This is a genomic window from Candidatus Formimonas warabiya, assembly GCF_002777255.1.
GTDB classification, from domain to species: Bacteria; Bacillota; Dehalobacteriia; order Dehalobacteriales; family Dehalobacteriaceae; genus Formimonas; species Formimonas warabiya.
In genome coordinates, this window is record NZ_CP017634.1 from 2,306,716 (window position 1) to 2,537,401 (window position 230,686).

At 47.2% G+C, this 230,686-nt stretch carries 206 protein-coding genes, 2 pseudogenes, 8 riboswitches and 1 other annotated feature (1 of these 217 cut by a window edge); of the genes and pseudogenes, 40 read left to right on the plus strand and 168 right to left on the minus strand.

Annotation, left to right across the window (positions count from 1 at the left end):
• The first annotated feature begins 80 nt into the window (after positions 1–80).
• The 4 genes from aroF (at position 81) to DCMF_RS10785 (ending at position 4,104) form a co-directional block, all read left to right on the plus strand.
• Positions 81–1,094: a 3-deoxy-7-phosphoheptulonate synthase gene (aroF, locus tag DCMF_RS10770; protein ID WP_148134436.1), complete on the plus strand. Its 1,014-nt coding sequence runs from the start codon at positions 81–83 to the stop codon at positions 1,092–1,094.
• Positions 1,095–1,131: 37 nt separating this feature from the next.
• On the plus strand, positions 1,132–1,956 hold the full coding sequence (gene pheA, locus DCMF_RS10775) for a prephenate dehydratase (protein WP_214659263.1): 825 nt from the start codon (positions 1,132–1,134) through the stop codon (positions 1,954–1,956).
• 79 nt (positions 1,957–2,035) lie between these two features.
• Positions 2,036–3,340, plus strand: a complete 1,305-nt coding sequence (locus DCMF_RS10780; RefSeq protein WP_148137839.1) for a putative DNA modification/repair radical SAM protein — start codon at positions 2,036–2,038, stop codon at positions 3,338–3,340.
• Positions 3,337–4,104: a TIGR03915 family putative DNA repair protein gene (locus tag DCMF_RS10785; RefSeq protein WP_236860243.1), complete on the plus strand. Its 768-nt coding sequence runs from the start codon at positions 3,337–3,339 to the stop codon at positions 4,102–4,104. The genes DCMF_RS10780 and DCMF_RS10785 overlap by 4 nt, the downstream gene beginning before the upstream one ends.
• Here the strand turns inward: DCMF_RS10785 and DCMF_RS10790 are convergent.
• Positions 4,086–5,282, minus strand: coding sequence for an amidohydrolase family protein (locus tag DCMF_RS10790; protein WP_148134438.1), 1,197 nt, complete (start codon positions 5,280–5,282; stop codon positions 4,086–4,088). The genes DCMF_RS10785 and DCMF_RS10790 overlap by 19 nt on opposite strands.
• Before the next feature lie 172 nt (positions 5,283–5,454).
• Here DCMF_RS10790 and DCMF_RS10795 point away from each other — a divergent pair, with 172 nt between their 5' ends.
• Positions 5,455–5,952 (plus strand): superoxide dismutase family protein, encoded by a 498-nt coding sequence (locus DCMF_RS10795; protein WP_148134439.1) that lies wholly within the window; start codon positions 5,455–5,457, stop codon positions 5,950–5,952.
• 240 nt (positions 5,953–6,192) lie between these two features.
• Here DCMF_RS10795 and DCMF_RS10800 read toward each other — a convergent pair whose 3' ends face one another.
• On the minus strand, positions 6,193–8,133 hold the full coding sequence (locus tag DCMF_RS10800) for a methyl-accepting chemotaxis protein (protein ID WP_214659264.1): 1,941 nt from the start codon (positions 8,131–8,133) through the stop codon (positions 6,193–6,195).
• A gap of 96 nt (positions 8,134–8,229) precedes the next feature.
• Positions 8,230–8,313: riboswitch (cyclic di-GMP riboswitch) on the minus strand.
• A 222-nt stretch (positions 8,314–8,535) separates the two neighbouring features.
• Here DCMF_RS10800 and DCMF_RS10805 point away from each other — a divergent pair.
• The gene (locus DCMF_RS10805; RefSeq protein WP_148134441.1) at positions 8,536–9,372 is read left to right on the plus strand and encodes a histidinol-phosphatase HisJ family protein; all 837 of its coding nucleotides are present in this window, start codon (positions 8,536–8,538) and stop codon (positions 9,370–9,372) included.
• A 59-nt stretch (positions 9,373–9,431) separates the two neighbouring features.
• Here DCMF_RS10805 and sdaAA read toward each other — a convergent pair whose 3' ends face one another.
• Genes sdaAA through DCMF_RS10820 form a run of 3 tightly spaced genes read right to left on the minus strand, consistent with a single transcriptional unit; the run spans position 9,432 to position 12,370 of the window.
• Positions 9,432–10,310 carry an L-serine ammonia-lyase, iron-sulfur-dependent, subunit alpha gene (gene sdaAA, locus DCMF_RS10810; RefSeq protein ID WP_148134442.1) on the minus strand — a complete coding sequence of 293 codons (879 nt, stop codon included), beginning with the start codon at positions 10,308–10,310 and terminating at the stop codon, positions 9,432–9,434.
• Between the two features lie 29 nt (positions 10,311–10,339).
• Positions 10,340–11,008 carry an L-serine ammonia-lyase, iron-sulfur-dependent subunit beta gene (gene sdaAB, locus DCMF_RS10815; protein WP_148134443.1) on the minus strand — a complete coding sequence of 223 codons (669 nt, stop codon included), beginning with the start codon at positions 11,006–11,008 and terminating at the stop codon, positions 10,340–10,342.
• 30 nt (positions 11,009–11,038) lie between these two features.
• Complete coding sequence (locus tag DCMF_RS10820) at positions 11,039–12,370, minus strand: hemolysin family protein (protein WP_148134444.1); 1,332 nt, start codon at positions 12,368–12,370, stop codon at positions 11,039–11,041.
• 256 nt (positions 12,371–12,626) lie between these two features.
• On the opposite strand from DCMF_RS10820, the gene DCMF_RS10825 reads away from it, so the two are divergent.
• A complete protein-coding gene (locus tag DCMF_RS10825; RefSeq protein ID WP_148134445.1) occupies positions 12,627–13,208 on the plus strand; it encodes a hypothetical protein in 582 nt (193 codons plus the stop codon).
• Between the two features lie 64 nt (positions 13,209–13,272).
• Positions 13,273–13,890 carry a DUF3298 and DUF4163 domain-containing protein gene (locus tag DCMF_RS10830; protein WP_148134446.1) on the plus strand — a complete coding sequence of 206 codons (618 nt, stop codon included), beginning with the start codon at positions 13,273–13,275 and terminating at the stop codon, positions 13,888–13,890.
• A gap of 34 nt (positions 13,891–13,924) precedes the next feature.
• Here the strand turns inward: DCMF_RS10830 and DCMF_RS10835 are convergent, their stop codons facing one another.
• The 11 genes from DCMF_RS10835 to DCMF_RS10885 form a co-directional block, all read right to left on the minus strand.
• Complete coding sequence (locus tag DCMF_RS10835; RefSeq protein WP_148134447.1) at positions 13,925–15,298, minus strand: phosphomannomutase/phosphoglucomutase; 1,374 nt, start codon at positions 15,296–15,298, stop codon at positions 13,925–13,927.
• 157 nt (positions 15,299–15,455) lie between these two features.
• Positions 15,456–16,112 (minus strand): ABC-2 transporter permease, encoded by a 657-nt coding sequence (locus tag DCMF_RS10840; RefSeq protein WP_148134448.1) that lies wholly within the window; start codon positions 16,110–16,112, stop codon positions 15,456–15,458.
• The gene (locus DCMF_RS10845; RefSeq protein ID WP_148134449.1) at positions 16,105–16,971 is read right to left on the minus strand and encodes an ABC transporter ATP-binding protein; all 867 of its coding nucleotides are present in this window, start codon (positions 16,969–16,971) and stop codon (positions 16,105–16,107) included. The genes DCMF_RS10840 and DCMF_RS10845 overlap by 8 nt, the downstream gene beginning before the upstream one ends.
• A gap of 3 nt (positions 16,972–16,974) precedes the next feature.
• Positions 16,975–17,349 carry a GntR family transcriptional regulator gene (locus DCMF_RS10850; RefSeq protein WP_148134450.1) on the minus strand — a complete coding sequence of 125 codons (375 nt, stop codon included), beginning with the start codon at positions 17,347–17,349 and terminating at the stop codon, positions 16,975–16,977.
• A gap of 164 nt (positions 17,350–17,513) precedes the next feature.
• Positions 17,514–18,782 carry a beta-N-acetylhexosaminidase gene (nagZ, locus tag DCMF_RS10855; protein ID WP_236860323.1) on the minus strand — a complete coding sequence of 423 codons (1,269 nt, stop codon included), beginning with the start codon at positions 18,780–18,782 and terminating at the stop codon, positions 17,514–17,516.
• Between the two features lie 98 nt (positions 18,783–18,880).
• Positions 18,881–20,872, minus strand: coding sequence for a TolB family protein (locus DCMF_RS10860; RefSeq protein ID WP_148134451.1), 1,992 nt, complete (start codon positions 20,870–20,872; stop codon positions 18,881–18,883).
• Positions 20,872–21,366 (minus strand): RNA polymerase sigma factor, encoded by a 495-nt coding sequence (locus DCMF_RS10865; protein WP_148134452.1) that lies wholly within the window; start codon positions 21,364–21,366, stop codon positions 20,872–20,874. The genes DCMF_RS10860 and DCMF_RS10865 overlap by 1 nt, the downstream gene beginning before the upstream one ends.
• A gap of 196 nt (positions 21,367–21,562) precedes the next feature.
• A complete protein-coding gene (locus DCMF_RS10870) occupies positions 21,563–22,033 on the minus strand; it encodes an MGMT family protein (RefSeq protein WP_148134453.1) in 471 nt (156 codons plus the stop codon).
• Positions 22,034–22,093: 60 nt separating this feature from the next.
• Complete coding sequence (locus DCMF_RS10875) at positions 22,094–22,465, minus strand: ferredoxin-thioredoxin reductase catalytic domain-containing protein (RefSeq protein ID WP_148134454.1); 372 nt, start codon at positions 22,463–22,465, stop codon at positions 22,094–22,096.
• Positions 22,455–22,703 (minus strand): glutaredoxin family protein, encoded by a 249-nt coding sequence (locus tag DCMF_RS10880; protein ID WP_148134455.1) that lies wholly within the window; start codon positions 22,701–22,703, stop codon positions 22,455–22,457. Before DCMF_RS10880 ends, DCMF_RS10875 begins: the two co-directional genes overlap by 11 nt.
• 115 nt (positions 22,704–22,818) lie before the next feature.
• Positions 22,819–23,748 carry a magnesium transporter CorA family protein gene (locus DCMF_RS10885; RefSeq protein ID WP_148134456.1) on the minus strand — a complete coding sequence of 310 codons (930 nt, stop codon included), beginning with the start codon at positions 23,746–23,748 and terminating at the stop codon, positions 22,819–22,821.
• A 193-nt stretch (positions 23,749–23,941) separates the two neighbouring features.
• On the opposite strand from DCMF_RS10885, the gene DCMF_RS10890 reads away from it, so the two are divergent.
• The 3 genes from DCMF_RS10890 (at position 23,942) to DCMF_RS10900 (ending at position 25,720) form a co-directional block, all read left to right on the plus strand.
• The gene (locus DCMF_RS10890; RefSeq protein ID WP_148134457.1) at positions 23,942–24,514 is read left to right on the plus strand and encodes a TVP38/TMEM64 family protein; all 573 of its coding nucleotides are present in this window, start codon (positions 23,942–23,944) and stop codon (positions 24,512–24,514) included.
• 64 nt (positions 24,515–24,578) lie between these two features.
• Entirely contained in the window at positions 24,579–25,304 is a 726-nt protein-coding gene (locus DCMF_RS10895) for a radical SAM protein (protein ID WP_214659265.1), read from the plus strand.
• Between the two features lie 122 nt (positions 25,305–25,426).
• On the plus strand, positions 25,427–25,720 hold the full coding sequence (locus DCMF_RS10900; protein ID WP_148134458.1) for a hypothetical protein: 294 nt from the start codon (positions 25,427–25,429) through the stop codon (positions 25,718–25,720).
• A 46-nt stretch (positions 25,721–25,766) separates the two neighbouring features.
• Here the strand turns inward: DCMF_RS10900 and DCMF_RS10905 are convergent, their stop codons facing one another.
• From DCMF_RS10905 to DCMF_RS10940, 8 genes are all read right to left on the minus strand, one after another.
• A complete protein-coding gene (locus tag DCMF_RS10905) occupies positions 25,767–26,528 on the minus strand; it encodes an acyl-[acyl-carrier-protein] thioesterase (protein ID WP_148134459.1) in 762 nt (253 codons plus the stop codon).
• 119 nt (positions 26,529–26,647) lie between these two features.
• Positions 26,648–27,445 (minus strand): alpha/beta fold hydrolase, encoded by a 798-nt coding sequence (locus tag DCMF_RS10910; RefSeq protein WP_148134460.1) that lies wholly within the window; start codon positions 27,443–27,445, stop codon positions 26,648–26,650.
• A gap of 43 nt (positions 27,446–27,488) precedes the next feature.
• A complete protein-coding gene (locus DCMF_RS10915; protein ID WP_214659266.1) occupies positions 27,489–28,094 on the minus strand; it encodes a TetR/AcrR family transcriptional regulator in 606 nt (201 codons plus the stop codon).
• A gap of 211 nt (positions 28,095–28,305) precedes the next feature.
• Positions 28,306–29,892 carry an ABC transporter permease gene (locus tag DCMF_RS10920; protein ID WP_148134462.1) on the minus strand — a complete coding sequence of 529 codons (1,587 nt, stop codon included), beginning with the start codon at positions 29,890–29,892 and terminating at the stop codon, positions 28,306–28,308.
• A gap of 12 nt (positions 29,893–29,904) precedes the next feature.
• Positions 29,905–30,786, minus strand: coding sequence for an ABC transporter ATP-binding protein (locus tag DCMF_RS10925; RefSeq protein WP_148134463.1), 882 nt, complete (start codon positions 30,784–30,786; stop codon positions 29,905–29,907).
• A gap of 11 nt (positions 30,787–30,797) precedes the next feature.
• Positions 30,798–31,442 (minus strand): TetR/AcrR family transcriptional regulator, encoded by a 645-nt coding sequence (locus DCMF_RS10930; RefSeq protein WP_148134464.1) that lies wholly within the window; start codon positions 31,440–31,442, stop codon positions 30,798–30,800.
• 201 nt (positions 31,443–31,643) lie between these two features.
• A complete protein-coding gene (gene msrB / locus DCMF_RS10935; RefSeq protein ID WP_148134465.1) occupies positions 31,644–32,594 on the minus strand; it encodes a peptide-methionine (R)-S-oxide reductase MsrB in 951 nt (316 codons plus the stop codon).
• Positions 32,595–32,691: 97 nt separating this feature from the next.
• A complete protein-coding gene (locus tag DCMF_RS10940) occupies positions 32,692–33,873 on the minus strand; it encodes a cation diffusion facilitator family transporter (protein WP_148134466.1) in 1,182 nt (393 codons plus the stop codon).
• Between the two features lie 424 nt (positions 33,874–34,297).
• Here DCMF_RS10940 and DCMF_RS10945 point away from each other — a divergent pair, with 424 nt between their 5' ends.
• From DCMF_RS10945 to DCMF_RS10960, 5 genes are all read left to right on the plus strand, one after another.
• The gene (locus tag DCMF_RS10945; protein WP_148134022.1) at positions 34,298–35,674 is read left to right on the plus strand and encodes an IS4 family transposase; all 1,377 of its coding nucleotides are present in this window, start codon (positions 34,298–34,300) and stop codon (positions 35,672–35,674) included.
• 86 nt (positions 35,675–35,760) lie between these two features.
• Positions 35,761–36,594, plus strand: coding sequence for an S-layer homology domain-containing protein (locus DCMF_RS10950; protein ID WP_148134467.1), 834 nt, complete (start codon positions 35,761–35,763; stop codon positions 36,592–36,594).
• 308 nt (positions 36,595–36,902) lie between these two features.
• A complete protein-coding gene (locus DCMF_RS10955) occupies positions 36,903–37,838 on the plus strand; it encodes an EamA family transporter (RefSeq protein ID WP_148134468.1) in 936 nt (311 codons plus the stop codon).
• 107 nt (positions 37,839–37,945) lie between these two features.
• Positions 37,946–38,092, plus strand: coding sequence for a hypothetical protein (locus DCMF_RS29195; protein WP_214659267.1), 147 nt, complete (start codon positions 37,946–37,948; stop codon positions 38,090–38,092).
• A 266-nt stretch (positions 38,093–38,358) separates the two neighbouring features.
• The gene (locus tag DCMF_RS10960) at positions 38,359–39,087 is read left to right on the plus strand and encodes a VWA domain-containing protein (protein WP_148134469.1); all 729 of its coding nucleotides are present in this window, start codon (positions 38,359–38,361) and stop codon (positions 39,085–39,087) included.
• Between the two features lie 46 nt (positions 39,088–39,133).
• Here DCMF_RS10960 and DCMF_RS10965 read toward each other — a convergent pair whose 3' ends face one another.
• Positions 39,134–40,027 (minus strand): DMT family transporter, encoded by an 894-nt coding sequence (locus tag DCMF_RS10965; RefSeq protein ID WP_148134470.1) that lies wholly within the window; start codon positions 40,025–40,027, stop codon positions 39,134–39,136.
• 165 nt (positions 40,028–40,192) lie between these two features.
• On the opposite strand from DCMF_RS10965, the gene DCMF_RS10970 reads away from it, so the two are divergent.
• A complete protein-coding gene (locus tag DCMF_RS10970) occupies positions 40,193–40,573 on the plus strand; it encodes a hypothetical protein (protein ID WP_148134471.1) in 381 nt (126 codons plus the stop codon).
• A 43-nt stretch (positions 40,574–40,616) separates the two neighbouring features.
• Here DCMF_RS10970 and DCMF_RS10975 read toward each other — a convergent pair whose 3' ends face one another.
• The 15 genes from DCMF_RS10975 to DCMF_RS11045 form a co-directional block, all read right to left on the minus strand.
• Positions 40,617–40,820, minus strand: coding sequence for a DUF1657 domain-containing protein (locus DCMF_RS10975; protein WP_148134472.1), 204 nt, complete (start codon positions 40,818–40,820; stop codon positions 40,617–40,619).
• A gap of 30 nt (positions 40,821–40,850) precedes the next feature.
• Positions 40,851–41,204, minus strand: a complete 354-nt coding sequence (spoVAE, locus tag DCMF_RS10980; RefSeq protein WP_148137843.1) for a stage V sporulation protein AE — start codon at positions 41,202–41,204, stop codon at positions 40,851–40,853.
• 15 nt (positions 41,205–41,219) lie between these two features.
• Positions 41,220–42,224 (minus strand): stage V sporulation protein AD, encoded by a 1,005-nt coding sequence (spoVAD, locus tag DCMF_RS10985; protein ID WP_148134473.1) that lies wholly within the window; start codon positions 42,222–42,224, stop codon positions 41,220–41,222.
• A gap of 1 nt (position 42,225) precedes the next feature.
• Positions 42,226–42,705: a stage V sporulation protein AC gene (gene spoVAC / locus DCMF_RS10990; protein ID WP_148134474.1), complete on the minus strand. Its 480-nt coding sequence runs from the start codon at positions 42,703–42,705 to the stop codon at positions 42,226–42,228.
• Between the two features lie 11 nt (positions 42,706–42,716).
• On the minus strand, positions 42,717–43,577 hold the full coding sequence (locus DCMF_RS10995) for a DUF421 domain-containing protein (protein WP_148134475.1): 861 nt from the start codon (positions 43,575–43,577) through the stop codon (positions 42,717–42,719).
• A 17-nt stretch (positions 43,578–43,594) separates the two neighbouring features.
• Positions 43,595–43,801, minus strand: a complete 207-nt coding sequence (locus DCMF_RS11000; protein ID WP_148134476.1) for a DUF1657 domain-containing protein — start codon at positions 43,799–43,801, stop codon at positions 43,595–43,597.
• A gap of 178 nt (positions 43,802–43,979) precedes the next feature.
• Positions 43,980–44,354: a hypothetical protein gene (locus tag DCMF_RS11005; RefSeq protein ID WP_148134477.1), complete on the minus strand. Its 375-nt coding sequence runs from the start codon at positions 44,352–44,354 to the stop codon at positions 43,980–43,982.
• Positions 44,317–44,943 carry a GTP-binding protein gene (locus tag DCMF_RS11010; RefSeq protein ID WP_148134478.1) on the minus strand — a complete coding sequence of 209 codons (627 nt, stop codon included), beginning with the start codon at positions 44,941–44,943 and terminating at the stop codon, positions 44,317–44,319. The genes DCMF_RS11005 and DCMF_RS11010 overlap by 38 nt, the downstream gene beginning before the upstream one ends.
• Positions 44,944–44,948: 5 nt before the next feature.
• Complete coding sequence (locus DCMF_RS11015) at positions 44,949–45,656, minus strand: DUF1638 domain-containing protein (protein WP_236860244.1); 708 nt, start codon at positions 45,654–45,656, stop codon at positions 44,949–44,951.
• Positions 45,657–45,668: 12 nt separating this feature from the next.
• Positions 45,669–46,328, minus strand: coding sequence for a cobalamin B12-binding domain-containing protein (locus DCMF_RS11020; RefSeq protein WP_148134479.1), 660 nt, complete (start codon positions 46,326–46,328; stop codon positions 45,669–45,671).
• A 16-nt stretch (positions 46,329–46,344) separates the two neighbouring features.
• The gene (locus DCMF_RS11025; protein WP_236860324.1) at positions 46,345–47,067 is read right to left on the minus strand and encodes a GntR family transcriptional regulator; all 723 of its coding nucleotides are present in this window, start codon (positions 47,065–47,067) and stop codon (positions 46,345–46,347) included.
• 105 nt (positions 47,068–47,172) lie between these two features.
• Positions 47,173–48,279: a uroporphyrinogen decarboxylase family protein gene (locus DCMF_RS11030; RefSeq protein ID WP_148134481.1), complete on the minus strand. Its 1,107-nt coding sequence runs from the start codon at positions 48,277–48,279 to the stop codon at positions 47,173–47,175.
• Between the two features lie 3 nt (positions 48,280–48,282).
• On the minus strand, positions 48,283–48,912 hold the full coding sequence (locus tag DCMF_RS11035; protein WP_148134482.1) for a cobalamin B12-binding domain-containing protein: 630 nt from the start codon (positions 48,910–48,912) through the stop codon (positions 48,283–48,285).
• Between the two features lie 252 nt (positions 48,913–49,164).
• Positions 49,165–49,698, minus strand: a complete 534-nt coding sequence (locus DCMF_RS11040) for a YhcN/YlaJ family sporulation lipoprotein (protein WP_214659268.1) — start codon at positions 49,696–49,698, stop codon at positions 49,165–49,167.
• An 867-nt stretch (positions 49,699–50,565) separates the two neighbouring features.
• The gene (locus DCMF_RS11045) at positions 50,566–50,763 is read right to left on the minus strand and encodes a hypothetical protein (RefSeq protein WP_148134484.1); all 198 of its coding nucleotides are present in this window, start codon (positions 50,761–50,763) and stop codon (positions 50,566–50,568) included.
• A 368-nt stretch (positions 50,764–51,131) separates the two neighbouring features.
• Between DCMF_RS11045 and DCMF_RS11050 the strand changes: the two genes are divergently transcribed.
• Positions 51,132–51,788 carry a 4Fe-4S binding protein gene (locus tag DCMF_RS11050; protein WP_148134485.1) on the plus strand — a complete coding sequence of 219 codons (657 nt, stop codon included), beginning with the start codon at positions 51,132–51,134 and terminating at the stop codon, positions 51,786–51,788.
• Here DCMF_RS11050 and DCMF_RS11055 read toward each other — a convergent pair.
• The 8 genes from DCMF_RS11055 to DCMF_RS11090 form a co-directional block, all read right to left on the minus strand.
• Complete coding sequence (locus DCMF_RS11055) at positions 51,785–53,437, minus strand: dynamin family protein (RefSeq protein ID WP_148134486.1); 1,653 nt, start codon at positions 53,435–53,437, stop codon at positions 51,785–51,787. The two genes, DCMF_RS11050 and DCMF_RS11055, sit on opposite strands and share 4 nt — an antisense overlap.
• A 64-nt stretch (positions 53,438–53,501) precedes the next feature.
• Positions 53,502–53,573: riboswitch (Fluoride riboswitch) on the minus strand.
• 36 nt (positions 53,574–53,609) lie between these two features.
• Positions 53,610–53,966: a DUF190 domain-containing protein gene (locus DCMF_RS11060; RefSeq protein ID WP_148134487.1), complete on the minus strand. Its 357-nt coding sequence runs from the start codon at positions 53,964–53,966 to the stop codon at positions 53,610–53,612.
• Entirely contained in the window at positions 53,932–54,378 is a 447-nt protein-coding gene (gene crcB / locus DCMF_RS11065) for a fluoride efflux transporter CrcB (RefSeq protein WP_214659269.1), read from the minus strand. Before crcB ends, DCMF_RS11060 begins: the two co-directional genes overlap by 35 nt.
• Before the next feature lie 157 nt (positions 54,379–54,535).
• Positions 54,536–54,608: riboswitch (Fluoride riboswitch) on the minus strand.
• A 30-nt stretch (positions 54,609–54,638) separates the two neighbouring features.
• Positions 54,639–56,171 carry a MutS-related protein gene (locus tag DCMF_RS11070; protein WP_148134488.1) on the minus strand — a complete coding sequence of 511 codons (1,533 nt, stop codon included), beginning with the start codon at positions 56,169–56,171 and terminating at the stop codon, positions 54,639–54,641.
• Positions 56,168–57,703, minus strand: a complete 1,536-nt coding sequence (locus DCMF_RS11075; RefSeq protein ID WP_148134489.1) for a MutS-related protein — start codon at positions 57,701–57,703, stop codon at positions 56,168–56,170. Before DCMF_RS11075 ends, DCMF_RS11070 begins: the two co-directional genes overlap by 4 nt.
• A gap of 138 nt (positions 57,704–57,841) precedes the next feature.
• Positions 57,842–57,899, minus strand: a riboswitch (Fluoride riboswitch).
• A gap of 36 nt (positions 57,900–57,935) precedes the next feature.
• Positions 57,936–58,358, minus strand: a complete 423-nt coding sequence (locus DCMF_RS11080; protein WP_148134490.1) for a universal stress protein — start codon at positions 58,356–58,358, stop codon at positions 57,936–57,938.
• Positions 58,345–59,526 (minus strand): cation:proton antiporter, encoded by a 1,182-nt coding sequence (locus DCMF_RS11085; protein ID WP_148134491.1) that lies wholly within the window; start codon positions 59,524–59,526, stop codon positions 58,345–58,347. The genes DCMF_RS11080 and DCMF_RS11085 overlap by 14 nt, the downstream gene beginning before the upstream one ends.
• Before the next feature lie 64 nt (positions 59,527–59,590).
• Positions 59,591–59,655, minus strand: a riboswitch (Fluoride riboswitch).
• 91 nt (positions 59,656–59,746) lie between these two features.
• The gene (locus DCMF_RS11090; protein WP_148134492.1) at positions 59,747–60,424 is read right to left on the minus strand and encodes a DUF6062 family protein; all 678 of its coding nucleotides are present in this window, start codon (positions 60,422–60,424) and stop codon (positions 59,747–59,749) included.
• Between the two features lie 247 nt (positions 60,425–60,671).
• Positions 60,672–60,742: riboswitch (Fluoride riboswitch) on the plus strand.
• A gap of 150 nt (positions 60,743–60,892) precedes the next feature.
• On the opposite strand from DCMF_RS11090, the gene tnpA reads away from it, so the two are divergent.
• Both tnpA and DCMF_RS11100 read left to right on the plus strand, forming a co-directional pair.
• Positions 60,893–61,369, plus strand: a complete 477-nt coding sequence (gene tnpA / locus DCMF_RS11095) for an IS200/IS605 family transposase (RefSeq protein WP_148133458.1) — start codon at positions 60,893–60,895, stop codon at positions 61,367–61,369.
• A 267-nt stretch (positions 61,370–61,636) separates the two neighbouring features.
• Positions 61,637–62,065, plus strand: a complete 429-nt coding sequence (locus DCMF_RS11100; RefSeq protein ID WP_148134493.1) for a hypothetical protein — start codon at positions 61,637–61,639, stop codon at positions 62,063–62,065.
• Between the two features lie 215 nt (positions 62,066–62,280).
• Here the strand turns inward: DCMF_RS11100 and eno are convergent, their stop codons facing one another.
• The 3 genes from eno to DCMF_RS11115 all read right to left on the minus strand — a co-directional run bounded on the left by eno (position 62,281) and on the right by DCMF_RS11115 (position 64,904).
• Positions 62,281–63,558: a phosphopyruvate hydratase gene (gene eno / locus DCMF_RS11105; RefSeq protein ID WP_148134494.1), complete on the minus strand. Its 1,278-nt coding sequence runs from the start codon at positions 63,556–63,558 to the stop codon at positions 62,281–62,283.
• A 103-nt stretch (positions 63,559–63,661) separates the two neighbouring features.
• A riboswitch (Fluoride riboswitch) is annotated at positions 63,662–63,724 on the minus strand.
• A 186-nt stretch (positions 63,725–63,910) separates the two neighbouring features.
• Positions 63,911–64,090: a hypothetical protein gene (locus DCMF_RS11110; RefSeq protein WP_148134495.1), complete on the minus strand. Its 180-nt coding sequence runs from the start codon at positions 64,088–64,090 to the stop codon at positions 63,911–63,913.
• 169 nt (positions 64,091–64,259) lie between these two features.
• Positions 64,260–64,904, minus strand: a complete 645-nt coding sequence (locus DCMF_RS11115; protein ID WP_148134496.1) for a flavodoxin family protein — start codon at positions 64,902–64,904, stop codon at positions 64,260–64,262.
• 350 nt (positions 64,905–65,254) lie between these two features.
• Between DCMF_RS11115 and DCMF_RS11120 the strand changes: the two genes are divergently transcribed.
• Entirely contained in the window at positions 65,255–65,671 is a 417-nt protein-coding gene (locus tag DCMF_RS11120) for a hypothetical protein (RefSeq protein WP_148134497.1), read from the plus strand.
• Positions 65,672–65,701: 30 nt separating this feature from the next.
• Here DCMF_RS11120 and DCMF_RS11125 read toward each other — a convergent pair whose 3' ends face one another.
• Together DCMF_RS11125 and DCMF_RS11130 are read right to left on the minus strand one after the other, a co-directional pair.
• A complete protein-coding gene (locus tag DCMF_RS11125) occupies positions 65,702–66,601 on the minus strand; it encodes an SDR family oxidoreductase (protein WP_148134498.1) in 900 nt (299 codons plus the stop codon).
• Between the two features lie 353 nt (positions 66,602–66,954).
• The gene (locus tag DCMF_RS11130) at positions 66,955–67,515 is read right to left on the minus strand and encodes a helix-turn-helix domain-containing protein (protein ID WP_214659270.1); all 561 of its coding nucleotides are present in this window, start codon (positions 67,513–67,515) and stop codon (positions 66,955–66,957) included.
• 160 nt (positions 67,516–67,675) lie between these two features.
• On the opposite strand from DCMF_RS11130, the gene DCMF_RS11135 reads away from it, so the two are divergent.
• Positions 67,676–67,915 carry a hypothetical protein gene (locus tag DCMF_RS11135; RefSeq protein ID WP_148134500.1) on the plus strand — a complete coding sequence of 80 codons (240 nt, stop codon included), beginning with the start codon at positions 67,676–67,678 and terminating at the stop codon, positions 67,913–67,915.
• 11 nt (positions 67,916–67,926) lie between these two features.
• Here DCMF_RS11135 and DCMF_RS11140 read toward each other — a convergent pair whose 3' ends face one another.
• The 11 genes from DCMF_RS11140 to cdaA form a co-directional block, all read right to left on the minus strand.
• Positions 67,927–68,751, minus strand: coding sequence for a motility protein A (locus tag DCMF_RS11140; RefSeq protein WP_236860245.1), 825 nt, complete (start codon positions 68,749–68,751; stop codon positions 67,927–67,929).
• An 89-nt stretch (positions 68,752–68,840) separates the two neighbouring features.
• A riboswitch (cyclic di-GMP riboswitch) is annotated at positions 68,841–68,925 on the minus strand.
• Positions 68,926–69,143: 218 nt separating this feature from the next.
• On the minus strand, positions 69,144–70,856 hold the full coding sequence (locus DCMF_RS11145) for an MBL fold metallo-hydrolase (RefSeq protein WP_214659271.1): 1,713 nt from the start codon (positions 70,854–70,856) through the stop codon (positions 69,144–69,146).
• A 25-nt stretch (positions 70,857–70,881) separates the two neighbouring features.
• Positions 70,882–71,208 carry an STAS domain-containing protein gene (locus tag DCMF_RS11150; RefSeq protein ID WP_148134502.1) on the minus strand — a complete coding sequence of 109 codons (327 nt, stop codon included), beginning with the start codon at positions 71,206–71,208 and terminating at the stop codon, positions 70,882–70,884.
• A 396-nt stretch (positions 71,209–71,604) separates the two neighbouring features.
• Positions 71,605–73,434 (minus strand): glutamine--fructose-6-phosphate transaminase (isomerizing), encoded by a 1,830-nt coding sequence (gene glmS / locus DCMF_RS11155; protein WP_148137847.1) that lies wholly within the window; start codon positions 73,432–73,434, stop codon positions 71,605–71,607.
• Between the two features lie 445 nt (positions 73,435–73,879).
• The gene (locus tag DCMF_RS11160; protein ID WP_214659272.1) at positions 73,880–74,620 is read right to left on the minus strand and encodes a M48 family metallopeptidase; all 741 of its coding nucleotides are present in this window, start codon (positions 74,618–74,620) and stop codon (positions 73,880–73,882) included.
• A gap of 19 nt (positions 74,621–74,639) precedes the next feature.
• On the minus strand, positions 74,640–74,951 hold the full coding sequence (locus tag DCMF_RS11165) for an EscU/YscU/HrcU family type III secretion system export apparatus switch protein (RefSeq protein WP_236860246.1): 312 nt from the start codon (positions 74,949–74,951) through the stop codon (positions 74,640–74,642).
• A gap of 9 nt (positions 74,952–74,960) precedes the next feature.
• Positions 74,961–76,100 carry a flagellar hook-length control protein FliK gene (locus DCMF_RS11170; RefSeq protein WP_148134504.1) on the minus strand — a complete coding sequence of 380 codons (1,140 nt, stop codon included), beginning with the start codon at positions 76,098–76,100 and terminating at the stop codon, positions 74,961–74,963.
• Positions 76,101–76,425: 325 nt separating this feature from the next.
• Positions 76,426–77,763, minus strand: coding sequence for a phosphoglucosamine mutase (gene glmM / locus DCMF_RS11175; protein WP_148134505.1), 1,338 nt, complete (start codon positions 77,761–77,763; stop codon positions 76,426–76,428).
• A gap of 1 nt (position 77,764) precedes the next feature.
• Positions 77,765–79,411, minus strand: a complete 1,647-nt coding sequence (locus DCMF_RS11180) for an NAD(P)/FAD-dependent oxidoreductase (protein ID WP_148134506.1) — start codon at positions 79,409–79,411, stop codon at positions 77,765–77,767.
• A 115-nt stretch (positions 79,412–79,526) separates the two neighbouring features.
• A complete protein-coding gene (locus tag DCMF_RS11185) occupies positions 79,527–80,726 on the minus strand; it encodes a CdaR family protein (protein ID WP_148134507.1) in 1,200 nt (399 codons plus the stop codon).
• Positions 80,727–80,728: 2 nt separating this feature from the next.
• Positions 80,729–81,544: a diadenylate cyclase CdaA gene (cdaA, locus tag DCMF_RS11190; protein ID WP_257790955.1), complete on the minus strand. Its 816-nt coding sequence runs from the start codon at positions 81,542–81,544 to the stop codon at positions 80,729–80,731.
• 292 nt (positions 81,545–81,836) lie between these two features.
• On the opposite strand from cdaA, the gene DCMF_RS11195 reads away from it, so the two are divergent.
• Genes DCMF_RS11195 through DCMF_RS11205 form a run of 3 tightly spaced genes read left to right on the plus strand, consistent with a single transcriptional unit; the run spans position 81,837 to position 83,629 of the window.
• Positions 81,837–82,577 (plus strand): DUF881 domain-containing protein, encoded by a 741-nt coding sequence (locus DCMF_RS11195; RefSeq protein WP_148134508.1) that lies wholly within the window; start codon positions 81,837–81,839, stop codon positions 82,575–82,577.
• 4 nt (positions 82,578–82,581) lie between these two features.
• Positions 82,582–82,947 (plus strand): small basic family protein, encoded by a 366-nt coding sequence (locus tag DCMF_RS11200; RefSeq protein ID WP_148134509.1) that lies wholly within the window; start codon positions 82,582–82,584, stop codon positions 82,945–82,947.
• Positions 82,940–83,629 (plus strand): DUF881 domain-containing protein, encoded by a 690-nt coding sequence (locus DCMF_RS11205; RefSeq protein ID WP_148134510.1) that lies wholly within the window; start codon positions 82,940–82,942, stop codon positions 83,627–83,629. The genes DCMF_RS11200 and DCMF_RS11205 overlap by 8 nt, the downstream gene beginning before the upstream one ends.
• Before the next feature lie 16 nt (positions 83,630–83,645).
• On the opposite strand, the gene cimA is transcribed toward DCMF_RS11205, so the two are convergent.
• The 10 genes from cimA to DCMF_RS11255 form a co-directional block, all read right to left on the minus strand.
• Positions 83,646–85,232, minus strand: coding sequence for a citramalate synthase (cimA, locus tag DCMF_RS11210; protein WP_148134511.1), 1,587 nt, complete (start codon positions 85,230–85,232; stop codon positions 83,646–83,648).
• A gap of 12 nt (positions 85,233–85,244) precedes the next feature.
• Positions 85,245–86,318 (minus strand): 3-isopropylmalate dehydrogenase, encoded by a 1,074-nt coding sequence (gene leuB, locus DCMF_RS11215; protein ID WP_148134512.1) that lies wholly within the window; start codon positions 86,316–86,318, stop codon positions 85,245–85,247.
• Positions 86,311–86,811 carry a 3-isopropylmalate dehydratase small subunit gene (gene leuD, locus DCMF_RS11220; RefSeq protein WP_148134513.1) on the minus strand — a complete coding sequence of 167 codons (501 nt, stop codon included), beginning with the start codon at positions 86,809–86,811 and terminating at the stop codon, positions 86,311–86,313. The genes leuB and leuD overlap by 8 nt, the downstream gene beginning before the upstream one ends.
• Entirely contained in the window at positions 86,808–88,076 is a 1,269-nt protein-coding gene (gene leuC / locus DCMF_RS11225) for a 3-isopropylmalate dehydratase large subunit (protein ID WP_148134514.1), read from the minus strand. The genes leuD and leuC overlap by 4 nt, the downstream gene beginning before the upstream one ends.
• Before the next feature lie 22 nt (positions 88,077–88,098).
• Positions 88,099–89,634 (minus strand): 2-isopropylmalate synthase, encoded by a 1,536-nt coding sequence (locus DCMF_RS11230; protein WP_148137850.1) that lies wholly within the window; start codon positions 89,632–89,634, stop codon positions 88,099–88,101.
• On the minus strand, positions 89,624–91,306 hold the full coding sequence (gene ilvB, locus DCMF_RS11235; RefSeq protein ID WP_335582430.1) for a biosynthetic-type acetolactate synthase large subunit: 1,683 nt from the start codon (positions 91,304–91,306) through the stop codon (positions 89,624–89,626). The genes DCMF_RS11230 and ilvB overlap by 11 nt, the downstream gene beginning before the upstream one ends.
• 19 nt (positions 91,307–91,325) lie before the next feature.
• Positions 91,326–91,817 (minus strand): acetolactate synthase small subunit, encoded by a 492-nt coding sequence (ilvN, locus tag DCMF_RS11240; RefSeq protein WP_148134516.1) that lies wholly within the window; start codon positions 91,815–91,817, stop codon positions 91,326–91,328.
• A gap of 92 nt (positions 91,818–91,909) precedes the next feature.
• Positions 91,910–93,571, minus strand: a complete 1,662-nt coding sequence (gene ilvD / locus DCMF_RS11245) for a dihydroxy-acid dehydratase (protein ID WP_148134517.1) — start codon at positions 93,569–93,571, stop codon at positions 91,910–91,912.
• Between the two features lie 10 nt (positions 93,572–93,581).
• Positions 93,582–94,460: a branched-chain-amino-acid transaminase gene (ilvE, locus tag DCMF_RS11250; RefSeq protein ID WP_148134518.1), complete on the minus strand. Its 879-nt coding sequence runs from the start codon at positions 94,458–94,460 to the stop codon at positions 93,582–93,584.
• 189 nt (positions 94,461–94,649) lie between these two features.
• Positions 94,650–94,898: a binding site (T-box leader), on the minus strand.
• Between the two features lie 145 nt (positions 94,899–95,043).
• The gene (locus DCMF_RS11255; protein ID WP_148134519.1) at positions 95,044–95,937 is read right to left on the minus strand and encodes a DMT family transporter; all 894 of its coding nucleotides are present in this window, start codon (positions 95,935–95,937) and stop codon (positions 95,044–95,046) included.
• 115 nt (positions 95,938–96,052) lie between these two features.
• On the opposite strand from DCMF_RS11255, the gene DCMF_RS30080 reads away from it, so the two are divergent.
• From DCMF_RS30080 to DCMF_RS11265, 3 genes are all read left to right on the plus strand, one after another.
• Positions 96,053–96,184, plus strand: a complete 132-nt coding sequence (locus tag DCMF_RS30080) for a hypothetical protein (RefSeq protein ID WP_257790956.1) — start codon at positions 96,053–96,055, stop codon at positions 96,182–96,184.
• Between the two features lie 76 nt (positions 96,185–96,260).
• The gene (locus DCMF_RS11260) at positions 96,261–96,446 is read left to right on the plus strand and encodes a hypothetical protein (protein ID WP_148134520.1); all 186 of its coding nucleotides are present in this window, start codon (positions 96,261–96,263) and stop codon (positions 96,444–96,446) included.
• A 10-nt stretch (positions 96,447–96,456) separates the two neighbouring features.
• Positions 96,457–96,702, plus strand: coding sequence for a spore coat protein (locus tag DCMF_RS11265; RefSeq protein ID WP_148134521.1), 246 nt, complete (start codon positions 96,457–96,459; stop codon positions 96,700–96,702).
• A gap of 67 nt (positions 96,703–96,769) precedes the next feature.
• On the opposite strand, the gene DCMF_RS11270 is transcribed toward DCMF_RS11265, so the two are convergent.
• From DCMF_RS11270 to DCMF_RS11345, 15 genes are all read right to left on the minus strand, one after another.
• The gene (locus DCMF_RS11270) at positions 96,770–97,651 is read right to left on the minus strand and encodes a homocysteine S-methyltransferase family protein (protein WP_148134522.1); all 882 of its coding nucleotides are present in this window, start codon (positions 97,649–97,651) and stop codon (positions 96,770–96,772) included.
• Positions 97,652–97,723: 72 nt separating this feature from the next.
• The gene (locus tag DCMF_RS11275; RefSeq protein ID WP_214659273.1) at positions 97,724–100,060 is read right to left on the minus strand and encodes a M14 family zinc carboxypeptidase; all 2,337 of its coding nucleotides are present in this window, start codon (positions 100,058–100,060) and stop codon (positions 97,724–97,726) included.
• A 77-nt stretch (positions 100,061–100,137) separates the two neighbouring features.
• Complete coding sequence (locus DCMF_RS11280; protein WP_148134524.1) at positions 100,138–101,586, minus strand: trimethylamine methyltransferase family protein; 1,449 nt, start codon at positions 101,584–101,586, stop codon at positions 100,138–100,140.
• Positions 101,587–101,601: 15 nt separating this feature from the next.
• On the minus strand, positions 101,602–104,730 hold the full coding sequence (locus tag DCMF_RS11285) for a C25 family cysteine peptidase (protein WP_214659274.1): 3,129 nt from the start codon (positions 104,728–104,730) through the stop codon (positions 101,602–101,604).
• Positions 104,731–104,753: 23 nt separating this feature from the next.
• Entirely contained in the window at positions 104,754–105,740 is a 987-nt protein-coding gene (locus DCMF_RS11290; protein WP_148134526.1) for an ABC transporter ATP-binding protein, read from the minus strand.
• A 29-nt stretch (positions 105,741–105,769) separates the two neighbouring features.
• On the minus strand, positions 105,770–106,729 hold the full coding sequence (locus DCMF_RS11295; protein WP_148134527.1) for an ABC transporter ATP-binding protein: 960 nt from the start codon (positions 106,727–106,729) through the stop codon (positions 105,770–105,772).
• A gap of 4 nt (positions 106,730–106,733) precedes the next feature.
• Positions 106,734–107,621 carry an ABC transporter permease gene (locus tag DCMF_RS11300; protein WP_214659275.1) on the minus strand — a complete coding sequence of 296 codons (888 nt, stop codon included), beginning with the start codon at positions 107,619–107,621 and terminating at the stop codon, positions 106,734–106,736.
• Between the two features lie 18 nt (positions 107,622–107,639).
• On the minus strand, positions 107,640–108,611 hold the full coding sequence (locus tag DCMF_RS11305; RefSeq protein WP_148134528.1) for an ABC transporter permease: 972 nt from the start codon (positions 108,609–108,611) through the stop codon (positions 107,640–107,642).
• Between the two features lie 63 nt (positions 108,612–108,674).
• Positions 108,675–110,456, minus strand: a complete 1,782-nt coding sequence (locus DCMF_RS11310; protein ID WP_148134529.1) for an ABC transporter substrate-binding protein — start codon at positions 110,454–110,456, stop codon at positions 108,675–108,677.
• 197 nt (positions 110,457–110,653) lie between these two features.
• The gene (locus DCMF_RS11315) at positions 110,654–111,910 is read right to left on the minus strand and encodes an amidohydrolase family protein (protein ID WP_214659276.1); all 1,257 of its coding nucleotides are present in this window, start codon (positions 111,908–111,910) and stop codon (positions 110,654–110,656) included.
• A gap of 378 nt (positions 111,911–112,288) precedes the next feature.
• Positions 112,289–114,523, minus strand: a complete 2,235-nt coding sequence (locus DCMF_RS11320; protein ID WP_214659277.1) for an RCC1-like domain-containing protein — start codon at positions 114,521–114,523, stop codon at positions 112,289–112,291.
• A 506-nt stretch (positions 114,524–115,029) separates the two neighbouring features.
• Positions 115,030–115,605, minus strand: coding sequence for a hypothetical protein (locus DCMF_RS11330; RefSeq protein WP_214659278.1), 576 nt, complete (start codon positions 115,603–115,605; stop codon positions 115,030–115,032).
• A gap of 141 nt (positions 115,606–115,746) precedes the next feature.
• The gene (locus tag DCMF_RS11335) at positions 115,747–116,067 is read right to left on the minus strand and encodes a hypothetical protein (protein WP_148134533.1); all 321 of its coding nucleotides are present in this window, start codon (positions 116,065–116,067) and stop codon (positions 115,747–115,749) included.
• Positions 116,068–116,081: 14 nt separating this feature from the next.
• Positions 116,082–116,867, minus strand: a complete 786-nt coding sequence (locus DCMF_RS11340; protein ID WP_236860247.1) for a hypothetical protein — start codon at positions 116,865–116,867, stop codon at positions 116,082–116,084.
• 152 nt (positions 116,868–117,019) lie between these two features.
• Positions 117,020–117,796 carry an RHS repeat-associated core domain-containing protein gene (locus tag DCMF_RS11345; RefSeq protein WP_148134534.1) on the minus strand — a complete coding sequence of 259 codons (777 nt, stop codon included), beginning with the start codon at positions 117,794–117,796 and terminating at the stop codon, positions 117,020–117,022.
• 86 nt (positions 117,797–117,882) lie between these two features.
• On the opposite strand from DCMF_RS11345, the gene DCMF_RS11350 reads away from it, so the two are divergent.
• Both DCMF_RS11350 and ltrA read left to right on the plus strand, forming a co-directional pair.
• On the plus strand, positions 117,883–119,004 hold the full coding sequence (locus tag DCMF_RS11350; RefSeq protein WP_148134535.1) for an IS110 family RNA-guided transposase: 1,122 nt from the start codon (positions 117,883–117,885) through the stop codon (positions 119,002–119,004).
• 1,103 nt (positions 119,005–120,107) lie between these two features.
• Complete coding sequence (gene ltrA / locus DCMF_RS11355) at positions 120,108–121,973, plus strand: group II intron reverse transcriptase/maturase (RefSeq protein ID WP_214659279.1); 1,866 nt, start codon at positions 120,108–120,110, stop codon at positions 121,971–121,973.
• 307 nt (positions 121,974–122,280) lie between these two features.
• Here the strand turns inward: ltrA and DCMF_RS29200 are convergent, their stop codons facing one another.
• Positions 122,281–122,490, minus strand: coding sequence for a hypothetical protein (locus DCMF_RS29200; protein ID WP_214659280.1), 210 nt, complete (start codon positions 122,488–122,490; stop codon positions 122,281–122,283).
• Positions 122,491–122,610: 120 nt separating this feature from the next.
• Positions 122,611–122,946 (minus strand): IS66 family transposase, encoded by a 336-nt coding sequence (locus DCMF_RS30475; protein ID WP_148134536.1) that lies wholly within the window; start codon positions 122,944–122,946, stop codon positions 122,611–122,613.
• Between the two features lie 90 nt (positions 122,947–123,036).
• On the opposite strand from DCMF_RS30475, the gene DCMF_RS11365 reads away from it, so the two are divergent.
• From DCMF_RS11365 to DCMF_RS30085, 5 genes and pseudogenes are all read left to right on the plus strand, one after another.
• On the plus strand, positions 123,037–124,935 hold the full coding sequence (locus tag DCMF_RS11365; protein ID WP_148134537.1) for a tyrosine-type recombinase/integrase: 1,899 nt from the start codon (positions 123,037–123,039) through the stop codon (positions 124,933–124,935).
• Positions 124,932–125,909 carry a tyrosine-type recombinase/integrase gene (locus DCMF_RS11370; protein ID WP_148134538.1) on the plus strand — a complete coding sequence of 326 codons (978 nt, stop codon included), beginning with the start codon at positions 124,932–124,934 and terminating at the stop codon, positions 125,907–125,909. Before DCMF_RS11365 ends, DCMF_RS11370 begins: the two co-directional genes overlap by 4 nt.
• Positions 125,899–126,933, plus strand: a complete 1,035-nt coding sequence (locus tag DCMF_RS11375) for a tyrosine-type recombinase/integrase (RefSeq protein WP_148134539.1) — start codon at positions 125,899–125,901, stop codon at positions 126,931–126,933. The genes DCMF_RS11370 and DCMF_RS11375 overlap by 11 nt, the downstream gene beginning before the upstream one ends.
• Positions 126,934–127,042: 109 nt before the next feature.
• Positions 127,043–127,297: pseudogene (locus DCMF_RS11380) on the plus strand (transposase domain-containing protein); the annotation flags it as partial.
• 156 nt (positions 127,298–127,453) lie between these two features.
• Positions 127,454–127,576, plus strand: a complete 123-nt coding sequence (locus tag DCMF_RS30085) for a hypothetical protein (RefSeq protein WP_257790957.1) — start codon at positions 127,454–127,456, stop codon at positions 127,574–127,576.
• Between the two features lie 540 nt (positions 127,577–128,116).
• Here DCMF_RS30085 and DCMF_RS11385 read toward each other — a convergent pair.
• Genes DCMF_RS11385 through DCMF_RS30480 form a run of 4 tightly spaced genes read right to left on the minus strand, consistent with a single transcriptional unit; the run spans position 128,117 to position 131,445 of the window.
• Entirely contained in the window at positions 128,117–128,497 is a 381-nt protein-coding gene (locus tag DCMF_RS11385; protein WP_148134540.1) for a hypothetical protein, read from the minus strand.
• 21 nt (positions 128,498–128,518) lie between these two features.
• A complete protein-coding gene (locus tag DCMF_RS11390) occupies positions 128,519–130,765 on the minus strand; it encodes an RHS repeat-associated core domain-containing protein (protein WP_148134541.1) in 2,247 nt (748 codons plus the stop codon).
• Positions 130,766–130,803: 38 nt separating this feature from the next.
• A complete protein-coding gene (locus tag DCMF_RS11395; protein WP_148134542.1) occupies positions 130,804–131,277 on the minus strand; it encodes an SMI1/KNR4 family protein in 474 nt (157 codons plus the stop codon).
• 18 nt (positions 131,278–131,295) lie between these two features.
• Complete coding sequence (locus DCMF_RS30480) at positions 131,296–131,445, minus strand: HNH/ENDO VII family nuclease (RefSeq protein WP_148137855.1); 150 nt, start codon at positions 131,443–131,445, stop codon at positions 131,296–131,298.
• 319 nt (positions 131,446–131,764) lie between these two features.
• Between DCMF_RS30480 and DCMF_RS30485 the strand changes: the two genes are divergently transcribed.
• The 4 genes and pseudogenes from DCMF_RS30485 to DCMF_RS30490 form a co-directional block, all read left to right on the plus strand.
• Positions 131,765–132,289, plus strand: coding sequence for a DUF6431 domain-containing protein (locus DCMF_RS30485; RefSeq protein WP_418219648.1), 525 nt, complete (start codon positions 131,765–131,767; stop codon positions 132,287–132,289).
• Between the two features lie 94 nt (positions 132,290–132,383).
• Positions 132,384–133,658 (plus strand): DDE-type integrase/transposase/recombinase, encoded by a 1,275-nt coding sequence (locus DCMF_RS11410; protein ID WP_148134544.1) that lies wholly within the window; start codon positions 132,384–132,386, stop codon positions 133,656–133,658.
• Positions 133,651–134,289 carry an ATP-binding protein gene (locus tag DCMF_RS11415; protein ID WP_236860248.1) on the plus strand — a complete coding sequence of 213 codons (639 nt, stop codon included), beginning with the start codon at positions 133,651–133,653 and terminating at the stop codon, positions 134,287–134,289. Before DCMF_RS11410 ends, DCMF_RS11415 begins: the two co-directional genes overlap by 8 nt.
• A 248-nt stretch (positions 134,290–134,537) precedes the next feature.
• Positions 134,538–134,810, plus strand: a pseudogene (locus DCMF_RS30490) (DUF6618 family protein); the annotation flags it as partial.
• A 138-nt stretch (positions 134,811–134,948) separates the two neighbouring features.
• Here the strand turns inward: DCMF_RS30490 and DCMF_RS11420 are convergent.
• The 68 genes from DCMF_RS11420 to DCMF_RS29210 all read right to left on the minus strand — a co-directional run bounded on the left by DCMF_RS11420 (position 134,949) and on the right by DCMF_RS29210 (position 225,893).
• Positions 134,949–136,661: an RHS repeat-associated core domain-containing protein gene (locus tag DCMF_RS11420; protein WP_236860325.1), complete on the minus strand. Its 1,713-nt coding sequence runs from the start codon at positions 136,659–136,661 to the stop codon at positions 134,949–134,951.
• A 478-nt stretch (positions 136,662–137,139) separates the two neighbouring features.
• Positions 137,140–137,445 (minus strand): hypothetical protein, encoded by a 306-nt coding sequence (locus DCMF_RS11425; RefSeq protein WP_148134546.1) that lies wholly within the window; start codon positions 137,443–137,445, stop codon positions 137,140–137,142.
• Positions 137,446–137,455: 10 nt separating this feature from the next.
• On the minus strand, positions 137,456–140,704 hold the full coding sequence (locus DCMF_RS11430) for an RHS repeat-associated core domain-containing protein (RefSeq protein WP_148134547.1): 3,249 nt from the start codon (positions 140,702–140,704) through the stop codon (positions 137,456–137,458).
• A 530-nt stretch (positions 140,705–141,234) separates the two neighbouring features.
• The gene (locus tag DCMF_RS11435) at positions 141,235–141,702 is read right to left on the minus strand and encodes a hypothetical protein (protein WP_148134548.1); all 468 of its coding nucleotides are present in this window, start codon (positions 141,700–141,702) and stop codon (positions 141,235–141,237) included.
• Positions 141,703–141,718: 16 nt separating this feature from the next.
• On the minus strand, positions 141,719–142,540 hold the full coding sequence (locus tag DCMF_RS11440; protein WP_148134549.1) for a LysM peptidoglycan-binding domain-containing protein: 822 nt from the start codon (positions 142,538–142,540) through the stop codon (positions 141,719–141,721).
• A 650-nt stretch (positions 142,541–143,190) separates the two neighbouring features.
• The gene (locus DCMF_RS11445; protein ID WP_236860249.1) at positions 143,191–143,847 is read right to left on the minus strand and encodes a DUF2625 family protein; all 657 of its coding nucleotides are present in this window, start codon (positions 143,845–143,847) and stop codon (positions 143,191–143,193) included.
• A 105-nt stretch (positions 143,848–143,952) separates the two neighbouring features.
• The gene (locus tag DCMF_RS11450; protein ID WP_148134550.1) at positions 143,953–150,552 is read right to left on the minus strand and encodes an RHS repeat-associated core domain-containing protein; all 6,600 of its coding nucleotides are present in this window, start codon (positions 150,550–150,552) and stop codon (positions 143,953–143,955) included.
• Positions 150,553–150,579: 27 nt separating this feature from the next.
• On the minus strand, positions 150,580–151,059 hold the full coding sequence (locus tag DCMF_RS11455) for an SMI1/KNR4 family protein (protein ID WP_148134551.1): 480 nt from the start codon (positions 151,057–151,059) through the stop codon (positions 150,580–150,582).
• Between the two features lie 17 nt (positions 151,060–151,076).
• Entirely contained in the window at positions 151,077–151,355 is a 279-nt protein-coding gene (locus DCMF_RS30495; RefSeq protein WP_418219650.1) for an HNH/ENDO VII family nuclease, read from the minus strand.
• A 195-nt stretch (positions 151,356–151,550) separates the two neighbouring features.
• A complete protein-coding gene (locus DCMF_RS11465) occupies positions 151,551–152,804 on the minus strand; it encodes an IS110 family RNA-guided transposase (protein ID WP_472297458.1) in 1,254 nt (417 codons plus the stop codon).
• A 952-nt stretch (positions 152,805–153,756) separates the two neighbouring features.
• Positions 153,757–154,086 carry a hypothetical protein gene (locus DCMF_RS11470; protein WP_148134553.1) on the minus strand — a complete coding sequence of 110 codons (330 nt, stop codon included), beginning with the start codon at positions 154,084–154,086 and terminating at the stop codon, positions 153,757–153,759.
• Between the two features lie 27 nt (positions 154,087–154,113).
• Entirely contained in the window at positions 154,114–154,899 is a 786-nt protein-coding gene (locus DCMF_RS11475) for a polymorphic toxin-type HINT domain-containing protein (protein ID WP_236860250.1), read from the minus strand.
• A gap of 51 nt (positions 154,900–154,950) precedes the next feature.
• Positions 154,951–156,198: an IS110 family RNA-guided transposase gene (locus tag DCMF_RS11480; RefSeq protein WP_148134555.1), complete on the minus strand. Its 1,248-nt coding sequence runs from the start codon at positions 156,196–156,198 to the stop codon at positions 154,951–154,953.
• A gap of 996 nt (positions 156,199–157,194) precedes the next feature.
• Positions 157,195–157,734, minus strand: a complete 540-nt coding sequence (locus DCMF_RS11485; protein WP_148134556.1) for an RNA 2'-phosphotransferase — start codon at positions 157,732–157,734, stop codon at positions 157,195–157,197.
• A complete protein-coding gene (locus DCMF_RS11490) occupies positions 157,712–158,128 on the minus strand; it encodes a hypothetical protein (protein ID WP_148134557.1) in 417 nt (138 codons plus the stop codon). Before DCMF_RS11490 ends, DCMF_RS11485 begins: the two co-directional genes overlap by 23 nt.
• On the minus strand, positions 158,128–172,395 hold the full coding sequence (locus DCMF_RS11495; protein ID WP_236860326.1) for a Kelch repeat-containing protein: 14,268 nt from the start codon (positions 172,393–172,395) through the stop codon (positions 158,128–158,130). The genes DCMF_RS11490 and DCMF_RS11495 overlap by 1 nt, the downstream gene beginning before the upstream one ends.
• A 257-nt stretch (positions 172,396–172,652) precedes the next feature.
• Positions 172,653–173,114, minus strand: coding sequence for an ion channel (locus tag DCMF_RS11500; RefSeq protein ID WP_148134559.1), 462 nt, complete (start codon positions 173,112–173,114; stop codon positions 172,653–172,655).
• A 65-nt stretch (positions 173,115–173,179) separates the two neighbouring features.
• The gene (gene amrB, locus DCMF_RS11505) at positions 173,180–174,055 is read right to left on the minus strand and encodes an AmmeMemoRadiSam system protein B (RefSeq protein WP_148134560.1); all 876 of its coding nucleotides are present in this window, start codon (positions 174,053–174,055) and stop codon (positions 173,180–173,182) included.
• The gene (locus tag DCMF_RS11510; protein ID WP_148134561.1) at positions 174,052–178,887 is read right to left on the minus strand and encodes an Ig-like domain-containing alpha-2-macroglobulin family protein; all 4,836 of its coding nucleotides are present in this window, start codon (positions 178,885–178,887) and stop codon (positions 174,052–174,054) included. Before DCMF_RS11510 ends, amrB begins: the two co-directional genes overlap by 4 nt.
• A gap of 261 nt (positions 178,888–179,148) precedes the next feature.
• Complete coding sequence (locus tag DCMF_RS11515) at positions 179,149–179,460, minus strand: hypothetical protein (RefSeq protein WP_148134562.1); 312 nt, start codon at positions 179,458–179,460, stop codon at positions 179,149–179,151.
• 90 nt (positions 179,461–179,550) lie between these two features.
• Positions 179,551–180,951 carry an APC family permease gene (locus tag DCMF_RS11520; protein ID WP_236860251.1) on the minus strand — a complete coding sequence of 467 codons (1,401 nt, stop codon included), beginning with the start codon at positions 180,949–180,951 and terminating at the stop codon, positions 179,551–179,553.
• A gap of 243 nt (positions 180,952–181,194) precedes the next feature.
• Positions 181,195–181,464: a hypothetical protein gene (locus DCMF_RS11525; RefSeq protein ID WP_236860106.1), complete on the minus strand. Its 270-nt coding sequence runs from the start codon at positions 181,462–181,464 to the stop codon at positions 181,195–181,197.
• Positions 181,465–181,482: 18 nt separating this feature from the next.
• Positions 181,483–181,761, minus strand: coding sequence for a hypothetical protein (locus DCMF_RS11530; RefSeq protein ID WP_148134563.1), 279 nt, complete (start codon positions 181,759–181,761; stop codon positions 181,483–181,485).
• Between the two features lie 89 nt (positions 181,762–181,850).
• Positions 181,851–182,510 (minus strand): phosphate propanoyltransferase, encoded by a 660-nt coding sequence (gene pduL, locus DCMF_RS11535; RefSeq protein ID WP_148134564.1) that lies wholly within the window; start codon positions 182,508–182,510, stop codon positions 181,851–181,853.
• Positions 182,511–182,537: 27 nt separating this feature from the next.
• Complete coding sequence (locus DCMF_RS11540; protein WP_148134565.1) at positions 182,538–183,983, minus strand: acetaldehyde dehydrogenase (acetylating); 1,446 nt, start codon at positions 183,981–183,983, stop codon at positions 182,538–182,540.
• A 15-nt stretch (positions 183,984–183,998) separates the two neighbouring features.
• Positions 183,999–184,643: a BMC domain-containing protein gene (locus tag DCMF_RS30235; protein ID WP_148134566.1), complete on the minus strand. Its 645-nt coding sequence runs from the start codon at positions 184,641–184,643 to the stop codon at positions 183,999–184,001.
• A gap of 27 nt (positions 184,644–184,670) precedes the next feature.
• A complete protein-coding gene (eutM, locus tag DCMF_RS11550; protein WP_418219631.1) occupies positions 184,671–184,967 on the minus strand; it encodes an ethanolamine utilization microcompartment protein EutM in 297 nt (98 codons plus the stop codon).
• A gap of 28 nt (positions 184,968–184,995) precedes the next feature.
• Positions 184,996–185,667 (minus strand): cupin domain-containing protein, encoded by a 672-nt coding sequence (locus DCMF_RS11555; protein WP_148134568.1) that lies wholly within the window; start codon positions 185,665–185,667, stop codon positions 184,996–184,998.
• A 34-nt stretch (positions 185,668–185,701) separates the two neighbouring features.
• Complete coding sequence (locus DCMF_RS11560; protein ID WP_148134569.1) at positions 185,702–186,250, minus strand: BMC domain-containing protein; 549 nt, start codon at positions 186,248–186,250, stop codon at positions 185,702–185,704.
• Positions 186,247–187,587: a 4Fe-4S dicluster domain-containing protein gene (locus DCMF_RS11565; protein ID WP_148134570.1), complete on the minus strand. Its 1,341-nt coding sequence runs from the start codon at positions 187,585–187,587 to the stop codon at positions 186,247–186,249. Before DCMF_RS11565 ends, DCMF_RS11560 begins: the two co-directional genes overlap by 4 nt.
• A 4-nt stretch (positions 187,588–187,591) precedes the next feature.
• Positions 187,592–187,870, minus strand: coding sequence for a EutN/CcmL family microcompartment protein (locus DCMF_RS11570; RefSeq protein ID WP_148134571.1), 279 nt, complete (start codon positions 187,868–187,870; stop codon positions 187,592–187,594).
• Between the two features lie 36 nt (positions 187,871–187,906).
• On the minus strand, positions 187,907–188,212 hold the full coding sequence (locus DCMF_RS11575) for a BMC domain-containing protein (protein WP_418219632.1): 306 nt from the start codon (positions 188,210–188,212) through the stop codon (positions 187,907–187,909).
• Positions 188,213–188,215: 3 nt separating this feature from the next.
• Entirely contained in the window at positions 188,216–189,052 is an 837-nt protein-coding gene (gene eutJ / locus DCMF_RS11580; protein WP_148134572.1) for an ethanolamine utilization protein EutJ, read from the minus strand.
• Between the two features lie 19 nt (positions 189,053–189,071).
• Complete coding sequence (locus DCMF_RS11585) at positions 189,072–189,830, minus strand: cobalamin adenosyltransferase (RefSeq protein ID WP_148134573.1); 759 nt, start codon at positions 189,828–189,830, stop codon at positions 189,072–189,074.
• A gap of 40 nt (positions 189,831–189,870) precedes the next feature.
• Complete coding sequence (eutL, locus tag DCMF_RS11590; RefSeq protein ID WP_148134574.1) at positions 189,871–190,533, minus strand: ethanolamine utilization microcompartment protein EutL; 663 nt, start codon at positions 190,531–190,533, stop codon at positions 189,871–189,873.
• Positions 190,534–190,567: 34 nt separating this feature from the next.
• Positions 190,568–192,001, minus strand: a complete 1,434-nt coding sequence (locus tag DCMF_RS11595) for an ethanolamine ammonia-lyase reactivating factor EutA (protein ID WP_418219633.1) — start codon at positions 191,999–192,001, stop codon at positions 190,568–190,570.
• Positions 192,002–192,069: 68 nt separating this feature from the next.
• Positions 192,070–192,984, minus strand: coding sequence for an ethanolamine ammonia-lyase subunit EutC (gene eutC / locus DCMF_RS11600; RefSeq protein WP_148134576.1), 915 nt, complete (start codon positions 192,982–192,984; stop codon positions 192,070–192,072).
• 17 nt (positions 192,985–193,001) lie between these two features.
• The gene (locus DCMF_RS11605; protein WP_148134577.1) at positions 193,002–194,366 is read right to left on the minus strand and encodes an ethanolamine ammonia-lyase subunit EutB; all 1,365 of its coding nucleotides are present in this window, start codon (positions 194,364–194,366) and stop codon (positions 193,002–193,004) included.
• A 5-nt stretch (positions 194,367–194,371) separates the two neighbouring features.
• Positions 194,372–194,830 (minus strand): EutP/PduV family microcompartment system protein, encoded by a 459-nt coding sequence (locus DCMF_RS11610; protein ID WP_148134578.1) that lies wholly within the window; start codon positions 194,828–194,830, stop codon positions 194,372–194,374.
• Positions 194,827–195,174 carry an ethanolamine utilization microcompartment protein EutS gene (gene eutS / locus DCMF_RS11615; RefSeq protein WP_148134579.1) on the minus strand — a complete coding sequence of 116 codons (348 nt, stop codon included), beginning with the start codon at positions 195,172–195,174 and terminating at the stop codon, positions 194,827–194,829. Before eutS ends, DCMF_RS11610 begins: the two co-directional genes overlap by 4 nt.
• Before the next feature lie 354 nt (positions 195,175–195,528).
• Entirely contained in the window at positions 195,529–196,410 is an 882-nt protein-coding gene (gene eutC, locus DCMF_RS11620; protein ID WP_148134580.1) for an ethanolamine ammonia-lyase subunit EutC, read from the minus strand.
• A gap of 9 nt (positions 196,411–196,419) precedes the next feature.
• A complete protein-coding gene (locus tag DCMF_RS11625) occupies positions 196,420–197,784 on the minus strand; it encodes an ethanolamine ammonia-lyase subunit EutB (RefSeq protein WP_148134581.1) in 1,365 nt (454 codons plus the stop codon).
• Positions 197,785–197,937: 153 nt separating this feature from the next.
• Positions 197,938–199,293, minus strand: coding sequence for an ethanolamine permease (gene eat, locus DCMF_RS11630; RefSeq protein WP_148134582.1), 1,356 nt, complete (start codon positions 199,291–199,293; stop codon positions 197,938–197,940).
• 225 nt (positions 199,294–199,518) lie between these two features.
• Positions 199,519–200,106: an ANTAR domain-containing response regulator gene (locus DCMF_RS11635; RefSeq protein WP_148134583.1), complete on the minus strand. Its 588-nt coding sequence runs from the start codon at positions 200,104–200,106 to the stop codon at positions 199,519–199,521.
• Positions 200,106–201,533: a sensor histidine kinase gene (locus DCMF_RS11640; RefSeq protein WP_148134584.1), complete on the minus strand. Its 1,428-nt coding sequence runs from the start codon at positions 201,531–201,533 to the stop codon at positions 200,106–200,108. Before DCMF_RS11640 ends, DCMF_RS11635 begins: the two co-directional genes overlap by 1 nt.
• Before the next feature lie 193 nt (positions 201,534–201,726).
• Positions 201,727–202,023 (minus strand): ethanolamine utilization microcompartment protein EutM, encoded by a 297-nt coding sequence (eutM, locus tag DCMF_RS11645; protein ID WP_148134585.1) that lies wholly within the window; start codon positions 202,021–202,023, stop codon positions 201,727–201,729.
• Between the two features lie 453 nt (positions 202,024–202,476).
• Positions 202,477–203,682 carry an ethanolamine utilization protein EutH gene (gene eutH / locus DCMF_RS11650; protein ID WP_148134586.1) on the minus strand — a complete coding sequence of 402 codons (1,206 nt, stop codon included), beginning with the start codon at positions 203,680–203,682 and terminating at the stop codon, positions 202,477–202,479.
• A 300-nt stretch (positions 203,683–203,982) separates the two neighbouring features.
• Positions 203,983–204,564 carry an ANTAR domain-containing response regulator gene (locus tag DCMF_RS11655; RefSeq protein WP_148134587.1) on the minus strand — a complete coding sequence of 194 codons (582 nt, stop codon included), beginning with the start codon at positions 204,562–204,564 and terminating at the stop codon, positions 203,983–203,985.
• Positions 204,561–205,874, minus strand: a complete 1,314-nt coding sequence (locus DCMF_RS11660; protein ID WP_148134588.1) for a sensor histidine kinase — start codon at positions 205,872–205,874, stop codon at positions 204,561–204,563. The genes DCMF_RS11655 and DCMF_RS11660 overlap by 4 nt, the downstream gene beginning before the upstream one ends.
• A gap of 42 nt (positions 205,875–205,916) precedes the next feature.
• Positions 205,917–207,332 (minus strand): amino acid permease, encoded by a 1,416-nt coding sequence (locus DCMF_RS11665; RefSeq protein WP_148134589.1) that lies wholly within the window; start codon positions 207,330–207,332, stop codon positions 205,917–205,919.
• Positions 207,333–207,354: 22 nt separating this feature from the next.
• A complete protein-coding gene (locus DCMF_RS11670) occupies positions 207,355–208,800 on the minus strand; it encodes an amino acid permease (protein WP_148134590.1) in 1,446 nt (481 codons plus the stop codon).
• Positions 208,801–208,848: 48 nt separating this feature from the next.
• Positions 208,849–209,388 (minus strand): hypothetical protein, encoded by a 540-nt coding sequence (locus DCMF_RS11675; protein ID WP_148134591.1) that lies wholly within the window; start codon positions 209,386–209,388, stop codon positions 208,849–208,851.
• A gap of 18 nt (positions 209,389–209,406) precedes the next feature.
• Positions 209,407–210,408: a flotillin-like protein FloA gene (gene floA, locus DCMF_RS11680; protein ID WP_148134592.1), complete on the minus strand. Its 1,002-nt coding sequence runs from the start codon at positions 210,406–210,408 to the stop codon at positions 209,407–209,409.
• A 24-nt stretch (positions 210,409–210,432) separates the two neighbouring features.
• Positions 210,433–211,746, minus strand: coding sequence for an NfeD family protein (locus tag DCMF_RS11685; RefSeq protein WP_148134593.1), 1,314 nt, complete (start codon positions 211,744–211,746; stop codon positions 210,433–210,435).
• A 96-nt stretch (positions 211,747–211,842) separates the two neighbouring features.
• Positions 211,843–211,995, minus strand: a complete 153-nt coding sequence (locus tag DCMF_RS29205) for a hypothetical protein (protein ID WP_214659281.1) — start codon at positions 211,993–211,995, stop codon at positions 211,843–211,845.
• 31 nt (positions 211,996–212,026) lie between these two features.
• Positions 212,027–213,430, minus strand: a complete 1,404-nt coding sequence (gene pepV / locus DCMF_RS11690; RefSeq protein ID WP_214659282.1) for a dipeptidase PepV — start codon at positions 213,428–213,430, stop codon at positions 212,027–212,029.
• Between the two features lie 144 nt (positions 213,431–213,574).
• Entirely contained in the window at positions 213,575–214,591 is a 1,017-nt protein-coding gene (gene cuyA / locus DCMF_RS11695) for a D-cysteate sulfo-lyase (protein WP_148134595.1), read from the minus strand.
• Between the two features lie 20 nt (positions 214,592–214,611).
• Positions 214,612–215,403 (minus strand): aspartate/glutamate racemase family protein, encoded by a 792-nt coding sequence (locus tag DCMF_RS11700; RefSeq protein WP_148134596.1) that lies wholly within the window; start codon positions 215,401–215,403, stop codon positions 214,612–214,614.
• Positions 215,404–215,431: 28 nt separating this feature from the next.
• Positions 215,432–216,502: a 2,5-dihydroxypyridine 5,6-dioxygenase NicX family protein gene (locus DCMF_RS11705; protein WP_148134597.1), complete on the minus strand. Its 1,071-nt coding sequence runs from the start codon at positions 216,500–216,502 to the stop codon at positions 215,432–215,434.
• A 43-nt stretch (positions 216,503–216,545) separates the two neighbouring features.
• On the minus strand, positions 216,546–217,610 hold the full coding sequence (locus DCMF_RS11710) for an aminopeptidase (RefSeq protein ID WP_236860252.1): 1,065 nt from the start codon (positions 217,608–217,610) through the stop codon (positions 216,546–216,548).
• Between the two features lie 33 nt (positions 217,611–217,643).
• Complete coding sequence (locus DCMF_RS11715; RefSeq protein WP_148134598.1) at positions 217,644–218,687, minus strand: 2,5-dihydroxypyridine 5,6-dioxygenase NicX family protein; 1,044 nt, start codon at positions 218,685–218,687, stop codon at positions 217,644–217,646.
• Positions 218,688–218,785: 98 nt separating this feature from the next.
• A complete protein-coding gene (locus DCMF_RS11720) occupies positions 218,786–219,826 on the minus strand; it encodes a 2,5-dihydroxypyridine 5,6-dioxygenase NicX family protein (RefSeq protein WP_148134599.1) in 1,041 nt (346 codons plus the stop codon).
• Positions 219,813–220,832, minus strand: a complete 1,020-nt coding sequence (locus DCMF_RS11725; protein ID WP_148134600.1) for an ABC transporter ATP-binding protein — start codon at positions 220,830–220,832, stop codon at positions 219,813–219,815. The genes DCMF_RS11720 and DCMF_RS11725 overlap by 14 nt, the downstream gene beginning before the upstream one ends.
• Positions 220,832–221,815 carry an ABC transporter ATP-binding protein gene (locus DCMF_RS11730; RefSeq protein ID WP_148134601.1) on the minus strand — a complete coding sequence of 328 codons (984 nt, stop codon included), beginning with the start codon at positions 221,813–221,815 and terminating at the stop codon, positions 220,832–220,834. The genes DCMF_RS11725 and DCMF_RS11730 overlap by 1 nt, the downstream gene beginning before the upstream one ends.
• Complete coding sequence (locus DCMF_RS11735; RefSeq protein WP_236860253.1) at positions 221,815–222,663, minus strand: ABC transporter permease; 849 nt, start codon at positions 222,661–222,663, stop codon at positions 221,815–221,817. Before DCMF_RS11735 ends, DCMF_RS11730 begins: the two co-directional genes overlap by 1 nt.
• 21 nt (positions 222,664–222,684) lie before the next feature.
• Positions 222,685–223,707, minus strand: a complete 1,023-nt coding sequence (locus DCMF_RS11740) for an ABC transporter permease (protein ID WP_148134603.1) — start codon at positions 223,705–223,707, stop codon at positions 222,685–222,687.
• 109 nt (positions 223,708–223,816) lie between these two features.
• Complete coding sequence (locus DCMF_RS11745; protein ID WP_214659283.1) at positions 223,817–225,478, minus strand: ABC transporter substrate-binding protein; 1,662 nt, start codon at positions 225,476–225,478, stop codon at positions 223,817–223,819.
• Positions 225,479–225,755: 277 nt separating this feature from the next.
• Positions 225,756–225,893 carry a hypothetical protein gene (locus tag DCMF_RS29210; RefSeq protein WP_214659284.1) on the minus strand — a complete coding sequence of 46 codons (138 nt, stop codon included), beginning with the start codon at positions 225,891–225,893 and terminating at the stop codon, positions 225,756–225,758.
• 172 nt (positions 225,894–226,065) lie between these two features.
• On the opposite strand from DCMF_RS29210, the gene DCMF_RS11750 reads away from it, so the two are divergent.
• Entirely contained in the window at positions 226,066–226,959 is an 894-nt protein-coding gene (locus DCMF_RS11750) for a LysR family transcriptional regulator (RefSeq protein ID WP_148134605.1), read from the plus strand.
• A gap of 100 nt (positions 226,960–227,059) precedes the next feature.
• On the opposite strand, the gene rpsU is transcribed toward DCMF_RS11750, so the two are convergent.
• From rpsU to prmA, 5 genes are all read right to left on the minus strand, one after another.
• Positions 227,060–227,236: a 30S ribosomal protein S21 gene (rpsU, locus tag DCMF_RS11755; RefSeq protein ID WP_148134606.1), complete on the minus strand. Its 177-nt coding sequence runs from the start codon at positions 227,234–227,236 to the stop codon at positions 227,060–227,062.
• 130 nt (positions 227,237–227,366) lie between these two features.
• On the minus strand, positions 227,367–227,708 hold the full coding sequence (locus DCMF_RS11760) for a histidine triad nucleotide-binding protein (RefSeq protein WP_148134607.1): 342 nt from the start codon (positions 227,706–227,708) through the stop codon (positions 227,367–227,369).
• Between the two features lie 16 nt (positions 227,709–227,724).
• The gene (gene mtaB / locus DCMF_RS11765; protein WP_236860254.1) at positions 227,725–229,062 is read right to left on the minus strand and encodes a tRNA (N(6)-L-threonylcarbamoyladenosine(37)-C(2))-methylthiotransferase MtaB; all 1,338 of its coding nucleotides are present in this window, start codon (positions 229,060–229,062) and stop codon (positions 227,725–227,727) included.
• Complete coding sequence (locus DCMF_RS11770) at positions 229,055–229,813, minus strand: 16S rRNA (uracil(1498)-N(3))-methyltransferase (protein ID WP_148134609.1); 759 nt, start codon at positions 229,811–229,813, stop codon at positions 229,055–229,057. Before DCMF_RS11770 ends, mtaB begins: the two co-directional genes overlap by 8 nt.
• A 4-nt stretch (positions 229,814–229,817) precedes the next feature.
• Positions 229,818–230,686, minus strand: partial view of a 50S ribosomal protein L11 methyltransferase gene (gene prmA / locus DCMF_RS11775; protein WP_148134610.1) — the 3' portion only. 64 nt of this gene lie beyond the right edge of the window; the window shows 869 of its 933 coding nt (coding positions 65–933); the start codon falls outside the window, past its right edge; the stop codon is at positions 229,818–229,820.

The following is a 230,686-nucleotide window of genomic DNA, read 5'->3' on the forward strand; positions in this document are numbered from 1 at the left end:
GGACACTCCACAGTTCGTCCCTCATTGAGGGATGCTGTGGAGTTTTTTATTGAACATAGACTTTTAAGGAGGGCGTAAAAATGATTATTGTGATGCACAAAAAGGCGACAGAAAAAAATATTCGTACCGTCACAGATAAACTGGAGAAAGAAGGATTCGGCACCCACATCATCCGGGGTGTGGAAAAAATCGTCATCGGCGCTATCGGAGACCGCAAACTGATTCCTTCTATGGGACTGGAGCTGATGGACGGTGTGGAAAACATTGTTCCGATCATGAAGCCTTATAAGCTGGTCAGCCGGGAAATGAAATCCGAGGACTCCCTCATTGACATCGATGGGGTGAAAATCGGCGCAGGCAATTTTACTGTGATCGCCGGCCCCTGCGCCGTAGAGAGCCGGGAACAGCTTTTGACCACGGCGGCGGCAGTTCAGTCCGGAGGAGGGACCATCTTAAGGGGCGGCGCTTTCAAGCCCAGAACCTCTCCCTACAGTTTCCAGGGCCTGGAGCAAAAAGGGCTGGAAATTTTAGCGGAAGCCAAAGCGAAAACCGGATTGAAAGTGATCACCGAAGTGATTGACTCATACAGCCTGGATATGGCCCTGGATTATGTGGATATTCTGCAGATCGGGGCCCGCAACATGCAGAATTTCCAGTTATTGCGCCAGGCAGGCAAAGCAGGCAAACCGGTGATGCTGAAAAGAGGCCTTTCGGCAACCATTGAGGAGTGGTTAATGGCGGCGGAATATATTATGTCCGAAGGAAATTATGCGGTGATTCTTTGCGAACGAGGGATCCGCACTTACGAAACCGCAACGAGAAACACCTTAGACATCAGCGCTGTGCCCCTGATCAAAAGACTCAGCCACCTGCCTGTGGTCGTTGACCCCAGTCATGCCACGGGAGATTGGCAGCTGGTCACCCCCTTGGCAAAAGCCAGTTTAGCGGCAGGAGCCGACGGCATCATGGTGGAAGTCCACCCCAATCCCATGCAGGCCATGTGCGACGGGCCCCAATCCTTATCCCTGAAAAAATACCAGTGCATGATGCAGGGCCTGAAACCCTTAGCGGAGGTTTTAGGCCGGGCTATGTAAGCTTCTTACAATGCGATCGGGAAGGATGAATGTGAACATGCCAAACCAGACCATCGGTTTTTTAGGCCCATCGGGCACCTTCTGTGAAATGGCTGCGGAAACCCTTTTTCCTGCCGGTCATCTCACAGCTTGTGTCAATTTGATCTCTGTAATTGAAGGTGTTGCCAGCGGCAATCTGACGACGGGAGTATTGCCCATGGAAAATCTTCTGGAAGGGACGGTCACGCCGGTGTTGGACGGTTTGACCAGTTACCAGGATGTGAAAATATCCGGCGAACTGGTCCTGCCCGTGCAACACCACCTGCTCGTCAACCAGGGCGTGAAAAAAGACGAGATCACCGCCGTTTTTTCCCACTCCCATGCTTTAGCCCAATGCCAGGACTACCTAAGAAAGAGGCTCCCCGCCATCCCCTGTCATGCCGTTTCCAGCACGGCCGAAGCAGCCAGAAGGGTCGCCTTGGAGCTGCATTCCTGTGCCGCCATTGGGAACAAACGGGCGGCAAAAATCTACGGGCTGCACATCTTAGAAGAAAGCATCAGTGATGGGGCAGAAAATTTTACCCGTTTTGTAATCTTAAAAAAAGAAATTACCGGCCCCACGGGGCATGACAAGACCTCTATCGCCTTTTCTCTGGAGCATCAGCCGGGAACTTTGGCTTCCATGCTGGTCCTATTTGCCCAGGCCGGCATCAACTTAACCAAAATCGAGTCCCGTCCTTCCAGGAAAGTACTGGGGGAATATATTTTTTATGTAGACTTTGAAGGTCATCAGGAAGACGAAGAGGTTCAGCGTGTGTTGCACCAGGCAAAACAACATACCACATTTTTGTCTGTGATGGGATCCTATCCTAGGAATTCCTAAAATAGGTCCGAACAAATGTTTGCATGCAAATCCATTTTGTGATAAAATCTACCCAGAAATACTTTTCAGGGTGATCAAGATGGAGTTGGCAGACAAAATCCGCATCCTGGCCGATTCGGCCAAGTATGATGTATCCTGTTCCTCCAGCGGCAGTTCCAGAAAGAACGTGCCGGGAGGCATTGGCAACGGCCATGTGTCCGGCATCTGCCACAGCTGGTCCAGTGACGGCAGGTGCATTTCTCTGCTCAAAATACTTCTTTCCAATGAATGCATTTACAACTGTACATACTGTGTAAACCGGGTTTCCAACGATATTCCCAGAGCTTCTTTTACCACGGACGAACTGGTCGATCTGACCATCGGCTTCTACCGGCGCAATTATATCGAAGGCCTTTTTTTAAGCTCGGCCATTTTAAAGAGTCCCGATCATACCATGGAAATCATGCTCCAGGTGGTGCAAAAATTACGGCTGGACTACCGGTTCAACGGCTACATCCACCTAAAGGCCATTCCGGGGGCAGATTTTCGTTTGATGGAAGAAGCAGGCAAATTTGCGGACCGCATGAGTGTAAATATTGAGCTTCCCAGCGATCAAGGCCTAAAGCTTCTCGCCCCGCAGAAAAACCAAAAAGCTCTCTTACAGCCCATGGGGTTTATTCACTCCCAGATTCTAGACGCCCGCTCGGAAAAAACGTACCGGAAAAAAAGCCGCTTGTTTGTTCCTGCCGGCCAGACGACCCAACTGATTGTAGGCGCTACCCCGGATCCGGACCTGAAGATCCTCAACCTGTCCCAGAGCCTGTATAAAAGTTTTTTCTTAAAAAGGGTTTATTATTCCGCTTACGTTCCCGTGCGGGTCCATCCCAATCTGCCCGCGATTTCTTCCCCGCCCCTGCTCCGGGAACACCGCCTGTACCAGGCGGACTGGCTGCTCAGGTTTTACGGGTTTGACGCCCGCGAGCTGCTCAATGAAGCAAATCCCAACTTTGACCCGGACCTGGATCCGAAAAGCAGTTGGGCTCTGAAAAATCTGCACCTGTTCCCGGTGGAGATCAACCGGGCCGGCTATGAAATGCTGCTCCGGGTGCCCGGGATTGGGGTGCGCTCCGCCCAGCGCATTATCACCGCCCGGAAAGTTCATGCCCTGAATTTTGATGGTTTGAGCAAACTGGGCATTGTGATGAAACGGGCCCGTTATTTCATCACCTGTCAAGGCAAATTCTGCGGCGACCGGGACATGAAAGAAAATACCATTAAACAAGGACTGCTCACAAAACCGCCCCGGACCTTACCGAACAAGCCTCCTTGGGAACAGCTTTCTTTGTTTTCCTTTCCCGCCCATAGCGGCGAGGATTTCCAAAATACCGTCCTGGGAGAATTATGATGGTGATATTTATTTTCGACGGCACTTTTGAAGGCATGCTCACAGCCATTTACCAGGCTTATTATTTCAAAAAACCGGACCGGATTTTATTCCGGCCGGATTTACAGGAAAGGCTCTTTGAAGAGAAATACTTTTTCCGGACAGACGCCGCCAAGTCCGATCAGGTCTATGCCGCCATCGAAAAAAAGATCTCCCGGCGCGCCCTGGAGCATATTATGTATGCCTTCCTGAGCGAAGATGCAAACACAGGCACCTGGGTCCTGAATTATCTGGATTTCGGTTGGCAGGCAGGAAAAAAACTGGACATGTTTCTGGATGACGACCGGGTGAAAAAAATCCATGATCTCAGCTACCGGGTGGCAGGGGAAAGGCACCGGTTGCTGGGCCTGATCCGGTTTCGCCAGTTAAGCCTGAATACCCCTGTTTACTATGCCCCTTATGAACCGGACAATAACGTGACCATGCTGCTGGCCCCCCACTTTGCCCGGCGCCTCCCGGATCAGAACTGGATCATCCACGACGTGAAAAGAAACCTGGCCGCCGTCCATCATCCCCATGAGTGGGTCATCACGGATTTGACCAGGCAACAAATTCCCCCTTTAGCCGATCAGGAAGCAGCCTACCAGGATCTCTGGCGCCAATACTATCGAAGCATTGCTATTGGGGAAAGAAGAAACCCCGCCCTCCAAAAACAACTGATGCCGATGAAATATTGGAAATATCTCGTAGAAAAAGAGGAAACCCTTCAGCACACCACTACTTGAACCTCTTCCAGGGCGGAAAGCCGGCTGAGGGGATTGCCCTTGATCCCAAGGAGGCAGGCCATTTTACCCGGTTCCACCGCCCCCAGCCGGTCTTCCAGGCCAATTATTTTGGCCCCATGGGCGATCGCCATGTGCAGGATCACCCCATTAGATAAACCCGCCTCTTGAAAGAGCTGCACTTCCTCAAAGTAGGATGAACCATGCCGGACGCCGATGGCCCCGGCATCCGTGCCGATGCCAAGGAGCACCCCCAGAGAAACCGCTTTTTGGATTTTTTCCATCTGGAGCCGGAAAGTTCTTTCCAGAACACAAACCCCTTCCGGGGAATGGGTATCCGCATAGGGTTTTCTCGCCTGCACTGCGATGGGGATCAAGGTGGGAACCCAGGCCGTCCCCTTCTGCACCATGGCCTCTAAAGAAGCATCACTCAGGAAATAACCATGTTCCACAGAATCTACCCCTGCCTCTACCGCTGTTCTTACCCCCGCCTCGGAACTGGCATGAGCCATCACGGGTAGGCCGGTTTCATGACAGGCACGAACAATCTCTTTCAGTTCCGGAACAGAAAACTGAATGGGCCCCACCTGACCATATTGGGAAAAACTGACAAGACCTGAAACCACAACCTTGATCTGGTCGACCCCCTGACGGGCCAATTGGGCAATCTGCCTTTTGGCTTCCGCCGTGTCTCTTACGCCCGGCCCCAAAAAAGTTCCATAACGGCCTTGCCGCCGGATGGCAAACCCGGTGGTCCGGACCACCAGGCTGCCTGCGGCGGAACTTTTTGTCCGGAAACCAATCCCTTGGATATCGCTGCCGTCCCGGACCGCCAAAACACCATGTTCTACAAAGCCTGCCACGGCACTTTTTACATGTGCTTCCATCTGCGCAGGGTCCTTCCAGCGCTCCAAAGCCTGGTTAAAGTCAACGCCGTCCAGGGCAAAGTGGACATGACAGTCAATCAATCCGGGCAGAAGGGTCAGTCCGGTGAGATCAACCGTTTGGGCCCGTTCCCGCTCTACCCATGCCGCCCTCTCCTGGGAAGATAACAGACCGGCAATATCCCCGTTTTTCAGGGCCACTGATTTTCCTCTGATCAACCGGCCTTCCGCAACATCTAGAATACTGTCCGGAACCAGAACAGCCGGATCATGGCGACAAATCATCTTTTTTACCATATTTTCCTCCTGTTAGGGGACACACCTCTATATTAGGCATTCCTATCCCGTCGGAGGAATGTCCCCAATTTACTAAAATACTGATTTCTTTTCCCTTTCCCATCCTGAAGGGTCTAAATCATCCGCCTCACTCATAGGCTTTAGTAGAAAATTAATTCAGGAGTTGACGCGGATGAACAGTCAATACCCGTGTATGATGGCAGTTGCTCAAATTAGAGGGGGCCCATTGGCCCCTAATCTGAGAGGAATCGTTTATTTTCGAGCTGTTGCCGGCGGCACGGAGGTATATGCCAACGTGACCGGACTACCCCCATACCGGCCCGCGCAAAACGGCCAGCCTCCCATTGGCCCCCATGGATTTCATCTCCACCAGAACGGCGACTGTTCGGTGGGCGACGTAAACAACCCCTTCCAGGGCGCAGGCGAACATTGGAATCCTACCAATCAGCCTCATGGCAACCATGCAGGAGATTTTCCCGTACTCTTTTCCAATAACGGCAATGCCTGGATGATATTTTTTACAGATAAATTCACCGTAGGGGACATTATTGGCAAATCTGTTGTCATTCATCAAAACCCCGACGACTACCGGACTCAGCCGGCGGGCAATTCCGGAAAGCGCCTGGCCTGCGGAGTAATCAGATGCGTCTATAATTGGATGAACTACTAACAGCCCGGGACCTGTCTACAATAAAAAAAGCGGTGAAAATTCTCAAAATGGGATTTTGCATAACTCAATTATACAGCATCTGCGGGCTCTTCGGGGCCCGCAGTTTGTTTTTGTGTGTAGAAAAAGGGGCTGATGCATTACGAACATTTTAGATCGTCTTGCAACAGCCCCTTAATAAGTGGCTTTATGCTGTTAAAATTTTCATCTTTAAGCTTCTGAAAAAGAATCGTCTACCTTCCATTATTGCTGCAATCGAAACTTAGCAGACAAATTTTCCATCTCTGAAGCCAGTACGGCCAATGTTTGGCTGGTCGCGGAAACCTCTTCCATGGTTGCGGTCTGCTCTTCCGCCGCGGCAGCCACATTTTCCATGGCCGAAGATATTTGTCCCGTTGCTGTAGCGACGGATTGGATTTCATTGGCTAAATCCTCGACGGAATTATTTATTTTGTGGAATATCTCCCCGAGCGTTTCCACCACCCGATTTCCTTTCTGCACCTGTACCGCACCTTGCTCCATGGATTGCACGGCTTGCTGGATTTCCTGCTGAACGGAGGAAATCAGGCCGTGAATTTCTTTCGCTGCTGCCGCAGATTGTTCCGCAAGACGCCTTACTTCTTCCGCAACCACAGCAAATCCCCGTCCTTGCTCCCCCGCTCGTGCCGCTTCTATGGCCGCATTTAAAGCCAATAAATTGGTCTGGTCCGTGATTTCCGCAATCATTTCTACAATTTGGGAAATCTTTGCCGCGGAATGAGAAAGGTCCTGAATCACATTTCCCACAGCGATAGAAGCCTGTTCGATGCTGCTCATCTGCCGGGTCACATTTTCAATTCCTACGCTGCCTTCGGCAGCAAAGCCTGCCGCCTGAACGGACAAATCGGCAATACGCTGGGTATTGACGGAAACCTGATCCACTGTGACAGCAACCTGAGAGATGGTTGAAGTGGTCTCGGTGGTACCGGCGACGATATTTTCCGCACTGGCCGATAACTCGGTGGATGAATTTGCCACAGCGAGAGATTTCTCCTGCAATTGGTTGATCATCGTTCTCAGATTTTGGAGCATGGTATTAAACGCCAGGGCCAAATGACCGATTTCATCCTTGGCCTGTGAGGTAATTCCTTCTACCGTTAAATCCCCGGCGGCAATCTTTTCCGCATTTTGCATCAAGGAGTTTAATGGTTTCGCCACCTTACGGGAAAGCAGCAGGTATAAGAACAAGGCTAACAGGATCATGGAAATACCAAACACTACCATACTATCCGTGACATACTTGTCCACCGCGCCCAACACTTCACTCCGGGGCATCACGGTAACCAGCTTCATCCCTGTTTCACCAATGGGGGCATAGCCGATAAAGCAATCATTGTTATTCAAGGAAGTTTCCTGAATCTCCACGGTATCTTTTGATAAAATCGTCTTCCCTAAGGCCACGGTTTGGGCATCTTTTTCCTCCGTTATTCTCATGGTCATATCCTTGCTCTTTGTCTTGTTTCCCAGATAATAGCCCTGGCCGGTAAGAATAAAGGCGTAGCCCTTTTCCCCTACTTGAATGCTTCTCACATAATCGGAAAGCTCGTTAATACCCAGGTCCAAAGTAGCAACCCCAATTTGTTTCCCATCCTTTTTGATGGGGCTGTTCACAGTCATCATCGCTACATTTGTCACCGTATCCAAGAAAGGTTCGGAGCACACATACTCCTTATCCGTATCAAAGCCTATTTTATACCAGTCATATTGAAAATAATCATATTCCTGGTTGCTGTAGTCCCAGGTCAACTGCACAGAGCCGTTGTCTTTATAAAGATAAGGGCCGTAATATTTTTCCTTGGGGTTAAGAATAAAAGGTTCCGACCAGATGCCGCCCCCAAATATTAAGCTATTGGACGCAATGTATGGTTTCATTAAAGAGAGCACAATATCCTCATCGTATTCGGGCATGGCTTGAACATTATTGGCAAAGGTAAAGCTAATTTCACCCATTTCATCGATGCGGTCCGCCACATTTTCCGCTTCATCCGCCGTCTGCTGCTTTAACATGGTGTCAATGTCCTGCCTGACGATGTTATTAAACCTGAATAAACCTACGCCAGTTTGGACGGCGAATACGCAAAAAATTACCAATAACGACAGCCCGATCACCAAGGTTTTAATACTTTTTGTTCTTTTTGCACCCAATTTGCCCCCTCCCCCTTTCATCTTCTCCTAAATACAAAAACATCTATCGTCGCACCCTCCTCGGATAGATGTTTTCCCCCGTAATTCTCCCTATCCTTTGGCAGCCCGGCAATCATCACAAAAGTTTTAGACCCGTTAGCTTTGCGTCTCCGGCTTTCGCCGGATTTGCTCTTTTCTAAGTCTCCGAAATCGACATTATTTCTATTATTTCGGCAATTTTTTCTATTTCCCTTTCATTGATCTAGTCCCACAGTAAAAAACAATATGTATTCCTAACGCTATGCCATGAAAGCATGAGATCTTGCTAATGGGCTATTTTGTAACACAACAATTATCCAGGCTTAACACAACCTTAATAAATCAAATTTACAATATGAGTAAAAGAAGAAAGGGGGTGAGACAATGTTATTCTCAGACAATCATGTACACACGAACTTTTCCCCGGACAGCAATGCCCCCATGGAAAGCGTCATAAAAGGAGCGATCACTAAAGGATTGAAAGAACTTGTCCTTACGGACCATGTTGACTTTGACTATCCCAGTGACCCCAATCCCTTCCTCGTTGACTATGATAAGTATTTGGTCTCTTTCAACCAATTAAAAGCCAAATACCAAGAGGAGATTGCGCTACGCTTAGGGGTGGAAATCGGCGCCCAGCCCCATGTTTTAGACCAGGTCACCCATTTGCTGAAAAAATATCCTTTTGACTTTGTGATTCTCTCTACGCATTCGGTGGCCGGAATTAACTGCAGTGACCCGGAATTTTTTGCCCAATCCGTGCCGAAAGCCGCTTATATCAAATACCTGGAAGGCCTGCTGTCCAACGTCCGGCATTTTTCCGACTATGATGTATGCGGACACTTGGATTTTGTGGCCAGATACAATCCGCACAGCCCCAAAAAATTAGCTTACCAGGAGTACGCGGATATTGTGGATGCTATTTTAAAAACCATCATCCAGTCAGGACATGGCATTGAACTAAATACGGCCGGTTATCGCTACGGATTAAACCAGACCCACCCTTCGTTGGAAATATTGACGAGATACCGGGAATTGGGCGGGGAAATCATTACCGTAGGGTCCGATGCCCACAAACCGGAAGATATTGGCGCTCAATTTGCTTTAGCCTATGACATGTTAAGAACAGCCGGATTTAACCATATCACCCAATTTAATCAACGCCGGCCCTTCTTCATCAAGCTGGATCACTTTCAAAGAAATTTCCCCGTTACCGCTTAGAACCTGCCCGGTATCCTTGCTACGGATACGATCCGGCAGGTTATTTTATTTCCCCTCCTCTATCCTTCCTGAAAAATCTCCTTTTGCCATTTCCGGCCTGTCGGCGTGGCTGCTAATCCCCCTTCCGCCGTTTCTCTCAGCGCACAGGGAATCATTCTGCCCACCTGATACATGGCCTGAACCACTTCATCAAAAGGGACCACGCTTTCGATACCGGCCAGAGCCATTTCTGCGGCCACCAAGGCATTTGCCGTGCCCATCCCATTCCGTTTGGAACAGGGCGCTTCCACCAGTCCCGCAATAGGGTCGCACACGAGGCCCAAAAGGTTTTTCAGGGCGATGGCCGCTCCATGAAGGGACTGCTCCACCGACCCGCCCATCATGTCCACCGCCGCCCCCGCCGCCATGGCAGAGGCAGAACCGATTTCCGCCTGGCATCCGCCTTCCGCCCCGGACAGGGAAGCATTTTTCGCGATCACCAGCCCAATGGCGCCTGCCGATAAAAGTCCCTGGACCAATTGCTCTTCCGGTACTTGGTGGGTATGCTCCAGACTAAAAAACACGCCCGGAATCACCCCGCAGGATCCTGCTGTCGGCGCGGCCACAATCCGCCCCATGGCGGCATTGACTTCTGTAACGCTTAAGGCAAAGCTTACCGCCCGGGCCATGGTGTGTCCGCATAGAGGCACTGCTGTTTCTAAGCGGCGATGTAGTTTTTTGGCTTGTCCGCCAATCATTTTGCCGCGAAAATCCAATTGCTCGTTTAACCCCTGATAAGCACTTTCCCGCATCACATGGAGCTGAAACTTCATACTTTCCGTGATCTCCTGTACGGATTTGCCTGATTTTGTTTTCTCGTATTCAAGCATCACCTGATGCAAGCGCATCTTCTCCTGGCGGCAAATCCGGATCAGATCGGCACCGTTTTTGATCTGCACCGGGCAACCCTCCCTTTCTTCGTAAGCAGTTAAATAGGCTGCAGAACTTTTACTTTTAGAATATAAGAATTTTTTTCCAATTCTTCCACTGCCGCATGGGGAATATTTTCGTCCGTCTCCGCAATTAAGACGGCATGGGCCGCCTTATTCTCCCGGAATAATTTCATAAAAGCAATATTGATCTTAAACTTGGCCAGAACGGCACTGATGGCCGCCACAACCCCGGGAAAGTCCTGATGACAGGTGATCAGAGTAGGATACTCGCCCTCAAATTCCACATCCATCTCATTGATCCGGATGATTTTTATCTTTCCCCCGCCGATGGAGGAGCCGGTAACGGCCCATTCTTCTCCTGACACGGTTTTCATGACGATCTTCACGGTATTCGGATGGACCTCGCCCAAATCGGCCGTCTCAAAACGATAGCGGATCTGTTTTTCCCGGGCCAGATCAAAAGCATCCTTGATGCGGGCATCATCCGGCAACAGGCCCAGCACCCCGGCTAAAAGGGCCTTATCCGTGCCATGGCCCTTATGGGTTTTGGCAAAAGACCCGTGCAGGATAAATACAACCTCCTGAATTTCGTCTCCCGCAATCTTCCTGGCCAGATAACCAAGTCTTGCCGCGCCGGCGGTGTGTGAACTGGACGGCCCAATCATCACCGGACCGATGATGTCAAAAACGCCATATTCATTCAATCCCATCCCCTCCTTGATACTCACGATCTCCTATCTGTCTTCCGTCCCCCCATGTGGGGCCGCATGCTTCATGGCGCGAATTTTCGTAATCCTTAGGCCCATCATCTCCGCCACCCTAAAAACGTACTCCTTGTAGACAACTTCATCCCCCACGGCCGGTCTTCGGCCTAAGCGGGAAAAAACAAAGCCCCCAAGGGTGGAAATGGAATCATCCTCAATTTTTTCCTGGAGCAGTTCAGAAACCTCATCCAAAAGAACCCGGCCGTTGATTTCATAATCCTCGTCGTTTACTTTCGTGATCAAGGGTTGTTCCTGGTTGAATTCATCATAAATTTCTCCTACCAATTCCTCCACCAGGTCTTCCATGGTAACCAATCCCGCCGTGCCGCCGAATTCGTCGGCCACAACCGCCATGTGGGTTCGGGCGCTGCGCATTTTTTGAACCAGATGAGAAATAGGCATATTTTCCGGTACAATCAGGATATCCCGCTTCCCCTGGGCCAGGTCATAATGCTCCAGCTCTTCCTTACATTTGAATAAATCCCGGATATGGAGCAGCCCTAAGACGTTATCCTTATCATCATCACAAAGAGGATAGCGGGTGTGCCCATATTTATGGATCACCTGAAGCACTTCATCCGCCGTATCCTGCACGTATAGGCAGACCATATCCTGCCGGGGAATCATCACTTCGCTCACCACCCGGTCGGAAAACTCAAATACATTATCCAAAAGCTTTCCTTCCATTTTATCCAGGTGTCCATGTTTTTGGCTGGCTTCCACCAGCATTCTTAATTCTTCCTCCGTATGAGACAAATCTGCTTCATTGGCCGGCTGGATGCGCCAAACCTTCAAAAATGAATTGGCCAAACTGTTTAAAGCCCAAATAGCCGGATAGAAGACCCGGAAAAAAAGCCTTAAAGGTCCTGCCGTACGGAGTGCTAAAGCTTCTGCCCTTTGAATGGCCAGAGATTTGGGCACAAGCTCTCCCAAAACAATATGAAAAAATGTAATCAGCACAAAAGCAATGATAATAGAAATGGTATGGGTATAAAGAGGTGTCCATGCCGTGATATGGACAAATAAGGGGTCCAAAAGGGAAGCAATGGCAGGTTCCCCCAGCCAGCCCAGGCCTAAAGAAGCTAAAGTAATCCCCAGCTGGCAGGCAGAAAGATAGGCATCCAACTGGCTCGTCACACCCAATGCCACTTGGGCCCGGCCGGAACCATCCTCCGCCAGCTCAGCCAGCCGGGTTTTACGCACTTTGACCAGGGAAAACTCGGCCGCAACAAAAAAACCATTCAGCACCACCAACAAGAAAGCGGTGATAATTTTAAAAAAACTCCAAGCAATCCCGTCCATCGTTTAATGCTTTCCCCTCCTCCTGATTATTGTTTGACCAAACAAAAATAATGATACCCTTTTGAAATAAAAAACCTGGATGACTGGAAAAATTTTATCATTTAACTATTATTCGCTTGTTCTTCCAGGGAACCCTTCTCAAGAGCAAAGAAAAATGCTTTCCCGGAACAAAAACTCCCCCACCGCCTTGTCTCTCTGACACCTTAGAATTAAGCACCGAATAAAATACAGCAAAAAAGGATGGGAGTGAAAATTGATGTTACCCTGCAATTGGTATGGTATGTGTCCCTTTGGTCCGTCCCCAAACCCTTTCATGAGAGCCCTGGAAGATGAGGTGGTAGACGATGAGCAGGCTCTGCGCCAGGATCCGCCCCCCATTTTAAGCAACCCCACCCCCTCGCGTGTACTTTTTATGCGCAAAGAGCTGAGCGGTTATCCCAATTACGGTAATCCCAGCGGCAACGCAGACATCTTATACACAAACACCCAGGGAACCTGGACCTTCAACCTCCCCGCGGTCCTGGCTTTGGTGCTCAACAATGCCCGGAGAGTGGAACTGGTGATCCGGGGGGCCCTGGATGACCACTACAACGTACCCGAAAGCCGGTATAGTATGAGCGTTCTGTTCAACGGCGTACGGCAAAATGTTCCCGCCAGGCTGCCTTTCGTCCACGGCCGCCCCTCCGGCCAAAGGTTCGACAACTGGAATGAATTGGTTTTGACGGTTACCTCCGGCACCGCACGGATGAACAATCGGGTCACCATTAGAAACACCTCAAATACAGGGGATGGCGATTGGATTGCCTTCGACTGGATCGAATTAAGATTTTTCTTATAAAATCACGAACCTGGTTCAAGGAAAGGATGGTAAGGGAAAATCAAAAATCAAGGAGACGAAAGACGTGAACAATCTGACGAAACTTCCTGTCCAGGTTAATACAGTCCATCTGGTTAATCCGAGATTAGATTCATTCTATCCTGTGATAAGAGGGATTACCGACAAAGAGGTGGAAAAAAAAATCAATGACACCATCTTGAGAATGGTGTACGACTTAATGCGGCAGCAAGGCTATTTTGAAGACAAAAACACCACCATCACCGCCTCCTATGAAATCAAAAACAACCAGAGAGGTATTTTAAGCCTGTCCTTGCTCAACTATGCTTTTTCCGGGGGAGCCCACGGCTTAACCATCATCAAGTCGCCCACCTTTTCTGTGGAAACAGGCAAACTTTATACCCTCAAGGATTTGTTTAAACCCGGGGCCGACTATGTGGCCCGCCTCTCCCAACTGGTCAAGGCACAAATCATCGCCCGGGATGTCCCGGTATTTGAAGAATTTACCCAAATTAAACCCGACCAGGATTATTATATCGCCGACAAAGCATTGGTAATCTATTTCCAGCTCTACGACATCACCCCCTATGCCTATGGATTCCCTTACTTCCCCATTTCCGTTTACGATATCCAGGACATCATTGATGAAGAGGGACCTTTGGGCGCGATGCTGGGATCATTCTAAGAAAAAAGAGGGACGAAATTTTTCGTCCCTCTTTTTAGTGCTGGTCCGCTAAGCTGAGGGGAAATATGGAGCAGGCTATTTCCCCTTTAATTTTTTCCAATTTCTCCGGTGTATCCGCCTCACACCTGACGATCAGTTCCGGGCCCGTGTTGGATGCCCGCACCAGTCCCCACCCTCCCGGAAACTTTACCCGCACCCCGTCAATCTCGATCATGGGCAGATCTTTTTTCCGAAAATATTCCTTTGCCTGGGCGACATAATAAGGTTTTTTCTCTTCGGTGCAGGCAATGCGCAATTCCGGGGTGGAAAAAGTCTTGGGTATGCCGGATAACAAATCGCTCAAAGATTGATCGTTTTGGGAAAGAATTCTCAGCAGCCGGGCCGCGGCATAAATAGCGTCGTCAAAGCCGAAATACTCGTCGGCAAAAAACAGATGGCCGGACATTTCTCCGGTAAAAACAGCCTTTAGCTCCTGCATTTTGGCTTTGATCAAGGAATGCCCTGTTTTATAAAAAACAGGCTTTCCCCCCAAGCGTTCAATCTCTTGAACCAGGAGATCAGAGCATTTTACCTCCACAATCCCCGGGGTACCGGGATATTTGGGCAGGATTTCTCTCCAGAAAAGGACCATCAGCATATCGCCCCAAATAATGTTTCCTTGATCATCCACAACCCCCAGGCGGTCCCCATCGCCGTCAAATCCCAGCCCCAGATCCGCTCTGTTTTCCTTTACGGCCTGAATCAAATCATGGAGATTTTCCGGCCGCACCGGATCGGGAAAATGGTGGGGAAATTCCGGATCCGAATCACAATAGAGGGGGATCACCTCACAGCCCAGGGCCTCGACGATCTCAGGAGCAAAATAAGCCGCGGTGCCGTTTCCGCAGTCTACCACCACCTTCAGTTTTTTGGCACCCAGTTTAACTTTATCTTGAATCATGGAAAAATAATCACTGACCGGTGAGTGATACCCCAATGTTCCCCTCCCCCGGGCAAAATCGCTTTGACGAATGATCTGTCTCAATTCCTGCAGCTCTTCCCCAAAAAGGGTCCGCCCCCCGTACTGTACCTTAAAACCGTTGTACTTAGCCGGGTTGTGGCTGGCGGTAATCATGATCCCTGATTTTATCCCATAATGGTAGGTGGCAAAATAAAAGATGGGGGAAACGACCACACCGATATTTCGCACATGCACGCCCGTGGAAAGCAATCCTAGCACCAGATGCTGAAAAATCACCGGAGAAGATTTCCGGTTGTCCTGACCCACAATCACCGTGGTCTCTCCTTTTTTTTTCACAAATGTGCCGAATGCTTTACCGATTAATTCGGCATCATACTCGGTAAAGTCTTCTCCAAATATGCCCCGAATATCATACTGCCGAAAAATACACTCCTTAACCCCGCTCATCGCCCATCCTCCTTGAAGCTTAAATCCTGCATCCACCATCAAGCGCTGTTTTGATGCAGGATCATCTGCTTCAATATATGCAGGCGCACCCCAACCTGCTTTTCTTCGGTCTGGCCATGTTTTGGGGACATTCCTATCTTTAAGTGTCGGTTTTCCCTCAGAACTCTCTGCCTTGATAAAATTTGATGGAAAGCCCATAAGAAACCACCATCAGAACAACCACTAAAACAAACAAAAGGAATAAAATCATGCTCTCGGACTGTCCGGCCATAAACCGGATAAACCCCTGGGCCAAGACACCCTCCCGGTTTTTCACAAAATCCCCTAACAGGGACAGGCCGAAAAAGCCGCCGAAAAACAAGACAAAATTAAGCATGCGGGACTTGACGTAGCCGACTTTGAAAAACACAGGTAAATAGATGCCATTCACAAAAACCACGCCGGCCATCGCACTGATCAAGCCTTCCCAGCTCACGGGATAGGCCTGGATCGGCAGCCCCAAAAGATGCACAATTCCGGCGACCGCCAGGTAACACAACAGCCCCATGGTAAAAAAAACCAGCACAGAAAGATACTTGGACCTGACCACCTGAGCCCTGGTGATGGGCAGGCTGTTAATGAAAACATCCGATTTATTTTTTTCATCATAGGTGCAGGAGGTCAGTACCACCAAATAATTAAACGCCACAATAGCCGCGGGAAACATAGCGTTGCCCATATGTTGAAAGGCGATGATCACAAAAAGGATATAGGCAAAACTGAACAATACGGTTTTCTTCTGGACCAGAATATCTTTCAGCACCAGACTAAGCATGAGCACCCCTCCTTGTGTAATAAAGCATTACATCCTCTAAGGTCGGCTTTTCTATCAATACCCGATCGCCCAACAGCTGCCTGACCCTTTGTTTATCCTGGACCAAGCCTTGGAAGCCAAACTGGTTTTCCTTGATGCCGATAAAATGCGTCCGCACATCACCGGTCAAAAGTTCTTTTCCCCCCCGCACCAGGCCATACTTTTCTAAAAGATCATCTTTCCCCGTACTTAACACGATCTCTCCTTGATCGATCAAGGTCACATAATCAGCAATCTTTTCCAGGTCGGAGGTGATGTGGGTGGAGAAGAAGACCGCCTTCTTCTCATCCTGCCTGATCCATGACAATATTTCCAGCAGCTCATTTCTGATCACCGGGTCCAAGCCGGAAGTAGGCTCATCCATGAGGAAAAAATCCGCTTGATGGGAAAGGGCCACCGCTAAGGAAAATTTCATTTTTGTCCCTTTCGATAAGCTTTTGATTTTCTGGTGCGGAGGCAGGTCAAAATCTTTGAGATACTGGGAAAATACTTTTTCATCCCAGTTCCGGTAAAAAGGGGATAAAATTCTTTTCATTTCCCGGACCGTTAATTCTTCATAAAAATAATTTTCATCCAGGACAAAACCGATGCGGTTCTTGATTTCTATTTCGTTCTTCAGATGATCCCGGCCGAAGATTTTTATTTCTCCCCTGTCTTTCTTCAGTAAATTGAGGATCAGTTTCATGGTGGTACTTTTTCCCGCCCCGTTGGGACCGATAAAACCCATAATATATCCCTGGTCCAGGGACAGATTGATATCCTTTAAGGTAAAACCGGAAAATTTCTTTTGTAACCCTTTAATTTCTAAAACCGGCGCCATTCTTTACACCTCCTCATAAAGTAAACGCAGCATGTCCTGAATCTCCTCCAGGGTCAAGCCAATGGTCTTAGCTGCGGCAACCGCTTCCCCCAGCTTCTCTTCCACCAGGCGCAGCCGGGTTTCTCTTAAAAGCTCTTTATTCTGGGCCGCCACATAAGAGCCTTTTCCGGGAACAGACACCAGAAACCCGTCTCTTTCTAATTCATCATAGGCCCTTTTGGTCGTGATCACGCTGATCTGCAGTTCTCTGGCCAAAGTCCTGATGGAAGGAAGCAGCTCCCCCTCGGCTAATTCCCCTTTGATCATTAAATCCTTCATCTGAAGCATGATTTGTTCATAGATGGGTTTATCCGAGGAATTTGAAATCATGATGTTCACTGCCGGATCACCTCACAGATGTGTAATTATTGTATATACTGTCTATATACATTATATATACAGTATGCACACCTGTCAAGAAGCCAAAAAAAATTGCCCGGGTATTTTAATCCCGGGACAATTCTTCAGGTTTCAAGATAGGCTTTCCGGCCTCAAACAGCACTTTATTGCCTTCCTTTTAAAGAGGGAAACTGCTCAAAAAGCCCTTTGATCTGATCATTTATTTTTTGGGCGTCCCATATTTGTACAAGCTGATCGGAGAGGGCATACTTTTGTTTCAGTTTGAGGATTCTGTAAACACTCTGGTCGATTCTGTCCGGGGAAATCAGTCCCGTTTCAGCGGCCTGTTGGAGCGCCTTTATCACGGCCTCTTCCTTTGCATAGTCATGGCACACCAGGATCATGTCACTGCCGGCGTTTATTGATTTTACCGCCGCTTCGCCGATCTCATAGCTGTTTAAAATAGCCCCCATGGTCATATCATCCGTGATCACCACCCCATCAAACCCCATCTTCTCCCTTAAGAGATCCGTAATGACAATTTGGGACAAGGAGGCAGGGTTATCCGGGTCAATTTTCGACAGCAGGATGTGGGCGATCATGATGGCGTCCACTTTATTCTTGATCGCCGCAGAAAAAGGCAGGAGTTCAAAACTGTTGAGCCTTTCCATGTCGTTGTTAACCGTGGGCAGCCCCAGATGAGAATCTGTGGCAGTATCACCGTGACCGGGAAAATGCTTGACCACGGAGATAATATTTTGCCCGTGCAGCCCTTTCATCGTTTGGATCCCCAGCTTACTGACAATACCGGCATCAGAGCCGAAAGCCCGGTCCCCGATCACAGGGTTCTGAGGATTGCTGTTAATATCCAGCACAGGCGCAAAATCCATATTCAGACCAAAAGAGTGCAATTCTTCCCCGATGATGCTGCCGATTTGATAGGACAAGCTGCTGTTATTCATTTCCCCAATTTTTTTACTGGTGGGAATTTTGATAAGCTCATCCGGTACCCGGGAAATCTGTCCCCCCTCTTCGTCGATGGATAAAAACAAGGGGATTTTGTTCACCCTATTGGTCTCTTTCAAGGCGTTGATCAGGGACAGCATTTGCTTGGCATCCCTGATATTCTGCTTTAAAAGGACAAAACCGCCCACGTGATAGTTCCCGATCATTTGTTGGACATGATCATCCTTTTCATAGCCGTCAATCCCGGCCATCACCATCTGTCCGATTTTTTCGCTCAGATTCATGGTTTTCATCTGTTCTCTAATGGGGTCAACTGTATTTTGTTCCGTATTGCTCCCATGCGCCGGGCCAGGTGACGACACAGGGTCGTCACCCGAATTGTTATAATATTCCCGGGCAGCACCATAGCCAAAAGCCAAAGATACTGCAAAAGCAATGATCAATATCAGGTATTTGGTGCGCATCATCTCTTCCACTGCCTTCCCACGTTGTCCGTACCCGCGACCACACTTTACCTGCCCTTAAGGCATTCCGTAATCCTATTGTATCATATCTGATCCCTTATTTACTCACTGAAACTGATTATCTGGCCTTGGTCCGGCTGATAAGCAAAATTCACTTCCTGGCCCTGACGGCTAATCGTGAACACCAGGTTATTTTCTTGCCAGAATTTGGCATGCATGGTTTCAACTACCGTATTCTTTAACAGATGGGTCAGGTCTGTTTTTTCACCGGTATGCAAATTGTAAAGATAGGTGTATCCTTTGAAATCGGGATCATCATCGGAAAACAGGTCCAGGGCCAGATATTTTCCCTGGTTATCCAAGATCAGGTTTCCCACGCCCACATTGGCATTTCCTCCTACCTGCGTAATGGTGTCAATCAGTTTTAATTCCTTCGTATCAATATTGTAGCTGAATAGTTTCACATAGGCTTGCTGACCCTTTTCCTGGTCCTGCATGGCCTGCACGGTAAAGACCAACGTCTGGTCAGGTTCGTGGTAAGCCAGGCAGGAAATCCGGTAATCTCCCTTGGGTTGATCTTGCATGGGAATATGGGCGGCATCAAATAAAATCTCCTTCTCATTGCCTTTATTCAGAGAAATGGCTGTGTGATCGGCCGAGGTGATTTCCCAGTTTCCCTGCTCCTTGATGCTGTCGATGATAAACCCGTCGGCACCGGGGGACAGGTAAAACCTGGATTTCATCATCCGGAAATAAGCATCGGCGGTGGATGCCCAGTAAATTTCCGCATCTACGTAAACTTTGCCGGCTTCTTCTCCCGATCCGGTAATCTGGTATCCTACCTGACGGGGGTTGGATACCGTCAGTATTTCCGGGGGTTCTTTCATCAGGCTTTTGGCATAATCGTCATCCCGGACAATCAGCGCTTGAAGAAACCTTTTCACGGTTTCTTCCCCAGACAGCTTTTCCGTGGAAAAGTCAACCCGCATCACGCGCATCAAAGCCTGAACATTGTTGTTTTTCAGGACATAAAGACTTTCCCCGTCACTGCTCCACACCGGATCATAATAACTGTATATGCCGGAGTATGCCAACACCTGGGGAATGCCGGGTTTCAACCCTTGCACCCAGTCCTTTTCATCGATATAACGATGGGGATAATTGGCGGTCACCTGTTTACTCGTTTTGAGACTGATATCGGCAATCCAGACATTATCCACCGACTCCGTCACGCGCGCATTTTCCCCGATCTGACGGGATGTTTGGCTCACCTTCACATAGGCCGCGTAATTTCCGTCCGGCGATACGGCGGGAAATCTTCCCGCATCAATCACCTGCTCCGTACCGTCTTTCAAGTTCTTTAAGATAATTTGGTTTTCCTTTTCGAAGACAATGGCTTCCCTTCCCTTTACATAGGCCGGATAAGCGCCATCCGCCAGTTTCCGGGATATTTTCCTGCTCTTCACGTCCATCTCATAGATCCCTGATTCCTTTACCGTAAAACCGTGGGTTTCGCCGGGTTGGTAGATTCTTTTCACAAAAATGATCCGTTCCCCGTCGGGGGACCAGGACGGTTCCTCATAGTACAGAACAGCACCGTCTCCCTTTAAAACTTCCTGTACTGTTTGGGAAGCCAAATCGTAGATTTTAATATTGCCGTCCGCAAGGAGCAGCTTTTTCCCATCCGGGGAAACCTGCACCTGAGCATCCTGATCATAAACCTGGCGAAAACCCTGCTGATCATATGCAAATACTCCTTTTCCGGCGATGGGCATATAAACGGTCCCTTGATGCTCGGATACTTTCAGGCTGGCGCCCTGCCCGATATCAAGAAAGGACACCTGATTGGATATTTTTAAAGAAGCCGCATAAACCTTTTCCCCAAAATTCTCCGGAGAAACAATATTAAAGAAAAAAGCCAAACAGGCGGCGGCAGCAATCAGACCGAATAGCGCCAGCCTTTTTCTCCCCTTCTTATTTATGACCAGAAAAGATGCCCGCAGGCGGTGCTTTAAATCCTCATTCACCGGTATCTCCTGTTTCAATTTTCTCAATGAATCTTCAATTTGATGCTCGTCATGATGTTCGTCCATTATTTTCCCTCCATACACCTTTTTACCGCTTCTCCCAGCTGTCGCACAATGCGCAGGGTCTTCATCTTGATCGCATCCCCGGTTTTTCCCATGATGGTGCCGATTTCTTGATGGGTCAGGTCGGCAAAGTACTTGAGATTGATCAGCTCCAGATCTTCTTTGGCAAGGTTTTTTAATCCCTTTTTCAGACACCTTAATTCATCCTGTTTCTCCAATGCCTCCTCAAAGGAAAAGGTATAGGTATGCTTTTCCAACTCTGTGTCCTCCACCACCAGATCCCTCTTTTTCCGGTAAAAATCAATCACCGTATTCCTGGCAATGGTCATGAGCCAGGCCTTAGGGTTGTCTCTTAAGGAAGTGAATTTTTCAAAAGCCTTGCGGAACACTTCACTGACTAAATCATCGGCATCCCATTTGTTTCCGGTTTTGAACAGGGTATACCGGTAGACATCGTCAAAAAATTGATCATAGAGCATTAAAAATTCATTCTGCACGGGCGGCGCCTCCTTATCTACCCATATAGACGTAAAAAAGGACTGCCGGTAACACGGAAAAACAAAACTTTTTCGAGATCCGGCTACCGGTAACCGGAATCCGGGAACACCCAATAAGATAAATCCTCGCAGCATAAGAGTTGAAGCACGCGGGATGGAATAAAAAAGCCGGGAATTATTCTTCCCGGTTTTTTGCTTAAACCAAATTTTGTTGATAATTTTCCACCAAATATTTTTTCCCCTTCTGGATCACCCGGTGTCCTTCCTGCTCCAGCAATTGCTTTTGGTATTCAATACCGCCGGGATACTTTTCGTTCAGGATCCCCCCTGTTTTCAGGGTCCGCCAGTAAGGAGTGGTGCCATCTTTCCCTTCACCCCTGGCCTCCTCGGCGGCATGGGAGGCGATCCAGGCAAAAATACCCGTCGTCATGGGACAGCCGATGGTCGCTTGGTGCTTCTCCGCCAGCTTTTGACGGATCTCGTTGATGGTGGTGAGCTTTCCAAAGGGCACACTTTTCATGAGTCCGTCAACTTCCCGGGGCGCCGGAATCACCACGGTACCCGTTCCCCACTTTTTACTCATTCTCTCCGTAATCGGTTCTACTTTTGGCAATCCCTGGCCCTCGTTCAATTTTTCCTGCCAGGATTTTTTCGTGTTTTTACCCATCGCCAACCTTCTTTCCTTTCCCCATATGAAGCAACCCTACTTCACTCGATAGAACAACCCTCACAGGCAGCTTCCTTCCTTGTTTACGTAGCCTTGGCGGGTCTCCAGACAGGGACAGATATTCTCCGGAATATTGTCAAAACGGCAAGGACAATAAAAATCGCCAAACCGCTCATTCTTTTCCAATAGACCCCTCACGATCTCCTGTTTATTCTCATCAAAAACGTAACCCCTTAGTCTGGCATAATTCTCTACCCGTTCCAGTATTTCCTCTTCCGGTTTTTGAGGAGATCGCACCGCTTCTAAGGGATGTTCCTGGGCGATGGTCAATTTGGCCCCGCACACCGGGCAAATGAGGGTCTCACCGGTGTGGGGAGGTTCTTTTACCAAAAAGCTGACCCGGCATACCGGACAGTATACTTTATCCCTCACTTTTCAGGGCCTCCTTAATCTCTTCCGGTTTAAACCCTTGAATCACCAGGTTATTGACGACGGTAATAGGAAAGGACCTTTTTCCCGTCAGTTTATCAACCTCTTCCAGGGCCTGCTCCTGTTCTTTGCCTGCAATCAGATCCACATCAACAACTTCAAAATCTATCCTTTCATCCCTAAGAAACTGTTTCACCTTTTTGCACCACGGACATGTAGATAAGGCATAGACTTTAACCATTTCTTGGCCTCCTTTAAATGAGATTATTCCATCAGGTTATTGATCATGAAGATATAATTCGACGATAGTCTTCCAGTTCCTTTCGCAAATAAGCTTCCTTTGGGGCAAAAATCACCTACAGCATGCCTTTTTTCAGCAAAAACAAGGCCCCTAAAGCGGAGACAAAAATAGAAATCACGATCACGGCAAAAAAACCGTAGGCGGTATTTTGGAAAGGGATGCCCACATTCATGCCGAAGAAGCTTGCCACCATCGTAGGCAAACTGATAATAATCGTAACTGCAGCCAAGAACTTCATCACTATGTTTAGATTGTTGGAAATGATGGAGGCAAAGGCATCCATGGTCCCATTTAAAATATTGGTAAAAATGTGGGCCATGTCAAGGGCCTGCTGATTTTCAATAATGACATCTTCAATCAGGTCCTCGTCTTCACTGAACTTTTCTAAAAAGCTGGTATGCACCAGTTTTTCTGCGGCCACCCGGTTGGAACGCAGAGAAGTCGTAAAATAAACAAGGCTTTTTTGCAGATTGAGCAGACGGATCAATTCTTTGTTTTTTAATGATTTATGAAGTTCCAGCTCGATTTCTTCCGACTTCTTGTTGATTTCACGCAAATATTTCAAGTACAGGGTGGCTGTTTTGTATAAGATCAAAAATAAAAAGCGGGTTTTTTTGTAGGTGGCGCTTCCTTTGTGATTGCCCGTACAAAAATCGTCCAGAACGCTCACCTGGTCCAGGCAAATGGTGACAAAGAAGCCTCCCGTGACGATGATGCCTAAGGGAATGGTATCATAATAGGAGTCATGTTGGATAAACCGGGGTACATCAAAAATGGCCAACATTTGGTCGTCGTCAAATTCTACCCGGGGACGTTCTTCCTCATCTAAGGGATACCGTAAAAAATCATAACTGATCCCTGTTTCCTGTTCCACTTTGTTAATTTCTGCCTCTGTGGGATCAACCAGGTTGATCCAAACCCCCTTTTCAATTTTGTCCCACAAAAGAGTCGTGCCGTCATCTAAAGTTTTCCTAATAATTAACATTTTCCCCTCCAGAAAAGGCAGATAATTCTCCATGCGTATGGATTCCACTCTTATGTTACCTTACCGGATTATCATCTATGCGTAGAATATAGTATAATGTCAGGGGACACACCTCATTCAGGAAGCAAGAAAAGGAAAGTAGTGCAGAATGTCCCCCATCAGCACCACATTCCCACAAAAGGAAGGAAAGATCATGCTTCAACCTGAAACCATTGCTTCTTTTCTGGATGCTTTAGGCTCCTATGCCCTTCCGGTCAGCTTACTCATCAGTATCATCATTGCCGTGCTGGGACTTGTGCCTTCTATTTTTGTCACCGGGGCTAATATCCTGTTATTCGGTCCTCTTTATGGATTTCTCATTTCCTGGCTGGGTGAGATGCTGGGGGCGGTTGTTTCCTTTTATCTTTACAGGACCGGATTCAGAAGACCTTTTACCAACCTGGCGCAAAAACACCCCCTGCTTGGCGGCATTACGGAAAGCACCGGTTGGCAGGCCGGCCTGTTCATATTTCAAGCAAGACTCTTTCCTTTTTTACCTTCCGGCATCGTCACCTTTGCCGGTGCGGTAAGCAAGATCAATCCGGTCCTGTTTTTGTTGGCCACCGCTTTGGGGAAAATCCCTTCCCTCATCCTGGAAGCCCTTGTCAGCTATGATTTCATCAATATGGACCGGAACTGGATCCGGCTGGTGTTTACACTGGTATCCCTGACCGGGCTATACTTGCTCTGGAAGAAAAATAAACGGGCCTCCAAAAAGTGTTCCTAAAATGTTGTGCGGCTTATTTTTCGTGATAAAATTGTCTTAACAACAATAAAAATCGGGTGAAAGAATGATGAAAAGCAAATATTATTACGGCCCCATCCGGTCCAGAAGATTAGGGAGATCCCTGGGAGTTGACGTGATTCCTTTTAAAACCTGCAGCCTGGACTGCATCTATTGTGAATGCGGGCCGACAAACTGTTCTACCTTAGAAAGAAAGGAATACTTCCCCACGGCAGAGATCATCCGCTCTTTAGACAGCTGTCTCAAGAGCAAGCCCGCCTTAGATTTTATTACCTTTGCCGGTTCCGGAGAACCCACTTTGCACAGCGGCTTAGGGAAAATAATCAGCTTTTTGAAAGAAAGCTATCCTCAGTATCAGGTGGCCGTGATCACAAATGCCACCTTACTCCAGGATGATCAAGTGATCCGGGACCTGCAAAAAGCGGATTTAATCATTCCTTCTCTGGACGCCGTTTCCCGGGAAGCATTTGAAAAGATCAACCGGCCCATGACCGGTTTGAGCCCTGAGACCATTATTTCCGGCATCCAAAACCTGAAAGAAAATTTTTCTGGCGACATCTGGCTGGAAATTTTCCTTGTCCCCGGAATCAACGATACGCAGGAAGAACTGGCTTTGTTTAAAGAAGTTTTAGAAAAACTAGGGATTCGCAAAGTCCAGTTAAATACCCTGGACCGGCCGGGAGTTGTGGACTGGATTCAGCCCATCTCAAAAGAAGAAATGGAAAGGATTGCCTCCAGCTTGGGGAATGTGGAAATAGTAAGGAAGCTCTGACAGATTTCCTGCCCACTTTTAACCATTATGTTCTAGTATGTTGATCATGAAAACTACACAAGTTAATGAAAGAAGAAATTAACAGACTGGTTCAAAAATTTTGATGTGGAGGGATTTATTTCATGCATCAACAACAGAATCAACTTCAAGAGGCTCTCAATGCTGCTCAGCAGGCTCAGCAAATACTAAAACAAGCAAATAACAGTCCGGATCCCCAGTTGATTCAAAAAGCCCAGCAGCAGGTCCAGAAAGGACAGCAGGCCCTTCAACAAGCCCAAAGCCAGCCGGGAGCCCAATCAAACGCCCAGTTTCAGCAAATTCAACAGCAATTAAACCAGACCCAGCAAACCATCACCCAAACCCAGCGGGTCCTGAATCCGCAACAATCACAGACCCAAAGGCCGGATGTTCACTAAGAAAACCTTCTTTTTTAAGCGCCGCAGTAATGATTACTGCGGCTTTTTATGGAGTACTCTCCTCCTTGATCCAGGCAGTTTCCAGGAGGCAGACGGTTTGGCCTTGTTCATTTTCAATCTGATGGAGCCCCGTTATTTCTCCCTTTGTGCCATGAATTATTTCCGTGCAGACCCGCACCTTTTCTCCAAACAAAGTGGACCTTTTATAATTGATCCTGATGCGGTGCAAAACACATTTCACAACTGTTTCTATGGGCATGGTTTCCATAGCCCATTCTAAATACTTGACATTGTTGACGTGCCGATTGGTATCGATATCACTGTACCGGACCCCGAATTCCTTTTCCACGTCTACCCGGGAAAGCTCCCTGGGCTTGCTCATCTCCCTTTGCGGCACATCTTCCGCCGCTACCCCATATTTTTCAAACATAAAGAAAGGAATTTTCGCAATCCTGTTTTTTGCCGTGTCTTTTAAAATCCATAAGGAATAGGCCTCTGCCAGACCTGTGCCGTCCGGTCCTTCTACGAAAAATTCCCGGTAGGCATAGAATTTGTCGAAAGCCATAGGCCTGGTGGAAACTTTTATTTCTTCGTCGAATACGGGATACTTTGCGATCCGAATATCCCACTGGATCAAGGGCCAGGCCAAATGATTTTCCGCCAGAAAATCGATGCCCACACCCAGTTCTTCGCTCTGGGCGGTGGCAACATCCTGCAGGTAATTGATCAGCGCTGCCGGCAGGATTCTTTTTTTATAGTCGATTTCATAGTAATGAACACGATAGTGACGTTCCTTTAAAAAACCCATGATTTAACCACCTTATCCTGAAAGTAAAAAAACAAATCCTGGCACCCTTGTTAATTCTGTGCCAGGATTTCATTTCCTTCCCATTCCCGATAAAATACCTTTTTTAGAGCATCAACAATTTACTTTTCTTGATAAAAGCCGATGATCTTCTCCCACACGGTGGGGTCAAAGTACCAGCCTCCGTGTCCGGATTCTGCAAATTCGCAGCGGGCACCCGGAATTTGACCGGCTAGCCTGCGGATTTCCTCCGGCGGGTTGCTGCCGTCGTAAAGCCCCCCATAGACAAGGGTCGGGCATGTGATCCGGGGCAGCCGGTCGAAGGTATCATGTTGCAGCACAGCCTTCATCTGGTTGGCATAACCTTGGGCACGTACCGGATCGGCCTGCATTGCTCGCTTTTTTGCCTGATATTGCTCTTCAAAATGTTTCACCTTTTCCGGATTTGCCGCCGCCCATGCTTCATCCTGCCGGATGTCCGACAGCTTTAATGTTTCAAGGGTAGACATTTGATCCAGTTTATCTATGACGACAGGTGCGGCACTATTCGCTCCACCCGCGTTCGTGACACATAATACCAGCCTCTCTACCGCAGAAGGATATCGAATCGCCAGCTCCTGTGCGATCATCCCCCCCATGGAAGCACCAAATACATGGTAGTGCTCCCAGCCTAAGGCTTTCGCCAGGCCGGCGGCCTCCTCGGCTAAATCGGCAATACGATAGGGTTCGCCGGAACTGCCCGACTCTCCGATGCCACGGGGATCATAGGCGAGTACGGCAAAATGTTTCGGCAGGGGCGAATTGGCGGCTCCCACCGGATTCTTCAGGTCCGCCCCAATCCCGTGAAGGAAAAGCAGCCGGGGCCCTGAACCATAAATCTCATAATTAATCTTGATGCCGTTTACATCTACGAAAGGCATGGTAAATCACTCCTCTTATCAAAATCATAAACACCCGAAATATTTACTCCTTTAAAAATATATTGATCAGGATCCTGGGATCCGGTGACTTGAATCTTTCGCCATGAGCGGCTTTGTTTAAGCCAAGCCCTTTGATCGTGGTCCAGAAAACAACAGCCAAATCCCGCGCATCATAAGCTCTCACAGAACCCTCCTTTTGCCCTTCGATCAGAATCCGTTCCATTACTTCATAAGGGAAATCACTTTGATTCCGAATGATATCTTTCACCTCCTGAGGAACAGCCTCCGATACGGTTGCTTGCAGGATGAGCAAATAATAGTAGGAAGTATTCTCATAGACATCAAACCCTTCCAGTAGTTTCTCAATGGCCAATATGATTTTTTCTCTTGGTGGTAAAGGTAGTTTCTCTAATTCCCTGCAGGCAGTATTCATTTTCTCAAAGGCGGAGCTGATCAGTTCACGAAAAATTTCTTCTTTCGATTGAAAATAATGATATATTAATCCCTGAGAAATGCCGGAAGCTGCGGAAATATCCGTAATTTTCGTGGCGGACAGACCCTTTGCCGCAAAAAGAATCAAAGCATTGGACAATATCTGCTCCCTTCTCTCATCCCGCATCTTTTGATTCAGTTCCCTATTTCTCGCCAAAAACAACATCCTTTCATTGATTGAAATTTCATTCAATGTAATTATTATAACAGATCCTCTGAAATTTACAATAGTCTTCTTTAGTATTTTGTGATACCTGGGCTTATTTATCCCCCCAAACCTCTTTGCTCACTCATGGTGCAACAAGCCGGATTCCCTGATATAGACCATGGGGAGCTGGTTAACCCTTAGCTCCCCACGATCTATATTTCTAATGTGACGTGATATCTCTTTTGCCGAATGCCCACAAGCCAAGTAGCGCAAATGCAGCGGCTGCCAACGACAAACCTATTACCGGCAATGCGGTAATTTGGTTTGTCGGGTAGACATGAGCAAAAGGAGAGAGGGCAAACACCGCGTCTGATACCGCCTGCTGCTCCCAAAAAAACTCGATTAAGATGAATACGCCCAGGATCGCGTAGCTAATCCCGGCCATTGCCCGGGGAACAAGTCCGAACAGAAATGCCGTGATCCCGGCAATTACCCATACCGCGGGAATTTTTACCGCTGTTTCGCCAAAGAGGCGGGCGAATTCTCCTGAATCTCCCGCAGCTAATGCCGCGCCAATCCCTACCGCTAATCCCATGAGGATGATCATGGCCGCTACCCCGGCAAAGGACAGGAGCAGGTGGCTCCGGATGAATCTGAATCTGGAAACCGGTAAGGCCAGCATGATCTCGGCACGCAGGGCTGCTTCCTCTGAGCGCAAACGCTGAATGACCAGAATAGGGTATATGCTCAGTATCATGCAAATAACATAGATCATCAGCGACATAAAGGCCCGATCGGCACCTCCGAGCCGCTCTACAAACTCCGCAAAGCCCGGAGCAGTAGAAGTGATGTCGGCCAGGATGGGGGAGACGCTCCCTAAGGCAAAACCAATGATGCAGAAGAAACTGCTCCAGGAAATAAATAAACCTTTTTGAAGGCGCCAGGAGAGGGCAAGGGGTGTTTTAAATCCTGGTCTTGCCGTTGTTCGTCCCGTCCGCTCGGGAATAAAACCTGCCCCCACATCCCGCAGCGATGATAACTGAAATGAAATCAAAACAAGCAAGGCAATGAGGATGGCGGCAACAGGCAAAACCATAAAACGTTCTCCGGCAAAGGAACGGATTAGCTGGGGCCATTCCAGCGGCGAGAGGTACATGAGCCCGCCCATGCTGCCCTTCATGTTCCATCCCACGTGAAATACCATCAGAAGTGCCAGCAAAGCGACGGATAAATTCGTCACGGAACGGGCACCTGTAAAAATTTGTGCGAAAACTCCGGCTCCGGCAGCGAAAAAGAAACCGCAAGAGCCTATTGCTAAAGCATGGGCCAGAGAGCCCGTGAAACCTAAGCCCACCGATCGCATGCCCAAGAGAATGAACGCAGCCATCACCGAATTAATCCCAAAAGCAGTGACGAGGGCAGCCGTGAGCGGGGCATGCCTTCCTACACAAACTGAGCCAAGCAGTTCCCGCCTGCCATCCTCCTCTTCACGGCGCGTGTGACGCATCACCATGATAAAGCTAAATATGGCGGCAAGAAGGGAGCACATCACCTTTGTGCGCCATGCGGTATACCCGGCAACACTGATATTGAGCACTTTTCCATGCATGGCGACAACGATGGGGTCATTCAAAGTGGCTCCGATCTCCCTAAGTGACTGCTCCGTAGGAAACATGGCAATGGTTGTCAAAGCTGTAGCCAGTACCATCAGCGGGGGAAAAAGAAGCCAGACCGCCAAGAACACTCGATTTTGCCGTAGATGAAGTTTAATCAGCCTTCCTGTTGCATAAAAATCATGGATCATCATGGGTGTCCCTCCTTACTTGTTGGCATAGTAACGCATGAAGAGTTCTTCAAGGGTAGGAGGCGCGCTGTGCAGTGCTGTGACCCCATATTGGGCCAGATGTGCCATCACTGTACTTAACTGGGCATTGTCCACGCTCAAGCGGACACGTTTTCCCTCGGCCTCCAGGCTATGAACCCCTGGAAGCGCTGCCAAACCTTCGGCAGGAACAGCCGTTTCAGCGGCTATCGTCGTACTGGCGATATGCCGAAGCTCAGATAGTGTGCCCTGCTCCACAATCTTGCCTTCTTTGATGATGCTGATGCGGTCGCACAGTTTTTCTACCTCGGCCAATATATGGCTGGACAGAAAGACCGTCTTGCCCATTCTTTTGGCTTCACGGATACACTCCTGGAAGACCCCTTCCATGAGGGGATCAAGTCCGGATGTGGGTTCGTCAAGGATAAGCAGTTCCACATCTGAGACAAAAGCGGAAATAAGCATCACCTTTTGGCGGTTTCCCTTAGAATACGTCCGGCATTTCTTGGCCGGGTCCAGGTTAAACAGCTCCAGCAGTTCTCTGCGCCGTTTCATGCTAAAGCTGCCCCGCAAGCGGCCGAGTAGGTCGATCACTTCACCCCCGGTTAGATTCGGCCATAAGTTTACATCGCTGGGCACGTAAGCCAGTCGTTTGTGCAGCGCCACTGCATCCTGCCAGGGATCTCCCCCCAGCAGTGTTACATCGCCGCTGTTTTTGCGCAGGAGCCCGAGAAGGATCCGGATCGTGGTGGATTTGCCCGCACCGTTGGGCCCGATAAAACCAAACACTTCGCCCGGAGGTACTTCTAAATCAATACCGTCCAGAGCACGAAACTTGCCGTAATATTTTACAAGTTTACTGATCTTGATCACAGACATAATCATACCCCCTATTTGTATAAACATTTACGCAGCAAAGTGATATATGCATCGACCTCTTTAAGAAAACGCTCATATTCAGGCTCATAGTCGTCCAGTGTCTTTTCAGGGCTAACCTCCCTGTTAGCATATCCTTCCATGGTAAAGACTATGACGTCGATCGCCTTTTGGGGATCAATATCATCTCTCAAGAGAGAGATGTCTACATCGGAAAAAAGTTTTGGGTAAACAGCCTCCGAGAAGGCTGCCTTTCTCTTGTCAATGTCCCCGGCAACATCGCCGTTCTCGCCCAGATACACCGCAGTGATAAAGGCAAAAATTGCCGGGTACTTATGGACAAGATCGATTTTCAGCAGGATCACCTGGCGCCAACGCTCCAAAATATCCCGCTGTTCCAGGTTAATCAGGTTAAAAAACTCCCCTAAGATCATTTTTAAGGCATATTCATGCAAAAACAGGAAAAGATCTTTTTTGGTGCCGAAATAATGAAACAGCAATCCCTTTGATATGCCTGCCTCCCGGACGATGGCATCCGTTGAGGAATTTTTGTATCCCTTCGTGAACTCTTTCATGGCTGCATTTAGGATGCGATCACGTTTGTCCGCATCCACCGCCATGATTTTGTGCTCTTCTATCGCATTATCTTTTGTGTTCAATGAGAAATCACCCCGCTTAAATATATTGACCAGTATAGTCAATCATATTATACGTCAATTGACTCAACGAGTCAATAAATAGATGTAATTAAGATGTACGCCCATCCGGTGTACATCCTGGAATATTTTCTATGCCGTTATCCATAAACTTTCGCCTAATCACGACTAAATTTCTTTTTGCCTGGCTAAATAGCGTATCGTTTACTTAACGAGCCAGGATAAATATCCGTAGCCTTCCCGCGCCATATCTTCCTTGGGCACAAACCGCAAAGAGGCACTGTTGATGCAGTAGCGCAGCCCGCCGGACTCCTCCGGGCCGTCGGTAAACACATGCCCCAAATGGGCGTCTCCCACCCGGCTTCGGATCTCGGTTCGCCGCATGCCGTGGGAAGTATCGTTTTTTTCCCGTACCACATTGGGGGCGATCGGCTTGGAAAAGCTGGGCCAACCGCAGCCCGAGGCGAATTTATCCGTGGAGACAAACAGCGGCTCCCCTGTGGTAATATCCACATAAATACCCGGCCGGAAAGTATCCCAAAACTCATTGCGAAACGGCGGCTCGGTCCCGTTATGCTGTGTCACTTCATACTGGGTTGGGTTCAGGGTTTGACGCAGCTTTTCAGCGTCCGGCACGTGATAATCAACCGGGTTGATCACAGCTCCCGCCGCCTTCTCAAATTTGTCCTTGCCGATATGGCAATAGCCTCCCGGATTTTTATCCAGATAGTTTTGATGATATTCTTCCGCCGCCCAGAAATTCTCCAGAGCTTTTACCTCGATGACCACCGGCTTGGCAAAACGTTTCTGCACTTGGGCCAGGGAACGCTGAATCACGGGCAGGTCATTTTCATCCACATAATAGATCCCGGTGCGGTACTGCACACCCCTGTCTCCGCCCTGCCGGTTGAGGGAAAGCGGATCCACCGCTTCATAATACAATTCTAACAGAAATTCCAACGGCACAATTTGGGGATCATAGTCTACACGTACCGTTTCCGCATGTCCGGTATGCCGATAGCAGACATCTTCATAGCTAGGATGCTCAGTCTTGCCATTTGCATAGCCCACTTGCGTAGAGCGGACACCAGAAATGGAGGCCAAATACTTTTCCATCCCCCAAAAACAACCGCCGGCCAGATATATTTCCGCCATTGGGGCATTCCCCTTTATTCCTTTATTTCCCCAGCTTTACGCTAGGAGGATTATCCATCATTATCTCCCGATTTATCGGCTTTATCCCTGTTTCCTCCTAATGTTCCTTGCTCACAAAACTTGTCGTCATCCTGATTACAGGCAGAACATTTTCATCTTCATGTTCCACTCTGTCCATAATATCCAGTTTCAGATTCAGTCTTTGGTCTTCATCATAACCATGGGGCACCGCCAGATCGAAAACATAGTATATGCGGTATTTACCTGCCACAATGCGAAAATCGGCCAGTGAGACACAGGGCTCCAGAGACAGGACGATCCGCTCAATCATATCACGCTTTTCACGTACCGCTTCATCATTTACGAATAAAGGATCCATGTGGGTGACCAGATGGAGGTTGAATCTCTTTAAGGCTTCCTGTTCAATCTTGTCCGCAACTTCGTGGGCAGATTCAAAGCTCATCTCGCTGGGTATCTCCAGGTGAATTGTCCCCATATGATAGAGGGAGCCGTAATTATGCAGAACAAAATCATGGGTGCCCAGGACAGGTTCGAAAGATGTGGCAAGTCCATTGACCTTTTCATAGATTTCATTCTCCGCCGCCTCTCCGATCACCGGAGCAACGGTTTCTTTCAGTAAAAGCACTGCCGAATAAACAACGTAGCATGCGACTGCCACACCGACATAGCCGTCAATCTGGAATCCCGTAAATCTCTCAACAAGTACCGACATCAGAGCTGTGGCAGTGACAACGGCATCCCCCCGGGCATCCTGAGCACTTGCTTTAAGGATGGAGGAATTGATCAGTTTTGCCAAGCTTCTGTTGAATACAAACAGCCAGAGTTTCACCCCAAGGCACAGGAGGAGCAGGACAGCGGCCCACCAATAAAATTGCAGTTCTTCCGGGGCAAAAATTTTTTTCACGGAAGAGTAGCCCAGGCTGCACCCGATGGTAAATATCACAAGGGCAATGACCATTGAGGTAAGATATTCCACACGGCCATATCCGAAGGGACGATTTTCATCTGCCGGTTTGCTCGATATCTTCGTCCCGAAAAAACCGATAATCGAGGAAGCGGAGTCGGACAAGCTGTTAAAGGCATCGCTTAGAACGGAAATACTGCCTGTGACCAGGCCGGCGGTAATTTTTACGCCGAAAAGCAAAAGATTTAAGATGATGCCCACAACACTGGCCATCAAACTACAGTCAGTACGTACTTTTTTGTCCTCCATATTGTTCATGTTTTTGATAAAAATTTTTAGTAAAAGCTGGGTCATAACGGTGTCCACTCCTTAAGCAACATAGGTATTATTCTAAATCTAAATTCGTCGAGTGCGGCCAAATTCCTTTTCATGATTTTGACAATCCTGAGTATAATAAAAAGCTTTGTGGGCACGGGGATGGATGTTCTATCTTATTTGTTAATCTCTGGTATATATAATAAAATAAGCCTGTCCTTTTGCCCTGCCGATAAAGATTACAAACAAAATGAAAATTGGAAACAAATGGACATGATTGGGCAATAAGTCTGTAACGAAACTAAATTATATTATTAATAACTCAACTTTCCCACCGTCAATTTAGATTGATCTTTGAAAAATTCATATAGTAAACGCACATTAAAATAACAGAAAACCCCCTCGGAATGGTATAATTGAAGTCGACCAAAACCCAATAATACCAGCCGCTAGGAGGTTTCCCATGACCAGTATTATATCAGAAAAAACAAGTAGCGACCAGATGCTTAAGTCTCGTATTGATTGCTTTTTCACCCAGTTAAACCTTTCAAAAATGCTGCTTAAATGCAATTTCTACAAAGAGTCGGGTATCCACTGTACTACAATGCTGAAAGAATTATTTTCGCTGGTCTTTTACGGTAAAAATCTCTATCGAACCTTATCCCTACAAAGCGAAAATATATCTTTTAAGAAAAATACTGCTTATCGATTCCTTAACAACAGCCGTTTCAACTGGGAAAAGCTACTTCAACTGATAATGACACACCTAATATTGCTCATTGATCGGCTAACCGAACAGAATCGTCAATCCGTACTTATTTTTGATGACTCACTTTTTAGCCGTAATCGTAGTAAAAAGGTTGAGTTGCTGGCAAAAGTGTTTGACCACACCAGCCATAAATTCTGTAAAGGGTTCAGAATGTTAACTTTGGGCTGGTCCGACGGGAACACCTTTCTTCCTATTTCCTTCAAATTGTTAAGTTCAACTAAGGACGAAAATGTGCTTTGTGAGGCCAAGTCCATGGACAAACGGACTCTTGCTTACAAACGTCGGGATCAAGCTAGGCAGTCAACTCTTGATGTCATGCTTACCCTTCTTCGTGACGCTAAGGACATACCAGCAAAATTTGTGCTGTTTGATAGCTGGTTCACCATGCCCAAGACCGTGATCCGCGTAAAAAAAGAGCATCGTGATGTCATAGGCATGATCCGTATTACAGAAAAAGTCCATTATCAATACCAAGGTCAGTGGCAGAATGTCAAAGATATATACCAGAGGATTAAACTATCTGATTCTAAAAATATCATCGGTTCGGCTTGCATCAAACTTAGAGAAGATAAATCAGCACCTTCTGACGAATTTATTGATGCTAGAATTGTCTTTATAAAAGACCGCCGATCTGATAATTGGCTTGCCCTTCTTTGTACCGATCTTTCCGTTAGTGAGGAAGAAATCGTTCGAATCTATGGAAAGCGTTGGGATATAGAAGTTTTCTTCAAGGTTTGCAAGTCATATCTTTCCTTGGCTAAAGAGTACCAAGGCCGCAGTTACGACATGCAAGTGGCTACAACATCCATCGTATTCCTTAGATATGCCATGTTATCACAGGAAGCTAGAAACGCCACTGATGATAGAACGTTAGGTGATTTATTTTACTACCTTAGAGAAGAACTGGCAGACATAAAACTCTCGCAATCTCTAATGTTGCTGGTTAATACCCTTCGTCAAGTTCTAACTCAGTTACCTTTGCTCAGTCAGGAAATGGCTGACGAGATTATGAATACATTTTTGAATGCGATACCACATCCTTTAAAACAAAAATTATTGTTGTGTGCGTAACTATATAGATTTTTCAAAGATCAATCAGATATTAACAGCTGGGAAAGTTGTGTTAATAAAACTTATTTTTCAAAGGAGGATATTTTATGAAAAGGCAAATCGGAAATAGTTTGTGGAGTTTGTTGATAGTATTTGTTTTGATGGCAGTCATGTGTTTGGGTGTTCCGACAGTTTTTGCTGATGGGGGGGAAAACATTGCAGAAGATCAAATTGTCAATGACCAAGAAGAAAATGCAGACATAGATGCAATTGACGATGAAAATGAAGATGTTGATGCTGATGAGGATGCTGATGTTAATGAAGATGTTGATGAAGATGAAAGTGTTAATGAAGATGTTTATGAAGATGAAAATGAAGATGTTGATATAGACGAAATTGATATATATGCAGAAGCAAGTGGGTGGGCTGTGGAAGAAATAAAAAAGGCAGCAGAATATAATCTACTTAGTGAAAAAGTCATCGGAAATTATACCAATTATATTACCAAAGAAGAGTTTTCTGAATTAGCAGTAAGGCTGTATGAAGAGTTATCCGGTAAAACAGCTGAACTTCCGGAAGTCAATCCCTTTGTTGATACTGAAAATCCGGAGATATTAAAAGCCAATCTTTTAGGAATTGTTACAGGTGTAACTGAGACTGAATTTGCTCCCAATAATTTAGTTACGAGAGAGCAAATTGCAACAATGTTTTATAGGACAATACAACTTGCTGATCCTGATTTAATTGATGGACAATACGAAGTTACATTTGAAGATAAGGAAGAGCTTTCCGTATCTTCGCTGGAAGCAGTGGGTTTCATGAATAATAAAGGCATATTGACTGGTGTAGGAAATAATGAAGTAGATCCAAAAGGAAACGCTACAAGAGAACAAGGGATTGTTTTGGTCAAGCGAGCATTTGAAACATTTAAACAACAATAATATTTTTTGAGTATCTCCATACTTGTTTGAAAAAAGGCCCAACATGGATCTTAGTGATAAGGCCGACATAAATACTTTGCTCCCGTGGCCGGACTCCATTCCCGGCCACTGCCGGATGCGTAAATAATTGGCTACTAAAGAACCCACCTTATTTCAAGGTGGGTTCTGTTGGTAATTATGCCTGCGGAATAGTTCGGCTCAATAGATTTCAAATTAATCGGAAACCCTGCGTGCAATAGTTGCTGCAGGGTTTCCGGTTTTATGCTAAAGTTATACATGAATTATGAGTAAATATGAGGAGAATATTTATGGAAAAAATAAATTTGGCGTCAGAAAGACTTCCTATCCTTGCTTATCTGACAGTCTGCGTTATCTGGGGATCAACATACCTTGCCATCCGCATTGCCGTTTTTGATTTGCCCCCTTTCCTATCTGCCGGGGTCCGTTTTGTGATCGCGGGATTGATTATGTTGGCCTATGCCCGGCTCAAAGGGCTGCCTTTCACCAACCGGGTCCAAATCGGCCGGCAATCAGTGGTTGGTCTCTTCCTGCTCTTGGGCGGTAATGGATTGGTGATGCTGGGCTCCCAATGGATCAGTTCCAGCGTGGCCGCCTTGCTCTTTGCCACGGTTCCTTTATTTATGGCTGCTTTCGGACTAATTCTCCCGGGGGGAGAAAAGCTGAACTGGTCCGGATGGCTAGGGTTGTGCATCGGATTTGTCGGAGTGGCTTTATTGGTGTTTACGAGTCTGGAAAACCTGAAATTGCCCTTAAAAGGTTTAATCATTATCCTTGCCGGAGCCTTCTTCTGGGCTTCCGGTTCGGTCTACTCCAACAGAATCGGCAGCACCGGATCCGTTGAAATCAATCTCAGTATACAAATGCTGGCTGGCGGTGCAGGCTTGCTGCTGACCGGATTTTTGTTCGGTGAAGCCGGACACCTTTCCCTTACGTCGCAAGGTGTTCTGGCCATACTTTACCTGATATTTTTCGGCTCTCTTCTGGGGTACAGTGCTTATATTTACCTCCTTAATGTCTGGCCGGCAGCACGGGTAGGCACCTATGCATACATAAACCCGGCGGTGGCCATGTTTTTAGGCAGCCTGATCCTCCACGAGCCGATTACAGCCTTTGTTGTCCTCGGCACCTTCGTCATTTTGGCAGGTGTTTTTCTCGTGCAGTATTCCGCTAGAAAGAGAAATACGGCTCCGGTTTCACAAATTCCCTCTCAAACCTCCCATTAGTAAAGAAAATTTTGTTCAAAATTAATTTATTTCAAGAAGGAATTTGAGCCTGTTCCGCGAATTTCTTATTAGTAATAATTACTATTATTATAAAGGAGCGATGTACGATGCTAAATTGTGCCAAGTGCGGTCAAGAAATTGAAGATCATGAAAGTTATGCGGTAAACGGAGAAAAATTATGTGAAGAATGCGCCATCGCCAAAGAAAGCCGGCAGAACCCCTCCAAACCTTGCGGGAACGGGTCCGGCCAATAGTTGGCCTGCCCTCTGATCATGGAAGGGATTGCCCCGGTGCTCATCTTTTCTGATCGACGGTCTGTTCAATCCCATACCCCTCTTTCTGTGCCCTGCCGATCCCCTCGGCAGGGCATTTTTGCTGCTCAGGCTGCACCCGGCACACTATTTTGATTGTTAATATGGGGTTATTTTTGAGTTAAATTATGCTGCGGCTTATTGTTTCCAAACAATTTACCATGCTACAATGATCCCGTGAAAAATTTACGTAATGGAGTTGTGAAAAAATGAAGACAAACACAAATGTGCTGAAAGAAAAAGTCAGCGCAGACCTGAACATGAGAAAAATCCTTTTTGAGACCTGCCTGACCAAAAAAGAGGCCTGGAATTCAAAAATCCAGGTAGAAATCGCCCTGGATAAGTCCGGCTCTATGCCCTCCCTGTATAAAAACGGCACGATGCAAACCATCGTGGAAATGCTGCTGCCCTTTGCCCTGATCTTTAACGAAAACAAGACCTTGCCTGTAAGTACATTTTCCGACGGCATCCAAAGCCAAGCCCCGGTTTCGGAAAGCAATTTATACAATTACATCATTGACGAAATCATCACGAAACACCCCTTCCCTTTATGCGGCGGTCGGAATTTCTTCCCCGTGATGAATCGCATTCTTGCCAACCACCTGGAAGAAAACAAGGCCAATGGTTCCCGGTTGGTCTTTCTTATCACCAACGGCGATGGCTATGACCCGGAAAAATACCGCCCGTTACTTCAAGAAAGCGCCAAGTTCAATCTATATTGGCAGTTTATTGCTTTAGAATGCAGCCTGCAGCGGGATTTTCTCCCTCAAAACCCCTTTTCCCAGCAGTGCGCCGACAATACCGGTTTCTTAGGCATTTCTCTCAATAGTTCTCTTTTTCATGAAAGATTGTACGATCTTTTGCTGAATAAATACCTGCTCTGGGAAAAAGAAGCAAAAATAAAAGGGATTATTCCCCGGACCTCCTGTGTCGCATAATAAGAAAGTCAAATCAGGCGGTAATTTTCCCATGCTTGCCAAGGAGCTACACCTTTTTCACAATGGCGATGATACAGGAAAGCACAATCAGCCCGCCCCCGATCAACCCGGAAAAAAGGATTGTCTCGTGCAGAAAAACAGCTGCCAAAACCAAGGTGCAAATGGGATCTGCCAGAAGAATGATGCCCACACTCTCCGGGCTGGCGGTTTTCTGGGCTTTTGTCTGAAACAAGGTTGCTGCCCCGGTCCCAAATACACCCATGACCAGCAGGGGCAGTAAATTGGCCTGAACAGCGCCCAGATGGAAACCCTCCAGGAAAAAAGCCCCGCAAAACGCGGCAACCGCGAGTACGGCAACCTGAATAAACGAAAGAACATAATCATCTTTATCCCGGCCAAACCGATCCAGACAAATGGTATAGACGCTGTAAGCCACGGCACAGAAAAAAGCAAGCAAATCACCGAAATTAAAGCTTCCCCCGTTGATTCCGGAAATAAATTTCAAACCCACCAGGGAAATAAGCACGCTGGTCACCACCCACTTGGACGGCAGCCTCTTTTTCAGTACCGCTTCGGCGGCAGGAACGAATAACACATTCAGTGCCATGAGAAATCCTGCTTTGGACGCACTGGTATATTTCAAAGAAGCAATCCCCAGATAATAAGCGAAAAAAACAATCAGCCCCAGTAATAGACCTGTCTTTAAATCTTCCCGTCCCATTTTTAAAATTTTGCGCGGGGAAGCCAGAAACAAAATCAACGTAGCGATGGCCGCCCGCACCATTAAAATATGGCCCGGAGGCAGGGCGCTGATACATACTTTGCTCAAAACCGTACTAAGCCCCCAGCTAAAAGCGGTCAGAAAAAGGAGCGTATAGGCCAGGGCCTGGCCGCTGTCCACCTTATTTGGTTGTTGCAGTACTGTCAATTCTTCGTTCATATTTCACCCCAAAAAAGACTTCCCCTTCAGTATATTCCTTTTCCTTCCTCTGAATCAAGGCTTAATTCCCGGCATAGTTCTCTCCCGGTTTTTATGATATAATAAAAGGGTATAAGAAAAAATAACCGGGAATAATCCCGGTTATAAAATTGTAAGGAGTTACCTGTGAATCGATACGCTGCCGTTAAACACTATCTTTTTGCTTTTATGCTGATTATGGCTGCCGTTTACGAAGCAGGGGGAATTATTGACCCTGTTGAGCGCCTGGCATTGTTGAAAAATCCCGGTTTGCTTTCCCAGCACCCAGGGATTCAGCTCATGAATATCTTTTACCTGATTGGCTTGTTCTTCATGTTATTCAGGCATCGGCCCATTGCTTTCGCCCTTTTTTTCCTCAGTCTGGTACAGGGTCTGGGACCTCAGACATCCCAGCGCATATTTATTGATGCCGCCCTTTGTTTTCTCCTCTTAATTACCGTTCTCTCCCATGAAGTAATCGGGTACCAAAAGAATATCAGGCATGCCTCGTCGGAATCAGAAGACTGAATATGAAAAAGGAATTATCGATGGAGATAATTCCTAAATTTTTTTATTGCCTGTACTGGGGTTCCTGTTGCTCGATATATTTCTGACGTTGCTGCAAGGTGCCTACGGCAGTATCCAGGGTTTTTGCCAATTGCTCAAAAGTTTGTTTGGCCTGAACATCCTGAGTTTCCAAGGCAAAGGTCTTCATACTGGCGGCTGCGCTCTGGACACTGGCGATGGCCTGCTGCATTTGGGTTCCTACGGTCATGAACCTCACCCCCTTTCCTAAAAATAAGAATTAGCCTTTAGGGCGGAAAATTAAGGCCCCCATAAAACCGAAAATGATCGCCGCAGAAATTCCCGCGCTGGTTACTTCGAAGATTCCGGTAAGCACCCCGATAATCCCCGTGTTTTGAGCTTCCAAGAGAGCCCCTTTGACCAGAGAATTGCCAAAGCTGACAATGGGTACGGAGGCGCCCGCCCCGGCGAACTTTACCAGGGGATCGTAGAGGCCTAACCCGCCCAAAATACTGCCGATCACGACCAAAGTGCTCATGGTATGGGCGGGGGTAAGCCGGAAAACATCCATCATAATTTGTCCTACGACACAAATACCTCCGCCGATGATAAAAGCCCAAATAAATTTCTCCATCAAGAGGCCTTCCTCCTACTCACTTTCTATGGATACCGCATGGGCAATACAGGGAATGCTTTCCTTCTGCTGGTAAGACAGGGGAGAGAGCAGCGCCCCGGTGGCAATGACTAAAATTCTTTTTAATTCTCCCCGGCCCATCCGTTTCAAAAAGTGCCCGTAGGTCACGGTGGCGGAACAGGCGCAACCGCTGCCTCCGGCCATGACCGGTTGATCGTTTTTATAAATCAGAATCCCGCAATCCGTAAATATCTCCGGGGGAATGTCAAGGCCGTGTTTGCTTAACAAATCTCCCGCGATGCGATGGCCAACTCTACCCAAGTCACCGGTGGCAATCAGGTCATAATAGTCAGGGGAAAGATGCCGGTCCCGGAAATGGGCTTCTATGGTGTCAACTGCTGCCGGCGCCATGGCGACGCCCATATTAAAGGGGTCGGAAATTCCCATATCCACCACCCGGCCAATGGTGGCCGAGGTGACCCTGGGACCGATACCCTTTTGGCCCAGTAGCGCTGCTCCCGCCCCGGTAACCGTCCACTGTGCGGTAGGCGGCTTTTGAGCCCCATATTCTGTGGGGTAGCGGTACTGCTTCTCTGCCGCTGCATTATGGCTGGAAGTCCCCACGAGCACATGATCGCCGCACCGGCTGTCCACAATCAAAGAGGCCAGGGACAATCCTTCCATGGCGCTGGAACAGGCTCCGTAGACACCTAAAAAAGGGACGGCCAGGGTCCGGGCCACAAAACTGCTGGAAATGATTTGATTCATCAAATCGCCGGCCAGAAAAAACTGGATATCCTCTTTTTTTAATGCCGCTTTATGGATGGTCTGTTCGCAGGCTTGCTCCAAGAGGGTTTTCTCCGCTTTTTCGAAACTGGTCTGACCTAACCAAATATCATCATGGAGGATATCAAAATCGTCGGCCAGACTTCCTTGGGCTTCAAAGGGTCCGCCCACCGCCGCTGAGGCGAGAATCACCGGTCTGGATTTAAATACCCACGTACAATGTCCCTGAATCATGTCACATGCCACCTAGCGCTTGAATTGTTAGTTTGATGATGGCCACCACGAAGGCGGAAAAAACACCATAGGCAATAACCGGCCCGGCAATTTTAAACATATTTCCTCCTACCCCCAGGACATATCCTTCGCTCCGGTGCTCGATGGCCGCGGAGGCGATGGTATTGGCAAATCCGGTCACAGGTACCGCGCTTCCGGCCCCGCCCCATTGGGCGATATGATCAAAAACGCCTAGTCCGGTCAATAAAACAGACAGCATGATGATTCCGGCCGTAGCAGGATTCCCTGCCGTTTCCCCGGTAAAATCAAAATAAGTAATAAAAAACCATTGTAAACCTTGACCGATGGTACAGATCAAGCCGCCGAGCAAAAAGGCCTTTACGCAGTTTACCAGGACAGGCCGCTTCGGCTCCCGGGCTTTGGCAAAAGCCTGGTATTCCTGCTGGGTGGGCGCTAACCTTTTCTTTTTTTTGTTGGACAAGACATCACCTTCTAGCGAAGCAGATAGGGTTCCAGCTTATCTTTAATTTCTTTTACCTTCCGGCTGTTCTTTAAGTACATTTCTTTGGCCGTGCTATTTTCTGTTTCCAAAGCAAAAGACATCAGATCCGACTGGCATTTTTCCAGGTTGGCATAGAGCAAATCCCGCACCTTGGGCTGGGCAAGCTGAATGGTATCATCAAACAGGTCCAGGTATAATTCCCCGAAGGTGTCTACCTGTCCGATAAATACGTTTTCCAAGGAGACTCCAACTTTTTTTAATTCTGTTTTCAGCCATTCCTGGTTTAAGCCGATCCGGGTTAAAGGTTCATGGAGCATGTTGCCGTCAAGGATTACGGTTTGAGGTGCTGTCCCCGGGGGAATTTTTCTGCCAAAATCTTTGGGAACAAGAGGCCTCTGATCAGATTTCAGTAAAACATTGATTTCACCTGTGTTTTCCATGAGGGCAAATTCCACATCACTGAGGCTAAACACATTTTTTGTGCGCAGAGACCTTAACAGTTCTTCTCCCGTAATACGCACTTTGGTTAAGTTTTCCTCCAAAACTTTTCCATGGCTGATTAATACCGTTTCCCTTCCATAAACCCAGTCGTGTACCCACTTACTTTTCATCGCGGCATAATCCATGAGAATGAAGAGGGACACCCAGATCCCCAGCGTAATCAGACCTAAAAACAGGTTGGGGATGATCCCCGAAGCGATGAGAGCCGTAGTGACTCCAATCACCAAAAAGCTGATAAATTGAAAAGGAGGAATTTCTACCATATTCCTCTTTCCCTTTAATCTGACCAAGAGCCAAACAATAAAAAACAGCAAACCAGTGCGCAATGCTGTCTCTATCCAATCTGCCATAAGCATCACCCAAAAAGTTATTGCCCCTTGTATTGGGGTTCTTCAAATTCCAGAATTCTTTTTCTTCCTTCCAGGTCCTCCACCACTTCATGCAGAGATCTTGCCGCATCGGCAAACACGTCTTTTATTTCTTGCCGGCTTGTTTGCACGGCATATATTTTCAAGGTGTTGGCAACTCCCTGGAGGGTATATAAGGTATCGTTTAATTTGGCATATGTCGTCATGCTTTGACCTCCCGGATGTTAATTTACACGAATTCTGAGATAATATACTTCCCAATTATTTCCCACAGAAAAGGTCAAAAGACTTTTGGGGATCCGGACAGACAGCATCCTGACCGCACCGGGTTGAAAGGACAAAAAATCCTCCCCGCAGGGAGGATCTGGAAAAAAATATACGCTTTTAATCATATCCAATCAGATAGGAATCCAGTTTGCGGAGCATCTCTTCCAGGCAACTGTTTACGATCTCATGAACCTTTTCTAGGGGAATCTCCACCAAAACGACATTTAGATAGAGACGGGGGTGAAAGAACAAAAAATCATGCCACCCCGGTGAGACCCTGTCTGTTATTTTACCCGGCATGGTACAACTGTACGCGGCAAAAACATCATTCTCTACAACCAAAACTTTCAGATGGCCGGGAATAATCCCCCGGATATTTAATCTCTGCCCTAATTCTTGCAATAAACCGGCAATGATCTGATAAAAGTCTTGTGCCGCTAAGGGTTGGTTCAGGTTAAGGGTCAGTTCTTTTGCCACAGCCTGATGAGGCACGATTAAACACCTCCCTGAGAAGAGGCTCTTCAATTTTTTTCAAGGCACACATCTTTAGAACCAGTGCTTTCCCGTTTATTTGTTTCACCCCTGTTAGAACCAGGCCTGCCTCCCTTTGATCAACCTCGTCAATTTTGTTGATCACCACCATGTCTGCTGCTCCAATCTGAGCAGCAATCAGTTCCGGGGTAATTTCACTAAGTTCCTGCCAGCGGGAAGCGTCCGCCAGAATGATGGTATAAGTGTGTTCAATTCCTTTCCCGTACTTGTTTAAGGTATCCAGAATGGCCCCCGGTTTGGCAATTCCTGTGGTTTCTATGATAATCCAGGCGGGATGAAACTCTTCTTCTATCCGGTTCACCGCTAAGGTCAATTCTCCTGTAAGCTGGCAGCAAATACACCCTCCAAACAATTCCCGTACCAAAAAACCTTCCAGGGAAAGGAATTTATCATCGATGCCCACCTCTCCCACTTCATTTTCAATTATGACCACCTGCTGCTGATCATGTTCCACCAGGTATTTGGCAAACTGCCTGATCAAAGAAGTCTTACCCGCGCCGAGAAATCCTCCTATGAGTAGAATCTTCATTCTTTTCACCTGCCAAATCCAAACATGGTCTGATTAAAGCCCGGTTTACTCATGTCTCTTCGAAAATACTCCATGGATAATACCTCTCCCGGTTTTAGAACCAAGAACTCCTCATCCCAGGGGCCGGTAAAGAGTTTCTTCAACAAGCGCAGGGAACCGGTTACCACCTGGTGCTGTAAGCCCATGCGCTGGGAAAAATCACAGGATTTTTTCAGGCATCCGTCCACCGCGTAAGCACCCGTGTCGATGAGAACCAGGCGCCGGTAATGTTCCATCATCACCTTCATCACCCGTTCCGCCTGAACCTGGCCATACCGGTCCAAACACCGTTCGTACTCCTTAATAATATTATTTTCATTTTCCAGCCAGCCCCGGGTCAAAAAGTAAGTGCCCATTTCCTGGGAAAGGCGCTCTCTGCTTTGATAGGATCCGAGCAGCAGGGAAATACAGTCATCTACCCGGGGAATGACCAGGGTAGCGTGATCGGAATAGAGGCCCAAAAGGGAATTTCCGCAATAACCATAAGCCAGGATGATTTTTTCTACATGGGAAATGCGATTGATCTGTTCCTGCAGCTTTGTCCGCAAAGTATCGGGAAAATTGTGCAGTCCTGATTCCACCCATAAAACAGGATGGCTCACACCGGTTTCCGCGATGGCTAAGTCTACTTCGTCACAAATGGTTTGACAGGCAACAATTACTATGCTCATCATTCACCTCAATCATCAGCTGCCTGATTTTGACAGGGCTGCTTTCTCATGAAAAATTTTCAGACATAATTCCGTGCCGGCAGAGCAATTCTTGACCCAGTAATGGGCTCCGGTATAACTGCATACCTGCTCATTGACCAGACCCCCGATAATCACTTTGGTCTTAGGGAAGAGAGAGCTTTTCTTCAACAAAAGGACCGTTTTCTTCATGGAATCATAGGCATCGGAAATTAAACCGGACATACAGAGAATGGGCGCCCCGGTTTCCTCCATTTTTTGCACAAACAACCTGGGGGGAATATTGACACCCAGATCCAGTACCCTTAACCCGAAATGCCGCATGGTGGCGATGGCGATGTTTTTGCCGATATCATGGATATCTTTTTCCACCGTGCCAAAAACCACTTGGGGATGGTCGGAAGGGATCCCCCCCTCCCGGTCGCCCAAAACAATTTCCTGAACATGCTTATAGATTTCCGCAGCCATAATTAAATCGGCCAAAAAGTATTTTCCTTGGTTATACATGGTGCCGACAAGTTCCAGACCCGTTCTCACATCCTCCAAAAGAACAAAGGGATCAATTCCTTTGGTAAAACCGTGCTGGACCAGGGAAAGCGTCTTCTCCTCATCAATTCCGGTCACAGCAGAGACAATCATTTTTTGAACCGTCCGCACAAAACCCACCAACTTTCTAAAAAGGATGAGATACTGCCGTCAGCGTAAAACGGTCCCCCCGGCAGATCATTTTTGACCAGCCGATGGGTTGATCGTTGGACGCATATATGATTTGTTCGACGCAGAGGGCGGGTAATCCTACTTTAGCTTCCAGCAGTTCCGCTTCTTCTTTCAACAAAATACTGGCAGAAACCTTAAAATTATTGCGCGCCGAGACCAGGTTTGTGTTTCGGGCGACCAAATCCGGGAAAGCGGCGTATTCCATTTCCCGTTCCAAAAGAGGCACTCCTTTTACATAAGGAAGAAAACGGGAATCAACAGCCACAGGACCTTCGTCGGCAAGCAAAAGACGTTTCATCTTTAAGATCCTGGTTCCCGGGGACACCGCCAATTTTGCGGAGATTTTCCGGTCCGCCGCAATCACGCCCACGTCCAGCAGCTTCACCTGCAAGGTTTTGCTTTCGCCCAAAAGATTGTTTTCTGAGAAGCGCAGCACCAGGGTATCCATGCGCGGGACGGTGACAAAACTGCCTTTGCCCTGAATCGATTCAATAAACCCTTCTTTCGCGAGCAAAGCCACGCCCTGGCGCACCGTCATCCGGCTCACCTGGTACTGCTTGGCAAGCTGGGATTCCGAAGGAATCACATCTCCTGGTTTCAGTTCACCTGATTCAATTTTTTGTTTCAGATCTTCCGCCAGCCGGTAATAGGCCGGAATAAACGAAGAAACGGATTTCATCAATCATAACACTCCTACCATAGAGATTTTTGAGACAGGGGACGGTTCTCTCTGTCGCAAAAGAACCGTACGCCAAGTGACGGAGAATCGTTCCCTGTCACAGTTTCAATCTTTTACCGCATCGATCATCGCTTTGACATTTTCCGGCTTTGCATTGGGAGGAGTATCACAACCTTGGGCCAGAATAAACCCGGTCGGGCCAATTTCCCTGATCAAGCGCCGGCAATAGGCATGGACTTCTTCAGGGGTGCCCAAAGTAAGCATGGAGGCATGAACGTCGCCCATAATACACATGTGATCCCCCAATATTTCCTTGGCTTTAAAAATATCGGTGGTACCGTCCGGTGAAAATACGCATTTGGCCTTAGGGAGCTGGAGCAAGAAGGACAGGTCTCTGGTCCAGTTGGAATCAAAGTGCAGCACCGGGATCACTCCTTCTGCCGCTACCGCTTCCACCAGCTGCTGATAATAAGGGAAGACAAAGCGCTGCCACAACTTGGGAGACAAGAATTCACTGGCTGCCCGCCAGCCGCCTACCCACAGGGCAATCGGTTTCATGGTCCGGCACAGCTGCCGGGCATTTTCCAGGATCCAGGGCATGGAAGCATCCATGGCGGCCTGCACTTTATCAGGAATGCGGAACAAATCTTTCAGAAAAACCACCATGGACCGGGCCCCGCATAGCATTTCATAGGGAATGGTGACAATCACAGGGGAGAAGGGAACAATGCCCAGGTCGGCCGTGGCCTTAAAAGCCCCAGGAAAAGCGGCGTAAAAAGGCTGCAGTCGCTCCCCTAAATTATCCAGCCGATTCAGATAAAAATCATTTAAAAAATAATCAAAGCCCTTATCAATAATCACGTCATAGTCTTCTATTTTCATCAACTCAGCTTCTTCAACCTGCCACAGCTCATCATCCTCCAGCTCTTTGCCGGGAAACTTTACTTTGGACAGCCAAATGGTACTGAGAAGATTAGGGTTAAAAGCAATATGCTGGATGCCGTCTACCTGGCCCAGGCTGGTAAAGGATTTGAGCATTGTTTCGTTGGACAGCTCCGGGTGGGCACAAAATTCAGACAGCTTAATCCCCAGGTGCCGGGCACAAAAGGAATCCCCCAGGGGAACAATGGGAACCCGGTCCGGCTTTTCCAAAGCTACGGCCTTTTTGATCCTGTTCAACCTTTCATTATAGAGCTCCGCAACAGTTGCCATCTTTTATTCCACCCCCAGAACCTGTTTCGCTATTTTAACTCCGCTTGGCGCATCTTTACATAAGGCATCGGCCTTCACATAATCACAGGTCGCTTGTTCTACCGGACCGCCGCCGATCAGTACCTTGACGCTGCTTCTCAGTCCTTCTTCTTCTAAAGCAGCGATTGTTGCTCTCATTTTATCAAAGCAGGTGGTTAAGAGACAAGAAATTCCTACAAAATCCGGCTGATGTGTCCGCACTGCTTCCACAAAGCGGGGAATGGGCACATCCACACCAAGATCAATCACCTGAAACCCATTACTGGCAAAAACCAGTGAGACAATATCTTTGCCGATATCGTGAATATCTCCGGCAACCGTTCCCAGCACAATGGTGCCGATGGTTTCCTTACTGACCGTCTGAAGCTTTTCCTGCAGCAAAGCAGTGGCATTTTTAAAAATATCCGCTGCCATAATCAGCTCTGAAAGATAATAGTCCTGGGACTGGTAGCGTTCTCCCACAATCGTCATTCCGGCTTGTAATTCGTTAAAGATGCTTTCGGGAGAAACACCTTCTTGTAACTGCTGCTTGACTTGTTCAAACACGAGATCTTCTTGCAGATCCCCCATGAAGCTTGCTAAAGAACTACTCATTACGCGTCCCCTCTTTCTTTCTCTCTTTTGTCCCCATCTTTAAAGCCGGTCTTTTTTTCTTTCCTTTCTCTGATCCCACCTTCTTTCATCTTAACTACTTGTCTAGACAACTAGATTTTATAATAAGATGGGCTACCTGTCAATCAATGAAGATTTTCATCACCCGGCAACCCGGTTGGGTACAGGATAAAAGACGAAAAATAAAAATAAGCTCCAGTAAGAAATTACTGAAGCTTTTTCGCAGCAAGTGCTTTAGGGAGTCGTTTTTCTTGTTTTGGTACTTGTGGCTATCTCGTTCAAATCTTTTTGATAATCTTGAACCGGTTTTCCTTTAGCTATGCCGTCAGATATTTTACTCAAGCGCTGAAACAGATCCGGATCTGAGGTTACGTATACCGTGTTGATCAAAGGATCCATCGCGGCCACCTGTGAAAAAACCTTGATTTCAGTTGCTTCCTTTTTTGTCCGGTCTTCTAAATCCACCCCTACGTAAACCGTGTTTCCCGAAACAACTGCTGCACATTTTTTCACTCCGGAAACAGCATCCACTTTTTGGGTGATCTTGTTCGCCCGGGCAACGTCCTTTGATTTTTCTGTGGGGGTCTTTTTCGTTGCAGGCCCCAAAGGAGCTGCAGGGGTAGGAGCAGGTGCCTTCCTAGCCGGAGTAGGCACAAAATAATTGGTTTGGTTGGGGGTAGGTTTTTTGGCCGGAGCACAACCAATAAAAATAGCGGAAACAAGTAAAAAAATCCCTGTCAAGATGCAGATTAGTTTTTTCGCATGCACGCCAATCACTCCTAAAAAAGTTTTTTATTAGTACTATGGAGTGATGCCTGAAAAAATCCTGGTGTTTTATTGGCGCTTTTTACATTGTAACTAATCATTTCCACCTTCTGCCATGACGGAAAAAAGGTCCGGGCAAAAAAACTCCTGCCCGAGAATCAAAGGCAGGAGTTTTTCTATGATCAGGTCGTTAAGCGTCGCCATAATCTATTTCACCAGCAAATTGTTGCGCACCCCGTAATTGTGTTCCAGCATGTAAATATTATATTCAAAGCCTTCTGCCATTTTGTTCACCTCCCTCACTTTTCTTACCAAGGATTTCGAGCAGGTTCCTACTATTTAACCAACAAATTATTGCGCACCCCGTAATTGTGTTGCAACATGTAGATGTCATATGCAAAACCTTCTGCCATTTGTATTCACCCCCCTTAGTCCTTGTGAGAGTTTTCACTTACCTTTGTCATCATTCTATAGCAAGAACCATGCCAACAATCCAAAAAGGCCAAAACCCCGAATTTGCGCCAATATACGAACAGAATAATTGTAGTATCGCCGGCAAATGTTCGTCATATCGAACGTAAAAAGAAGAATCTGTTCGCGCACAAGGAGTATTCGAAGGGGCATGTGTCCCAATTATTGAACGTGTTCGTTAGTTTGAACATATTTGGCATGATTCTGTAGCGCCTGGCGAACTATCCTGCTCCAATTCCCTAACGAAAAAAAGGAACCTACCTGGTCCCCAAGCTTACCAATTCTCGTCTTGAAATAAAAAAAGCGCACTGCGCTTTTTTCGAGATCCTGGTACAGGTTACCGGTACCGGGAAACACATTACTATGACTTACTTGCTAATCCTTAAGAACCCTACAGACCTAGTTTCTCTTACCGGATGCTACCAATCTCTTCACAAACAGGAATTTTTCCATTGTTACCGTAATGGTCTTGTACATTTGGGGTAACCGGTCGTTATAGTACACCTCAATCTCATCGATACAGTCCATATGGAAACTATCCATGTTAAACGATTCAACTTTACCTAGTCCCACGGACAGGTAGTGGGCATCCACCACGCAGCCGCACCCTCAACTTGTTCCTTGCCGCTTCTTCAGATGAATAACAATGGCATGATCCGCTCTTTTTTGATGTAAAATATACTCCCGTGCCGCCGGTTCAATATACAAATTCACCAAAGTCACCTCCTGTGTGAAATATATTTTATTATTTATCCCTAACAGACTTCTCACCATGCTTCACCTGGTCTTCTACCCATCATTATATCAGCAAAAAGGGGTTCCATCCATCCCGCTTCCCGTTTTACCTTCCGGATCAAATCAATCATCTTTGCAAAAAAAATATTTCTTGAATTGACAAATACAAGTCCTTGATCATATAATACATATATACCCCCAGGGGGTACTAAAAATAAGAGGTGCTCAAGATGATCAAAACAAAAGACCGCTTTCATCAGTATGCTTGGGTGTTGTTAATCGCTTTTTGTAGCATTGGTTTAATCTATCCCGCCATCGGAGCCGTTGCTCTGGTTTGCATGCTCGCTCCGGTGCTATGGGGATTTTTTCAAGGCAGAATGTGGTGCGGAAATTTTTGTCCCAGAGGAAGTTTTAGCGATGTGATCTTAAAAAAATTCAGTCAAAAAAAACCGGTGCCGAAGTTTATCAAAAGCGGCTGGTTTCGAAACTTGTTTTTGTTTCTTTTAATGAGTGCTTTTGCCCTCCAATTGGTTCTGTCCTGGGGTAACGCCTTCGCAACAGGAGCAGTATTCGTAAGAATGATTATTATTACTACCATGCTGACAATTGTGTTAGATATCACCTTTTCTCACCGCACCTGGTGCAGAATCTGCCCCATGGGCAATCTGGCCCATTATGCCGCGAAAACGAAAACACTGAAATCGAATTTGAGACAGATTACTTTTGATGCAGATAAATGTATCGGTTGTAAGGTTTGCTCCAAAAACTGCCCCATGGGTATTGACCTTTTAAGCCACAAAAGTCAGGGAAAAGTATTAGATGCTAATTGTTTAAAATGCAAGGTCTGCGTAGAAAAATGCCCCAGAAATTCCCTCTATGTCTCTTAAATCATCAAGTTATGGTATCTATTTTTAATATGGTCCATCCGTTTTAAAATAGAGGTGCTGTCCCCTTTATTTTTTGACAGCAGCATTTCCATTGTTTTCAATTCCCCGTTGATATAGGTCAATGCTTGCAACATTAAATGATCGATCTCCTGATTGATTTTTTCGTTCATATCTGAAGTGAGGCGGTGCAGATTCTTTTCAATTTCATACGGGATCCGGCTTAAGAAAAAACGCCGGAACACTCTCCGGTATAAGAACATGGGAAAAAAAAACCAAAACAGCTCCAAATGAAAGTCAAAAGACCTGCTCAGGGAAATGTCCGGTTTCTTTAACTCTCCCACGCTTATTTCCCACGCTTCCGGTTTCATTTGCACACCTAAAGCCCGGTCCAGGTTCTCGCTTAATCTTTCTCTAAATGATTTCAGGTAATAGGACAAGTGCTTTTTGACAGCATGGAGCAACTCAAAGGATTTTTCTTCTTCCAGCAAAAGTCCTTTGAATTCAGTGTCCAGGGACTGGTTCAACCATTTCTCAAACTGTCTGGTTACCCTGTCAAGATTGCCCTTCCAGCCGGGAAAAGCAGTCTCATATTCTTTCGTAATTCTCTTTTCAATATCCTTACGAAAGGAATCCAGATAAATTTTTACACTCTCCCGTGTCTTTTCCTTATAGCTTCCCATAATCGCTAGAAGCTCTTGCCGGATGAAGTGAGCGTTCAAGTGCTCATCAAAAATTATCTCCTTCAGTTTGTTTTTTTCGGCTTCTTTTTTTAAAGAAGCCTGATAGGATATATTTAAATAAGAAAGGCAGCTATGAACCACTGTCTCTATTTTATGATGCAGTATTTTCAGATAAGTTTCCCTCCGGTTCCGGGCTAGGGGCAGGAAAATATCCTTTTCCACCTGTTTATTATACGCACTGGTATTGATATAAGCCGAATACCTTAGAATTGTCACATCGCGAGCAAAAACCTCTTTGAGCGCTTTTCTGGTAAAGGATGCAATTTCCTCTACTTGTTCTTCCTGGAACAGATCGGTTTTCGTAATCACAAGGGCTATTTCCGGCGAATATAAAGAAATTTCTTTAAAAAGGTTCAATTCATGCTCCGATATCGGCTTTTCGGCACTCAGAACAAACAGGACCGCTCCTGTTTCCGGGAACCAGTTCGACGTCGTTTCTGTATTATGCTTCCATACGCTGCCGATACCCGGGGTATCCACCAGCCTAATTTCCTTCATCTTATTTAAAGAAGGCACTTCAATATCTACCCGCATCACATTTTCCTTGTTTTCCGGGTTTTTGGATTCGGAAACATATTTCTCAATTTCATCGGTTGGGATGATCTTGCTTGTGCCATCCCGAAAAGTTACGGTTGCTTTTTCCCGCGGGCCAAATCCGATTCTGGTGATGACGGAAGTTACAGGAATACTGCCTACCGGCAGTAAAGCTTGCTGCAGATAACCGTTTAAAAATGAGCTTTTCCCCGCCTTAAATTGTCCTAACACCGCGATATCCAGATATTGACGCTGATCGGTGAAATTATGGACACTCTGTACAACCTTTTTTAGAGAATCCAAGCGAAAATCTTCACACACTGCGTGAATTTCCTTCAGGATTTCTTTTGCCTGAAAAAGGGTTTGTTCATTCATCTCTCTCACTCCAGATCATCAAAGATTCTCTGAACAGCATGAAGCGAAAAACAAAAATGACCCCTACCAAGTAGGGGCCATCAGCATGAGCGCATTTCAGTCAAATGACTGGGCGGGCACCATCACCAACCGGATGTTTTGGTTAAAATGTACCATATTTTTGTTCCTTCGTCTATATTTTGACCTTCAGCGTATTGCCATTGGCATATTTAATAATATTGACATCTTCCATGATCACCAATCCCTCTTTTACCACTTCATCCAGGAAAGGAAGCAACATTTGAATATATTCTGTACTATCAATGATGTCAATGGAAATAGGTAAATCGGAGGATATGTCCAAAATTCTCGCACTGTGTATTCTGCTGTGGGCCCCAAACCCTTCAATACCCCGGCATACAGTTGCTCCGGCGAGCCCTAATTCTCTCGCTTTTAATACGATGGCATGATACAAGGGAACTCCTTTATACCTGTCACTTTCCCCAATATAGATTTTAAGACGTACCGCCTGACCGGTAGCTTTTGTCACTCTCTTCACCCCTCTCACCTATTTGGTTAAAAAAATTGGCTGCCCCTATGCCTAACCAGACAGAAAAAAGGCCTAAAATTACACTTGAGCCAACATAGAGGAGGGCCGTTCCCATACTTCCTTCTTTGATGAGATTAATTGTTTCCAGGCTAAATGTAGAGAATGTGGTATAAGCCCCAATAAATCCTACCGTAATCATCGTTCTAAACTGCGCATTGATCACCGACTTTTCCAGGGACAAGGTATAGAATAATCCCAGCAAAAAACATCCTGTCAGATTCACCACAAAGGTACCATACGGGAAAACCTGCTCACTTTTATTGTAGATCCAGGTGGAAATCAAGTATCTTGTTACCGCCCCAAAAGCTCCTCCCGCCGCAATGTAAAGATAAATGCTGTTAAAAAAAGACAACTAGCTCACCCTTTCAAAAAAATGCTAAATATAAGCTTGATCAACTGGCATCATGGGCTTTCACAAAAGCAAGACAACTAATTTTTTCTACATAGAGATTCCCCCTGTTCCCTATTTTTTATGTACCCTGCTTTGATTACAGATACAAAATGGCCCCTACCAAGTAGGGGCCATCAGCATGATCGCATTTCAGTCAAATGACTGTGGCGGGCACCATCACCAACCGTGTTATGGTGAAATCATTATAACATACTTCCCCGTCATGTTGAATAAATTTCATGATCCGTTTCATTTAAATTATCCCTTCCGAATACCCTGTGATACAAATCCTCACCATAGCTTGTTTGCAGTGGTTCACCGACGATTAGTTTAAAAGTCCGTCCTCCGTCGGTCTGCCTTTCAGCCCACAGGAAAATGGCGTTTTCCATTTTTTTCTCATAAAAACCATGGGCCAATTGAGATAAATGGGTCACAAAGAAAACCTTGATGCGTTTTTCCAATAATGCGCCAACGATCTGTCTTGCAATCTCCGAGCCTTCCCTTTCGTTTGTCGCGGCAAATGACTCATTGAACAGGATGAGAGAATTCGGCGTGATATTATCTACGATCCCGCTCATTCTGCTCAGTTCTTCATCAAGTTTTCCGCTTTTCATCGTCGCGTCTTCTTCCCTTTTATAGTGCGTGAAAAGACCGGCACAGATGTTGGCACAAAAAGATTGGGCAGGTACGAACATGCCGCATTGCATCATTAATTGGGCCAGGCCGATACTGCGCAAAAAAGTCGATTTGCCCCCCTGGTTGGCGCCTGTGATCATCACTAGATCCTTACTGTGCGCATTCACATCATTCCCCACAACTTTTTCTTTCATGGTTAAGGCCAGACAAACATCATATAAACCTGTAAAAGAATGTTTACGTTCATGGGAAGCCACTGGCAGGGGAAAAGATATGGGTTCCCCTATTTGGGCCAGATACTCGGATAAATTTAAACAACCGACGTAAAAGGCCAATTCGGTGCGCAACGCATCAAAAAAACTGCGCATATGATCGGCGGACTGGGCAAGAGCATTGGCCACAAGGTTGATCCCCCTGTTTTTTAATTCCGTCAGGGCTCTGGCGCCGCTTTCATCCCGGTCACTGATAGAAAAGGCATAAACAGGCGGTTTTTTGGCAAAAATCCGCTCTAGCCAGCTCTGTTTTTTGTCATGCGGTTTACGCAGGATGTAATGGGTACCTTCATTGCCTTTGCCCAATTCCGCGCTGATCAAAAGTCCGTCCCGGAATTTCAGTTCCCGGAGATGATTTTGGATGCGGGCGAAATATTCCGCATCCAGTTCTTTCTCTACCATGGCAAAAAACCTGGTGAAACCTTCAGACTCAAATTTACCGGCATGTTCATCAGCGATATTTTTTATTCTTTTCAGCATGCCCGCTAATATCTGCATTATTTCTACCGCGTTATACAGGATCGAACTGGGATAGTAGCTGAAAAAGCCATAATAATGCTTTTTCTGTTCTTCCATTGCTTCAACCGCGATATTGTAAATGTCCCTGGTAAGGGAAGGGTTTTTCAGGCAATCCTGAAGAATTTTTTGGCGGTATAAGATGGCGTCCGGATCATTTAACCCGGACAAAAGGGCTTTCTTTGCCACTTCAAATAAAAATTCGTTACCCCGGGCCATGGCGTTGAAAAGCGTATTTAATTCCAGGTCCTGGGTCAGTGCCTTTTCATGTGACGGTAATTGCTGCTGGAGGTCAAAATCACAATCTTGGTACATGAGAAAAACCTTCATAATGTGATGCGCTCCTTTAAACACTCATAAGTAAGGCGGTACTTTTCCGCAATTGATATCGCGTAGGAAAGTCCGTCCGCAGGCCTTCTGACAATTTTATATGCTCTGAGGGCCGGATTCTCGGGAACGATCGTGCTGACCATGCTTACGGTTTTCTCGCTCAAAGAAGCCAATTCATCCAGGAACGTAACGCAAACGCAGAGCAAATCCAATTGGCTTATTTTGTTCATGATCCTTTTACCTAAAAGAATAGCGTCTTTTAAGGTGGTAGAAGTAAAAATTTCATTCATGATGATGATGCTGTTTGATGTCGCCTGGCTTAGAATATCATAAACCCTGATCAGGTCATCCTGCAGTTTGCCGCTGAGATTTTTGATATCTTCTTCTTTTTCAAAATGGGTAAAGAGCCTGTCGCAAAGAAAAAGCTGCGCTTCCCTGCCCGGAACGGGACAGCCGATACCGGCCAGGTAATGCAATTGGCCGAAGGTGCGGGCAAAGGTTGTTTTCCCGCCCTGGTTGGGCCCGGATACTACCAATATACGCTCCTTGTCTTTCAGGTAAAAATCATTGCAGACAACAGGCAAATTTTGGCTCATGAGCTTATGGGCCAAGGCTAAATCAAATCCTTCAATATTATAGACTTCCTTGCTGGCATGGGACATGTGGGGATAACAAAATTCTAATCCCGTCCGTTTGAATTTGGCTAAATAGTCCAGATAAGCGATATAGAATTGTACTTCCCGGTCAAAAATGTCTATCGTTTCATCCAGATAAGGGCCGTTTTTCAAGTAATAATGATTGAGATTAAAAAATATGTCGGGATACAGTTGGGCTACTAACTCCAGCACGCCCGCTTCCACATGGTTCATGCCCAACCCGGTGGGAAGCTTCGCCCTGTAATCTTTCACCGCGCCCTGCTTGAATTTCTCGAATGTTTCCTCCACATCTGCGCTGTAATCAATTTCTGATTCATATTTGCGCACTTTGATGCAGTTGCCCTTGATGAGCAGGCAATATTGCACAGTAGACAAATCCGCTTTCAGCTTTTTCGTTTCCGCCATCAGTGCGGTAAAACCGGCAGATGCGGTATAGTCCATGATATATGCGCGGAAGGCGATCAAGCCGGGGGATTTTAAATCAACAAGGGATAAATCATGGGCCAAACAAAGAAGGGCCTCGCCATAAAGGTCTACCGCCTCCAAAAACCATCCTTCTTTGTGATATTTGTAGTAAAGCCGGTCTACTAAGCTAAGATATCTGTGCATGGCGCGCATTTTTTGGGCAAATGATTTTATCTGCTCAAACAGGGTTTGATTTTCCAGATCCTGCATGATTTCCTGGCGGTACTTGATTGTTTCGATATCAGGCAAAGAAGTGTAGAAAAAGGGTTTTAAATCATATTCCTGTTTACCGGCCGTAATGGCGTCTATAATCTGATCAAGATTCAGATCAGCAAAGAAGGCGGGCGGTTCAAGCGTTTCTTTTTTGATGTCGTCTCCAGCTCTTTCAAATAGTATGCTCTGGAAAGTCACGGATCGTATTCCTCCTTTCTATTAGAAAACTTGGCTTGCGCCAAGCCTCTGGCGACGGCGGAAGCCCTAGTTGCACTTATACTTTCAACCTTTTGAAGCTAATAAATTCTGAAAGTAAAAAATAACTCCTACTCAAAGAACTGAGTAGGAGCTATTAGCTTGCGCATTTAAGGCGGGCTCCATCGCCATGATTATAAGAGCTTACGGCGAAATCCAGCGTCTCCCCTTTCGCTTATTTAATCACCATCACCGGGACTTTGGAATAACTGACTACTTTTTGGGCAATACTCCCCAGGATCATGCTTTTAAACCCGCCCACACCTCTGGTGCCCATAATAATGAGATCGGCTTTTTTATCAAAGGCATATTTCACGATGCTCCCTGCCGGATGGCCCCGTAATACAACGGAATTAATTTCTATTTTATTTTGCTCGCCAAATCCCTTGATTTCATCAAGCAGCGGTTTAATCATTTTTTCCGCATCCTTATATCCTTCATCGATCTCATCCAGAGAAGGGCTAAATTCCGGAGCCTGAATCACAGTGAGTGTAGTAACGGATGCTTCTAGTGCTTTTGCCAGGTATATAGCTGCTTCCAAGGCTCTTTTACTATAACCGGACCCGTCATAACCGACCACAATTTTACGGATTAACATGCTCCACGACCTCCTTAAATTCTCCTATGGGGGAAATAATATCGATCTCCTCATCCGGCACCGGATAAAAGAATTTCTGCGCGATAAGAGTGGGGACAATCGCGCTTAATATGACTGTTGCGACTAGGACGCTGTATTGAGCCGTCGAAATATAATGATGGGTTAATCCATACAAAGAAGATATCGTGCCAAAGGTTAATCCTGTACTCATCAGCAGCGTGGTATAAATACCGTTTCGTTTCCCATAGCGAAAAAATTTTGTAGCGGGTAATACCCCTAAAAATTTTGCCAACGTTTTAAACAACAAGTAAATCAAGATGGCTCCAAGCATTGTCACCAAGGCATGAAACGAAACAAGGACACCCGCTTTGATAAAGTAGAATGGCGTAAACGCTGTAAAAATAATCGCCCTGATCTTATACAGGGTCTCCTTATATTGGGTAAAAAAACCGGCCATCGCCATACCGATGATATAAGCGGGAAGCACTGCTTCACTGCCCCCGTATTGAGCTACAAAAGCCAGGAAAGCCAACATCAAAAAGACAAGTTTTATTTCCGGTTCACTGACCTTGCCGCTGTATTTTTGAAAGATCCTGGAGGCCAGAGGAGTACTGATGAACACGACCACGATCAATATAGCCGCAAATATCCCCAGCTTCACCGTAAACCCCGTAAACAGCAATCCCAATGCCAACACGGTGCCCAGGTCATTCACAAAACAGGCGGCTAGAATCGCCTGACCTAATGAAGTAGAAGACAGTCCGCTTTCAATCATCACCGCATAAACTACTGCTACTGAAGTAGTTGACAATGCAATACCAGCAATCTTTGAGGCATTGAGATCCCAGTGAAATACATAATATGCTCCTGCCATACAGACTAAAAAAGGAAGTAAAAAAGCCAGTATGCCAATAACCATGCTCTCCCAGAAGTGTTCTTTAATCGTCCTCGGCTCAATTTCCGCCCCCGCCATAAATGTCAGAATAACGGCTCCAAATCCCGCCAGAAAATTGACCCAATCGGTAATTTCCAGGTGTATGATGTTCCCTGCTACTATTCCCACCATAATCTCGATCAAAGCTACAGAAATACCTACCCGAATAGAAATAAGGCTCGCAGTCAAAGCGCAAAACAGCCAGAGTGCGGCTACTAAATAACTATGCTCCATTTCTTATCCCTCCATTTTGATGATGATCACACAGTCTTGTAAAACCCCTTCTTTCTCCTTTCTTCATGAATTAGGAGTTATCAACTGCGAGCGCAGTGTTTCCAGGTGAACCCCATCGCCTTGGTCAATATTTCATGTTATCTAATTCCTGGTGCCGATGAGAAAAATACAGCATTCTATGACATTTACATAGTGATCCCCCCTTCTGACCTAATATCGTTTAAAAGCTATACGGTCTACCGTTAAGGAGTTCCATAGCGCGCACCCAAGCGGTTTGCTCTTTTCCTTTGGGCTCATGGTCGAACCTGTAATCCTGCTTGCGAAAGAATTCTCTAAATTCGCGATTCAAATCCTCCAGTCTTTGCAAGTGGTCTTCCAAGAGAAAAAGTCCAATTTCCGGCGGTGCAATTAAGAGCGTATTCGCACAGTGTTCCCAGCATAAGCCCGCGCTTTCACGGTAAAGTTCACGGTTTATAGGATCTTCAAATTTTCTGGCTATCATAGCGCTTCCATAAGTACCGGTCTTTTGAATCAAATCACAGACAGGACATGGCTCACTGGAGATAATTCTGTTGAGTTCTCTATGGGGGTCGTTCTTCTCTCTATAAGGAAAGATCTTTTTCTGTATTAAAGCGGTCTCCTGGAGAAACTGCTTTATTTCTTTCTGCCTGGTCCTGATAATAAATGCATACGTGTAATTCAAATCGGATTTAACAGATGCAGCAACCTGCTGGGCATGGTCACGGCAGAACCCTCCGCGAGACAGAGAAATCAGCAGCTCCAAAAGGTGATCGCTTTCATTTTCAAACCATCTGAAATAGCTGTCCATGCTCTTTTTTATCATGGTGCAAATGGGGCAGCCGGGCTGTTTAAATGCAGACTCTAAATCATATTCCATCAAGATTTACTCCCCTTGTCCTTAAGAAATAAATGTCAAATTAAAAAAAGAAAAACTCCTGCCTGTATGTTACAGACAGGAGTCATCAGCGCCATTGCTACGCAATTTTGATTGTTCAAGGTCGACTCCTTGACCTATTCAATTTTTACGAATTCTGTTATTCTCGGTATTTGATATTATTATATTACATGATCATTAATTATGGTAGTAGAAAATAGGATATGGTATAATTGTTTTAGCTGAATGAGTATCTACCGGTGATGGTGCCCACCGCAGTCAAAGAGACTGAAACGCTAAGCTGATGGCTCCTACATGATATGTGGGAGCCATTTTTATTGTATAACGAAAACCACCTGCTATGCAGGTGGTTCCAAAAGGCTTTAGCTATGAGCAGAAAAAACTACCCCCATTTGATAAAATAGTGTAGGTTTCGCCAACCGCACTAACACAAAGGAGGTAGTTATCCAAATGGATACCGAAAGTTTATCACATACGCAATGGAATTGTAAATATCACATCGTATTTGCACCAAAATATAGGAGACAGATAATATATGGAAAAATTAAAGACGATATAGGAAAAATACTAAGGACACTATGTGACTACAAGAAAGTAGAAATATTAGAAGCAAACGCCTGCCCAGATCACATACACATGTTGGTATCGATACCGCCGAAAATAAGCGTATCAAGTTTCATGGGATATCTTAAAGGGAAAAGCTCATTAATGATATTTGATAGGCACGCAAATTTGAAGTATAAATATGGCAACAGGCACTTCTGGTGCAGAGGCTATTATGTGGATACGGTGGGACGCAACAAAAAAGTAATAGAACAGTATATAAGAAAGCAACTACAAGAGGATATAGCATCAGACCAGATGACACTAAAGGAGTATATAGACCCGTTTACGGGTGAGCCCGTAGACAAAAACAGTAAAAAATAACCCCTTTAGGGGTTGTTTGAAAAAAAGTGCAGTTGGTGGAACTTTTCAGTGAGCCTTTAGGCTCAGCCTGGTATCATGCCCTTATAGGGCTAGAGCAAACCACCCGCTGAGCGGGTGGTCATGATTTTACGCGAGCCGGAATACCGGTAACAATGTTTTTATGGGAGGGCTGATAGGCTTCCCCCGGAGCTTGCCGATGGCCTGAAGACGGACTCAGGGACATCATGATTGTACGGATCTTTTTTATGGATAGGGGTGATTAATTCAATGGAAAATAAAGAGCGTCGTCCAAAAACAGAAGTACAAGGTTTAAATGAAAACCATCTCAGAGTGATTTCCGGTACTCTCCGTTTAATCGAGAAAGATATGGATGAGATGGAAAGGTATCTCAGGAATGCCCCGCAAGGAAGAATGTATGAAACAAGAGACGATTTAACGGAGAGCCAAAAAGAAAAAGTATTAAAGATCATTAAAACTGTGAAAGAATGTATCAACGAATTTGCAAACATGCTCCATTTTGAGCCTAATCAAGAAAGTCTAAGTGGAATTATTCGGGGTACCTTATCGATCCATTGGGTCAATGCTTGCGATATTGAACCGAAAAAATTAAAAGCCTACGGCATGGTTGATCCGGATAACATAGAGAGATTAAGTTTCTATACCCAAAAAATAATGGATCTTTTGCATGGCTTTTAAAAGAAGGTTTTGCATAATTCCGAAGGTAATCAAGCAGCAAAAGCTTCTTTGGTTTATATCTGCCGGCACCGGTTCTGTTATGATATCGAAGTAAAAGATCAGCCTCTCTCCCGGCATTCGCGGGAGAGAGGCTGCCGCGAAACCAGCTTGTAATAGGGATAGACGTCTATTTTTTTGCTTGCTCCGGTTAAGATGCCAATTAGCGACTTTCCCAATTATTTGATAAGTGGGTTAACAAAATCGGCGCATTCTCCTAATTCCGCTTCAATCTCCAGCAAACGGTTATATTTGGCGATCCTTTCGCTCCGGCATGCAGAACCGGTCTTGATTTGCCCTCCTCCCACGGCCACTGAAAAGTCGGCAATAAAGGTATCTTCCGTTTCGCCGCTGCGATGGGAAATGACAAATCCCCATCCTGCTCTCCGGCATAAATTTATCGCCTCCATTGTTTCCGTGACAGTGCCAATCTGGTTTAATTTGATTAAAACCGCATTGGTGCTTTTTTCCTTGATTCCCCGGGTAATGAAACGGGTATTGGTAACATATATATCGTCACCCACGATCTGAATTTTATCTCCCAGCAGTGCGGTATGCTGCCGGAACCCTTCCCAATCGTTTTCTGCTAATCCATCCTCAATGGAAACAATGGGATATTTATTCACCCATTCCTGATAAAGATTGTTCATTTGGCTGCTGCTCTTTTGTCCCTGCCCTGATTTTGCCAAGTGGTAGGAGCCCCTTTCATAGAAGGAACTTGCTGCAGGATCAAGAGCAATGGCAATCTCTTGCCCAGGTTTGTAACCTGCTTTTTCAATGGCCTCGGTAATGAGTTCGCAGGCTTCATCATTGCTTTTCAGATTGGGGGCAAATCCTCCCTCATCACCCACTGAAGTGTTATAACCCTTTTTACTTAGGATTTTCTTCAGGGCATGAAAGGTTTCACTCCCATACCTTAAAGCTTCAGCGAATGAGGGTGCGCCAACGGGCATCACCATAAATTCCTGAAAGTCCACACTGTTTTCGGCATGCTTCCCTCCGTTCAAAATATTCATCATCGGCACGGGAATCCGGCCGGCGCTGGGCCCACCGAGATACGCATATAAGGGCAGCCCCGCACTTGCCGCAGCAGCACGGGCTGCACACATGGAAATGCCAAGGATCGCATTAGCTCCCAGTTTTTCTTTGTTTTTTGTGCCATCCATTTCAATTAATAGTCGGTCAATTTCTCTTTGTTTGGACGGGTCAAACCCCGTTATTTCTGGACCAATGATCTCGTTAACATTTGAGACAGCTTTTCGGACGCCTTTTCCCCCATACCGGTTTTTATCATGATCTCTGAGTTCAACCGCTTCATTTTCACCCGTTGAAGCTCCGGAGGGCACGGAAGCCGATACCATGATGCCATTATCCAAACCCATGAATACTCTTATCGTGGGATTTCCCCGAGAATCGAGGATTTCCATGGCCCGTACAGATTTAATCTTGTTACTCATTTTCTCATCTCCAATTATTTATTTTATTTAAATAAAAATACTCCACCCAGGTATTGTTCCCGGCAGGAGTGAAAAGGAAAATAAAAAACTCCTGCCAAAAATTTGATGGGCAGGAGTTATCAACCCGTAAGGGTGGTTATCGGTGAACTCCATCACCTATTGCTTATAGTACAATTTTTCCTTATTATCCCCAAAAAGTCAAGAAAAAATGATTTTAAAATAAATAAGGCTTTGCGGTGCTATCAGCTGTTTTTCGTAAGACACCGGAGATACTCTCTGGCATGAGTACAAAAGGGACGGAATGATCCATTCATGGTATTCCGCCCCCTTTTATTCTCTTATTGTCTTTGCATCAACAAGAGAATACGGATTTATCGTCTTTGCAGATCTCGCACTCTTGATCTTTCACCCGCACTTTCACTTCGAAACAGTCATTGTAAATTCTGATTTTTTTCTTGCTCCCATCATCAGATTGCCTGACTCTGACTTTTAATTTATCTTGGCCTAAAGTCTTTTTATGTTTTTTGGACATGAATAACCCCCCCTTAATTTTTTTATTGTACCAAATATTATTAAGGGAGATTATTTTTTGCTACATCGAGACAAGATTTTTTAAAAACTTAAAAAACCGGAAGGGCTTGTTTTCCCTGCTTTCGGCATTTTTATGCATGTATGAAGTTATATACCTCCCTTAAAAACATTTAGGATCGGGCAAATCTCGCGCCCATTTCAAAGGCTTTTTGACAATCCTTGGGGAACTGTTCTTCTCTTCTCTTTGCTTTTTCCGCCTCATTAAATAAGGATGAGACATACTTGGAATAATCATCAAATTGATAGGTATCGGTAACATACAAAGATTCTGATGCGCCGAAAATTCTCTTCAGGGCCATTTCCGCCGCTTGATTATTCTGTTCGTATCCCATTTCTTTGAGCCGGTTTTCGTCTACATTCATCGTGTAAATAAAGCCTGTTGGTATTTTCTTTTTAAACAGTATGGTTCGATCGCGATCATACACCGAATAAGGAAACATGAGTCGTTCCAAAAAAGATCTCATTTCTCCGGTAACTGCTCCATAATAAATAGGAGACCCCAGAATGAGGGCGTCTGCTTCGGCAACTTTTTTAAGAACAGGCGCCAAATCATCAGCTACAGCACACCGGCCGTAACTTTTACCATCTTTCAGCTTGCAGGCAAAGCAACTGATGCATCCTTTATAATTGATGTCATAAAGATGGATCAGTTCCGTCTCCGCACCCTGAGAAATTGCTCCCTCAAGTGCCCGGTTAAGCAGAGTAGCCGTATTCCAGTCTTTTCTCGGACTGCCGTTGACCCCGATTACTTTCATAGGTGACACCTCCATCAATTTACTTGAACCAATTTACCTCTCCCTTTAGAAGTCGAATGTTCGGGCGCTTAGGATGAAATCCTTTTGGTAAATTGTATCTCATAATTTTAAATTTGTTTAGTATGCACTTTTTATATACATACTATCCTAATAGTAACTAATGAAATAAAAAAAATGAGGATTATTTTTTCCTCAAAAAACCATACTAAGAATATTCAGGATCTTCAAACGCAGCAGCATCTGTTTTAAGAATCCCAGGTATCTAAAGGGTTAAGCTTTGAAAACTAAAAGATGTTTTGAGGTGGAACATTGATTCACGATAAAGTAGTCTTCGGGGGCTTATCGGGGTTTTGGCCAATCTGGCTATGAACATCATCCAATTTCCGGTCTGGAAACTGAAAATGATTATGCATCCGCTCTCTCATTATGCATCCAGTATGTTTATGGATCCCGAGACTTTACATCACACGCTGCTAGGTTCGGTGGTCAGTTTTTTAGCCGACTATGTTTATGGGGCATTTTGGGGCATCCTTTTTGTTTACCTCATCTATTTAACCGGAAAACACGCCTGCATCATAAAGGGACTCATTTTCGGCGCTTTTCTCTGGTTCTTTTCATTCGGAGCCCTGCGCTCCCTGGCGGTTGTAAAACTTAGGGAAGTCTTTCCCGGTGATGTACTTTACTACTTATTGTTTCATCTCATATTCGGCTTAGCTTTGGGATTGTTAACGAAAAAGTTTGGGGAACACGTTTTCGAAAAGGATTGAAGCCGATAAACAAGACTTTCCTTTTCTCTTTTAGGTTTCCGTCATGATACCGCCGTTGACATGAAGCACCTGTCCCGTTACGTAGGAGGAATCGTCCGAGGCTAAATAGATGTAGGTCGGCGCCAGCTCGAAGGGTTGCCCGGCCCGTTTCATGGGTGATTCCAAGCCAAAGGTTTTTACATATTCGGCTGAATAACTGGACACGATCAGGGGCGTCCAAATCGGGCCCGGCGCTACGGCGTTGACCCGGATGCACCGGGAAACCAGTTGGAGGGCCAGGGAACGGGTGAACGATACCAGCGCACCTTTTGTCGAGGAATAATCGACAAGCAAAGGAGCGCCTGCATAAGCGGTTACGGATGCTGTTGAGATAATGGAACTGCCCGGCTTGAGATAAGGCAGCGCAGCCTTTGTCAGATAGAAATGGGGAAAAATGTTGGTGCGGAATGTATCTTCCAGTTGTTCGTCAGAAATATCCGCGATGCTTTCCTGGGGAAACTGGACGCCTTGATTCAAAATAAGTACGTCAAGTTTTCCGTAATGCGCCAGAGTTTTTTTTACCACTTCTGAGGAAAAGGCCGGCCGGCGCAAATCTCCCTCAATAAGGAGGCAGCGCTGCCCGTAGTGCTCCACCATCTGCTTGGTGGCTTCGGCATCCTCCCGTTCATACAAGTAAACGATAGCCATATCGGCCTCTTCCTTGGCAAAGCCGATGGCAACGGCGCGGCCGATCCCGCTGTCACCTCCTGTAATGATGGCAATTTTCCCCTTCAATTTTCCGCTTCCCTTGTATTCTGGATTGTCGGATATGGGAATGGGGTTCATTAAGTACTCCAAACCAGGCTGTATATTCTGATGCTGGGGCGGAAAAGTGAGCGGCACCTGCCGGCACCGTGTCTCATAACCGAAGTACGGATACATTGGAATCACGGCAAATTCTCCTTTCTTCCTGATGTTGTTCTTAAAGCCAATTGCAGAATATTCGCCTAGTCCCGATTGGTGCCTGTCTTCCCGCCTCTTTCCATGTCAAGTTCTGCATGATCTCCATCACCAGATGCGTATTGCATAGATCAAAAGACTTTTCCCTCACCCCCTCCCTGTCCGTCTTTTCCTTAGTTCTGCTGACAAGAAAAGTCATTAACAATACCGGAAAACTGCTTGTACGTATAGTCAATCAGACTAAACAAATGTTAACTTATATTGACGTTATTTTTCATAAAAATATCAGGGATATCTACTATCATCCCTGATTGGCTAAACATTTAAGTTTTGGTTCTTATGGGCTATTCTTTCATGGAATTAATGGAAAAAAGGACAATCTGGGCGTTGGTGTTGCCATGGTTCACATAACGATGCTCCAGGCGGGAATCAAAGCAACCGCTGTCCCCCTTATTGAGCACAGAGGTTTTTCCGTTGACGGTTAAATGAATCTGGCCTTCCACAACCCAGAAAAATTCCAAACCGTCATGTTTAAAAAACTCGTAAGAATCCGCATCGGAATGGGGTGGGTAATCCGTTAATAAAAACTCTACACTTTGATGGACTTTATTTGAAAGGAGATAGTAGGTATTTTTTGTGTCCGGCAGATAAAGTATTTGCCGTTTATCGGCCTTGACGACAAAATCATTCTCGTCAACTTCCGATAAATCTATCTTGAAGAAATCGCTCAAGGTAATACCCAGTGCTTTGACGATTTTTTCCAGAGTCTGTAAGGACGGCAAGGTATAGCCGTTTTCAATTTGGCTGATCAGGCTGCGGGAGGTATTGGCTTCGTTGGCAAGAGCGGTGATGGTCATCTTTTTTTCTTTGCGTATTTTTTGAATACGCTTTCCTGTATTCTCCAAAAATAACATCCTCCCATATCAAATCATTGTTCATGGTGGTCTCGGGTTGAGCATCATTTAATCTCACCCGGCTTTATAGAATGTATTTTACCATAAATGAAAAGGTACATCCAGTATTTGTGTTTTATTGCAATTAGATTAAGAGCAAAAAGATGTGGTCATGATGCTGTATGAAAACTGTGACCCGGTATATTCTTTCTGTATGTGCAACTGCGGAGCTACCAGCCAATGTGTTTTTAAACTGTATGTGAAAGACGGCAAGGTTTTAGCGGTTGAGCCCGATGACCGGTACAACCCGCTGGCAGGTCGCGAAGACGAAGTCGTTACCGAGGAGGATCTGCTGAAAGTGAGGCTGCAAAGAAGGCTGTGCACCCGGGGCCTTGTTTTCCCGAGAGGATGAAAAAAGAATCTCTAATCTAGTTGCTTCATGATGTTCCTTTTTTCCACCAGCGTCTCTTTTTTCTCTTCTTCCATCTGGGTTAAGAGAAATACTCTCAGTTTTCGATCTAAGATCAAGGGATTTTCTCCTACCTGGATGGACATCGCTCCTTCCAGGATCAACTGCTGAGCAATTTTTTCCCGCATTGCAGTAGCCTGAAGCTTCTGGCCGATGGGAAGCCAAAACAAATTTGCCGATGCCACTCCGTACAGGGTGGCTACAAAGGCTAATGCCACAGCAGAACCCAGTTTGTCGGGATCGCTTAAATTTGATAACACATGAATTAATCCCATCACGGTACCGATGATGCCCATGGTAGGAGCATAGCCTCCCGCCGTGATAAATATCCCCGCATTCTTTTTCTTGATCCTGTAATTAATTTCAATCTTATTTTCAATCATCTGCCTAAAAACTTCTGCTTCCGTTCCGTCTACGGCCATCTCCAGGCACTCTTTCATCAGGGGATCATAATTTTTTATTTCCTGTGAGGTTGTTTCTTTTTCCAGGCTTAATAAGCCGTTAACCCTAGCCTTGGTGGACAGCCTGATAAAATAATCAATGATTTCCTGTGTTGCGTTCTCTGGTTCTTTTTTTATTACTTGCGGCATTAGTTTAGGAAAGCTGAGCACTTCTTTCATACTATAAGAAGCCGCCGTGGCACCAATCGTTCCCCCAAAGACAATCAAAGCCGCCGTTACGCTAAAAAGAGAAACGATATGACCACCATCCAGGGTAAAGGCCAGAATCAAACAAACAATACCCATAAGCACGCCAAAAGGTGTCGAAATATCCATCATCTTCTCCCCCTCTTTGGTAGATTTTCTATAAAAAAAGACTCTGTCAGGATTACCAAACAGAGTCAGCGCTTTCAGATCTTACGTCAGTTTTTGGTAACCCGGCCACCTTGGTACAAACCTTAAGGCCCGTAGGCTTTGCGTCTCCGGCTTTCACCGGATTTGCCTTTTTCGAACTTCAATTATTCAGTTTTACTCCTGGAAAAGGTTATTATAATCCCATTATTAAACATGAATTTGCTTTTTCCTGCATGTTTTAGCAAAAAATGAAAATAAATCCTTGAAAATTAGAAAAATCCTTCAATTCAGAAACGAATAGGCAAACCTTGGCTTTTCCAGAGTCTGCCTACATGTACAAACCTGGTTCCTATTTAGTGGGATATCCTTTCGTGCCGCTAGGTGCTTAACTCAATCACAAACCGAATACCGCTTTGGTCTTGCTCTATTTTCAACAGCCCACCTAAGGAAGCAAATTTTCGTTCATACAAGCCCAGCTTTTTTTTCGTAAAAACGTTTTCCGGTATGCCCTTGGGGTTACTTATTCGAATAGCGGGGCCTGTATCGGTGTTGCCCGACACGATGCAAATCTCTTTGACATCAATGGCGGCAATCTCTTCTAAAATCCCCAATAAAGCATCGCAAAACCGTTCTTGATCTATTCTTACCCGCAACAAGTCAGGATCCGGTAAAAAATGAAATGTGACTCCTTTAATGATGGGTTGAAAAGCAATGCGTAAGACCAAGGCATCGATAAACTGCTCCTCACGATCCAATACTTCCAGAATGTCGTCGTTGTATGGCACGCGATTAATATCGCGGAGCAAATCCTGAAGCAATTGGTTCATATCAAGTACTTCCCTGGCATCATGAATGGGCATGCCACCACATATCTGCATAAAATCGGCAAATGAACGCTGCACCCTCCGGAAAAGGTATCTATCGATCATCAGATCGGTCCCGCCTTGGGTAAAGATCTTTTCAATTTTCCCGGTTAAATGGGCAGCCTTTAAAATAAGAATGGGAGAAGCCATATTTCCGGCTTCAAATAGCTGCGCAAAATCACTATATTCATCCAACAGGTCATTGATGCGATCAAAATCCAGGGCCGCCCCAACCTTCTCAGATTTGTCGGACTCTCCCAGATAATCAAGATAATATACTAAGTAATAGAGCCTCCCGGCGATTACTGCCATGGTATCGTTAAGCTCCTCCAGCAGTTCCAGTGCATACCCAGAGGATTCTGTCATATGTTCCCAATTCAACTCGCTTAAATCTGTCAGCCCAGCAGTTCTTGTCCGCATTTTTGACATATTGTCCATAGCCGACTGGCGGGATAAGGGGTCGCCGTGGCCTGTACAGAAGCAACTGATGGCTGAATTCTCGGCCAGCCAGCGCATATGGTGAATTGAATTCATCATATCGTCCTGCTTCCAGCCAACAACTCCGGCGACGAGAAAGTTGACAGCCATAAAAAAATCGCCTGTAAACACGATTTCACCAATACGCAAGGCAATACCATCCGGGCTGTGACCCGGCATGGGGTATATTTCCATGCTGGTCTCCGGTCCAATCTTAATAACCTGTTTGAAAAAGTCCGATTTATCCCCGGGATCAATCTTTTCTACACGGGTGGACAAAATAATTCCCTCTCCCAGATTGACTACCTTTTTACCGGGTTTCTCCCTGTCCTGCCCCGTAAGCAGGGGCAAATCAATTCTGGCATCGGGTAATTCCTTACGGAGAATATCGGCCAGGGTTCGCCTGGCATCCTTTTCTTCCAGGGCTTTGGCCCCATACTCCTGAATCGCAACGCGTACTTTGGCAATACCCCCTAATTCCCAGTCGCTGAACGCCAGCAAACAATGGTCTGCGTGACAGTGTGTCAAGAAAATCAGAAGGGGACGCTCCTGATCCGCCATCAGTGGCCTAATCACGGTTTTAATTCGTTCCATTTGCTCCGGTGAGGTTCCTGTGTCGATCAAGATGATATAGTCATCCGTTGCGAGCAGATACGCATTGGATGAATGACTATTGGGCTTGATAATAAAGGGATAAATTTCCGTTCCCCTTGTGCCCGGAACAGGTTGCCAGCTTTCATTGATCAGCATGTCTTTCTTCTCCTCATGATTGCTTTTACGGTTCGATTTCATTTTCCCGGCGGACAATATGAATGATAGATGTAAAGCCGGTTAACTTAAAGACCTTATATACATCACTGTTCACATTAACCATGTGAAACTCTTTCCCCGACTCGCGCAATTCTTTGGCATACTTTATTACCACCCTGAGCGCGCTGCTGTTGACATAGGGAACACCTGCATAATCCAGAATAAGTTTATCGTTGATCCGGGAGATTATTTTATCTATCTCCCTGTCTAGTTGTATGGCACCAGCACTATCCAAACGTCCATTTAAGACCAGGGTTAACACCCCTTCTTTTTCCAGGCAAGATATTTCCATGTGACCCTCCCCTGATTTCGCCTTGCGATCTCCTGTTCTCAGATCTTCAGTACTAATTATTTTACATAGATCACTTTTTTCCTTGTTTTATAAAAATTTTTTGAACCAATATTCCCTAAGGGAAACGTTTATTTCCAGAAGGGATGCCCTTCCATTGACCCAGTTTGTATGATAAAGATGTTTTAGTGGGATAAGGAGTGTAAATAATTTGGGGTAAATGGGTTTTCCTAAAAATAAGAAAATCGCCTTCAGCGCATAAATGCTCATTTCATTCGCCTAACAAACAAGGTAGATTTTCTTGATAGCAGAAAATATGTTATACTTTCTTAGCTATTAAAAAAGCCCATGAGACCCTTATCATCCAAGGGTTACATGGACTTTTCAAAAACACCTAACCTACTCCACCGTTACGCTTTTTGCTAAATTCCTGGGCTGGTCCACGTCACAGCCCCGGTGTACGGAAGCATAGTAAGCCAGCATTTGCAGGGGGATGACCGTCAATACCGGCGCCAATAAAGGCAGCGTCTCGGGGATATAAATTACCTCATCCACCGACTTGCCAATTTCCTTGTTTCCTTCAAAAGCCACCCCAATCACGTGGGCTTCCCGGGCTTTTATTTCTTTAATGTTGCTCACGGTCTTTTCAAATACATCGGGCTGGGTGCACAGGGCCAGAACCGGAACGTCTTTCACAATTAAGGCCAGCGTACCGTGTTTTAATTCTCCCGCTGCATAGGCCTCGGCGTGCACATAAGAGATTTCTTTCAGCTTCAGGGATCCTTCCAAAGCTACGGCATAGTCTAAACCCCGGCCCACAAAAAACGTGTCTTCCCATTGGTTAAATATTTCAGCCATCTTATTTAATTGTTCGTTTAAATGATCTAAGATATCCTGGGCCTGTTTGGGCAGTTGGTACAGATGATGCAGAATATCGGTCATTTCCCCGGCCGGAATCCGGCCCAGTTCTTTGCCTAAAAACAGGGTTAAGAGATAAATGCCCAGCAACTGCGTAATATAGGCTTTGGTAGACGCTACAGCGATCTCCGGTCCTGCCCAGGTGTAAACCACGTCATGGGCTTCCCGGGCAATGGAGCTGCCCACCACATTGGTGATCGCCACCACCCGGGATCCCCTGGCCTTTGCTTCTTTTAACGCCGCCAGGGTATCCGCGGTTTCTCCGGACTGAGAGATAATCACGGTCAACGTATGGGCGTCAATGAGCGGGTTCCGGTAGCGGAATTCGGAAGCGATATCCACTTCTACCGGAATGCGGAGCATTTTCTCCATCACATATTTTCCCACAATACCGGCATGATAAGCCGTGCCGCATGCCACCACAGCTATTTTGCGGATGTTCTTAATCTGTTCCGCAGTTAAACTGACCTCCTGCAGGTCTACGCCGCTAAAATCAGGGGCAATTCTTCCCGTTAAGATATCCCGGAGGGCCCTGGGCTGCTCATTGATCTCTTTGATCATAAAGTGGGGATAACCGCCTTTTTCGGCAGCCTTGGTATCCCAGGTGATCAGCTGAATTTCTTTTTCTACCGGGCTGCCGTTTTTGTACACTTTTACGCCCTCCGCTGTCAGCACGGCGATTTCTCCGTCTTCCAGCACCATAATTTTTCTGGTATAGTTGATGATGGCGGGAATATCGGAGGCAAAGAAATATTCTCCCTCACCTAACCCGACAATCAAAGGATTGTCTTTTCGGGCCGCCACCAAAGTACCCGGATGATCCTCCGACAGCACCACCGTAGCATAGGAGCCCCGGACCTTGCTTACCATTTGTTCTACCGCCCGTAATAAATCACCTTGATGGAAATGCTCTACCAGATGGGGGAGTACTTCCGTATCAGTCTCAGATTGAAAAACATGTCCGTTTTCTTCCAGCCATTCTTTCAGTTCCAGGAAATTTTCAATAATCCCGTTATGCACAACGGCAATTTTGCCGGTACAGTCGGTATGGGGATGGGAATTTCGGTCCGACGGCCGGCCATGAGTTGCCCACCGGGTATGACCGATGCCTACGTGCCCCTGATGGGCATCCCCGTTGATCTTTCCTTCCAGCATATGCAGCTTGCCCACGCTGCGGTTGAGCACCAGTTCGCCATCTTCAATGACCGCGATCCCGGCAGAATCATAACCTCTATATTCCAGCTTTTTCAATCCTTCCAATAAAACCGGTACAGCTAGACGTGTTCCGATATATCCCACGATGCCGCACACAATCATCACCCCTTCTTTTTTACTATCCCGGATATAATTAGTATTCCACACCAATACCTGTAAAATGAACAAACAAAAAAAACCGCGCTCAAGTTATGCACGGTTCTTCACAAATAAAGGGACACTCTTTTCTGAGCATATTTCACCCTCTGCACTGCCGTATTCTCTGTGCCCGGAATTACTCCCGGGTTTTGTGATACGGCTTACGATGGTACATCACCGGAGGGCATCCGCCGAAAACTTCGATAAACCCTCACCTCGTCAACCAAAATACAGATGCGGCTCGCATAGGCTGTGCACACTGCGTACTTTGGTTCTGGCGCTGAAAACGTACAAAAAGAACCGCTGCGGAATCATTCATTTTTTGACAAAATTACCCCTCATCACCCCCTTATAGTACATAATACTCTTTTTGTTCCTAAAAGGTCAATACTTTTTCTTTTTCTTAAATCGTCAGACTCTGACCATATTTCTTTAACCAGGCCAATTGCCTTTTATAACCGGGGCAATAGTGCTCCACCAGGCTCCAGAATCGTTTGGAATGATTCATTTCTTTTAAGTGGCTCAATTCATGGACCAGCAGATAATCCACAACTTCCAAAGGGGCCATAATAATGCGCATATTTAGATTGAGATTCTGTCGTTTGGAACAACTGCCCCAGCGGGTTTTTTGGTTCTTGACAAAAATGTTTTGGTAAGAAACGCCAATCCGCTCTGCCCACATCTTCACTCTTTCTTCAAACAGGGATTTGGCGGCCCACCGGTACCAGGCTTCTATGATTTGGCGCAGCAATTCCTCACTTCTCCGGGGCAACGTAATATAGGCTTTATCGCCGTCCAATTCCACCCGCATCGGTGACGCCACGTCCAGGATCACCACGACCCGGTATTCTTTCCCTAAATAACGGATCAGAGACCCAGCATCTTCCCGCGCCGTTTTGATCAGAGCAGCCGTCTCAGCAACAGACTGAAGTTTTTCCAAAATCCATTTCTCCCGCTCATAAAGAAGTGATGCCACCTGGTCCGCCGGGTAATCCCGGGGAATAACCACTTCCAGGCCCTTGCCCACACTGATGGAAAAACGGACATGTTTGGCCTTGGTGCTTCTTTTGATCACATAAGGGACCAGCGTATCTCCCAATTTAATTTCCGCTTCACCGACCACTAAATTCTCCTGTCTTTTCAAAGAGTATGAACTCCTTCCCCTAACCTTTCCGGTATCGCCCGTCAACTTTCATCACGTAGACAAGGACCTCAGCCACGACTTGATACAGGTGGGGAGGAATTTCCCTGCCCACATCCAACTGGACCAGCGCTTCAGCCAAGCTGTGGTCTTGAACCACGGGAACCTGGTTTTCCCGGGCAATTTTTTCAATTTGTTCCCCGATCAGGCCTTCCCCCGCCGCCACCAGCACAGGAGCCCGGTCTGTTTTCCGGTCATAACGCAGGGCCGCTGCCCGGCGTACCTTTTTCATCCCCAAGTCAGTCCTTTCCCCAGCTACTTTTCTATTGTTCATCTTTCCCTGCTAGATCTTGATGTCAAGGGAGCGGTAAATTTCTTCATTTCCCAAATCATCCGCCAGCTCAAAAACCGAAGTTACCCTTTTTTCCCGGCAGGAAAAGGAATTTACCTTGAATTGATGGCCTTCCAAGCCGTCTTTCAACAGTTCCCAGGTCCGGTTCAGATAGGCGGAAATATCCTGATGTTCGGTAAATGCCGTAATATTTAAGGCCATGCCCTTAATTCTAATATCAAACCAGAGCATCCCCATATTTTCCGTTTGGAGGGAAAGAAGGAGAGAAACTTGTTCCTGAAAAGCCGCCTGGGATTTGTCTTTCATGACTAAATAAATTTGGGCGGGAATCCGGCTCTCTCCCTGCTGCAAGGGAATAGGATAATAAACCAGGTCAGGCAGGCGAGGATTGTCCAGCCTGCTTTGATTAACGGTTTTTTGGAAGGAGATCAGCTCAGATAACTGTCTCTTTAAAGCTTCATAATCAAAAACTCCCTTTTCTTCCGGGGGGAGAGAACTCAGGTCACGCAACAATTTTTCCAGTAAAACAGTCTTAAAGGCGGAACCCGGATCGGTTCCCGACCTTTGGTAAAAGGTGAGTAGTTTTTCCAGCAGGTGCAAGGCTTCCCTGCTGTTTAACAAGGTAGACAACAGGTTCTGCTGCACCTCCGGATCCGTGATACCAGCCCCCACCAGCCAGGTTTTAATTTTGATAAAACTTTCCTTGAGGTTTTCCGGCACACCGTTTAGTCCTTTTAAGATCTGCTCAATGAGATTTTTGGATAAGGGGAGTTCCTTGGATAACAAGTGAGACACCACTTGCTTTCCTTCAGGGGAAACAGGCAGGCCCAATTCCTCCAGGAGGCTTCCCATTGTTTTTTCTCCGGACAAAGGAAGAAAAGATTCCTGCTTTTTTAAGACCAAAAGACGATCCTTGATTTCTTTCACTTGAAATAAAGCAGTTTCCCCCGCCTTTAAAGGCACCGTGGAGGCGGCCTGGAGCAGTTCTCCCCGGATACGGAGAACTACCTGGTCATTTTTCACATCGACTACTGTAGCGCGAAAAATATCTCCTTTGTTCAGTTGACTGGATTCATGTTGTTGCTGATATTTTGTCAGCGGCCAGACCGAGTTAATTTTATCCAAACTCATCTTTCATCCGCCTTATCATCAAAATATACCCATTAAGATAGATTCTCTAAAGCAAGGATATTTCCTTTTTGTATTTCCGTTTTTTCGGTTTTTTGGTAATCCGGGAAAAAACTAGTGGTTATAAAAAGCCTAAAAGGCTTTTCGGGATCCGGGTACCGGTTACCGGGGTCCGGAAAGAAAAAATATGAGCCTGTTCAGAAACGCTCAGATACTAGGCACAACAAGCATTTGCAGCGAAGGCGTACTGGGCGTACGTCGAGCAAAAATGCGCAGTTGTAACAACGTAGATGGGCGTTTATCAACAGGCTCAGGTTCTCTCGGGCTTTTAGGCTAATTCGGCTTCCACTATACGTACAATACTCTGAACCAAATTTTGCAGTTCCCCTTCGTCAGGTCCCTCTGCCATCACCCGAACCAGGGGCTCGGTCCCCGATGTCCGTACCAGGACTCTGCCCCGCCCGCTCAAAGTCTTCTCGGCCAGGGATATGGCTTCTTTAATGGCCGTACTGGTTTCCAAACCCGTTTTATCTTTCACCCGGACATTCACCAATACCTGGGGCAGGCGTAGCATTTGTGCGGCAAGCTCGGACAAGGGTTTCCCCGTTTCCACCATCACTTTTAACACCTGCAGGGAAGTAGCGATACCATCTCCCGTGGTATTGTACTCGCTGAAAATAATATGACCGGATTGTTCTCCCCCCAGGACAGCCCCTGATTCCCGCATCTTTTCCAGCACGTAGCGGTCACCGACTTTCGTGTCCAGAATCTCGATTCCGGCCTTTTTCAAGGCCAGATACAATCCCATATTGCTCATCACCGTAACCACAATTTGATTCTGCTTCAGTTTGCCTTTGCGCAGCATATCCAAGGCGCAAATGACCATGATTTTATCACCGTCAACTAAATTGCCTTCTTCATCTACCGCCAGCATTCTGTCTGCATCTCCGTCATAGGCAATACCCAGATGGGCACCCCGGATCTTTACGGTTTCCATTAATTTTTCCGGATGGGTACTCCCACAGCCCTCATTAATGTTTGTTCCCGTAGGGCTGTTGGATATGGGCATCACTTCGGCGCCCAAATCCTTCAGAATGGAGGGGGCTAACGAGTAAGCCGCCCCCTGGGCACAGTCCACCACAATTTTTAGGCCGGACAGATCCGAGCCCAGACAACGCTTTAAATAAGCCCCATAACGTTCTCCCGCCTGAGCATAGTCTTCCACCTTGCCCACATCTTTTCCCACCGGGCTAGGCAAGGCCTGTCCCGAAGCGATCATGGCTTCGATTTCTTCTTCCAAAGCATCCGGCAGCTTGTAACCGTTGCTGCCGAAAAACTTGATCCCGTTATCTTCCATCGGGTTATGTGACGCCGAGATCACCACCCCGGCTTGGGCGCCAAGCTCTCTGGTCAAGTATGCCACACCCGGGGTAGGAATGATCCCTAACCGGACCACATCCGCCCCAACGGAGCATATTCCCGCCGCCAGGGCGCTTTCCAGCATATCGCCGGAAAGACGGGTATCTTTTCCGATCAAAATTTTGGGTCTTTGATGATCCCGGGCCAGGCAAAAGGCCCCTGCCCGTCCTAATTTAAAGGCCAAATCCGGGTTTAGATCCCGGTTGGCTACGCCACGCACCCCATCCGTTCCAAATAAAACTCCCATATTAGTCTCCTCTCGTCGCCAGTTTGTCTATTATTTCGGGAAGAAATCCAGCTTCAGGTTCCCGGTATTTTCGAATAATTGCTTCCGCCACTTTTAACCCGTCCACCGCGGCACTGATGATTCCTCCGGCATATCCCGCACCTTCTCCGGCGGGATAAAGGCCCGATGTGTTCACGGATTCCAAACATTCATTGCGCAGGATGCGCAGAGGTGCCGAAGTGCGGGTTTCCACGCCTGTAACAACGGCCCGGTCCTGAATGAACCCTTTTATTTTATGATCCCAAAACCGGATGGCATCAGTTAGTACCTCCCCCACCTCTTTGGGCAGGCAATCACGGATATTGGCCGGTGTTACTCCTGGCCGGTAAGAAGACGCCTGCTCATCTAAATCAGTTGATTTCCGGTCCGCTAAAAAGTCTTCCAGCCTTTGGGCCGGGGCGTTAAAATTGTTTCCGCCCAGCCGGAAGGCCTTTTCCTCCCATTTTCTTTGAAACTCCATCCCTTTTAAGCAGCCCTCGCCAAAATCGGCAATGTCTACCGTCGCCACCAGAGCACTATTGGCCTTGCCTGAATCCCGGGCATGCTCACTCATGCCGTTGGTCACTACACCGCCCGGCTCTGAAGCCGCCCCTACCACATATCCGCCGGGACACATGCAAAAGCTGTACGCCCCTCGTCCTCTTTCCTGATCCTGATAGGCCAAAGAATAGTCAGCCGCTCCCAGCTTAGGATGTCCGGCAAAACGGCCGTATTGACCGGCATCAATAAAATCTTGGGGGTGTTCCACTCTCATGCCCATGGCAAAGGGCTTAGCCTCCATCAATACCTCTTTTTGAAAAAGCATTTTATACGTATCGCGGGCGCTGTGGCCGATGGCCAGGACAGCCACTTCCAGCGGAAGCTCCACTTGGTTTCTCACCGTCAATGCTTTCAACACGCCGCCCGGAGAAATCTTCATTCCTGTCACACAAGCGTCAAATAATACCTGTCCCCCCAGAGCAATGATCTTTTCCCGCAATCCCTTGACCACAGGCTTTAAAACATCCGTGCCGATGTGGGGTTTATTCAGGTAGAGGATCTCTTCAGGAGCCCCCGCCTCTACCATTTGCTCCAAGATCCTCCTCACTCTGGGATCCTTGACCCGGGTAGTCAGTTTGCCGTCGGAGAAAGTTCCCGCCCCGCCCTCTCCAAATTGCACATTGCACTCCGGGTTTAATTCTCCTAAGGTCCAAAATTTTTCAATTTCTTGGCACCGTCTGTCCACATCCCCGCCCCGCTCCAGCACTAGAGGCCGGTACCCCCAAGCGGCAAGCTTTAAAGCGCAGAACATACCGGCAGGTCCGCTGCCTATAACAACGGGAGGAAAATGAAGAATCCGATCGCCCTTGGACAATTGTTCCCGAAAAGGAACCGGAATGGGAACTACAAAAGGAGGATCAAATCTGATCCTCTTGGTGACATTTACTTCGATATCAACCGTATACACGAACTGGACCGAGTCGGATTTCCGGGCGTCCACCGCTTTTTTGACAATATGGAGAGAAGTAATTTGCTCCGGAACAAGACGGATTTTCCTGGCCGCCAGCCGGATCAATTCTGTTTCATCAGATGCCAGCTCCAGGCGCAAATTGGTAAGTCGCAGCTTCATCGGCAAAGAGCTCCTATTTCGTTACTTATATAGTATTCGGCATTCACTCTCCAGAACTGAGCATCCTTCCGGGCAATAAAAAAATTTTTTATGGTCACTCCAGGCTCCTGATTTCTCATTCTGACTTCTTCAGTACGACCGAAATTTGGGCAGGCTTTTTTTCCACCAAAGATATCCCGCTGGGCAGCTCAATCTGGACAGGGACCTGATGCTCGCCAGCCTCATAAGACGCCAGGTCAACATATACATCCACATCAGCACTCATCATTTTTTGGATCAGGGATTCCCGGCCTTTCACGGTCACATCCACGGTGGGGGAAGGAAGCTCCGCCGTTAATCCCTGGGGCGCGTTTCTGGTTAATACGGGCAGGCCGGTAAAGGATTTCTCCACGGTTCGTTCAACGGTCACCACAGCCGTGACCTTAGACTCTCTATTCAGCGTCAATCCTTCAGGCACCACAACAGCCAGTTCTTCTACCACATCCTTTGACGCCTGGGCAATATTTAAAGGAACTGTGCTGATACTGTCTACCTTATCGATGAGGTTCGTTTCTCCTAAAACGGTTAAGAATTCGGGCTCCGCCACCACCCGGGTCAGCTCGTATCCTTCTGCAGGAGTTCCCACTAAAGGCACTTTCACCGGGACCGTCTTAGAGGGCAGCTCATGGACCACCGGCACCAGCACATCTGCCTCGGAAGGGGTCAGCGTAATCCAATCCAAAAGCAGGTTGCCTTTTTTGTCTTCCACCTTAATGGGCAATTTTTGATGGTAATTAAAGTTATATTCCCCCAAATTCACTTCTACATATACCTGATCCACCTCTTTCAATTTGTCCTCAGGACCGGAAAGAAGCACTTGGGTCGGCGTCAATACAGGCTTTAAGGCCATATAGCCTACCGCCGGGGTATTGTCGGAATAGGATACGTTCACGACAAATTGAGCTGTGGTCAGGACCTCTACATTCAGGTTGACAGTAGAAGGATTCACCGAAACTAATTGGGTTTTCTCCGGTACGGTCACGTGCACTTCCGCAATATGCTGGCCCATATCTACGCCGCTCATTTCCAGGAAAGCTTGAATATCTCTGGCGGTGACTGTGTCCAGAAGCTTGCGCTGTCCTTGAATGCGCACTTTCACATAGGTAGGCCGGTCCGACACGGTCAAATTTTGTTCCAGTCCTCTGATCTCCAAAGGGACCGTTAAAACCTGTTCCGCGACCGGATTTTCCTGATGATTGACATAAAACCACAGGAGTACGGCCAGCACGACGGAGACGACTTTAAATAACAAGTTGTTGATGGCGATTTTCTTCATGATTACGCCCTCCGGTTCCAGAAATGGGTGTTGGCATGGGGCTTGGGAACCAGTAATTCCTGCAATTTATCCCGCAGCGTTTTCTCTTCAAAATAGCGCACCAGTTTCCCTTCATAGGCCACGGAGATCGTTCCCGTTTCCTCAGAGACGATAATCGCCACTGCATCGGAAATCTCGCTAATTCCTAAAGCAGCCCTGTGTCTCGTGCCCAGACTGCTGTCTAGATACGGGTTGTCACTCAAGGGAAGAAAACACCCTGCGGCCACGACCCGGTCGCCGCGAATAATCACCGCGCCGTCATGCAACGGTGTCTGCGGGATAAAAACGTTGCCTAAAAATTCTGCGGATACGATTCCTTCTATTTTAATGCCTGTTTCAATATAATCATTAATACCCGTTTCTCTTTCCACAATAATTAAAGCACCTGTTTTTGCTTTTGCCAGCTTCACCACACAACGGGTCAGCTCATCGATTAAACGAAGCATATCTCCCATACCCAGGTCATTGGTAACCCGGACAAAGAACTGCCCTCTCCCTAGCTGCTCCAAAGCGCGCCGAAGTTCAGGCTGAAAAATGACCGCTAATGCCACAAAGATGGTACTCCACGTTTTATCCAGGATCCACTTGATGGTATATAAATGAAGGACATCACTTATGTTGGAGGCAATGAGCAGAAAGAGGATCCCTTTTATCAACTGTACCGCTCTGGTCCCTCTGATAAGCATGAGGAGTTTATACATGACGTAAGCAACAATCATAATATCGATGACTTCAGTAACAATATACAAATAGTTTAAATCAGAAAGCAAATTTTTCACCGTCCCCTGCAATGCTTATCAATATTGGTTGATGCCTGCTATCAAGGTTGTTTTCGACAGCCCGAGAAAAAACCCTCCAGGAAAACATGATTTTATTGATTCTTATTTCATTTTTTCTTACACATTATTTACCTGCTGGAAACAATGTTTCTTTTATAGTACAATAAATGGAGTATAAAAGCCCTATGGTTTTTCAGAAACACGGGAACTTTTGCCGGGTCTTATACGTCAAAAAAAGCACAATCCTTCTGATTAACATTTTTTAGCAATTTACACAGAAAGGGGCGGAGTCGTGTCTAACTGGAAAAAGTATCTGCCAATTACTATTGCCTGCATTCTTACGGGACTGCTTTTAGCTTCGGCCTTACGAACCCAAACCGCCGTCCAAAATACAGACAAAACAAGCAAAAACAATACGCTTATAGATATTATAAACAATTTGGAGTCGGAAACCAAGGTTCTGGAAGAAACCATTAGCTCCCTCCGTGACCAAATTGAGGTGATTCAAAAGAAAGACTCCTCCGAGGGAATTCTGGTCAGCGTTCAGAACCAGGTTCAGCAACTGAGGCTGCAGGCCGGCCATACAAGTGTCTCGGGGCCGGGTATCATTGTGGTTTTGGACGACAATACTGCGGGAGCGGAAGCTGCCAAAACCAACAGCCCTGATTTATATGACCCGGAAGACTACATTGTGCACGATAAAAACCTTCTCTACCTGGTCAGTGCCCTACGGGGCCAGGCAGAAGCAATCGCCATCAATAGCCAGAGGCTGGTGGCCACCTCGGACATCCGATGTGTCGGTACGGTAATTATGGTTAATTCTTCCCGTTTGGCACCGCCTTACCAAATAAAGGTGATTGGCGATCCCCGGCTTTTGGAGGCAGCAGTTCTTAACAGCGATGAATATATTTATCTAAAAGGCAAGGATATGCCGATCACGATTACCAAAACCGACAATATTGAGCTGCCGGATTTCAAAGGCAGCAACACGATCAATTTTGCACAGCCATTAAAAGATGGGGAAGGAGATTAAACAAATGTGGTTTCCAATCATCGGTCTTATTATTGGTATTCTTTTAGGCTCTATATTCACGGTATCTGTACCCGTTTTCTATGCTAAATACATGTCCGTGGCCGTACTGGCCGCATTAGATTCATTACTGGGCGGTTTTCGCGGACTTTTAGAGGATTCCTTCGACGGCACCATTCTGCTTTCCGGTTTTTTTACCAATGCTTTACTGGCTGCCCTGCTGGCCTATTTAGGAGACCACCTGGGCGTTGACTTATATTTGGCTGCCGTCATCGCTTTCGGTATTAGGCTTTTCGGAAACCTAGGATTTATTCGCCGGGACTTAATTAACAGGTGGCGCAACAAAAGAGGGGGCGGCGAAAATAGTGTTTAAACAAAAATGGCAGTTGCCTTTATTTATTGCTCTTCTCATGTTCGGCCTGTTAATATCCACGCAGTACAATACCCAGCTGGCCGTCCTAAACTCCTTAGCCAACCAGAATCCGGAGGACTTAGTAGCACTGGTCAAGAGTTTAAATGAGAAAAGAGGTCAATTGGAGTCCGAAGTAAACAGCTTGCTGAAAACCAAGCGTTCCTTAGATGAAAAAGCTGCCCAGGGCTCTACTTTGTTTTCCAGCCTGGAAAACGAACAGAAGCAATTGCAAGTAATCAACGGAACCGTTCCTATCCATGGCCAGGGCATCGAAATTACCATCACCGGGGATTCCAATCTCATGTATCTTGACCTGATTGATCTGGTCAATGAACTATGGGTCAGCGGAGCAGAGGCGGTGTCCATTAACGAATACCGCATAGAAACCAATACCATGATTTCTCAAGCGGAGGATGCCAACCATAGACTGGTGATCACGATTAATAATAAACCTCTTTTAAGCCCGGTGATTATCAAAGCCATCGGCAATCCGGATACCCTGGAAAAAGGGCTCACCTTCACCGGAGGGATTATTGATAATTTAAACACTTTATATCAAGTCTATCCGGTGATCAAAAAATCGGAGGATGTAAAAATCCCCAAAGCCTCCTCCCCGATTACTTTTAAATATCTGAAGTGGTAAGAAGAAAGCGCAATCATTAAGATTGCGCTTTTTTTTCCTTACTGTATTTTTTATACAAAGCATAGGTAATTCCATCTGATAAGGCTTGCCAGCTTGCTTCGATGATATTTTCCGATACACCCACCGTACTCCAGGTGGCCTCCTGATCCGTAGTTTCAATCAGTACCCGCACTGTGGCCGCCGTCGCATCTTTCTCATCCAGCACCCGGACCTTGTAGTCGGACAGGTGGATCGCTTTAATTTCCGGATAGAACTGCTCCAAAGCTTTCCGCAAGGCATTATCCAGCGCGTTGACCGGTCCGTTTCCTTCCGCGGCCGTATGCACGGTTTCCTTGCCCACCTTCAGTTTGATCATGGCCTCCGATAAAATCCCGTCATCTTCCCTTTTTTCCATAAGAATTTTAAATGATTCCAATTTAAAATAGTCCTGGTGCTGGCCAAATGCTTTCTTCAGCAAAAGTTCCAGGGAAGCTTCCGCTCCTTCGTATTGGAAGCCCATATGCTCCAATTCTTTAATCTGGCGGATAATTTTCCGGCTTTCCGGACTCTCAAACTGAATATCAATATTTAACTCCTTGGCCTTGTATTTCAAATTGCTCAGTCCGGCCAATTCGGAGACCAGAACCCTTCTCTTGTTTCCCACTAAAGCCGGATCCATATGCTCATAGGTCACCGGATTCTTGGAAACGGCACTGACATGGATGCCGCCTTTATGGGCAAAAGCACTCATGCCTACAAAAGGCTGCTGGGAGAAATGGGTTACATTGGCCAGTTCACTGATATAATGGGATACTTCGGTCAATAAGGCCAATCCCCCCGGAGGAAGACAAGTAAACCCCATTTTGTATTCCAGGTTGGGGATCACGGAACACAGATTGGCATTGCCGCATCTTTCCCCGAAGCCGTTTATTGTCCCCTGTACCATCACTGCTCCGTTTTTCACTGCGGTTAAGGTATTGGCTACGGCCAGATCCCCGTCATTGTGTACGTGAATTCCCAAAGGAACATCTAAAGACTCTTTGACTTTACCCAGGATCTCACTCAACTCGTCAGGCAGCAGTCCCCCGTTTGTATCACAAAGAGTAACCCAGTCCGCCCCGGCCGAAGCTGCTGCCCGCACCGTTTCCAGGGCGTATGGAGGGTTGCTTTTGTAGCCGTCAAAAAAGTGCTCGGCGTCATAGATCACTTCCAGTCCCTGCTTTTTTAAGTATGACACCGTATCACGAATCATGGCAAGGTTCTCTTCCAAAGTAGTTTCTAAGGCTTGAAACACATGAAGATCCCAGGTCTTGCCGAAAATGGTCGCCACCTTAGTCCCTGCATGAACCAGTGTCTGGATGTTAGCGTCTTCTTCCACCGTCACGCCCGGCCGCCGGGTACTGCTGAAAGCAGTTACTTTGGCATGCTTCAGGGGTAGTTTTTGGACGCGTTCAAAATACTCCACATCCTTGGGATTGGAGCCCGGCCATCCCCCTTCCACGTAGGCCACACCTAAAGCATCCAGTTTCGCGGTAATCCTGAGTTTGTCTTCTACAGACAAAGAAATACCCTCACCCTGAGCACCATCCCGCAAAGTCGTATCCAGTATTGCAATGTATCCCACAGCACCACTCCTTTAAACAATCTCCCCGGCTACCAGGTTTCCCATTTCCTGCGTACCCACAACCATTTTCCCTTCTTGCACCAGATCTCCGGTACGATAACCTTTATTCAATACACTAGCCACTGCCTGCTTAATATCTTCTGCTGCCTGAACTTGTTTAAAACTATACTCCAGCATCATGGCGGCCGACAAAATAGTGGCGAGAGGATTTGCTTTGTCCTGACCTGCAATATCAGGGGCAGAACCATGAGAAGGTTCATATAGGCCCACTTGACCCCCAATGCTGGCAGAGGGAAGCATGCCGATGGATCCGGAAATCATGGAGGCCTGATCCGTTAATATATCGCCAAAAGTATTTTCCGTGACAATCACATCAAATTGTTTGGGCGCCCGGACCAGTTGCATGGCACAATTATCCACATACATGTGTTCCAGCTCCACGTCCGGATAGGCCGCTGCCAGCCGGGAAAGAGTCTCTCTCCACAGCCTGCCGCTTTCCAAAACATTCGCTTTATCCACGGAGGTAAGTTTTTTCCGCCGCCCCCGGGCCGTCTCAAAAGCCAGCCGGGCAATCCGTTCAATTTCCTCCGTGGTATAGACCAAAGTATCCACGGCCCGCTCCCCGGTAGCGGTTTTTTCCCGCTTCTTTTCTCCGAAATACAGGCCTCCCGTCAACTCCCGGATCACTACCAGGTCCGTTCCCGACACCACTTCCTCTTTTAAGGTGGAGGCAGAAACCAGTTCCGGGTACAAAATCACCGGCCTGATATTGGCATAAAGGGCTAAATCTTTTCTTAAAGGCAGCAGAGCGCCAACTTCCGGTCTCAGGTGGGTGGGCAGGGTATCCCATTTCGGGCCCCCGATCGCCCCTAAAAGGACCGCATCACTCTGGTGGCAAACTTTCAAGGTGTCTTCAGGCAAAGGCACCCCTACCGCATCCAGTGCCGCCCCGCCAATCAGGGCCTCTTTAAATTCAAACGCTATATCATATTTAATGCCTATTTTTTTCAGGATGTTCACTGCCGGAGGAACAATTTCGCTGCCGATCCCATCTCCCGGCAATACGGCAATCGTATATTTAACCATTCTTTTTCGTCCTTTCCTTGACATAGGCCATCAGTCCACCGACCGCCATAATCTTTTGCATAAACTCCGGAAAGGGGGCGGCCTGGAAGGACGCGCCGGTGGTGACGTTGGTAATAACTCCGGTGTCGGTGTTCACTTCCACCACATCTCCCTCTTGAATTCCTGCCACCGCTTCCCCACATTCCAAAATGGGCAGGCCGATGTTGATGGCGTTCCGGTAAAAGATGCGGGCAAAGGTGGGCGCAATCACACAGGAAACCCCGGCGGCTTTAATGGCAATCGGCGCATGTTCCCGGGAACTGCCGCAGCCGAAATTCTTTTCCGCCACCATGATGTCCCCCGGGGACACCTTATCCGGAAAGGTGGGATCGGCATCTTCCATACAATGTTTGGCCAGTTCCTCCGGCAGGGATGTGTTCAGATAACGGGCCGGAATAATGGCGTCCGTGTCCACATTGACGCCGAATTTCCATGTCTTACCTTTGAGAATCATGATTTCACCTCCCCAGGATGGGCAATACGCCCTAAGACCGCAGACGCCGCTGCTACAGCAGGATTGGACAAATAAACTTCACTTTCCGGATGACCCATGCGGCCCACAAAATTGCGGTTGGTGGTCGCCAGGGCTCTTTCCCCTTTGGCCAGAATTCCCATATGCCCGCCCAGGCAGGGCCCGCAGGTGGGCGTGCTCACGGCGGCGTTGGCATGAACAAAAATATCCACTAATCCTTCTTTAACTGCTTGCATGTAAATCGCTTGAGTCCCGGGGATGACAATGCAGCGCACATTTTCATGGACTTTTTTCCCTTCCATCAGGGAGGCGGCCACTCTCAGGTCTTCAATCCTGCCGTTGGTACAGGACCCGATCACCACCTGGTCGATCCCGATATCTCCGGCCTCGCTCACATTTCTCGTATTTTCCGGCAGATGGGGAAAGGCCACCTGAGGCTCGATTTCGTTCACACGATATGTAATGACTTTGGCGTACTCCGCATCCGTATCGCTCTGGTACACCTTATATTCCCGCTTGGCCCGGTCCTTGACATAAGCAAGGGTGGTCTGGTCAGGAGGGATAATGCCGTTTTTGGCTCCGGCTTCTACGGCCATGTTGCACATGGAAAGCCGGCTGTCCATGGATAAGGCTTCAATGCCGGCGCCGGTAAATTCCATGGCATGGTACAAAGCGCCGTCTACGCCGATCTGGCCGATGACATAGAGGATTAAATCCTTACCGCTCACCCAGGGCTGAAAATCGGTTCCTTGAAAGATAAATTTGATGGTAGGAGGAACCTTATACCAGGCTTCCCCGGTGGCCATGGCGGCGGCCATATCCGTACTGCCTACTCCGGCGGCAAAAGCCCCCAGGGCGCCGTAAGTGCAGGTATGAGAATCCGCGCCCAGGATGGCATCCCCCGGCAGTACTAAACCCATTTCCGGCAGCAGACAGTGCTCCACCCCCATGCGTCCAATCTCAAAATAGTTGGTAATGCCGTACTTGCGGGCAAACTCCCGTAATACTTTCACCTGTTCCGCCGATTTAATATCCTTGTTCGGGGTAAAATGGTCCGGCACCAGCATAATTTTGTCCCGATCAAATACCTGATCAATTTCCAGGGCTTCAAATTCTCTGATCGCTACCGGCGCCGTGATATCATTCCCCAATACCACATCCAGTTTGGCATTGATCAATTGTCCCGGTACCACCCGGGACTCCCCGGCATGATCTGCCAGGATCTTCTCCGTAATGGTCATTCCCATGGGCATAAACCTCCATTCTCTCTTATTTTCCCGTAATCTCTTCCCCATTGCTATTTTCATAGATGACCCGGTTGATGGCATTCAGATAGGCCAGGGCAGATGCTTCCAAAACGTCCGTACTGATGCCGTGTCCGGTAAATACCTTATCATTGTATTCTACCTTGACCGTAACCTCACCGATGGCATCCTTGCCCCCGGTCACCGCATTTAAGGAATAATGCTGCAGGGTCACCCCCATACCGGTTACTCTTTCCAGGCTTTTAAATGCCGCATTGATCGGTCCGTCTCCGCAGGAAGCCTCTTCCACCACCTGGTCTTCACTGACTACCCGTACCGTGGCTGTGGGCGTTACACCAGTACCGCTGCAGATATAAAGATATTCCAGATGCCATTTTTCCGGAATATTGCGCATCAGGTTTTCTGCTAAGGCTTGCAGGTCTGCATCGGTAATCTGCTTCTTTTTATCGGCCAATTCCTTAAATTGTTTAAAGGCCTGATCCATTTCCGGGTCGTTCAAATGATAGCCCAGTTCTTCCAGACGCTGTTTAAAGCCGTGCCGCCCGGAATGTTTGCCGAAGACCAGATTGCTCTGAACCATGCCTAACATTTGGGGATTCATAATTTCATAGGTGGTGCGCTCTTTGAGCACCCCATCCTGGTGAATGCCTGATTCATGAGCAAAAGCATTTTTCCCCACAACCGCCTTATTGGGCTGCACCGGCATGCCGGTGAGACTGGAAATTAACCGGCTGGTGCGGTAAATTTCCTGATAATTGATCCCCGTATCATATCCATAGATATCCCGGCGGGTATAAAGCCCCATCACAAACTCTTCCAGAGCCGCATTACCCGCCCGTTCCCCTAATCCGTTCAGGGCACACTCTACCTGCTGGGCCCCATTCTTCACGGCAGCGAGAGAATTGGCTACCGCTAACCCTAAATCATTATGACAGTGGACACTGATTACCGCCTGGTCTATATTGGGCACCCCGGCTTTAATACCGGCAATGAATTTGCCGAATTCATCCGGCGTGGCATAGCCCACGGTATCCGGGACATTAATCGTCGTGGCCCCGCAGGCAATGGCGGTTTCAAAGACTTTGCACAAGAACTTCAGGTCGCTCCGGGAAGCGTCTTCCGCGGAAAACTCCACATCGTCCGTATATCCCTTGGCCCGTTTCACTCCTAACGCCACCATCTCCAGAACTTCTTCGGGGGTTTTGTTTAATTTATATTTCATATGAATGTCGGAAGTGGCTATAAAGGTGTGAATGCGGGCCCTCTTGGCATATTTCACGGCTTCCCAGGCCCGGTCGATATCGCCGAAGCCAATGCGGGCCAGGGCGCAGATCACAGGTCCGGAGACATTTTGGGCAATCGCTTTTACAGCCTCAAAGTCTCCCGGAGAAGCAATGGGAAAACCGGCCTCAATAATGTCCACACCCAGCTTTGCCAGCTGGACGGCAATATCCAGCTTTTCCTTCTTATTTAGGCTCACCCCGGGGGATTGTTCCCCGTCCCGCAGGGTGGTATCAAAAATAAACACTTTATTCCCCATCATAACCTCCCGTGCCAAGCACCATTTCATTCAACCCTTTGCCATTGAGCACCGTGGGATAAACGATTTCTTCCCTGCTGATCACACACTCAATAATACTTAATTTCCCGTTGTTCAAGGCTTCTTTCAGTACCGGGTCAATTTCCGAGGCTTTGGTAATCCTGTATCCGCAAATATCATAGGCTGCGGCCAGCTTGACAAAGTCAGGATTTCCCGTCATATCCACCGCCATCTGGCGTCTGTCACAATAAAAGTGCTGAAGCTGGCGTACCAGGCCCAAACAGCTGTTGTTCATGATCAAGACCTTAATGGGTAAGTTTTGTTCTCTTGCCGTGGCCAGTTCATTCATACTCATCTGGAAGCTGCCGTCTCCCGTGATACAAACTACGGTAGCCTGCGGATCGGCCAGCTGGGCGCCGATGGCGGCAGGAAATCCGTATCCCATGGTGCCCAAACCCCCGGAGCTGATAAAGCTCTTGGCGTTTTTGAACCGGAGAAACTGGGCGGCAAACATTTGATGCTGGCCCACATCCGTGGTGGCAATCATCTCTCCCCCGGAAACAGCATTGAGCCGTTGCAGCACCTGACGGGTAGTCAAGTCCTCTCCCGGTTCGGGATAGCAGCAGGAAGCCTTTTCCTTCCACTGCTCCACCAGGTCCATCCAGGCAGGCCGGTGCATCTGTTCCAGGCGATCGTTGATCGCCTGCAGCACCAGCCTCACGTGACCGACGATGGGTACGTTGACCCGGACATTTTTGCCGATTTCCGCCGGGTCAATGTCGATATGAATTACCTTGGCCTCCGGGGCAAATTTCTCTACCAATCCGGTCACCCGGTCATCAAAACGGGCGCCGATGGTAATGAGCAGGTCGCATTCGGTAATGGCCAGGTTGGCGGCAGCTTTGCCGTGGATGCCCAGCATGCCTAAGGAAAGCGCATGGTCTGTGGGAATGGATCCCAATCCCATTAAAGTGGTGGTCACGGGCGCCTGTAAAAGCTCCGCCAGCTTCACCAGCTCTTTGCCCGCATCTGCGCTGATCACGCCGCCTCCGGCATGGATCACCGGTTTTTCCGCTTCTTTCATTAAATGGCAGGCATTTTTGATTTGGCTGGGATGACCGTGTAAGGTGGGCCGGTATCCGGGCAGGCTCACCTTTTCCGGAATTTTTTCCCCGCACATACTTTCCGCCACATTTTTCGGCACATCGATCAGTACCGGTCCCGGCCGGCCGGTGGAGGCAATATGAAAAGCCTCTTTAATCACCCGGGGGATCTCATTGGCATCCTGAACCAAATAATTGTGTTTGGTAATGGGATGGGTAATGCCCGTGATGTCCACTTCCTGAAAAGCATCTGTGCCCACCATTTGGCTGGACACCTGTCCCGTAATAGCCACAATGGGAATAGAATCCATATAAGCCGTAGCGATCCCCGTCACCAGATTCGTCGCCCCCGGCCCGGAGGTGGCCATACAGACGCCGGTTTTCCCGCTTACCCGGGCATACCCGCTGGCGGCATGGGCGCCCCCTTGCTCCTGGCGCACCAAAACATGCTTGATGGAGGAATCTCTCAGCGCGTCATACACCGGCAGTATGGCACCGCCCGGATAGCCAAAGACAATCTTTACCCCTTCCGCTTCTAACCCTTTTACTAAAGCTTGTGCTCCTGTCATTGTCACCTTGGGCTCCTCCTTAGTCTAATTTTGCTTTTGAGCCCCGGACCATGGCAATTTTGCCGCACCTGACTACTTCCCGGATGCCGAAAGGCTTTAAGGATGCTTCAATGGCGGCAATTTTGCCCTGGTCGCCGGTGGCTTCAATGATTAACGACTTATACCCGATATCGACAATCCGGGCTCGAAAAATATCGACGATCTGCATCACTTCACTGCGTTGAACCGGTTCCGCGTGCACTTTGATTAAAACCAATTCCCGGTCCACATATTCTTCGTCGGTGATATCACTCACCTTAATCACTTCGATCAGTTTATGCAGCTGCTTGGTGACCTGCTCAATCACATGATCGTCGCCTTCCACTACAATGGTCATGCGGGATATTTTAGGATTTTCTGTCGTGCCCACAGCCAGGCTTTCAATATTGTACCCCCGGCGGCTAAACATTCCGGCAACCCGGGCCAATACCCCGGCACGGTTTTCTACCATCACAGATAGCACATGTCGCATGATCATACCTCCAAAGTTTATGTGTATGCCGGGACATTCTGCCCCGGCATGGTTGATTCGGTATCACGACAACAATTTGGACAAAAGGACGTTTATTTTACTACCACCGCTCCTGTCGCGGCAGAGGTCACCCTTTGCGCATACTTGGCCAAATATCCCCGGGTAATTTTCGGTTCCGGTTTTACCCAGGAAGCTCTGCGCCGTTCTATTTCTTTTTCATCCAAGGCTACGTCCAGCCTTCCTTCCAGGATATTGATGCTGATCCGGTCCCCTTCTTCCAGCAATCCGATCAGGCCGCCCTCGGCCGCCTCCGGTGAGACATGACCGATAGAAGCGCCTCTGGTGGCGCCGGAAAAACGCCCGTCCGTAATCAAGGCCACAGATTCTCCCAGGCCCATTCCCTGTACCGCAGAGGTGGGGGTGAGCATTTCTCTCATGCCCGGGCCCCCTTTGGGCCCTTCATAGCGGATCACAATCACATCTCCGGGAACAATTTTGCCTCCAAAAATGGCTGCCGACGCTTCCTCTTCACTGTTAAATACCCGGGCCGGCCCGCTGTGCTTCATCATTTGGGGCGCTACGGCGGCTTTTTTCACTACAGCCCCGTCGGGAGCCAGATTGCCTCTCAGGATAGCTAAGCCTCCTTTGGCACTATAAGGATCTTTCACGCTGCGAATCACATCGGCATTCAAGATTTTTCTTCCGGCAATATTTTCCCCCACTGTTTTTCCTGTCACCGTGATCACATCCGCAGCAATCAAACCGAGCGTATTTAGTTCCGCCATCACGGCCGGCAATCCTCCCGCCTCGTCGAGCTCATGGATGTGATGATGTCCCGCAGGAGCCAGTTTACACAAATGGGGCGTCCCCTCGCCGATCTCATTAACCAGATCCAGATTAATCTGTACGCCGGCCTCGTAGGCAATGGCAGGCAGGTGCAGCACCGTATTGGTAGAGCATCCTAAAGCCATATCCACCGTGAGCGCATTGCGAAATGCCTTTTCTGTCATAATTTTCAAGGGCCGGATATCCTTTTCGAGCAGGTCCATGATTTTCATCCCAGCCTGTTTGGCCAGGCGAATCCGCCCCGAATGAATCGCCGGAATGGTGCCGTTGCCGGGCAGCCCCATGCCCAGCACTTCCGTCAGGCAATTCATGGAGTTGGCGGTAAACATGCCGGAGCAGGACCCGCATCCCGGACAGGCATGATTCTCAATCTCTTCCAGCTCATCCAGGGTCATTTTTCCCGCGCTTACGGCGCCTACCGCTTCAAAGACAGAATTGAGATCCAGTTCTTTCCCCTGATAGCGGCCTGTCATCATGGGACCCCCGCTCACAAAGACGGCGGGAAGATCCAAACGGGCTGCGGCCATCAGCATACCCGGCACAATCTTATCACAGTTGGGAATAAACACTAAGGCATCAAAGGCATGGGCCAAGGCCATCACTTCCACAGAGTCCGCAATGAGCTCCCGGCTGGCGAGAGAATATTTCATGCCCTGGTGGCCCATAGCTATGCCGTCACAGATCCCAATGGCGGGAAACTCGATAGGTGTGCCTCCGGCGATTCTTACGCCCGCCTTCACGGCTTCGGCAATGTTGCGTAAATGCATATGGCCGGGAACGATTTCATTAAAAGAATTCACCACTCCGATCAGGGGCCGGTCGATTTCCTCTTTGGTTAAGCCCAAGGCCCTTAGGAGAGATCTGTGCGGAGCCTTTTCCAATCCTTGCTTCGCTTGATCACTTTTCATTGTTCTCACCTCAAATCTTCTCTCCGTCTCCGGCATTTCTCACGTAATCACGATAATCCTGAATTAACATTTTGGTAATTTCCCCGGGCTGGCCGGTTCCAATCATCCGGCCGTCATATTTAACGGCGGGAATAGCTTCCGCCGCGGTACCGGTGAGGAAGCATTCGTCGGCGGTATATAAATCCATCCGGGTAAACAGCACTTCCCGCACTTCAATGCCCCGTTTCTTAGCCAGATCGATCACGCAGTTCCGGGTCACGCCCTCCAGCAGACCTGCGGAAATAGGCGGTGTATACAGGACACCATCCCGGACAAAAAATATGTTATCACCCGTTGCTTCCGCCACATATCCCTCATTATTGAGCAGTACGGCCTCCGGCACGCCGGCCAGATTGGCTTCCATCTTGGCATAAATATTATTTAAATAATTAAGAGATTTTACTCTGGGATTGCATGCTTCGGCAATATTTCTCCGGGTCGCCACGGTAATTAATTCTAAACCGGTTTGATAGAGCTCCTCGGGGTACAGTTTAATGGTCGCTGAGATACAGAATGTGGTAGTCTTGGCACATTTCCTGGGGTCTAAACCTAGATCCCCCTTCCCCCGGGTTACGACCAAACGGATGTATGCGTCGGTAAGATCATTGCGCCGGCAGGTCTCCGTGACCACCTGCGCCATTTCTTCAGGAGTCTCGTTGATTTTCAAGCCCATGGTATGGGCGCCCTGGTAGAGCCGTTTCAGGTGCTCTTTTAATTTAAAAACCACGCCGTTGTACGCCCGGATTCCCTCAAAAACCCCGTCCCCATAGAGCAAGCCATGATCAAAAACCGATACCTTTGCCTGTTCTTCCTCTACATATTGTCCGTCCAAGTAAATGATAAGTCCCATCTGTTTTTCCTCCCCAAAATTTATTTTAATCTTTAAATCTTATCGTGATGAGATTAGAAAACTTGGCTTGCGCCAAGCCTCTGGCGGCGGTGGAAGCCTTAGTTGTACTTATACTTTCAACCTTTTATAATTATAAATTCTGAAAGTAAAATAAAAAAACCCTTCGTTGACAACCGGAGATAGCTGATTGTCAGGGACGAAAGGATTATTCCGCGGTACCACCCTGCTTGTTGCACACAAAGGGTGCAACCACTTGCTGTACTGTTTGATTCCAGCGCAAAGATAACGGGTTCATCCCGGCTCCTGTCTACTCAGGCAAACCTTTTTGACGAAGCAACTCTGCAGTGAGGCCTCTAAGCTGGCCGGAACCGGTTCCCAGCACCTCCGGCTCTCTGTATCCGCCCAAAACTTAAAACATGTCTGCGTCATCGTTTTTGGTCTAGTTTTCATTATAATTAAATTCTAGTATACAAAAGGGCACTCCCTATGTCAAGCGATTTTTGACTTCAGCCATTTAACTTTTATTGTGGGAAACTTCCCCGATACTCCCGCCAATTCAAATGAAGAGACTGCTTTTTGTGGTTTAATCCGTTTTTTCTTTCGTTTCCATCAAGTTCGCAACCAAGATAGAACCGATGATGATAAACCCTCCCAATATGCCTCGAAAACTCAATGTTTCTCTTAGAATAATGAATGAACATACTGCAGTCAAGATCGGTTGCGTGCATTGAAGCATTGAAACTGTACTAGGCGAAAGGTGTACCAATGCAGAATTTTGTAATATATAAGCCATGCAAGTACATGTCAATGCTAAATAAACAACTACCGCCCAAGCTACTGGTGCAATATTTGGCACAACACTAAAATCATCAAACACCAATGCACAAATAAGGCTTATAAATGCTGTAACACCTGCCTGCGTGGCTGAAATCGTAACTGTGTCAATCGATTCTAACGATTTTTTGCCAAACACCAATGCGCCCGATAATGCTATTGCTGTGATGAGGGCACAAAAATCGCCTTTATTTAATGCAAATCGACTATCATTACAGCAAAGTAAATACAAGCCAACTGTTACAATTATTTGCAAAGGCAAATACCTAAAATTATATTTCTGATGAAGAATAACTACAGCAAGCATCGGTGCAAAAATGACCGGCAATGACATTAAAAATCCAACGTTGGTAGCAGATGTCCAATTCAATGCTAAATTACAAGTTATATAGGCAAGGGCCATACACAAGCTTGCCGGAAGATACTGCGACAACTTAACTGTTCTCAATTGGCAGGCTATCCTTTTCCCGAAAAAAATAAAGAAGATAAAGAGTGCCATAGAAAATCGAAAGGTAAGCAGCCAAAACGGAGTAATGCTTTGATAGGCTACCTTTGTTAAGGGATTCCCAAAGCCATAAACCACACTTTGAAGCAATATATAAGATACATATTTAATTAGTTTTATGTTTCCTTTTGTAAGCATTATTCCTCCAAAACTTAATCCGCTATTTAAAGGATTGGATTTATCTTCCTTACATATTTTTCTAAATCCGCGAAAAGATATCAATGGTTATTCTTTCGAAAGGGAGGTGATGCAGATGAGACGTGACGAAATGGAGTTTGCCGCCCTTAACTCCGGCGAATTGACAAAAGTGCAAGAAGCGGAAAAAGCGGTGAGCCAGCAGCACGGCGGCAAAGAAGTAATCTTACTGGCCTATACGAAAAAATAACTAATCCATCCTTTGGCATAAATTCAGGCAAATCAAAAATACGAAGGATCGTAAAAAGATGAAAGGAGTATCCGGTATGTCGCAATTAAACCAAATGGAACTGCAAAGTCTCAGGCATCTCATTGGCGCCCATGAAACGGCTTATCAAAAAATGCAGACCTATGCCCAGCAGTCGAATGATCCCCAGGTAAAGGCCTATTTTGAAAAGTCTGCCCAGGATGCCCAAAAAACGAAACAGCAATTGCTGTCATTTCTAAACTAGGAGGGAGAACATGCAAGAGAAAGTAATGGTTAGCGACGCCCTGTCCATGGTGAAAAGCAGCTTAGCCACCTATGCCCAGGTGATCTCAGAATGTGCCAATCCCAATCTCAGATCCGCGATCCAGCAGATCAGAAACAATTGTGAAACCTCTCAATATGAGCTTTTTAAACTTGCTCAGAGCAAAGGTTTTTATCAGCCGGCCACGATGGCGGACGACTCCCAGGTTCAGCAAGTGAGAATGCAGTTAGGAAGCTGATGAGGCACGGAGGGACAGATAGACTGTCCCTCCCTCATTGATACGTTCCTTCTTCTTTTGTTTTTGTCTAACGGTTCACTTTCAATCCTTGGGCAACCGCTGCGATATGCTCCGGCGTGGTCCCGCAGCACCCGCCCACCAGGGATGCTCCTGCCTGGAAACACTTCAGCACCCCTTGGGCAAACACTTCCGGCGCCATTTGATAAACCGTCTGCCCTTTTACCAGCTTCGGTTTGCCCGCATTAGGCTGGGCAAGAATGGGCAAAAGCGTTTTTTCCCGCAGTGCGCCGATGATCCCGGCAATTTCTTCCGGCTCCAGATCCCCGCAGTTGGTGCCGATCACATCCCCGCCTTGGTCCGCAACCGCAGCGGCGCATTGGGCCAGGCTCTGACCCATGATGGTCCGTCCTCCCCCGGATTTAGTGGAAAGGGTAAAAGAGACGATGACAGGTAGAGGAGATACTTCCTTACAGGCCTGAAGGGCACATAAAGCTTCTTTTAACTCCATCATGGTTTCAATAATAAACCCGTCTGCTCCTGCTTCCGCCAATACCTCCGCTTGCGCCCGATAGTTATCGATCATTTCTTGTTCCGTAAACTGACCTAAGGGCTCCATCAGCTGTCCGGTGGGCCCCATATCCCCCAGCACAAAGAGACGGTCTCCCGCCGCCTGCTTCGCTAATTGCACCCCTGTCCGGTTCACTTTCTTAAAATCAATGTCCAGATCATGGGTCTTCATATAAATAGGATTCATGGTAAAGGTATTGGCGATTAAAACCTGGGCCCCGCTTTGGACATAATCCCGGTGCACTTTCAGGACTGTCTCCGGGTGGGTCAGGTTGTTTAAACCCCCGCTCAGTTCCAGCCCGTACCTGGCCAGTTGGGTTCCCATGGCGCCATCAAATAAGACCGCTTTTTCTTGCCGGAAAAAGGTCATCAAATCCATCATTCTCACGCTCCAACCCCACAAACATTTTTCCTCATTCTAGCATTTTTTAGGGGCTTTGGAAAGGGCATAGAGCTAAAGACCCAAATAATAAAGGGCGTTGGCAAGCAAACGGTAAGTAGCAGGCGTATAACAGCGAAAGGTAGGGTCGATGCCCATCAATACGGTTTTCCTTCCTTCTTTACTGCCATAGATCACCACCGGTTGGCCTGCCGCCTGGGCCGGATTTAACCAAAAGCCTTTTTGATAAAAATTGCCCGGGCTAAAATGGGCGGCAATCTTTGCCTCCGCAGGAACCTTGCTGAACCAAACAGGGCCAAAAGCATACACCCTTTCTGCCCGGCCAAAGGAATAGGTCAAAAGATCCTGAGGATCCGCATCGATCAGGCATAATCCATTCTCGGCGGATTGGGCGGCCTGAACATTCTCCGGCATAAAACCGGTAGTAGCGTCGGCCGTAAAAGAAAACTCTGCGGGAAGTAACTGGGCCTCTTCATTCAGTTTGGCCCCGGCATAACCGATGCCAATAAAATCATGCCCGGCCTGGAGGAAATTCCGCAGTTGCTGCCGGCCTCTCTCCACCAAAGCAAAGTGCACCCCATAACCCACGCCCAGCCAATCCGCAAAAGGATCCCGCCAAATCCCGGTTTCCGTTCCGGCCAGGATCAGCGCTTCAAAGCCGTGTGCCGTCAAATCATACCCTCTGTTCAGATGAATATACTGAACAAAGCTCACATCAAAACCCATTTCTTTCATGGCCTGATAGGCGCCGAAATTGTCCCCCACCACGGCCACTTTTCTTAGTCGGATCGGTAAGGCAGCCACTCCTACAGCCCCTACGCCGGTAATGTGCACATAATACTCTTCCGTTAACGCCGTCAGCCGGGCCGGAAGATCCTCTCCTCCCTGGACCAAAAAGGTCCCCGGCAAAAAGTCCCGGAAGCCTTGGGCAGTCCGGCACACGGAAAAACCTTCTTTTAACAAAAGGTTAGCCACCTTTACGGCATCATTATTCTCCGCCGGAAAGGCATAGACCTGGCCCGCCCCCCGTTCAAAGACTCCTTTCAGCCGGGAAGCCGAACGGACCGGCTCCAGGGCAGCAGAAAATTCCTCGCCCACAGGCCGGGCGTCAAAACCACACATGTGGGGGAAAGAGTACACAGAGACATCATACATGGCCTTCACGCGCTGACTCAAATCTTCCCCGGGCCAGAGCATGGTATTGGCCAATCCCCTCAACCCCTGGCGCATGGGCACCACGTAAGTGCCCGGGGGATAAATCACCCCTTCTGCCTCAAAGGAGGCCAACCCTTTTTTTACCTGGATGCCGTTCTGCACAAGATGATTCACCATTTTGCTTGCTTCCAGAGGATCCCTTTGCAGTTTCCTGTCCACAGGAATAAGATAGGCAAAAGGAAAAAGCCCCTTATTTTCTCCTGTTTCACCCCGGATCCCCCGGCGGTACACCTCTATTTGCCGGTGCAAGATTTCCTCCCGGTGTTTTGCCGCATATTTCAGGGCCCCCCAGGCCGCCAGCATGGCGGTGCGGATGCCCTCCTGATTGGGATGCTTTACTTCTACCGTATGGCTCATGGCCCCCAAATACATAAAATACTGGGGCGTAAAAACAGGACCGTAGTCATCCCAGCCTTCCTTCATTTTAAGCGCCGGAATATCCACTGCCAAACCCAGCCCCGCCCCGATTTCCCCGGCCATGGCCCGGGCTTCCTCGATGCCGGGGGCCCCCACCAGATCATATTCATAATTGGGATTATGGGGAATGGTGCAGGCATCAATGGTGACATTGCCTTCACCAAAATACCCGTGCAAATCCACCATCACCGAAGGAAACCACCGGGTCGCCACCTGCTGCACCACTGCCTGCACCTCCGGCTGGCTCTGGGTGAGATAATCCCGGTTCAGATCAATGCCGTTGTTCCCGGCGATTCCTCTCACCCGCCCGTCCGGATTGGCACACACATTGACCAGGACCACCGTCCGGGCCAATACCTCCGCTACCTCCGGGTCCTCCCCTTCCGTAAGCAGCTTCTCGATCAGCATTAAGGCCCCGTCTGTCCCGGTAATTTCATTGCCATGCAGACTGGCATTGATAAAAACAGGCACCCTGAGGTCCCCATCCTCTCTCAGAAGCGCCAGAGCTTGGTCCGGGTCCTCAACCGCCCGGGCCATGAAGTGCCGGTATTTTTCCAGCTGCCCCATGCCCTGGGCATTGGTTACCGTCGCCAGATATAATTCCCGTCCTTCCGCGGACCGGCCGATGACGTCGATTTTCATCAGGCCGGGGTTCTTTGCCTGCAATTCTTGTAAGGCTGCAGGAATTTCAGAATAAAGGGTAAAATTGCGAAATAGGGGATATTCCTCCCGATCCCATTGATATGCCAGAGCCGCCACTTTCCTTCTCCTTTCCTTTTCCGCCCCGGGTTGATCAGAACCCCAGAGAGTCATGCTCATGTTTCAGCCAAATCCGGTTACTTCTTTAATTCCTTTTCCCCACTCCGTACCAAACAGGATAATTCCTTCTCCACAGCAGCGTCCATAGCAGTCACCCGGTGCTCCTGAAGAATCCGGTCCACCTTTTCCCTGATCACGTCGAGATAACTTTTTGCCCCGTTTTCCCACCACCCGGCGTAGGCCCGGCCATTCCCGCTGTACTCTAGCCGGTTCCAGCATTCTTTACTGTGCAGGTAACGCAGGGTATTTTCATGGGCAATAAAATCTCCTGCTCCTTCCATTACGTCTTTGATGGTAGAAAAACCCAGATCTTCTTCATCATCCTGCAAGGAGCCAAAGAAGTGAAAAACAAAATCAAAAATTTCATCATCCATCACCAGCTGTTCGTAAGAAACGCTGGCCGCATCGGCCACGGACCCGGCTCCGGACAGCCAATTGCTGCCTACCAGGGCGGGGAGGAAGATGTTCATGACCTTTTCCAGGCCTAACTGGGCGTCGCCTAAAATAGCGTTGGTCCCTGCCCCGTAAACATTGGAGTCCATTCCGTAGTAATCGGCCAGTTGAACGGCGCAGGCCCCGGCAATCCCTGCTTCCGGGGAACCTCCCACCGTATTTCCATAGCGCAGGTCGGCGGGGGCTAACCGGGCACTGTAAGATACCGGCAGCTCAGGGTCTATTAAACGGATCAGGGTTAAAACCGCCAGTATTTCTGCGTTCTGCTGGGTTAATGCCCCCAGCATGGACAAAGGAGCCGTCATCCCGGGGATGGGACAAGGCAGGGCGCCGATGGCAATACCCTTTTGAGCCGCCCAAATGATAGCCTCCGTGTCTCCCTGGGGAAATGTCAAGGGGCTCAAGGGAGAGAATCCCAGATCATACATAGGTTTTTCCCTCAGCCTTTTTTCGTCTCCCGCCAGCAAAACAAACATTTCATGGATATATTTGGCCTCGGCCAGGGAACTTACCCCGGGACCGCAGACCGGTTTGGACGTATTCTTGATGATTTCCCGTACGGCATAAAGCAAGGCCGCCCCCTGCTCCACATCCTGAGGATATATAATGGGGGTCACGGCATGGATATGCTCTAAAGCATCCATCAATTTAATCAGATCCGCCCCGTCTTGCAAAGTAGCAGGCCGCTGTTTTCCTGTGCGCAGGTCTGTGATCGTCGCCACGGCACCTGCATTATGGACATAGGTTTTTCCTTTTTCCGACTGCACCATTTGGCCGGTACGGGAATAAAGCACCTGCCTTTTTTGCTTCTTTTTCCGCACCGTTTCCACCAGGCCTTCCGGAATATAGACCCGTCTCCCCTTAATTCTGCATCCATGAGCGCCGAAAATTTCCACTGCCTGGGGGGCATCCACCTGAATGCCGATTTCCCCTAAGATTTTTAAACTTTTGCCATGGATTCTTTCTATCTGTTCCCTGGTGAGCAAACGCATGGGCAAAAAATGATTCATCATTGGTCCTCCCCTGCCTTAGGATTCATCATTGGTCCGGAAAAAATAATGCCGATAAAGGATTTCTTCCGGGGCTAATCGATAGCCTTGATCCCCGTTGGTATCCTTAATTCCCTGCCATCCCTCTTTTTCAATGAGAATGCAAAACCGGTCCTGAAATCCGATCAGGCATTCATAGGTGCCGTCTCTGCGGACGGGTGCGGAAGACAGGGTCTCCCCCTTCCCTTTGAGGGGATATCTTTTCAGCACCATCGTGAGATCCGGGGGAAAGCTGCCCGCAAAGGTAATTTTTCCTTTAATTGACGCCGCCCGGTCCAGGGTATAGATTTCGTGCCTTTCTTCCCCCGCACAGACGGTAAATGAGATCTCTTTGGACTTGTACCGGCGGCTCTCCGTACAGGCCGTGGCAGACAACAAATATTCTCCCTCCGCTAAGGAAAAGGAGAATTTGCCTTCGGTGTCGGCAATTTCTTCTCCCACCCAACCTTCCCGTACATAATAGCCGCAGGGGTCCAGTTTTCCCCGCCAAACCCGCACCAAGGCATCCTCAATCGGTTCTCCCGTAAGGGTATCCAGCACCCGTCCTCTTAAAATGCCGGTCCTTGACCGTGCTAATTGCATATCCATGGCCCGGGCAAAGTCTGCCGGGAAGAATTCTCTCTTCACCGGGTGAAAGGGCCCTAATAAATCGTATAAGGGAAACTGCTCTTCTGCCGTAACAAAAACATCCTCAGGGCCGCAAAAGAGTTTAAATGCTCCCTTCCGGTCACACACCGCCTGGGCAAAAGTATTTCTTCCCTGCTCTCCCCGTTCCTGACCCACCGCCTGCACGAGCAGGAAACTTCCCGCCTCTCCGCTATCATGGACCACGGTACCGGTGAGCGGCTTACCAGGGCCGGTTTTCAGCCTGAACTCCATTTTCTCTCCTTGATAGGCCCGGCGCTGGATTTCATCGATCACCAGCACCGGCACCAGCCAGTGCACCCGGAGAAAGTCGCCCCGGTCCTCCGGCACAAAAGGCCAGCCCTTTTTCATATCAAAAGAGACCGGGGGCAGCATCAGAAAAGGTATCACAAAATTGTGCCAGTATGCGGTGGCGTCAACCGGGCCAACCCTTTCCCCGGTGCAGAACAGGCACTCTTCCCGGCCCTCCGCCCGGTGAAGCTCCAAGTGGAGAGGAGCTTCACCGGGGGTCAGATCCAGGGTCAGATGCAGAAATCCGGACATCAGGGCCCGTTCTGCCACGCCCTGGCTGTCATAGGCCAAAGGATAGAAATCCCCCCAGCTGATGATATCCTGATCCACCGGAACCATATTTTCCATGGTCCGGGTCCGGTAGTAAGACCGGGTTGGTTCCTTTTCCTGGACCGGTACCCTGACCCGGCGCCAGCTTTCCGGAGGAATGTCCAGGGAAAGACGATATTCCTGGTCCTGACCGGAAAGATTTTTCTGGATCTTGGCGTGATGCTGAACCTCCGGATAGGGGACCAGGGCGGGATCGCCCAGCAAGATCTGCTGGTGAATGATGTTGGCGAGCCCTTCTTTAGAAAGCCGGTATGCTTCCGGCGCCTTCTGGCTTAAAATCCCCGTGTAGAGCACGGCAAAATTTCTCGTCTCATTTAGGGCTTGACCTACACTCATTCCTTTGAGCAGTATAGATTCCATAAAAATACTGTACACCGCATTGGTAAATTGGAAATCCTCCACCGTAGCGCCGCCCACATAGGATACGGCCCCTCTTTCCACCAGAGATAAGCCGATCACCTGGCGGGGAGGAACCTGGATCGCCTCCCAGTCCTGCCCCTCCGTCACGGACAGCCAGTTGGGGCGCGGGCTGATAGTGGAACAGGCGGAGGCATAGGCGACTAAAGGAGGCAAATCAGACAAATCCCCTCTGGTTAAAAAGCGCTGGTGTGTGTTTAGGGTTTCCGGCCCCCCGTGTCCGGAATAGAGAAAGAAGTCCGCCCCCGCCAAAGCCGAGGCCACCTGCCGGTTGCCCGCCTCCTTTCCCGTCAAAAGGGTGACCTGATGCCCGGCCGACTCCAGCAAGGGTTTTAATTTTCCCTCAATTAAGGCCCGGTCCGAATCGAAAATAATCCCCGTTTCCACATGAGGCACTGCAGCAATCAGGACCTGCCGTTCCTGGTTCCTTTGCATCTCACTATAATATTTGGTGCTGAGGAGCTGCAGGGACAAGCCCCCTGGGGTGGACTGAAAGAGCCGGCCCTCCGCCACGTCATAAAAAAGATCGTGATTCAACTGGAGGTGAAGGTCCCGGATGCCCTCTTCCCCGCTGGCCCCGATTTCCTTGTTCTCCTGGAGGATAAAAGGGATCCCGCCGGGACCGCCCAGGATCGCCTGAAATTCCGGTTTAAAGCCGGACTCCTGTACGAACTGCTGTACCCTTTTTTCCGTTTCCCGGCCCTCCGGGTGACCCTGGGCCACATCGAAAACGCCAACCCTTCGATAGGAGGCCAAAACCGTGCCCAGCAGGCTTAAGCCTTTAACCCACATCTCGCTTAAAGACAGGGCGTCCTGGGGAACCGGGCCTAAATCCGCCGAATTCAGGATTAAGAGATAATTGGTCTCCTGGCCGCTTTCTTCCAGGTAGCGGTAACACTCTTTTTCATGATTGATGAAATGAACGGGACGGTTTTTCACCCATTTCTCCTGGGCGTATTTTTCCCGGGCATCCAGCACAACCACCGGGAAGGAGGAATCCTGCCCGGTGGCAAGGGCCGGATATCCGGCCAACCTATGATCCGGCAAAAAGCCATAGCCTAAGCGCACCGCCAAAACGGCCCCGTACACACACATAGAAGGACTGGCGGCCGGAGCCGTGACCAGCCCTTTGGGCATGCCAAAGCAGCTGTTTAACTGCTCCGGAAGCATCTGTGCATCCGGTTGCTTGCCGGAAAACAGCTTTTCCTCCTCTCCCAACTGCCGGAAAGAAGCGTCACCGGTGAGATCCCGAAAAACCACCGGCATTCTTTCCGCCAGGCGGTGCAAGGCCCAGGTCTCTTCATTGCCCCGGGCCGGATCTACAAAAAAAACGTCCAGGCCGGCCGCAAGATAAATCCAAGACGCCCAGGTGAGGCTATCCAGCCCGTGCTGGACCGAAAGCACATAGACCTCTTTTTTTTCCACCTGCTTTCCCCCCTTTGCTTGCATCATTCCACCTCAGGACAGGCCACCCAGTGGCCGGAACTCATTTCCCGAAATTCCGGTATTATGTCCCGGCAAGAGGGTTTTGCCACCGGGCAGCGGGGATGGAACCGGCACCCGGGCGGCATGTTGATGGGATCCGGCGTTTCTCCCTGCAACAGCTTGGCGTTTTGGATCACTTTCCGTTTCGGCACGGGAATCACCGAGACCAGGGCTTTGGTATAGGGATGCAGGGGAGATTTGATGATTTCATCCGCCGTGCCCAATTCTACCATCTTGCCCAGATACATGACGCCGATGCGGTCTGCCACCAGCCAGGCTAAAGATAATTCATGGGTAATAAAAAGATAGCTGATTTGGCGATTTTCCCGCAGGCTGAGCATCAGCTTCACCACGCCGGCACTGATGGAAAGGTCCAGCATGGACACAGGCTCGTCGGCCACCACCAGCTTGGGATTGAGCACCAGGGTACTGGCAATGGCCACCCGCTGCCGCTGCCCCCCGCTCAATTCGTGGGGATAGCGGTAGTAAAACATGCGGGGATCGTCTAGGCCGGCATCCACCAGGGCTTGATCCACAATCTCTTCCTGCTCCTGGATCCGGTGGGTAATGCCGTTCACTTTCAGGGGCTCCGCTACAATGTGGAAAACCGTCTGGCGGGGATTTAAGGATTCAAAAGGATCCTGCAAAATAATTTGGGCATCCCGGCGAAATTTTCTTAACCTTTCCCGCTTAAAATCCCGCACCTCCTCGCCCAGGAAATTGACGCTTCCTGCCGTGGGCTCTACCAGGCGTAAAATCCCTTTTCCCGTCGTGGTTTTTCCGCTGCCCGATTCGCCTGCCAGGCCTAAAATCTCTCCCGGCGCCAGGTCAAAACTGATGCCGTCCACAGCCCGCACCGCTTTTGGCGGTTTCCCCGTCAGGGTGTTCCATAAACTGGTCCGGGTCGCAAAATGGACCTCCAAATCACGCACACGCAAAAGTTTTTCCATGATTCTTTCCCCCACTTATCTAGTTTCACCTATCGGACGACGAGAGGACATGCGCTGTAATGGCCTCCCCCTACGGGCAGAAGCTCCGGCTTTTCCTGGCTGCACACCGGCCTGGCGCAGCTGCACCGGGGATGGAACCGGCACCCGGCAGGAGGATTTAATAAATTAGGCGGGCTGCCCGGAATGGATGCGGTCAATTGCCGATCCCCGTATATATTGGGGAAGGCGTTAATCAAGGCCCGGGTATAGGGATGGGCCGGATGCTCAAAAACTATGTCCGTCGGACCATATTCCATGATTTTGCCCGCATACATCACCGCTACTTTTTCACAGATTTCCACCACCACGGAAAGATCGTGGGTAATCAAAATCATGCCCATCTCCTTTTCCCGGCGCAGCCGCTCCAAAAGCTGGAGGATCTGGGATTTTACCATTACATCCAGGCCGGTGGTGGGTTCATCGCCGATGACGATTTTGGGATTACAGGCGATACCCATGGCAATCATCACGCGCTGGCGCATGCCCCCGCTGAACTCGTGGGGATACTGGCGCACCCTTTTGCCGTCTATTTCCACGCTTTCCAGCAGCATTTTGGCCCGCTTCCAGGCTTGCTGTTCCGGAATTTTTTCATGGATGCGGATGGCCTCCACAATTTGGTCGCCCACGGTACGCACCGGATTCAGGGCATTCATGGCGCCCTGAAAGATCAAAGCCATCTCCTTCCAGCGCACTTTTTTCATTTCCTCTTCACTGAACCGGGAGATATCCCGCCCGTCCAGCAGCACCTGCCCATTGATGATCCTGCCGTTATCAGGCAGCAGCTTCATTAAGGAAAGGGCCATGCTGCTTTTGCCGCAGGCCGACTCCCCCACCAAACCCATGCCTTCCCCTTTTTCCACAGTAAAAGAGACCTGGTCACAAGGATTGAGGAAGCCGTCTTTCAAGCGATACTGGGTCGTGATGTTTTGCACTTCAAGTAAAGCAGCCATTTCCCTACCTCCTTCTCAGCCGGGGATTGAAAAGTTCGTCTAACGCATAACCTACGTAAGTGAAGGACAAAACCACCAGCACCACACAGAGGCCGGGGGGCACCAGCCACCACCAAGCGCCCAGGGTCGTGGCCCCTGTGGCAAAAGCGTAATGCAGCATCATGCCCCAACTGGCCCGGGTAGGGTCGCCCATGCCTAAAAAGCTCAGGGTGGTTTCGGAAATAATAGCTACCGCCGCCACCAGGACGGTATTGGCAAAAATTAAAGGAAACACATTGGGCAAAATATGGGTAGTCATAATATGCACGTCCCCGGAACCAATGGCCCGCGCCCTTTCCACATAGGGACGCTCTTTGCAGCTTAAGGTTTGGGACCGGATGATGCGGGCCGTCCCGGCCCAGCTGGTAATGCCGATGACAAAAATAATGGTCCAGATATTGGAGCCCAACATGGCCGCCAGGACCAGCATTAAGGGAAGCCAGGGAATGACCAGAAAGATGTCGGTAATCCTCATCAACACCGCATCGATCCTTTTTCCGTAATAGCCGGCGGTAATGCCGGTCACGGCTCCGATCAGCATGGACATTAAAGTGGCCGTTACGCCCACCAGCATGGAAACCCGGGCCCCTTGAATCAATTCGAAAAAAACATCCTTGCCCATATCGTCGGTACCCAGCCAGTGGGCCCCGCTGGGAGGCAAGAGGAGCTGATCCAGTTCCGCTACTTTTCCGGAAGAGGAAATCAGGATCGGGCCAAATACCGCCAATAAAGCAAAAACCGCCAGCACCGTCAACCCGATCACACCCATGGTATTTTGCCGGTAATCCTGCCAAAAGGCGTGCAGATTCTTTTTCCAAAGCGCCCTGGAAGCTTGATCATTGATCAGTGACAAGATTCTGTCCCCCCCACCCTATAATTTAACGCGCGGATCAAGATAGGTATAAAGAATATCCGCGCAGAAGTTCGCCAGGATCACACCGGTGGTGACAAAAAGAAACAAGCCCTGGAGCAGGGGATAATCCCTGGCCATTAGAGCCGTATACATCAACCGTCCCAGCCCCGGCCAGGAAAACACCGTTTCCACTTGAATGGCCCCGGCCACAATAAAGCCCAGATTGATGGCGATCAGCGTCACCAAAGGAAGCATGGCATTGGGAATGGCATGCTTCATGAGCAAATCAAGGCGGGAAACGCCTTTCGCCCGGGCGGTCAGCATATAATCTTCCGTAAACACTTCGATTAAGGAATTGCGCATAATGATGGCATATTCCCCCACCATAGCAACGCCGAAGGTAAAGATGGGCAGGAAAAGATATTTGCTCGAAGCCGTAATCTGCTCCCAGAAGCTGGCGTATACCGCTCCGGGGGCACTCATGCCTCCTGTGGGAAAGGCTTTTAAGTAGACGCAGAAAAACATAATGGCCAGAATGGAAAACCAGAAGGAAGGCATGGAATAAAGAAATAAGGACATGCCCAAACCGACCACATCGATTTTGCTCCCTCTTTTCCAGGCGGAAATCACGCCCACCAGAATGCCCAGAACGATGGCCAGCAAAGTGGCCAGCCCTACTAAAACCAGGGTGGCGGGCAGCCTGTCCATAATAATGTCCAGTACCGGCTGGCGGTAATTGAAGGAGTCGCCCAGATTTCCCGTGAACAAATCCCGGATATAATAGAAAAATTGCATGAGAATGGGCTGGTCCAAACCAAACTGATGCCTGATCTGGGCTAATGCTTCCGGGGCCATTTTGGGATTCCGCACTAATATCCGGATGGGATCCCCCGGCATAATGCGGAACAAAAAGAAATTAAAGACCACCACGACAAAAATGGTGACGATGGACTGGGACAGTTTTTTCAAAAGGTATTTACGCTTATCCAAAGCATGTGTCCACCTCTCTTTAAGCGGCAGGGGGCAAAATTGCCCCCTGCTCCCCTTCAGTTTTTAGATTTCCCGGTTTTTCTTCCGCCTCATCGTCACGGCAATCCCTGCGGCGGCAATAATCAAAATTACAATCCACAGCCAGGATGAACTCTTCCCGGAGCCGGCGGCACCGGTCTCTTCCTGGGCCGGTTCCTGGGTTTGCGCGAGCGGTTTGATATTTTCATAGGTGGCCATACTGTGGGTCATGATCACAGTGCCGTTCTCCGGGGTGCGCACCCAGCCCTCGAAGCGGTCTGTCCGGTAGGCCTCCAGTTCCGGCCCGTAGGCAAGGATAATATAGGGACAATCGTCATAGATCATTTTCTGCATTTCATGGATAATGGCCTGCCGTTTATTCTTATCCATTTCCCGGTTTTGCTCCACGAAAAGTTCGTCGTACTTGGGGTTGGAATAGAAAGAATCGTTCCAGGACATGATTTGGCCCGTGGTCATAATTTTGAGAATGGAGGTGGGATCCACATCCATAAAATAGGTCCAGATGTACATGTCAAAATCACCGTTGTCATAGAGCCGGTCCGTTAATGTGCCGGAATCCACCACATCAATGCGGATATTGATGCCAATCTGTTTTAGCCAGTCCGCAATAATTCTGCCCATCTTTTGCTGTTCCGCAGACTCACTCCTCAAGGTTAAACGGAAATCCAGGGGTTTTCCCTCCGCCGATTCCCGGATGCCGTCCCCGTCCCCATCCTTGTAGCCGGCATCGTTCAGGATCTTCTTCGCCTTTTCCAAATCGAAGGTGTGCATCTCTTCCGCGGTAGGTTCATAATGCCAGAATTTAAACATGGGCGGCACCAGCGTGGTGCCTACCTCTCCTAAACCGGAGGTCACCGCATCAATTAAATATTTCCGGTCAATGGCGTATGACATGGCTTTGCGAATATTTTTATCCCGTAACAAGGGGTTCGCTTTGGACTTGGGGTCAGCCCAGTGATTGATCACCATTTCCGTAAAACCGGCGGATTCCGAATAAAGTGTTTGAATATTGGGCTGTCCCTCTAAGGATTTATAGGGTACCGCCGACATTTTGGTGAGAAGATCCACTTCTCCTAATTTCAAGGCTTCCGCCGCCGTGCTCTCATTGCCATATAAGATAAAAATCACTTCATCGATATGGGGGGCGCCCTTGAAATACTCCTTATTAGCCGCCATTCTGGTATATTCGCCCTTTTTATATTCCACTACTTGAAAAGCGCCCGTGCCGACAGGCTGGTCATTGGCAAAGGTAGAGCTTGCTTCAGCCGGGTCGATCTTTTCCCAAATATGTTTGGGCAGGATGGGCACCCAAATCTGAGGCATCCAGGAAAAAGGCTGCTCCAAAGTGATGACCACCGTATGTTCATCCGGGGTCTGAATATTGGTCATTTTGGATACATAGTCGTAAAAGTAGCCGATTTGATTATCCCGGATGTATTCAAAGGTAAACTTGACGTCTGCCGACGTGAAAGGCTGGCCGTCCTGCCATTTCACTCCTTCCTGGAGATGAAAGGTCCATTCTTTGCCGTCTTCGCTCATGGTCCAATCCTTGGCCAGTTCCGGAATGGGGTTTAAGTTCTGGTCCCAGCTGATGAGCAGGTTATAATTGAGCCGCATAAATTCATAAGAAGAGGTCGAATAAGCCACTAAAGGATTTAAAGATTCCATCTCGTTGAAAATACCCACTCTTAAAACGCTTTTCTCTTCGCCTTCGGCCTGTGCTGCCCCCAGGGGCAAGATACTGCCGGCAAGAATGATCGCCGCCACAAGGATCGCTTTGAGAGGTGCCAATCGGAGTTTCCCCATCTTCTTTCCCCCTTAAATTATTTAATAATCTTAATAATTTCGAGATATCTCTTTTTCTCCCTCCGGTAATTTCTTTACTTTTTCGGTGTTTTTTTTGGCCTTTTCCTCTATTTATGCACCGTATTGAAGGCTGTGCCCAAAAAAACATGCAGAGAACGAAAAAATTGATCCCTGCATCCTTCGTGTTTTTGCTCACTTCAGCTGTGAAAAAGAAACCTTTCCGGGTTGATGGAACAAAAATCGTGTTTTTCCGGTGCGGAAAAAAAGGGCGTGTTTTTAAAAATTCCCAGGTAACTGTTGTAAGAATCGGCCCACAGCAAATTGATCATAAAATCGGAACCAAAAAGAATGCGCTCTCTTAGCCGGTCCCGCAGGGATGGGTTGGCCCGGCAGAGAAGCTCCCTTAAGGAGCGATAATAGCGGTCGTTAAAGCCGCGGCAGGAAAAATCTCCATAGACATGCTCATATCCTTCCATCAGGGCAAATATCTCCTGCCCCCATTCCCGCTTTCTGCCCTGGTTTCCCAAATGGCCAAAATTGATTTTCAGGCCGGGAAATCTCTTCAACACTTTCTTCCACCGGGCCGGGGAGGTAAACTCATCGGCACTTGTGCGGTCTACAATCCGGTATCCTCCGTTGCTGCAGTGGGTGGTAAGGGGGATGTGTTTTACCGTGCAGTATTCATAGAGCAATTCCACCTTTTTCCGTTCCTCTTTTTGCTCCGGCCAGGGATCAAATCCTAAGGGGGGATATACCTTGATGCCGGAGAAAAAGTTGCTGCCCAGCTCTTCGATATCGCCGTTAAATTTCCCTAAATTCTCCGCTAAGTCTTCCGGCGTCCCCCGGTACCCGGAAAAATACTTCTCCAGCATCGTGCCGATTTTGCTTAAATCATAATTGGCTGTGTTGATGCCCAGAAAGGGATAGATCTCAAAAACCCTCCCCCCGGTCTCTCCGGCCGGATAATAATTCCGGATGCCGTTAAAGAGATCCAGAACCTGCTCCACAATGGGTTTTTGCACCGGTATGGAATTATAGGCTAAAGCAGGATCAGTCATATTTTTGTAACCAAAATCCATCATTAAAGGCGTTAAAATGATTTTGTCATAATGAAAATTCTCTATTGTGAATCGGCCATCCTCCCACAGCTGCTGCCGCAGGCCTTTTTCCAATAAGCCAAAAACAGTGCCTGCATCGTGCTCCATCACCACCAAAAGATTCTTCACCCGGTCTATCAGCCGGGATACGCCCACTTTATCCAGTATCTTTGCCAGCAATTTGGGGTTCAGAGAATGGAAAAGCAGGTATGAAACGATCACAATATTGGCGGCAAGAAATATTTTCAATTTCTGATCGCTGATCGTTGATTCAAAGCGGCGCAGAAAGGCAAGGAAATTGGGATGGCTTAAATTCATCACATGACAGTGCACATCGTAAAACTTGTTCCCCTCCACAGAATCCCTCCCCTGTATTTTCATAATATGTCTTTATGCAGGTCTGGAGAGGTTTATGCCAGGGGAGGGCTGAGGCGCACAAAAAAAAGGAACCTGCCTGGTCCCTAGACTAATAAATCTAATATTGGAAAAAGAATCTGACGCCTTCTATTTATTATAGGTTTCACAAGAAGAAAATTAAATTATGTGCATATAACTGTGGCGCACGGTAGTTGGCAGTGAACAAAATTCCGGCTATGGGGTTATTTATCTTGGATACTCCCTCTCCCGCTGATGGTACGTGGTGACTCGATATCCCCTTGTTAGAGGGAGTATCCATTTTCCGGTCAAATTATACTCTCCTATGTTCAAAAAGGATCCCTGGTCGCTTTTCCCTGTTTAATTAATTACCTGGTTGCTAACAAAATTTCCGTTGTTATCATAATTGAATTTTATTACCGACTCTTTTTTCTTAAACAGATACTGAAGCCTTCCTTTTGTATCATATTGATATACCGTATAATCTACGAACAAACCAACTACTTGCCCCGGTACGGTTCGATAAGTGATCCGCTCGCCGTCTCCAAGCTCACAAGTGCAATTGTAACCCCAAGAAAATACATCACCGTCATTGGCTAATGCTATGTTAAAAGCTGCTTTCGTTGAGGCACTTATTATTTCTGTATCCGTATAAGCTTTGACCGGGGCTTTCCTTGTTACTGACGACCCGTCTCCTAATTGATAGTAGTTGTTCCTTCCCCAAGCCCACACGGTTCCGTCACTCTTTAGGGCTAAACTGTGACTGCTTCCCCCAGATATTGAGATAATTCCGGTAAGGCCGGGTACTGCCACTGCAGTCTTTCGGGTTGTGGTCGTCCCATCTCCAATTTGGCCATATGTGTTATAGCCCCAGGCTTTTAATGAGCCATCATTTACTAAAGCAAGGTTATGGTTATCCCCTGCAGAAACTTTTGTGATTCCGGTTAATCCTGATACTTGAACGGGGGTGGTTCTCTGTGTTGTTGTCCCATCTCCCAGCTGGCCATATGCGTTATAGCCCCAGGCCCACACGGTCCCGTCACTTTTTAAAGCAATGCTGTGCCCACTACCGCCGGATAGGGCCGTCACACCGCTTAATCCGGATACCTGTATAGGCGTGCTTTGATTGGTTGTGGTGCCATCACCCAATTGTCCCCGGTTATTATATCCCCAGGCCCATACGGTGCCATCATTTTTTAGTGCCAAACTATGATATGTTCCGGAAGCGATGGCGATAATTCCGTCTAATCCCAGCACTTGAACCGGTGCGGTTCTGGTTGAAGTCGTACCATCGCCCAACTGCCCATAGGTATTATAGCCCCAGGTCCATACCGTACCATCACTTTTTAAGGCCATGCTATGGCTGGTGCCACATGCTATTTCTATTACTCCCCCGGTTAATCCCGATACCTGAACGGGAGTATTCTTCGTGGTTGTGGTACCATTCCCCAGTTGACCGTATGAATTTGCTCCCCAAGACCAAACGGTCCCGTCGTTTTTTATGGCAACGCCGTGATTCCCTCCGGCACTAATTGCAATCACGTTGTTAATTTTTTTAACTGAATCCGGGATGCTTTTTTGAGTAAAGATGCCATCCCCAATCTGACCATATGCATTATAGCCCCAAGCACGGACAGTCCCGTCATTTTTTACAGTCAAATTGTGATAGGTACCTGCAGCAATGTCCGTCAAACCGCTCAGACCTGAAACTTGTTTGGGGCTTGTTCGTGTTGTGGTTGTCCCATCTCCGACTTGGCCATAGTTATTATATCCCCACGCCCAGACAGTGCCGTCGCTCTTTAACGCCAGGCTGTGCCTGGTGCCGCCCTCTATGTTTGTTATTCCGCTTAAGCCGGATACTTGAACCGGTGTAGTTCTGTCCGTCTTGGTTGTATCCCCCAGCTGCCCGTAATAGTTATAGCCCCAAGCATATACTGTTCCGTCATTCTTAATGGCGAGACTGTGACTTGTTCCCCCGGCCACTTTTGTGATACCGGTTAATCCTGCCACCTGGACCGGCGTGGATTGATTGGTTGTGGTACCGTCTCCCAATTGACCATAATTGTTATATCCCCAGGTCCAGGCTGTGCCGTCATTCTTGGCCACTAAGCTGTGATTATCCCCGCAGGCGATCCCAACTATTCCGCTTAACCCAGATACCTGAACCGGCGTAGGTCTATTCGTCGTTGTCCCGTCCCCGATCTGACCATATGCGTTGTATCCCCACGCCCAGACAGTGCCGTCGCTCTTCAGCGCCAAATTATAATGACTTCCGCAAGCGATTGCAATTACCCCCGTTAAGCTGGTAATCTGAACAGGACTGCTTTTATCAGTGGTAGTGCCGTCTCCTAATTGGCCGTAGTTGTTATATCCCCAGGCCCAAACGGTACCGTCACTTTTTAGGGCTAAACTATGATAGGTTCCGCTGGCAATTGCCGTAACCCCGCTTAATCCTAATACTTGCACGGAAGTGCTTCTGTTGATAGTCGTACCATCACCAAGCTGACCATAGGTATTCAACCCCCAACTCCAAACGGTTCCATCATCCGCCAAAGCAAGCGAATGACCGCTTCCCCCAGCCACTTTCTGGCACAAAAGGAAATCACCTGATGCAAGGACAGGTAAAGAAAAATTGGCACTGCCGACTACAAAAATTCCCAAAAGAAAGATGATAATAATTTTTGGTATTTTCTTTGTTTTTAAGTGTTTTACCCCCCTTATATTCCATCAAAAAATTTTTGTTTTAATCAGTGCCTTTAGTGTTAAAAATATCAACGGAGTTATGCGGGCTTGCAGGCATAACTTTGCTAAAAAAGTGGCCTTTTCAGTGGTCTCACTCGGTCGTCCTTGAATGAATTCGCACACAGCTTGAAGGTTCTTTTGCTTCCCTCTATTCTATTAAACAATGAATACCAGGCTCTGTAAAATGTCCGCAAAGCAGCAGAACCGTCCCCGCGCCCGCGCTTTTCAGGAGATCATAGGTGCACGTGATCCCTTGGGGGGTTTGCGTCAGGCTCCTTCCATAGGGCAGGGTCATCTCCGCCCGGTTGCCGGCAGCGTCAAAGGCGAGGTGATGACGATTCCGCTCTGTGTCCTAATTCTCACCACGTTCTTTTATAAAGTGGGTTGTTATTTTCATCTTTTGTTAATATATAGCCCATACATTCTAACGTTTTGTCTTCCTCTCTTCTGCTTAAAAATTTATTAACAAAATCTGCAAAATCGTTGTTTTGGTCTAATATTTTTTGAAAAGATAACTTATTTTTTTTAGAAACATCATAAAATAAAGGCATTACAAGCAAAATTTCTCTTTGGTCTAAAACTCTTAAAATCATCCCTAAAGCAAATAAACCATTTGTAAAATATCTTTGCTCTGAAAACCGAAGCGAGTATGTTGCCATATTTATTGCAAAATATAAAAGTGACCAAGCAATATCAGTTGAAATGTCATTACCTACTAACTTCTTGTCTTCTTTTGAAAGATTTGCGTAGTTTTCAATAACTCTATTTAATTCTATGTCCATTCTCATTATAGAACTAGGGATACCCTTTTCCCAATATTCACCACTTATCTTAGTTTCTTCCAATATAACCTCAATTTCTTTTACAATATTCATAATGTCCTCCATTTCTATTTCAAAATTATCTGGATGTATGAAATAATCACCTCTTTGCACATATCCTGCCTCTTTCAACATCCTAATTTCTCGAGGACACTAGGGGACAGGTCCCTCGTTTTATAAATCTTTTACTTGCACACAAGGAACCTGTCCCCCCGTGTGTTTCATCAGCCAAAACTGTGTGACCTTTCTTTTTTGTTATACTATTGAGCCAATTATTACGAACTGTAATTTATCGAATATAGTATCAAATTGGTTGAATTGGTGGGTAAGGTTATCTGGAATATAAGCAATATTCATGTTTTTGTCACTTACATCCTTATTTCTATACATTGCTACAACATAACTTACTTTAGCCCCATTATGCACAAATGGAACATTATTTTTGATAAGATATGCTTCCCCGGAATTAGAATTAGTATATTCGCATACAACTCCAGAGAATTTATTATCTCCTTCAGGAGATGTAAAATTCCAAGGTTCTGCTACAATTAATTTAACTTGTTGATTTATTTGCATTTTGAACCCTCCAATTATTTCATTTTCTGATAATTAACTATATTTACTTGCACAGGGTCATTAGAAAAATATTCTCTTCCTCCACCTGAACCACCATATGCAGGCTTTACAGTATTACCGCCAGTTGTATTTGGATTATTACTTATCTTAAATTCTACAATATACTCAGGTTCGTTAGGTAAGGATAGTCGATTTTGTGCATTGCTAGCATTTTTATAGTAGGAATCAGTAAAGTAAGTTGGCCCTTCCCTTCCGCCTCTCAGATAACCTGTTTCTTGAACTGCTTTTAATTCCGATTCAGTCATTACCCTGTATAACGGCTTGCTATTTAATTTGCTAATATCAATAGCAGTGTTAGTCGTTCCCTCTGCATTAGATTTTACACCACCAGCACCAATATATATACCTACTTCAATTCCGCCTTCAAGGAGTTTTTCTGTATTAAATATTCTATTGGTTTCATTCTGAAGTTTTTGTGAGTAATTAGGGTCACTTTCTTGTCCACTTAAATTTTTCTTCGCTAAACTTTGAGCCCATTCATATGTTTGCAAATCAGATTTTTCTTGCCTTGCTTCTTGGTCTTCCCGTGACTCTCTCATAAAATCATTCAGAGCTACAAATGGCTTTGCAATATATCCACCAATAGTCTTTAGAAGTCCAGGGTCTTCAGCAGGAGCATTACCCGTCTCCTCAGAGTAACCACTCATTGCCCAGTTATCTTCAGGTCCCCTTGTACTGCCAATTTTACCCGTCCCCTGGTTTTTTATATCCCCAGTATTTTTTTGGTCCAAATTTGGCAATGTATTTGTGGCATTTTCTGTTTTAGCCGGAATATTGATTATTTGACCTACCTGTATTTTTGTGGGATCCTTGATATCTTTATTTACTTTTAAAATATCTGCAACACTTACATCAAATTTCTTGCCTATTTTCGTTAAGTTGTCTCCGCTTTTTACGAGATATTTTTGTGATTTTTCATTTTTTCTCTTTCTTCTTTCGCCTTTCGCTCTGCTTCTTTCTTTTTTCTTTCAATCTCTGCTTCTCTATTATGCTGATTACGACTGGTGTCCTTTTTGGGTTTAACCTCTTTCTTTGGTGTAGGTCTTTCAATATGTCCGGTCGGGTCTGTGTACATTAAGGGTTCGTTATGACAATAGGTATACAGATTTAAGCTCAACGGGTCATTCAGATTGCCTCTGTATGTGTCTTCTGAGATGAATCTTGCTGTTACCGGATCATAATATCTAGACATGAGGTAGTAGTATCCGGTCTCCTGATCATGCTGGTAGCCCGCATATTTGAAGGGGTTGTTGATGGTTCCCGTGCTCTCGAGGATGTTCCCGAATGCATCATAGTAGTAGGTAGCTAAAATGGTTCCTGCGGAATTGATTAAAGCCGTGACATCCCCATGTCCGTTGTACATGTAGTAGGCTGTGATTCCGGATACGTTCCTGGAGATAAGACTGGTGCCCCAAATGTTCTTTGCTGTCTGGTTCCCGGCATTGTCCAGTTCGAGTAGGATCTGGTCTCCTTCATATAAGTATTTCGCCGCCTGACCATTTATTTCCTTTTTTACCCGGATCCCTTCGCCGTTATAGGTGTTGTTGAGGGTTGTCCCGTCCGGCATGCTGGTGGTGAGGAGCTGGTTCAGCCTGTCATAGGTGCTGTTGGTTATTTTCGTCGTTTGGGGCACGCCGTTGAGGTAAGGTGTTTGAAGATGTCGAGACATAATGGAAGGGCCAGCCACTCGAATAGCGAAACGTAGGTTATACTAAGCAGTACAGAGCTACAAGCTAAAGGAGGAGCTAGCCTAGTATGAAGTATACCACATTTGTAGGACTTGATGTACACAAAGACACTATCGCAGTAGCAATTGCCAAGGACGGACGAGAAGCAGCGGAATCCCTGGGGACGATAATTAACAGAACAGAAGCCATAGCTAAACTGGTACGCAAGTTAGGTCCCGCGAAGAACCTGTATTTTTGTTACGAAGCAGGCCCATGTGGTTACGGGATATACCGTCAGCTTACAGTGGCAGGGGCAACCTGTATGGTAGCGGCGCCGTCCCTGATACCAAGAAAACCAGGTGAAAGGGTAAAAACCGACCGACGAGATGCCAAAAAATTAGCACAATTATTACGTAGCGGAGAATTAACCCCTGTCTGGGTACCGGATGAAAAGCAAGAGGCTCAGCGTGACCTGTTACGGGCTCGAGAAGACACACAAGAAGATATCGTTCGAAAGCGAAATCAAATTAGCAAATTTCTTTTACGCTTAGAAAAAAGACCTCCGCATGGCGTAAAGGCCTGGACGATCAAGTATTGGCAATGGTTGAATGGTTTGGATTTCAACCAGGCAGCTCAAGGGATTGTACTTAAAGAATACATTCATGCCTTGGAAGAAGCGGAAGCAAGGAAAAAGCGCTTGGAAGAAGAGATTACCGAGCTGGTCAAATATAGTGAACAAGCTCCAGTCATGGCAGCGTTTCAGGCTTTGCGTGGAGTGGGTCTGATTACCGCTGCTACCGTAGTAGCTGAAGCAGGTGACTTAAACAGGTTTGATTCGCCGAAACAATTAATGTCCTATGTGGGACTAGTTCCCAGTGAAACCTCCAGTGCAGGCAGCCGGCATCAAGGAAGAATAACTAAATCAGGTAATGCGCATATCCGACGGGTAATAGTAGAGTCGGCATGGCACTACCGACGTCAGCCAGCAATCGGCGCAGAACTAAAGAAGCGACAAGAAGGACAATCAGAAGAAATAAAGGCCATATCTTGGCAGGCCCAACACCGGCTTAATTTAAAGTTTCGTCGTTTATCAGGCAGGGGTAAACCAAGTCAAACTGCGGCAGTTGCAGTTGCACGGGAGTTATTAGGTTTTATGTGGGCGATAGCCCAAGAAATAAGGCAAAAAAATAACCTTCAGAAAATTTCTTAATAAAGCACCAAGGGAATAAGAAATCAAATTCAAGGTGTAGTGGCCAGTAGGTAAGTTCGGCCACGGTAAGGAGAACCCCCGGCGTCCCCTATGTGCCAGAGTTTACTATCTGATGCACGATGTCAAGACCGGGGCAGCTCCCGACGTATCAAAGTCTTGTGTTATCCAATACACGTATATCAGGTTGAGCAACCGTCGATTAAGCCCAACTACCTATTGCCCCCTGCACCTTGGGGAAGGAGATGAGAACAACTAAAAAAGGTTTACCGCTTTTGTTCTCCACAAGGATAGCAATAAAGGATAAGGGGCAACTAAGTTACCCCTGCTATCCCTGGCAGAACCCCCTCTGGCGCTCGGGTTGCTCCTCAGCATTGCCTTATGTGCGCGTTGTTCCAGGTTAACCTGACCAGAAATGGTCAATAAAACCCTGGCAGAATGTGTTTAACATATCTGAACTCTGTAACCGAATTGGCAGGGGTAGTTCCTGCTACGGTCTGAATGCTAGCAGACCCGTCCCTGAAGCTTCGACGTGCACCTCCGGTTTACCACGAAAGTGTACGAAGCTCGATAAAGTCGGCGAAAACCGAACCTGCGATGGTAAGGGAATGTAGTCGGGGGGCTATAAAATGGCCATGCCTATTCACCGAAAATCTCCGTATGTAAGGCTCGTAAAATGCGGGATACCAAAATGAAGGTATTCACCCCCCAGTGGGGTCCATGCCGCAGACGTAAAAATATAGGGTTTTTTGTCTGTCTCACTCCCGAAGAGGGATGGGGCCTTGCGTCCAACTAGCAAAGGATAAAAAGGCGACTGGCGGGCCAGAGGAGAAGGCTAAAGTCACAGTGTAAAGCTAGGTTACGGGGAACAACGGAACCACAGGAGGGAATGTTAAAGTTGGTAAAGGCTGATATCCCTAAGCGGTAAGAAATGACCGCATTACCTGTGGGGCAGCAGCCCGTAGTAGTCCGAGCGCGGGAAAGTCGCGTACATGGCGAAGGGGCATAGTCAATCATACTAAATAGGCAAGTCAACTGTCAGGGAAGGCGTGGACCATAACTGACTAAAGCCAGCAGGACCAATACTCCATACAAAGGAGGACTGCTTGGAGCAACAATCTGACTATCCAATCTTGAAGAACGAATGGGATCTACACAACTACCTAGACGAACTTTATGCCAAAGCAAGAATGGCCAAAGAACGTGGAGAGAAACCGAAATTTAAAGGTCTGCTGGAGATTATCTCATCCCCAATTACTATTCAGACCGCAGTTCACAACATCAAGTCTAACAGAGGTGCAGAAACACCTGGTTCTGACGATACTACAATAAGGGATTTTCTGGAGAAGCCATTTGGGGAAGTAATTCATGCCGTACAAGAAGGCCTAAAGAACTACCAACCCATTCCAATACGCAGGGTGCATATACCAAAACCAGGAAAACAGGAAACACGCCCTTTAGGTATTCCATCCATTTTCGATCGGGTAATTCAGGAGTGTATTCGCCTTGTTATCGAACCCATCTTAGAGGCACAGTTCTTTAACCACTCTTATGGGTTTAGGCCATACCGGGATGCTCACATGGCCCTGGAAAGGATAACAAACATCGTTCACCAAACTGGGTATCATTGGGTCATTGAAGGCGATATTTCAAAATTCTTTGACACCATTAGTCATACTAAGTTAATCAAACAACTTTGGCATCTTGGTATCCGGGATCGACGCATTCTTATGTTGATTAAACAAATGCTCAAAACGGGGATAATGAACGAAGTCAAAGTTAATCCGGAGGGCACTCAGCAGGGTGGAATTATCTCTCCACTGCTAGCTAATGCCTACCTAAATACCTTTGACGAGTACATCGCCAATGCTTGGGAGAATAAGAAAACGCGTCATCAATACGCATTTGCAAATGGCAGACTCAGAGCTCTAAGAAACCAAGGAACACTAAAACCGGCCTATCTAGTACGTTATTGCGATGATTGGGTTATCATTACTAACACAAAAAAGAATGCCGAAAGATGGAAGAACCATATACAGCAAAAGCTGAAAGACCAGCTTAAGCTTAAACTTTCGGAAGAAAAGACTAAACTTACTTGTGTTAAAAAGAGCCCTATTTCATTTCTAGGCTTCACGTATAAAGTAGTGCCGTCGGGCAAAGCCCGAAAAGGCTATGTGACGAAAACCCATCCTCACCCGGAGCGACTAAAGTGCAAGGTTGCAGAAATCCGCAAAGAAGTTAAGAAGATTTACAAACAACCCGATCGAGAGTTAATTTTTCAACAAATCCTAAAGGTAAACGCTATGACTAGGGGCATAATCAACTATTATCAGGCGGCAACCCATGTTTACCTAGACCTATGTAAACATGCGTGGGGGATTTTTCCTATTGCCTCTCGTGTAATCAAAAAATTAGGTGGCGGTATGGTTCCTGCCAATCAAGTTAGTAATTTACAAGATATACATCAGCAATATACAAAAAAGATTGCGGCAATTCAAGACGGTAATAGACTTATTGGAATTACTTCTCTCAGTTTCTGTAAATGGCAACAGATCAAGCTGAAAAATCGGAAAGAAACTCCTTACACTGTGGAAGGCCGAGAACTTTATTTAAAACGAACGGGGAAAAAGACAACTCTACCCCGTCAAGACGAAATACTTAGTTCCCACCTTCTAAGCAAGATCCACAATAAAGGTAGCCCCCCATATAACTTTGAATACTTCCTAAATCGTGGGTATACCTTCAATCGAGATAAAGGTAAATGCCGCATATGCGGCGAGTATCTAAGTGAAACTAATGTGGAATTTCACCATATTCAAACAAAGCTAACCCTCGACATGGTTAATCGAGTACCTAATCTTGTTAGTGTCTGCACAACTTGTCATGACCTAATTCATAGTAACTGCAATATTTCAAATCTACCTAAGTCAAAATCCCGTAAACTAACCAGGATGAGAGAAAAGTTGACATAAGCGAAAATAGTAGATTGATGGAAGGCCGGATGAGGTAAAAGTCTCACGTCCGGTCTGAAGCGGGGGAAAAGGGCCTTCCGAACGGCATTTAATCGATGAGCGAGGAAGTCCCTTACCTATCGCGATCCTCCAGATGGGTAAGAGCCAACTTTATTATATCCTAATTCTCCCTAGGTAACTCAATCGATGTGTAGTTACTTGGGATTGATAGACTATTTTTGTTTTTAAAACTTTGTTGAGGGGCTTGACAAGGCCCTTCCATATCAGGGGACGGGGTTATTGACACCTTGAGAACTTAAGGATGTTGTCAACTACTCCGTCCCCTCCACATTCCTTCGAAATTTATGGTGTTTTTGTTTCCGTCTTTTTGGGTCAGCAGCCGGTCCGCCAGGTCATAGGTGTTGGTTTGCACCGTCTGATTGTTGACTTTAACCATGAGGACACAGGGGAGGTCCCTCGTTTTATCATCTATTACTTGCACACAAGGAACCTGTCTCACTGTGTTCTTGTCAAGCAAAAGAACCGTCCCCGCGCTTTTCCCGCGCTTTCTTAGCCAGCGCACTCTGTAATTGTCAAATCCTAAGCACCTAAAGTAAACAAAACAAAAAAGCCCAACCCAAAGGTTGGACGTAGATTCTCAATTTTTAGTTTTGTAGCAGTTAGCCGGGAGCTCTTTCGACCAAGGAACAAATTTCTCAATCAGTTCTGGATGTTGGTTGAAATCGGTATTCGGCATTTGTTTCAATAAATAGACTAGATATTCATAAACTTTCAGGTCGTTAGCCAGCGCAGTCTGTACGATGCTGTATACTATGGAGCTGTCGTGCGCACCGCGGTCCGTTTTCATTGTGACCCAATTCTTCCGGCCAATTGTGAAGGGACGTATACTTCTCTCGACTAGATATCCTAATGTTAGGATATACAGCCTTATCCTGAGGATTAGAAAATCCTCAGGTTTGGGCGAAAGTCGCATAAAACATTGGTTTAAGCGCTAAATCGTAAGGATTTTGTTAGTAACTGGCGATACTGAAATTACCAAAAGCCTATCAGAGGGGGTAGTTTTATGTATCGAAATTATGAAAAAGCCGTAAGCAGGGTAATGGATTACCTTGCCGGCAACAATTACACTTCAAGCATCGTGTATACACATAAACAGTGTTATCGGTTACTTAAGGAATATTTAGAATCAAAGGAAATGCCGTATTCACGGGAACTGGCTCTGCAATGGCTGGATACTGTTACTCCAGGGTTGTGCAGTTCCACTTTCCAAAATTACCGATTAGCTCTGTCCAGGGTAAATGACACCTTTAACCATCATGAAATCGTTAATACTAAAAGTGCGTATGAGGCCGTTCAGCATTATCAGCATCTGAACCAATGGTGTAAAGAACTATTGGATGAATTTTTAGCAGTACTCTCAAAGAGTCATGGCTCAGCTTCAATTCAGGAACACCGCATTTCAGCTTCCAAATTTTTGGACTATCTGTCCAAGTGTGGTGTAAAAAGTACCGTTGGAATTAGCCATTGCATAATTAGGGACTATTATCGGAATGATCTTCATAAAACCCAGAAGATAAAAGACCATTACAACAGTCTGATCAGACATTTCCTTATGTATCTTGCAGACAAAGATAGGGTCAGGAGATCCATTCCATTGGCTTTGGATAAATTTATCCTTCAACGGTTGGTTCTGATTCATGAATTGTCGCCAAGTGACAGGGATGCTTTTTATGTCACAGGGCAGCCAGACTGCATCAATGCCTCGGAATTTCATTCAAAAGCACTGATACTTGGAAGTACTTACCTGAAACGCCACCGTTATTCTGCAACAATAAAAAAAACATTCCGTAAAACATGGAATGAATTGTTTGTTTTCCTGGAAGCCAACGGGCTTGATTATTGCCAGGAAACTGCACTGTACTGGGCACAATATATGCGCTACTATACAGTCCAGTGGAAAACATTCCGGCGTGCAGTTAAAATGTTTGAACAGTTTCGAAATACCGGCGACATACAGCCAGAGATCGTATATACATACCAGAGGGATAAAGCAGAAAATCTGTCCGAATGGTGCCGAAATGAATTCAGAAGCTTCATTCAGTGTAAGCGCCGGGAAGGGCTTGCTGCGTCAACAGTCCAGATGTATCGATCTTCCTGCTTGCGTTTTTTGGGATATCTTGGCCAGGTTGGGAGTACTGCTTGGGATATGATAACCCCGGAAATGATAAAGGACTTCCACCTTTCAGATCCGCATACAACGCCGGAAGCAAGGAATGCATATGCAGCAAAGTGCCGGGGCTTCTTGGAATACTTGGCCGTCAAGGGACATATTCCATCCACACTGAAGCTGGCATTATCGAATGAGTCTGCGGCCCGCCTGGATATCATAAGAACTCTTGCTGACCATGATATTGCTGCTATTTATGAATTTAAAGCCTATGCGCAGACTGGTCTGCAACTGCGGAATACTGCAATGATCATGATTGGCTTGCGGATGGGTATCTGCGCTTCTGACATAACAAAGCTGAAGATGTCGGATGTCTCATGGAAACAGGGAACTATTTCCATCCAACAGGCTAAGACAGATAAGTTTCTGAAGCTTCCAATGCCAACCGAGGTAGGTAACAGTTTATTCAGATATATCATGGACGGGCGTCCGGAAACTTCTTCCGATTACATATTTATTACACACAGGGTTCCATACGACAGGCTGGAAAAAGGAGTATGCGCCAAGGCGTTGAAAAAGGCCCTGGGTAACGACCCGCATGGCTTTCATGTTACCCGGAAGACCTTTGCATCACGGATGCTCATTAACAATACCAATCCCACGATGATAGCAGAAACCTTAGGACACAGCGACAATTCCACGGTCATGACATACCTTTCAACCGACGGAAAATCAATGCGGCAGTGTGCCATTTCACTGGAAGGAATCGAAGTGAAAGGGGGCCTGCTGTCATGAACCAGACCCGGTATCATTATGAAAGTGCATTCGCTCCTTATATTGAGGGACTTATCAAACAGAAAAAAGCTGACGGCTTTATCTACGATTATGAAGCTTACATCCTGAAAATTTTTGACCGCTTCTGCCTGGACAATGGATATGCTAATCCGCTGATAACCCGTGATATTGCCATGAAATGGGCACTTCAGAGGGAAAGTGAAGGAATCAATTACCGTAATCAGCGGGTATCATTTCTGCGGCAGCTTTCCTTATACATGAATTCAATGGGGATAAACAGTTACATTCCACGCTTCACACCATCGGCAGCTGTTACCATTCCACATATTTTAAACCGGGAAGAATTACAGGCATTATTTGAGGCAGTTGACACTTATCTCCCGGAGAATCCCAGGTGGCAGCGCCTTTCCATGGAATATCAGTTACTGTTCCGGCTGTATTACTGTTGTGGGATGAGGCTTGCCGAAGGGTGCAACCTTGAAAAAAAGGATGTTGATCTGGAAAACGGTATTCTTACCATAAGGAAGTCAAAGGGCAGAAAAGACCGTCTGGTGTATATGAAAGATGACCTTACAGTTTTATGCCGGAAATACCTGCAGAAGATAACCAGCCTGTTGCCGGATACCATCTGGTTTTTCCCGGGGCGTACTCCGGAAAGGCAGATCCAGAAAACCAGTATTGACAAAAAGTTTAAGCAGTTATGGGGAATGACGCCATATGCAGGAAGATGTGATAAAGAGCCGACTGTCCAAGCATTACGGCATACTTTTGTGGTAAACCGGATGAATGAATGGATGGCGGAAGGGATTCCACTGGATGTGATGATGCCGTACTTAAGCAGATATCTTGGCCATTCCGGGATTGAAGACACCATGTATTATTACCATCAGGTAAGTGATGCATTCCGGGTGGTACGGCAGAAAGATCTGGTTTCAGACAGGGTCATACCGGAGGTGGTTCCTTATGAAGGATAGAATCATTCCCGGAGGCACCCTGTTCTTTTCCATGACATTAGAGTTTCTTGAGACATATATGCCAAGACAGCTTGGAAGGAGTCCTGAAACCATTAAGTCGTATCGAGATTCCCTCACAATTTTCAGGCGTTACCTGTATAAAGAGAAGAAAATATCCATGGGGAAATTCCATTTCGAAGACTGTACCCCAAAGCTGATACAGAATTTCATCATCTTCCTTAAAGAATCCGGCAACAGCCCAGGCACATGTAACCAGCGTCTGACTGCACTTAGGAATTATCTCTGGTTTGCGGCAGACCGAGACATTGCGCTGCAGTCAACAGCGCTTGCCATTTCGAAAATCCCACCGTGTAAAGTTCCCAAGAAAGAAAAAGAAACTTTGCCAGAAGAAGCATTAAGGTGCATTCTTCTGCAACCTCGGAATACTAAGATTGGCATGCGTGACAGAGTTATGATGATCCTGCTTTATGATTCAGCGATTCGTCTTGATGAGCTTCTCAGCCTTACGGTACAGAACTTGATGCTGAATGGCAGCGATCCTTATATCAGGCTTAACGGAAAGGGTAATAAAGAACGGATTGTAGCAATTACTCCTAAGACAGCCGGTCACCTTCAGCAGTATTTAGATGTATTTCATCCGAGTGTAGACAGAAATGCTTATGTCTTCTACACGAAGATAAAAGGTAAAACAGGAAAAATGTCCGAGGGAAATGTCGAACGCTTCCTTCAGCAGTATTCTAGGCAGGCTAGAAATATTTGCCCGGAGATGCCGAAAAAGGTATATCCCCACATGCTTCGGAGGACAAGGGCAACCGATTTATACCAAAATGGGGTGGAATTAGCGCTCATATCCCGGATACTGGGGCACTCGTCCATAGAAACGACGAAAATCTACGCGATTCCCTCCATGGAAATGCTTCGAAAAGCGATTGAATCGGTGGAAACACCTGATCAGGTTCAGGAAAAACCATTATGGGAAAACTGCAGCGAAGAAGATATGGCCAAGTTATGTGGCCTGCGTTAAATAAATCCACAGGTTTTGGGTGGAGCCTCGGGGATTTATGCGGCTTCTGCCCAAACCTGAGGATTTTCTAAAAATGAGGATAAGGCTGTATATCCTAATGTTAGGATATCTTGCTGAAAACAGCATCCGCCCCTTCGTCCTGGGAAGAAAAAACTGGCTTTTCGCCGACACCCCAAAGGGTGCTTCAGCAAGTGCAGCAGTATATAGCATTGTAGAGACTGCCAAGGCAAATGGGCTTAATGTATATACTTACCTGAACTATCTGCTTTTGTATATGCCGAATACGGATTACCGGAATGATCCGGAGACCTTGGAAGAACTGATGCCTTGGTCCCCACGGGTACAGACTGAATGCAAAAATTAATCCGAAGTTGATGGTTACCATTATAGCCGATTTGAATTCGTGTTTTAAGGCACTTTGTTTTTAATCGCTTACCTTAAACCCCCGGCTGCCCCCATTTTAGCATGGGCAAAAATATCGGTCAAGATATGGTTCACCATGAACCATGGGGGATGGGCTGTGCCTCATGAACTGAGCAGAAACCGGGCAAAAGGAATTGATCCGTACAGCATGTTTTCAGTCATCAACTTCCTTGCCCTTGTGTGGCGACGTGTTACCCCTGTTTTGGATTTTGAGACATAGGCTGAGAAATACACCTACCAGTGAATTTGAAGAGAATTGAGGGCAATTTGAGCAAAGTGGCTTTTCCCTATCATGCCTGTTTTTTTACTAAAACTACTGGTTTATTTTGATGCAGGTTAAAGAGGGGTGGTCGCAAGCGACCTCCCCTCGGATTACACCAGCCCGCAATGCGGGCTGTGGCATTTGGCATAGGTGGTTGCTATGAACGATAGTGTGTCGGATAGGTGGTCGAGATAGAGTGCAAGTGGCCATTTGTTGGCGTTTAAAAGGTGGTCTTTAAGGTGGCTATTAAAGCCTCTTAAAGATGCTGACAGCTATCTATTGTTTTTGCCGTTCTTCATTTGCTCATTCTTTTCAGACCGCATAGCCTTTAATATAAGCTGTTTTTATGTGCTGCATAAAAGATACTATGACAAATATAAATGTGGTATAAAAAGCATGCGCTCTATCGGTTGCATTTTCCCAATTTTATGTCAATTTGAATAGCAAGAAGAAAGGCCACATCAGCCAAAACTGTGTGACCTATATTTCATGAAATCATTAATAATTTACCTCATAGAGCAACAAGTTATTCGTAGTGAGTTTTACATTGCTTCCTGTTTCAGGTGGGTCTCCCTGTGTTTCGATAGATATAATACTATCACCAAGTCTGATTACAGTATATCCATCATCTTCTATAGATTCAAAAAGACCAACTAAGTGAACCATGCCACTTTTTAATGCAATGCCACACTCTTCTTCCGAAACAGTGATATCTTTTTGCCAATATAAAACACCTGGCACTTCGAGTTCAACAAAGTATTCTTTGCTTATTTGAGGTTCATTTCCACTCCACAAGGCAGTAGCATTTCCGTACTCTGTGGAAAAAATTACTTGTAACCCTTGCGATTGATTAATAGTTTCCATAACCTTTACTCTCATTTCTGCACCACCTTTCTACTGCTATTTAATTCTTTGGAGAGTATTCGTAACTGTCATTGTGTCATTTACAGCGTCATATGTCCATGTTTCTTCGTGATAATGGAATTTTGGTGTTCCCATACTGTTCATTTCATGGCTATCAAAACGAACACTCTTTGTACCGTCTGCTGAAAAAATTCTATTGGGGTCCACTTGACCAGTTCTAGGGTTAATATTTGTTGTGTTTTCTCCCAAGTAGCTATTCCATCTATTAGTGACTTCGCTTGACTTAATAGCATTAGGTGCCTTTACTTCTGGAGCATTTATTACTTTCGTATTAACATTTGGAGCCTTAACCGTTCCCTCTGCATTAGATTTTACACCACCAGCACCAATATATATACCTACTTCAATTCCGCCTTCAAGGAGTTTTTCTGTATTAAATATTCTATTGGTTTCATTCTGAAGTTTTTGTGAGTAATTAGGGTCACTTTCTTGTCCACTTAAATTTTTCTTCGCTAAACTTTGAGCCCATTCATATGTTTGCAAATCAGATTTTTCTTGCCTTGCTTCTTGGTCTTCCCGTGACTCTCTCATAAAATCATTCAGAGCTACAAATGGCTTTGCAATATATCCACCAATAGTCTTTAGAAGTCCAGGGTCTTCAGCAGGAGCATTACCCGTCTCCTCAGAGTAACCACTCATTGCCCAGTTATCTTCAGGTCCCCTTGTACTGCCAATTTTACCCGTCTCCTGGCTTTTTATATCCCCAGTATTTTTTTGGTCCAAATTTGGCGATGTATTTGTTGTATTTTCTGTTTTAGCCGGAATATTAATTATTTGACCTACCTGGATTTTTGCGGGATCCTTGATATCTTTATTTACTTTTAAAATATCTGCAACACTTACATCAAATTTCTTACCTATTTTCGTTAAGTTGTCTCCGCTTTTTACGAGATATTTTTGTGATTTTTCATTTTTTTCTCTTTCTTCTTTCGCCTTTCGCTCTGCTTCTTTCTTTTTTCTTTCAATTTCTTCTTTTCTATTATGCTGATTACGGCTGGTGTCCTTTTTGGATAGATCTTCAGGTTTAACCTCTTTCTTTGGTGTAGGTCTTTCAATATGTCCGGTCGGGTCGGTATACATTAAGGGTTCGTTATGACAATAGGTATATAGATTTAAGCTCAACGGGTCATTCGGATTGCCTCTGTATGTGTCTTCTGAGATGAATCTTGCTGTTACCGGATCATAATATCTGGACATGAGGTAGTAGTACCCGGTCTCCTGATCATGCTGGTAGCCCGCATATTTGAAGGGGTTGTTGATGGTTCCCGTGCTCTCGGGGATGTTCCCGAATGCATCATAGTAGTAGGTAGCTAAAATGGTTCCTGCGGAATTGATGAGAGCTGTGACATCCCCATGTCCGTTGTACATGTAGTAGGCTGTGATTCCGGATACGTTCCTGGAGATAAGACTGGTGCCCCAAATGTTCCTTGCTGTCTGGTTCCCGGCATTGTCCGGTTCGAGTAGGATCTGGTCTCCTTCATATAAGTATTTCGCCGCCTGACCATTTATTTCCTTTTTTACCCGGATCCCTTCGCCGTTATAGGTGTTGTTGAGGGTTGTCCCGTCCGGCATGCTGGTGGTGAGGAGCTGGTTCAGCCTGTCATAGGTGCTGTTGGTTATTTTCGCCGTTTGGGGCACGCCGTTGAGGTAAGGTGTTTGACTTACCGTCAGCTGGTTTCCGTTATTGTCATAGGTGTAAGCATTTGTTTCTGTGGTGACTCCGTTCCGGGTTGTGGCGGTTCCCGCTAACCGGTTTTGGTTGTTGCAGGTATAGGTGGTGATATCGGTATTGCCCTGGTACACTACGGTTTGCGTTGCCCTGTTTCCCCCTGCGTCGTAGGTATAGGTTGTTGTCCTGCCGTTGGGTTCGGTGACGCTCCCCAGGCGGTTTAAGTCATCGTAGGTGTAGGTGGTCGTTCCTTTCCCATCTGTTTTTGACGTTTGGTTGTGGGCGGCATCATAGGTGTAGCTATAGGTGTCTATGACGGTCTGGTTTGCTTTTTTGTTTACCAGGGTGTTGAGCAGGTTGTCGTCGTAATAGGTATAGGTTTCGCTTGATCCGTCAGGATACAAAGTGCTTTGTTTGTTCCCGTTGTCGTAGTATGTGTAGGTGGTCGTCTGTCCTCCGGCGGTGACGTTGACCAGTCTCCCTGCTTTGTTAAAGATTTTTTTGACACACAAACAAAGGGACAGGTCCCTCGTTTTATCATCTTTTTCTTGCACACAAGCAACCTGTCCCCCCGTGTTCCCTTATTACCAAATTACTGCCTTGCTAACTGTTCTTCAACCAATCGCAAGATGAAATCTCCCAAATCTTCCGCTATTTTTTCAGTAATAACATATTTCTCGCCATCATATATAGCAACGATCACAGGAGGTTCTCCATCTTCGTTTAGTTGACTATAGTCCAAATAGCCCATATAGCCATCATCAAAAAAGTAAATTGGTAACCATTCTTTGGGGAGGTTATATTCTTTTCTGTCATGCAATGCATAAGCAACTGAATTGCCTTCTAATGTACCAAATAGATCATTTGGGTCAATTCCATAGATTTCATGTCCATAAAAAGATAGATATCCTAATTTAACATAAAATCTTTGGTTTTGTATTGAAAATTTTATATTCAAAAGTGTTTCAGATTTTGTTATTACTTCATCTGGTTCCCCTCCAATTGTTCGATAAAATTTACATTGTTTAGCTAGCTCTATGGCCTTTTCAAAATTTTGATAACTCATAAAGATTCCTCCTATGCATTATTTGAAATCATTTGATCTCCACTCCCAATAATCATTTCTCCATTGATTAAACTCATTTCTATTAATCAGGGAAGGTGATTGGCCTGTATTTTGATGTAAGTTACTATATCCTTGCTGATGGCTTGAACCTGATTGTAGTACGCCGATTTGTTTTTCCCCGGTACAACGTTAAAACTGCAAATTATATTTCCACCTGTATCCTTCTATCCGATCATATCTTGTCGTAAAATCCGGCACATAACTATCGGTTTCTATTGACCCATCACTTTTTTCCCCTTATTATTAAAAAAACATATAAATAAAAAGAGAAAGAGTCCGTTATGCTTGCCCGCCTAACACTCTTTCTCTTTCTGTTGCTTTGTGCTTTAACACATTGCACTATACAAAAACTATGATAAGAGTATTTACGATTTTTTGCAAGCTGAATTTCATGAAGTTTTCTGCTCAGGGGATGTTTACAGAAGCGATGCGGGACTTTTCAAAAGAGAAGCTCAAAACGCTGGTTTTCCCCTGTCCTTACTGTAGAGCTAAACATCCCCTTTGGTCGGAATTCGCTTCCTATGAACGTGATCTTATTTCCTTTGAAAAGGGTTTTCCTGTTACCTATAGGATTATGATCACTAGAATAATCTGTTCATCCTGTAGACATACTCATGCCATTTTACCTGAAATCATTATTCCATATGGTTCTTATAGTCTGATTTTTATCCTGGCCGTCCTGCGGGATTATTACCTATCCCATATGACAGTCCAGGAGCTCTGTGACAAATATATGATTGCCACCTCCACACTCTATGCTTGGAAGCGTCTCTTTCTCATCCATAAAAAACTTTGGCTCGGTATCATAGAAGACGCTGCCACAAAGCCCCTCTCTTTCCTATCTTCATTGCCTTCTCTTACCACCTCGGACCATCTGGCGATCTTTTTCCAAAATCAGACCCAGTCGTTTCTGCAAGGTGTTACCAAAACCGCACACTTTAGTTCGGCCTGATGAACGCCCTATCTTATTTTTCTCTTTTCACATATTTCCGTCATGGTTTGAGCCCTGCTTCCCTATTATCATGGTTTTAGGAGGTGTTTTAACTATGAAACGACAATTTAATGACCAAGCCGCCATCGAAATGGCCTATTTCCGCTTTGCCTTGATTGCTCCCGTCATCCAAGGTATCTTTTCCGATCCCTCCAAGACTGCTTATTACCGCAGGATCACGGAAAATGAGTTGACCCTGCCTGACGGCCGAACCATGCGCTACAATCCTAAAACTTTGGAAAAGTGGGAGGAGTACTACCTCAAGCTGGGTATGGATGGCCTGATGCCCCAAAAACGCCGCGATGCCGGAAAGCCACGCACCCTTAACGAACGAGCCATTTCTGAAATCTACCGTCTGAAGGAGATGTTTCCCAGGATCAACGCCACCCTGATCTACCATAAGCTTATTGAAGATGGTTTCATCAACCAGTCCGATGTTTCTCTTTCCAGCGTCCAGCGTTTTATCAAGCACAACGACTTAAGGACTGCTGTTAATCCCAACCAGAAAGACCGTAAAGCTTTTGAGGAGGCCTATCCCGGCGGCATGTATCAAGCCGACACCTCTTACACCGCTTATATCAAAGAGGATGGAAAACTCAGGCGTACTTATCTCATCCATGTAGTGGATGATCATTCCCGCCTAATTGTCGGAGCCCGTTTCTTTTACAACGACAATGCCTATAACTTTCAACTTGTTTTGAAGGATGCCGTTGCCCGTTATGGACTCTGTAATAAACTTTATCTTGATAACGGTTCAACCTATGCCAATGCACAACTTTCATTAATCTGTGGTTCCCTCGGTATTGTCAAAATCCATACACCTGTCCGCGATGGGGCTTCCAAAGCCAAGGTAGAAAGAAGCTTTCGCACCATTAAGGATACTTGGCTCAATGGCTTTGATCCTTCTGAAGTTTCTTCCCTGGAAGAACTTAATCGCTTACTTGCCGATTATGTCCGTAAACGCAACACCTCTTTCAATCGCACTATCGGTGGGACGCCCATGGAACGCTACCAGCAGGGCATCCACCATGTCCGTATTCCTAAAAGTCAGGATTGGCTTGATGAGTGCTTCATGAACCGCATTACCAGAAAGGTCAATCTTGATGCCACCGTCTCCATTGGCTCTCTTTCTTTTGATGTCCCCATGCAGTTCATCCGATCTAAGGTTGAGATCCGCTTCCTTCCCGACCGCATGCAAGATGCTTACATCTTTTTTGAAGGCCATCATTATCCGATCCGCCCCACCAACCGGGTGGAAAACGGGCGCACTAAACGCAATAATACCCATGCCATTGATTATTCTAAAATGGGAGGTTCCTCTGATGTTTAAATCTTTTTACGGTCTTACCTTTAATCCCTTTGATAAGTCCCTTCAGGAAAACCATGCCTTTCAGTCCAGGGACTATCAACAGATGCTTTCCCGTCTTGATTATCTTAAAAACACCCGGGGTATTGGTCTTTTTACCGCCCCTCCCGGTATGGGCAAAACCTTTGCTTTGCGCTGTTTTGCGAAAAACCTGAACCCTAACCTATTTCAACTTTCTTATATTTGCCTTTCTACGGTTAGTGTTTCCGAATTCTACCTTCAGTTCTCCTTTGAACTGGGCTTGGACTACAGTTCCAAGAAAACCGTAATGTTTAGAAACATTCAAGAACGTCTTTTTCACCTGTTAAAGGAGAAACACAAAACCTTTATTCTTGCCATCGATGAAAGTCAGTATTTAAATGCCGGCATCTTTCGGGATATTAAGATGCTCATGAATGTCCATTTCGTAGCCTGGATTGCTTTGCTCTTATCTTCATTGGACAACCCTATCTTACCTCTATCCTCCAAAAACCGGTTCATGAATCTCTCAAACAACGCATTGTCGTTCACTACAACTACGAGGGGCTTTCCTCCGGGGAAGCGAAAGATTATATTTATTCCCGGATTGAAGCTGCTGGTGGCGCCCGCACTCTAATAAATGAACCCGCTGCTCTTGCTGTTGCTAACTTTTGCCAAGGCACACCTCGTCTCATCAACAGCCTCATGACCAATGCCTTGATTCTTGGTACGCAACTCCGGAAAACTACCATTGATACCGAAATTATTCTAGCGGCCAGCAACAATCTGGCCCTAAGTTAAGGAGGTTCCAAGATGTCCATAAAATCTTTTTTTCCTGTTCGCTTTGAGTGCTATGAGTAGGTAGGCAGACACCTTGAGCATTGGTCCGGAGCCGTTACCCATCTTGTTAACTACGGCAGCCACTATGAAATCTATATCAGCAGCCGTAGTGGTTTTGTCTTTATTGTTGGTAAATATATTACCGGCGCTTTCATTAGTATTCCTGCTTTTAATGTGGGGTCTGAACTCGCCGATTATAGCAATTATTTCTGGAACAAGGAGCGTCTTGCTTCAATCATGAACAATGTGGATGCCGTCACTGTCGCCGAAGCACTTCGCACACTCAAAGCTAACAATTTTATACAGCTTATCTTCTGACCATGGGCTTGTATCATGGTCCTTCTTATTTTTTCTGCATGTTTGTGCAGTTTTCTCGGTAATATTGTGCTGCATCGAATAATTAAGTGCTGTTTTTCCGGGTTTCATGGGAATTTTAATCTGCTGTTTGACCCGATGTCAAAGTGCCGTTCTACAACCTGATATCTCCATTAATGGACCATTATTAGTTTGGTCGATATGGTGAACGTTTACAGATTTTCCATCATGGCCAATCGGAGCAAGACCTTCCTCCATTCTCTGAATATTGGTTCTACCTTGTTTATCAACAGCTTTTGGATCAAACAAGTTGTTATTTTGAGTAACGGTTTTCCCTTTAAATTCAACCTTAACCGTTCCCTCTGCATTAGATTTTACACCACCAGCACCAATATATATACCTACTTCAATTCCGCCTTCAAGGAGTTTTTCTGTATTAAATATTCTATTGGTTTCATTCTGAAGTTTTTGTGAGTAATTAGGGTCACTTTCTTGTCCACTTAAATTTTTCTTCGCTAAACTTTGAGCCCATTCATATGTTTGCAAATCAGATTTTTCTTGCCTTGCTTCTTGGTCTTCCCGTGACTCTCTCATAAAATCATTCAGAGCTACAAATGGCTTTGCAATATATCCACCAATAGTCTTTAGAAGTCCAGGGTCTTCAGCAGGAGCATTACCCGTCTCCTCAGAGTAACCACTCATTGCCCAGTTATCTTCAGGTCCCCTTGTACTGCCAATTTTGCCCGTCTCCTGGTTTTTTATATCCCCAGTATTTTTTGGGTCCAGATTTGGCAATGTATTTGTGGCATTTTCTGTTTTAGCCGGAATATTGATTATTTGACCTACCTGTATTTTTGTGGGATCCTTGATATCTTTATTTACTTTTAAAATATCTGCAACACTTACATCAAATTTCTTGCCTATTTTCGTTAAGTTGTCTCCGCTTTTTACGAGATATTTTTGTGATTTTTCATTTTTTTCTCTTTCTTCTTTCGCCTTTCGCTCTGCTTCTTTCTTTTTTCTTTCAATCTCTGCTTTTTTAATATGCTGATTACGACTGGTGTCCTTTTTGGGTTTAACCTCTTTCTTTGGTGTAGGTCTTTCAATATGTCCGGTCGGGTCTGTGTACATTAAGGGTTCGTTATGACAATAGGTATACAGATTTAAGCTCAACGGGTCATTCAGATTGCCTCTGTATGTGTCTTCTGAGATGAATCTTGCTGTTACCGGATCATAATATCTAGACATGAGGTAGTAGTATCCGGTCTCCTGATCATGCTGGTAGCCCGCATATTTGAAGGGGTTGTTGATGGTTCCCGTGCTCTCGGGGATGTTCCCGAATGCATCATAGTAGTAGGTAGCTAAAATGGTTCCTGCGGAATTGATTAAAGCCGTGACATCCCCATGTCCGTTGTACATGTAGTAGGCTGTGATTCCGGATACGTTCCTGGAGATAAGACTGGTGCCCCAAATGTTCTTTGCTGTCTGGTTCCCGGCATTGTCCAGTTCGAGTAGGATCTGGTCTCCTTCATATAAGTATTTCGCCGCCTGACCATTTATTTCCTTTTTTACCCGGATCCCTTCGCCGTTATAGGTGTTGTTGAGGGTTGTCCCGTCCGGCATGCCGGTGGTAAGGAGCTGGTTTAGTCTGTCATAGGTGCTGTTGGTTATTTTTGCCGTTTGGGGCACGCCGTTGAGGTAAGGTGTTTGGCTTACCGTCAGCTGGTTTCCGTTATTGTCATAGGTGTAAGCATTTGTTTCTGTGGTGACTCCGTTTCGGCTTGTGGCGGTTCCCGTTAACCGGTTTTGGTTGTTGCAGGTATAGGTGGTGATATCGGTATTGCCCTGGTACACTACGGTTTGCGTTGCCCTGTTTCCCCCTGCGTCGTAGGTATAGGTTGTTGTCCTGCCGTTGGGTTCGGTGACGCTCCCCAGGCGGTTTAAGTCATCGTAGGTGTAGGTGGTCGTTCCTTTCCCATCTGTTTTTGACGTTTGGTTGTGGGCGGCATCATAGGTGGGGGATGTCGAGGGGACGGGGTTATTGACACCTTGAGAACTTAAGGATGTTGTCAACTACTCCGTCCCCTCGACATTCCCTTAACAGGCTTGTAGCGTCTTTCAATATAACTGTCTTTAGTTTTCATGACGTATATAATTAATACAAAAATCAAATATGATTTTTGATGATTTCGTCAACACCAAAATGGTAATTTAGTAATTTACAGTATACCCATATACGAGTTGCGCATTATGTAATGTTATGTCTACTTATCGAAAGACAAAAAGATAGGTCACATCAGCCGAAACTTTGTGACCTCACTCTTTCATCTTTTTACTTTCTTGTTTCTATCTCTTCAGAGATTAATTTCTTCGATTTGTTTACTATACTCTCCAGTAAGCTCGTATCAAAAATTCCGAGAGAACTACTAATCTCCTTAAAACCTTTTAATTGAGCATATGCAGTTAACAATTCATCCTTTGAAATTGTTGATATTGATACATTTTCGTTAATCAATTGGTGCAATAATTGAAAGCAAACAATCTCTTTCCCTTCAACACTCATAGCTTCCGTTCCATCTCTAAAAACCTCAAGTTCTTCAAGTTCTTCATCCGTAAAAAGTTTAACTAACTCATTCATCTAATAGCCCTCATTTCAATTTTGTTAAGTCAATAGTATAATCTACAACCTTACCTGGATTCGCTGATGTTGAACCTGGAACACGAACGCCTTGTATTTTAAGTTCTGTAAAACCTTGTTCCTTTGCCATTTGAGATACCTGCTTCTGCCATTGAAATATATCTCTTGCTCCTACAGCATTGGGTATATTGCCTTGATTAGAATATACCGAAACATCCTTCAACGTTAGCGAAGTCCCATTGACTTCTACATCTGCAAGTCCTCCAATCTCTACTCCATTTTTAGTTTTGAAAGAAGATTCAAACATTTCTCCTGCCTTGAATGGTCCTTTTCCTACAGAGTTAACCGTTCCCTCTGCATTAGATTTTACACCACCAGCACCAATATATATACCTACTTCAATTCCGCCTTCAAGGAGTTTTTCTGTATTAAATATTCTATTGGTTTCATTCTGAAGTTTTTGTGAGTAATTAGGGTCACTTTCTTGTCCACTTAAATTTTTCTTCGCTAAACTTTGAGCCCATTCATATGTTTGCAAATCAGATTTTTCTTGCCTTGCTTCTTGGTCTTCCCGTGACTCTCTCATAAAATCATTCAGAGCTACAAATGGCTTTGCAATATATCCACCAATAGTCTTTAGAAGTCCAGGGTCTTCAGCAGGAGCATTACCCGTCTCCTCAGAGTAACCACTCATTGCCCAGTTATCTTCAGGTCCCCTTGTACTGCCAATTTTGCCCGTCTCCTGGTTTTTTATATCCCCAGTATTTTTTGGGTCCAGATTTGGCAATGTATTTGTGGCATTTTCTGTTTTAGCCGGAATATTGATTATTTGACCTACCTGTATTTTTGTGGGATCCTTGATATCTTTATTTACTTTTAAAATATCTGCAACACTTACATCAAATTTCTTGCCTATTTTCGTTAAGTTGTCTCCGCTTTTTACGAGATATTTTTGTGATTTTTCATTTTTTTCTCTTTCTTCTTTCGCCTTTCGCTCTGCTTCTTTCTTTTTTCTTTCAATCTCTGCTTTTTTAATATGCTGATTACGACTGGTGTCCTTTTTGGGTTTAACCTCTTTCTTTGGTGTAGGTCTTTCAATATGTCCGGTCGGGTCTGTGTACATTAAGGGTTCGTTATGACAATAGGTATACAGATTTAAGCTCAACGGGTCATTCAGATTGCCTCTGTATGTGTCTTCTGAGATGAATCTTGCTGTTACCGGATCATAATATCTAGACATGAGGTAGTAGTATCCGGTCTCCTGATCATGCTGGTAGCCCGCATATTTGAAGGGGTTGTTGATGGTTCCCGTGCTCTCGGGGATGTTCCCGAATGCATCATAGTAGTAGGTAGCTAAAATGGTTCCTGCGGAATTGATTAAAGCCGTGACATCCCCATGTCCGTTGTACATGTAGTAGGCTGTGATTCCGGATACGTTCCTGGAGATAAGACTGGTGCCCCAAATGTTCTTTGCTGTCTGGTTCCCGGCATTGTCCAGTTCGAGTAGGATCTGGTCTCCTTCATATAAGTATTTCGCCGCCTGACCATTTATTTCCTTTTTTACCCGGATCCCTTCGCCGTTATAGGTGTTGTTGAGGGTTGTCCCGTCCGGCATGCTGGTGGTGAGGAGCTGGTTCAGCCTGTCATAGGTGCTGTTGGTTATTTTCGCCGTTTGGGGCACGCCGTTGAGGTAAGGTGTTTGACTTACCGTCAGCTGGTTTCCGTTATTGTCATAGGTGTAAGCATTTGTTTCTGTGGTGACTCCGTTCCGGGTTGTGGCAGTTCCCGTTAACCGGTTTTGGTTGTTGCAGGTATAGGTGGTGATATCGGTATTGCCCTGGTACACTACGGTTTGCGTTGCCCTGTTTCCCCCTGCGTCGTAGGTATAGGTTGTTGTCCTGCCGTTGGGTTCGCTTACGCTCCCCAGGCGGTTTAAGTCATCGTAGGTGTAGGTGGTCGTTCCTTTCCCGTCTGTTTTTGACGTTTGGTTGCGGGCGGCATCATAGGTGTAGCTATAGGTGTCTATGACGGTCTGGTTTGCTTTTTTGTTCACCAGGGTGTTGAGCAGGTTGTCGTCGTAATAGGTATATGTTTCGCTTGATCCGTCAGGATACTGGGTGCTTTGTTTGTTCCCGTTGTCGTAGTATGTGTAGGTGGTCGTCTGTCCTCCGGCGGTGACGTTGACCAGTCTCCCTGCTTTGTCAAAGATTTTTTTGGTGACGTTCCCTTTGGGGTCGGTACTGGTTTCTCCTGCGTTTCCCGGGCTGAGGCCTGCCGTATCGTCATAGAGGAAGGTGATTGTGCCGATGCCCGGCACAATTTTTGTTTTGACCCGGTTCAGCTGGTCATAGGTCCGGGTGGTGGTGCCGGTGCTGTCCGTGATGGTAAGCTGGTTGCCGTTGCCATCGTAAGTATAGGAAATGTTTATGGAACCGGCCACCTGTGTGAGCATTCTCCCGTGTACGTCATAGGTGTATGTGGTGCTGTTGCCGTTCCGGTCTACCTTGGTGGCCAGGTTCCCATCGGCATAGTAAGTGTAGCTTTCTACCTTGGATGGGGTATAGGTGTAATTCCCCGGGGTCCCTGTTCTGCCCCCATGGTCGATTTTTCTGATGGGTTTGTTGGCCACGTTGTATTCAAAGGTGGTGACGTTGCCTTTGCCGTCGGTCTGGGTGAGCATGTTGCCGTTTAAGTCATAGGTGTAACTGGTGGTTTCATTTTTGGCATTGACCACGGATATGAGCCGGTTGAAGGTGTCATAATTGAAAGTGGTGGTCTTGTTCCTGCCGTCGGTTTTGGTCTTGATGTTTCCGGCGTTGTCATAGGTTTGGCTGGTGGTGTGGTTCAAGGGGTCTATAGTGCTTAAGAGCCGGTTGTTTTTGTCGTAGGTGTATTGGGTCAGTTTATTTAGGGCGTCGTATGATTTGACCTGGACGCTGTTATGGTTATACTCCAGTTTTTCTATCGTTTTATTGAAAGGATCAATTTTCTGGATCAGCCTGTTCAACGGGTCATAAACATTGCTATAGGTATTGCCCTTCCAGTCGGTTTGGCTGGTTTGATTGCCGTTATGGTCATACCCGTAGGTCGTGATTTGTTGCAGGGGGGTGCCGTTTAAGTTGGTGACGGTTATTTTTGAAGCTGTCATCCGGTTTACTTCGTCAAAGAGGTTTTCTTGGGCGGCATTGTTGCCGTCGGTGACAAATCTTTGGTTGCCGGCTTTGTCAGGGGACAGGTCCCTCGTTTTATATGCACACAAGGAACCTGTCCCCCCTGTGTCTCATCACCGTCATTGGCTAATGCTATGTTAAAAGCTGCTTTCGTTGAGGCACTTATTATTTCTGTATCCGTATAAGCTTTGACCGGGGCTTTCCTTGTTACTGACGACCCGTCTCCTAATTGATAGTAGTTGTTCCCTCCCAAGCCCACACGGTTCCGTCACTTTTTAGGGCTAGACTGGACACTAGGGGACAGGTCCCTCGTTTTATAAATCTTTTACTTGCACACAAGGAACCTGTCTCACTGTGTTCTTGTCAAGCAAAAGAACCGTCCCCGCGCTTTTTCCCGACATTCTCTTGTGACCGGCTACTTTGTGGTTTTATAGAGGGTCTTTTTGTTGTACCCTCTTTTCTACAACAGAATTTGATTGAAAAATATTTCTGAAATTCTATTGACAACGACTAGCTGGTCTGTGTTACGTTGTCGATAACCCCGTCCCCCTGTCACCCCCCTGCCTGTAGCCACTTTGTTAGGATTTTTGTAGTGAATTGCTCCTTCGTTTTCAAACAACTATTTTATTTTGATTTGAAGTACCAAGTCATCAAAGTTTACATCACCTATACCATTGCTACAATGAAGAATTGTCTTTTCATCATCAATCCTCTCAACGTACAACCCTGCATTTCCTATCCATGCGTCAGTGTTTTCTTTGTACTCAATGTTTTTCCAAACATTCCAGATGCCCATTATCCCTTCTGTTTTTTTGGGAAAACACTTAAAACTAAATGTTCTTGGAGCTGTATCGGTCCAGAAAATTGGAGAATTTAGCTTTTGTCCATTGACTTCAATATACCCTTTCCTTTGGTCGATTGAAACTTCAAAGCCTTGTTTCGAGTCTCCGTTGAAACGCAAAATTTCGATTTCAACCTCTTGACCACTCTTTACTGGTATCTTCTTCGCCATCACAACATTCTTACCGTTGTAGTCAATCGGTCCACCCTTTTTATCTGAAAGTATTTGCGCTAAAGTTTTCTCCAATGAAAACACTCCTTTATCAGTATCCAGGATAGCGGAATGGGTCAACTGTAGCATGATCCTGAGGCCACCTTGGAACAAAATTCTTACCACCATCTCTAAAGGGAATCGGTTCGTGACTCAATTCCATTGATTCCATTGCGCCTTTGTCTGGGTTGTATCTTTGAGGTGCTAATCCCCTCCTCATTCGATCAATATTTTCTGCCCCGTAGATATCCGATGAATTCGCCTTTGCTGCTTCATTTTTCCAGAACCTTTGTCGTACTGTGCTCCAACTGGGTGCATTTCCTTTGGCAGTTGGTGCGTAAATGTCGTCTCCAACTTTCCAACCAGCTTTAGCGACCCCTTCAGATTTAAAGAAATTTGCCACATCGTCGAACACTTCAGCTGCTTCTTGCTTTAATTTCTGTTTAGCAGCATTAACCGCTGCTTGACCTTCAGCAACAGCAGCGCCAGCTGCAGCTGCCTTTTTAGGATCACCAGTTAATTCATACGTTACTCCTGAGGTATAGAGTGGTAGCTGCGAAAAATTAAATGCTTGAAGTTGTTGTTTTAACGAAAGGTCATTCCGTGTAGTTTCATTATTACCCGTCTCCTGGTTTTTTATATCCCCAGTATTTTTTGGGTCCAAATTTGGCGATGTATTTGTTGTATTTTCTGTTTTAGCCGGAATATTAATTATTTGACCTACCTGTATTTTTGTGGGATCCTTGATATCTTTATTTACTTTTAAAATATCTGCAACACTTACATCATATTTCTTGCCTATTTTCGTTAAGTTATCTCCGCTTTTAGTGACACAAAGGGACAGGTCCCTCGTTTTATCATCTTTTTCTTGCACACAAGGAACCTGTCCCCCCGTGTTTAGAGTGTCTACGCATGCTCAGGGTCTTCGACTCCGCGGGACCGGTATCCGGCTCGCTGCTCTTGTCGCCGTCTTACCGTTTTGCCTTCCCTGCCAGGTTACGAGGTCAGCATCCCGGATGGGTGATTTCGGAGCTCAATATCTGGCCTGCGTTTTCCCCTGTCAACGCTTCACGTGCGGCCTCGCGGCCGCCCGCGCATGACTCGGGGCCGTGATGGTGCAGCTACTCCTTTCACGTGGGGCTCTTTCATCCCCTGCTCTATGCCGGTTTATCCCGACGCTTTCAACCTGTCCCCCCTGTGTCATCAGAGGTTTCTCGTCCGTTGACCATGCATTTGAATCTTCTTTCAGTTCTCCGATGCACCCTTTTTGGCCCCATGTGGCCGCACCCCCGCTATTTTAGGCATACCGGGGATGTGCTGGATGAAGAATTTTAGTTCTACAGTAGGTTTTATTTATTCACTTTCATCAGAGAGCATTACTAAAGCCCTGTCATCCCAAAATCACTTTTCCTGAAGAGTTTTGAAGCCTAGAAAACTTTGTAACTTTATCTTTTCAAAATATTTTTTTCCCGGCACTATTTTTAAAATTACATTTACAAAAATTTATTTCTTATTCGTCAAAATCTACTCATGCATTAGATTCCATATTTCTTCAATGGGAACAATAGATCTTCTGCGTAATTCAAGCTCTTTTTCACTTGACCATAAAAAGGGATAGAACAGGATGCCACTATCCCCGCCAACACTTAACACCTCATTTTCCCATCCCCTCCATCTAAAGGAGCTATAATACAGATCAGTATCACCTAATAGTACCCAATTCAAAAAACTTGAATATGGCATATCTAAGCTCTCCCATTTTAAAGTATCTGGTGCTAAGTAATAAACATTACCGATAGCGCCTTCAAAAGCATCACCATTAATGGCATAGAAACCCCCAAGTACATCATCCGCTACTAGTAACGCACCTGGTAACCTCGTACTTTTTCCACAAGAATCTGTTTTATTCCAAGTCAAAACATCTCTGGTAATACTCTCACTTCCTGAACCAAGGATACGAAGCCATCCATTATCAATCTTAAAACCCCCTGAGTAATAAATAGTTGAACCTAAAACCGATTTTGTTGTTACTTGCAAATTTGTGAGGACTTTGCCAGCATCTGAATTGTTAGGGGGTATTATCTCTATATTCTTGGCTGATTTACTTATCCACTCTTGTATAAGTAACCATGTAGATTTGCTTTGGTCTACCAATTCATTAAGAGATTTCATTTTTCCCATGCCTTTCTATATTATTTGGGTTTGGAAGCTATCTACGTAAATACAATTAAAAGATCTACTTATTTCCAAAAATTACATTTTTCTTTTTTGCTCCATTATTCACTTCTAACGAACAGGGCATAATCTAAAGTAATTAAAATCAAAATTAAAATTAACTCCACCGCTAGGTGACACTGTTGGCATCATAATTAGTGAGTTATTCTTAAAATATGTCTTATTGTCTTCATAATCATAATAACCTACAACATTTCCTCTGCTATCATATACGTTGCCAGCATCGTCGACTGTTCCACCTATTGGTAACCCAGTGCCGCCGCCTCCTGTTGAATTGTTATCATCATCGTTAGAATCGTTTTTATTTTTGTTGTCTGTATCATCAACGATAACTTTTACTGTAGTTCCATCAGGGTAATTACGTAATTGACCTCCCATACTTGCTCCGGCTCCCCTATTATCAGAAGAGTTAATAGGTTTCACGCTCGCACCTTTTCCGCCTTCTTTAAACATTGCTGGAGGATACTCATCGAGATCGGCACCAGGAACCTTTGTATATCCTTTTAATGATGCTGCTCGATTAGCACTAGCACCACTGCGGTTTATTGTTACTTCATCTGGATATCCATTCCTAATTGCTTCCTCTATGTGTTGGGCAGATTCAGGATATTTGCTTTTTGATATTTTTACTGTAAGTAAACCCAAACCAGCAACTATTTCATTTTTACCCGTCTCCTCAGAGTAACCACTCATTGCCCAGTTATCTTCAGGTCCCCTTGTACTGCCAATTTTACCCATCTCCTGGTTTTTTATATCCCCAGTATTTTTTTGGTCCAGATTTGGCAATGTATTTGTGGCATTTTCTGTTTTAGCCGGAATATTGATTATTTGACCTACCTGTATTTTTGTGGGATCCTTGATATCTTTATTTACTTTTAAAATATCTGCAACACTTACATCATATTTCTTGCCTATTTTCGTTAAGTTGTCTCCGCTTTTTACGAGATATTTTTGTGATTTTTCATTTTTTTCTCTTTCTTCTTTCGCCTTTTGCTCTGCTTCTTTCTTTTTTCTTTTAATCTCTGCTTCTCTATTATGCTGATTACGACTGGTGTCCTTCTTGGGTTTAACCTCTTTCCTTGGTGTAGGTCTTTCAATATGTCCGGTCGGGTCGGTATACATTAAGGGTTCGTTATGACAATAGGTATACAGATTTAAGCTCAACGGGTCATTCGGATTGCCTCTGTATGTGTCTTCTGAGATGAATCTTGCTGTTACCGGATCATAATATCTGGACATGAGGTAGTAGTACCCGGTCTCCTGATCATGCTGGTAGCCCGCATATTTGAAGGGGTTGTTGATGGTTCCCGTGCTCTCGGGGATGTTCCCGAATGCATCATAGTAGTAGGTAGCTAAAATGGTTCCTGCGGAATTGATGAGAGCCGTGACATCTCCATGTCCGTTGTACATGTAGTAGGCTGTGATTCCGGATACGTTCCTGGAGATAAGACTGGTGCCCCAAATATTCCTTGCTGTCTGGTTCCCGGCACTGTCCAGTTCGAGAAGGATCTGGTCGCCTTCATATAAGTATTTCGCCACCTGACCATTTATTTCCTTTTTTACCCGGATCCCTTCGCCGTTATAGGTGTTGTTGAGGGTTGTCCCGTCCGGCATGCTGGTGGTGAGGAGCTGGTTCAGCCTGTCATAGGTGCTGTTGGTTATTTTCGCCGTTTGGGGCACGCCGTTGAGGTAAGGTGTTTGACTTACCGTCAGCTGGTTTCCGTTATTGTCATAGGTGTAAGCATTTGTTTCTGTGGTGACTCCGTTCCGGGTTGTGGCAGTTCCCGTTAACCGGTTTTGGTTGTTGCAGGTATAGGTGGTGATATCGGTATTGCCCTGGTACACTACGGTTTGCGTTGCCCTGTTTCCCCCTGCGTCGTAGGTATAGGTTGTTGTCCTGCCGTTGGGTTCGCTTACGCTCCCCAGGCGGTTTAAGTCATCGTAGGTGTAGGTGGTCGTTCCTTTCCCGTCTGTTTTTGACGTTTGGTTGCGGGCGGCATCATAGGTGTAGCTATAGGTGTCTATGACGGTCTGGTTTGCTTTTTTGTTCACCAGGGTGTTGAGCAGGTTGTCGTCGTAATAGGTATATGTTTCGCTTGATCCGTCAGGATACTGGGTGCTTTGTTTGTTCCCGTTGTCGTAGTATGTGTAGGTGGTCGTCTGTCCCCCGGCGGTGACGTTGACCAGTCTCCCTGCTTTGTCAAAGATTTTTTTGGTGACGTTCCCTTTGGGGTCGGTACTGGTTTCTCCTGCGTTTCCCGGGCTGAGGCCTGCCGTATCGTCATAGAGGAAGGTGATTGTGCCGATGCCCGGCACAATTTTTGTTTTGACCCGGTTCAGCTGGTCATAGGTCCGGGTGGTGGTGCCGGTGCTGTCCGTGATGGTAAGCTGGTTGCCGTTGCCATCGTAAGTATAGGAAATGTTTATGGAACCGGCCGCCTGTGTGAGCATTCTCCCGTGTACGTCATAGGTGTATGTGGTGCTGTTGCCGTTCCGGTCTACCTTGGTGGCCAGGTTCCCATCGGCATAGTAAGTGTAGCTTTCTACCTTGGATGGGGTATAGGTGTAATTCCCCGGGGTCCCTGTTCTGCCCCCATGGTCGATTTTTCTGATGGGTTTGTTGGCCACGTTGTATTCAAAGGTGGTGACGTTGCCTTTGCCGTCGGTCTGGGTGAGCATGTTGCCGTTTAAGTCATAGGTGTAACTGGTGGTTTCATTTTTGGCATTGACCACGGATATGAGCCGGTTGAAGGTGTCATAATTGAAAGTGGTGGTCTTGTTCCTGCCGTCGGTTTTGGTCTTGATGTTTCCGGCGTTGTCATAGGTTTGGCTGGTGGTGTGGTTCAAGGGGTCTATAGTGCTTAAGAGCCGGTTGTTTTTGTCGTAGGTGTATTGGGTCAGTTTATTTAGGGCGTCGTATGATTTGACCTGGACGCTGTTATGGTTATACTCCAGTTTTTCTATCGTTTTATTGAAAGGATCAATTTTCTGGATCAGCCTGTTCAACGGGTCATAAACATTGCTATAGGTATTGCCCTTCCAGTCGGTTTGGCTGGTTTGATTGCCGTTATGGTCATACCCGTAGGTCGTGATTTGTTGCAGGGGGGTGCCGTTTAAGTTGGTGACGGTTATTTTTGAAGCTGTCATCCGGTTTACTTCGTCAAAGAGGTTTTCTTGGGCGGCATTGTTGCCGTCGGTGACAAATCTTTGGTTGCCGGCTTTGTCATATTTTACAGTGGTTGTGACCAGCTGGGTGCCGTCGGATTTTTGTTGGCTATGGGACAATTCCCGGCCCTGGTTGTCATAGCTGTACAGGTCTATAATTCCGGCCGAGTGTGTCTTTTTCTTTACGTGTCCCAGTTCGTCATACTGGTACGTGATATTGCTCCCGGGAATGGTGGCGTCTCCGGGCAGAGTTGTTTTTCTGATTTGGCCCAAAGCGTTGTATTCAAAATTTGTGGTGTTGTTATTTCCGTCTTTCTGGGTCAGCAGCCGGTCCGCCAGGTCATAGGTGTTGGTTTGCACCGTCTGATTGTTGACTTTAACCATGAGGATATTGTCCCCATCGTCATAGGTATAGTCCGTGTAGTTGCCGTTGGCATCGGTTTCTTTTGTTTTTCTGCCTAATCCGTCATACTCATATTTGGTAGTATACGCCAAGGCCCTGTCTTTGTTCTCCGGATCTAGAACGGTCAACAGTTTACCATCCAGGTTATAGGTGTATTCCGTCCCGTAACCGGAATTGATTTTGTCTTCTGCCGCAGTACCGGTTCCGGCCTCGTAGCCCAAGGCATCCAGTTCTTTGACGTTATTCCCGTTGGCATCGTATTTGTAGGCTTTGGCCACATAGCCGGCCCACTGACCGGTAGTCGGATCCATATATTTATATGCCAGGGTCTTGATCCGGGACATTTGATCGTAGGTGTATTCGGTCCGGTTCATCTGATCCAGGGTTTTTGCCGGGTCATAATGATTGGGCGATACTTCGGCAATGACCCTGCCGGCCCGGTCATAGTAGCTTGCGGCCACCTTTCCCTTGGCATCGGTTACTTTAGAGAGGAAGCCCCGCTGGTCGTAAGTGTAGGTGGTGGTATGGTTATTGGCGTCGGTTTCCGTGAGGATGCTTCCGGTCCAGTTGAATCTCTTGGTATGGGAAATGGTTACCGGGCTGCCGAATTCGTCCTGGCCAGGCATGCTGATGCCGGTCTGCCGGTCCAGGTTGTCGTAATTGTATGTAATCACTATATGATCCGGACGGGTTTCTGTCTTCAGGTTGCCGTTTTTGTCATAAGTATATGTTGTGCTTAATACGGCATCCTGATTATTCGCAAAATCCTGCCCGGATAAGTCGCCCTGGCGCACATGGAGTTTTTCTTGGGTCGGTTTTCCGAAATAGTTGTTGATGTATTCGGTGGTGATTTTGTTGGTAGCGTCTATATAGACGTCTTGTTTGCTTAAATAACCGTCCGGGTCATACTGGTATTCGGTTTTTCTCCCCGCGCTGTCGCTTTGGGTTTTCAGGCTGCCGTCCCGGTAATAGGTATAGAAAGTAGTAGCAAAGCTGGCCGGGACTCCGTATAGTGCCACCGTGGTTTTCCCGGTTTTCTCTTCTTTGACCCTGCCGACTTTGTCATAGACTTTTCCTGAATAGGTGTATTTGATGGTGCCGCTGATGTTTTCCGCCGGGGTCCATTGTTCTGTTTGACGGTTTAAGCCGTCATATTTATAGCAGGTGGTATTGCCCCGGGCATCTGTGGTAGAAGCTACGGTGCCATTGGCATTGTATACGGTGGCAGTATACGTCCCATCCGGGTTATCCTGCCTGATCAGCCGCCCCGCATAATCATAAGTATATACGGTAACCATGGTTTCTGTATCGCTAATAAACCTGGTATGGGTTTTTTGCGTGTTCCAGGTACTCCCGTTTGCTTGAATGGCGTAACTATACCTTTCCAGCGCTACCGGGGAGGCGGCGGCATTTTCTTTAAAATATACGGCAGTAAGCCTGTTTAATACATCATAATCATACTGGTATACCCCATTGTTGGGCTTGGTCTCAGTGAGCACATTGCCATATAAATCATAGGTATAGGCGGTCCTATTGTTTTCCGGGTCGGTTGCAGACTGCACCACCCCGCTGGGGTAATAGGCATATCTGGATCCATGATCGCCGCTGTACGTATGATTCGCCAGGTTGTCGAAAGCCGGATTATATAGGTTTGCCGAGACCTCTTTGGTCTTTCTCCCCATGTTGTCATAGGTAATCCGGGTGACCTCGCCGCCATGCCGGGTTGTTTTTTCGATGCGGCCGTTGCCGTCGTAAACATAGGCGGTCTGGTAAAGCTTGGGCGATACTTCTCCTGTCTTCCAGCCAATCTGGTTGTAGCTGTATGTGGTAACGGCGTTTTCCGGGTTCGTAACGGTCTTAAGGTTGCCCGCTGCATCGTATGTGTAGACGGTAATATTTCCTTCCGGATCGGTTTCCGACTTCAGCAGTCCTTTAAGTTGATACCCCAATTGCTGGGCTTCCGTATCCGTATAATAACTATAGGCAGTAATGGCAAACTTGGATTCGTCGCAGCCTGGGGCGTACTGGTCCGTTCCGTTCAAAGGCCGGGCGGCCTTTAACAGATTGATCTTGTTCGTATCATAAATATAAAAAGTATATTTCCCGTTCTCATCTTTCTCCCAAAGCCGGTTATTCTTTTCATCGTAGGCAAATTCTTTGTACGAAAAATCCGGGTTCACCATTTTCACGATATTTCCCCGGCTGTCTCTTTCATAGGCGGTTCTGTTTCCATTCCGGTCGGTAACGGATTTCTCTTCCCCAAATTTGTTTATTCCTTTGGCATCAAGGCTATATAATGTCATGGTCCTTCTGCCGTCCGGTTCCTGCACCTGAATGGGATAGAGGGAACTGTCATACCAGGTTGCGCTTTCTCTTCCGTTGACATCTTTCACGGTCAGCTTGCGGTACTCAGTATCATAAGTGTAAGTGCTGGAATTCCCTAAGGCATCTGTGATCTGAGCCACTCTGGCATTTTTATCTCCCGCCGAGGTATCATAGACAATGGATTCAATCAAATTATTGTCGTTGTCCCTTATTTGGGCCAGATACCCTTTGGCATCATAGGAGTACCTTGTGATCTTACCCATGGGATCAATGGCCCGAACCAGCTTTTTGTTTTCATACTCATAGCGGACTACCCTGCCCAGGGGATCGGTAATACTTTCTATTAAGCCGTCGCTGTTGTACGTGAGATTAAATACCCGCTGGGCTGGATCGGTAATCTTGGTAATTCTTTTCGTTGTGGCATCGATGGTGAGGTTGATTTGATTTCCATTTCTGTCCTTTATCCACCAAAGAATGTTGTTATTAAAACCATACGTATACTGATCCTTGGTAGTCAGGATCTGGTAATAGCTGTCATAAGTGCTGCGCGAGTCCTCGGCAATAAAGTCTCCTCTGGAATTTCTGGAAAAGGTCATGACACTCCCGTTTGGCAACCTTATAGTTTCCCAACCAGGTTTGTATTCACTGCTTCCTTCGAATCCAAAGGTCCAGCCTTTTCCCAGCAGGCCGCTTTCACGGTCGTCTCTTGAATTGTACGCGACACTAGGGGACAGGTCCCTCGTTCTATATGCACACAAGGAGCCTGTCCCCCAGTGTCTCCTAAACTAAGAAATTCCTAACTCTAGCTTAATTCTTTGGAGAAAAAACTCTCCGAAATCATTTGCTATCATTTCATATATTTGGTGTTTTAAATCAGTACCTATTGCATAAGAAACAATAATGGGTTCTTGATGCTTACCTATTTTATTTATATCTAGACAAAACATTTCTTCTCCACCTGTATGATAAATGATTACTAAATTTGAAGGTAGGTTAATCTCTTTTCGCTGCTTTAGGGTAAACCAAATTGCATCAGGTATTCCCGAGTTATCAAAATCTTCTTTAATGATGCCGTATATTTCCTCTGCTCCAAAATTTCCGGCACCAAAACTTAATAGGAAACTTCTATAAGATTGAGGAAATACTATATTTAACTTTTCTTCAGCTTTTTTTATTAGCATTTCTGGACAATTACCAACAAAATCAGCCAATTCCTGGTTTTCTTGTATTAGTTTCACTGCACTGTTATAATCTTGGATGCTCATTATTAACCTCCATTATCTTATTTAAAATCATTAGCCCTGTTTTTCCAATAATTGCTTTTCCATATGTTAAATTGGCCTCTATCAATCCCAGATGGAACAGTATTGGGATTAATATTTATAACTTTTGTATTCTGTTGATGGAATGACTGTGTTACCTCAGCAATTGCACTATCATTAGTCTGTATCATATGATGCAAATTTACAGGATTTCCATCAGGACCGATAGGAGCTAACCCTTGTTGCATTCTTTGTAAATTAGTCCGTCCACGGCCATCTACAAGAGTTGCATCTATTATATCATCTCTTTGATATACTTTTACCCCATTGAATTCAGTCGCATCAGTCCAAAATTTTCGTGCATCTCCTAGTACTTCTACAGTCTCACTCGTTCCCTCACTACAAGGACTATATCTATTATATTATTCCGGCTTCAATATCTCAATCAAAAAAATCAAATTCCTTCCAGAGTTCTGAGCCTTCATTTGTTAAAATCAGTTCTTTCCGTCAGCCTTTTCAAACGGTCTGTATTCCGTCTTGGTCTTCATCATACCGTAGATAATCCTCACAAGCCGCCTCGCCACGCATACAAGCGCCTGCGGTTTATTCTTACCCTCTTTAACCTTCTGTTCAAAGTACTCCCTGAATACCGGGTGTCTTGGTTTTCCGGACGGTGAAATTGCCACCATCTGTATGGCAAGAAAATGGAATATCGCATTCAACGCCCTGTTGCCATTCCTGCATCTTTGGTCTTTGCCTTTTCCGGCAGAGCTGAATTGTACTGGAGCAAGCCCCATAAACCGAGCAAGCTTGTCGGAGTCAGGGAAACGGGTAATATCCCCGATTTCAGATATTAACTGCGCCTCAGTTGCAAGGTCAATGCCCGGCATGGTCTGCAGCTTATAGCCTGTTAAGGGCAGCAGCTTCCGCAGTTCATCGTCAATTTCAGCAATCAGTTCCTTGTTATGCCTGATTTCCTTTACGATGTTTCTGACGATAAAATCCCTTTCCGTCTGATAATCCTTTCTTGTGTCTCCATCTTTTTCAATCATGGCTAATATCTCATGGATGCGCTGCAGCTTCAACGCCTGATGGACTGGCTTTATGGTTTCATATATCTTTTCTGGAGTTGTTGCTTTCACATGCTCCGGCGAAGGGTAGTTCTCCCAGAAGCACATGGCACTCTTGGCATCAATCAGTGCAAAGAATTTCCGGTAAGACGGGTAACTGTAGGATAGCTGGCTGTGCAGCTGGTTTTTGTTCATGACATTGCTCTTTACAATCAAATCCCGTCTTTTTACTATCTGCCGGATAGTCCAGAATATATCCTCATGCCTGGCATCCTGCAGGGAATCCACCATATCCCGTAGTACCCTGGCCACACAATAGGCATCATAGGAGTCATCCTTGTAAATGATAGGGTTTGCAAGCCTTACAGCACTGGTATAAGCCGGATTAACATGCTTTACTTCAAACCTCCTGCCGACCAGATAGGCGGCAAGGTTTCTGCCAAAGCCTCTGGTATCCTCAAGACCAAATACAAATTCTTTTGTACCGCATATTCTCCTCACATCCTCAACAAATGCAGGAAATTTGGAAGGCCTGTTTTCAAAGCTGACCTCACCAAGCTTATTCATCCAACAGTCAATAACCACAGCACAATGCGTGTCTTTATGCATGTCGATTCCAATAAAGCAGGTATTTCTTTTTTGATAAATCCTTATCCTCTCCTTTTTCAATGTCTCCACTACTCATACCGGCAACCTCAATTTAAGAGCGTTAGTCTCTCGACCTCGCAAGGGAACGCCAACCTATCTATTCATAATGTGACAAATTACGTGATTTCAGGCATCACGAACCTTGATACAAGTTTTTATTGTGTGTGATGTTAACTCTGGTTCATAAGGATTGCAAGTAGATTGTGGAGACGATTGCAAAAAAAATCAGAAACAAAAAACAGAGAAGAAAAAATGTTATCGTTTTTTCTTCTCTGCCTGTATCTGTTTTTTATAAGATGCTTTATTAAAAATCTTCCAGGGAGTTTTCCCCCTTAAACCCCCGGCTGTCTCCAATTTTAGCATGGGCAAAAATATCGGTCAAGATATGGTTCACCATGAACCATGGGGTACAAGCCGGTTTATATGTTCGTTACCAGCAGTCTACAGAAGCTGCATGTTACATTTTAATAAATACACTCGTTATCGTTATCCGGCACTTGAATGCATAACGCCACAAGCCACCGTGTGCGGCTGTGTCGCGTTTTGTTAACCGCCATAAGGTGTTTGCCCATTCGGCAAAAATGAAACCGGATTTGGCGGCTTTCTGCGAAAGGGTCTTATCATTCAAAATGCAGACCCAAAATGTGTTTCGTCACCTCAATTGTGGGGTGAACCATGGGGTCGAAAACTGTGCAGGTTAAAGAGGGGTGGTCGCAAGCGACCTCCCCTCGGATCACATCAGCCCGCAATGCGGGCTGTGGCATTTGGCATAGGTGGTCGGAAATGACCGCACGTGTGCCAATAGGTGGTCGTCACTAGCAGATAACCCACATTTCAAGAAGTTTTGTAGGTGCTGTTTTAGGTGGCTGTATATGTTTTCTGAATATTTATGCACCCGTAAGAACACGCCCATGCTGGGCACACAAAAAGAAAGACAGTCATCATATTGACAACCGTCTTTCAATCTAAGATAATTTTTTACTTATTGAATCTCTATCAATTCATCTACATTAACATCACATGTAGGTTTTATTTCATCAAAATATTTTTGTTTATATAGGTTTCTAATAGTACATAAAATCTCCTTTTTATTAACCTCCTTAACTAATATTAAGTTAGGCTCAACTGCATAATAACCTTCACTATCTACTTCACTTTCAAATTCTTGTTGCAGCCTAATAATATCAAAAACTCTTAAATTAAAGTAGATTCCTCCAACTTTTACAAAAACATCTACTCTATATCCTTTTTGAATAGCCTCAAACTCCGATAACTCAGTATCATATTGAAAGTATATTTTTATTTCTTCCATTTTCAACACCGTCCCTATTTATTAGTATTATTTTACTGGTGATGTTTGAATTTGATTTAATTTCCCTTGGAATTCCGCTTGAGTCATTGGATACTTTGGAACAATTTCAAAATGTCCTGGATCTGAACCAACCTGTTTAATTTGTAGCCCTTCAGGCATACTATCTATTTTGTATGCTCCTCCAAACTTAGACATTTTACCCGCATCCGTATTCAATGAGACACCCCTTTGAGGAGTAACCAAACCAGTACTTTTATCTATCTTAACTTCACCTGGTTTTATCGTAAAATCATTACCGCCTCTATAAACATTCATCTCACAGGTATTGTGAACAAGAATTTTACTTTCTGAAACATAGTATGTGTGCCAGTCTTCCACCTCGAAGTTGTAAATCTTAATAGCTTCATCAAGTTTCTCTACAATGGTTTTATCAACGGCAACAATACTTCCATTGTACAGCCTAACCTTATCTCCTGCTTGAAGTTCACCAGCAGCTACCCAGCCCTTCCCTTCAACCCAGAATGGATGAGTCGACGTTGCTTTTATCTCTTCCTGCCCAACAAACACATGGATTAACTCTTTGGTTTCATTGATGAATACGTCCCTTACCTTCTTTAATCCTTTTTCTCCTGTCTCTGGGTTTTCTGAATATACTTCATCACCAACTTTGATATCCTTTATTTCCTTATAAACATATTTTGTTGGGATAAGAGTATCCCCAGTGAAACATATACCACCTTCTATAGCCTTACTCGTTCCCTCACTACAAGAACTATCCTCATTATATAATTCCTGTCCCAATTCCTCAACCAAAAAATGCAAGTAACTTCCAGTGCCTTAAATGTCTGTTTTTGAATTAACTTTTTACAAATCTTTTTGATACGGCCTGTATTCTGTCTTTGTCTTCATCATACCATAGATAATCCTCACAAGCCGCCTTGCCACGCACACAAGCGCCTGTGGCTTGTTCTTGCCTTCTTTAACCTTCTGTTCAAAATACCCCCTGAATACCGGGTGCCTCGGTTTTCCTGACGCTGATATGGCTACCATTTGTACCGCCATGAAATGGAATATGGCATTTAATGCCCTGTTGCCATTTCTGCACCTTTGGTCTTTTCCCTTTCCGGCGGAGCTGAATTGCACAGGGGCCAGACCCATGAACCGGGCCAGCTTGTCAGAATCCGGGAAACGGTTGATATCTCCGATTTCAGATATTAATTGTGCTTCGGTAGCAAGGTCAATGCCCGGCATGGTATGCAGCTTATAGCCTGTTAAAGGCAGCAGCTTCCGCAGTTCATCATCTATTTCGGCAATCAATTCCTTGTTGTGCCTGATTTCCTTTACAATGTTTCTGACGATAAAATCCCTTTCGGGCTGATAGTCCTTTCTTGTGTCTCCATCCTTTTCAATCATGGCTAGAATCTCATGGATACGCTGCAGCTTCAGTGCCTGATGGACCGGCTTTATGGTTTCATATATCTTTTCCGGCGTTGTTGCCTTCACATGCTCCGGCGAAGGGTAGTGCTCCCAGAAGCACATGGCACTCTTGGCGTCAACCAGGGCAAAGAACTTCCGGTAGGACGGATAGCTGTAGGATAGCTGGCTGTGCAGCTGGTTCTTGTTCATCACATTGCTCTTTACGATCAAGTCCCGCCTTTTCACCAACTGCCGTATCGTCCAGAAGATATCCTCCTGCCTGGCATCCTGCAAGGAGTCCACCATATCCCGGAGTACCCTGGCCACACAATAGGCATCATAGGTGTCATCCTTGAAGATAATAGGGTTTGATAGCCTTACAGCGCTGGTATAGGCCGGATTGACATGCTTTACCTCAAACCTCCTGCCGACCAGGTAGGCCGCAAGGTTTCTGCCAAAGCCTCTGGTATCCTCCAGGCCAAATACAAATTCCTTTGTACCGCATATTCTCCTCACATCCTCCACGAATGCAGGAAATTTGGAAGGCCTGTTTTCAAAGCTGACCTCCCCGAGCTTATTCATCCAGCAGTCAATAATCACAGCACAGTGCATGTCTTTATGCATGTCAATTCCAATAAAGCAGGTATTTCTTTTTTGGTAAATTCTCATCCTCTCCTTTTCATTTGTCTCCACCACTCACACCGGCAACCTCAATTTAAGAGCGTTAGTCTAAGAACCTTAGTTCTTTGACCTCGCAAGGGAACGCCAACCTATCCATTCATAGTGTGACAAATTACATGATTTGCACTGTTTTTCAGTGCTTGGCATCACGAGCCTTGGTTCATTCTTACGTTGTGTGTGATGTTAGCTCTGATACAGAAAGATTGCAAGTAGATTGTTTGAATGTCTGCAAGAAAAATCAGAAGAAAAAACAGGGAAGAAAAAATGTTATAGTTTTTTCTTCCCTGCAGGTATCTGTATTTTTATGATGTGCTTTATTAAAAATCCTCCAGGTAGTTTTCCCCCTTAAACCCCCGTCTGCCCCCATTTTAGCATGGACAAAAATACTGGTCAAGCTATGGTTCACCATGAACCATGGGGGATGGGCTGTGCCTCATGAACTGCGCAGAAACCGGGCTGGAGGAATTGATCCGTACAGCACGTTTTCAATCATCAAAACTCTTGCCCCTGTGTGACGACGTGTTACCCTGTTTCCGATTTTCAAGCGACTCTGGGGTACGAATACCCCTAAACAGATTGAGAAGAAATTTGAGGGCAATATGACGACTGTTTGTTTCGATACTTTTTCGAACAAATTGTGCTGAACCCACCGGTTTATTTTGATGCTGGTTAAAGAGAGGTGGTCGCTGAGCGCCCCCTCTCGGATTACATCAGCCCGCAACGCGGGCCGCGGCATTTGGCATAGGTGGTCGGAATAAGCCATAGTGTGTCGGGAAAGGTGGTCGAGATAGGCTGTAAGTGCCCATTTACTAGCGTTTTAAAGGTGGTCTTTAAGGTGGCTGTTAATGCTGACAGCTATCTGTTATTTTTTATAGCACTTATTCCATATGGAAATTTTCTTATTGGGGGATTTAAAAAGCTTACACTACAATGGTTTCGCTTTATAAATTTTATGTCTACTCCCATGATAAAAAGAAAGGCCACATCAGCTTATACTGTGTGACCTTCATTTTACTTAAATCTAATGTATTTACTTGGGATAGAGTCAGCTAACCAAACTTTATCATTACCAAGAAAAAATTTCACGCCTGTATTCCATGCTTCTAAAGCACAAATTCTTAGCAGTATCGGTTCATCGTCTCGTCTTTTACCAACCTGTAAAGCTGTCTCAGTATCAACAGATAAGTGAACATACTGTCGATTCTGAGGTAGAAGACCTTTTTCTTTTATTGCTTGAATAAAACGCCTTGCTGTACCATGGTACAATATTTCAGGTGGAGCCTTAGGTTCTTTTAAAACTTTTTGCGGAATAGAATGTCCATATAACGCCCTAAGCTTTCCACATGCAATCTCATGACGTTTTTTATCGGACTTCTCTATCATTACATGCAAATCCTGCTCATTTAATTCCTGCCACTCTTTGCACTCATGTAGAGAGGAAAGTAATTGCGTAATATCAACCCAGCCTTCACCATCCAATTCCAATTCATATTCCCATGGAGCATGACGCAAAGCATATGATACTTCCTTACTTAACTTCAAATAGTCCATTTATACCGCCTTCTTTTGTTTCCAGTATTTTGTAGTCTCTTGCTATAAACTCAAATAATCCATTGCTATCTAAAAATATTGCATAATGCTTTATATTCCAATAATCAGCTATTTCCTTATTGATTTCCCTTAATTCTTTAACCCATTCAGAATCTGTTATCTCAACAAGAGTATCATAAGCCCCAAGTAACGACTTGATAAACTTCTCTGTAGTATGTCTATGTGCTTGTACTGCGTCAAACACAATACCTGAGTTAAAAACAGCATCGTTCTTTTCCTCGTCGTAATAATCAAATAGTAGCAACGCATCTCCACCTGGATAAATTAATTTTACGCCACCCTCTGCAATACATGTAGACGGCACAGGAAATTCCCATAACTTATTGGTTCCCATTATTTATTACCTCCGCTCATTCTAACTGTAGGCGTTCCTGCTGAAGTAAGCCCATTCCTTGATAATTGACCAGTCAGCATATCTTCAAAAAGTTGATTACCTGTTTGATTTACTGCATTCCACTGACTCCTAGGTATGCCTGCTTGAGTTAATGCTTGTGATGACCTTGTGTTTAATATTAGTGAGTTTCCGTCTCTTACAACATAATCAATCGGAACGTCTGATGCTTTTATTGTGCCATTTTTTAATGCATTTGCCAAATCGTCAACTGTATTTATAGGTTTACCTGCCAAGTCAGAGTAAATTTTAATACCATCTTTACTAAAAGTTGAACTGTACGTTTTCTGCGCAAAATTCGCATTGTCCAAAACTCCAGACTTAACCGTTCCCTCAACAATTTCCTTTCCTGCTTTACCTATTTCTCTTACTAATTTGCCACTAACCACCGGAATAAACGCTGCTAAAACTGTTAATCCTCTATCAAGTGGACTCAATTCTTGTTTTTGAATTAAATCTTCACCAGTAATAGCTTCCTGGGCATCTTTTAGATCACCGATTAATGGAGTTGAACTAATTCCCATTGATAAAGCTAGCTTTTCCTCCTCTGGTGATACATAAGGTATCGTAGCCAGCCCAGTTCTATTGTAAACACCAGGGTTTAATTTTATTACATTATTACCCGTCTCCTGGTTTTTTATATCTCCAGTATTTTTTTGGTCCAAATTTGGCAATGTATTTGTGGCATTTTCTGTTTTAGCCGGAATATTGATTATTTGACCTACCTGTATTTTTGTGGGATCCTTGATATCTTTATTTACTTTTAAAATATCTGCAACACTTACATCAAATTTCTTGCCTATTTTCGTTAAGTTGTCTCCGCTTTTTACGAGATATTTTTGTGATTTTTCATTTTTTTCTCTTTCTTCTTTCGCCTTTCGCTCTGCTTCTTTCTTTTTTCTTTCAATCTCTTCTTTTTTAATATGCTGATTACGACTGGTGTCCTTTTTGGGTTTAACCTCTTTCTTTGGTGTAGGTCTTTCAATATGTCCGGTCGGGTCGGTATACATTAAGGGTTCGTTATGACAATAGGTATATAGATTTAAGCTCAACGGGTCATTCGGATTGCCTCTGTATGTGTCTTCTGAGATGAATCTTGCTGTTACCGGATCATAATATCTGGACATGAGGTAGTAGTACCCGGTCTCCTGATCATGCTGGTAGCCCGCATATTTGAAGGGGTTGTTGATGGTTCCCGTGCTCTCGGGGATGTTCCCGAATGCATCATAGTAGTAGGTAGCTAAAATGGTTCCTGCGGAATTGATGAGAGCCGTGACATCTCCATGTCCGTTGTACATGTAGTAGGCTGTGATTCCGGATACGTTCCTGGAGATAAGACTGGTGCCCCAAATATTCCTTGCTGTCTGGTTCCCGGCACTGTCCAGTTCGAGAAGGATCTGGTCGCCTTCATATAAGTATTTCGCCACCTGACCATTTATTTCCTTTTTTACCCGGATCCCTTCGCCGTTATAGGTGTTGTTGAGGGTTGTCCCGTCCGGCATGCTGGTGGTGAGGAGCTGGTTCAGCCTGTCATAGGTGCTGTTGGTTATTTTCGCCGTTTGGGGCACGCCGTTGAGGTAAGGTGTTTGACTTACCGTCAGCTGGTTTCCGTTATTGTCATAGGTGTAAGCATTTGTTTCTGTGGTGACTCCGTTCCGGGTTGTGGCAGTTCCCGTTAACCGGTTTTGGTTGTTGCAGGTATAGGTGGTGATATCGGTATTGCCCTGGTACACTACGGTTTGCGTTGCCCTGTTTCCCCCTGCGTCGTAGGTATAGGTTGTTGTCCTGCCGTTGGGTTCGCTTACGCTCCCCAGGCGGTTTAAGTCATCGTAGGTGTAGGTGGTCGTTCCTTTCCCGTCTGTTTTTGACGTTTGGTTGCGGGCGGCATCATAGGTGTAGCTATAGGTGTCTATGACGGTCTGGTTTGCTTTTTTGTTCACCAGGGTGTTGAGCAGGTTGTCGTCGTAATAGGTATATGTTTCGCTTGATCCGTCAGGATACTGGGTGCTTTGTTTGTTCCCGTTGTCGTAGTATGTGTAGGTGGTCGTCTGTCCTCCGGCGGTGACGTTGACCAGTCTCCCTGCTTTGTCAAAGATTTTTTTGGTGACGTTCCCTTTGGGGTCGGTACTGGTTTCTCCTGCGTTTCCCGGGCTGAGGCCTGCCGTATCGTCATAGAGGAAGGTGATTGTGCCGATGCCCGGCACAATTTTTGTTTTGACCCGGTTCAGCTGGTCATAGGTCCGGGTGGTGGTGCCGGTGCTGTCCGTGATGGTAAGCTGGTTGCCGTTGCCATCGTAAGTATAGGAAATGTTTATGGAACCGGCCACCTGTGTGAGCATTCTCCCGTGTACGTCATAGGTGTATGTGGTGCTGTTGCCGTTCCGGTCTACCTTGGTGGCCAGGTTCCCATCGGCATAGTAAGTGTAGCTTTCTACCTTGGATGGGGTATAGGTGTAATTCCCCGGGGTCCCTGTTCTGCCCCCATGGTCGATTTTTCTGATGGGTTTGTTGGCCACGTTGTATTCAAAGGTGGTGACGTTGCCTTTGCCGTCGGTCTGGGTGAGCATGTTGCCGTTTAAGTCATAGGTGTAACTGGTGGTTTCATTTTTGGCATTGACCACGGATATGAGCCGGTTGAAGGTGTCATAATTGAAAGTGGTGGTCTTGTTCCTGCCGTCGGTTTTGGTCTTGATGTTTCCGGCGTTGTCATAGGTTTGGCTGGTGGTGTGGTTCAAGGGGTCTATAGTGCTTAAGAGCCGGTTGTTTTTGTCGTAGGTGTATTGGGTCAGTTTATTTAGGGCGTCGTATGATTTGACCTGGACGCTGTTATGGTTATACTCCAGTTTTTCTATCGTTTTATTGAAAGGATCAATTTTCTGGATCAGCCTGTTCAACGGGTCATAAACATTGCTATAGGTATTGCCCTTCCAGTCGGTTTGGCTGGTTTGATTGCCGTTATGGTCATACCCGTAGGTCGTGATTTGTTGCAGGGGGGTGCCGTTTAAGTTGGTGACGGTTATTTTTGAAGCTGTCATCCGGTTTACTTCGTCAAAGAGGTTTTCTTGGGCGGCATTGTTGCCGTCGGTGACAAATCTTTGGTTGCCGGCTTTGTCATATTTTACAGTGGTTGTGACCAGCTGGGTGCCGTCGGATTTTTGTTGGCTATGGGACAATTCCCGGCCCTGGTTGTCATAGCTGTACAGGTCTATAATTCCGGCCGAGTGTGTCTTTTTCTTTACGTGTCCCAGTTCGTCATACTGGTACGTGATATTGCTCCCGGGGATGCTGGCGTCTCCGGGCAGAGTTGTTTTTCTGATTTGGCCCAAAGCGTTGTATTCAAAATTTGTGGTGTTGTTATTTCCGTCTTTCTGGGTCAGCAGCCGGTCCGCCAGGTCATAGGTGTTGGTTTGCACCGTCTGATTGTTGACTTTAACCATGAGGATATTGTCCCCATCGTCATAGGTATAGTCCGTGTAGTTGCCGTTGGCATCGGTTTCTTTTGTTTTTCTGCCTAACCCGTCGTATTCATATTTTAAGGTATAGGCCAGGGACCGGTCTTTGTTTACCGGATCTAAAAGGGTTATGGTCTGATTAGCCGGGTTATAGGTATATTCCGTCCCGTAACCGGAATTGATTTTATCCTCTGCCGTAGTACCGGTTCCGGCCTCGTAGCCCAAGGCATCCAGTTCTTTGACGGTATTCCCGTTGGCATCGTATTTGTAGGCTTTGGCCACATAGCCGGCCCACTGACCGGTAGTCGGATCCATATATTTATATGCCAGGGTCTTGATCCGGGACATTTGATCGTAGGTGTATTCGGTCCGGTTCATCTGATCCAGGGTTTTTGCCGGGTCATAATGATTGGGCGATACTTCGGCAATGACCCTGCCGACCCGGTCATAGTAGCTTGCGGCCACTTTTCCCTTGGCATCGGTTACTTTAGAGAGGAAGTCCCGCTGGTCGTAAGTGTAGGTGGTGGTATGGTTATTGGCGTCGGTTTCCGTGAGGATGCTTCCGGTCCAGTTGAATCTCTTGGTATGGGAAATGGTTACCGGACTGCCGAATTCGTCCTGGCCAGGCATGCTGATGCCAGTCTGCCGGTCCAGGTTGTCGTAATTGTATGTAATCACTATATGATCCGGACGGGTTTCTGTTTTCAGGTTGCCGTTTTTGTCGTAAGTATATGTTGTGCTTAATACGGCATCCTGATTATTCGCAAAATCCTGCCCGGACAGGTCGCCCTGCCGTACGTGCAATTTTTCTTCGCTTGGTTTGCCAAAGTAATTGTTGATATATTCAGTGGTAATTTTATTTGCAGCATCGGTGTAGACGTCTTTTTTGCTCAGGTTGCCGTCTCCATCGTACTGGTACTCGGTTTTCCGGCCCGCACTGTCCCTTTGGGATTTTAACTTTCCGTCCCGGTAATAGTCGTAATAGGTTGTTACTAAGCCGGCCGGTATTTCGTAGAGCCCTACCGTGGTTTTTCCGGTTTTCTCTTCTTTGACCCTGCCGGCTTTGTCATAGACTTTTCCTGAATAGGTGTATTTGATGGTGCCGCTGATGTTTTCCGCCGGGGTCCATTGTTCTGTTTGACGGTTTAAGCCGTCATATTTATAGCAGGTGGTATTGCCCCGGGCATCTGTGGTAGAAGCTACGGTGCCATTGGCATTGTATACGGTGGCAGTATACGTCCCATCCGGGTTATCCTGCCTGATCAGCCGTCCCGCATAATCATAAGTATATCCGGTAACCATGGTTTCTGTATCGCTAATAAACCTGGTGTGGATTTTTTGCGTGTTCCAGGTACTCCCGTTTGCTTGAATGGCGTAACTATACCTTTCCAGCGCTACCGGGGAGGCGGCGGCATTTTCTTTAAAATATACGGCAGTAAGCCTGTTTAATACATCATAATCATACTGGTATACCCCGTTGTTGGGCTTGGTCTCAGTGAGCACATTGCCGTATAAATCATAGGTATAGGTGGTCCTATTGTTTTCCGGGTCGGTTGCGGACTGCACCACCCCGCTGGGGTAATAGGCATATCTGGATCCATGATCGCCGCTGTACGTATGATTCGCCAGGTTGTCGAAAGCCGGATTATATAGATTCGCCGAGACCTCTTTGGTCTTTCTCCCCATGTTGTCATAGATCGTCCGGGTGACCTCGCCGCCGTGCCGGGTTGTTTTTTCGATGCGGCCATTGCTGTCGTAAACATAGGCGGTCTGGTAAAGCTTGGGCGATACTTCTCCTGTCTTCCAGCCAATCTGGTTGTAGCTGTATGTGGTAACGGCGTTTTCCGGGTTCGTAACGGTCTTAAGGTTGCCCGCTGCATCGTATGTGTAGACGGTAATATCTCCTTCCGGATCGGTTTCCGACTTCAACAGCCCTTTAAGTTTATACCCCAATTGCTGGGCTTCCGTATCCGTATAATAACTATAGGCAGTGATGGCAAACTTGGATTCGTCGCATCCCGGGGCATACTGGTCCGTTCCGTTCAAAGGCCAGGCGGCCTTTAACAGATTGATCTTGTTCGTATCATAAATATAAAAAATATATTTCCCGTTCTCATCTTTCTCCCAAAGCCGGTTATTCTTTTCATCGTAGGCAAATTCTTTGTACGAAAAATCCGGGTTCACCATTTTCACGATATTTCCCCGGCTGTCTCTTTCATAGGCGGTTCTGTTTCCATTCCGGTCGGTAACGGATTGCTCTTCCCCATATTTGTTTATTCCTTTGGCATCAAGGCTATATAATGTCATGGTCCTTCTGCCGTCCGGTTCCTGCACCTGAATGGGATAGAGGGAACTGTCATACCAGGTTGCGCTTTCTCTTCCGTTGACATCTTTTACGGTCAGCTTACGGTACGCGGTATCATAAGTGTAAGTGCTGGAATTCCCTAAGGCATCTGTGATCTGAGCCACTCTGGCATTTTTATCTCCCGCCGAGGTATCATAGACAATGGATTCAATCAAATTATTGTCGTTGTCCCTTATTTGGGCCAGATACCCTTTGGCATCATAGGAGTACCTTGTGATCTTACCCATGGGATCAATGGCCCGAACCAGCTTTTTGTTTTCATACTCATAGCGGACTACCCTGCCCAGGGGATCGGTAATACTTTCTATTAAGCCGTCGCTATTGTATGTGAGATTAAATACCCGCTGGGCTGGGTCGGTAATCTTGGTAATTCTTTTCGTTGTGGCATCAATGGTGATGTTGATTTGATTTCCATTTCTGTCCTTTATCCACCAAAGAATGTTGTTATTAAAACCATACGTATACTGATCCTTGGTAGTCAGGATCTGGTAATAGCTGTCATAAGTGCTGCGCGAGTCCTCGGCAATAAAGTCTCCTCTGGAATTTCTGGAAAAGGTCATGACACTCCCGTTTGGCAACCTTATAGTTTCCCAACCGGGTTTGTATTCACTGCTTCCTTCGAATCCAAAGGTCCAGCCTTTTCCCAGCAGGCCGCTTTCACGGTCGTCTCTTGAATTGTACGTACGGCTGATCTCCATGCTAAATCCAGGCATAGCAACTTCCATATCTGTATAAGTACGGGCAAAGTTGCCGGATAGATTGACCGTATTTTCTCCCAGGTGGACCAGTTCATAGGTAGAACTGTTTACTTCCTCCCCGCTTAAATCACCCGCTTCCACCTTGGCGTCAAAGGGAATACCCCCGATCGCATAAATCTGGGCGTCAATACCGGCCGTTCCAAAAGAATACCTGGCCGAAGGCATATTTGCCAGGGTGCTCCAGCTATCGGTGATGGGGTCATACTCTTCCACTGCGCTTAATGCCCCGGTATTAAATCCGCCGATCACATAGATTTTACAATTTACCACAAGGATGCCAAAGCTTTTCCGGGCAGTTGGCATATTTGCCTTGGTTTTCCAGCTGTTTGTAACAGGATCATATTCCTCTACTTTATTGCTTGGGCTGCCATTATCACCGCCAATGGCATAGAGTTTACCGAATACGCCAACTACTCCCAAATCCCTCCGGGCGGTTGGCATATTTGCCCGGGCGATCCAGGTGTTTGTTAAGGGATCATAGACCTCCAGGGTATCTTTATATCCGTTGCTGTAACCCCCGACAGCATAGATTTTCCCGTCCATGCTGTTGACGGCCAGACTTGTTCTTGGGGTAGGCATATTTGTTTTGGGGCTCCATTGGTTATTGGACGGATCGAACTCTTCCGTGGCAGCGAGTTCCCCAACATTATTGCTGCCGCCTATCGCATAAATTTTATTGTTTAAAACAGCGGCCCCCAGGCCCGTTCTAGCTGTGAGCATATTCGCCTTCGGACTCCAGCTGTTGCCGGTTGGGTTAAACTCTTCCACTGTATCCTTGTATGTGGTGCTATATCCCCCCATGGCATAGACCTTTCCGTTTGCAGCGGCTGCGGCCAGGCCATACCTTCTGGTGGGCATGTCGGCTCTGGTACTCCAAATGCCACTTGCCGGATAATATTCCTCCACCGTGTCCAGGTAGCCATTATTGTTGTAACCGCCGATGAGATAAATCTTTTCTCCTTGGGCGCTGGCCCCAAAATAGGCCCTTTGATTCAACGCGCTGGTCTTGTTGATCCAGAGCTTGACGGTAGGGTCATATTCCGAGGTAACACTAAGGCTGCTTTCGCCTGAATAACCGCCCAGCGCGTATATTTTCCCGTTTACAACAGCCGCACCAAGGCCATACCTGGGTGCCGGCATATCCGGCAGGGCACTCCAGGTATCGGCTAATGGATCATATATTTCCCCTGATCTTAATTCACCGCTGTTCCTCCCCCCCATGACCACACCTAGTCCATTCAGATTGACCAGGCCAAAATCATATCTTGCCGTAGTCATATGAGCCTTTGTTGTCCAGGTATTGGTAACCGGATTGTATTCTTCCACCGTGCTGAGGCTAGTGCCGTTGTATCCTCCCATGGCATAGATCCGGCCGTTTAAGGTTAAAACGCCTAATCCGGCCCGTGCCGTAGGCATATTGGCTTTGGAAACCCAAATATTCTGCCCCGGATCGTACTGTTCGACTGTATTTAGGTAGATGCCACCGTTTGACCCGCCAATCGCATAAATTTTACCGTCTAAAGATACTGTTCCTAAATCTTTCCGGGCAGTAGGCATAGAGGCTTTGACTGACCAGTTATTGCCATCGTATTGTTCTACGGTATTTAACACCGCAGCCCCATTGAAGCCGCCAATCGCATATACTTTTCCATTTGCCTCAGTGACACTAAGGTTGCTTCTGGGCGTAAATCTTGCGACCTCAACACTGTAATGGTCCAATTCCGGATCATAAGCCTCAACAATACTTAATATTTCTGTTGCACTACCATTACTGTATTTACAGCCACCCATTGCATAAATTTTGCCATTAATTGCTGCGGTACAGAGATAACCTCTGGATGTAGGCATGCTGGTTTTTACACACCATGTATTCGTACTTAAATCATATTCCTCGTTAACATCCATGTTAACAGAATTGATGCCGCCCATGGCATAAATTTTGTTATTAAACAGTACTGCGCCTAAGCCCATCCTAGCCGTGGGCATACCAATTTTTGTTGTCCAGGTATTGGTCTGAGGGTCATAAACTTCTACCGTATTCAAATAATTAATTCCGTTATACCCGCCTATAACATAAATTTTATTGTCAACTACCACGGCAGTTACACCGGACCTGGCCGTAGGCATATTGGCTTTTGGTGTCCAGGTTTTAGTAGCCGGATCAAATTCTTCAACTTTATTAAGATAGGAAGTCCCATCATAACCGCCCATGGCATAGATTTTCCCATTTACCGCCGCGGCACCAAAATCACTCCTTCCGGAAGTCATATTGGCTCCATTATGCCACTTATTATCCGATGGGTCATATACCTCCATTGAGGCTAAATATTCAGCAGCGCATTCTCCCCCCATCGCATAAACCTTGCCGTTTACTGCCGCTACTCCGGGTCCTTTCCCGGTACCGCTCATGTATAAATGATTACTCCAGGTATCGGTGCCGGGGTCATACATTTCGCTATCCCCATATGGGTAACCGGAAACACAAAAAATCTTTCCGTCCAGCAGGGTTGCCCCAAAATCATACCTGGCTGAAAGCATATTGGACTTAATGCTCCAAGTACTGTCTGCCATTTTAAACTCTTCAACGGTTCCCACCGCTTGACTGCCGTTATTTCCTCCAATAGCATATATTTTGCCGTTGACAGCAATTGCCCCCAGTCCGGATCTTGCCGAGGTCATATTAACGTCAGAAGACCAGGTATTGGTTACCGGATCAAATTTTTCCACAATATCATATATCTTGCCTGCTCCATAAGGACTTTCATATAGACCCCCGATAGTAAATACTTTTCCGTTTTCGAACGCTATGCCAAAGCCAGACCGGGCTGTTGGCATAAGGGCCTTTGTAGACCATGTGTCTGTAACCGGATTATACTCTTCAACTATCTTTTGAGAAGTCCCGTTTGTTCCCCCCACAGCATACATTTTACCATTGACCGTTACAACCCCTAATTTGGACCGGGCTGTAGGCATGCTTGTCTTTGTGCTCCACGTATTGGTTCCCGGATCAAATGCAAAAACATTGTTTTTATATTGGGTCCCGTCATGTCCCCCAAAAACATAGATCTTTCCGTTATATACTGAAATTCCAAAGTCTTTTCTTCCCTGAGGCATACTCGCTTTGGAAACCCATGTATTGAGAACCGGATCGTACTCCTGGACGATGTTGGTCACACCTGACTGGTTAGAGCCCCCCAGCGCATAAACTTTTCCGTTTACCGCTGCACCGCCAAGGCCGGCTCTCGCTGTGGGCATACCGGATTTCAGGCTCCATGAATTTGAAGCCCCATTATACTCTTCCACCGTATTTAAGTAAGTCCCATTGTAGCCGCCGATGGTATAAATTTTTCCATTAGATTCAGAAACCCCAAAATCCGATCTGGCTGTAGGCATACCGGCTTTTATCGTCCACGGGCTGACCACCGGGCTGTATTCCTCTACATTACCAACAATATCCCCATTACCAATTCCACCAAGGGTATAAATTTTTCCATTGAGGACTGTAGTGGCAAAATATATCCTGCCTAAATACATATTTTCTTTATTCTTTTTCTGCCAAAGACCTTTTACGGGATCATATTCCAGCACTTCCTCCGGTGTACTGGATCCCCCCATCACATAGATTTTGCCATTCAGGGCCGCAGCGCCAAGTCCCATCTTTTTTGTGGGCAGTTGCGTTATATAAGCCCATTGATTAGAAATCGGGTCATAGGTCCTAACTTCAGGCCTATCATTGCTTCCGTAATGACCCCCGATGACATAAATTTTATTGTCTAAAGACGTAACCGCCTCATAGCAGCCCTCATGTGAGGAATCATCCTTTTTAACCCATGTGTCTGTTGCCGGATTATATTCTTCCACATCAGACAAAGTATATCGGATAGAAGTATCTGTTCCATCAATCGCATAAATCTTATTATTAACCACAGCAATTCCAAAGGCATATCTGGCTGTAGGCATACTGGCTTTTGTGCTCCATGTGTTTGTCATCGGATTATACTCTTCAACCATATTTAATGCACCGCTGCTATTATGTCCCCCGATGGCATAAATTTTTCCGTTAACTGCGGCCACTCCTAGATCTTCCCTTGCTGTGGGCATGCTTGCTTTGGCTGTCCAGGTATCGGTTAGAGGATTGTATTCTTCTATGGTATTCTTATAGCCGTTGTTATAACCGCCGATAGCATATATCTTTCCGTTAACAACCGCCGCCCCAAGCCCGCTTCTTGGCGTGGGCATACTTTTTACCGGTTTCCAATTAGCGAAGGGCAATCCATATTCCTCGACCTTGTTTACATAGTTGGATCCCTCGCTTCCACCAATAGCATAGATCCTGCCATTAACAGCAGCAACGCCATGCCTAGAACGGCTTGTCAACATATTATTCCTTATACCCCAGGTGTTGGTAATAGGATTGTATTCTTGCACTGTTCTTGTCGCTCCACCGGAGTCCGAACCACCAACCACATAAATATTGCCGTTCACAGCTGTTACTCCCGAATATGTTTTTCCCATTACCAGACTTGCCTTAGCACTCCAGGTATTGGCCACCGGATCATATTCCTCGACTGTTCTCAAATGATTACTATTTTTTCCTCCAACTGCAAATATTTTGCCGTTGATAGAAGCCAGCCCAAGGCCGCATCTGGCCGTGGGCATACTTGCCTTCGCAACCCAGGTATTTGTAGCCGGGTTGTATTCTTCAACCGTGTTAAGATACCATTCCGCTATATTGGAATTAAATCCGCCCACCGCATAAATTTTTCCGTTTAGATCTGTTACTCCTAATTCACTCCTTGCTGTGGGCAAGCTTGCCTTTGTGGCCCAGGTATTCGTGGCCGGATTGTATTCTTCAACCGTGTTAAGGTAATACCCCGTGATATCGAGATTGTATCCACCCACCGCATAGATTTTCCCATTGGCTACGGCCAGCCCAAGGCCAGATCTGGCTGTGGGCATACTCGCCTTAGTAGTCCAGGTATTTGTAGCGGGGTCATATTCTTCAACGGTATTTAGCCAATTTGTATTGTAGCCACCAATAGCATAAATTTTTCCGTTTAGGGCCACTACCCCTAGGTCTCTTCTTGCGGTAGGCATACTTGCTTTCACGTTCCATTCGTCCACGGCAAAAAGGTTAAATTCTCCTTCTCCTGTCCCGTTATTCCCGGTATCCTGGTTAATTTCTTCCGGGATCGGGATGATATCGTCACCCTTATTAATAAGGGGATCAGCCAGTGCATCCGTACAATTGATTTTATCCGACCGGTATACCTTTTCCGTGATGGAGGAATACCGGTCCGATGAGATAATAATCCTGTCTTTTATATCCCCGGGAGTCAGGTCCCTATATTTACTCAAAATCAAGGCTGCTGCCCCGGAAACAAAGGCTGCTGCCTGGGATGTCCCGCCGCTCGCTCCGTAGCTATCCCCCGGTATTGTACTGATGATTTCCTCCCCGGGAGCGGCCACATCAACAGAATCTTCCCCGTAGTTGGAAAAATGGGACAGATGGCCGGTATTATTAATTGAAGCTACGGCGATGATGTTATCCCCGGTTATTGAGGCGGGATAGACCGGATTAATGTCGATATCCGTGTAACTGTTTCCCGCAGCGCAGACAAAGAGCAGTCCCGATTCTTCCATCGCATCTTGAAGGGCCTGGTTCTCGCTGGTGGCCCCCCAGCTGCAGTTGATGATCTTTGCCCCCATTTGTTTGGCATAGCCGATGGCGTCGATGATATCGCTGGTATAGGCCATCCCGTTTTTGAATACCTGTAAAGGCATGATTTGGGCTTGGGGCGCCACACCGCTGATCCCTTTTTCGTTGTTTTGTTCCCCAGCGATGATCCCGGCGATATGGGTGCCGTGCCACTCATCATAGATTAAATCCGGGTTGTGGACGGTATTGGTCTTATCGGCAAAGTTCCAGCCGTTCACGTCATCGATATAGCCGTTGCCGTCATCATCAAGGCCGTTTCCGGGAATTTCTCCGGTGTTGGCCCAGATGTTGTTTCTTAGATCTTCATGGGTAATATCGATGCCGGTATCGAGGACAGCTACAATTACACCGTCCCCTTGGGACCGGTTCCAGGCACCGGACACGTTGGCATCCACCCGGTAATCGTATACTTCCTGAGTGACGGAGTTAAGCTGGGCTTCTTGATAAAGGCCCCATTGCTGATCAAAATATGGATCGTTGACTGTATAACTTTTTATCTGGTTGGTTACTTCCTGGCCATCAAAGGCCGAAACAGCGTTTCCGGCCGGATCCCGAAGGAAATCAGCATCTGCTCCGGGCTGATAGGACATGATGACGATGTCATCCGCAGTGACGGGATTGTCCAGGGTAATGGTGACGGTATCCAGATCCATGGTGATTTGGGCGATGGGGGCGGAATATTCTTCTTCCGTCCCGGGATTTACCCATACGGTAAAGTCTGTTAAGGAGGGAATAAAGTCTTCATTCAATTCTTCGTTAAAGATAAGGGTTAGGCTTTGTTCTTTGATCCGGGCTTTTTCTAAGACCGGGGAGACGGTGTCAACCTCCGGTTGGGGCGTAACATTTTCTACCGGCCTGTTTTGAAAAGCCGGAGCCGGGTTATGGGATAAATCATAAATGGGATTTGTTCCAGGGGCATAGCTGAGCAGTATGTTATCTTCTGATTCCAGTACATTGGACAGCGTAAATGTGACGTTATCCTCATTGACAGAAACCTCTGTGATGCTGTTTTCGCTGTTAGTTTCGTTGATGGTAAGGGTAAAGTCTGTGGGATCAGGGACGCTTTCCTGATCCAGCGACTCGTTAAATTCAAGTACCACCCGGTCCCCGTCTGCGGTGATGGTTTCTATTTCAGGGGCGGTAATGTCGGTTTCTGGGGTGTCGGGTTCCGGGATTTCTATTTCCGGGATGTCGGTATTGGTTTCTTCCTCTGCCGGAGCGCTATTTTCCTCGGATATGATGCCGCTTTCTTCTGCAGGGGCTTCCTGGGAGTCTCCATTCAGGCTCGGAAGTTCTTCAGAAGCAGTAGTTAACTGATAGTCAGGCTGGATGTATTCGATCCCTTGATGGGCATTTTTCTTCTTGAGTTTTGCCATCAGGTCTTTCGATTGCATACCGTTTTTCGTGATCACGATGTCAAACCTTTTATTTTGAGGATTTCTGAAGGATTTGGCATCGTCTTTTAAGGCTGCGGCAATGGCGGCGGAAAAATTTTCTCTTTGCTTGCCGCTTTTGTATTTGATGATAAAGCGGTCGGTTTGATTACTGTCCGGTAATTCGTCTTCCTTTGCAATGTTGTCGGAAACAGGAGTTTCCCATATTTTTTCTGTTTCAGCTTGGTTCTTAGTTAATGCATCCAATAGGGCTAAATCTAATTCCGTTTGGGGGATCTGATCAACGTCTTCGTTGCTTGCTTGGATAGCTGCCTGTTCTTTTTCGTTGGCGGTTTTATCAGCCGCATGTTGTTCGTTGTATTGGTTTAAAGACCATTGCCAGATTTGGAGAGGTCCATGCCATTCTGCCTGTTGTTTCGTTACCGGGATAGTATTTGCGGCCAGGGCAGGCGGACAAACAATAGACGACATAAAAGCAATAATCAGTAACATGGCCATTAAAGATTTACCAAATTTCTTCATTTTCACAAAGCATCCCCCCAAATAAATACTTTAACAAAAAAATACATAAATTTATATTTTATTACTAAATTATTACCATTCTGTTTCATTGTAGAATAAAAAAGAAATTATTGGAATAACCTCGACATTCTTACAAATAAATCGACATTATTTCCCTTTGGGAGATAAATTAGTTTTATTATCGAAACTATTAAGGATACCCTTCACCCCCCCAAAAAAAAAGAAAGCCCTTACGGGCTTTCAGGTAACCATTATAGTTATATCTTATTTTCATTTACGATAAGCATTAAACCAATGGTGAAAATGACAGGAATGGATATGTATCCAATAAAGCACTCTAAGGAAACGAGCAATTTCATCAGCCCGTTAATGGGAGTCACATCACCGTAACCTACGGTGGTAACGGTGATCACACTGAAGTAGAACCATTTCAAATAAGAAGAAGCCGGTTGATAGAATCGGTCGATGCAATAATAAAAGGTGGCAAATGCCGTAATAATAATCCCGTAGAGTAAGCCTACCAGAAATATAAACTCTTTTAAACAGCGGATCGACAGGATCTTGATAAAAATCCGGTCGATCAGTAATACTTTGTGGTAAAAAAAAGCGGAAATCACCAAAATCACCGAAATACTGGCCAGTGCCGCAGCCAGGTGGGATAAATGCAGCAGATTCAGCAACAAGTCGCTCATCGGTACCGCTAAAAAAAACATGGACATTAAAAACAGCACTTCGCCAAAACGAATTACCCTTCTGCCGATACCGACGCCCCCTTTTGTTTTTGTTAATCTTTTATGTCAAAAACCAGGGTAATATAACTCGTTGTGGCAATATTTTTATTCTTGAGCAAAATCCCGGAATTGGTATGGTTTAATACTTGGAAGCTGTTCAGTCCCATCTGTTCCATGGTATTAAACAATACACCCAGGGAAGGGGGAGAGTCCAGATAGTCATCCCCCATGGTAAAAATCCGGCCCAAATTATGGCTCTGCATGGCGGCCAGTATTTCTTCATCCTTTTTCTTTGCTTCATCGCTGGTTAAATAATGGGAAAAATCCACAGAGGCGATCAGCACCGTATTCTGGTCCATCAATTTGGCCAGCTGTTTGCTCAACGAATTCGCCTCATTGATGGTCAGATCATGATGCAAGATCAAGGGCACCACTTTGGCCTCCGGAAGATAATACTTGATGAAGGGCATAAGGTTCCCCATGGCGTGCTCCCTGCCCATGATTTCATCGTCCTGTTGGACCAGGGGACAGGAGCGGCATATTTTTTGCACCAGCTCTTCATCGGCATCCACCACGCCGAAAGGAGTCTGCCAGCCCAGGGCGCTTGTGAGGATTTTTTCCCCGGCATTCTTATGATTCGGGCCAATCAGGATCACCGTGGCCGGTTTTTGTTCTTTCAGGTTTTGAAATACCCGGGCGATCAGCTTATCGGCTAATAGATGATGGGGCACTACGGCTCCTCTAATCTTCCCCAGGTGATCATCCTGGGATAATTCTCCCGTATAAAAATGACTGGGGTCAAAAAAGGTATTCGGGTGCACCGGGGGATAGGAACCCGGTTTCACGCTTGTCCCGGTACGGCCGCTGGTAATGGCGGCGAAAGAAATAATCGCCCAAAAGAGAACTGCCACAATAAATATCTTTTTCATTTTATCTCCACCTTATTTGGAGCTGACATAGCGTACACCGTGCCATTCTTCGCATGCTGGATCACCGCGCTCTGGGCGGTAAAGATCCCCCCGTTGACGATGCGGGCATAATACCTAAAAGATCCGCTTTCCGATACCAGGAAGACGGCTTTCTGGCCGTTGATTTCTACGGGCCAGCCTAAATGATCCGTTTTCACATCCCAGTTGTAGGGTCTTTCCACCAGTTTTAAACCGGCAGGCAGATAATCGGTAATTTGATAGGTGCCGTCCGGCGCCTTGGGACCTAGCTTCCAAGAAATAGCCACTTCCACCAGGTCTCCGGGATGAAACTGGCGGGAAGGTTTTCCTGCCACCCGGTAATCCCGCGTCACGGTCACTCCGTCCAACCCCGGTTGGTCCGGAGGTGTGAACGCGCCCTGGTAAATGGTAGTTAAGCCGATAGTGCCCACAATATTACTAAATTTCAACGCTTTCATCTTTTCCGGATCCAGCATCAGGGTAAATGTCTCGCCCGCCGTCAGTGTCACCTGGTGTTCCCGGTCCCCTGTGGAGTAGGAAAAGCTGGCCGCTTTTTTCTCCAACCGGGGCAGACCGTCCTGGAGGAACTTAATCTGCTCTAAGTAAGTCAAATGTTCTTTGGGCGGATTCTCCAGGACATATTGCTGGAGCTGACCCGCTTCTTCAAACATGAGCCTGCCGGCAGCCAAAGCAGCCAAAGAGGTAATCTCTCCCACATCTTCCTTATCGCTGCCGGTATTAATGCGCTTAAAGGGTCCGTTTTCTTCCCCGTATTTTTTCAACAGCTCTTTCAGCATCTTTCTGGCCGGTTGTTCATTCCCCAATTCGTTAAAGGACAAAATCAGATATAATCTTTCCTTGACCGTCAAATCCTTTTCCCCGGCGACCAATTCCATCTCCTGCAACACAGGTTCACCCAGGGAGGCCAGCCCGTACAAGGCCATCACGCCCCGCTCCCTGGTCTCTCCGGGATCGTCCACGATGCGGTAAAAATAAGCTTTTAAGGCGGGTAAGTCAAACCGGTCCCCGCACAGGGAAGCAATTTGGGCGCTGACTTCCAAGTCTGCCCCGGCGTAGGGCAGGACGCTGATCCCTCCTTCCGCGGTTTGATACCGGGAAGGGTCAAAGGAGTCGGATTCCGTACTGAATGGGGTCACTTTGGGAAAATACTCCTTCAGCAATGGTGCAGCCAATTGGGGGACAACTTTTTGTTCAATTCTGCTTCCCTGGGCACCGGCCAAGGAACACAACATGGTCAGGTATTGACTCCGTTGCTCATCCGCAAAGACCAGTTGGGTCAGACCATCCGCAGCACCCTGGACCTTTGTTTCCCCGCTCAAAAGTCCATGACTGATTTTCTCCTGCGTCATAAAGGAATCCACCGCCGCAAAGGAACGGGTTAACTGATCCGATTTTCCCTCGCTTTTCAGGGTTACAGTAATCTCATAATTTCCTTTTTTCAAGGCAGGCAGGGGAAGGGAAAGGGTCTCAAAGGCCTTCCCTGTCAGTGTTTTTTCATATTTTTCTTCTCCACCCGTTAACTTGACGGTACAGTCAACGGCATCCCCCTCCTGCAATTGATCTCCCAGGGAGCGCACCAAAACCACCGGCTCATCCCCGGTCAAATAACGATCATTGAGGATCAGATCGGCAAAGAAAGGCAATTTCACAGGAATCCTCGCGGTCTCGGTTCCTGCCTGAAGATCCGGCGTCACGGCCTGACAGGTAAGCCTCCAGGAGGTAAGGTTATCCGGCACCTGGAAAGTCACTGACGCTTTGCCGTTTCTCCCCGTGGTAAGGGTCTCAAAGAAAGCGGCATCTTTAAAATCTCTTCTCCCGGAGCCGCCTTCTCCCCCCTGCTCAGCTCCCCCGGTATGATTCGTGGGATCTTTGTGGGTACTGCCCGTCATGATAATGCCGCTGCTTAAGAAATCTCCGTACAAGGACCCCAAAATATCCGCCTGTTGCGGACTGAGCATAAAGAGGGCCTCATCCACCAAATTCAAGTTAACCGTGGCAGCCAGCGGTCTCCCCTGATCATCGCGCACCTCAACAGACAGGCGCACCTTGTCTTTGGGCCGGTATTCCTTTTGGTCGGTGGTAATCTTGATGTTTAAAGCTTTTTCTTTTTCATCCAGCATAGCCAAATATTCGGGAGCTTCATGATACATGCTTCCGTCAAAGTAAACCCCTTTGGCCCAAAAATTGGGGATTAGGTCTGGGGAAAATACGGTCTGGAAGGATGCGGAATCCTGCACCTGATAATCCATCAGACCCTGCCGGGCCGTGTAAAACAAAAAGCTCCCTGCCCGGTCCGGCACTTTACTCTCGTTGTCATACACGGTCAAGACCATTTGTTCTCCATCCCGGTATTTTGCCGTGCCGTCCTTGTCATCCTCCAGATGATACCAGGAATATTCCCCACTCCTGGGATAATCTGAGCCGGGCAGATAAATCTCCGTTCTGGTTAGATTTCCCTGATCATCCTTGGCCGTCAATTCTATGAAGTAGGATTTTTCCGGTTCTGCCGCAAAATGGAAGGAACCTTTTCCTTGCCTGTTGGTGGTTACCTGGCTTTGCGTCACCAGCACCTTGCGTTCCTGATAACGAAATCGTTTTTCCACGGTTTTCGTAATAAAGTCATAATAGTCGCCGTCGGGAATTTTGTCCCACACCTGCCGGAATACAGCCACCGTAACCGGGCGGCGGGTGGCGTTTCCCGCCACAAAGGCATCCTCGTCCCAAGGATCTGCTTCGCCCTGATTTACCTTATCCACGGTAAGCTTTTCCAGTTGTATATTCACGGTGCCGGTTTTATTTTCTCTTTCCCCATCGGCTTTGATGTTGATATCGTTATTCAATACCACGATAGAGGTTCCGGCAGTGATTTCTCCGCTTTCCGGCAAAGCCGCATTCAGGTCCAGATACCGGTATTGCACCGGCCCCGAATCATCGTCCCGGTATGAGGGAGTGTATGTTAAATCTGCCTGCCCCATGGTGTCGGTGGTCAGTTCCCCTGACTGGTCCAGATGATAGTTTAGTTTTACCTGAGGAACGGTTGTATTCTCAAAGCAGGTCGCATTGATTTTGAAATGGGCCGTATCTCCCGCATATATGGCCTTTTGATCGGCGACCACGTCAATCTTGTATGCCGGTTTAGTATAAGTCTGAACGTCAAAACCCTGCTCTGCGATCACCTGATCTCCCAGCTTTACGGTGAGATTATAGTATCCGGGCACCAGATTGGGCAGGGGGAAATCACCGGTAAAAATGTTTCTCTTCACTTCCACCTCTTGGTCATCAATGAGCACAGTCTCCTGCCAGTCCTGCCATTTGGTCAATGAAATAGTGACTTGCCCGGGAGCCTTTTCATCATTGTGCCGCGGTTTGATCAATCCCCAGAAATGAACGGTATCATCCGGTTTAAATAGCCCCCGGTCCAAATAGAAATATTTCCAATAGTTTTGGGCGCTATTTCTTTCATCTGATTCGAGCGGACTAAACCCGTTGGGGAAAACCGACGCCACTGCTTCCTTGCCTGCCGACGCGACGGTTGCATAGACCCCCTGCTCAATTCCTGAAGGGGTGGAGAACAGAGCCAGGCCTTTCTCGTCCGTAACCGTCTTCTCCTGATTTCCCCCCAGATGAACCAGTGCCCCGCTAGCGGGAACCCCGGTGGTCAGGTCATTGACCCAGACCAAGGTCCGGTTTTCCAGGACCGAACAATACACGGCCAGGTCGGAAACCTGGAACCACAACTGACGCACCACATCTCCCAGGGACACTTCCGCCAGGTAGTATCCTGCCGGCAGGGCCTGGGGAAATTCCACATAGGTTTCGTCTCCGTAACGTTTCAGTTTGACGGAAAACGCCTCCTGGCGGGAAAGTTTTTTGGTGTCCGCCAAATACTTGCTGCGGCTGTTGTAAGCCCATAAGGGCACCTTTTCCCGTTCCCGTAAGCTGTCGATATATTCTGCTGCATCCTGGTAGTGATAAACGGTCACTCTCACTTCCGGAGACCCGTCTTCCCTGGAGCCATAGTAGCCCACAGGAATGAATGGTGCGGTACCGGTGCGAAAGTCCATGGTATTTTGAAAAAGTTCCAGGTAATCCTCATTTTGGTTATGTTGGGTGGGGTCCTGTGTTTCAAACTGAAACACATAATCCTCTCCCAGAGCCAGGCTGCTGTCTGCAATCTTTAAGCCTTTCTTCACTTTGACAGTATAGACCGTACTGGGATTCAAATTCTCCGGGACAAAAACCAAGGTTTTTTTATGGATTTCAAAACGTCCTTTTACCTGGGGAGATATTTCAAAATATTGCTCCGGATCTTCTACATTTAAATGATTTAAGGAAATCTCAATGCCGGTATTGGTGGGAACCCCGGTCGATTTATCACGGGGCAAGGTCCCGTTAATCTTAAAGGCGCCCACGGTTTGGAAAGCCCATTTGAGGGGATGGGATCCGGGAAGATCTAGGGTAAAGCGATAAATCTCGTCCGGCTGCAAGGGCTGGTCCGGAACCAGCAGAATCTTGCTGGTATTTTTTTGCTCTTCCACCGTAAACTTGATCTCCGGTTGCACTGAAATATTTTTCACGACAATCTTAGGATCAATATATGTCGAGGTTTTTACCAAAAAATCAGACTTGGTATCCACTCCGGCACTATCCATCTGGGTAGGCTCAATGACGATGTCTGCTGCTAAAGCACTGGTCAAATCCAAAGGCTGCCTACCTTTATTAAAAAACATCAGGATCCCGGCCGTCACAGCCAGGCCGATGATTAAGGCGAAAATAGCACCCTTCCCTTTCATTTTCTTCTCCCCAATCTATCAAGAATCCCCTTTGTAGTTAGACGAAAAATATCCTAAAATGTTCCTCATTCTGTAAAATCTTTGTGTAATGTATTCCACACAGTTGCCGGATAATCCTTCAAAAGCGGCATCCGCTTTTTAGGAAACTCCCTTTTCAGAAGAAACACGGGGACGGTCCTATTGTTTCCGATAACGGAAACAATAGGACCGTCCCCGTGTTTCTTCCCGTGTTTCTTACTGATATTGAAAAAATCACGGCTTTTAGCGCCGTGATTTTTTTACCTGAGCATTTTTCTTTTTATCGATGCCGTTTTGACTCCTTGCACTGATGCGCGCTACTTCAAGAATGGAAAGGGTCCAAATCGCAATTCCTCCTGAAAAGCGACCTACGGGCGAAATGTTTTCCGACGTCAGTTGAAAGGTAATAAAACCAAACAATAACATCCAGAACAGCATCATCAATCCTCTGAGAGGCTTTCCTAAGATGACGTAGCCTGATCCTGGAATAATAAACGAGGCCAGAACAGGAAGCCAACCTGATATTTGCTTACGTAGTTGTAATTTGCTATTCATCAGAACAACGCCCTCCTTGATAAGGTCATGAGGAATGTCCTCCATTTATACATACACTAATCGAGAAGGGTTGTCAACCGGCGAAAACTCTTAATATCCCTGAGGGCGGGGCCAGCAGCCGGCGCCAGCCTCGATAAAGGTGTCGGTATCCACAAATTTGGACCTGTGCATGGTAAACCATACGGAGGCCAGTAAATAGAACATGAAACCGGAGACCATGTTGATCCAGTAGCCGAAGTACATGCCCACCAGGGTGGTCAGGGTCAATAGCAGCAGTACTACCGCCGGGATGGGATGCCAGGGCGCTGTATAGCCCCGTTCGATACTGCCTAGGGGATACATGGCCCGGAATTTGAACATCATGTATGCCGTTAATACGTACACCAGGAGGGCCGAGAGGATGGAGAAGGTGATCACCTGGTCCAAAAGCCCGGTGAAGCCAAAGGCGATGGAGATGGGCAAGAGGAAGAGGATGGCCCGGTATGGTGTTTTGTATTTGGGATGGGTGACGGCAAAGACTCCGGGGATGAGGGTGTCCCGGGACATGGCAAACCAGGCCCGGCTGGAGTCGTTGATGCACCCGTTGGCACTGGCTAAGCAGGAGAGGATGGTGCCTACGAAGAGGGCGATGATGACATAGGGCTTCCCGGTGGCCAGCGCTGCATCATATAGGGGGAAGACGGATTCTCCCAGTTTTTCCGCCCCTACCAGTCCGGAGCAGACAAACCAGGTGGTGGTGGCCCCGATGAGCAGGGTGACTAATCCGACCATGGCCCCGATGGGCAAGGACCGTCCCGTGGACCGGCATTCTTCCGCCGCCAGGGCCGTTCCTTCGATGCCCAGGTAGAACCAGACCCCGAACTGGAAGGCGGCGACGATGCCGATCCAGCCATAGGGCAGTCCGTCCGTGAGCTGTTTGATCTGGATCAGGCTGTGCTCCGGACTGTAAAATTGGGTGCCGAAGAGGAGTACGAAGATGGTGACGAATGCTATGGCGGTGATGAAGAAGTTTAGGGTGAGGGTGGCGTATACCCCCCGGTAGTTTAAATAGGTCAGGAGCAGGAGGCTGAGTATGATGTAGGGCAATGCCTGGACGTCGGGATGCAGGGATTGGAGGATCTGTCCTACGACCAGGGCGTCTGCCGCCTCCAGCATCACGTATTCGAAGACCAGCATCAGACCGATGTTGAAGGCGGCCAGGGGGCCTAAGAGGTATTTGGCCATGGCGTATTGGCCTCCCGCTTCGGGGATGACGGAGCCGATTTCGGTGTTGATCATGACCAGTGAGATGTAGAGTATACCGATAACCCAGCAGGCGATGATGGAGCCCAGGGATCCTCCTTTGGCGATGGTGAAATTCCATCCCATGAATTCACCCACCAGTACGATCCCTACTCCTAAAGCCCAGATGTGCATCGGCCCCAGTACTTTTAACAGATGGGATTCGTGGGCTTTTTCTTGTGCTTCACCCAGTGTGGTTTTTTCTTCCAACGCTTTGTACCTGCCTTTCTTCTTTGTCAGTTTCTTAAGTTAGCTTTTTTTCCGCGCTGCCTGGTCTTTTTCGACTTTGATGAAGTCGGTGGCAATGAGTATGAAGAGTACTGCGCACAATCCCCAGGCAACCCAGTTCATGACGGACCAAAAACTCATTGTTTTGCCTCCTTTATGGATAATGGTCTGCGTGAGTTTCGGTGCTTTGTTCTGGTTATCGGGACCCGGTTCCGGATCCCGTCTTTATTTCTTTTCCCCGTAAAGATGTTTGATCATCTCTCTCAGTTCTTTGTCGCTGTGGGGAATGATGTAAAACAGATAGATGATCAATCCGGCTACTACCATCAGGAAAGAGGCAATACTGAAATGATAGCGCATTCCTGAGGCTGAGCCTCCTACGAGCACGCCTCCCTGCATCAGCATGGTGGTGAGCAGGGTGGCAAAACACAAGATCATGATGAACAATACGTCAAAGACGCTCATAAACAGGCTGCTGTTTTTCTTTTTGGCCATTGGATCCACCCTCCTTTTTTATGGCTGCTGTTTTTCCATGGCGCCGGAACACATGATATCTTCGCTATAGAGCTGGGTTTGATTTTTCTTCAGGTGTCCCAGCACGGCAAGCAAGGCGGTAGTGGCAGTTACGCCGGCAATGATCGCTGCACCCAATGCAATCATGCGTACGGTATGGCTCGGGGCCAAGCCGCTTACCACGATCATGGTATAGATCAGAACCACCCAGAGGAAGATGGTAAAGGCGATAATCAGGTTGCAGTCTCCCCGGTACATTTTTTTGATCTTTTCTTCCATGTAGCTACCCCCGTTGTATATTGTATAAAGTATCCTAAATACAAATTTGGCTCCGCACCGTTTTCGGTTCTGTGCGGAGCCAGTTTCAATCATCGTACAATCTTTACAAAGTCTCCATTTCTCAATGAAGCGGCATTGGCTTCGTCCATGTCAACATGCATTTCCAGTTTGTAATTTTCGTTCACCCGGGCCAGAACTTCACAAAAAATCACGCCCCGGGGACCGTAACACTGCACGTCAACCCTGTCTCCGTCCTTCACACTGAAAGAAGCCGCATCCTGCGGATGCATATGAATATGCCGGGCGGCGATAATGCATCCTTCCGGTACGGTGACGGATCCTGCAGGCCCCACCATGGTTAATCCTGCGGAGCCGCCCAAATCACCGGAATCTCTGATCGGTGCTCTTACCCCTAATTTAAAGCAATCGGAAACGGAGATTTCCACCTGCGTTTGTTTCCGGGTCGGCCCCAGGATGCGCACGTTTTCGATAACTCCCTTCGGGCCTACCAAGGTTACTTTCTCCTCACAGGCATATTGTCCGGGCTGGGACAGATCTTTAAACTTGGTCAGCTTGGCATCCCGTCCAAACAAAATTTCCAAATCGTGGACCGAAAGATGGACATGTCGGTTAGAGATGCCGATGGGAATCTTCTTCTCTTCCTCTTGCTGCTGTTTTGGGATCGCTTCTCTTCCCAACTGCTGCAGCAACACTTCCCTGATCACCTGTTCCAATTGTTCCTTATCCAACCGGCTCACCTACCTTTTCTTTGCAGCTTACCGCTTTAATTCAGCGAGAACTTTTTTCACAACTTCAGCGATGTCCTCAGCGGAAATGCTGCTTTCCGGGCATGGGGCTTTGGGCTGTGTCTCTACTTGACATGTTTGATAAGCTAATCTTTTAATGTTGATTAAATGCATAGGCGTCACATTATCCGATGTGCTGCTGCCTGCAATGGTGCCGCATCCTAAAGTGAGAGACGGTGCCAAACCGGTGGTGTAGCCAATTCCGCCCAGAGAAGAAGGGGTATTTACCAAAATCCGGGATACCGGTTTTCTGATAAACTCCCGGATAATCTCATCATTCTGGGAATGGATGGCAAAGGTATGTCCCGCACCCATTAAATTCAAAAGCTCAATGGCCAGGTGGCAGGCTTCTTCCCAGTCTTTCACCACATAGCAGGCCAATACAGTGGTTAATTTTTCGTAAGATAAGGGGAATCCCGGGCCATACCCTTCCAGAGGAGCGATGAGAATGCGCGTCCCTTCAGGGATGGTAATCCCCGCTCTGTCGGCAATCACCTTCGGTCCTTTGCCGACCAGGGCCGAATTCATGCCGCCCTTGGGCGTCATCACCACCCGGCTCACCTTTTCCACTTCATCTTTGGAGAGGAAGTACCCCCCCTGTGCTTCAAATTCCGCAATCACCTTGTCCTTGATGGGCTCATCGATGAGAATGGAGTTTTCCGAGGCACAAATCACCCCGTTATCAAAGGTTTTCCCGGTGATAATATCGGACACGGCTTTTTTGATCTCGGCACTCCGTTCAATAAAAACGGGAGCGTTTCCCGCACCTACGCCATAGGCCGGTTTTCCCGCACTGTAGGCGGCCTTCACCAAACCAGGCCCCCCGGTAGCCAAAATCACGGAGATGTCGTCATGTTTCATTAATTCTTCCGTTGCGGCCATGGTTACTTTTGTTAAGCAGCCGATAATTCCCTCCGGAGCCCCTGCCTTTACTGCCGCTTCATGCAGTACCTGGGCGGCAGCGTTAATGCACCTGCACGCATTGGGGTGGGGGGCAAAGACAATGCCATTCCCCGCTTTGAGGGAGACTAAGGCTTTATAAATCGTGGTAGATGTGGGATTGGTGGAGGGAATGATGCCCATGACCACACCCATGGGAACCCCGGCTTCAATCACCTTGTTCTGGGGATCTTCCCGCAAAACTCCCACCGTTTTCATGTTTTTAATATATTCATAAACATTCTTTGCCGCAAAAAGGTTTTTCTTTACTTTGTCCTGAAAAATACCAAATTTGGTTTCGTCCGCTGCCATCCGGGCCAGCCATTCGGCATTTGCCACCGCTGCTTCGCTCATGGCGGCAACTATACGGTCAATCTGTTGCTGCGAGTAACCTGCCAATACCCGTTGGGCTTCTTTCGCCTTTCGGGCCAAATCCCTGGCTTCCTGGATGGAACTTAGATCATAGTCCAGCGCCATTTTCTTGCTCCTTTCTTAATCCTCCCTGCCTCGGGCCCGAAGAATTTCTGTGATGAGCTGTTCCTTATTGGCCCGTGATATTTCCCTGCCATGGATTCCTATCCCTGGCGTTTTTCGAGCTAGTCTCCTCAGTTCTCCCACAGTCATTGCTGCTAACTCAGGATCTTCTCCGGCACCTTCTTGACCTCCGGTGGATTCTTCTGTCACTTGATCTTCATCTTCAAAAGAAGAGGGTTCCGGACCGGACTGATTTTCCTGGCCCGGAATCACACCTCTTTGTTCATCTTCAACTTTCGTATCGGAGACTACCTGACCGGAATCATGCTGTCCAGACGGTCCCTTTCCTTCCGGATCCGGTGGAGAGTCATCATCTTTCGGTAAGGCAGACTTCCCTTTAAATACCATCCTGAGGTCAGCTTCGGGCCTGGGGATAACATGCTCGCTGATCACAGTACCAACTTTTGCGGCTGCGGCACTGCCTGCACTGACACTTGCCTGTACGGCTGCTACCTCGCCGACAAAAGCGACCATTACCAAACCGCCCGTGACTATTTCATATCCCACCAGTTGGACATTCGCAGCTTTGGTTCCGGCGTCAGCCGCTTCCACAGCAGGAACCAAACCTCTCGTTTCAATCATCCCCAGCGCTTGCTGCGTCATCTGCTCAACCCCTTTTGTTCAACCTATTTATTCAGCCTTGACGTACTTTTTATAGTCATCAGGAAGAATCATTTCTACATCAGCATGGGGCCGCGGAATTACGTGTACGGAAATCAGTTCGCCAACTCTTTGCGCTGCAGCAGCGCCGGCATCCGTAGCGGCCTTCACGGCACCAACATCTCCCCGGACCATCACAGTGACAAGTCCGCCGCCCACGTGTACTTTACCGATGAGATAAACATTAGCTGCTTTTACCATGGCATCTGCTGCTTCAATGGAACCAACTAAACCTTTTGTTTCGATCATCCCTAATGCGTTTGTCATAATTAAAATTCCTCCTTAAATTTTTAAGTTATTTTCCGGATAAATCTGCCCAGTTGGCAGGGTAGGTAACAAAAAAGAATTTACATTTGTCCGGTGTGGTGAAAGTCACATCGGTGCCCGCAGGAATATAAAATACATCTCCGGCCTGTCCGCTGAACTTCTTACCGTTGACAATAAACTCCAGGGTCCCTTCCACCACGTAATCAATTTCTTCATATCCTAAATGCCAGTCAAAAGAAGATTTTTCCAAAGTCATAAAACCTGTGGCCATGTTAGGACTTTCTCTCCGGGTCAGGATCTCCTTAATTCCCACCTTATCTTGGGGATTGCCGGTTTCAAAAGTATCACAGGTGACGGTGTTTCCTTTCACCAGACAAAAACCGCTCTGAGGATCCACTTCTTTCACGATCTCCGGCAGGCAGAATTGAGGAAGCTTCGCCATCACTTCCATGACGATTTTGGCAATCATTTCCTGGTTGACGGCAGGCAGGGGTTCACAGGCCCCGGCTGTTTCCTCCTTCACTGGTTCACAACATACTTCTGGTTTCTTGGGAGCAGCACCCCATTGCAAGGTAATTCCCCATTCATTGGCGGCATCTCTAGCCGCAGGTGTAATAATCGTGCCCGGTTCCAGATACAGAACCTTCTTTCCCGCACCAGCGAGACTCTTAATTTCATTTACTGAAATTAACGTCTTCACATTTTCACCTCCTTGATAAGAATCGGTTTTTGCTCTAGACAATACTTGGGATCAAGCTTTTATGCGGTGAAGGAATTACTACTTGCTGAACGAGCAGCCCTTTGTCGGCCGCGGTTCTCGCTCCGGCCTCCACAGCCGATTTCACTGCGGCCACATCTCCGGTCAAAGTAGTAAAACTTTTGCCGCCAAGTCCCATGCCTAAACGGATTTCAATCAAATCCACTTCCCCCGCTTTTACCGCGGTATCTGCCGCCACGATCATCGCCGCAACCGAGAAAGTCTCAATAATCCCCAAAGCATGAACTTCAACAACCGGGTTTCCTGCGGAACAAGCCGGAATCACCTGTGGGTGCACATTCGGGAGGATAAAATCATCCACCACATTGACATCGCCTTTGGCAATACCAGCTTTTACCGCGCTTTCTACGGCAGCCACGTCTCCCCAAACCAGCGTAATATACTTTCCCGGGCAAATTGGACGGCTGACAATGATGTCCACCTGGCCGGTTTTGAGCATGGCATCGGCGCTTTCAATCCCTTTGGCAATACTATTAAACTCTACTAACCCAATGGCTCGGATCATTGCTTTCCACCTCCATCCCCGTCTGCTTCAATGACAATATTTTGGGAAACTTCCCGTACTGTACCCCTGATACTGGCATGAACGCTAGCGCCCATCGCCCCTTCCGGAATGGCCCCGATTAAAGCCCCTCTTTCCACGTGCTGTCCCACTGTCACCACGGCCTGAGCCGGTGCGCCAATGTGCTGTTTGAGCGGTATCGTCACCTTTTTAGGGGCATAATCCGTATCAACTAAAGGAGCGGCTACATTATACGGTGTCAAACCCAAAGAAGAGATCAAACGTTTCACAGGAATTTTCATATATTCCCGGGATGGAACGACAACTTCCGGTTTCGAAGGTGGTGTAGCTTTCATCCCCTTCTTCCCCAGCTCCTGCTTTAATAAAGCATTTACCCGGCGCGGTGAGAGAAGCATCATATCGCAGGCATATTCGCAGGCACCGCATTCGGTACAGCTGAATGCCATCTTCATCACTTCCTGATCACCGTCGAAATAGTTCAGCCCTCGCATAATCCGGTGCGGGCTCAACCGGTGACCCAGCATATGCCGGGGACACATGTCCGTGCAGCGCATACACTGAATACAGGCGGCTTTGGCCTGCTTAATGATGTGCGCCATGGAAATATTCCTTTTTTTCATCATCGGATGGTCTTCCGCAAGGACAATTAACCCCTTGGTCGTTTTTGTGATGGGCTGGGAAAAATCATCAATCACTTTGCCCATCATGGGGCCGCCTTCCACCACAAGTTTCCCCCGCATGTCGGTTTGTCCGGCTAAAGCCAGCGCTTCCGCAACGGTGGTACCGATGGGCAGTTTTACCGTAATAGGATTGGGCACTTCCCCGGTTACCGTAAGATAGGTATCCGTAACGGGACATCCTTCCAAGGCATCGGCCACATTGATCAAGGTTTCCACATTGTCCACCACACAGCCGACTTTTAAAGGAATGCCCCCTTCCGGGATAATCTTTCCTACGACCTCATAAACCGTAACATGTTCGTCGCCCGCAGGATAAAAATCTCCTAAAATAAACAGTTTGATCGGCTTGCCAGCAATCGCCTTCTCCAAGGCTTCAATGGCATCATGGTACTTTCCCTTCAGGGCGATGGTGCCTAATGAGGCCCCGGTCGTCTGCATCACTGCTTCCAGTCCTTTCACCAAACGGTCTGCCATTACCGCCATTAATTGCTGGTCTACCCGGAGGAGCGGTTCACATTCCGCCCCGTTGACGATCACATGTTCTGCAGAAGCATTTACTTTGACATGGGTAGGAAATCCTGCTCCCCCGGCGCCGACTACTCCTGCATCCTTAATTTTTTGAATCATTTCCTCGTGCATACCATCACCTCAATGAGACTTCCGACTGGTTCTCATCAATAATCCCTACAATGACCGAATCAATAGGGGCATCCTCAAATCCGGCTGTTCTTCTGGCAGAACTACCTTGCGTGATCAGCACTCTTTCCCCTATGCCGGCACCAATCATATCCACAGCGACAATAATTTTTCCTCTGCCTTCTTCCGGTGTATCCAGAAGCTGCACAATCATCAGCTTGGCGCCCACCAGGGATTCATCCTTTCTGGTCGACCAAATACTGTTAACCACTCTGCCGATTAACATCACCTATCACCCCTTCTTTCCTTAACGGTAAACGTCTTACTCCCGGATATCGGAAGAAAAATACCCGCTCACAGCCTTTAAAGCAGCATCCACGTCGGCAATTTCCCCGAAAATGCCGATCAAGGTCACATGCTGGGGACAAACCCCGCGAATTTCCTCGACTTCGACCTGGGCTGCCTTCTCCGCAATATCTGCCGCGGCAATCATGTCGGCCAGTGCGCCCTGAACCAATCCTACGGCACCTGGGCTGGGCAGAGCTTCTGCATGACCTGTGCGCCGTCGCGCCAAGATCCCCATGGTCCCTGGAGAAGGGGATTTGATAAACTGGATTTTCACCGCCATCGTTTAACCCTCCCGCTTCATGTGCGCACTAAGAGCGATCCCCATGGGAGTAACTAAGAAAGGATTGTCCGGTTTCCAGGTAGGAACACCGATCTCTTGTTCCACAATCGTCTCTATTCCGGGAAAACAGCTGGTTCCTCCAGCCAGATATACGTTATCCACATGAAACTTCTGAATGTGCCTGCCAATAATCGTCGCTACCTTTTCCATCACAGGCTTTAACACGGGAAACAATTCTTTCTGCCGCTCCGGGGTGGTCTTTAATTTTTCCGCTTCCCCAAAGGAAATCCCGTAAGCACCGGCTACCACCAGGCTAAAATGGGTTCCCCCCGTAGGTTCGTCCGCCACATAAATTACTTCCCCGTCTTTCAACACAGCCACTCCCGTGGTCCCGCCCCCGATGTCCACAACCGCCCCGTTTTGAATGCCCAAAACCTGGTTGGCCGCAGTCGGTTCGTCAACTAAGGCATCAACGTTAAATCCGGCTCCTTCCGCCACATACTTAATCGCCTTTTGGTCTCCTCCGACCGTACCCGGCGGATAGGCAGCCGCGGCAGCTTCTAGCTCCACACCCAGCTTTTCTTCAATTCCGGCTTTCAGCTCTTTGACAATTCTTGATGCTCCTACAAAATCGACCACTAATCCGTCTTTTACTACTTCCGCATAACGCATGGCTCCGGTAATCGGTTGACCCTTGTCGTCTACTACCGCCAGGACGATATAAGCCGTACCCAAATCCACTCCTGTATAAAGCTTGGTATCTTTTTTCACTGGTGCAGGATGGGCGATAGTATCTTCAAACCTTTTTATCAGCTGGTTGGCATCCTGTAAGAAGTCCATGTCTCTATCTCCTATCTAATCAACACCCCACCCGGTAATGCCCGGATATTAGTTGAACCATCATAATATAAACCAGACTGCTCAACCTGTTTAAGCCTTGAATGATATCCTCCCGGTCCACCTTTTCCGGAGTCACGGAAAAAGCGTCCATGGCGGCCAATTCCAGTTCCCGCACCTGGGTTCTCAGATAGTTCAATCTTGCCATCAAACCACCCTGTCCAGGATTGGGGAGCAGGTGATTTACCCCGAAATACTTCTGCGGGTAATGGGACCTGTCCCGGATTTCCTCTGCGGACCAGCCATGAAAGCTGATCGGGGTCAGAGGTTCTTCCTTTACTTCCGCCCGCAGTATTTGCCGGACATAATCCAAAACTTCCCTTAAATCTCTTCCTAACTCTTGATAGCCTATTCCTTCGATGTCAACAATGGCACTGATCAACAGGGCTTCAAAGGTGTCGAGCCGGCCCCGGAATTTAATCCTGGGATGGTTCTTATAGACCAGCGTAGTCCCGTTCAGATGGGTCATATGCTCCGGTTTTCCTTTGATTTCACCAACGGAATAGGTTTTGGCCCTTTCCTGACTGCCTGCTTCGGGAAGAGGTTTTCTTGGTTCCTTGCTGCCTCCTGCCGGGGCAGAAACAGTGTGCACAGAAATTCTCCGTTCACTGAGGAACTGAGCTGCAGCCGGTGTCAGCCGGCAGCCTTCCGGGAGAGTATAGGAAGTGAACTCGCCTTTTTTGTATTCATCTCTGAGTTCCGTTTCCGTAATTGCTCTCATCTCACTTGACCTCCTCGGTCTACCCTTGCGGGACTATTCCTTAACCTTCATAGTCCTTAGGATTGCGTGCAACCCCGATGACTGTGTCACGAAAAGCTTCACAAGCTGCTTTGCAGGCACTCTGAGAACCGGTGAGCAATGCGCCCCCAAAGTTTGTTTCTCCCGGAGGTCCATACCATACTCCCATCTTCACCTCAGCTGCTTTCAACGCGGCATCCACCCCATACACAGATTCCAGGGGCGGGGCAATCAGATAAGAAATAGGCTCGCCGGGTTCCACTCCGCACACCTTGGACAGGTAAGTGCCCGACCGGGAAATGGTGTAGGCATAAAAAGCAATTTTCCCATCCGGATCTGCCGCATAGAAGCAGGCGTCTTCTTTAATTAATTGTACGGCGGCAGAAAGTCCGGCCTTTGTTTCCGCCGGATCAGGACCGGCTAAAATACCGATAAATTCACCGGACAACGGGCCGGAAGCGTGGGCAGCACCGGCGTAGAAGGACCGGGCATAAACAACCTCTACCTCCGCTTTTTTGGTAGCTTCATCAATTGCCGTATAGCCCACATCATCGATGTTGCAGGTAAACATGGCGACACTTTTTTGATCGGGTCGGAGTTTTAAGTTTTCTGCAAGATCTCTGGCCACATTGGGAATAAACTTTATCGCTAAAACATCCGCTCTAATCGGATCCATAACAGCCATTTCTCTTCAACCTCCTATTTTTTTGTAAGCTCATTTATTGGGGCCGGTTTTCAAACACTAAGGTTTTCACAACGACCGGAACCACTCTTCCCCCCATCAGGGGTTTGCCCAAATCAATATAATCTCCTTCATCAACCCGCACCTGGTCGATACACACGATCTCTGCCAAACTACCCATGCGAATTTGCAGTGTCTGCCCTAAAACCTTGGCACAGTCCTTTTGCAGGACAATGATTAACGGCTTCCCTTCCCCCAGATAGGGGGCCATTCCCTTGATCAAGCCATCCGCCAAGGTTTGAATGGCGCTGAAGGTTACCCTTTCCGGGCCGTCCATGGCTAAAGCCACGTGCTGCGTCGAGCCGTCCGATACTACACGCTCTACCGCAATGTGCACACATGCTGCAATCTCTTCCATGGATTCCGGTATCCCTTCCGGGAAAGGAGAAATCACCGATACGTTTTTCAGAGGCAGACTTTCCTCTCTTACGGTAATGGTACTGCCGCTTAAGTTTACCGAATGGGTTCCGGCGCCGATCACGGTCGCTCGGATGGTTTCCCCCGGTTGCACCGGGTCAATTCCGGCCTGACGCAACTCTTCCCGCACAGCCCATCCCAACAGGGGTCCGATATCGCCATATTGAGAAACCTGGGCCACCGACATGGGGTTAAAATCACTGTACACATAATCGGCTACGCCACCGGAAATCATCACCCGTTCCACGGGATAATCCAGCCGTAAGGGAGGAGTCATCAACAATTCCTTCGTGACATCTGCTAAATTGCTTTTGGTGATTGATTCCACTATGCTTTTTGCCATCATCCCGGCCACCGTTTTCAGCTCCGACAAATGAACCCGGTCTCCCACTGCAAGAGACAGGCCGCATTCCCGCAGCACCCCTCTGGCCGGCGCAGCAATATAGGTAATCTTATCACTGTTCTTCTCAATTTCGATCAGATGTCCGCCAATATTGAGGCAGGCGGTGTCAATGGTGCGTCCCTCCCGGAAAACCCCGATATTGGAAGTTCCTCCCCCAATATCGATATTGACAGTTACCCGGTGTTTTTCTTTGGAATAAGCCGCCGCCCCCGATCCTTTTCCCGCCAAAATTGATTCCAGGTTTACCCCTGCGGTAGCCACCACGAAATCGCCGGCTAATCCCGCCATCGATTCCAGAATATTTTTGGCGTTCTCCTTTTTTGCCGTTTCTCCCGTAATGATCACGGCGCCGGTATCAATTCCTTCCGGGGTCAGCCCGGCCTTTTGATATTCCGTCACCACGATCCGGGCCACGGCAACCGCATCAATGAGATCGTGATCCTTTAAAGGTGTAAAGTGAATATCGCTCCGGTGGAGCACTTCCTTATCCGTAATCTCCATGCGCGGCACCGCCGAGCCGGGAGCGATGTTTTTAATGGTTAAACGGCTGATCACCAATTGGGTGGTAGTCGTGCCGATGTCTATGCCCACACTGATAATGCTCTGATTGCTGGAACTGCTAATTTAACTCACCACCTTTAGAGAAGGACCGTCACCGCTTACTGAAGATTCAACTTCATGCCGCTGCATTTGGCAGCCAGGATCTGCTTGATAATATCCACCAAAAGGGCCCCTGCTTCTGCGGGAGGAGTGCCTCCTTTGTGGATATTGGAGATCATGGTCCTGTCTGCTTCCACGGTGTTTTCGCTGGGCTTATAAATCATATAAGCGCTCATGCTGTCTGCCGTAACCAAACCCGGACGCTCCCCAATCAAAGAAATGACCACGTCGGCATTTAGGAGCATGCCCACTTCATCCTGTACCCCCACGCGACCGTACTTAATAAAGAAAGGGGTACCCACTTTGATCCCTGCGGCGGTCAAACCCTGGGTCAATACAGGAAGAACATCCGGTACATTGGCTTCAATAGCCGAAGAACTTAACCCGTCTACCACCAGAATCTGCACCTGGGGGTTCTTCTGGCATTTTTCCTCTACCATTTTCCGGCCTTCTTCAGAAAGCTTCCGCCCTAAATCCGGCTTTTTCAGGAATTCATCCTTATCCCCGGCTGCCGTCTGCACACTGAAAAGGTTCATCTTCGTTAATAAGGCATCGGATACATCCAGGAATACGGCATCCATGGCCTGGGCATGGTCGGCCAAGAATTTCAGGAAAGCATCGGTCTTGGGCCTTGCTCCGGCCCGGAACAAGCCGATTCTGGCCGGGGTAGTTTCTTTCATCGCTTTAATGGCGTCCAAATTAACGGGGTTGGGCACCCAAACGCCGCTGATGTCGGGTACCTCGATGGGATCGTTGTTCCCAAAACCTGCATTCCCGGCACCGGCGGCAGCACCGATTGCCTGTACTGCTTCTGCGCAGGCCTTCTCGGCTTCGCCGCCGAACAGGCCCCGTTTTGCCAGTTCTTTCATCACATTTTCAATGATTAATTTTTCCATTTGATTATCTGCACTCATCCATGTCACCCCCCGAATTATTTGTCAAAGATGGACGGATCTCCCGCTTTCTTCGTGAGACGGCCCTCTTCCATCACACCCAGTTTTTCCAGCCACTTTTCAAACTCCGGCAAGGGCCGAAGACCAAGAATCTCCCGGACGCTGGCATCATCATGATAACTGGTGTCCTGGTAACTGAGCATAATGTCGTCGCCGCCCGGCACGCCCATGAAGTAGTTGGAGCCAGCCATGGCACAAAGCATGGTGCCGATTTCCTGATCATTCTGGTCCGCTTTCATATGGTTGGTATAGCAAGGCGCAATCCCCATAGGCAGCCCGTGGAGTTTCCCCATAAACAGGTCCTCCAGGTCGGCCCGGATCACTTCGCGGCCGTCATAAATCGTTTCCGGTCCGATAAATCCGGACACGTTATTGACCATGAACGGTTTAAACTTGCGCCCAAATCCATAGGTCCGCGCTTCCAAAGTCATTTCATCCACGTCATGGTGACACTCCAGGGAAATCTCGGAACCTTGTCCGGTTTCAAAGTACAAGAGATTGGGACCGGTACCGGTACCCTTCCGTTCCGCCAAATCATAGGCTTCTTCCAGAATGGCTTTGGTGACGCCGAAAGCGTCATTCGCCGCCTGGGTGCCGGCAATACTCTGGAAGACCAGGTCCTCCGGAGCACCCTTTTCAATCGCTTTCATCTGAGTGGTTACATGGGCTAGTACACAAACCTGCGTAGGAATTTCCCATTTGTGCATAAACTCTTTCACAGCTTCCAGCTGTCTTTTCACGGTTTCCGCATTGTCTTCCACCGGATTGATGCCGATCACCGCATCCCCGGAGCCGAAGGTCAGGCCTTCCTTAATGGATGCCATAATCCCGGGCACGCTGTCCGTGGGATGGTTAGGCTGATTTCGGAATGCCAAAGTCCCCGGAACACCGATGGTCGTGTTGCAGTGGGCTTGAATTCTCATCTTTTTAGATGCATAGACCAGGTCCAAATTGGACATCAGTTTGGCTACCGCCGCAATCATTTCACTGGTGAGGCCGCGGCCTAAGTGTTTTAAGTCCTCATTGGTGGTGTCGCTGTCTAAAACATACTCCCGCAACTGGCCAATGGTGTAGTTTTTAAACTGGTTATAGATGGCAATGTTTAAACCGTCGTATATCACCCGGGTCACCTCGTCAATTTCATAAGGGATCACCGGATTGTTATAGATATCTTCCAGAGTGAGACGGCTTAATACTAACTTGGCCGCCACCCGTTCAGATGCTGAAGTGGCACCGATACCTGCCAACAGGTCACCTGATTTTTCTTCATTGGCTTTCGCTAAAACTTCTTTAACAGTTTTGAAGGTAAAAAGCTTGTTATAAACCTTTGCTGTTAAATTCAATAGAATTACCTCCCCTCGAAAGATTCATCCCAATTTAATATCTTCCTTAAGTCTTCCATCCCCGCACCGGTGAAAGCGGAAACAGCATGGATCCCGCCGCTTAGCCCTATGCTTTTCAAAAATTCTCGGGCCCGGTCCACATCTGCCTGGGCATGATCGATTTTCGTAACCACCCCAAAGGTTGGCTTGGCAAATGCTCCCGCAAATCCCGGGGGAAAAATGGACCTGTTTCTGGTTGCATCCTGGATAAACACAACAGCATCTGCTTCCAGAGAGGTAGCAAACAAGGCCCGATAATAGGAAGGATTCTCCACGTACTCACCCGGAGTATCAATGGAACTAGCGGAATACTCCATCGCTTGTGTTTTTTTCACCGCGCCTGCCTCTTCTTTGTTGAGCACCCTTGCCAGTGTGGTTTTCCCGCTGCCCACTGCTCCCACCAACATGACGCGTCCTGTTTTCATGATTTCGTCATCCTGGCCGGGGCATAGTTCAGTTCCGTTTCCAAGACGTGGTTTACTTCTCTTAAAGCAGCCTCAACACTGGCTACATCGCCAATAATGACTACAGCCCCGGTAAAACGGTCCAAAAAACCGATTTCCACCTCTGCTGCTTTTGTGGCAATATCTGCGGCGATAATTGCGGTCTCACCGGGAGTTAAGGTAAGAATACCGATGGCCCCTCGATCCGGCAGACCCATTTTTTCATAAATTTCTTTTACCGGGTGGGCGATGACATGAGCAAGGGTCACCTGTTTACCAGGTACATACTCCTGAATCAATCGCTGCTTTTTTCCCAACTCTTCCATCAGGCACTCAACTCCTCATGGCCTTTACCGTGATAAACCATCAGGCCACCTATTGTTTCAGACACGTTTCTCTGATGGTTCACTGATCACCTCCCAGCTACAATCCTTATTTAAAGCCGGTAAAGACTTTAATTTTTCTTGTCGCTTTTTGTCCAATTTGTCGCAAATAGATATTGTAGCAAGAATCATGCCATCAAAGACGCTCTCCTGAACATCAGCCAGAGCAGGCCGGGAAGTAAAATTAGCGTCGGCCCATAAGTCATTTCTGACTTAATTAAGTCATTGGGGGCATGCCAAAAGTCCTAAAATTAAATTGGGAGCATATGAGGGAAAGAATTTTTTTGATGCCCCTGTCTAGATGTCCAAATTTACCCCGGAGGCTTTTTTCTCCAAGACCGCCTTCATCACGCTGGCCAAATGAGCTCCTGCTTCCGTGGCAGGAGTTCCTCCCTTGTGAATGTTGCTCACGACCGTTCTTTCACTTTCAATCATGCCGATGCGGGGGTTATAGGCCAAATAAGCGCTTAGGCTCTCGGCCGTACCCAAACCAGGTCTTTCCCCCAATAAAATGATCGCCGCCTTGGGTTTCAATTCCTCGCCTATTACATCCATCACGGCCACCCGGCCGTATTTGACGAAAACAGGCGTGCCACTGGCAATGCCCACACTGGCCAAGCCCTGCATAAAGGCAGGAAGGAAATCGGGGATATTGGCTTCCACAGCTTTGCTGGACAAACCGTCCGAGACGATAATTTGCAAATCCGCACCTTTTTTGCATGCGGTGCGCAGCGTCTCCAGGCTCTCGGCACTCAGTTTTCTGCCCAGGTCAGGCCTGGTCAAATACTCATCCTTATCCCGGCAGGCGCTCTGCACTTTGACCAGATTGTACTTCTGAATGAATTCTGCCGATACATCGTTGAGCACGGCATCCTGGGCCGTGGCATGATCCGCCCGGAAACGCAGCAGGGTTTCCGTCAGCGGCCTGGTTCCCGCGCGCCAAACCCCGATCCGGGCAGGGGTGGCACTTTTCATTTCTTGATACATCACCCTGTTCACGGGCTGGGGAACCTGTAAATGCTTTTGTAAATCAATGGCGGTCAGGTCGGCCAGCTCCTCTTTGCTTTCCGTTCCGGCAGTCCCGGAAAAAGATGCCGCGGGCTTTACGGGACCTTTCCCTCTGGCAATTTCATTGAGTACCTGCTCCACAATCATTTTAATATTATCTTCCATGCTCATGTTATCACCTCACCTCGTAAAAATAGTGGCATCGCCGGCCCGGGAAGTCAGTCTTCCCTCACACATGAGCCCCATTTTTTCCAGCCATTTTTCGAATTCCGGCAATGGTCTTAATTTCAGCAATTCTCTCAGGGCCGCCACATCATGATAACTTGTGCACTGATAATTCAGCATCACATCGTCACCCATGGGAATGCCCATAAAGTAATTGCATCCGGCGTTGGACAACAAGACCGCCAGGTTTTCAATGTCATTCTGGTCCGCCTTCATGTGGTTGGTATAACAGGCATCGCATCCCATGGAAATTCCCGTCAGTTTGCCCATGAAATGGTCTTCCAGCCCGGCCCGGATCACCTGACGAGAATCATAGAGATATTCCGGACCAATGAAACCGACCACGGTATTGACTAAAAAGGGTTTATAATGTCTTGCCAAGCCATAGCATCTTGCTTCCATCGTCACCTGATCCGCCCCGTGGTGCCCGTCGGAGGACAATTCAGACCCTTGCCCCGTTTCAAAATACATCACGTTGGGTCCGGTGGCCCGGCCTTCTTTTAAACCAAGTTCATAGGCTTCATCCAGGATTTGTTTCGTGACCCCGAAAGCTTCGTTTGCCTTTTGACTCCCGGCAATGGACTGGAATAAGCAGTGTACGGGTGCTCCCTTGCTTAAAGCTTTCATTTGGGTGGTAATATGGGCCAAGACGCAAATCTGGGTGGGTACCTCCCATTCCGTAATGAAGTTATAAATGGTTTCCAGGCTCCGGCACGTGGCGACCAAAGAATCGTCTACCGGGTTTAGGCCTACGACAGCATCACCGGTACCATAGGACAACCCCTCTCTGATACTTGCTAAAATACCGTCCACACCATCCGTGGGGTGGTTCGGCTGCAGCCTGGAGGCAATGGTTCCCGGCTGCCCGATGGTGGTATTGCAATGAGCAGCAACGCGTATTTTGGACGCACCCAGGATCAAATCCAGATTGCTCATCAATTTGGCTACCGCTGCCACCATTTCAGAAGTTAATCCCCGGCTGATCCGACGCAAATCGTCTCCCGAAGTTTCAGTTTTCAGAATGTATTCCCGGAATTCCCCTACGGACCAGTTCTTAATGGTGCTGTAGATGAACTCGTTCACATCCCCGTCGATGACCCGGGAAACCTCGTCCTCTTCCAGGGGAACCACCGGATGGTTACGCAAATCCTCTAAAGTGAGTTGAGATAATACGTGTTTGGCCGCAATTCTTTCCGCAGCGCTTCCGGCCGCAATTCCTGCCAGTGTGTCGCCTGACTTGATTTCGTTGGCTTTGGCCAATACTTCTTTGACATCTTTAAAGGCGTAGGATTGACCAAAAAGCCGGGTTTTCAAAATCATGCACAGAAACCTCCTTCCAAAACATCTAAAAGATATTCCGTATACTTTCTATATTGAGACATTTTCTTTCTTTTGTATATACATTTTACAAAATCAATGCTGATATTTTTTTAGGGGAAGCTATACCGCTTCCCCTATCAGTATAGCTAAAATTTATAGTTCATCCAATACTCCAAATTCTTCTTCAAAGGGCCGAATATCCTTGCGCCCTTCGATGGCATACCAGGCAATGGCAATGGCATAAATCAAGATCACCCATATAATAGCTGTTGTGTTGTACACAATCACGCTGTACAGGCAGAATAAGCCCATCACAAAACTGAGTCCGCCAATCAAATAGCCATGAGACACTTTGAAGGGACGTTTTAAGTCCGGCTCTTTTTTCCGGAGTACAAAGAAGCTGACCAGGCTGATCAAGTAAAGGGCAACAGCGCCAAACACGGAAATTGTGATCACCATCGATGTTAAACCGGTTAAAACGAAGGCAATCCCGACCAGGCCAGGCACCAATAAAGCCCAGTGAGGGGTATGGTGTTTTTCATTGACCTGAGCCAAAAACTTAGGCAGGTAACCGGTACGGGCCATGGCATAGGTCTGCCGGGAATATCCCACGATAATGCCGTGGAGAGAAGCAATCAGACCGAATAAACCGATAAAGTTGACCAAAAGAACAATGACGCTCTTTTCTCCGAACACCTGGGCTAAAGCAGCGGGCAGGGGATAATCAACGGCACTGACCAGATTATAGTCGGTAATACCAGCCGTTAAAAACAGGGTGAAACACATCATCACAACCAGGGTAGCCATACCGCTTAAGAAACCTTTCGGAATGTCTTTCTGGGGATTGAGCATTTCTTCCGCCGCCATGGCGCCCCCTTCAATGGCGAGATAAAACCAGATGGCAAAAGGTATGGCCGCCATGATTCCCTCAAAGCCATTGGGCAGAACCGGCTCCTGAACCACCAAAGCCCAAGAGAAATGGGGAGCGGCTGCCGCCCAGAAAATAGCCAGACCTACTAAAGCAATCACGGTCACGGCCAGCTCAAAGGCAGCGGAAGTTTTCATCCCTAAGAAGTTGATGAAAATGAAAATTAGAAAAGCTGCTACTGCCGCTACCAGGGTAGGTACCGCGGGAACCATATTATGGATATAACCTCCCACCGCCAAAGCGATAGCCGGAGGGGCAAACATAAATTCAACCAGACAACTAACCCCATTCATATAACCCCAGAACGGTCCTAAGGCCCGCCGGGCATAGGCGGAGGGCCCGCCGGCATGGGGAATTGCCGTGGCCAATTCCGAATAGCAGAAAATAAAAGTAGCATAAAAAATAATGACAGGAATGGTGGAAATGGCCAAACCGATGGGCCCGCCGGCTCCAAAACCGTAACTCCAACCGAAATAGTTCCCCGAGATCACAAGGCCTACCGCCAGAGCCCACAAATGGATGGGTTTTAAAGATCTTTCCAGTTTTACTTCCTGATGGCCAGTGTTTTTTTCTGATGCCATGAAATTCTCCTCCTTTTTTTTACTTTTTGAAAAAGGATCACACAATTTTAGTCTTATTTTTCCCCCCTTTAACAAAACAAAAAGAGCCCTCCTTTTCCGTGAAAACGGAAAAGTTGAGGGCTCTTTTGCCCAGTATTTCTTTTAAAAAACAGTATCTATATTTCGTCATTTCGTCAAAAAAATGAAAAACCCTTCTCGGCCGCTAAAAAATTAATGGCATTTCTGCTAATGGTGGGGTTCTTCCCGTTTTGTCTCTTTCAGAATCTGGCTGGCCCTTTCCACAAGGGTAATGCGATACTGCATGGCCTCATGGACCAGCTGCTGATGGGCCTCATAGTCGGAAATATTGTATTGCTTGGCCAAAAGGGCCCGGGCATGTCCAATAATTTTCTGGCTTTTTAGTTTGGTCTGGGTATCTTTTAGTTCCTTCTGAACGCTCTGCATCTCTTTCCACCGGGCATAAGTCAACTGCACAGCCGGCAGAAGCTCCCGTTCCGTAATGGGCTTGATCAGGTAACTATAGACGGAGACTTTTTCCGCCCGGTTGATAAAATTTTGTTGGCTGTACGCAGTTAATAAAATGACCGGAATGTTCATGGCGTGCAAAATCTTTGCTACTTCCAACCCGTCTAACCCGGGCATCTTGATGTCCAAAATAGCCAGATCGGGCATTAACTGCTTGGCCAGGTCTACCGCCTTATTTCCGTTGTTGGCCTCGCCGCAGACAAAATAGCCTGCCCCTTCCAGCATTTCCTTTAAATCCAGCCTGGTTAAGGGTTCATCTTCCGCAATGAGGATCGATAGTTTCCCCATTATTCTCCCTCCCGACTATGCCTGGTAAAACAAACCATCGCCCTGGTCATACCGCCTTTCCGCTCTAAGCGGAAAAAGCCGTCTAATTGCTCTCGCACTAAAGATTCCACAATTTGCAGTCCCAAACCGCTTTTCGGGGCCTCGGGAAATGTTTCATATAAGTCATTGCCGCTGTCGCTTACCGTCAGGGTAATTAATCCGTTACTGTCTTTTAAATTGATGTCAATCCTTCCCCTGCCTAAAGAGGCAATCCCATGTTTAATACTGTTGGTAGCCAGTTCATTGATCACCAATGCCAGGGGTACCGCCTGCCGGCTGGGCAGTTGAACGGACTGTCCCTTCACAGAAGTTTCAATGTGATCACGGGAAATTCCCGAGCTGTCAATCAAACAATCCAGAATATGATGGGATAATTCCAGCAAATCAATGGTTTCCCACGTCTGCCGGGCAAAGACTTCATAGACAAAAGCAATGGATAAAATACGGTTGATACTGGCAGAAAACTCCGCTTTAACCACATCAGATGTGGACCTGCGCATCTGCAGCCTCAAAAGGGAGGCAATATTTTGCAGATTGTTTTTCACTCTGTGATGGATTTCCCGGATAATGAGGCTCTTGGCGTTTAATTCCTGTTCTTTTTTCCTTAAGTCGGTGTAGTCATGGACAGAAATAGCGCACCCGCTCAGTTCCCCTCTTGTCACCAGGGGGTATGATTGAAAATGGTAGCACCGGTCTCCGATGGATAACTCCAGCGTGTTTTTCATCCTTTCCAGCACGTCCTCCAGAGAGGAACAGTCGGAAATCAGGGCGCAAAAGTCGTTGCCCAAGGCTTCAGAATCACAGTGGGTCTTATAAATTGTGGCGGCAGTTTTATTGGCATAGGTGATCCGGCCCTGCCGGTTCAAGACAAAAATCCCATTCCCCAACCAATCTTCAAAAGTAGACTCCGTCATGGACAAATACATAAGGGTGCTGCTCAACTGCTCGGCGGTATGGCTTAAAAATTCCACTCTTTCCTCCTGCTGCAGTTCTTTGGAAATATCTCTTTCCATGATCAGAACCCCAATTACCTTTTGTGCCGTGTTGGTAATAGGCACCACAGTTTGGGCAATAGGAACCCCTTCTTGACTGACCCCTCTGATATCCCGGGTGGTTTCACCGGTTTTCAAAGTCCGGTAAACGGCCGGTTCATTGGTGGAATAAGCCAGTTCACCTACCACGCTGGCGGAATAGGCCGATTTTTCCTTGGGCCTGGCCCAGGCTAAAACAATAGAGTCCGTCCAGTTTCTCGTCAGGGCATCGATGAAAATATCATTGCCGGTTAATTCCGTAATGCTGGGAAGCTGGAGCGCCAATTTTTCCAAAATTTCAATGTCACTATCATTTAATGTGGTATATTCCTGGCATAACTGCTGAATAGTGCTCATTGCTCCACCCCCCTAAATTCGATTTCTCCACAATGAAAAAAGCCTGCCTCTCGGAATATTTTAAGTATTCTTTAAATTATGGCAGTTTCCTGCTTTTTATACCATTATTTCATCCATGCCGCCCTAACGCCACACGCCGCAAAAATTCTTTTGGGGCCTGTCGCTTGTTACGGCTCCAGACCCCTTCTTTTTCTTACTCTGTTTTACTAAATTTCTTATAATCGTCAGGAAGGATCATTTCTACATCTTGATGCGGCCGTGGAATGACATGTACCGAAATAAGCTCTCCCACTCTTTGGGCAGCGGCAGCGCCTGCATCTGTGGCAGCTTTTACCGCACCAACATCGCCGCGTACCATTACGGTAACAAGTCCCCCTCCTACATGAACTTTACCAATCAGGTACACATTGGCCGCTTTTACCATGGCATCTGCTGCTTCGATAGAGCCAACAAGACCTTTGGTTTCAATCATTCCTAATGCATTCGTCATTGAATCATCCTCCTATAATTGGTTGTGGGTCTAAACGGAAGGAACACTTCTCAAAAGGCCGGATCAAAACGCGGTGTTTCTCTCCAAAACTTCTCCCGATTGATTGTATAGCAAAAACCATGCCAAATTAAAAAATGCTTCTTCCCTAGGATAGCCGGTCCGGCCTCTCAACCACCACCCAAAATTCAAGTCAATTATGACTTAACTCGATCTTACTCTGGTAAAATTATATTTTCTTAAATTCATTATAATCATATTTTTTTAAAAAGAATATAAAAAAATGATGGAAATGATCTATCACTTATTTTTAGACCCTTCTGTACAGAAGTAAAAGCGCATGATGGAAAAAGTGATATCTAAGTGCCGGGGGGACGGGGCTGGCGTACCTTTTTGCCAAACCCGTCCCCCCGGCACAATCTAGAGCTGATCCCATCATTGGGGGAATGCACTTTCTTACTGATTTGCCTGCTCTTCTTTTTCCAGTTTGATCGCCTTGGGTACGGACAGCCAGATGGCCAACCCTACGGCCGTGAGCCCCGCCGTTAATTTTCCCGTCATCACGGGCACAATCATTGTGGGCTGAAAATTAGCGGTAAAGGCCAGGTGGTCTCCAAACAGAAATGCGGAACATACTGCAAAAGCAATACATTTTACCTTATCCGCGGCCGGCATATCTTTGATGATGCGGAATAGAGCTAAGATATTTGCGGCTGCGGCCAGGATGCCCGCGCTGCCGATGGAACTGAAACCGAACCGGCGTCCCACAGCTTCCAGGGGCCTCGCCAAATACTTCTTAATTAAATACACCATGGGGAAAGCCCCCGCCAGCATCACGCCGATATACCCGGATATCTCCAAGGCCCGGAATTGATCTTCCGCATCGGCAATAATGGGGTTGAAGCCCCACGAGCCCAGCAAGGTGGAAAAGAAACCGGTAAAATATTCCACAATGGAAAAGACCAGCACAATTTTGATACCGGTGTCCATGGCCTTGCCAAACCACATAAACCCTTTAATCATGGTATCAGGAACAAAACGCAGCCCCACCGCGATCGCCACGCAAATCACAATGAGAGGGACCAGGTTAGCCATAATTTGACCAAAACTTAAAGCCAGCTGATAGGTGGCCTGGGCATCCGTGGAAATGATTTCTCTCACGTGGGCATTGCTCAGGGAAAGAATCAAACTGGTAACGAATACGCCGATGGGTACGGTCAAAATCCCGGACATGACCCCTAGTGCCATGTACTTATGATCTTTTTTCTCCAGCATCGCCAGTCCTACCGGGATACTGAAAACGATGGTAGCGCCGGCCATATATCCTGTAACCATGGCCATAATCCAGCTCTCTCTGGTTTGGGCCAAAGCGTCGGCCAATTGATAGCCTCCCATGTCAACAGCAATAAAGGTGGTGGCTGCGATGGCCGGATCTGCACCGATGGCACTAAATACCGGGCCGAATACGGCTTTGACAAAAGCAGCCAGGTAAGGTGTAGCGGCCATAATCCCGGCGACAGGAACAAAAATCGGTCCGATTGAATATAATCCCTCTAGAAATTCTTTTCCTAAGCCAGATTCTTCTTTAATGATCGAAGCAAAGGCGCCGGCTACCGCACAAGCCATAATAATATACAGCACATAATTTCCAATTTCCGCCATGTTACCCTCCTGATAATTATTTTTTCAGTGATAAGTTTCCTTCCCAAAATACCTCCCCCGTTTGGGGACGGGTAACCACCTCCCCACCAATCTTAAATACGGCCCGGAGAAAAACAAAAAAACTCCCCAACATCCGGTCCAAGCCGGATTTTGGAGAGTTTCGCCACTCTCACTTTCGGAACGCGCCGTTACGTTCCGGTACTATAGATAATAAATTGCGACAAATAGGACAAGTTTAGTGTAACAAACGGCAAATAAAGTGTCAAGCATAAATTCGACAATTATCGACTTCGCCGGGGTCTAGGCCTTGCTGTCCAGGCTCAGAATAATCGCCTTGGCCACTTCTTTCATGGATTTATTCTGATCCATACTGATCTGGCGGATTTTTTTAAAAGCCCGCTCTTCATTGAGGAGATATTTTTTCTGCAGCAGGCCCTTGGCCCGTTCAATCAATTTCCGGGCTTCCAAGGCATCCTGTAGATTCGCGTTTTCTTCCCGTAAAACGGAAAATTCTTCATACCTGCCCACGGCGATATGGCAGGCCGGGATGAGGCTGTTTTTTGTTACGGGTTTTACCAGGTAGGCCAAAACCCCGGCCGCCCCGGCCCGGTTGACAAACTCGGGACTGCTGTATGCGGTAAGGAGCAGGACGGGAGCAACTTTCTCCCGGCCCAGAACCTCCGCGGCTTCAATGCCATTCATGCCCGGCATTTTTATGTCCATAATCACCAGATCCGGTTTGAGTGCTTTCGCAAGATTCACGGCACTTTGGCCGTCGCCGCATTCTCCCACGACGATAAATCCTTCTTCTTCAAGCATTTCCTTAATATCCAGCTGTGTAATAGGCTCATCCTCCGCCAAGAGAACTCTTAATTGTCTCATGCCTCAATCACCTCAATATTAGATTTGGGGAACCGGATACAGGCTACCGTTCCATAGCGCTGGCCCTCAATGGAAAAGTCCCCTTTCAGTTTATGCTGAATAATGGTGTTCACGATCTGCATCCCCAAGCTGCTCTCATTTTGAATCTTCGCAGGCGAAATCCCTACGCCGTTGTCCTTCACCGAAATGATAATATGTTCCTGGGTCTGCTCCACAGCTACCCGGATATTGCCATCCGTCCGGTTTGCAAAAGCATGCTCCACGGCATTTTGGATCAATTCCGTGATACATAAGGAAACACTGCTGGCCGCAGTAGCGGAAAGATAAATATCGTCACCGGAAATCTCCCCGTTAATTTTTTTACTGGGATCCACCATGTTGGAAAGAATCATCTGCAGGATATTAAAGCTGGTCTGCTTAATATTGACCACCTCTAAGTCCTGTTTGGACAGGGCCTCATGGATTAAGGCAATGCTTAAAATTCTGTTGATGCTTTCCGTGAAGACAGTCTCCACAAGTTTCAGATTGGTCCGGCGCATTTGGAGCCGGAGCAGGCTGGTAATGGTCTGGAGATTATTTTTTACCCGGTGATGGATTTCCTTAATCACGGTTGATTTTTCCATCAATTCCTTTTCCTTTTTTTTGATCAGGGTAAGATCAGAGACAATTAATAAAAAACCAAGGAGCTCATTGCCGAAAATGATGGGATTTAAAACAATGCTGACGTCAAATTGCTTAATTTGGACATAGGTACCGAAAAACGCCGGCCGGCTCAAAAATGTCTCCTCTTGCTCCTGTTCTCCCCTGAGTGAGCTGACCAGTTGATTCAGGCCCATGCCGGCGAAACCTAAACGGTATAAAATATTCTCTGCCACAAAATTCACAGTCTGTATTTGTCCTGAGGCGTCAAAAACCGCTAAGCCGTCCGGCACCAAATAATCGGTAGGGTGGAACGAATCGGGCACATGGCGGCACAGGTCCAGTAACTGGTCCAGATTGACAACTGAAAGGGTCGGGTTCTCTTCATAAACCACCTGACCGATCACATGATGATCATCGATGAACAGGGGTATTCTTTTTGTTCTCGGATTATCGGACCGGGACTTTAGGTGCCCGTCATGAGAGGAAAAAATTTCCGCCGTATCTTTTGAGGATACGAAGACGGTATCATCGCCATTGCCGTTAATTTCTAAAACGATGTTCTTATAATAAGGCTGGAGAAAGGCAAAATGCTCCACCATTTTTTCCAGAATGGCAATTTGGTCGGACTTCAGGTCCGTATGGATGAGACATTTCTCTCTAATTCCCATTACTATCACCTATCGCTAAAAAATTGATTTTTTCCATCTATTCTATTCTGATTTAATGGTCCTCCGCATCACCAAAAAATAATTGGCTGTGATAAATATCGTCATCAGCATAAAGACTGCGCCATTATGACCGATGGGAGGGATGACCATAATCGCCGTGACAAAAATAGCCCAAATCAAGCTTACCGTTTGAATTAGCTTGCTGAAACGCCCTAAATGAAACCGGCCCCGGTTGGATTCAATCTTTTTCCAGCTCAGCCGGGCTGCTCCCAAGGTAATCACATAAGAAAAATAGATTCCCATGGTACTTAGGGAGGTGATTGTGGGCAGGAAGGCGGCCAGGCCGCAGAGCAGGATCGTGGAGCCGCTGGCCAAAAAAACACTGTATACAGGCGTATCATATTTGGGCGAAACATATTTCCAGATCTGGGATAAAGGGATGCCGCCGTCTCTGGAAAATGCATAGAGAATGCGGATCAGCACCGTTTGGGAAGATAAGCCGGCGGCAAACTGGGCCAGAAGCACAAATGCCGTCACGAAACGATAAATGGTGGGGCCAAGGGCATTCTGGATCACATAAAGGGCTGCCGGCATGTCCGCATCTAAGGTCTCTCTTAAGTCAGGCAAGGCTAAATTCAGGCTCAGGAGAAGCAAGCTTCCCAAAAGCAGGGAGCAAAGGACAGCATAGATCATACCCCAGGGCACTACCTTAGAGGGATTGATGCTCTCCTCGGATACATTGGCCGCCGCGTCAAAAGCAGTCAGTGTCCAGGCAGACATTAATAAGGCCTGGGCAAAGTTAAAATAGAGCGCTCTAGATGAGATGCCTCCGGTGTGAAAAATATAAGATACCGGATTGCGCTGGCCGAAAATCAATAATAATCCCACTAATATCACGACGCCAATCACATGCAGATTCACGCTCAGGTCGTTAAACCAGGCCACAATCCTGATCCCGAAGATATTGATCATGCTATGGAGCAGGACAATAACCACCGTAATACTTAAAACCACGCTCAGGTTCGCCGGATCAAAGCCCAAATAGGAGGTCAAAAATATGCCTAAGCCAAATTCGATCCCGGCGGTGCAGGCCAGCCAGCCCACAAGGGAAAAGCAGCCGCAAAACCAGCCCACATGAGGATTGCTCAAGCGTCCTGTCCATTTGTACACGCCTCCCGCCAAAGGATAAATGGAGGCAATTTCCCCTAAAGCCAAAGCCAGAATAAGTTGAAAGAATCCTACCACGCCCCAGGTCCAGATACTAAAGGGCCCTACCAGCTGCAAACCATACCCGTAAAGCATCATCAAACCGCTGAGCACGGAGATCACGGAAAATGTGATGGCAAAATTAGAAAAACCGCTGATACTCCGGTACAATTCCTGGGCATAGCCTAACCCATGCAGGTACTGAATATCTTTTTCTATTTGGCTTTCCATCTGAACATGCTCATCGTTCATGAACTGCCCCCCAAAACGTCCTTTAATGCAAATCTATTTTGATTTTTCTTTCCACAGATACCGCCCTGGATTCTTCCGGGGCCTCATCCCTGATATGATGCCTTGCCCACAAAAAATAATAAAGGCAAACCAGCCCCCAGACCACTATGAGCTTCCATATTTCCGCAGCATAGGTAAAGATGACGATCGTCAATAAAACAAACACCAAAAAGAGGGCCAGAAAAAATATGAAAGGATGATGAATAAATCCGCCAAAGCGAAAAAGCGCAGGCTCATATTTACGAATTTGGAAATAAGAAATCAGGACCAGGATATGAACGAACAAGGCGGACACGATGGAAAAACAAACCATGAGCTTGAACGGGAGCAAATAGGCGATGAGGATACTTAGCATGCCGGGGAACAAAATAGCCAGATCAGGGGTCCGGCGATTGGCATGCAACCGGCCCAGCATTAAGGGATAATACCCGCCCCGGGCCAGAGAATAAACCTGCCGGGAAAATCCGTTGATAAAACCGTTTAATCCCACCACATAAGCACATAAGCTGACAGCAGAAAATGTGGTGAGCAGGACCCGGTCCTGCCCCTGAACCTTTTCCAAAACAAATAATAAAGGATAGCGGCCACTGCTAAAAAAAATCTCCGGCATGGACCGGCTGACAAAAAACCACATGCCAAAGCAAAACAAAGAAACCGATACCACCGACAAAATCAATCCCAGGGGCAATGTCCTTTCCGGATTCTTTGTCTCTTCCGCCACAAGAGACAATCCTTCCAGGCCAAAAAAATACCAAATTACCACAGGAAGAGCGGTCAAAACCCCGGACCAGAATGAAACAGGATGGTATTCCAGGCTAAAATTGTGCCCGGCGCCGGAACTGCCGATAAAAAAAAGGATCAGGCCGCTTAAGGCACAATTGGTGAAGAAAAACTGTACGCCGGCAGATGCGCCGCTGTTAAAAGCGCATAACGCCAGCAGTGCTATAACTGTTGCAACACTTAGCGCCATTCCTGTCCCGCCAGGGAAAAAAACGAGAATAAAACTTTTGAACATCACAAAAAGAGCAGCCGTACCAAAGATAAACTGCATCGCCCCGGCTGTTCCTGCCAGGTAGCCGCCAAAAGTACCCAGCCCGCGCCGGGCAAAGGCATAGGGCCCGCCGGCATAAGGAAAGTGGACGGCCAGTTCTGAAACCAGGATGATAAAAATGACATAAAGAAAAGCAATGATCCCTACTGCTGCCAAAACACTCAAAGGCTCTACCGCTTCAGCATGCAAGCTCCACTGATTATACATCCCGGCCAGAACGGTTCCTGTGCCCAGGGCCCAAAGATACTTAGGAGTCCATATTTTTTTAAGGCCTTGATTGCGTAAAAAATCGTCGGTAATCCTTTTTGTGATCAGAATATCATCAAAATCGGACGGTCCATACCCGAATAAAGAATCCCCGGCATCCCTTTTGTCCACTGAAGAAGCACCACTTTTTATTGTTTTTGATCAAAAAAACCTTATCCCTTAACTGGAAAAATGATTAATCCTAGACCGGAAAGGGCGTTTCGCCCGCGGGGGCTGAAGAATCTCAGACATAATAACCCCCTGTACCACAGCATTTGGGTTGAAGCACAGTTCAGGGCAATTTCCCCTCGGCCCGGCGGTGAAAGTGCTTTTCGGCACCATTGGTGCCGGTTTTTTCTCCCGCTGCCGTCTTTTCTGTCCTATTCTCCATACTCTTACCCTTGGTAAAGTTTTAAACCGGGCCGGTTTCTTTCTTTCCTCAACCGCCCGATCGGGTAAAGACCGGTCCCCCCCAAAAAGCCGGCGGATTTCCTCTTCCAGATCGCCCATCTCCCCGGACGGGGGAAAAGGTCCCCGGGGTCTCGCCTCTTCTAGATCCGGCGCAACAGGAGGAGGCACAGACTGCCGTCTTCTCGCCTGATCCCAGGGCTGGCCTTGGGGCCTGGGGGGTTTGTTTTTCTTTACGGCACCGCCCAGGATCCAGAACAAAACGAGTAAGATAATCCAAAGTATATCTATGGCGCCATCACCCCATTTCATTGAAGGTATTCAAATAGTTTATCTCTTGCCGGGTTCGGGAACTGACGCAGAGGGATCTTTTCCCATTCCGGAAATGCTTTCCCTCATTTTCGTATCGGCCAGGACATTTTGCATATTGTAATAATCCATCACGCCCAGTTTACCCAGCCGGAAGGCGTCTGCCAAAGCCTGGGGCACTTCCGCCTCTGCCTCTACTACCTTTGCTCTCATCTCCTGGACGGACGCCAGCATTTCCTGTTCTTTTGCCACAGCCATAGCCCGGCGTTCTTCCGCCTTCGCCTGGGCAATCCGCTTGTCCGCTTCCGCCTGATCCGTCTGCAGCTGGGCGCCGATATTCCGGCCTACATCCACATCAGCGATATCAATGGAGAGAATCTCAAAGGCCGTTCCTGCATCCAAACCTTTGCTCAGTACCGTATGGGATATTTTATCCGGGTTTTCCAGCACCTCTTTGTGAGATATACTGGATCCCACCGTAGTGACAATCCCTTCACCCACCCGGGCAATAATCGTCTCTTCTCCCGCGCCGCCAACTAACCGGTCAATATTTGCTCTTACCGTTACCCGGGCTTTCGCCTTCACTTCAATGCCGTCTTTGGCCACACCCGCAATCACCGGAGTTTCAATCACCTTGGGATTCACGCTCATCTGTACTGCCTCCAGCACGTTACGTCCGGCCAAATCAATGGCTGCCGCCCGTTCAAAGGCCAAAGGAATATTGGCCCGCTCCGCGGCAATCAGCGCATTCACCACCCGGTCCACATTACCTCCGGCTAAATAATGGGCTTCCAGCTTGCCAATGCTTACATCCAAACCGGCTTTTTCCGCTTTAATCTGGGGGTTGACAATCTTCGACGGTGCTACCCTTCTCAAGCGCATGCCGATCAAATCAATGATGCCCACCTTCACCCCGGCCGCCAAGGCAGAAATCCATAAACCGACGGGAATAAAGCTGAAAATAATAACCACAGCGATTAGAATCAAAACAAAAAGAATTAGCCCGCTTAACTCAAAAAACATGAATTTTTCCTCCTTTTAACCTTCTTAACCTTCGTTACTTTGTCTTACTACGACCCGAGTACCTTCCACCTTCACCACTTTAACCTTTGTTTCCCGGGGAACAAAACCGCCTTCAGATACCACATCAATCCGCACTCCGGCAATTTCGATCGCCCCTGCAGGCCGAAGGGGGGTGATGGTGATGCCTTCCGCCCCTAAGAATTGGGTCAGACTTTCCTCCGGTGCTACATAACCGGCGGATTTTTCCTGGCGCAACCCTAAGATCAAACGGCTCCACACCCGTCTGGTCTTGACAAATTTAAAGCTGGCCACTACGAGAACTGCTGTTCCGAGCAAGGCTATGATAAGGGAGATCACAGCCTGCTCCATACTGGCAGAAGACATGACGATACTCACCACCAGCGCGGCAATACCGGCAACGCCGGCAAAACCAAAGCCCGGCACCACCAATGCTTCCACTAAAAGCAAAATAATTCCTACCATAAATAATAGGATCGCTTCCCATCCGGTGAAGCCGGCCAGGATATGCCCGCCAAAATATAATCCCATGGAAATCAAGCCGATGGTGCCGGCAATGCCCCATCCGATGGTCAAAATCTCCAAAACCAGGCCTGCAATCCCTAAAGTCAAAAGAACAGGGCTGACATAAGGGCTGGTGGCCCAGCGGGCCAGCATTTCCGCCGGACCGGGCTGGACCTCCACAATCCGGGCACCGCTCAGATCCGACAGCTTCAGCACCTCTGCCCGGTCAAGAGCGGCATAATCGGCGAATTTTAGGTCCAAGGCCTGCTTTTGGGTTAAAGTAAGCAGTTTCCCCTTTTCCTTCAACCCGGGAATGACGATGTCCGAGTCAGCCATGGCAGCCGCAATGTTCCCATCCCGGCCGTAAGCCTCCGCCGTTGCTCTCAGCTCCTGGGCCCACATGGAAACCACTTTTTCATCCGCTTTCTCCTCTCCCGCCCTGGGTTCCGCTGCCCCAATCGTGGTTCCGCTTGCCATAAAAATCTTTTCGCCTGCCAGCGTAATCAATGCTCCGGCCGAAATGGCCTTCTTCGTGACAAAGCTGGATGTGGGTACGGTAGATGCCAGGGCCCGTTCTTTGATCCGAATGGCGGCGTCAATATAGCCTCCGTAGGTATCGATTTCCAAAATCACTCTGGCAGCACCTGCTTGTTCCGCTTCTTCATAAATTCTTTCCACAAAAGTGGCCAAGCCAGGATCAATGGTGCCCTTGATCGGTACCACATAAACCAAGTCGCCGGGTTTGGCAAAAACAGGCACCACGAGCGAGAAAAACAATATTACTGCACACAAAACCTGAAGAGCCGATTTTTTCATCTAGTCACCTCATTTTAAGAAAATACCCAACTTACGTTTTATTATACCAATATTTTACGTCTTTTGACAATGATAACCGGGGCACGGAAGCCATTTCTAGCATCTCACATCCGTTCCGAAAGCATACATCGCCCGGACAGGCTGCCGAGGCAAAGTCTTCCACACCTGCTCAGGTCGATGGAGGACAAAGACTATATCCCAAAAGAAAAAGCTGCCCATCACTTCCGTGACGGGACAGCTCCCTTTCATAAGAATACTCCCGCTGCCAATAACATGCTGGTTACTTAAGGAGCAGGTATAAGGCCTGGGCATAAATTTTCGTACAGAGCATAAGATCCTCTACCGTAATGTATTCGTCAATTTCATGAGCCAATTCTCTTTGTCCCGGGAAAACAGGTCCGTAGGCTACAAAATTCTCCATCGCCCGGCAATAGGTGCCTCCCCCAATTACTACAGGCTCTTCCGAACGGTTAGTCATTTCTTGATACACTTTCCACAAAGTTTGCACCAAAGAAGCGTCTTTGGGAACATAAAGGGGCGCTTTATCCTGCACCATCACAGGCTCCAGCCCTCTTTGCCGACAGGCAGCGACAATCTTTCCCCAGATATCCTCTTTATCGGCATGGATTGGAAAACGCAGATCAAAGGCAGCCTTTCCTCCCTCAGGAGATATAGTGAGCACACCGAGAGAGAGGGTCAGCGGGCCAGAGATATCGTCTGCACAAGAGATACCCAGTTTTTCCCCCTGATAACCGTCAGCAAAAAGATCCGCTAAAGCACAAATATACTTCTCTGCCCGCTGAGGCATCGGTTTCAGGTCTCTTAAAAATCCCAGCAATAGGTTGATGGCATTGATGCCATTCCAGGGCTGAGCAGAGTGGGCACTTTGCCCCTTGGCTCTAACGACAAAAAAACCTCTTTCTTGCATTAAACTTAAGGCATCCTTGTGCGGACAGGCCTCTATGAAAGCATTGAGCGTCATCAAATCAGCCTGATCTCCCCATAATTCAACACTGGCCTCCGCCGGCACCACATTTACTCTAGTGCCCCCCTTCACCTCTCTGATTGTGAGCCCGGCGGGTTCTTTTTCCCATGGCCAATCCTGCTGAATCGTAAAACGAATAATGGCTTTTTCTCCGTGTATTACGGGAAATTCACCATCCGGAGAAAAACCGCCCCAGGGCTTTTCCTCTTTCGAGAGATAGTATTGAATGCAGCGGAACCCCGTCTCTTCATCGGTGCCAATGATATGCCGCAACCGGTTTTGCACCGGCAAGCCACTTTCTTTAATCGCTTTCATGGCAAAAAGGGATGCTACCAGAGGTCCTTTATCATCAATGGAACCACGGCCAAAGAGTTTCCCATCTACCACTTTCCCTGCAAAAGGGGGATAGGTCCAACCCTCTCCCGCCGGCACGATATCAATATGGGAAAGGACTCCGATCATTTTCCCCCCCGCACCATAGTCAATAATACCGGCATACCCGTCTAAATTCTTGGTGGCAAAACCCATATTCCGCCCGACCGCCAAAGCCTCCTCTAAAGCAGCAGCTATTGGGGCACCAAAGGGGGCCTGAGGATCCTTGCTTTCTTCATAAACACTGTTAAAGGCGATCAGGCGCTGGACAGTAGCCAGCAACTCATCCTGACAGCCGTCTATGATCCGGTTCAGTATCTTTTCCATCTTTATCTCCTTATGATTGCCCATTGTCCTAGAATTTTGTGCTTTCCGGGGGAACCCCCCTGCTGGGGAAAAAATATGGGGAATTCCTCCGGAAGTACAGGGGGTAATGGATCTTTATAGTACGATCAAGGTGCTGTGAAAAACTTATTGATTCTGAGCAAATTTCTCATAAAAAATCGGTAAATAAGCATATAGGGAAGGGGCTCCCCCGGTATGCAGAAAGAGGACATTTTCCCCTTTTTTGAAATAACCCTTTTTGATCAGGTCGATTAAGCCGGACATGCATTTACCGGTATAAACCGGATCAAGAAGGATTCCTTCCGTTTTTGCCACAAGATCCACGGCATCAACCATGGCCTGGGTGGGCCGGGAATAGCCCTCTCCCACATATTCATCAAAAACAAGAATATCTTCTCTAGGGATCGTAATGTCTAGATCCAGTTTGGCAATGGTTTTATTGATAATCCCTTGGAGCAAGTCTTTTTCCGACTCGCTTTTTCTATTGATCGAGATCCCAATCACCGGCACATCATAATGATAGGCTCTTAACCCCAGTAACAAACCGGAATGGGTACCGCCGCTGCCACTGGTAACGACGATTTTATGAAAGGTAATTCCCATGTCAAAGCTCTGTCGGATCATCTCCTGGGCACAAACCATATAGCCCAAATCTCCCACCTCATTGGAACCGCCCGTAGGGATAATGTACGCCTTCCGTCCCAAGTCCGCTACTTTCACAGCTTCTTTTTCCATCACCTCCATCAGGTTAGTGCCACCGGGGACCACGGTAACCGTTTCCACCCCCAGTAAATGAAAAAGGAAGTTATTTCCTGATGATTGGGGATGATAGCTACCCGGTACCCTTTCTTCCAAAACCAGACGACACTTCATTCCTTCTTTGACAGCAGTGGCCAGGGTCAGCCGGCAATGATTTGATTGCACCGCGCCACAGGTAATTAAGGTATCACATCCTTGTTGGATAGCCTCTGCAACCAAAAATTCCAGTTTTCTTGTTTTGTTGCCCCCAAAGGCCGCCCCCAGCGTATCATCCCTTTTCATGAAGATATTAGGGCCATCCCAGATCCGGGATAAACGTTCCAGCTTCTCAATCGGGGTAGGGCCCTGATAATAGCGGCGTCGCGGGAAAATAGATAAATCCATACCAATTGCTCCTTTAAAGTTTATTCTTGATCTTTACGTTCATTCCATAAGCCTTCGAGATGATAATCCTCTTCAATATGCCACTCTTTAATCTCTCCTCTATCGGGAAGGGTAAAGCTGCCAATCTTACTGGTATACCAATTCATCTTCTCTCTCACTTCCACTAAAAGTTCGGCATATTTTAAGGCAGCCAACATGGAATCAATCACAGGCACGGAAAACTCCTTCTGTAATTGCGCAAAAAAACCAAATTGCATGGTACAGCCTAAGATAATGATTTCCGCCCGGTCTTTTTCAATGGCCAGAGCTATTTCCTGCCGCATCCGCTTTTCGGTGGTGCCGGGAGCGGCATGGAATTGTAAAACCCCCATATCTAAACTGCGGAAAGAAGCCAATTTCTTGGTAAAACCATACTTATCCACATTATCGCGCATGGTTAGGATCCATTTATTCCGACCCACAATAATGGAAAAAGTGTTCCCCAGGCTTGCCGCCAAGTGGAGGGAGGATTCTTCCGGAGCAGTTACCACCATGTGCTCACAAATTTCCCGGGCGGCATAAAGTACCGGATCGTAAAAACAGCCGATAATGGCGGCGTCATAACCCTGATTTTCCCCTTCCTTCACCAGTCTCAATATTTCCGTGGAAGCCAGTGCTTCGTAATAGAGCGCTTCCAGATGCTTAGGCCCTTTGGAAACATTGACCACATCGACAATGGTGTTGTCATCTTTGTATTTTTCCAGATACTCTTTGGTTTCCTGATTCATCGTGCTATAGCTGGTCGGCTTGATATACAATATCTTTTTAGGCATTGGCTCATCTCCCTTGCCGTATCTGGACTTAATATCCGGCTACACCCAATTTTCGGGCGAACTCCCGGGCAATGGCATTCAAATAGACCCCATCTTGTTCAAACACCTCTCCATCCAAAATCATGGTAGGATGCAAAACGGTGCCGTCGGTATGAGCGGCCGCATGCCAATAAGCTCCGCCCACCGTGACCCCCTGGCTGCCGATGCCGAATTCCATGCAGCCAAAGACCCGCTCATCTTCCACAATCCGGCCCGTGGGCTTGGTTACCCCAGGATTGAAGCCTTGAGAATAATGGGCCAGACGGTACATATTGGGATCGTGAAAAGAGTCCAGCCAGTTCTTGAAGATTTGGGCCTCCGGCCCGTCCCCGGTCACGTCCACAATCCGGCCCGCCTTAAACTCCAAGCAAACTGGGTGTTTGATGATCCCCAGCTCCGTAGGCGGAAAAATCGCCCCATCAAACACCAGGGTCCCTTCAATCGTCTCCTCAACAGGACACCAGCTCGTCTGACCGCAAAGCATCACCGGATAGCCTTTTTTCGTGGCCTTTTGCCCGGAATGGCGTACTTTGCGCCCGCCAAAAGAGCCTTTTAAATTGGTACCTTCCTTGGATTGAATGATGATCTCATTGGCTTGCTCAATCCGGGCCTTAAAATACTCACCCAGCTCGATCACCAAATCATAATCCACATTGGCAATGGTATTGACCAGCATTTCCACATCCATGCCTAAAAGGCAGATATAGCGGGCGCCGTTGACATCCACCGCCTGCCGGTAAGCGTCGGAATGCATAGTGGTGGCATAAGTAAACTCGATCCAGACATCTGCCTGGGCAATGGCTCCGGCTACGGGGGCAGGGGGAGCTACAAAAGACCCTTTTGCCGTGGGATAGTAAATCACCGTGGGCATGGCCCCTACCGTGAACGCCGCATTGGCGGCAGCTTCCGCCACCCGGCGGTCGGTAGAAGAATCATAGGTGATGACCACGTTTTCTCCGGGCTTAACCAGCATCACCTCTTTAACCAGCTTTAAGGCGCCTTTTGCCACCTCAAAGCTTTTATATTCATCCCGCATCTCAATCCCAATGTTATATTCCATTTTTAGCCTCTCCTCTCTTTTTCTTACTTCTGAGAAATACCGGTTAGTAACCCGCCACACTCAGCTTTCGGCAGAATTCCCGCGCCTCCGGGTCCAAATAAACCCCATCCTCTTCAAATACCTTGCCATCCAAAATGATGGTAGGATGCAATACGATGCCATCTGTATGGGAAGCGGCAGTCCAGAAAGAGCCTCCTAAAGATTTGCCCTGACTGCCGATACCGAACTCGATGCAGCCAAAAACCCGTTCATCTTCCACAATCCGCCCGGTGGGTCTGGTGACACCCGGATTGAAACCCAGTGAATAATGGGCCAGTCGATACATGTTGGGATCGTGAAATGCGTCCAGCCAATTTTTAAAAATCCGGGCGGATGGTCCCCCGCTAATTTCAGTAATCCGGCCCTTTCGGAATTGCAGCCTGATCTCTTCATCTAACAGACCCAGCTCGGCAGGAGGGAATAAGGCGCCGTCGAAGACCAGGGAGCCTTCAATCGTCTCCTCCACCGGGCAAACCGTAACCTGGCCGCATAACATCACCGGGAATCCCTTTTTTGTAGCTTTTTGTCCGGAATGTTTCACATAACGGTCCTTTTTGCATGCCCGCAAATCAGTGCCCTTTTTTGACCGCACCATGATCTCGTCGGCTTGCTCCAAAACCCTAACCAGGTATTCCCCAAACTCAATCACCGTTTCACAATCGACCTGGGCAATGGTGTTTACCAGCATTTCCACGTCCATCCCGGTGAGGCAGGTATAACGTGCACCCGACTCCATCGCAGTGCGAAAGGCGGGGGAATGCATGATCGTCTGATAGGCCAGCTCTATCCAGACATCTGCTTGGGCTACCCCTCCCGCCACAGGTGCCGGGGGCTGGGTAAAGGCCTCTTTTTGCACAGGATGCTGAATCAGCACCGGCATCGCCCCCAGCGCAAAAACTGCATTGGCAATAGCATAGGCCACCCGTTTATCGGTAGCAGTATCGACTGTCACCGCCACATTTTCTCCCGGTTTAACCAGCATAATATCTTTGACCAGCGTCATGGCTCCTTTGGCCAGCTCAAAACTCTTATACTCATTTCTCATCTCAATGCCGATATTGTACTCCACATCAACCCCTCCTTGTCCCCGGGCATTTCTTTGCTATTTGCCCAGCTTTTTCGCATATTCCTGCAAATCCTGATCCACAATTTGTCCGTTGATGGTGATGGGCACCCCATCTAAATAAACAGAGGCATTCAGGCAGGTGCCGTCGATATGGGAGGGCGCCGGAATACCTGCAGGAGGAATCAAAAAGCTGCCCACAGCCCCAAAGCCCCATTGGGACCCGCCCCATAACCTTTCATCTTCGCCAATTTGACCCGTCAGCTTGGCTTGGGGATGAAAACCACAGCAGACATGGGCAGGCCGAAGCATTTGGGGATGATGGAAGTTGCGCAGATAACTTTCCCAGGCGTCAGCAACGCGCCCCCCTTCTACTCGTTCTATCACCCCGTTTTTCATATATACCTTCACCGGTGTGTCCAAAATTCCAAACTGGGGTACCAAAGAGCCGTCAAAAACGATCACCCCGTTGACCGTGTCCAGATCCGGCGCCCAGGACACCATGCCGGACAGCATATGGGTGCCGGGTTTATCCGCATAGCCGTTGCGGCTATTGACCGGATGGTCAGGATGATTATCGAATTCTACATCTTCTCCCGCCGGGGTGGTAATTCTTACATGTCTGGCTTTTTTTATTTTTTCTACGACCGCATCTAATAAAGCTTTCAAGGCAGCATGGTCCGTTCGGGCAAAAAGACGGACAAATACATCGGTATGCATGGCGGGGAGGCATAAAAACCGCAGTCTTTGATTGTTTTTTGCTACTATTTCATAGGTTTCCGAATACAAAAGATACATGGTATTAAACTCCACCCAGCAGTCTGCCTGAAGCAAAGCGGCGCGAATGGATTCAGAAGGCAGAAAGTCGTCCGTCTGCTTTCCGGGGCCATAAGGAGTGGCGGTCCAGATCACCATCGGCTTGCCCCCGGCGGAAAAAATAGCCCGGGCCGCAGCGTTGACCACCCGCTCATCGCTATTGCTGTCCGCGGTTAAAACGAAGGTCTCTCCTTCCTTTACCTGAAACAGTTCCTGTACCAAGACATCTGCCGCTTTGCCCAGCTCATACTCATACAAAAAACTCACTTTTGACACCTCTCTTTTGTTAATATTAAAGCAAGTTCTTGAATTCAAAAGGAATTTTTTTTGCTCCATTTGAATTGAAGAATTGCCTACTACCCTGGTTAGCAGGCTCTTTTTATCCTTTTGGCATCTTCCTGCAAGTCTTCACTGACTACCTCACCATTGATCCATAAAGCTTCTCCATCTAAAATAATGCTGGTGTTTAAGGAAACAGCGTCGGAATGGGAGGGAGCAGGAATGCCGTTGGGGGGCAATAAACCGGCCCCAATGCTGCCAAACCCCCAGGTAGTGGACCCCCAAACCCGCTGGTCCTGCAGAATATCTCCCGCCAGGGAAGCACCCGGATTAAAGCCAATGCCGGCATGCGCTACCGAGAGCATTTGAGGATGATGAAAACTTCGCAGCCAGCTCTCATATGCCTGCGCCTCTTTGCCTCCGGACAGGGAGACGATTTTTCCCTGCTGAACATGAATTTTGATCGGCGTATGGATGAGGCCGATATCAGGTGCCACCGAACCATCCAAGACGATGGTGCCGTTGATGCTCTCCAAAGCCGGTGTCCAGCTGATTTGACCGACGAACAGATGGGTTCCCGGTCGGTCAGCCTGGCCCAGCTTACAGGATATGGGCCGGCCGGCCACATTTTCAAAGGATATTTCCGCACCGGAGGGGGCAATCATGTCCACTCTCTTCGCCTTTTTGATTTTTTCGTGCAAGGCCCGGGAAAAGCGCCTCATTGCGGGGTAATCAATCTGGCCCACGCACCGGATCATGGTTTGGGCATTGGCGCCGGTGAGACAGAAATGGCGCAGGTTCTGATTGTTTTTCATGGCAAAATAATAGGGGGTGGAATAAAGGAGCCATTGGACATTCAGTTCCACCCAAATATCCGCTTTCTCCAAAAGACCGCATAAAGGTTCCAGAGGTAAGTAAACATCCGCAGCCTCACTCACGCTCAAAGGGGTAGCTACCCAGGCAATCAAAGCTTTCGCCCCGGCCATCGTGGCGGACCGGGATAAAAATTCTACTACCTGCCGATCTGTTTCCGTGTCCGCCGTAATCACGAAAACCTCCCCTTTTTTCGTCTTCAGCAGATCATTGACCAGCAAATCTGTAGCCAGCTGCAAATCACTTTGATACATCAGGCATCGCCCCTCTTCTGTTTGATTCTTCATTCTGCCCATTTTCGGGGCAGAACTTATGACAACAAACCCAATGATGGGGGAACACCTCCCGCATCATCGGCCTTTCCCCGCTACAAATCGGCATCTTATCCCGGCAGCGCAAATGGAAGCTGCATCCCGGGGGCACATTGACCGGGCTGGGGATCTCCCCTTCGGAAAGAATCTTCGCCGGTTTCACCGCTTCCTCTTGCTCTGTGGCTACCGGGATGGAGGAAAGAAGCATTTGGGTATAGGGATGAAGGGGGTTCTGGAAAAAATCAGCCGTAGGCGCCAGTTCACAAATCCTGCCCAGGTACATGATGGCTACCCGGTTGGCCACATTACGCATCAGACTGAGGTCATGGGTAATAAATAAATAGGCTAAATCATATTTTCGCTGCAGCTCCATTAATTTGCGGATCACTTTGGCCTGGATGGATACATCTAAGGCGGAGGTAGGCTCATCCAGGATCATCAGGGAGGGATTGGTGGCTAGGGCCCGGGCCACGGAAATCAGCTGCCGCTCCCCGCCCCCAATACTTCTGGGCATCTTATCTTTAAAATCTTTCGGCAAACCGACGGCCTCCAGCAATTCCTCCACCCGCCGCACCCTTTGGGTGTGAGACATTTTTTCATGAATCCGGATCGGCACCTCCATGCTTTTTTGGATCGTGCGCCTGGGATTTAAGGAAGAACCGGGATCCTGAAAAACAATCTGAATCTCACCTTTTTGGCACATGGTCCTCTTGAGGCCGGTTTTGGCAATATTGTCCCCTTGATAGATCATGTCTCCCGCGGTAGCCCCATACATCCCTACCAGCGTATAGGCAATGGTGCTTTTGCCGGAACCGGATTCTCCAACCAGGCCCAGGGTTTCTCCTTTATACAACTCCAGGTCGACCCCGTCTACCGCTTTCACCACCAAGCCTTTCTTAATAGGAAAATATTTTTTTAAGCCTCTGATCTCTAAAATTTTCTCTGCCATTACATCACCTCATTTGCAAAGTAGCAGGATACCCAATGGTTGGGGCCCACCTCTGATCTGGGAGGCCTTTCCTGATGGCAAATCTCTTGGGCATAGGGGCATCTGGGTGAGAAACGGCAACCCAAAGGAGGGTGGGCATAATCCGGTATGCGGCCGGGAACCCCTTCCGCAATTCCCTCTCCGGTCAGTTTCGGCACACAATTCATCAAAGCCACCGTATAAGGGTGTTTGGGCTGCCGGAAGACCATGCCGGTATCCCCGCTTTCCACAATGGTCCCGGCATACATGATATTTACAAAACTGGTCACTTCCCTGATCACGCCCAGGGAGTGGGAAACCATAATCACGGATAAATGCCTGTCCAGAACCAGCTGATTGATCAAGCGTAGAATCTGGTCCTGAATGGTCACATCCAGGGAGGTGCCCGGCTCATCGGCTAATAATAACTCCCTGCCCGCGGCCAGGGTCACGGCAATACAGACCCGCTGCTTCATCCCGCCGGAAAGCTGGAAGGGATAGCTATCCATAATCCGTTCCGGGTCGGCCAGGTAAACATCGCCCAAAGCCTGTTTCACCTGCTGATAAAGGGCCCCTTTGTCCATTTTTCCCTGGCCGGCATACTTCAAAGCGGTCTTCAACTGGTCGCCTATGGTGAACACGGGGTTTAAAGCACTTGACGGATCCTGAAAGATCATTCCGGCCCCTTTGCGGCGGAATTGCTCCAGTTCGGCGGCAGGCATTTTAAAAACATCCCGTCCGTTAAAAAAGACCTCTCCGCTTGCCACAATGGCATTGCTGGGCAAGACATTTAAAATGGCCCGCAAAGTAGTGGTTTTCCCACAGCCGGACTCTCCTACCAGGCCTACCCTTTGTCCTTTGGCCACAGAAAAACTGATCTGATCAATCACCTTGGTGATCTTGCCGTAAACACGAAAGGATATGGACAGGTTGCGAATATCTAAAATAAGATTGTTTTTTTCCATTATCCTTCCTCCACATTAAACAGATTGCTGATGCCGTCCCCGAAAAGGTTGAATCCCAAAACGATGAGGATAATGGTAAGGGCCGGGAAAATGGTCAGCCACCATAAATCGGGGAGATATTTTACTCCTTCGGAGATCATATTGCCGAGGGCCGGTGCCGGAGGCTGCTCCCCTAAACCGGCAAAGCTTAAAGTGGCCCCCATAATAATCACATACCCCATATCCAGCGTCATCTTCGTTAAAATGGGGGAAATACAATTGGGCAAAAATTCTTTGAATATGATATGCCCCAGCCCTGCCCCGGTAAGCTCCGCGTAAATAATATAATTCTCCGTGCGCAAGGAGGAGGCGATGCCATAGGCCAGGCGGGCATACCAGGGCCACCACATCACGGTAATGGCAATCATGGAGTTTTTCAGATTCGGCTCCAGCACGGAAGCAATCGCCAGGGCCAGTACCAAGGGAGGCACGGAAAGAAAAATATCGGTAATGCGCATCAGAATGGAATCAACCAGGGAATCTTTGAAATAACCGGCAATCACACCAATGATAAATCCCACCGGTACGGCAATGCTCAGAACGACAATCCCCATCAAAAGGGTGCTCCGCAAACACATGAGCAAACGGGATAACACATCCCGGCCCACCGTATCCGTACCCAAGAGATAGGTGCTGTTAGGCGGCTGGGAACTGTTCGCAAAATCGATCACCGCGCCTACATGCTCCGGAAAAGGACTGATCCATGGCGCTAATAGGGCTAAGATAATGACGGACACAACAATAAATAATCCGATCAGAGAAACCTTGTTACTGGAATACCGATACCAACAACGTTTTACTAGTTCCATCAGCATTACCCTCCTCACCCTTTATTTTGCTCTTTTTTGGCGCATCCGGGGGTCTAAAAGCATAATCACAATGTCCACGACAATGTTGGCCGTTACAAAGACTACACCCAAAATAAGCACGACGGCACAGGTGGCATTGATATCCTTTTGCAGCATGGCATTGATGCCATAACGGGAAAGCCCCGGCCAATTAAAGATCTGTTCCACCAAAAAAGCATTTCCAAATAATGCGGCAATGTCCAAGCCCATAATGGAAACTGTGGGAATCACGGAAGGTCTTAATAAGTACTTTCGGTTAATAATATTGCTGGGCACGCCTTGGGAGGTAATCATTGTGATATAATCCTTGCCCATGTTATCCAGCATGCTGGACCGGGTAATGCGGGCTTCTTGCATCATATGACCCACACCCAGGGCCATCGCAGGCAGAATAATATGCAGGAATCCATCCCACGCCATATCGAATCTTCCGCCCAAGAGAGCATCCAAAATGGTTAAGCCGATAATTCTCGGCACCACAAATTGGGGACTTAGCTGTCCCCCGATGGAAGGTAAGATTGGCAGCCAGTAGCCGAAAATAAGCAATAAGAATACCGCAAAAACAAAGGCCGGGGTAGCCACACAAATATACCCGCTAAACCGAATCAGGTAGTCCGGCCACCGGTTTTTATGCTTTGCCCCGATCACCCCAAAGAGCAGGGCAAAGAATATGGGGGGAATACCGGCAAAAAGAACCAATTCCACAGTTGCCGGGGCAAAATCGGCCAGATCCCTGGTTACCGGCCGCAGCGTCACCGTAGAAGTGCCGAAGTCTCCCTGGAGCACACCGCCCAGCCAGTAAGAATACTGGACGGGCAAAGGATCATTTAAGTGGTGCACCTCCCGGTATTGTTCCACAATGTCTTCTGTGGCCCGAGGGCCCAAAGCCATTCTGGCCGGATCCCCCGGAATAATCCTGAGCAAAGAAAAGGTCACGATGGACAAGCCGAATAAGACCACCACAGCCCAGCCCAGCCGTTTCACAATGCTCAACAATAATGACACAGTCCCACCACCTTTCTACCACATCTGCTGCACTATGTTCTTAGAATAGCGGCCGTGTACAAGCAAGGATAACCCGGAGGCTATCCTTGCTCCAACACAGGTAACCGTTTTATTTTTTATCAGGATAGACAAGGATGTTTTTCATATAGTATTTATAACCCATCACCGGGATAAGCTGGTCAGGCATTGCCGCCTTCCAGTCCACATAGGAGGCTTGATAAGCGGTTCTCTCCGGTTGCTCGCAGACAGGAATGATGGGGCACAGGTCACGCATCTTACTTTGAATATCCATATATTTCTTGGTGCGCTCCTTCACATCAATGGTGGCGATGGCATCATCGATCATGCCATCTAATTCATGATTATTGATCCAGGAGCAATTTTCCCAAGTACCGATCTCTTTCGAGCGCACCTGGGATTCTAAAGTAGAACCGGCCTCAGAATAATAAGGGGGACAAACTACAGTGACACAATTGGGGGTGGTTTGGGGGTTAGCGGCTTTTTCCACAATGGTGCTCCAGGGAGTTTTGACAATGTTAAGAGGTAAGCCAATCTTTTGGGCTGAGGCCTGCACAGCCAGAGCCAGTTTTTCCCGGTCAGGGGTTTCGGCAACCCAGGCAACCTCTAAAGGATACTGATCCAATTGACCCGCATATTTGGACAAGGCCAGCTCTTCCTTGGCTTTGTCCAGATTATATGTATAGGTAAACATCTCCGGATTGTAGCCTAACAAGATGGAGGGAACCATGCTCTTGGCTTTGACGGATTCCGGGAAAATATTTTGGCAGATGGTATCATAATCGATCATATAGGCCAAAGCTTTTCGATAGTGAATATCATCTGTAGGCGCCTTTTGGTTGTTCATGGTCATCATCATAATCGCCCCGGTATTGGAGGAGGCAATCTTTACTCCCTCCATTTCCGCCATTGCTTTGGTATTTTCCGCTGTTTGATAATGGTCGGCTATTTCCAGCTCCTTGCGCGACATCATGGTTTTCACGGTTACGGACTCATTGGAGCCGATACATTTGAACTCATCAGGATTGTTCTCATCAAAACCGGCCCAGTAATCCTTGAATTTTTCTCCCCACACATAGGTGTTTTGCTTAATTTCTTTCAATTGATAGGGGCCGCTGCCTGCATCATGTTCTAGTAGGTAATTTTTCCCATAATCTTTTTTGTCCCCATAGTCGCCATCCTGCACATTGGCTTCCAGCAATTTACTGTCAAGGATATACAGACGAACCAGTGTAGAGAGGAAAGGACCATAAGGCTTGGTACAAACAAATCTTACGGTATCATCGTCAAGGGCGGTTGCCGAAGCAATCCGGCCCCGGAAAAGATATCCGTAGCCTTCGCCGATGGTGATAATCCGGTTCATACTATAGGCCACGTCGGCAGCAGTAAGGTCATTTCCACTGTGGAATTTAACACCCTTCCGGATCTTAAAATCCCAAGTGAGCTTGTCCTCGGAAACAGTCCAATCCGTAGCCAGCCAAGGTTCAACGCTGCCGTCATGCCGGGGCAGCACCAAGGTATCATACAGGTTCACAAAAGCAGATGCACTTGCCAGGTCGGAACCAACGCCAGGGTCCAATTTCGGGGTCACCGTCATCGTGTAACGGATGATTTTATCCGCTTCCCCGGCAGCAGTTGTGCTGCCACCTTCCGGAGCAGACTTTCCGGTATCTGTCCCTCCCCCGCAGCCAGTCATCAGGAAGGCAAATAAGGTTAACACCACTCCAAACACCAGCATCTTTTTCCACTTCATATTCGCTCCCCCTTTTTTATTCACATGATTTTTGCCCGTGCAGGTTGCTCTACCCATTCCCCAGTTATTAGAAGATTTGGCTTGCGCCAAGCCTCTGGCGACAGCGGAAGCCTTAGTTGCACTTATACTTTCAACCTTTATAAATTCTGAAAGTATCAAAAGAATTCCCACTTTGCATAACTTAGGAGGGTTTCTGCCATAGCACCAAGCGAGATTCTAAGTAAATCCGCTGACGTAGTTTCTCGGTGTTTTTGTCACAGCCACTTTCCTCCTTTAGTCATAGGGGTAGTTCCCGTTTCAGATCCTGCTCCATGCGCCTTTTTTTATACACAGCTCCTTCCGACTTGTCCTGTCCCCCGCCCAGAAACTGCACCTCCATTTCCTGTTCAGGGTGATCAGCTTCCGTTCTGATCACCGATTATGCTTCTTCTTTGGTTTTAATTAATGTTCTTATTAAATTATTGAAACAATAACTATAAACAAAAAATTACATATATTAATTTTTTCTTGATTATATCAAACTTTAACCATAATATAAAATTATATGTTATTATAGATATATAAGTAAAATTTCTAGAAGGAATAAAATGATTAATTTCAGATTGCTTACTTTTGTTGATTTATGTAAAACTAAAAATTACACAAAAACGGCTGCGAATCTCGGCATTACTCAGCCTGCCGTATCCCAGCACATTCAATATTTAGAGGATTTTTATGAGGCAAAGCTATTCTCCTATCGGGGAAGAACCCTGTCCATTACCAAACAAGGACGGCTGCTCGAAGAATTTACCACCAAGATGCTTGCCGACAACAATACCCTGAAAGAACTGATCAAATCAAGCCTGCATAAGCCGACCCAGATCAAACTCGGCACATCCTCGACCATCGGAGAATTTCTCATGCCCAAGGTTATTGCAAACTATCTGGAAAATGAGGAAGATAAAAAGCTGATTATGGTGGTAGATAATACGAAGAATCTGCTGGAAAAGTTAAAATACGGGGATATTGATTTTGCCATTATTGACGGATTTTTCAGAAAGGCAGATTATCAATGCACCCTCCTTTTCAGAGAGCAACTGGTAGGGATATGCGCGAAAAACCATCGATTTGCCCATGTTCCGGTATCCTTTGATGATTTAATCTCCGAACGACTGATCCTTCGCGAGGAGGGCTCGGAAGGAAGAAAAAACCTGGAGTTGCTTCTGCATGAGAAAAACATCAGCATCGATAATTTTCAGAGCGTGATGCAAATAGGGCATGTGAACACCACGAAAAATCTTGTGCAAAAAGGGCTGGGCATCGCTTTTTTATATCGGCATGCGGTCAAAAAGGATATCGAAGATAATCAGCTCTGTGAGCTGCACATCACGGACTTTGATGTGAAAAGAGAAATAAACTTTGTTTGGCTGAAAAACAGTTTTTTTACGGAGGACTGTCTGATTTTCCTTGATTATTGCCGGAGATTTATCCATACCCCATGAATTTGCGATCATTACCAAGATCTAAATAGATTCCTAGACATAAAAACCCGGCATTCTCTCGAATGCCGGGTCCTTTTCATCCAACTTGGAGCCGGAGGGTTTAGTGCCACTTACGTTTTCTGGCTGCTTCCGCCTTCTTCTTTCTTTTTACACTGGGCTTTTCATAATGCTCGCGCTTCCGGATTTCCGCCATCACACCTGCCTTTTGACATGTGCGTTTGAACCGGCGTAACGCGCTGTCCAGCGTCTCATTTTTGCCTACTCGAACTTCACTCAACCTTAGTCTCCCTCCCTCCGCTACTATCCATGATGCAGTGAATATAGATGCGAATGTTGCTAAGAATAAAACAAGAACTACTGAAAATACACAACATATATTATATAAGAAAGAAAGCCTTCAGTCAACCCTATCCGGCAAAAGCTCCCAGCTTTCTTCCTCCCAATAAGTGAAAATGCACGTGAAAGACCTCTTGCCCACCGTTGGACTTACAGTTATTTACCAGTCTAAATCCTTCCTCTTCCATCCCCAACTCACGGGCAAGATTGACGGCCACGAGATGAATCCGGCCGATTAATCCCGCATCTTCGGGAAGGATCTCTGAAATATCCGAAATATGTTTTTTGGGAATAAGCAAAATATGTACCGGCGCCATCGGTCTGATATCTTTGAAAGCTAATATTTCTTCATCTTCATAAACGATCTGGGCCGGAATCTCTTTCTGAATAATTTTGCAAAAAATACAGTCCATAGTTTTCACCTCCTTATCACAACCCACGAGCTGCTCCCTGCTCTGGATGTCCGAAAATAAAACCATCCCGATAAGTTTCCAAGCGGACATCAATCAATTGGCCTTTGACATCTTGGGCCGAAGGAAAGGCCACGTGCAAATAGTTGTCCGTATGTCCTTCCCAGTATGCTTGTCCGGATATCCTGGTGTGTTGTTCCACCAACACGTCTAGAACACTACCTATATGTTTTTCGGCATAATTTTTTAATAACCTTCTCCCCAGGGTAATTAATTTATTGCTCCAGGATTCTTTTATTTCCGGTGCCACCTGATGGGGAAAAGTTGCGGCGGGAGTTCCTTGGCGGGGAGAATATTTAAAAACATGGAGACCGGAAAAGTCTATCCTTTCAATAAATTGATAGCTATGCAGGAACTCTTCCTCTGTTTCTCCGGGAAAACCCACCATGATATCGGTGGTAAGGGCAATTCCGGGAACTCTTTGCCTGATCCCGCCAATAAGTTCCGCGTATTGTGCCGTATCATACACCCGGTTCATGCGCTGCAGCACGGCATCATCGCCGCTCTGCAAGGGAATATGCAAATGACGGCAGAGCACGGGGGAACCGGCTATCACGTTTAACAGTCTTTCCCCAATTTCATGGGGATCAATGGAACTGATGCGCAAACGCTTCAGGCCCTCAATCCGGATCAGTCTTTCCACCAGAAATGCCAAATCCACATTTCCGGCCAGATCAACACCGTAAGCACCGGTGTGAATTCCCGTAAGAATAATCTCTTGATAGCCCCCAGCCACTAATTCCTCAGCCCGACGGATCACCCGGTCCACAGGCCGGCTCCGCATCGGTCCCCGGGCGTAGGGAATAATGCAATAAGAACAATATTGATTGCATCCCTCTTGAATTTTTAGATAGGCCCGGGATTTATGGGGAAGAACTTCCTCTTGGGAGATTTCTTCAAAAGCCTGGGCATCCATGATATCCCTCACGGCATTAATCGGTGCTCTCCCTTCCTTCGCTTCCTCGATCAGTTCGGCCAGCCGATGCCTGTCCCTGGTGCCGATCACCAGATTGACGCCGGATATCCCTAATACCTCCCCTGGGGCAGTCTGGGCATAACAGCCTGTGACAGCCACGACCGCCCGGGGGTTTGTTTTGACCGCCCGCCGGATCATCTGCCGGGACTTCCGGTCTGCCAGGTGAGTCACGGTGCAGGTATTGATAATATAAACGTCGGCTTTATCCTCAAAAGAAACTTCCTCATAGCCGGCATGGGCTAAAGTACTGATAATGGCATCCGATTCGTTTTGATTTACCTTACATCCTAACGTATAGATGGCCGCTTTGGGTTTAACCAATGCTTTTTCCTCCCAAATCCCCCAGCTCATATAAAATCAAAGACAGGGTCACAAGCCCCGCTGTTTCCGTACGTAAAATTCTCGGCCCCAGAGTCGCTTTTTTGGCCCCATAGGTGCAGGCGACCTCTGCCTCTTGAGGGGAAATGCCCCCTTCGGGACCGATCAGGACGGCCACCGGACCTGATGCTCCCGACTCCTGTTTCAGGATATCTTTGAGGCCGGTGTTTTTTTCTTCTTCCCAGGGCATCACCAGCAGCGTTTCTTTGGGCAGTTCCTGGAGGACCTGCTCCAAACCGCATACCGGCTCGATCTCGGGAACAACTCCTCTCTGACATTGTTTGGCAGCTTCCGCGGCAATGCGCTGCCACCTCTCCCGCCGTTCCCTGGCCTTTTCCGCAGGCAGCCTTACGATGGTGCGTTCCATATGGATGGGAATAATTTTTCGTACGCCGACTTCCGTACACTTCTGGATAATGAATTCCAGTTTATCCCCTTTGGGCAAACCTTGCAGTAAATAAACATCTAAAGGAGGCTCATGATGGGATAAAAAATGGTCCTGAATCCGGGCCGTCACTTTTTGTGCAGTAATCTCGGTCAGCTCCGCCAGATACTCCCGGCCTGTCCCATCGGCAATCAGCACCGTATCCCCTGGTTTTAACCTGAGTACTTTGCCGATATGGTGCACATCGCTGCCCAAAATCGTGATCAAAGGAGGCCTAATTTGGTCCGCTGGGACAAAAAACCTGGTCATCGCCTTATCTCCGCCGTGCGACCACTGCCGCCCATTCTCCTTCCTCCATCACTTTTTCGATATAAAAAGAATGCTTTTCCAGTTCTTCTTCCACTTCAAGGAGGCGCTCTTTAATAATACCGGAAGAAATAAAGATGCTGTTTTGTTGGATCAGTCCCGCCGCCTGGGGAATCAGCCGGATAATCACATCGGCGATAATGTTCGCCACGACCAGATCCACCCTTTCCTTAATGTCGCTGGCCAGATCCCCTTGAAGCACGGTAACCTTATCACTGGCCCCGTTCAGGGCAATGTTCTCCCGGGCGACATCAATGCTTACCGGATCATGATCGACGGCGATCACCTTTTCCGCCCCCAGCTTCACGGCAGTCACGGATAAAATTCCCGACCCTGTACCGATATCCAATACCCGGCATCCGGGAAACACATGATCCTCCAAAGCCCTGATACACATCGCCGTTGTGGGATGATTTCCCGTCCCGAAAGCCATCCCCGGGTCCATTTCCACCACCACATCACCTTGATCTTCTTGATACTGCTCCCAGGAAGGTTTAATCACCACCCGGGCGCCAATCTTTTCCGGCTTATAAAAGGCTTTCCATGAGGTGGCCCAATTTTCCGCCGCCACTTCTGTTTCCGTAATTTCAATTCTTCCCCCGGGGAAAAGATGCTTAATTTCCTCAGCCTCTCTCTTGAAGGCAGCCATCGTGGCGATTAAGCGGACATCAATGGGAAAGTACCCTTTTAATTCTATGTTTTCTGCATCTAACAGCTCCTGAGGGATATCCCAGGCATCCCAATGCTGACCGTCAATATGCTGCTTGATTGCCTGGGGGTCCTCAATCACCACCCCGCCGGCGCCAAGCTCCCAAA

Bases quoted from the DNA above. Each gene is read 5' to 3' on its own strand.
- DCMF_RS11295 (WP_148134527.1), bottom strand. From the start codon at position 106,729: ATGGCTGCTTTACTTGAAGTGCAAAACATCACGACCCAGTATCGCTTG.
- DCMF_RS11760 (WP_148134607.1), bottom strand. From the start codon at position 227,708: ATGGACTGTATTTTTTGCAAAATTATTCAGAAAGAGATTCCGGCCCAG.
- DCMF_RS10835 (WP_148134447.1), bottom strand. From the start codon at position 15,298: ATGAGCGGGGTTAAGGAGTGTATTTTTCGGCAGTATGATATTCGGGGC.
- eutC (WP_148134576.1), bottom strand. From the start codon at position 192,984: ATGAGTGCAGATAATCAAATGGAAAAATTAATCATTGAAAATGTGATG.
- DCMF_RS11035 (WP_148134482.1), bottom strand. From the start codon at position 48,912: ATGAGTAGTTCTTTAGCAAGCTTCATGGGGGATCTGCAAGAAGATCTC.
- DCMF_RS30080 (WP_257790956.1), top strand. From the start codon at position 96,053: ATGAGACGTGACGAAATGGAGTTTGCCGCCCTTAACTCCGGCGAATTG.
- DCMF_RS11540 (WP_148134565.1), bottom strand. From the start codon at position 183,983: ATGGCGCTGGACTATGATCTAAGTTCCATCCAGGAAGCCAGGGATTTG.
- DCMF_RS11745 (WP_214659283.1), bottom strand. From the start codon at position 225,478: ATGAAGTGGAAAAAGATGCTGGTGTTTGGAGTGGTGTTAACCTTATTT.
- DCMF_RS11165 (WP_236860246.1), bottom strand. From the start codon at position 74,951: ATGAACAATAGAAAAGTAGCTGGGGAAAGGACTGACTTGGGGATGAAA.
- DCMF_RS10885 (WP_148134456.1), bottom strand. From the start codon at position 23,748: ATGTTAATTATTAGGAAAACTTTAGATGACGGCACGACTCTTTTGTGG.
- DCMF_RS10905 (WP_148134459.1), bottom strand. From the start codon at position 26,528: ATGGGTTTTTTAAAGGAACGTCACTATCGTGTTCATTACTATGAAATC.
- DCMF_RS29195 (WP_214659267.1), top strand. From the start codon at position 37,946: ATGCTAAATTGTGCCAAGTGCGGTCAAGAAATTGAAGATCATGAAAGT.
- DCMF_RS11455 (WP_148134551.1), bottom strand. From the start codon at position 151,059: ATGAGCATCCAAGATTATAACAGTGCAGTGAAACTAATACAAGAAAAC.
- DCMF_RS11265 (WP_148134521.1), top strand. From the start codon at position 96,457: ATGCAAGAGAAAGTAATGGTTAGCGACGCCCTGTCCATGGTGAAAAGC.
- DCMF_RS11705 (WP_148134597.1), bottom strand. From the start codon at position 216,502: ATGGAATATAACATTGGGATTGAGATGCGGGATGAATATAAAAGCTTT.
- DCMF_RS11255 (WP_148134519.1), bottom strand. From the start codon at position 95,937: ATGCTTACAAAAGGAAACATAAAACTAATTAAATATGTATCTTATATA.
- msrB (WP_148134465.1), bottom strand. From the start codon at position 32,594: ATGGCGGAAATATATCTGGCCGGCGGTTGTTTTTGGGGGATGGAAAAG.
- ilvE (WP_148134518.1), bottom strand. From the start codon at position 94,460: ATGGGACTTATCATTTACTTGGACGGACAATATGTAGAGGAAGAACAG.
- DCMF_RS11685 (WP_148134593.1), bottom strand. From the start codon at position 211,746: ATGAAAAAATCGGCTCTTCAGGTTTTGTGTGCAGTAATATTGTTTTTC.
- DCMF_RS10890 (WP_148134457.1), top strand. From the start codon at position 23,942: ATGCTTCAACCTGAAACCATTGCTTCTTTTCTGGATGCTTTAGGCTCC.
- DCMF_RS11050 (WP_148134485.1), top strand. From the start codon at position 51,132: ATGATCAAAACAAAAGACCGCTTTCATCAGTATGCTTGGGTGTTGTTA.
- aroF (WP_148134436.1), top strand. From the start codon at position 81: ATGATTATTGTGATGCACAAAAAGGCGACAGAAAAAAATATTCGTACC.
- DCMF_RS10900 (WP_148134458.1), top strand. From the start codon at position 25,427: ATGCATCAACAACAGAATCAACTTCAAGAGGCTCTCAATGCTGCTCAG.
- DCMF_RS10785 (WP_236860243.1), top strand. From the start codon at position 3,337: ATGATGGTGATATTTATTTTCGACGGCACTTTTGAAGGCATGCTCACA.
- DCMF_RS11365 (WP_148134537.1), top strand. From the start codon at position 123,037: ATGTATCGAAATTATGAAAAAGCCGTAAGCAGGGTAATGGATTACCTT.
- DCMF_RS11140 (WP_236860245.1), bottom strand. From the start codon at position 68,751: ATGATGGATATTTCGACACCTTTTGGCGTGCTTATGGGTATTGTTTGT.
- eutJ (WP_148134572.1), bottom strand. From the start codon at position 189,052: ATGGACTTCTTACAGGATGCCAACCAGCTGATAAAAAGGTTTGAAGAT.
- DCMF_RS11145 (WP_214659271.1), bottom strand. From the start codon at position 70,856: ATGCTGATCAATGAAAGCTGGCAACCTGTTCCGGGCACAAGGGGAACG.
- eutS (WP_148134579.1), bottom strand. From the start codon at position 195,174: ATGGAAGAGTTGGGAAAAAAGCAGCGATTGATTCAGGAGTATGTACCT.
- DCMF_RS11150 (WP_148134502.1), bottom strand. From the start codon at position 71,208: ATGGAAATATCTTGCCTGGAAAAAGAAGGGGTGTTAACCCTGGTCTTA.
- DCMF_RS10955 (WP_148134468.1), top strand. From the start codon at position 36,903: ATGGAAAAAATAAATTTGGCGTCAGAAAGACTTCCTATCCTTGCTTAT.
- DCMF_RS10925 (WP_148134463.1), bottom strand. From the start codon at position 30,786: ATGTCTGTGATCAAGATCAGTAAACTTGTAAAATATTACGGCAAGTTT.
- DCMF_RS11385 (WP_148134540.1), bottom strand. From the start codon at position 128,497: ATGAGAGTAAAGGTTATGGAAACTATTAATCAATCGCAAGGGTTACAA.
- ilvN (WP_148134516.1), bottom strand. From the start codon at position 91,817: ATGCGACATGTGCTATCTGTGATGGTAGAAAACCGTGCCGGGGTATTG.
- DCMF_RS11025 (WP_236860324.1), bottom strand. From the start codon at position 47,067: ATGAAATCCGTTTCTTCGTTTATTCCGGCCTATTACCGGCTGGCGGAA.
- DCMF_RS11770 (WP_148134609.1), bottom strand. From the start codon at position 229,813: ATGACCAGGTTTTTTGTCCCAGCGGACCAAATTAGGCCTCCTTTGATC.
- DCMF_RS11200 (WP_148134509.1), top strand. From the start codon at position 82,582: ATGTGGTTTCCAATCATCGGTCTTATTATTGGTATTCTTTTAGGCTCT.
- DCMF_RS11280 (WP_148134524.1), bottom strand. From the start codon at position 101,586: ATGATGAATCATTTTTTGCCCATGCGTTTGCTCACCAGGGAACAGATA.
- DCMF_RS30475 (WP_148134536.1), bottom strand. From the start codon at position 122,946: ATGCGACTTTCGCCCAAACCTGAGGATTTTCTAATCCTCAGGATAAGG.
- DCMF_RS11055 (WP_148134486.1), bottom strand. From the start codon at position 53,437: ATGAATGAACAAACCCTTTTTCAGGCAAAAGAAATCCTGAAGGAAATT.
- DCMF_RS11625 (WP_148134581.1), bottom strand. From the start codon at position 197,784: ATGATTTTGAAAACCCGGCTTTTTGGTCAATCCTACGCCTTTAAAGAT.
- DCMF_RS11445 (WP_236860249.1), bottom strand. From the start codon at position 143,847: ATGGGAAAAATGAAATCTCTTAATGAATTGGTAGACCAAAGCAAATCT.
- amrB (WP_148134560.1), bottom strand. From the start codon at position 174,055: ATGAAAAAGATATTTATTGTGGCAGTTCTCTTTTGGGCGATTATTTCT.
- DCMF_RS10825 (WP_148134445.1), top strand. From the start codon at position 12,627: ATGTTACCCTGCAATTGGTATGGTATGTGTCCCTTTGGTCCGTCCCCA.
- eutH (WP_148134586.1), bottom strand. From the start codon at position 203,682: ATGGCGGAAATTGGAAATTATGTGCTGTATATTATTATGGCTTGTGCG.
- DCMF_RS11090 (WP_148134492.1), bottom strand. From the start codon at position 60,424: ATGGAATATGATTTAGAGTCTGCATTTAAACAGCCCGGCTGCCCCATT.
- glmM (WP_148134505.1), bottom strand. From the start codon at position 77,763: ATGGGAGTTTTATTTGGAACGGATGGGGTGCGTGGCGTAGCCAACCGG.
- DCMF_RS10840 (WP_148134448.1), bottom strand. From the start codon at position 16,112: ATGCTTAGTCTGGTGCTGAAAGATATTCTGGTCCAGAAGAAAACCGTA.
- DCMF_RS10960 (WP_148134469.1), top strand. From the start codon at position 38,359: ATGAAGACAAACACAAATGTGCTGAAAGAAAAAGTCAGCGCAGACCTG.
- DCMF_RS11100 (WP_148134493.1), top strand. From the start codon at position 61,637: ATGGAAAATAAAGAGCGTCGTCCAAAAACAGAAGTACAAGGTTTAAAT.
- DCMF_RS11570 (WP_148134571.1), bottom strand. From the start codon at position 187,870: ATGTTAATCGGCAGAGTGGTTAACAGTATTTGGTCGACCAGAAAGGAT.
- DCMF_RS11490 (WP_148134557.1), bottom strand. From the start codon at position 158,128: ATGGGAACCAATAAGTTATGGGAATTTCCTGTGCCGTCTACATGTATT.
- DCMF_RS11500 (WP_148134559.1), bottom strand. From the start codon at position 173,114: ATGTCCATGTTTTTTTTAGCGGTACCGATGAGCGACTTGTTGCTGAAT.
- DCMF_RS11560 (WP_148134569.1), bottom strand. From the start codon at position 186,250: ATGATCCGAGCCATTGGGTTAGTAGAGTTTAATAGTATTGCCAAAGGG.
- DCMF_RS10965 (WP_148134470.1), bottom strand. From the start codon at position 40,027: ATGAACGAAGAATTGACAGTACTGCAACAACCAAATAAGGTGGACAGC.
- tnpA (WP_148133458.1), top strand. From the start codon at position 60,893: ATGGATACCGAAAGTTTATCACATACGCAATGGAATTGTAAATATCAC.
- DCMF_RS11345 (WP_148134534.1), bottom strand. From the start codon at position 117,796: ATGTCTCGACATCTTCAAACACCTTACCTCAACGGCGTGCCCCAAACG.
- DCMF_RS11000 (WP_148134476.1), bottom strand. From the start codon at position 43,801: ATGACGACATATGCCAAATTAAACGATACCTTATATACCCTCCAGGGA.
- DCMF_RS10820 (WP_148134444.1), bottom strand. From the start codon at position 12,370: ATGGACGGGATTGCTTGGAGTTTTTTTAAAATTATCACCGCTTTCTTG.
- eutC (WP_148134580.1), bottom strand. From the start codon at position 196,410: ATGAGCATGGAAGATAATATTAAAATGATTGTGGAGCAGGTACTCAAT.
- DCMF_RS10950 (WP_148134467.1), top strand. From the start codon at position 35,761: ATGAAAAGGCAAATCGGAAATAGTTTGTGGAGTTTGTTGATAGTATTT.
- DCMF_RS11085 (WP_148134491.1), bottom strand. From the start codon at position 59,526: ATGGAGCATAGTTATTTAGTAGCCGCACTCTGGCTGTTTTGCGCTTTG.
- DCMF_RS10975 (WP_148134472.1), bottom strand. From the start codon at position 40,820: ATGACCGTAGGAACCCAAATGCAGCAGGCCATCGCCAGTGTCCAGAGC.
- DCMF_RS10860 (WP_148134451.1), bottom strand. From the start codon at position 20,872: ATGGACGAACATCATGACGAGCATCAAATTGAAGATTCATTGAGAAAA.
- eutM (WP_148134585.1), bottom strand. From the start codon at position 202,023: ATGACGAATGCATTAGGAATGATTGAAACCAAAGGTCTTGTTGGCTCT.
- DCMF_RS11530 (WP_148134563.1), bottom strand. From the start codon at position 181,761: ATGGAAGAAAAGATCAAAAAAATGTACCGGGGAGACTGCAACCTGATT.
- DCMF_RS11425 (WP_148134546.1), bottom strand. From the start codon at position 137,445: ATGAATGAGTTAGTTAAACTTTTTACGGATGAAGAACTTGAAGAACTT.
- spoVAD (WP_148134473.1), bottom strand. From the start codon at position 42,224: ATGATTCAGGGACATTGTACGTGGGTATTTAAATCCAGACCGGTGATT.
- DCMF_RS11260 (WP_148134520.1), top strand. From the start codon at position 96,261: ATGTCGCAATTAAACCAAATGGAACTGCAAAGTCTCAGGCATCTCATT.
- cuyA (WP_148134595.1), bottom strand. From the start codon at position 214,591: ATGGATTTATCTATTTTCCCGCGACGCCGCTATTATCAGGGCCCTACC.
- eutL (WP_148134574.1), bottom strand. From the start codon at position 190,533: ATGGCTGTTATGGATCCGATTAGAGCGGATGTTTTAGCGATAAAGTTT.
- DCMF_RS11495 (WP_236860326.1), bottom strand. From the start codon at position 172,395: ATGAAGAAATTTGGTAAATCTTTAATGGCCATGTTACTGATTATTGCT.
- DCMF_RS11230 (WP_148137850.1), bottom strand. From the start codon at position 89,634: ATGGGGAATAAAGTGTTTATTTTTGATACCACCCTGCGGGACGGGGAA.
- pheA (WP_214659263.1), top strand. From the start codon at position 1,132: ATGCCAAACCAGACCATCGGTTTTTTAGGCCCATCGGGCACCTTCTGT.
- DCMF_RS11700 (WP_148134596.1), bottom strand. From the start codon at position 215,403: ATGCCTAAAAAGATATTGTATATCAAGCCGACCAGCTATAGCACGATG.
- DCMF_RS10845 (WP_148134449.1), bottom strand. From the start codon at position 16,971: ATGGCGCCGGTTTTAGAAATTAAAGGGTTACAAAAGAAATTTTCCGGT.
- DCMF_RS11335 (WP_148134533.1), bottom strand. From the start codon at position 116,067: ATGCAAATAAATCAACAAGTTAAATTAATTGTAGCAGAACCTTGGAAT.
- DCMF_RS11675 (WP_148134591.1), bottom strand. From the start codon at position 209,388: ATGAAATGGGGTGATGGCGCCATAGATATACTTTGGATTATCTTACTC.
- DCMF_RS11110 (WP_148134495.1), bottom strand. From the start codon at position 64,090: ATGTCCAAAAAACATAAAAAGACTTTAGGCCAAGATAAATTAAAAGTC.
- DCMF_RS11660 (WP_148134588.1), bottom strand. From the start codon at position 205,874: ATGGGAATTAGAGAGAAATGTCTCATCCATACGGACCTGAAGTCCGAC.
- DCMF_RS11565 (WP_148134570.1), bottom strand. From the start codon at position 187,587: ATGCACGAGGAAATGATTCAAAAAATTAAGGATGCAGGAGTAGTCGGC.
- DCMF_RS10910 (WP_148134460.1), bottom strand. From the start codon at position 27,445: ATGCCTTTCGTAGATGTAAACGGCATCAAGATTAATTATGAGATTTAT.
- ilvB (WP_335582430.1), bottom strand. From the start codon at position 91,306: ATGACAGGAGCACAAGCTTTAGTAAAAGGGTTAGAAGCGGAAGGGGTA.
- eat (WP_148134582.1), bottom strand. From the start codon at position 199,293: ATGGCATCAGAAAAAAACACTGGCCATCAGGAAGTAAAACTGGAAAGA.
- DCMF_RS11720 (WP_148134599.1), bottom strand. From the start codon at position 219,826: ATGTATCAAAGTGATTTGCAGCTGGCTACAGATTTGCTGGTCAATGAT.
- DCMF_RS11410 (WP_148134544.1), top strand. From the start codon at position 132,384: ATGAAACGACAATTTAATGACCAAGCCGCCATCGAAATGGCCTATTTC.
- DCMF_RS10805 (WP_148134441.1), top strand. From the start codon at position 8,536: ATGTTATTCTCAGACAATCATGTACACACGAACTTTTCCCCGGACAGC.
- leuC (WP_148134514.1), bottom strand. From the start codon at position 88,076: ATGGGAATGACCATTACGGAGAAGATCCTGGCAGATCATGCCGGGGAG.
- eno (WP_148134494.1), bottom strand. From the start codon at position 63,558: ATGAGTAACAAGATTAAATCTGTACGGGCCATGGAAATCCTCGATTCT.
- DCMF_RS11375 (WP_148134539.1), top strand. From the start codon at position 125,899: ATGAAGGATAGAATCATTCCCGGAGGCACCCTGTTCTTTTCCATGACA.
- DCMF_RS30235 (WP_148134566.1), bottom strand. From the start codon at position 184,643: ATGACGCAGCAAGCGCTGGGGATGATTGAAACGAGAGGTTTGGTTCCT.
- DCMF_RS11525 (WP_236860106.1), bottom strand. From the start codon at position 181,464: ATGGCCAAAAAGAAAAACAGCAGCCTGTTTATGAGCGTCTTTGACGTA.
- pepV (WP_214659282.1), bottom strand. From the start codon at position 213,430: ATGGAAAAGATACTGAACCGGATCATAGACGGCTGTCAGGATGAGTTG.
- DCMF_RS11350 (WP_148134535.1), top strand. From the start codon at position 117,883: ATGAAGTATACCACATTTGTAGGACTTGATGTACACAAAGACACTATC.
- DCMF_RS11655 (WP_148134587.1), bottom strand. From the start codon at position 204,564: ATGAGACAATTAAGAGTTCTCTTGGCGGAGGATGAGCCTATTACACAG.
- DCMF_RS30485 (WP_418219648.1), top strand. From the start codon at position 131,765: ATGCGGGACTTTTCAAAAGAGAAGCTCAAAACGCTGGTTTTCCCCTGT.
- DCMF_RS11270 (WP_148134522.1), bottom strand. From the start codon at position 97,651: ATGATGGATTTGATGACCTTTTTCCGGCAAGAAAAAGCGGTCTTATTT.
- DCMF_RS11070 (WP_148134488.1), bottom strand. From the start codon at position 56,171: ATGAAGGTTTTTCTCATGTACCAAGATTGTGATTTTGACCTCCAGCAG.
- DCMF_RS11515 (WP_148134562.1), bottom strand. From the start codon at position 179,460: ATGAATAGCAAATTACAACTACGTAAGCAAATATCAGGTTGGCTTCCT.
- DCMF_RS11135 (WP_148134500.1), top strand. From the start codon at position 67,676: ATGATGCTGTATGAAAACTGTGACCCGGTATATTCTTTCTGTATGTGC.
- DCMF_RS11610 (WP_148134578.1), bottom strand. From the start codon at position 194,830: ATGAAAACAGGACGCGTCATGTTGGTGGGAGCAGTGGGCAGCGGGAAA.
- DCMF_RS11030 (WP_148134481.1), bottom strand. From the start codon at position 48,279: ATGGCAACTGTTGCGGAGCTCTATAATGAAAGGTTGAACAGGATCAAA.
- DCMF_RS10940 (WP_148134466.1), bottom strand. From the start codon at position 33,873: ATGACCCAGCTTTTACTAAAAATTTTTATCAAAAACATGAACAATATG.
- DCMF_RS10790 (WP_148134438.1), bottom strand. From the start codon at position 5,282: ATGGTAAAAAAGATGATTTGTCGCCATGATCCGGCTGTTCTGGTTCCG.
- DCMF_RS10895 (WP_214659265.1), top strand. From the start codon at position 24,579: ATGATGAAAAGCAAATATTATTACGGCCCCATCCGGTCCAGAAGATTA.
- DCMF_RS10920 (WP_148134462.1), bottom strand. From the start codon at position 29,892: ATGATGATCCATGATTTTTATGCAACAGGAAGGCTGATTAAACTTCAT.
- DCMF_RS10945 (WP_148134022.1), top strand. From the start codon at position 34,298: ATGACCAGTATTATATCAGAAAAAACAAGTAGCGACCAGATGCTTAAG.
- DCMF_RS10780 (WP_148137839.1), top strand. From the start codon at position 2,036: ATGGAGTTGGCAGACAAAATCCGCATCCTGGCCGATTCGGCCAAGTAT.
- eutM (WP_418219631.1), bottom strand. From the start codon at position 184,967: ATGACAAACGCATTAGGGATGATCGAAACAAAAGGTTTAGTTGGTTCC.
- DCMF_RS11395 (WP_148134542.1), bottom strand. From the start codon at position 131,277: ATGAGTTATCAAAATTTTGAAAAGGCCATAGAGCTAGCTAAACAATGT.
- leuD (WP_148134513.1), bottom strand. From the start codon at position 86,811: ATGATTCTCAAAGGTAAGACATGGAAATTCGGCGTCAATGTGGACACG.
- DCMF_RS10880 (WP_148134455.1), bottom strand. From the start codon at position 22,703: ATGGTTAAAGTCTATGCCTTATCTACATGTCCGTGGTGCAAAAAGGTG.
- DCMF_RS11310 (WP_148134529.1), bottom strand. From the start codon at position 110,456: ATGGGGAAACTCCGATTGGCACCTCTCAAAGCGATCCTTGTGGCGGCG.
- DCMF_RS11640 (WP_148134584.1), bottom strand. From the start codon at position 201,533: ATGAGCACTATTCAGCAGTTATGCCAGGAATATACCACATTAAATGAT.
- DCMF_RS11585 (WP_148134573.1), bottom strand. From the start codon at position 189,830: ATGAGAGCAATTACGGAAACGGAACTCAGAGATGAATACAAAAAAGGC.
- nagZ (WP_236860323.1), bottom strand. From the start codon at position 18,782: ATGATGCGCACCAAATACCTGATATTGATCATTGCTTTTGCAGTATCT.
- DCMF_RS10995 (WP_148134475.1), bottom strand. From the start codon at position 43,577: ATGGCAGATTGGATAGAGACAGCATTGCGCACTGGTTTGCTGTTTTTT.
- DCMF_RS11635 (WP_148134583.1), bottom strand. From the start codon at position 200,106: ATGGGGAAACTATCGATCCTCATTGCGGAAGATGAACCCTTAACCAGG.
- ilvD (WP_148134517.1), bottom strand. From the start codon at position 93,571: ATGAAAAGTGATCAAGCGAAGCAAGGATTGGAAAAGGCTCCGCACAGA.
- DCMF_RS11485 (WP_148134556.1), bottom strand. From the start codon at position 157,734: ATGGACTATTTGAAGTTAAGTAAGGAAGTATCATATGCTTTGCGTCAT.
- DCMF_RS11415 (WP_236860248.1), top strand. From the start codon at position 133,651: ATGTTTAAATCTTTTTACGGTCTTACCTTTAATCCCTTTGATAAGTCC.
- DCMF_RS11015 (WP_236860244.1), bottom strand. From the start codon at position 45,656: ATGATGAGCATAGTAATTGTTGCCTGTCAAACCATTTGTGACGAAGTA.
- DCMF_RS11080 (WP_148134490.1), bottom strand. From the start codon at position 58,358: ATGTTAATCCGTAAAATTGTGGTCGGTTATGACGGGTCCGGTTATAGT.
- DCMF_RS11470 (WP_148134553.1), bottom strand. From the start codon at position 154,086: ATGGAAGAAATAAAAATATACTTTCAATATGATACTGAGTTATCGGAG.
- DCMF_RS11735 (WP_236860253.1), bottom strand. From the start codon at position 222,663: ATGGAACTAGTAAAACGTTGTTGGTATCGGTATTCCAGTAACAAGGTT.
- DCMF_RS10870 (WP_148134453.1), bottom strand. From the start codon at position 22,033: ATGGGTAAAAACACGAAAAAATCCTGGCAGGAAAAATTGAACGAGGGC.
- DCMF_RS11510 (WP_148134561.1), bottom strand. From the start codon at position 178,887: ATGAAAGGGAAGGGTGCTATTTTCGCCTTAATCATCGGCCTGGCTGTG.
- DCMF_RS11730 (WP_148134601.1), bottom strand. From the start codon at position 221,815: ATGGAAAAAAACAATCTTATTTTAGATATTCGCAACCTGTCCATATCC.
- floA (WP_148134592.1), bottom strand. From the start codon at position 210,408: ATGTTTTTTGAGTTAAGCGGGCTAATTCTTTTTGTTTTGATTCTAATC.
- DCMF_RS11115 (WP_148134496.1), bottom strand. From the start codon at position 64,904: ATGAAAGTAATCGGGGTCAACGGCAGTCCGAGAAAAGACTGGAATACG.
- leuB (WP_148134512.1), bottom strand. From the start codon at position 86,318: ATGGTTAAATATACGATTGCCGTATTGCCGGGAGATGGGATCGGCAGC.
- DCMF_RS11170 (WP_148134504.1), bottom strand. From the start codon at position 76,100: ATGAGTTTGGATAAAATTAACTCGGTCTGGCCGCTGACAAAATATCAG.
- DCMF_RS11575 (WP_418219632.1), bottom strand. From the start codon at position 188,212: ATGGCGGTGAAAATCCAGTTTATCAAATCCCCTTCTCCAGGGACCATG.
- DCMF_RS29205 (WP_214659281.1), bottom strand. From the start codon at position 211,995: ATGAAAGGGAGCTGTCCCGTCACGGAAGTGATGGGCAGCTTTTTCTTT.
- DCMF_RS11185 (WP_148134507.1), bottom strand. From the start codon at position 80,726: ATGAAGAAAATCGCCATCAACAACTTGTTATTTAAAGTCGTCTCCGTC.
- DCMF_RS11665 (WP_148134589.1), bottom strand. From the start codon at position 207,332: ATGAACGATGAGCATGTTCAGATGGAAAGCCAAATAGAAAAAGATATT.
- spoVAE (WP_148137843.1), bottom strand. From the start codon at position 41,204: ATGGAGAAATTTATTTGGGCTTTTATCATCGGCGGAGGTATTTGTGTC.
- DCMF_RS11725 (WP_148134600.1), bottom strand. From the start codon at position 220,832: ATGGCAGAGAAAATTTTAGAGATCAGAGGCTTAAAAAAATATTTTCCT.
- DCMF_RS10795 (WP_148134439.1), top strand. From the start codon at position 5,455: ATGAACAGTCAATACCCGTGTATGATGGCAGTTGCTCAAATTAGAGGG.
- DCMF_RS11180 (WP_148134506.1), bottom strand. From the start codon at position 79,411: ATGAAGCTGCGACTTACCAATTTGCGCCTGGAGCTGGCATCTGATGAA.
- DCMF_RS11290 (WP_148134526.1), bottom strand. From the start codon at position 105,740: ATGGAAAAACTTTTGCGTGTGCGTGATTTGGAGGTCCATTTTGCGACC.
- DCMF_RS11010 (WP_148134478.1), bottom strand. From the start codon at position 44,943: ATGAAGATTCTACTCATAGGAGGATTTCTCGGCGCGGGTAAGACTTCT.
- DCMF_RS11370 (WP_148134538.1), top strand. From the start codon at position 124,932: ATGAACCAGACCCGGTATCATTATGAAAGTGCATTCGCTCCTTATATT.
- DCMF_RS11750 (WP_148134605.1), top strand. From the start codon at position 226,066: ATGATTAATTTCAGATTGCTTACTTTTGTTGATTTATGTAAAACTAAA.